General features: G+C 63.0%; 155 protein-coding genes and 4 tRNA genes. 59 read left to right on the forward strand and 100 right to left on the reverse strand.

Going from position 1 to position 178,791, the window contains the following annotated elements:
* Positions 1–229: 229 nt before the first annotated feature.
* Positions 230–619, reverse strand: a complete 390-nt coding sequence (locus BWR02_RS12085; RefSeq protein WP_139558023.1) for a DUF6632 domain-containing protein — start codon at positions 617–619, stop codon at positions 230–232.
* Positions 620–1,175: 556 nt separating this feature from the next.
* On the opposite strand from BWR02_RS12085, the gene BWR02_RS12090 reads away from it, so the two are divergent.
* The 7 genes from BWR02_RS12090 (at position 1,176) to BWR02_RS12120 (ending at position 5,585) form a co-directional block, all read left to right on the forward strand.
* Positions 1,176–1,922: an SDR family oxidoreductase gene (locus BWR02_RS12090; protein WP_139558024.1), complete on the forward strand. Its 747-nt coding sequence runs from the start codon at positions 1,176–1,178 to the stop codon at positions 1,920–1,922.
* Between the two features lie 311 nt (positions 1,923–2,233).
* Positions 2,234–2,488 (forward strand): hypothetical protein, encoded by a 255-nt coding sequence (locus BWR02_RS12095; RefSeq protein ID WP_139558025.1) that lies wholly within the window; start codon positions 2,234–2,236, stop codon positions 2,486–2,488.
* A gap of 1 nt (position 2,489) precedes the next feature.
* Positions 2,490–2,762 carry a hypothetical protein gene (locus BWR02_RS12100; RefSeq protein ID WP_139558026.1) on the forward strand — a complete coding sequence of 91 codons (273 nt, stop codon included), beginning with the start codon at positions 2,490–2,492 and terminating at the stop codon, positions 2,760–2,762.
* Positions 2,763–3,106: 344 nt separating this feature from the next.
* Positions 3,107–3,520 carry a ketosteroid isomerase-related protein gene (locus BWR02_RS12105; RefSeq protein WP_139558027.1) on the forward strand — a complete coding sequence of 138 codons (414 nt, stop codon included), beginning with the start codon at positions 3,107–3,109 and terminating at the stop codon, positions 3,518–3,520.
* Positions 3,521–3,522: 2 nt separating this feature from the next.
* Positions 3,523–4,131: a GNAT family N-acetyltransferase gene (locus BWR02_RS12110; RefSeq protein ID WP_139558028.1), complete on the forward strand. Its 609-nt coding sequence runs from the start codon at positions 3,523–3,525 to the stop codon at positions 4,129–4,131.
* On the forward strand, positions 4,131–5,006 hold the full coding sequence (locus tag BWR02_RS12115; RefSeq protein WP_139558029.1) for a carbon-nitrogen hydrolase family protein: 876 nt from the start codon (positions 4,131–4,133) through the stop codon (positions 5,004–5,006). Before BWR02_RS12110 ends, BWR02_RS12115 begins: the two co-directional genes overlap by 1 nt.
* Positions 5,007–5,231: 225 nt before the next feature.
* Entirely contained in the window at positions 5,232–5,585 is a 354-nt protein-coding gene (locus BWR02_RS12120) for a hypothetical protein (RefSeq protein ID WP_139558030.1), read from the forward strand.
* Positions 5,586–5,710: 125 nt separating this feature from the next.
* Here the strand turns inward: BWR02_RS12120 and BWR02_RS12125 are convergent, their stop codons facing one another.
* From BWR02_RS12125 to BWR02_RS12135, 3 genes are all read right to left on the reverse strand, one after another.
* A complete protein-coding gene (locus BWR02_RS12125) occupies positions 5,711–5,950 on the reverse strand; it encodes a CDGSH iron-sulfur domain-containing protein (RefSeq protein WP_139558031.1) in 240 nt (79 codons plus the stop codon).
* A gap of 58 nt (positions 5,951–6,008) precedes the next feature.
* A complete protein-coding gene (locus BWR02_RS12130) occupies positions 6,009–6,386 on the reverse strand; it encodes a HopJ type III effector protein (RefSeq protein WP_139558032.1) in 378 nt (125 codons plus the stop codon).
* A 69-nt stretch (positions 6,387–6,455) separates the two neighbouring features.
* Positions 6,456–7,073: an arylesterase gene (locus BWR02_RS12135; protein WP_139558033.1), complete on the reverse strand. Its 618-nt coding sequence runs from the start codon at positions 7,071–7,073 to the stop codon at positions 6,456–6,458.
* On the opposite strand from BWR02_RS12135, the gene BWR02_RS12140 reads away from it, so the two are divergent.
* Together BWR02_RS12140 and BWR02_RS12145 are read left to right on the forward strand one after the other, a co-directional pair.
* On the forward strand, positions 7,072–7,797 hold the full coding sequence (locus BWR02_RS12140; RefSeq protein ID WP_201276248.1) for an ABC transporter ATP-binding protein: 726 nt from the start codon (positions 7,072–7,074) through the stop codon (positions 7,795–7,797). The genes BWR02_RS12135 and BWR02_RS12140 overlap by 2 nt on opposite strands.
* Positions 7,794–10,280 carry an ABC transporter permease gene (locus tag BWR02_RS12145; protein WP_236102198.1) on the forward strand — a complete coding sequence of 829 codons (2,487 nt, stop codon included), beginning with the start codon at positions 7,794–7,796 and terminating at the stop codon, positions 10,278–10,280. The genes BWR02_RS12140 and BWR02_RS12145 overlap by 4 nt, the downstream gene beginning before the upstream one ends.
* A 170-nt stretch (positions 10,281–10,450) precedes the next feature.
* Here the strand turns inward: BWR02_RS12145 and BWR02_RS12150 are convergent, their stop codons facing one another.
* Positions 10,451–10,924, reverse strand: a complete 474-nt coding sequence (locus BWR02_RS12150) for a hypothetical protein (protein WP_236102200.1) — start codon at positions 10,922–10,924, stop codon at positions 10,451–10,453.
* A gap of 498 nt (positions 10,925–11,422) precedes the next feature.
* Between BWR02_RS12150 and BWR02_RS12155 the strand changes: the two genes are divergently transcribed.
* From BWR02_RS12155 to glnK, 4 genes are all read left to right on the forward strand, one after another.
* On the forward strand, positions 11,423–12,127 hold the full coding sequence (locus BWR02_RS12155) for a VWA domain-containing protein (RefSeq protein WP_139558035.1): 705 nt from the start codon (positions 11,423–11,425) through the stop codon (positions 12,125–12,127).
* On the forward strand, positions 12,124–12,864 hold the full coding sequence (locus BWR02_RS21295) for a DnaJ domain-containing protein (RefSeq protein WP_139558036.1): 741 nt from the start codon (positions 12,124–12,126) through the stop codon (positions 12,862–12,864). The genes BWR02_RS12155 and BWR02_RS21295 overlap by 4 nt, the downstream gene beginning before the upstream one ends.
* 161 nt (positions 12,865–13,025) lie before the next feature.
* Positions 13,026–14,969: an acetate--CoA ligase gene (acs, locus tag BWR02_RS12165; protein ID WP_139558037.1), complete on the forward strand. Its 1,944-nt coding sequence runs from the start codon at positions 13,026–13,028 to the stop codon at positions 14,967–14,969.
* A gap of 36 nt (positions 14,970–15,005) precedes the next feature.
* The gene (gene glnK, locus BWR02_RS12170; RefSeq protein ID WP_139558038.1) at positions 15,006–15,344 is read left to right on the forward strand and encodes a P-II family nitrogen regulator; all 339 of its coding nucleotides are present in this window, start codon (positions 15,006–15,008) and stop codon (positions 15,342–15,344) included.
* Positions 15,345–15,383: 39 nt separating this feature from the next.
* Here the strand turns inward: glnK and BWR02_RS12175 are convergent, their stop codons facing one another.
* Positions 15,384–15,980, reverse strand: a complete 597-nt coding sequence (locus BWR02_RS12175) for a MarR family winged helix-turn-helix transcriptional regulator (RefSeq protein ID WP_139558039.1) — start codon at positions 15,978–15,980, stop codon at positions 15,384–15,386.
* Between the two features lie 183 nt (positions 15,981–16,163).
* Positions 16,164–17,018 (reverse strand): polyamine aminopropyltransferase, encoded by an 855-nt coding sequence (speE, locus tag BWR02_RS12180; RefSeq protein WP_139558040.1) that lies wholly within the window; start codon positions 17,016–17,018, stop codon positions 16,164–16,166.
* 68 nt (positions 17,019–17,086) lie between these two features.
* Here speE and speA point away from each other — a divergent pair, with 68 nt between their 5' ends.
* A complete protein-coding gene (speA, locus tag BWR02_RS12185; protein ID WP_139558041.1) occupies positions 17,087–18,976 on the forward strand; it encodes a biosynthetic arginine decarboxylase in 1,890 nt (629 codons plus the stop codon).
* Positions 18,973–19,827, forward strand: coding sequence for an NAD(P)-dependent oxidoreductase (locus BWR02_RS12190; protein WP_139558042.1), 855 nt, complete (start codon positions 18,973–18,975; stop codon positions 19,825–19,827). Before speA ends, BWR02_RS12190 begins: the two co-directional genes overlap by 4 nt.
* Before the next feature lie 187 nt (positions 19,828–20,014).
* Here the strand turns inward: BWR02_RS12190 and BWR02_RS12195 are convergent, their stop codons facing one another.
* Positions 20,015–20,365 carry a hypothetical protein gene (locus BWR02_RS12195; RefSeq protein ID WP_139558043.1) on the reverse strand — a complete coding sequence of 117 codons (351 nt, stop codon included), beginning with the start codon at positions 20,363–20,365 and terminating at the stop codon, positions 20,015–20,017.
* A 365-nt stretch (positions 20,366–20,730) separates the two neighbouring features.
* Here BWR02_RS12195 and BWR02_RS12200 point away from each other — a divergent pair, with 365 nt between their 5' ends.
* The 3 genes from BWR02_RS12200 to BWR02_RS12210 all read left to right on the forward strand — a co-directional run bounded on the left by BWR02_RS12200 (position 20,731) and on the right by BWR02_RS12210 (position 21,799).
* Positions 20,731–21,495, forward strand: coding sequence for a HesA/MoeB/ThiF family protein (locus BWR02_RS12200; RefSeq protein WP_139558044.1), 765 nt, complete (start codon positions 20,731–20,733; stop codon positions 21,493–21,495).
* Positions 21,496–21,596: 101 nt separating this feature from the next.
* A tRNA-Gly gene (locus BWR02_RS12205) sits at positions 21,597–21,672 on the forward strand.
* A 53-nt stretch (positions 21,673–21,725) separates the two neighbouring features.
* Positions 21,726–21,799: transfer RNA gene (locus BWR02_RS12210), tRNA-Cys, on the forward strand.
* 228 nt (positions 21,800–22,027) lie between these two features.
* Here the strand turns inward: BWR02_RS12210 and BWR02_RS12215 are convergent.
* A complete protein-coding gene (locus BWR02_RS12215) occupies positions 22,028–22,582 on the reverse strand; it encodes a hypothetical protein (RefSeq protein ID WP_139558045.1) in 555 nt (184 codons plus the stop codon).
* 514 nt (positions 22,583–23,096) lie between these two features.
* Here BWR02_RS12215 and BWR02_RS12220 point away from each other — a divergent pair.
* The 3 genes from BWR02_RS12220 (at position 23,097) to BWR02_RS12230 (ending at position 27,828) form a co-directional block, all read left to right on the forward strand.
* Positions 23,097–25,859: an MGH1-like glycoside hydrolase domain-containing protein gene (locus BWR02_RS12220; protein ID WP_201276249.1), complete on the forward strand. Its 2,763-nt coding sequence runs from the start codon at positions 23,097–23,099 to the stop codon at positions 25,857–25,859.
* 85 nt (positions 25,860–25,944) lie between these two features.
* Positions 25,945–26,958 (forward strand): glucokinase, encoded by a 1,014-nt coding sequence (gene glk, locus BWR02_RS12225; protein WP_139558046.1) that lies wholly within the window; start codon positions 25,945–25,947, stop codon positions 26,956–26,958.
* Positions 26,959–27,828: an alpha/beta fold hydrolase gene (locus tag BWR02_RS12230; protein WP_201276250.1), complete on the forward strand. Its 870-nt coding sequence runs from the start codon at positions 26,959–26,961 to the stop codon at positions 27,826–27,828.
* A gap of 115 nt (positions 27,829–27,943) precedes the next feature.
* Here BWR02_RS12230 and BWR02_RS12235 read toward each other — a convergent pair whose 3' ends face one another.
* A complete protein-coding gene (locus BWR02_RS12235) occupies positions 27,944–29,635 on the reverse strand; it encodes a SulP family inorganic anion transporter (protein WP_139558047.1) in 1,692 nt (563 codons plus the stop codon).
* A 590-nt stretch (positions 29,636–30,225) separates the two neighbouring features.
* On the opposite strand from BWR02_RS12235, the gene BWR02_RS12240 reads away from it, so the two are divergent.
* The gene (locus BWR02_RS12240) at positions 30,226–30,594 is read left to right on the forward strand and encodes a NifB/NifX family molybdenum-iron cluster-binding protein (RefSeq protein WP_139558048.1); all 369 of its coding nucleotides are present in this window, start codon (positions 30,226–30,228) and stop codon (positions 30,592–30,594) included.
* A gap of 118 nt (positions 30,595–30,712) precedes the next feature.
* Here BWR02_RS12240 and BWR02_RS20895 read toward each other — a convergent pair whose 3' ends face one another.
* The 3 genes from BWR02_RS20895 to BWR02_RS12250 form a co-directional block, all read right to left on the reverse strand.
* A complete protein-coding gene (locus tag BWR02_RS20895; RefSeq protein ID WP_162560122.1) occupies positions 30,713–30,877 on the reverse strand; it encodes a hypothetical protein in 165 nt (54 codons plus the stop codon).
* Between the two features lie 82 nt (positions 30,878–30,959).
* Positions 30,960–32,579: a SagB/ThcOx family dehydrogenase gene (locus tag BWR02_RS12245; RefSeq protein ID WP_139558049.1), complete on the reverse strand. Its 1,620-nt coding sequence runs from the start codon at positions 32,577–32,579 to the stop codon at positions 30,960–30,962.
* A gap of 110 nt (positions 32,580–32,689) precedes the next feature.
* A complete protein-coding gene (locus BWR02_RS12250) occupies positions 32,690–33,991 on the reverse strand; it encodes a dicarboxylate/amino acid:cation symporter (RefSeq protein ID WP_139558050.1) in 1,302 nt (433 codons plus the stop codon).
* A gap of 265 nt (positions 33,992–34,256) precedes the next feature.
* Between BWR02_RS12250 and rapA the strand changes: the two genes are divergently transcribed.
* The 3 genes from rapA to BWR02_RS12265 all read left to right on the forward strand — a co-directional run bounded on the left by rapA (position 34,257) and on the right by BWR02_RS12265 (position 40,879).
* Positions 34,257–37,118, forward strand: coding sequence for an RNA polymerase-associated protein RapA (rapA, locus tag BWR02_RS12255; protein WP_139558051.1), 2,862 nt, complete (start codon positions 34,257–34,259; stop codon positions 37,116–37,118).
* Between the two features lie 274 nt (positions 37,119–37,392).
* On the forward strand, positions 37,393–39,222 hold the full coding sequence (locus tag BWR02_RS12260) for a GTPase (protein ID WP_139558052.1): 1,830 nt from the start codon (positions 37,393–37,395) through the stop codon (positions 39,220–39,222).
* Positions 39,215–40,879 carry a GTPase gene (locus BWR02_RS12265; protein WP_139558053.1) on the forward strand — a complete coding sequence of 555 codons (1,665 nt, stop codon included), beginning with the start codon at positions 39,215–39,217 and terminating at the stop codon, positions 40,877–40,879. The genes BWR02_RS12260 and BWR02_RS12265 overlap by 8 nt, the downstream gene beginning before the upstream one ends.
* A 54-nt stretch (positions 40,880–40,933) precedes the next feature.
* Here BWR02_RS12265 and BWR02_RS12270 read toward each other — a convergent pair whose 3' ends face one another.
* On the reverse strand, positions 40,934–41,935 hold the full coding sequence (locus BWR02_RS12270) for a cation diffusion facilitator family transporter (RefSeq protein WP_236102202.1): 1,002 nt from the start codon (positions 41,933–41,935) through the stop codon (positions 40,934–40,936).
* 290 nt (positions 41,936–42,225) lie between these two features.
* Here BWR02_RS12270 and BWR02_RS12275 point away from each other — a divergent pair, with 290 nt between their 5' ends.
* Positions 42,226–43,035, forward strand: coding sequence for a hypothetical protein (locus BWR02_RS12275; protein WP_139558055.1), 810 nt, complete (start codon positions 42,226–42,228; stop codon positions 43,033–43,035).
* Between the two features lie 10 nt (positions 43,036–43,045).
* On the opposite strand, the gene BWR02_RS12280 is transcribed toward BWR02_RS12275, so the two are convergent.
* The 5 genes from BWR02_RS12280 to BWR02_RS12300 all read right to left on the reverse strand — a co-directional run bounded on the left by BWR02_RS12280 (position 43,046) and on the right by BWR02_RS12300 (position 47,368).
* Positions 43,046–43,594 carry an Aq_1264-related membrane protein gene (locus BWR02_RS12280; protein WP_139558056.1) on the reverse strand — a complete coding sequence of 183 codons (549 nt, stop codon included), beginning with the start codon at positions 43,592–43,594 and terminating at the stop codon, positions 43,046–43,048.
* Positions 43,595–44,152, reverse strand: a complete 558-nt coding sequence (locus tag BWR02_RS12285; RefSeq protein WP_236102204.1) for an FMN-binding protein — start codon at positions 44,150–44,152, stop codon at positions 43,595–43,597.
* A gap of 36 nt (positions 44,153–44,188) precedes the next feature.
* Complete coding sequence (locus BWR02_RS12290; RefSeq protein WP_139558057.1) at positions 44,189–45,715, reverse strand: hypothetical protein; 1,527 nt, start codon at positions 45,713–45,715, stop codon at positions 44,189–44,191.
* Between the two features lie 113 nt (positions 45,716–45,828).
* On the reverse strand, positions 45,829–46,650 hold the full coding sequence (locus tag BWR02_RS12295; RefSeq protein WP_139558058.1) for an ATP-binding protein: 822 nt from the start codon (positions 46,648–46,650) through the stop codon (positions 45,829–45,831).
* 85 nt (positions 46,651–46,735) lie between these two features.
* Positions 46,736–47,368, reverse strand: a complete 633-nt coding sequence (locus BWR02_RS12300; protein WP_162560123.1) for a response regulator transcription factor — start codon at positions 47,366–47,368, stop codon at positions 46,736–46,738.
* Between the two features lie 484 nt (positions 47,369–47,852).
* On the opposite strand from BWR02_RS12300, the gene amoC reads away from it, so the two are divergent.
* The 8 genes from amoC to tadA all read left to right on the forward strand — a co-directional run bounded on the left by amoC (position 47,853) and on the right by tadA (position 56,838).
* Positions 47,853–48,614 (forward strand): bacterial ammonia monooxygenase, subunit AmoC, encoded by a 762-nt coding sequence (amoC, locus tag BWR02_RS12305; RefSeq protein ID WP_139558060.1) that lies wholly within the window; start codon positions 47,853–47,855, stop codon positions 48,612–48,614.
* A 206-nt stretch (positions 48,615–48,820) separates the two neighbouring features.
* Entirely contained in the window at positions 48,821–49,261 is a 441-nt protein-coding gene (locus BWR02_RS12310; RefSeq protein ID WP_139558061.1) for a hypothetical protein, read from the forward strand.
* A gap of 324 nt (positions 49,262–49,585) precedes the next feature.
* Positions 49,586–49,849, forward strand: coding sequence for a hypothetical protein (locus BWR02_RS12315; protein ID WP_139558062.1), 264 nt, complete (start codon positions 49,586–49,588; stop codon positions 49,847–49,849).
* 172 nt (positions 49,850–50,021) lie between these two features.
* Positions 50,022–52,172, forward strand: coding sequence for a YgiQ family radical SAM protein (locus BWR02_RS12320; protein ID WP_139558063.1), 2,151 nt, complete (start codon positions 50,022–50,024; stop codon positions 52,170–52,172).
* Positions 52,173–52,238: 66 nt separating this feature from the next.
* Positions 52,239–53,162: a hypothetical protein gene (locus BWR02_RS12325; RefSeq protein ID WP_139558064.1), complete on the forward strand. Its 924-nt coding sequence runs from the start codon at positions 52,239–52,241 to the stop codon at positions 53,160–53,162.
* A 137-nt stretch (positions 53,163–53,299) separates the two neighbouring features.
* Complete coding sequence (gene guaB, locus BWR02_RS12330) at positions 53,300–54,763, forward strand: IMP dehydrogenase (RefSeq protein ID WP_129884091.1); 1,464 nt, start codon at positions 53,300–53,302, stop codon at positions 54,761–54,763.
* A gap of 27 nt (positions 54,764–54,790) precedes the next feature.
* Positions 54,791–56,365, forward strand: a complete 1,575-nt coding sequence (gene guaA / locus BWR02_RS12335; protein WP_139558065.1) for a glutamine-hydrolyzing GMP synthase — start codon at positions 54,791–54,793, stop codon at positions 56,363–56,365.
* Entirely contained in the window at positions 56,356–56,838 is a 483-nt protein-coding gene (gene tadA, locus BWR02_RS12340) for a tRNA adenosine(34) deaminase TadA (RefSeq protein WP_268921417.1), read from the forward strand. The genes guaA and tadA overlap by 10 nt, the downstream gene beginning before the upstream one ends.
* Before the next feature lie 42 nt (positions 56,839–56,880).
* Here the strand turns inward: tadA and BWR02_RS12345 are convergent, their stop codons facing one another.
* From BWR02_RS12345 to BWR02_RS12360, 4 genes are all read right to left on the reverse strand, one after another.
* Positions 56,881–57,678, reverse strand: coding sequence for an ABC transporter permease (locus tag BWR02_RS12345; RefSeq protein WP_139558066.1), 798 nt, complete (start codon positions 57,676–57,678; stop codon positions 56,881–56,883).
* Positions 57,675–58,427, reverse strand: coding sequence for an ABC transporter ATP-binding protein (locus BWR02_RS12350; protein ID WP_139558067.1), 753 nt, complete (start codon positions 58,425–58,427; stop codon positions 57,675–57,677). Before BWR02_RS12350 ends, BWR02_RS12345 begins: the two co-directional genes overlap by 4 nt.
* A 30-nt stretch (positions 58,428–58,457) precedes the next feature.
* Complete coding sequence (locus tag BWR02_RS12355) at positions 58,458–59,930, reverse strand: phenylacetate--CoA ligase family protein (protein ID WP_236102206.1); 1,473 nt, start codon at positions 59,928–59,930, stop codon at positions 58,458–58,460.
* Positions 59,931–61,727: 1,797 nt separating this feature from the next.
* The gene (locus BWR02_RS12360) at positions 61,728–62,180 is read right to left on the reverse strand and encodes an SIMPL domain-containing protein (RefSeq protein ID WP_139558069.1); all 453 of its coding nucleotides are present in this window, start codon (positions 62,178–62,180) and stop codon (positions 61,728–61,730) included.
* Positions 62,181–62,737: 557 nt separating this feature from the next.
* Between BWR02_RS12360 and kdpF the strand changes: the two genes are divergently transcribed.
* The 8 genes from kdpF to BWR02_RS12400 all read left to right on the forward strand — a co-directional run bounded on the left by kdpF (position 62,738) and on the right by BWR02_RS12400 (position 72,843).
* Positions 62,738–62,827 carry a K(+)-transporting ATPase subunit F gene (gene kdpF / locus BWR02_RS12365; protein ID WP_139558070.1) on the forward strand — a complete coding sequence of 30 codons (90 nt, stop codon included), beginning with the start codon at positions 62,738–62,740 and terminating at the stop codon, positions 62,825–62,827.
* Positions 62,827–64,635, forward strand: coding sequence for a potassium-transporting ATPase subunit KdpA (gene kdpA, locus BWR02_RS12370; RefSeq protein WP_139558071.1), 1,809 nt, complete (start codon positions 62,827–62,829; stop codon positions 64,633–64,635). The genes kdpF and kdpA overlap by 1 nt, the downstream gene beginning before the upstream one ends.
* A gap of 20 nt (positions 64,636–64,655) precedes the next feature.
* Positions 64,656–66,779 carry a potassium-transporting ATPase subunit KdpB gene (gene kdpB / locus BWR02_RS12375; RefSeq protein ID WP_139558072.1) on the forward strand — a complete coding sequence of 708 codons (2,124 nt, stop codon included), beginning with the start codon at positions 64,656–64,658 and terminating at the stop codon, positions 66,777–66,779.
* A 58-nt stretch (positions 66,780–66,837) separates the two neighbouring features.
* Entirely contained in the window at positions 66,838–67,431 is a 594-nt protein-coding gene (gene kdpC / locus BWR02_RS12380; RefSeq protein WP_139558073.1) for a potassium-transporting ATPase subunit KdpC, read from the forward strand.
* Positions 67,432–67,482: 51 nt separating this feature from the next.
* A complete protein-coding gene (locus BWR02_RS12385; protein WP_139558074.1) occupies positions 67,483–70,227 on the forward strand; it encodes a DUF4118 domain-containing protein in 2,745 nt (914 codons plus the stop codon).
* Positions 70,228–70,243: 16 nt separating this feature from the next.
* A complete protein-coding gene (kdpE, locus tag BWR02_RS12390) occupies positions 70,244–70,939 on the forward strand; it encodes a two-component system response regulator KdpE (RefSeq protein ID WP_139558075.1) in 696 nt (231 codons plus the stop codon).
* Entirely contained in the window at positions 70,936–71,964 is a 1,029-nt protein-coding gene (locus BWR02_RS12395; protein ID WP_139558076.1) for a capsular polysaccharide export protein, LipB/KpsS family, read from the forward strand. Before kdpE ends, BWR02_RS12395 begins: the two co-directional genes overlap by 4 nt.
* A gap of 72 nt (positions 71,965–72,036) precedes the next feature.
* Positions 72,037–72,843 (forward strand): SDR family NAD(P)-dependent oxidoreductase, encoded by an 807-nt coding sequence (locus BWR02_RS12400; RefSeq protein ID WP_139558077.1) that lies wholly within the window; start codon positions 72,037–72,039, stop codon positions 72,841–72,843.
* Between the two features lie 54 nt (positions 72,844–72,897).
* Here the strand turns inward: BWR02_RS12400 and BWR02_RS12405 are convergent, their stop codons facing one another.
* From BWR02_RS12405 to BWR02_RS12445, 9 genes are all read right to left on the reverse strand, one after another.
* Entirely contained in the window at positions 72,898–74,001 is a 1,104-nt protein-coding gene (locus tag BWR02_RS12405) for a sulfate/molybdate ABC transporter ATP-binding protein (RefSeq protein ID WP_129884106.1), read from the reverse strand.
* Positions 74,002–74,037: 36 nt separating this feature from the next.
* Positions 74,038–74,901 (reverse strand): sulfate ABC transporter permease subunit CysW, encoded by an 864-nt coding sequence (gene cysW / locus BWR02_RS12410; protein ID WP_139558078.1) that lies wholly within the window; start codon positions 74,899–74,901, stop codon positions 74,038–74,040.
* The gene (gene cysT / locus BWR02_RS12415; RefSeq protein ID WP_139558079.1) at positions 74,898–75,752 is read right to left on the reverse strand and encodes a sulfate ABC transporter permease subunit CysT; all 855 of its coding nucleotides are present in this window, start codon (positions 75,750–75,752) and stop codon (positions 74,898–74,900) included. Before cysT ends, cysW begins: the two co-directional genes overlap by 4 nt.
* Entirely contained in the window at positions 75,736–76,632 is an 897-nt protein-coding gene (locus tag BWR02_RS12420; protein WP_139558080.1) for an EAL domain-containing protein, read from the reverse strand. Before BWR02_RS12420 ends, cysT begins: the two co-directional genes overlap by 17 nt.
* Positions 76,633–76,645: 13 nt before the next feature.
* The gene (locus tag BWR02_RS12425; RefSeq protein WP_129884110.1) at positions 76,646–76,897 is read right to left on the reverse strand and encodes a TOBE domain-containing protein; all 252 of its coding nucleotides are present in this window, start codon (positions 76,895–76,897) and stop codon (positions 76,646–76,648) included.
* Entirely contained in the window at positions 76,894–77,139 is a 246-nt protein-coding gene (locus BWR02_RS12430; protein ID WP_139558081.1) for a TOBE domain-containing protein, read from the reverse strand. Before BWR02_RS12430 ends, BWR02_RS12425 begins: the two co-directional genes overlap by 4 nt.
* A 31-nt stretch (positions 77,140–77,170) precedes the next feature.
* Complete coding sequence (locus tag BWR02_RS12435; protein WP_139558082.1) at positions 77,171–78,196, reverse strand: sulfate ABC transporter substrate-binding protein; 1,026 nt, start codon at positions 78,194–78,196, stop codon at positions 77,171–77,173.
* 42 nt (positions 78,197–78,238) lie between these two features.
* Complete coding sequence (locus BWR02_RS12440; protein ID WP_139558083.1) at positions 78,239–79,903, reverse strand: OprO/OprP family phosphate-selective porin; 1,665 nt, start codon at positions 79,901–79,903, stop codon at positions 78,239–78,241.
* A 224-nt stretch (positions 79,904–80,127) separates the two neighbouring features.
* The gene (locus BWR02_RS12445) at positions 80,128–80,319 is read right to left on the reverse strand and encodes a YezD family protein (RefSeq protein ID WP_139558084.1); all 192 of its coding nucleotides are present in this window, start codon (positions 80,317–80,319) and stop codon (positions 80,128–80,130) included.
* Positions 80,320–80,541: 222 nt separating this feature from the next.
* Here BWR02_RS12445 and BWR02_RS12450 point away from each other — a divergent pair, with 222 nt between their 5' ends.
* On the forward strand, positions 80,542–81,513 hold the full coding sequence (locus BWR02_RS12450) for a lysylphosphatidylglycerol synthase transmembrane domain-containing protein (RefSeq protein ID WP_162560124.1): 972 nt from the start codon (positions 80,542–80,544) through the stop codon (positions 81,511–81,513).
* 58 nt (positions 81,514–81,571) lie between these two features.
* On the opposite strand, the gene BWR02_RS12455 is transcribed toward BWR02_RS12450, so the two are convergent.
* Together BWR02_RS12455 and BWR02_RS12460 are read right to left on the reverse strand one after the other, a co-directional pair.
* Entirely contained in the window at positions 81,572–82,927 is a 1,356-nt protein-coding gene (locus BWR02_RS12455; RefSeq protein WP_139558086.1) for an alanine/glycine:cation symporter family protein, read from the reverse strand.
* An 861-nt stretch (positions 82,928–83,788) separates the two neighbouring features.
* Positions 83,789–83,875, reverse strand: a tRNA-Leu gene (locus BWR02_RS12460).
* Positions 83,876–84,001: 126 nt separating this feature from the next.
* Here BWR02_RS12460 and BWR02_RS12465 point away from each other — a divergent pair.
* Complete coding sequence (locus BWR02_RS12465) at positions 84,002–84,694, forward strand: GDSL-type esterase/lipase family protein (RefSeq protein WP_139558087.1); 693 nt, start codon at positions 84,002–84,004, stop codon at positions 84,692–84,694.
* A 268-nt stretch (positions 84,695–84,962) separates the two neighbouring features.
* On the opposite strand, the gene BWR02_RS12470 is transcribed toward BWR02_RS12465, so the two are convergent.
* The 8 genes from BWR02_RS12470 to BWR02_RS12505 form a co-directional block, all read right to left on the reverse strand.
* Positions 84,963–85,055 (reverse strand) — tRNA-Ser (locus BWR02_RS12470).
* A 22-nt stretch (positions 85,056–85,077) separates the two neighbouring features.
* Positions 85,078–85,287 carry a carbon storage regulator CsrA gene (gene csrA, locus BWR02_RS12475; RefSeq protein ID WP_129884118.1) on the reverse strand — a complete coding sequence of 70 codons (210 nt, stop codon included), beginning with the start codon at positions 85,285–85,287 and terminating at the stop codon, positions 85,078–85,080.
* A gap of 133 nt (positions 85,288–85,420) precedes the next feature.
* Complete coding sequence (locus tag BWR02_RS12480; protein ID WP_139558088.1) at positions 85,421–86,650, reverse strand: aspartate kinase; 1,230 nt, start codon at positions 86,648–86,650, stop codon at positions 85,421–85,423.
* Between the two features lie 28 nt (positions 86,651–86,678).
* The gene (alaS, locus tag BWR02_RS12485) at positions 86,679–89,279 is read right to left on the reverse strand and encodes an alanine--tRNA ligase (protein WP_139558089.1); all 2,601 of its coding nucleotides are present in this window, start codon (positions 89,277–89,279) and stop codon (positions 86,679–86,681) included.
* Between the two features lie 7 nt (positions 89,280–89,286).
* Entirely contained in the window at positions 89,287–89,763 is a 477-nt protein-coding gene (locus BWR02_RS20900; protein ID WP_407941075.1) for a regulatory protein RecX, read from the reverse strand.
* On the reverse strand, positions 89,760–90,809 hold the full coding sequence (gene recA / locus BWR02_RS12495; protein WP_139558091.1) for a recombinase RecA: 1,050 nt from the start codon (positions 90,807–90,809) through the stop codon (positions 89,760–89,762). Before recA ends, BWR02_RS20900 begins: the two co-directional genes overlap by 4 nt.
* 31 nt (positions 90,810–90,840) lie before the next feature.
* Positions 90,841–91,413 carry an RNA 2',3'-cyclic phosphodiesterase gene (gene thpR / locus BWR02_RS12500; RefSeq protein WP_139558092.1) on the reverse strand — a complete coding sequence of 191 codons (573 nt, stop codon included), beginning with the start codon at positions 91,411–91,413 and terminating at the stop codon, positions 90,841–90,843.
* On the reverse strand, positions 91,397–91,888 hold the full coding sequence (locus tag BWR02_RS12505) for a CinA family protein (RefSeq protein ID WP_139558093.1): 492 nt from the start codon (positions 91,886–91,888) through the stop codon (positions 91,397–91,399). Before BWR02_RS12505 ends, thpR begins: the two co-directional genes overlap by 17 nt.
* A gap of 44 nt (positions 91,889–91,932) precedes the next feature.
* Here BWR02_RS12505 and mutS point away from each other — a divergent pair, with 44 nt between their 5' ends.
* A complete protein-coding gene (gene mutS / locus BWR02_RS12510; protein WP_139558094.1) occupies positions 91,933–94,518 on the forward strand; it encodes a DNA mismatch repair protein MutS in 2,586 nt (861 codons plus the stop codon).
* Positions 94,519–94,577: 59 nt separating this feature from the next.
* On the opposite strand, the gene BWR02_RS12515 is transcribed toward mutS, so the two are convergent.
* From BWR02_RS12515 to rpsB, 9 genes are all read right to left on the reverse strand, one after another.
* Positions 94,578–95,303, reverse strand: a complete 726-nt coding sequence (locus BWR02_RS12515; protein WP_139558095.1) for a DsbC family protein — start codon at positions 95,301–95,303, stop codon at positions 94,578–94,580.
* A 52-nt stretch (positions 95,304–95,355) separates the two neighbouring features.
* Positions 95,356–96,711: an RIP metalloprotease RseP gene (gene rseP / locus BWR02_RS12520; RefSeq protein ID WP_236102208.1), complete on the reverse strand. Its 1,356-nt coding sequence runs from the start codon at positions 96,709–96,711 to the stop codon at positions 95,356–95,358.
* 13 nt (positions 96,712–96,724) lie between these two features.
* Positions 96,725–97,912, reverse strand: a complete 1,188-nt coding sequence (gene ispC / locus BWR02_RS12525) for a 1-deoxy-D-xylulose-5-phosphate reductoisomerase (protein ID WP_139558097.1) — start codon at positions 97,910–97,912, stop codon at positions 96,725–96,727.
* The gene (locus tag BWR02_RS12530) at positions 97,909–98,724 is read right to left on the reverse strand and encodes a phosphatidate cytidylyltransferase (RefSeq protein ID WP_139558098.1); all 816 of its coding nucleotides are present in this window, start codon (positions 98,722–98,724) and stop codon (positions 97,909–97,911) included. Before BWR02_RS12530 ends, ispC begins: the two co-directional genes overlap by 4 nt.
* Positions 98,725–98,747: 23 nt before the next feature.
* Positions 98,748–99,485, reverse strand: coding sequence for a polyprenyl diphosphate synthase (gene uppS, locus BWR02_RS12535; RefSeq protein ID WP_521615334.1), 738 nt, complete (start codon positions 99,483–99,485; stop codon positions 98,748–98,750).
* Between the two features lie 181 nt (positions 99,486–99,666).
* Positions 99,667–100,224, reverse strand: a complete 558-nt coding sequence (gene frr, locus BWR02_RS12540) for a ribosome recycling factor (RefSeq protein WP_139558100.1) — start codon at positions 100,222–100,224, stop codon at positions 99,667–99,669.
* Between the two features lie 5 nt (positions 100,225–100,229).
* Entirely contained in the window at positions 100,230–100,964 is a 735-nt protein-coding gene (gene pyrH, locus BWR02_RS12545) for a UMP kinase (protein WP_139558101.1), read from the reverse strand.
* A 93-nt stretch (positions 100,965–101,057) separates the two neighbouring features.
* On the reverse strand, positions 101,058–101,939 hold the full coding sequence (tsf, locus tag BWR02_RS12550) for a translation elongation factor Ts (protein ID WP_139558102.1): 882 nt from the start codon (positions 101,937–101,939) through the stop codon (positions 101,058–101,060).
* A gap of 128 nt (positions 101,940–102,067) precedes the next feature.
* A complete protein-coding gene (gene rpsB / locus BWR02_RS12555) occupies positions 102,068–102,856 on the reverse strand; it encodes a 30S ribosomal protein S2 (RefSeq protein ID WP_139558103.1) in 789 nt (262 codons plus the stop codon).
* Between the two features lie 228 nt (positions 102,857–103,084).
* Between rpsB and map the strand changes: the two genes are divergently transcribed.
* The 3 genes from map (at position 103,085) to BWR02_RS12570 (ending at position 107,015) form a co-directional block, all read left to right on the forward strand.
* Positions 103,085–103,882: a type I methionyl aminopeptidase gene (gene map / locus BWR02_RS12560; RefSeq protein WP_129884135.1), complete on the forward strand. Its 798-nt coding sequence runs from the start codon at positions 103,085–103,087 to the stop codon at positions 103,880–103,882.
* Positions 103,854–106,520, forward strand: coding sequence for a [protein-PII] uridylyltransferase (glnD, locus tag BWR02_RS12565; RefSeq protein ID WP_139558104.1), 2,667 nt, complete (start codon positions 103,854–103,856; stop codon positions 106,518–106,520). Before map ends, glnD begins: the two co-directional genes overlap by 29 nt.
* Before the next feature lie 189 nt (positions 106,521–106,709).
* The gene (locus BWR02_RS12570; RefSeq protein WP_139558105.1) at positions 106,710–107,015 is read left to right on the forward strand and encodes a DUF6763 family protein; all 306 of its coding nucleotides are present in this window, start codon (positions 106,710–106,712) and stop codon (positions 107,013–107,015) included.
* Positions 107,016–107,052: 37 nt separating this feature from the next.
* On the opposite strand, the gene ald is transcribed toward BWR02_RS12570, so the two are convergent.
* The 26 genes from ald to pedA1 all read right to left on the reverse strand — a co-directional run bounded on the left by ald (position 107,053) and on the right by pedA1 (position 131,273).
* Positions 107,053–108,162, reverse strand: a complete 1,110-nt coding sequence (gene ald / locus BWR02_RS12575; RefSeq protein WP_139558106.1) for an alanine dehydrogenase — start codon at positions 108,160–108,162, stop codon at positions 107,053–107,055.
* 101 nt (positions 108,163–108,263) lie between these two features.
* A complete protein-coding gene (locus tag BWR02_RS12580; protein WP_139558107.1) occupies positions 108,264–108,695 on the reverse strand; it encodes a host attachment protein in 432 nt (143 codons plus the stop codon).
* Positions 108,696–108,868: 173 nt separating this feature from the next.
* Complete coding sequence (locus tag BWR02_RS12585; RefSeq protein WP_162560126.1) at positions 108,869–109,513, reverse strand: tetratricopeptide repeat protein; 645 nt, start codon at positions 109,511–109,513, stop codon at positions 108,869–108,871.
* Positions 109,514–109,563: 50 nt separating this feature from the next.
* Positions 109,564–110,565 (reverse strand): NAD(P)H-quinone oxidoreductase, encoded by a 1,002-nt coding sequence (locus BWR02_RS12590; RefSeq protein ID WP_328591522.1) that lies wholly within the window; start codon positions 110,563–110,565, stop codon positions 109,564–109,566.
* A gap of 16 nt (positions 110,566–110,581) precedes the next feature.
* Entirely contained in the window at positions 110,582–111,085 is a 504-nt protein-coding gene (locus BWR02_RS12595; RefSeq protein WP_162560127.1) for a protein disulfide oxidoreductase, read from the reverse strand.
* Entirely contained in the window at positions 111,082–111,825 is a 744-nt protein-coding gene (locus tag BWR02_RS12600) for a M48 family metallopeptidase (RefSeq protein ID WP_139558110.1), read from the reverse strand. Before BWR02_RS12600 ends, BWR02_RS12595 begins: the two co-directional genes overlap by 4 nt.
* A 48-nt stretch (positions 111,826–111,873) precedes the next feature.
* Positions 111,874–112,380, reverse strand: a complete 507-nt coding sequence (locus BWR02_RS12605; protein WP_139558111.1) for a GreA/GreB family elongation factor — start codon at positions 112,378–112,380, stop codon at positions 111,874–111,876.
* The gene (gene lpxB / locus BWR02_RS12610; protein ID WP_328591523.1) at positions 112,380–113,615 is read right to left on the reverse strand and encodes a lipid-A-disaccharide synthase; all 1,236 of its coding nucleotides are present in this window, start codon (positions 113,613–113,615) and stop codon (positions 112,380–112,382) included. The genes BWR02_RS12605 and lpxB overlap by 1 nt, the downstream gene beginning before the upstream one ends.
* A gap of 49 nt (positions 113,616–113,664) precedes the next feature.
* On the reverse strand, positions 113,665–114,762 hold the full coding sequence (locus tag BWR02_RS12615; protein WP_139558112.1) for a DegT/DnrJ/EryC1/StrS family aminotransferase: 1,098 nt from the start codon (positions 114,760–114,762) through the stop codon (positions 113,665–113,667).
* A gap of 25 nt (positions 114,763–114,787) precedes the next feature.
* Positions 114,788–115,723, reverse strand: a complete 936-nt coding sequence (locus BWR02_RS12620; RefSeq protein WP_129884145.1) for a Gfo/Idh/MocA family protein — start codon at positions 115,721–115,723, stop codon at positions 114,788–114,790.
* Positions 115,724–115,749: 26 nt separating this feature from the next.
* Positions 115,750–116,526: an acyl-ACP--UDP-N-acetylglucosamine O-acyltransferase gene (gene lpxA / locus BWR02_RS12625; RefSeq protein ID WP_129884146.1), complete on the reverse strand. Its 777-nt coding sequence runs from the start codon at positions 116,524–116,526 to the stop codon at positions 115,750–115,752.
* A 29-nt stretch (positions 116,527–116,555) separates the two neighbouring features.
* On the reverse strand, positions 116,556–117,449 hold the full coding sequence (gene xerD, locus BWR02_RS12630) for a site-specific tyrosine recombinase XerD (RefSeq protein ID WP_129884147.1): 894 nt from the start codon (positions 117,447–117,449) through the stop codon (positions 116,556–116,558).
* Entirely contained in the window at positions 117,439–117,918 is a 480-nt protein-coding gene (locus tag BWR02_RS12635; protein ID WP_236102210.1) for a methylated-DNA--[protein]-cysteine S-methyltransferase, read from the reverse strand. Before BWR02_RS12635 ends, xerD begins: the two co-directional genes overlap by 11 nt.
* Positions 117,919–118,017: 99 nt before the next feature.
* Positions 118,018–118,362 (reverse strand): 50S ribosomal protein L19, encoded by a 345-nt coding sequence (rplS, locus tag BWR02_RS12640; RefSeq protein ID WP_139558167.1) that lies wholly within the window; start codon positions 118,360–118,362, stop codon positions 118,018–118,020.
* The gene (gene trmD, locus BWR02_RS12645) at positions 118,359–119,126 is read right to left on the reverse strand and encodes a tRNA (guanosine(37)-N1)-methyltransferase TrmD (RefSeq protein ID WP_139558114.1); all 768 of its coding nucleotides are present in this window, start codon (positions 119,124–119,126) and stop codon (positions 118,359–118,361) included. The genes rplS and trmD overlap by 4 nt, the downstream gene beginning before the upstream one ends.
* Positions 119,127–119,138: 12 nt before the next feature.
* Positions 119,139–119,642 (reverse strand): ribosome maturation factor RimM, encoded by a 504-nt coding sequence (gene rimM, locus BWR02_RS12650; protein WP_236102212.1) that lies wholly within the window; start codon positions 119,640–119,642, stop codon positions 119,139–119,141.
* A 35-nt stretch (positions 119,643–119,677) separates the two neighbouring features.
* Positions 119,678–119,938, reverse strand: a complete 261-nt coding sequence (gene rpsP, locus BWR02_RS12655; protein WP_139558116.1) for a 30S ribosomal protein S16 — start codon at positions 119,936–119,938, stop codon at positions 119,678–119,680.
* Positions 119,939–120,381: 443 nt separating this feature from the next.
* The gene (gene dnaE, locus BWR02_RS12660) at positions 120,382–123,876 is read right to left on the reverse strand and encodes a DNA polymerase III subunit alpha (RefSeq protein WP_139558117.1); all 3,495 of its coding nucleotides are present in this window, start codon (positions 123,874–123,876) and stop codon (positions 120,382–120,384) included.
* 205 nt (positions 123,877–124,081) lie between these two features.
* Positions 124,082–124,996, reverse strand: a complete 915-nt coding sequence (gene rfbD / locus BWR02_RS12665) for a dTDP-4-dehydrorhamnose reductase (RefSeq protein ID WP_139558118.1) — start codon at positions 124,994–124,996, stop codon at positions 124,082–124,084.
* A complete protein-coding gene (gene rfbC, locus BWR02_RS12670) occupies positions 124,993–125,553 on the reverse strand; it encodes a dTDP-4-dehydrorhamnose 3,5-epimerase (protein WP_139558119.1) in 561 nt (186 codons plus the stop codon). Before rfbC ends, rfbD begins: the two co-directional genes overlap by 4 nt.
* Positions 125,550–126,437, reverse strand: coding sequence for a glucose-1-phosphate thymidylyltransferase RfbA (gene rfbA, locus BWR02_RS12675; protein WP_139558120.1), 888 nt, complete (start codon positions 126,435–126,437; stop codon positions 125,550–125,552). Before rfbA ends, rfbC begins: the two co-directional genes overlap by 4 nt.
* The gene (gene rfbB / locus BWR02_RS12680; protein WP_139558121.1) at positions 126,434–127,516 is read right to left on the reverse strand and encodes a dTDP-glucose 4,6-dehydratase; all 1,083 of its coding nucleotides are present in this window, start codon (positions 127,514–127,516) and stop codon (positions 126,434–126,436) included. The genes rfbA and rfbB overlap by 4 nt, the downstream gene beginning before the upstream one ends.
* Positions 127,513–128,319, reverse strand: coding sequence for a lanthanide ABC transporter permease protein PedC (gene pedC / locus BWR02_RS12685; protein ID WP_139558122.1), 807 nt, complete (start codon positions 128,317–128,319; stop codon positions 127,513–127,515). Before pedC ends, rfbB begins: the two co-directional genes overlap by 4 nt.
* Positions 128,316–129,065 (reverse strand): lanthanide ABC transporter ATP-binding protein PedB/LutE, encoded by a 750-nt coding sequence (gene pedB / locus BWR02_RS12690; protein WP_139558123.1) that lies wholly within the window; start codon positions 129,063–129,065, stop codon positions 128,316–128,318. The genes pedC and pedB overlap by 4 nt, the downstream gene beginning before the upstream one ends.
* A complete protein-coding gene (locus BWR02_RS12695; RefSeq protein ID WP_139558124.1) occupies positions 129,062–130,036 on the reverse strand; it encodes a PQQ-dependent catabolism-associated beta-propeller protein in 975 nt (324 codons plus the stop codon). Before BWR02_RS12695 ends, pedB begins: the two co-directional genes overlap by 4 nt.
* A gap of 4 nt (positions 130,037–130,040) precedes the next feature.
* Complete coding sequence (pedA1, locus tag BWR02_RS12700) at positions 130,041–131,273, reverse strand: lanthanide ABC transporter ABC transporter substrate-binding protein PedA1 (RefSeq protein WP_139558125.1); 1,233 nt, start codon at positions 131,271–131,273, stop codon at positions 130,041–130,043.
* A 792-nt stretch (positions 131,274–132,065) separates the two neighbouring features.
* Here pedA1 and BWR02_RS12705 point away from each other — a divergent pair.
* From BWR02_RS12705 to BWR02_RS12720, 4 genes are all read left to right on the forward strand, one after another.
* Entirely contained in the window at positions 132,066–133,523 is a 1,458-nt protein-coding gene (locus BWR02_RS12705) for a TolC family outer membrane protein (RefSeq protein ID WP_162560128.1), read from the forward strand.
* Positions 133,524–133,566: 43 nt separating this feature from the next.
* Positions 133,567–134,004 carry a hypothetical protein gene (locus tag BWR02_RS12710; protein ID WP_139558127.1) on the forward strand — a complete coding sequence of 146 codons (438 nt, stop codon included), beginning with the start codon at positions 133,567–133,569 and terminating at the stop codon, positions 134,002–134,004.
* Positions 134,005–134,063: 59 nt separating this feature from the next.
* Positions 134,064–136,019: an ATP-dependent zinc metalloprotease FtsH gene (ftsH, locus tag BWR02_RS12715; RefSeq protein WP_139558128.1), complete on the forward strand. Its 1,956-nt coding sequence runs from the start codon at positions 134,064–134,066 to the stop codon at positions 136,017–136,019.
* 82 nt (positions 136,020–136,101) lie between these two features.
* Positions 136,102–136,938, forward strand: a complete 837-nt coding sequence (locus tag BWR02_RS12720) for an EcsC family protein (protein ID WP_139558129.1) — start codon at positions 136,102–136,104, stop codon at positions 136,936–136,938.
* Positions 136,939–137,210: 272 nt separating this feature from the next.
* Here the strand turns inward: BWR02_RS12720 and BWR02_RS12725 are convergent, their stop codons facing one another.
* The 5 genes from BWR02_RS12725 to BWR02_RS12745 all read right to left on the reverse strand — a co-directional run bounded on the left by BWR02_RS12725 (position 137,211) and on the right by BWR02_RS12745 (position 142,063).
* Positions 137,211–138,047, reverse strand: coding sequence for a proteasome-type protease (locus BWR02_RS12725; protein WP_139558130.1), 837 nt, complete (start codon positions 138,045–138,047; stop codon positions 137,211–137,213).
* A gap of 350 nt (positions 138,048–138,397) precedes the next feature.
* On the reverse strand, positions 138,398–139,024 hold the full coding sequence (locus BWR02_RS12730) for a PqiC family protein (RefSeq protein ID WP_162560129.1): 627 nt from the start codon (positions 139,022–139,024) through the stop codon (positions 138,398–138,400).
* A gap of 29 nt (positions 139,025–139,053) precedes the next feature.
* Positions 139,054–140,073, reverse strand: coding sequence for an MlaD family protein (locus BWR02_RS12735; protein WP_139558132.1), 1,020 nt, complete (start codon positions 140,071–140,073; stop codon positions 139,054–139,056).
* Positions 140,070–140,885: an ABC transporter ATP-binding protein gene (locus BWR02_RS12740; protein ID WP_139558133.1), complete on the reverse strand. Its 816-nt coding sequence runs from the start codon at positions 140,883–140,885 to the stop codon at positions 140,070–140,072. Before BWR02_RS12740 ends, BWR02_RS12735 begins: the two co-directional genes overlap by 4 nt.
* Complete coding sequence (locus BWR02_RS12745; protein ID WP_139558134.1) at positions 140,885–142,063, reverse strand: MlaE family ABC transporter permease; 1,179 nt, start codon at positions 142,061–142,063, stop codon at positions 140,885–140,887. The genes BWR02_RS12740 and BWR02_RS12745 overlap by 1 nt, the downstream gene beginning before the upstream one ends.
* Positions 142,064–142,933: 870 nt before the next feature.
* Between BWR02_RS12745 and BWR02_RS12750 the strand changes: the two genes are divergently transcribed.
* From BWR02_RS12750 to BWR02_RS12760, 3 genes are read left to right on the forward strand one after another with little or no spacing between them, the layout of a single operon-like run.
* Positions 142,934–150,613 (forward strand): type I polyketide synthase, encoded by a 7,680-nt coding sequence (locus BWR02_RS12750; protein WP_139558135.1) that lies wholly within the window; start codon positions 142,934–142,936, stop codon positions 150,611–150,613.
* Positions 150,610–151,977 carry an aminotransferase class I/II-fold pyridoxal phosphate-dependent enzyme gene (locus BWR02_RS12755; RefSeq protein WP_139558136.1) on the forward strand — a complete coding sequence of 456 codons (1,368 nt, stop codon included), beginning with the start codon at positions 150,610–150,612 and terminating at the stop codon, positions 151,975–151,977. The genes BWR02_RS12750 and BWR02_RS12755 overlap by 4 nt, the downstream gene beginning before the upstream one ends.
* Positions 151,974–152,819, forward strand: coding sequence for a formyltransferase family protein (locus BWR02_RS12760; protein ID WP_162560130.1), 846 nt, complete (start codon positions 151,974–151,976; stop codon positions 152,817–152,819). Before BWR02_RS12755 ends, BWR02_RS12760 begins: the two co-directional genes overlap by 4 nt.
* Positions 152,820–152,836: 17 nt before the next feature.
* Here BWR02_RS12760 and BWR02_RS12765 read toward each other — a convergent pair whose 3' ends face one another.
* From BWR02_RS12765 to BWR02_RS12785, 5 genes are all read right to left on the reverse strand, one after another.
* Positions 152,837–154,105, reverse strand: coding sequence for a capsule polysaccharide biogenesis protein (locus tag BWR02_RS12765; protein WP_139558138.1), 1,269 nt, complete (start codon positions 154,103–154,105; stop codon positions 152,837–152,839).
* Positions 154,102–155,292 (reverse strand): capsular polysaccharide export protein, LipB/KpsS family, encoded by a 1,191-nt coding sequence (locus BWR02_RS12770; protein ID WP_162560131.1) that lies wholly within the window; start codon positions 155,290–155,292, stop codon positions 154,102–154,104. Before BWR02_RS12770 ends, BWR02_RS12765 begins: the two co-directional genes overlap by 4 nt.
* A gap of 453 nt (positions 155,293–155,745) precedes the next feature.
* On the reverse strand, positions 155,746–158,274 hold the full coding sequence (locus BWR02_RS12775) for a glycogen/starch/alpha-glucan phosphorylase (RefSeq protein WP_139558140.1): 2,529 nt from the start codon (positions 158,272–158,274) through the stop codon (positions 155,746–155,748).
* 364 nt (positions 158,275–158,638) lie between these two features.
* Positions 158,639–159,232 (reverse strand): DUF937 domain-containing protein, encoded by a 594-nt coding sequence (locus BWR02_RS12780; protein WP_139558141.1) that lies wholly within the window; start codon positions 159,230–159,232, stop codon positions 158,639–158,641.
* Between the two features lie 172 nt (positions 159,233–159,404).
* The gene (locus BWR02_RS12785; protein WP_162560132.1) at positions 159,405–160,175 is read right to left on the reverse strand and encodes an HAD-IIA family hydrolase; all 771 of its coding nucleotides are present in this window, start codon (positions 160,173–160,175) and stop codon (positions 159,405–159,407) included.
* 260 nt (positions 160,176–160,435) lie between these two features.
* Here BWR02_RS12785 and hxlAB point away from each other — a divergent pair, with 260 nt between their 5' ends.
* The gene (hxlAB, locus tag BWR02_RS12790; RefSeq protein ID WP_139558143.1) at positions 160,436–161,605 is read left to right on the forward strand and encodes a bifunctional 3-hexulose-6-phosphate synthase/6-phospho-3-hexuloisomerase; all 1,170 of its coding nucleotides are present in this window, start codon (positions 160,436–160,438) and stop codon (positions 161,603–161,605) included.
* Positions 161,606–162,062: 457 nt separating this feature from the next.
* Here the strand turns inward: hxlAB and BWR02_RS20905 are convergent, their stop codons facing one another.
* The gene (locus BWR02_RS20905; protein WP_162560133.1) at positions 162,063–162,530 is read right to left on the reverse strand and encodes a hypothetical protein; all 468 of its coding nucleotides are present in this window, start codon (positions 162,528–162,530) and stop codon (positions 162,063–162,065) included.
* A 252-nt stretch (positions 162,531–162,782) separates the two neighbouring features.
* Here BWR02_RS20905 and BWR02_RS12800 point away from each other — a divergent pair, with 252 nt between their 5' ends.
* Positions 162,783–163,727: a glycosyltransferase family 2 protein gene (locus BWR02_RS12800; protein ID WP_162560134.1), complete on the forward strand. Its 945-nt coding sequence runs from the start codon at positions 162,783–162,785 to the stop codon at positions 163,725–163,727.
* A 47-nt stretch (positions 163,728–163,774) separates the two neighbouring features.
* Here BWR02_RS12800 and BWR02_RS12805 read toward each other — a convergent pair whose 3' ends face one another.
* Entirely contained in the window at positions 163,775–164,338 is a 564-nt protein-coding gene (locus BWR02_RS12805; protein WP_201276253.1) for an HdeD family acid-resistance protein, read from the reverse strand.
* A 100-nt stretch (positions 164,339–164,438) separates the two neighbouring features.
* A complete protein-coding gene (locus BWR02_RS12810) occupies positions 164,439–165,461 on the reverse strand; it encodes a lipase family protein (RefSeq protein ID WP_162560135.1) in 1,023 nt (340 codons plus the stop codon).
* Between the two features lie 114 nt (positions 165,462–165,575).
* Between BWR02_RS12810 and BWR02_RS12815 the strand changes: the two genes are divergently transcribed.
* Positions 165,576–166,595: a sodium:calcium antiporter gene (locus BWR02_RS12815; RefSeq protein WP_139558148.1), complete on the forward strand. Its 1,020-nt coding sequence runs from the start codon at positions 165,576–165,578 to the stop codon at positions 166,593–166,595.
* A gap of 99 nt (positions 166,596–166,694) precedes the next feature.
* Here the strand turns inward: BWR02_RS12815 and BWR02_RS12820 are convergent, their stop codons facing one another.
* The gene (locus tag BWR02_RS12820; protein ID WP_139558149.1) at positions 166,695–167,627 is read right to left on the reverse strand and encodes an ATP-grasp domain-containing protein; all 933 of its coding nucleotides are present in this window, start codon (positions 167,625–167,627) and stop codon (positions 166,695–166,697) included.
* A 292-nt stretch (positions 167,628–167,919) separates the two neighbouring features.
* On the opposite strand from BWR02_RS12820, the gene BWR02_RS12825 reads away from it, so the two are divergent.
* Entirely contained in the window at positions 167,920–168,453 is a 534-nt protein-coding gene (locus BWR02_RS12825; protein ID WP_139558150.1) for a DUF4410 domain-containing protein, read from the forward strand.
* A 37-nt stretch (positions 168,454–168,490) separates the two neighbouring features.
* Here BWR02_RS12825 and BWR02_RS12830 read toward each other — a convergent pair whose 3' ends face one another.
* From BWR02_RS12830 to BWR02_RS12870, 9 genes are all read right to left on the reverse strand, one after another.
* Positions 168,491–169,855: an ATP-binding protein gene (locus tag BWR02_RS12830; protein ID WP_139558151.1), complete on the reverse strand. Its 1,365-nt coding sequence runs from the start codon at positions 169,853–169,855 to the stop codon at positions 168,491–168,493.
* A complete protein-coding gene (locus BWR02_RS12835; protein WP_139558152.1) occupies positions 169,852–170,529 on the reverse strand; it encodes a response regulator transcription factor in 678 nt (225 codons plus the stop codon). The genes BWR02_RS12830 and BWR02_RS12835 overlap by 4 nt, the downstream gene beginning before the upstream one ends.
* Before the next feature lie 81 nt (positions 170,530–170,610).
* The gene (locus BWR02_RS12840; protein WP_139558153.1) at positions 170,611–170,988 is read right to left on the reverse strand and encodes a glycine zipper 2TM domain-containing protein; all 378 of its coding nucleotides are present in this window, start codon (positions 170,986–170,988) and stop codon (positions 170,611–170,613) included.
* Positions 170,989–171,168: 180 nt separating this feature from the next.
* The gene (locus tag BWR02_RS12845; protein ID WP_139558154.1) at positions 171,169–171,480 is read right to left on the reverse strand and encodes a hypothetical protein; all 312 of its coding nucleotides are present in this window, start codon (positions 171,478–171,480) and stop codon (positions 171,169–171,171) included.
* Between the two features lie 164 nt (positions 171,481–171,644).
* Complete coding sequence (locus BWR02_RS12850) at positions 171,645–175,019, reverse strand: ELWxxDGT repeat protein (protein WP_139558155.1); 3,375 nt, start codon at positions 175,017–175,019, stop codon at positions 171,645–171,647.
* A gap of 250 nt (positions 175,020–175,269) precedes the next feature.
* Entirely contained in the window at positions 175,270–175,629 is a 360-nt protein-coding gene (locus BWR02_RS12855) for a hypothetical protein (protein WP_139558156.1), read from the reverse strand.
* 22 nt (positions 175,630–175,651) lie between these two features.
* Positions 175,652–176,083: a hypothetical protein gene (locus BWR02_RS12860; RefSeq protein WP_139558157.1), complete on the reverse strand. Its 432-nt coding sequence runs from the start codon at positions 176,081–176,083 to the stop codon at positions 175,652–175,654.
* Positions 176,084–176,116: 33 nt separating this feature from the next.
* Positions 176,117–177,037 (reverse strand): tyrosinase family protein, encoded by a 921-nt coding sequence (locus tag BWR02_RS12865; protein WP_139558158.1) that lies wholly within the window; start codon positions 177,035–177,037, stop codon positions 176,117–176,119.
* 817 nt (positions 177,038–177,854) lie between these two features.
* Positions 177,855–178,791 (reverse strand): IS5 family transposase (locus BWR02_RS12870; protein WP_236102214.1); only part of this gene is annotated, 937 nt, incomplete at its 5' end.

Below are 178,791 nucleotides of genomic sequence, written 5' to 3' on the forward strand. Positions count from 1 at the left end.
GAATCCGGGCGGAAATCGCCCTCTCAAACGCGGAATTTGCGTCACTAAAGTCCATTTTCGACGCCTGATTCTCCGCGGGATGCGTCCTTGCGCGTCAACTCGGAATTGTTCAGAGGTTCCCTATAAATCCCTTTCTAACGGACCAATCCGGCGACACGTACCCTATTCCGATCTCTTTGACAAAAAGCCGGACTTCATTTTCCGATTTTGCCAAACGGAGAAGCGGCTATCATCCATATGCCGTACCCGGTTCACGCATTAGGCGCCATAGAACCAAGGCAAACAGCAGCAGAGCCGGCACGTCTCCTAGCAGGTTTACCCGATCGGTTTCGTCCAGGATCGCGTGAATCAACATGATAACGCCATGGACGACACTCGACCAAATCGTAAACCAGATTAGGCTTGAATTCGCTAACGGATCCTTTGCTGCCAGGATCAGGAATACGCCCAGGGTAGCATAAACCCCGAGAATCATATGTTCGTACTCCGGTTGGGGTGGCGTCCAGCCCCAACCGGAGGGCCACACGAACATCATCATTGCCGGGAGGCCAACGATAAACATTAAACCAATCACGATCAGTGCGATCTTGAGATATTTCAGTCTCTTGACTTCGTCCACGGCATTTTTCCTTTTGCGAATCAGGTCGTCGATCGCGAATCGAATGACATCGAGACGGTCGCCAGCATGCCGACTCGCTATAGGATTCACGGCTTGAGCATAAAGTCCTCGGATTCAACCGATCTTTCAATCCGTACCGCTACGGAGGCATTACGGGTCATCCCTGTCGTCACACGCAAAGAGACAGGCTTCGGATTGTAGGCGGGTGACCCTACGGTCGGGATACCCGGCATATTCAGGGCCGATTTGAGGCTGCCCGATATTCGACGAAGCCGTTCGGTACCCTTGCCTTCGGTTCGATCGGAAAAGGACGGTCCAACGCGGATAATCCACTGCAGGTGACCGAAGGAAGGCCCGAGGAATGAGGGGCAGCACTCGCATTTCCGGATCATCAGGTGTTTCCCTGCATGCAAGACTTCTGTGCTGCGGGCCGTTCGGAGACAATGACGCCTTACCGGGCGCGGTGAAAGGACCGCCCCATGTTGGCAACGAGGCATGACCCCGGAGGCGGCGCCTTATCACCCCAGATCCATTCCGAACTTACCGGAGAATCCGAATGACCCTCCCTTTAGCCGACAAGACCGTCGTCATCACCGGCGCCAGCAGCGGACTCGGAGAGGCAACGGCACGCCATCTGGCGGCGCTCGGCGCCGCTGTCGTGCTGGCCGCGCGCAGAACCGACCGTCTGGAACGTCTGGCCGCAGAGATCGAAGCATCGGGCGGCCGCGCCCTACCCGTCCGCATGGACGTTTCCCAACGCGAGGACTCAGAGCGGGTGCTCGCCGAGGCTGTCGACCGTTTCGGCCAGGTCGATGTCTGGATCAACAACGCGGGTTTGATGGCCCTCGCTCCGCTGGACAAGGTGCAGGTCGACCAGTGGGATCGCATGATCGACGTCAACATCAAGGGTGTGCTGTATGGAATCGCCGCCGCCCTGCCCCACATGCGCGCCAAGGGTTCCGGACACATCATCAATGTCGCGTCGGTCGCGGGACTGAAGGTGTTCGCCCCGGTCGGCACCGTGTATAGCGCCACCAAGTTCGCGGTGCGCGCGATCTCCGAAGGACTGCGTGCCGAAGCCGGGCCGAACCTGCGCGTGACGCTGATCTCACCGGGTGCCGTGGCGTCCGAGTTGCAGCACGGCACGACCGATCCCGAGACCGCCCGGTTCGTCGGAAGCTTCTACGACGCGAACGAGATTCCCGCCGATTCGGTCGCGCGGGCCATTGCCTATGCCATCGAACAACCGGCTGATGTCGATATCAACGAAATCGTGTTGCGCCCGACCATACAGGAGTTCTGACCCGGAACTGGTCCGAACCGATCAGGTTAAAGCCATGCGCTTCCGGTGATCCTCGGAACCCGGCATCGTGATCCAGTGACACAGTGAGAGGCCCCAGCCCTATTCCTCGCGATCGATGCAGGCGCGCGCGACCAAGGCAGTCAGAGCGGTGCGCCACGCGGGGCCCCGTCCGGGGTGTAGAATGGCACCCCGTCGATTGGCTCAGGCGGCCCGCATAGACATTACCCGAGGCGGACGCCAAGGTTGTAAAGCGGTGCGCTCGCGAGACCTGTTCACGAAACTACGCGCCTCGGCTCTCATCAGGAATGGACATGTATCGAGCGCTTGTCTTGCTGCTCCTCATCACGCTGACCGGGTGCGGGACGCCGCGGTTCGATATCACCGAGGCACCGGCCGGCACCACGGCGGATCAACAGGCGCTGGATACGGCGCAATGCTCGCGCAAGAATCAGGTTCACGGCCCGTGGCTGCTCGGGGTGGGCAGTGCCATTCTTTACAGCCTGCGCAAGGCGGGATACCAGGAGTGCATGAATACCTTGGGCTATGCCGTGACGGAGCGCGACTGATATGGACGCCAAACTGCTCGTGCTTCGCGCCTCTATGGGTCTCGGCCTGGCTGCCTGCGCCCAGACAGCCTATCAGATCACCGCTGCACCTGCGGCACGGGATCTGTCATCGGAGACACGCGACGTCATGGAATGCGACAGGGAGAGCCATATCAACCCGTTGGCGCGCACCCTGCTGTGCGGCGTAGGTGCCGCGATCTGCCGGGATGTCGTCGACAGCCGCTATCGGAAGTGCATGGGCGACCGCGGCTATCGTCTCAAGCCCATCGGCTAGGCCGTTGTCCTTCGGGCTCCCGCGCGGCAACGCGGCAGGTAAAGACGAGCGGAGTGAACCGCCGCGATTCCCGATCGACATAAGTCGCCTGCAGCACAGACCAGCCCGAGCCACCGGGACGCCGCAACCGACCCCATTGCGGACAACGCTGAATACCGGTGAGAGGCCTTTTTTCGCCCGCTGGACCCGGCCGGTCGGGTCGACAGTTCCGGGCCGTTCCAGTATCCTTCCGCGGCTAAATCGGCGTGTTTCACGCGCGCCGGCGCCAGATTCTCGCGCTGCCCGCGCTCCCTGCCCCGCGGCCTTCAGCGCCAGCCACTTCTTCCGTACGGAGCATGACACTGATGAGCAACAAAAAGGCCTTGTCCCTGATCCAGTCCTACTATGACGCCTTCAACGCCGGCGACATGGACACTTTCCTGAGCCTGCTGACCGACGACGTGATCCACGACGTCAACCAGGGCGGCCGCGAGATCGGCAAGGACGCGTTCCGCACCTTCATGGGCAAGATGAACGCGCACTACAAGGAACAACTGGTCGACATGGTCATCATGGCATCCGAGGACGGCACGCGGGCCGCGGCGGAATTCGTCGTGCTGGGTGAGTACCTGAGCACCGACGAAGGCCTGCCGCCGGCGAACGGCCAGACCTACCGTCTGCCGGCCGGCGCATTTTTCGACATCCGCGACGGGAAGGTCGCGCGGATCACGAACTACTACAACCTGCAGGACTGGATCGCTCAGGTCGAGCGCAGCTGATCATGAGCGGCGGCATCGAGATCAAGCACCTGTCGGGCCGCGACATCGAGCCCTATCTGGGCGACATGGCGCGCCTGCGCATCGAGGTATTCCGCGAATTCCCGTATCTGTACGACGGCACCCTGGAATACGAGGAGCGCTATCTGCAAACCTACGTCGAGTCGCCGGACAGCATCCTCGTGCTGGCCATCGATGAAGGACGCGTGATCGGCGCGTCGACCGGTCTGCCGATGGAACACGAGACCGAGGAATTCAAGCAGCCCTTCGTCCAGCATGGCTACGATCCGGCGCGGATTTTCTACTGTGGCGAGTCGGTGTTGCAACGAGCCTATCGGGGCCGCGGCATCTACAAGCAGTTCTTCACCGGGCGCGAAGGCCAGGCCCGAAAGCTCGGACGGTTCGATTACTGCTCTTTCTGCTGTGTCGTGCGTCCGGCGGACCACCCACTGCGTCCGGCGGATTACGCGCCGCTTGACCCGATCTGGACCAAATTCGGTTACGTGCGGCATCCGGAACTGCAGACGAGTTATGCGTGGAAGGATGTCGGCGAGTCCGAAGAGACCGACAAGCCGATGGTTTTCTGGCTGAAGGCAATCGGCGGAAACGCCTGATGGCGGCAAACACGTCCATCCGGATTGCGGCTGCGCAGTATGACATCGGCTTCCTGCGGAACTGGGATACCTACCGCGCGAAAGTCGAGCAGTGGGTTGCAACTGCGGTGGCCGAGCGCGCCAAGCTGCTGGTATTCCCCGAATACTTCAGCATGGAGCTCGCCTCCCTGTTTCCGGAGGAAGTTTACAGTTCCCTGTCGCGGCAACTGGAAGCGTTGCAGGGCCTGCTGACGGATTTCTCGACCCTGTTTTCCGAACTGGCGCGCAAGCATCAGGTCTGGATCGTGGCCGGCACATTCCCGGTCCAGCAGTCCGACGGCTCCTACCGCAACCGCTGTCATTTATTCAAACCGCAGGGCGGGTGCGATCACCAGGACAAACTGATGATGACCCGGTTCGAGAACGAACAGTGGTTCATCGGCGCCGGTGAGGAGATCCGCGTGTTCGACACCGACTTCGGGCGTGTCGGCATCAACGTCTGCTACGACAGCGAGTTCCCGATCATCGCGCGCCGCCAGGTGGAAATGGGCGCCAACCTGATTCTGGTGCCGAGTTGCACCGACACGGTCGCCGGCTATTTCCGCGTGCGCATCGGCTGCCAAGCGCGGGCGCTGGAAAACCAGTGCTACGTGGTCCAGTCGCCCACGGTCGGGGCGGCACCCTGGTCGGAAGCGGTGGACTCCAACATCGGCGCGGCAGCGGTCTACACGCCGGTCGACTACGGCTATCCCGACAGCGGTATTCTCGTAATCGGCAATCGCAACCGGCCCGAATGGGTTTATGCGGACATCGACCTGGAGTCGATCGGCCGGATTCGCGACACCGGTCAGGTGTTCAATTACCGCGACTGGCCCAAGCAGTTCCTTCCGTCCTGATCGGCGGCGGGCTGCTACCGTCAAGCCTCTGAGTTTTAAGCCTTAAGTCTCAGGTGCGGCATATTGTCGCACAGGGTAGCTAAATGCACATGACGAGGTGACATGACTGCCCGCTTTATGTGTAACATCGATCGCGCAAAGTCCCTGAATACTTAGGGCCCTTCGTCCGACCCGGCGCGTTGACGCACCGGGCGGTTGTTGAACGCTCAAGTTGGAGATCGATTGATGGTAGCAAAACGCACCAAAACCGAAGAAGTCGTCGTGGAAGAAGTCGTGGAAACGCCCAAGGGCCTCGTTCGCGTGATTACCGAAAGCGCTGCGGATGCCCGCACCGCGGCTTCGAATGCGACACAGGCAGCCGGCAAGGTGGCTCGGAAGACGATTTACTCGGGTTTCTATTACGTGACCTACGGTGTCGTCTACGGCACGCTGTTCGTCGGCAGCCTCATCCCGTCGAACAACGCGATGGGAGAAGGCGTGCATGATGGCGCTGCAGCAGCGCGCAAAGACTTCGATGCGCGCGGCCAACAGGCGGAGATGTCCTCCCCACCCGCCGACGTTTCCGCAGCGCCAGCCTGATCCTGCGGCCGGGCCATCCCACCCGCGGGTGGTCCGGAACCCTCTCTACCTGTGGCGTCGCCGGCCCCGGAAAGCTCCTGCTGCCGGCATCGCACTCTGCCCTTCTCGCAACGGCCGAATCATCGCTACAGGCGGCTGTGCGATCCGTCGCACAACGGCGCCTTGAGGGTTGCCTTGCAGCCGCAGAACCAGACCTTCTTGGGCTCCGCAACGTCGAGCCGCACGGGCGCGAAACTCGTGCCCTTGTGGGAACCATCGCAAAAGGGCTGCCGCGCCGAACGCCCGCAAGCACACCACCAGTAGGTTCCGGGCTCGACATCGATGGCATAGGGACTGGTCTGAGGTACGGTCGGTTGATCGGTCATACTCGGTCTCCTTCGTTCTTCGACGTGGAAAATACGGCCCGCCGCATGGCAGCCAAGGTCAGCGGGGCGGTTGCTCGGCCGATGCCTTCGCGGCCAGTGCGATGCCTTCATGCGAGACACCGGCCCAACCATCGCACATGAAGCGACGGATATTCGCGTGATTCATTCCTTCGGGCGCGTTCAGGACATCCCGACGGTAAAAGTCTCCGAACAGCGCCAGGGTCTCCTGCTGGTCCAGACCGAGCAACCGCCCAAGATAGAAGATCTTGCACGATCCCTCATTCGTGCCGGCCTCGTTGACGATCGGGTCGTCCCCTAGCCCGTTCGTGAAGCGGCAGGGCCGATAGACGTAATGATCGTTGATGACGGCCATGACCTCATTGAACGTGACGGGCATTCCGGCCCTGACACGACGGACCAGTTCATCGGGGGTCATCAGTCACACACTCCGCATTGATAACAAAGAGCCACTGGCGGGACCAAGCAATAGGTTTTTCCGCTGCTTTCATCGCTTCCCCTGCCCACCCACGAGCGGCTGTACCGCGCGCCAGACGTTGTCGAAAATCACGGGCTGTGCCGCCTCATTCGGGTGCAAGCCATCGGCCTGCATGTACTGCGTCTGCCCGCCAACGCCGTCCAGCATGAACGGCACCAGCGGCACTCCGCTCTCCTTTGCCAGCACGGGAAACACACCTTCGAAGGCCTCGGCGTAACGCCGCCCGTAATTCGGCGGCAACCGCATGCCGATCAGCACGACAGCGGCACCGGCAGCGCGCGATTGCCCGATGATTTCGTTCAAGTTAGTCTTCATCTGGGCTGGGGACAACCCACGCAGCCCGTCATTGGCTCCCAGTTCGACGAGCACCAATCCAGGCTTGTGCTCGGCCAGCAGGCCCGGCAGTCGTGCCCGCCCGCCGCTCGTCGTGTCGCCGGAGATACTGGCGTTGACGACGCGGTCACCGTTGACGACTGCCAGCCGCTGCTGCAACAAAAAGACCCAGCCCTGGTCTACGCTGGACAGTCCATATCCGGCGCTTAGACTGTCGCCCAACACGAGCACAGTCTGCGCTGACAACGCCCCGGAAAACAGACAGGCGAGAATGAAAGCGAGTTTATTGAACATGGAAATAGGATTGGGTGCCGGCCAGCTTTCGGGTGAACCGAACCTGATCGAAGTCTTCAGCTTGAACAAGTATGTGGACACCGCCGAGGGCGTCCTGACTATCTTGACAGCAGTCGATCTTGCAATCAAATCAGGGGAAAGCGTCGCCATCGTCGGTGCCTCGGGCTCGGGCAAGTCGACGCTGCTCGGCTTGTTGGCCGGTCTCGACCTGCCGTCTTCCGGCCGCATCGTTCTCGACGGCGCATCCTTGACGGAGTTGTCCGAGGACGGTCGGGCCGACGTCCGCCGACGGTTGATTGGCTTCGTCTTTCAGTCCTTTCAGCTGATTCCGAGCCTCACCGCGATCGAAAATGCCATGCTGCCCCTGGAACTCGCCGGGCGGAGATCGGCGCGCGAGGAAGCTCAAGCAATGCTGGGCCGCGTCGGACTCGAACACCGTCTACGTCACTACCCGCGACAGCTCTCCGGTGGAGAACAGCAGCGCGTGGCGCTGGCCCGCGCTTTCGTGACGAACCCCAAGATCCTGTTTGCCGATGAACCCACCGGGAATCTGGACCGCCGTACTGGCCAGAGCATCATCGATCTGCTCTTTCGCCTGAACAGCGAGCATCGCACGACGCTGATCCTGGTAACGCACGATGAGGCACTGGCCGGACGCTGCGACCGGATCATCCGGCTCGATGGCGGGCAGATCATGTCGGACGCCACCGGAGCCGTACGATGATGACACGCTGGATGGCAGCGTTTCGGCTGGCCGGACGCGAACTGCGGTCGGGCGAGTTGACCATCCTCGTCGCCGCCATCGTGATCGCCGTCGCGAGCAGCACCACCGTCAATCTGCTCAGCGACCGTCTGAATCGCACCATGACCCTGCAGGCTGCCGAGTTCATCGCGGCTGATCTGGTCGTCACGGGGCACGACCCGACGCCTGATGCATGGGCCGCCGAGGCATCGGTCAAGGGTCTGGCAAAGGCCGAGACGGTGGAATTCCCCAGCGTACTAATGGCCAACGACCAGATTCTGCTGGCAGGAATCAAGGCCGCCAGCCCCGGCTATCCGCTGCGCGGACGCCTGCGCACGACGACCCGGGGGCCTGCGGAGGAGATCGACACGGCGGACGTCCCGCGACCCGGACAGGTTTGGGTCGACCAACGCGTCTTGACCACACTCGGCCTCGGCATCGGCGACGAGATCGAGGTCGGCGACAAACGCCTGACCATCGATCGTATCCTGACGCGCGAGCCCGACCCGCGGGGCGACTTGTACAGCCTGGCGCCGCGCGTGCTGATGCATCTTTACGACCTGGCGGCCACGCGGGTCATCCAGCCTGGCAGCCATGTCCACCACTACGCCCTATACAGTGGCCCGGAGGAAGCGATACTGAGCTTCAAACGCTGGCTGGAACCTCAGTTGCACCCGGGCCAGCGCATCCTGGATGTGCATGAGGATCGCCCGGAAGTCGGGAATGCGCTGAAACGGGCCCAGCGCTATCTGGGCCTGACCACACTGGCGGTGATTCTGATCGCCGGCTGTGCGATCGCGATGAGCGTGCGCCGTTATACCGAGCGGCACTATGACCTCACGGCCATGCTCAAGTGTTTCGGACTTTCGGCCACGGAGGTCACCACGCTTTATGCCCTGCAGTTCCTGGCGATCGGTAGCATGGCCAGCCTGTTGGGATGCGGCCTGGCCTGGCTGTTCCAGGAGGGCGCGGTCTACCTGCTAAAGGATATGCTACCGCAGGCGCTGGTCCCCGCCAGCGGTACGGTGATCGGGGCGGGCATCGCAACCGGTCTGCTGGTACTGATGGGTTTTGCCCTGCCACCGCTGCTCCGCCTCGGCCGCTGCGCGCCGCTGCGCGTACTGCGGCGCGACCTCGAGCCCGCGCCGAGCAGTGTCTGGACCGTCTACGGACTCGCCCTGGGTGCGCTCGGACTCCTGTTGTGGCAGCGCACCGAAGATCTCGAACTGACGGCCCTTATCCTGGGCGGCGCGCTACTCGTGATCGCCCTGCTCGCGGGTATTGCCTGGGCCTTGCTCAGCATCGTCGACCTGCCGGGAAGCCGGCTCGGCATCGCCTGGCGGTTTGCGGCGCGGAATCTCTCCCACAACCGGGCCCTGGCAATCTCTCAGGTGCTGGTATTCGGAGTGACGCTGATTGCCATGTTGCTGACGGTGCTGGTTCGCACCGAACTGCTCGCCGAGTGGCAACGGCAACTGCCGCGGGATGCGCCGAATCATTTCGCGTTGAACGTGTTTGAGAGCGATGTTCCGGGCATGGCTGAGGTGCTGAAATCGGGCGGCATCCGGGCCAGTGCCTTCTACCCCATCGTTCGCGGCCGGCTGACCGCCGTCAATGGTGTCGACGTGCGGAAGCGCGGGACCAGCGACGGCACCGCCGACGCGGCGCTCAACCGCGACCTCAGCCTTACCTGGTCGGCGACGGTACCCGACGAGAACCTGATTACCGACGGGCATTGGTGGAGCGAAGACCGAACGCCGCAGGTGTCGGTCGAGGAGCGGCTGGCAGGAAATCTGAAGCTGCGCCTGGGAGACCGCTTGAGCTTCAATATTGCCGGCAGCGAAATGGACGCCACGGTGACAAGTTTCCGGCGCGTTCGCTGGGATACGATGATGCCGAACTTCTTCATGATCCTGTCGCCGGGCAGCCTGGAGCGCCATCCCCACACCTACCTGACCAGTTTTTACGTACCCTCTGACAACAAGGGTTTCCTGCTGCAGTTGACCAAAGCATTCCCGAACATCAGTCTGCTCGAAGTGGACCGGCTGCTGCAGCAGTTCCAGATGATCATCCGGCAGGTCGGGGGTGCGGTGGAGTATCTGCTGCTGTTTGCGCTCGCGGCCGGGTTCATCGTGTTGTTCGCAGCCGTCCGTGCATCACTGGATGCCCGCCTGTATCTGGACGCCGTGTGCCGGGCGTTAGGCGCACGACAAAGCGTGCTGCGCCGGAGTCTGTGGCTGGAGTTCGGTGCGCTCGGCCTGATCGCCGGCCTGTTGGCGGCCTTGAGTGCCGATCTGGTTGCCTGGGTCGTGTTCGAACGGGGCTTCAACCTCGATCCGCACGTGCATCCGTTGTTCTGGCTCGGCACGCCGCTGATCGCCGCTGTTGCGATCGGCACCGCGGGCTACTGGAACGCGCGCCGCTATCTGCGCAAAAGCCCGATCACGGTGTTCAGGGAGTTGTGACGCGGGTCTTGCAGGGAAGTTGAAAGGCTGGGCGGGTGAGGTCCCCCGCCCTGCTCCCGCCGGTAGTCCCGGCGGGAGTTTCGAAGCGCACCTAGAGATTTTCTATCACGCCGAACTGAGCGGCGAACGCGAATAGTGCCGCAACTGTTCGCGCGTGCTGCAGCAGCGAGCTACTTGGGTTGAATATTGATGTCGGCGACCCAACCGCCGTTGCCCTGGCAGGGGCCTTCCGTGACTTTGACCTTCACAAACTTCAGCATGCCGACGCCTTGCTCAGCCTCGACGACACCCGCGGTGCCCGGCGACACATGACAGACGATCTGCTTGTCGTCTTCTTCCGTCATCGCGACGCTGGTGAGCTGCGGCAAGGCATTGATCTGAGTGTCTCCGCCGTTGGGGTTCTTCAGCACCACGGCCTGGCCGATGGCTACGGAGGCCTTGGCGACCTGGCCTTCGCTCCCGCCACCGCTGAGCGCAAGCACCAAACCAATCACGGCTGCTGCACCCACGACAACATACAAGATTTTCGGATTCGACTGGAAGCTGCCCAGAAGATTCTTGGCTGCATCTCCCGCCTTTGCGACCTCTTCCCCAGCTGCCTTCGCGGCCTCTTCAGCGACCGCCTTCGTTGTGTCGTCTGCCATTATCGTTGACCTCCTCTGACTTATACCTGTTTTATCCAGATGGGATGCAAAACCCCGACCCGCGAGGGTAGGCGCACGTTATCACGTTGTGCAAGCCTTGCAAACTTCTTGCTGGGTTCGTAAACGCTGGGGCTGATGCCGGAATTTTCCGCGCGCCGTGAGTGCCTTCCGCATTAATCACCACGCATCCGTTTGCACACCACCACGGCAGTATGGCCCGCTGTACCCCCTTTCGACATTCGCCGGAGACACGAGCGCAGTCATCCGTTGCCCCAATTCCTTTGTCACCGCTCCCCGCTATTGGTTCAGCCGATACGCCCTGAGGTGTAGAAATTTCCGAGTCCATGACTCGTCGCACGCCATCGCTTCATGCCCGGAACGGACGGCATGTGTCCGGAACTTGCCCCGGCAAACTTGATTGCCTGGACGACTGGCCCTACATTCACCAGCACGCTTCCCAAGTTGACGGGCTCAGCACATGGCCCGGAGAATTCACCGATGACCAGCAAAATCCCCTCGACGCGGCGGGCCGGCGATGTGACATCGTTTCTTGACCGCCTGTCGGGCGTTCCGGTGGTCAAGTCGGCCCCGGAACGACAGCACCTGATCTTTGCCCTCGATGCGACGGCGAGCCGTGAGCCAACCTGGCGGTCGGCACAAAAGATTCAGGGGGAGATGTTCGACGTCGCCTCGGGGCTCGGTGGCATCGAGATTCAGTTGTGCTACTACCGTGGTCTGGATGATTTCGATGCCAGCGCCTGGACAGCCGATACCGCGGAACTGCGCCGTGCCATGGCGGGCGTCGGCTGTGTTGGCGGTTACACCCAGATTGCCCGCCTGCTCGCCCACGTTGCGCGGGAGCGCAAAACCCGGCCTGTCAGAGCATTTCTTTTCGTCGGCGATAGCGTCGAGGAGCCGGTGGACGAACTCTGCCATCAGGCCGGGCTGCTCGCGCTACTCGGCGTACGCGGTTTTCTGTTTCAGGAAGGCCGCGACCCAACGGCGGAGCGCGCCTTCCGGCAGATTGCAGGCATTACCGGTGGCGCCTATGCACACTTCGACGCCCACAGTGCAGATCGCCTGCGGGACCTCCTCGGAGCGGTCGCGGCCTATGTCAGCGGCGGACTGCAGGCCCTGGAAGATTACGGGCGCCAGCGCGGCGATAGCGTGCTGCAATTGACTCGCCAGTTGCAAAGCCGGTGATTCAACTTATTGTTCTGCTGACGCTCGTCCTGATCCTAGTCCTCTCACTGCGAGGCCTGGCAGCGACGGGAGCGACCGTGCTGCGCCAGGCGGGCAAGCGTCTCGTCGTCTGGTTGGCCGTGGGGATTCTGATCTACCTGGCGGCCACCGGGCGCCTCGCCGTCGTCGTTGCCCTGGCGGGTGCTTTGGTAGCGGCCATGTTCCGCCTAGCACCGCTCCTGGTGCAGTTGCTGCCGGTGTTCCACCGGCTCTGGCGCCAGCGTGCCACGGCGACGGTGCCGCCCGGAGGGCATGGCGACATCACGACGACCGAAACCCGCTACCTCCGCATGGAGCTCCGCCAGACCACCGGCGAAATCAGCGGGCGCGTGCTGCAGGGCGCGTTCGCCGGGCGCGATCTCGGGTCCCTGTCGCTCGCGGAACTTGCTCGTCTACGGCACGAATGCAGCGGCGTGGATCCCGATTCGGTCGCTCTGATCGAAGCCTATCTGGAGCGCCTACACGGTCCCGGGTGGCAGGCGAAGGCGAACGCTTCCGACTCCGGAGCGGGGACTCATTCGGCACGCATGAGCCGGGATGAGGCCTACGAAATACTGGGGCTGGCGACCGGAGCCACGCGCGAGGCAATCATCCAGGCCCACCGGAAGCTGATGCAGCGCGTTCACCCCGACCGCGGCGGTTCAGACTATCTGGCATCCCAGATCAACCGGGCCAAAGACACGCTGCTCGGAGGCTGAGCGCCCTTCGGCCGCGCGACCGACTCACATCCGGACGAAAGCCTGGCATGACGCCGCCGCCGGGGTTTTGCCGCTCGGCGCACGGCTGGCTTCGGCGCGGATTATCGAATACGATTCAGGGCCATTTCGGCAGATGCGATCCGCTTCCGGACCTCAGGGCAATGACGATTCCAAAGGTATACGATGTTCCGTCCTCATGGGCCGAGAACGCGCTGATCGACGACGCGCGCTATCACAGGCTATACGAACAGTCCGTACGCGACCCTGACGCCTTCTGGGGCGAGCAGGCAACCCATTTTCTCGACTGGACGCGACGCTGGGAGACGGTATCCGACTGCGATTTCCGCAGCGGGACCGTCCGTTGGTTCGCGGGCGGGCGTCTCAATGCCTGCGAGAACTGCGTCGACCGTCATCTGCCGTTGCGCGCCGAGCAGACCGCCATTCTGTGGGAAAGCGACGATGGCGAAACCGTTCGCCGCCTGAGCTACCGGGAGTTGCATCAGGCAGTCTGCCGGTTGGCCAACGCGTTGAAGCGCCACGGTGCCACCAAGGGCGACCGGATCTGTATCTATCTGCCGATGATTCCGGAAGCGGCCATCGCGATGCTGGCCTGCGCGCGCATCGGCGCTATCCACTCCATCGTCTTCGCCGGCTTCTCGGCCGAAGCGCTGAAGGACAGGATTCAGGATGCCGAATGTGCGTTCGTGATCTGTGCCGACGAGGGTCGCCGCGGCGGCAAAGTCATCGGCTTGAAGCAGAATGTCGACCGCGCGCTAGAGGCCTGCCCAAGCGTCCGATCCGTGTTCGTGGTCCGCAACACCGGCGCTGCGGTCAACTGGTTACCGTCCCGGGACGTGGCCTACGACGAGGCTATGGCCGCGGAGTCCAAGGACTGCGAGCCCACGGAAATGGACGCCGAGGATCCCCTGTTCATCCTGTATACCTCAGGGTCGACGGGCAAACCGAAAGGCGTGTTACACACGACTGGCGGGTATCTGTTGTTTGCCGCGATGACGCACCGCTATGTGTTCGACCATCGCGATGGCGATGTCTATTGGTGCACGGCCGACGTCGGCTGGGTCACGGGGCACTCCTATCTCGTCTACGGGCCGCTGGCCAATGGCGCGACCACGCTGATGTTCGAAGGGGTTCCCACCTACCCGGATCCGTCCCGGCTCTGGCGGATCATCGACAAACACCGGGTCACCATTTTCTACACGGCGCCGACCGTCGTCCGTTCCCTGATGGGACTGGGTGACGAATGGGTTACTGCGACCCGACGTGACAGCCTGCGCCTGCTTGGATCGGTGGGTGAGCCGATCAATCCCGAAGCGTGGGAGTGGTATTACCATGTGGTCGGCGACGCCCGCTGTCCGATCGTCGACACGTGGTGGCAGACCGAAACCGGCGGCATCCTGATCACACCCCTACCCGGCGCCAATGCCTTGAAACCCGGGTCGGCGACCCGACCCTTCTTCGGCATCGTACCGGCGCTGCTCGACCCGCGCGGCACCGTGGTCGAGGGTCCCGGCGAAGGCTCGCTGGTAATCGCTGCTTCGTGGCCCGGTCAGGCGCGCACGGTTTTCCGCGACCACAAGCGGTTCATCGAGACCTACTTCTCAGCCTATCCCGGCTACTACTTCACCGGAGATGGAGCCCGACGCGACAGCGACGGCGACTACTGGATCACCGGACGTATCGATGACGTGCTGAACGTCTCAGGCCACCGGATGGGGACAGCGGAGATTGAAAGCGCCCTGGTGCTGCATGATGACGTCGCGGAAGCCGCCGTTGTCGGCTACCCCCACAATGTCAAAGGCCAGGGGATCTACGCCTTCGTGACGCCCGTGGCCGATGTCGCGCCGAGCGAGAAGCTACGGCGGGAACTGATCGACCTCGTCCGCAACGAGATCGGCGCCATCGCGAGCCCGGATTACATCCAGTTCGCGCCGGCGCTACCGAAAACGCGATCCGGCAAGATCATGCGCCGAATCCTGCGCAAGGTGGCCGGCAGCCAGTTCGACGAACTCGGCGATACCTCGACGCTCTCCGATCCTTCGGTGGTCGAGGACATCATTCAAAACCGGGTTAAAATGTCCGGGTAGACAACTCGCCAATACTCATTACAGACGGAGTTTGCCATGAAACTTGTTAGCGCCGTGATCAAGCCCTTCAAGCTCGATGACGTTCGGGAAGCCCTCTCCGACATCGGTGTCAGCGGTCTTACCGTCACCGAAGTGAAGGGTTTCGGCCGTCAGAAAGGGCATACCGAGCTTTATCGCGGCGCTGAATATGTCGTCGATTTTCTGCCGAAGGTCAAACTCGAGGTGGCGGTCTCCGACGACCAGTGCCAGCGGGTCGTCGAAGCGATCGTAAAGGCGGCGAACACCGGCAAGATCGGCGACGGCAAGATCTTCATCACGTCGCTGGAGCAGGTCATCCGCATCCGGACCGGGGAAACGGGCGACCACGCACTCTGACATCCGGGCAGAGTCCCTGGCTGCCCGTCAGCTCAGGGACTAAGGCGGGGCGTCCAGCGCCTCGTCCGGCGCAGTGTGTTCACGGCAGATCTTCTCGGCGTCGGACGGCTGCAAGGCCTCGAGCGTCAACCCACACCATCGGCTCCCGTCCGCCTCCAGCCGATGGTGGCGGCAAGTGCCGCAGACACCAAAGGATTTCAACTGATTGGCCTTCTGCATCGCCTGCAACAGGCCCTGCAAGGCCGCCACGATCTCCTGAGAGGCCTGTTCCGTCAGTTCGCCCATCGCCAAAGCCAGGACGCGCGGCGGGATCGCCTCGGCCAACAGGGCCTCCCCGGTGGGCGTCAGCACCAGCCTGACGACGCGTCGATCCTTGCCATCCGGGATTTTCTCGATCAGCCCGTTAGCTTCAAGCACGCTCAAGGTCTGCGACACGGTGCCTTTGGTTAGACCAAGATACTCCGCGACGGCCAGCGGCGTATTCGAGTAGCGGTTGCAACTGCTGAGGTAATGGAGCGCTTCGAGCTGAACGGGTTGGATGCCGTTCACCGGAGGAACCCGGCGGGCGCCCATCCGGACGAGATTTCCGATACGTTCCAGGTAATCGTAAGCGTGATTTGCGATTGTTTCTTTCATGACATCAAATCGTAGCGGATCGCTAAGTCTTTGACAAGCAAAGAAGCGAATCGTCATCGCGGCGGCAACCGATGACCGGACTCACGCGAATGATGGGTATGCGAGAGGGCGCACAGGAGACGGCGTCGCCCGTCCTGCCAGGACTGCGGCACGGCGAAAACCGAGCCGCAATCAACTAGTTACTCAGAGGTCGCTGACGGCGCGCTCGAAGAACGGCGGCGCGGTGAGTGCGGCGCGGTGCATCGCAGCGCTGTAGTACTCGGTTGCGAATGGCTTGGCGAGCGCCGCCTGCTCCCGGAAGGGCTCAAAGGGGGTGGCACTGGCCATCGTGCCGCTCCACCACCCGGAGGGGTAGATGAATTGCGGGAAGAACAGGGTCTGGCGATGCGTTAAGCCGGCGGCGCCCATGACACGATACATCGAACGGATCAGATCCAGGTGCAACAGCGGAGACTCGCTTTGCTGAGCGAGAATTCCGCCCGGACGCAGACATTTAAGGCAATCACGATAGAACGCTTCGTTGAACAACCCCTCCGCCGGACCGACCGGATCGGTGCTGTCGACGATGATGACGTCCACACTGGCCGGCGCGGCCTCCTTGACCCATCGGATGCCGTCGATGAACAGCAACTCGGCGCGGGGATCCGTGTTGGCCGTGCACAACTCGGGAAAGTGGATTTCCGCCAAGCGGGTCACCCGCTCGTCGATCTCGATCTGCGTGGCCTTTTTGACACCGGGATGTCTCAGGACTTCACGCAGGCTTCCGCAATCGCCGCCGCCAATGATCCAGACCGTTTCGGGTTGTGGATGCGTGAACAGCACCGGATGCGTCATCATTTCGTGGTAGAGGAAATTCTCGCGGGTGCTGACCATCGTGCACCCGTCAATGACCATCAACTTCCCAAAGCATTCGGTGTCGAAGATCTCGATTTTCTGAAACGCCGTCATCTCCTCGTGGAGCTTGCGCTTGATGCGCAATGACAGCGCGCTGCCGTGCTGTGGATAGGTTTCGGTAAACCAGTTTTCTTCGTCGCGCATCGCTAAACCCTGAATTTGGCAAGACCGGCGATTTTCCACATAATCATCGGCCTTTCAAGGAATACTGCATGACATCCTCCGACTGGAACATCAGGCGCGCCCGCGAGACCTACGCGATCGAACATTGGAGCGACGGTTACTTCGACATCGACGAGTGCGGCGAGGTCATCGTGCGCCCGCGCCGGGCCGATGAACACCGGAAGCTGAGCCTGACCGATATCGCCCAGACCGCGCGCCAGGAGGGCCTTTCTCTGCCCTTGCTGGTCCGTTTCACGGATATCCTGAAGGATCGTGTCGCTCTGCTGCATGACGCGTTCGAAAGCGCCCGGCGCGACCACGACTACACCGGCACCTATACGCCCGTGTATCCGATCAAGGTCAACCAGGAGCACAGTGTCATCGATGCGCTGTACCGCAGCGGAGAGGCCAAGGTCGGACTCGAAGCCGGCAGCAAATCCGAGCTGCTCGCCATTCTGGCTCTGGCGGGTTCCGATACCGTCATCTGCAATGGATACAAGGACCGGGCCTATGTCCGCCTCGCGCTGATCGGTCGACGGCTCGGACTGAACCTGTTCATCGTCGTGGAGAAGCTCTCGGAACTCGACCTGATCATCAGTGAGTCGAAAGCCCTCGGGATCGAGCCGCAGCTCGGACTGCGCGTCCGGCTGCACAATGTCAATGCCGGCAAATGGCAGAACAGCGGGGGCGAGAAATCGAAATTCGGCCTCAATCCCGGCGATATCCTGAAACTGACCGAACGGCTCGCGGCGGCCGGCGGCCTGTCATGGCTGCAGCTGATGCATTTCCACATGGGCTCGCAGGTTGCGAACATCAACGAGATCAAGCCGGCATTGCGGGAAGCGACCCGCTTCTTCGCCGAGTTGTGCCGTCTGGGTGCGCCAATCCGCTATATGGACGTTGGCGGCGGGCTGGGCGTCGACTACGACGGCACGCATTCGAACAGCTCCTGCTCCATCAACTACACGATCCAGGAGTACGCGCAGAGCATCGTCCGGGCCGTCTCAGAGATCTGTGCCGAGCACCGGTTGCCCGAGCCGCATCTGATCACGGAGGCGGGTCGTGCGATGACGGCGCATCATGCCGTGCTGATCACCAACATCATCGACATCGAATCGGTGTCGGACGAAGTGCCGCCGCCCATGGACGGGGGCGTGACGTGGACCCACGATCTCGAGAGCCTGCTGGAACGCAGCGCCGTGGAACAACCCCTCGGAATCTATCACGACGTCGAATTCGAACTGCAGGAAGCGCGCAACATGTTCCTGCAGGGCAAGAGCGACTTGCCGCATCTGGCCCGGGTCGAACGCTTGAGTTTCGCGGTCTTTCATCGTTTGCGACGCCGTTTCGACGTGCGGTTGCGGGCGCATCGCGAGGCACTGGATGAATTGAACGAGAGGCTCGCCGACAAGGTTTTCTGCAATTTCTCGGTGTTTCAATCGATGCCCGACGGCTGGGCCATCGATCAGATCTTCCCGGTCATGCCGCTGCAGCGCCTGGACGAAGAACCGGTCCGCCGTGCGGTGATTCAGGATCTGACCTGCGATTCCGACGGACGAATCGGGGCCTACATCGATTGTCAGAGTATCGAGAAGACGATGCCCATCCATGGCATGCGGCCCGGCGAGTCATACCTCATCGGCATCTTCATGGTCGGGGCCTACCAGGAAATTCTGGGCGACATGCACAACCTTTTCGGCGACACCCATTCCGTAAATGTCGAGGTAGGAGACGACGGCCACTACCGCTTCGTGCAACCGGTCCACGGCGACGGTGTCGACGACCTGCTGCGGTACGTGCATATCGATCCCGAGGAACTGGAACGGGCCTACCGCAAGAAGCTGAACGAGGCACAGCTCACGCAGGCCGAGCGCAAGCTCTACGAAAGCGAGCTGATCGCCGGCCTGAACGGCTATTCCTACCTGGAAGAGCCTTCGTGAAGGTCGGCTTTGTCGGACTCGGGGCCATGGGCGAGCCAATGGCACGGAATCTGGCCGCGGCCGGGTTACTGGCCGCGGTGTGGAACCGGACGCCTGCGCGGGCCGCCGCGCTGAGCGCCGCGCTCGGTATCGACTCTGCACCCTCCCCGGCCGAACTCGCGGCAACAGTGGATGTGGTCATCATCTGCGTATCGGCGGACGCCGACGTCATCCGTATCGTCGACGCCTTGCGGCCGGCAGCAAGGCCCGGTCTGGTCGTCGTGGACTGCTCGACCGTGAGCCCGGACACCGCCCGTAAAGCAGCGCAACGGCTAGGCGAAGGCGGCGCGGAGTTCCTCGACGCACCCGTGACCGGCGGCGTCGAAGGCGCGCGCAGCGGCAGACTCGCGATGATGATCGGCGGGAGCCCCGCAACGCTGGCAAAAGTTGAGCCGGCACTCTCGGCGATGGCGACACGCATCGTATTCATGGGCGACACCGGCGCAGGCCAGGCCGCGAAGGCCGTGAATCAAGTCATGTGCGCAGGTATCAATCAGGCCGTGACCGAGGCCCTGGCGTTCGGCGAGAAACTCGGCCTCGACATGGACCGCGTGATCGACGTGGTGTCCGGTGGAGCCGCCGGAAACTGGTTCCTGGAGAAACGGGGACCGACGATGACCCGTGGCACTTTCGCGCCCGGATTCAAACTGGCGCTACATCACAAGGATCTCGCGATCTGCCTGTCGATGGCAGCGAACATGCAAATCGACCTGCCGTTGACGGCTGCGACGCTGGATGACTATACCGCGTTGATGGCCGATGGCTTCGGAGACGAGGATATCTCGGCCCTGTATCGGCGGAAACGGCCATGAACTGCAAAGACCACGGCCGGGCGGTCAGCGCCTGCCCGCTCGGCGTCGGCAGTTTCCGACCCGCTGCACCGTTGCACTGACGAGACCTCCCGGCATTTCAGCGGCCTTCGGCCGGCCGCCGGCTCGAACCGTCCGCGACCCTGCTTGTCAGACGAGGGCCGCGTCTCCGGGACGGGTTGACCAGCCGCTATTCGCAGCTGCCGTACTCGAGTTGCGCCGTCTCGAAGGCACTGTTTTCCTCGGAATTCAACCGGATGACGGCCTGCAGCGCCTTCAGCTTGTCCTCAGCTGGTTTCATTTTGGCGTTGAGCGCCTCGAGTTGCGGGTAAAACTCGTTGACGGTTTTTTCATCATGCGAACGGTGCGCCACCAGCAATTTGGAGCGCAACGAACTCTGCTGACACCGATCGGCCCGTGTATCGCGCAACAGGCTGACGGCCTGCTCCAGATCTGCCGACGACGCGAAACCCGGCGAAGAAACCATACCGCCGGCGAGCAAGGCCGCGGCCGACAAGATCCGCACTGAAAACACCTGCATGCTCCCCTCCGAAACCAGTGTTTGTTATTTTCTAACTGCGAAACGCGTAACGGATTGTATACCCAGACACACGATGATGAGCATCCTGCCCTGTTTGCCCCGGCCACGAACTGCCCGCCCGCTTTGCGCCCTGCCCAGGCAGCCAGACAAAAAAAAGGGTGTGGCGACAGCGCCACACCCTGCAAACGCCGCGCTCGCTGCTAGCTACGCGGTCATGCAAAGACTCAAAGCAACAGACCTTCCCGATCGAACCGAGTTCCATCAATCACATAAGGGGCCTTCGGGTCGCTCCGGCGGGCTGAGCCCCACTCCAGCGACAGCCGCTCGGAGCGGTCGCGCATTGCCGTGTGGTGAGGATGTTGGCGATGCATGACGAACAACTGTTGCGCTATAGCCGCCAGATCATGCTTTCGGAAGTCGATATCGAGGGTCAGGAAAAGTTGCTCGCGAGCCGGGTCCTGATCGTCGGAGCCGGCGGACTCGGCTCACCCGCTGCGATGTACCTCGCGGCAGCAGGCGTCGGCACGCTGGTGCTGGCCGATGATGACCGGGTCGATCTCTCGAATCTGCAGCGTCAGATCCTCCATCACACCGACCAGATCGGCCAAGCCAAGGTCGAATCGGCGGCCAACACGCTGTACCGGCTCAATCCCGATCCGCGGGTCATCGGCATACCGCGTCGACTCGGGGATGGCGAACTCGCGGTGGAGGCCGCCCAGGCGGATGTGGTTCTGGACTGCTCCGACAACTTTGCCACCCGCTTCGCCGTCAATGCGGCCTGTGTCGCAGCCAGAACGCCCTTGATCTCGGGTGCCGTGATCCGCTTCGAAGGCCAGCTTGCAGTCTTCGATGCGCGATTGCCCGATGCGCCCTGCTACCACTGCCTGTATCCGGAGACACCGCAGACCGACCTCGACCAAAGCTGCGTGCGCAGTGGCGTCATCGCACCGTTGCCGGGTCTGATCGGAAGCTTCCAGGCACTTGAGGCGATCAGGCTATTGCTCGATCTCGGCGAACCGTCCACCGGACGCCTGTTGGTTTTCGACGCCTTGGCGATGGAGTGGCACACGCTGCGACTGCGCCGGCATCCTCGGTGTCCCACATGCGGCCAACCGGTCGCGGACACCTAGCACGGCGTGCGGGGCGGTCTGACCCAGGGCACCACGTGCGATTGATGCTCGGGTGGATAGTTGACATGGCACGAGAAAGTACCCATAATGGCGATCTCTACGCGGGAATAGCTCAGTTGGTAGAGCACAACCTTGCCAAGGTTGGGGTCGCGAGTTCGAGTCTCGTTTCCCGCTCCAGTTCTGGCCCTCGGGCCGCTTAGCGATATCTCGCATCTTCCGGGTTTACCCAAGGCTGAGTGGCAGAGTGGTCATGCAGCGGCCTGCAAAGCCGTGTACGCCGGTTCGATTCCGACCTCAGCCTCCATTATCCCTGCCTGAACGCCCCCGCCGCATTGCGACTGTACTCCAGCCGCTGTCGAACCGGATCGGCGTCGCAGTGCTGTTCGGCACGACGCACAATCCGGCTCGAAACACGGGCTAAACCGTCTAGCTGATGCGCCCCTCGCCGCGGCGCACCACCGTTTGCCGCATGAGCACCATTGCGCAAGGGCGCTTGCGGCGCTGATGCAGCGACGTCAGGCCTTGCGCTCCATCAATGCCAGCCCCCGTATTGCTTCGTCGGATCGCCCTTAAAGCTCTCGGTGGTTTGAGCACCGCCACTCCCGCCACCGGATTTCCGCCGCTGTGCGATGGCTGCACCGGCCGCCTTCGCCAAGTTGGCCTCGCTAAGCCCACCGAGCCCCATTGCCGTATTGACGACAATGGTCGTCACGGCGCTGATGTCCTGCTCGGCCGCGTCGGGGTTGGTGACGGCCGCCTTGATGGGTTCCCCGGGATTTTCGGCCGGATACGCTGTGATGACGAGCGGATAGCGAGTTCCCGCAGGAATCGTCAGTTGGTATACCGAATCGCCCTTCAACTCGGTCCGCGCTGCCACCACCCCCGCACCATCGGTCGCTTCGATCGTCGCTGCCGTCACGGGCCCATCGTCGTTCAGCACGTGCCCGGTCAGTTGAGTCGACACCGGCGCGGCCCCGGAACGACTGCCCGATGGTGCGTTGTCGCAGCCCGCCGCGCAGGCGATCGTCACTGCAAGCAGCAGCCGGGCCCCAACCCCGGACATTTTTCTTTCGTGCTCGGATTTCATGCAACCTCCTTTCCTCGCAAAGAATGCTGAAGGCAGGCTCGGAACTCGCCGGCTGCCACCTGTTATTGTTTCGCTCGTTTCGGGCGCCGTGGTGGAATCTGCTGCCTCCATACCGAAGGCCCGCAGTCGGCGTCGAATCGTAACACCGACGCGAGCGGATCGCTGCATGCTTCGCGCGAGCGTGGGCCGGCCTCGGGATTGACGCTGACGAACCGCCAACCCTGCGCGTTCCCGTCCTAGCGCTGAAACACAGTATTGGCAGTCGCCCCGTCTTCACAGGCTAACGGAGATGTCCTAATGTGAGAATCCGCCACGGGTCGTCGCCGGATGGGTAGCCACAACGCGATAGTACCTTACGGGGACGGGTCTTTCGTCGGGACCCACCACCCCATGGCGGAAGATCACAACCGGCGTGACTCCGCCCTTGCCGAACCAAACGCCGCGATGGCCGACCGCCACCACAGCGCCTTTCCGAAACTGACGGAATCGTGTCCCCCCGGGAGAAACGCAAGAAATGGCTCGCAGCAAATCAGTCCCCGCACAGTCCGAGCACGAACGCCTGCAACAAGCCAACACGGGCGCCGCGCCCTGGAAGAAGTGGGGCCCTTATCTGGCCGAACGCCAGTGGGGCACGGTTCGGGAAGATTACAGTCCGTCGGGCGATGCCTGGAACTATTTCACCCACGATCAGGCCCGCTCGCGCGCCTACCGCTGGGGCGAGGACGGCCTCGCGGGTTTTTGCGATGACCACCAGATTCTCTGTTTCGCACTCGCTCTTTGGAACGGGCGCGACGCGATCCTGAAGGAACGCCTGTTCGGGCTCTCGAACAGCGAAGGCAACCATGGCGAGGACGTCAAGGAATACTATTTCTACCTTGACAGTACACCGACCCACTCGTACCTGAAGTGGTTGTACAAATACCCCCAGGGCGCCTTCCCCTACGAGGATCTGGTCGAAACGAACCGCAAGCGAAGCAGGCAGGAATCGGAATACGAACTGCTGGACACCGGTATCTTCGACGGCGACCGCTACTTTGACATCACCGTCGAGTACGCCAAGGCAGCCCCCGACGATGTACTGATCGCGATCACCGTGATCAACCGCGGCCCGGATCCAGCCACGGCGCATCTGCTGCCCACCCTGTGGTTCCGCAACACGTGGTCCTGGGCTGGCGGCGGCACGAAACCCGAGTTGTCGGCAGCCGGCGGTGCCGATTCGGTCGCGATCAACGCTCACCATACGGATCCCCTGTTCCAGCGATTTCTGGACGACTACACGCTGGACTGCGAAGGATCGCCCGACCTGCTCTTCACCGAGAACGAGACCAATCAGGCGCGGCTGTTCGGCGGCGTCAATGCCGGACCTTACGTGAAGGACGGCATCGACGAGTATCTCGTGCAAGGCAAGAAGACCATCAATCCTGCGCAGCGAGGGACGAAAGCCGCCGCTCATTACCGACTCGACCTGGCACCCGGTGAAACCCGGATGTTGCGGCTACGACTCGCCAGCGCCGAAGCCCGCACCGCAGCGGTGCCTTTTGCGGATTTCGAAGCGGTGTTGACCGCGCGCCGCACGGAGTCCGACGCCTTCTACGCGCAAATCATTCCGCCTGCCGTGCAGGCTGACGTCGACCGCGCCCGCGTCATGCGTCAGGCCCTGGCCGGCATGCTGTGGACGAAACAGTACTTCTACTACGACGTCGACCGATGGCTGGAAGAGCGCGATGTTCGTCCGGAAACCAAACCCGAGCAGCGGCGGCAAGTCCGTAACAGCGACTGGTTTCACATGTACGCCGACGACATCATTTCGATGCCGGACAAATGGGAATACCCGTGGTTCGCGGCCTGGGACCTCGCCTTCCACATGATCCCGCTGGGCCTCGTCGATCCGGCCTTCGCAAAGGCGCAACTCGACCTGATCCTGCGCAACGATTATCTCCACCCGAACGGGCAGATCCCAGCGTATGAATGGAATTTCGGAGACGTCAATCCGCCCGTGCATGCCTGGGCGACGATACACACCTATCTGCTCGACCGGGAACGGAATGGCGGCCAGGGCGACATCGATTTCCTCAAGTACGCCTTTTCGAAGTTACTAATCAACTTCACGTGGTGGGTCAACCGCAAGGATCAAGGCGGCAACAACATCTTCGAAGGCGGGTTTCTCGGCCTGGACAACATCGGCGTCTTCGACCGCAGTTCTCCGTTGCCGACCGGCGGCTATATCGAGCAGGCCGACGGTACCGCCTGGATGGTTTTCTTCAGCCAGCAGATGCTGCGGATCGCCGTGGAACTCGCGTTGCATGATCCGTTGTACGAGGAGTACGTGGAGAAGTTCTTCGAACACACGATGTGGATCGGCGGCGCCATGGACTGCATCGGTGTCCAACAGGACGAATTGTGGGACGAAGACGATGGATTCTTTTACGACGTGCTACGTCTGCCCGATGGCACCTCGACCCGCCTGAAAGTGCGCTCCATGGTGGGTCTGCTGCCGCTTGCCGCCATCGCGGTGTTTGAGGACGATATCCTGAGCCGCCTGCCGTGGTTCGGACAACGCGCCGCCGCCTTCATGGCGCGGCACCCGGAGTTGTGCGGCACCGTCCATTTGCCCAACGAACCCGGTGTTGCCGGGCGGCGGATGCTCTCGTTGTTCACCGCAGACAAACTGCGCCGCATCCTGTCGCGGATGCTGGATGAAAACGAATTCCTCGGCGAGTTCGGCATCCGGGCCCTGTCCCGCTTCCATCAGGAAAATCCTTTCGTGTTCCATGCCAACGGACAGGAGTTCCGGGTACAGTACCTGCCCGGGGATTCGGACAGCGGGATGTTCGGTGGCAATTCGAACTGGCGAGGGCCGGTATGGATGCCCGTCAATCTGCTCCTGTATCTGGCGCTGATCCGTCTCTACACCTATTACGGCGACGAGTTCCGCGTGGAGTGTCCCACCGGCTCGGGGCAGCAGATGACCCTGCTCGAGGTGGCGAAGGAACTGGGCGAGCGCCTGACCCGGTTGTTTCTACGCTCGCCCGAGGGGCGCAGACCGGTTTTCGGCACGGCGGCCAAGTTCCAGGAGGATCCCCACTGGCGCGATTTGCTGCAGTTCTACGAGTACTTCCACGGCGACAACGGCGCCGGCCTCGGTGCCAGTCACCAGACCGGCTGGACCGGCTGCATCGCGCGCATCATCCAGTTGAACAGCGTGTTAACCGCCGAAGCCTTGTTGCCACCCGGGACAGACGGCAAGATGTTTGCTCATTCGGTATCGAAACCGTAGCGGGTGTGCGGTTGCCCACGCCCGTCCGCCCCGTGGCCTGCGATGCAACGCATCCTCCGCCCCACAGACACAAACTCAGACGCTCATGATACTCGCCGGTGATATTGGCGGAACCAAGACAGTTCTCGCCCTGTACGGTGCCGAAGATCCGATCGACCGCCCGTTTCGTTCGCAGAAGTTTGCCAGCGGCAGCTACGATGCGCTGGAACCGATCATCGCCGAGTTTCTGCGCGGCATCGAACCCACGCCGCGCGTCGGTGCCTTCGGCATCGCCGGGCCCATCCAGGGGCGCCGTGTACAGACGACCAACCTGCCCTGGCTGATCGACGCCGACGAACTTGAGAGACGCTTCCATTTCCGCGCCGTGGACCTGCTCAACGATCTGCAGGCCACGGCCTCTGCCGTGCCCTTCCTGTTGGCCGATGACATTTGCACCCTGAGTGCCGGGGCGCCGGTGCCACAGGGCCCCATCGCCGTGATTGCCCCCGGCACGGGCCTTGGCATGGCCTTGATGGTCCCCTCCGATGACGGTTATCGCGCCCTGCCCTCCGAAGGCGGCCATAGTTCGTTCAGTCCGGTGACGGCTGATGAGCTCGGGCTACTGACCTTCCTCCAGGACCGCTTCGGCCATGTGAGCTTCGAGCGCATCTGCTCCGGCAGCGGCCTGCCGAACATTTATGACTACCTGCTCGGCACCGGCCGGTACGAGGAGCCCGATTGGCTGCGGGAACAACTGGCCACTGCGGCCGACCGGACCCCGATCATCGTAGCGGCAGCAATGGAGCAGCGCGCTCCGCTATGCGCCGCCACACTCGATCTGTTCGTCACCACACTGGCGAGCGCCATCGGCAACGTCGCCCTACTGACGCTGCCGACCGGCGGCATCTACCTCGGTGGCGGCATTCCGCCCCGCATTCTGTCGCGTTTGCGCCACCGCGACTTTCTGGAGAGAATCGTGTCGAAGGGGCGCTCCCGCAGCCTGATTGAACGGTTTCCGGTTCATGTGATCCTCGACGCGCAGGCGGCGCTACACGGCGCCGCCTGGCACGCGCGCCGGAAGGCCGGCGAAGTCCCTGAGGACGACACGGCCCCTGATTGATTGACCAAGACGGGCCCTTCCTTGTCGACCACCGGTCCCGCGTACGGATCAGAGAACGGCCGGCTGTCCCCCACCGAGCCAGAGGAACTGGCCGTCACCTTGCACTCACGCGCCTACGGCACGGCCGGACCGCCCGTCGTGATCCTACACGGCCTGCTCGGCTCTCATCGAAACTGGCGTTCAATCGCCCAGTCGCTGGCAGCGGATCATCGCGTCCATGCGGCCGATCTCCGCAACCACGGCGAGTCCCCGCATTCGGACCTGATGGACTATCCACATCTCACGGCGGATGTGGCCAGCCTGATCCATGGTCTCGAGCTCGGGCGGGTACGACTGATCGGGCACAGCCTGGGTGGCAAGGTCGCGATGTGTCTGGCGCTGGCCGAACCGGACCTGGTGGAGTCGGTGGCCATCGTCGACATGGCGCCGGTGGCCTACCCGAACCGCAATGCACCTATTCTGGAAGCCCTTCGCACCCTGCCCCTTGCGGAATTGTCGGACCGGCGCAGCGCCGACCAGCAACTCGCGGCAAGGATCCCCGATACGTCCCTGCGTCAGTTCCTGCTGACCAACCTCGTGCAGACCCACGACGGGTTCTCCTGGCAGCCCAATATTGCGGTCCTCGCCAGTGCCGGCCCGGTGCTTTCCGACTTTCCCGCCTTCAGTCCTGAGACGGCCTTCCCCGGACCGGCCCTGTTCATCTCCGGGGCCTTGTCCCCCTACCGGATCATGGATCATCGCGACGCCATCGGCACGCTGTTCCCCGAGGCCAGGCATCGCGAGATCGCGGGCGCCGGACACTGGCCGCACGTGGAGACCCCGGCCGAGTTTCTCTCGGTTCTCCGGGATTTCCTGACCGCACGTAGCTGACCTCGACCGCTGCCCGAGCGTGTGTGGACCACCGTACTCCCCACCGCTCTGACCGGCTTCGATATCCCGCGAGGCGGACCCCGCAGCAAGTCCGCTCATCTCGGGCCGAGGCCTCCTATGCCGCCCGCGCAGAGGTTTGTCTATGCTCCGCAACGGGCGTTGCCAGTGCCGGCGTTGCTGCCGCACCGGTAGTGATCGACAACACGACCGGTAACTGACGCGGATTCCAGCCGGCAGGGGCGCTGGTCACCTTCCGCCTGCGTGGTACGGCAGCCGTCTCAAGCCCGCGCAACTCCAGCGCAATGTTGTCGTCCACCGCGGAGCGGCGGTAGTCGTAGAGGGTCTCGAGGATGTCCTGGTCGATGAACTGAGCCCGATGCCCGTCGATGATCAAGGAACTGCATGGTTCGACCTGTTCCAACAACTCGCGCAGTAATGGCTTGTTCAGGAAAGAGACGTCTTTTTGCAGGCGCAGAAGGTAGTTGTTGCCATCCCGAGTCAGGGTGAGTGCGGCATGGAAGTTGGCTCGCATCACGTAGAAAAGACCGCACAGCATGCCGATCCCCATGCCCTTCAGCAGATCCGTGAACAGGATTGCGATGATGGTGACAACGAAAGGCACGATCTGGTTCGTCCCCTTGCGATAGAGTTCCATGAACAATTTGGGCTTCGCCAGTTTGTAACCCGTCAGCAGCAGAATTGCCGCAAGGCAGGCCAGCGGAATCATGTTCAGAACTCGCGCGATGAACAGGACGCTGACGAGCAGGAGAATGCCATGCAGGAAGCACGAGACCTTGGTATGCGCGCCGGCATTGATGTTGGCCGAGCCGCGGACGATGACCGCCGTCAGGGGTAGCCCCCCGAGCATGCCGCTGAGGATATTGCCCAAGCCTTGCGCCTTGAGTTCCCGGTTGGTCGGGGCGACCCGACGCAAGGGGTCGAGCTTGTCGACGGCTTCGAGGCTCAGCAAGGTTTCCAGGCTCGCGACGACCGCCAGTGTCCCGGCCACCACCCAGACTTGCGGGTCGCTGATGCGGGAGTAATCGGGAAAAGTCAACTGATGGATGAAGCCGTCGAGATTGTCGATGGACGGCAGGCTGACCAAGTGGTGTGCAGCGATCGCCAAGGTCGGGGAAATCTCCGGCGCCAGCTGGTTGAAGGCAAGGCCCCACAGCACCGCGACCAATGGCCCGGGAATGAATCTGAGCCACGCCAACTTCCGGATGGCTGGCGTTTCCCACAGCAGCATGATCAGAATGGATACGGTGCTGACGATGATCGCGCCCGGCGAGATCGCCTTCAACGCAACCGCGATCTCGGACAAGGTGGTCTGGGAGTCCAGTTGAAGATAGGCCTCGTCACCGACGAAATCGGCGTCATAGCCCACCGCGTGAGGAATTTGTTTCAGGATCAGAATAATTCCGATCGCCGCCAACATGCCCTTGATCACCGACGAGGGGAAGTAAGCCCCGATGGTGCCCGCCTTGGCAAAGCCCAGGACCGCCTGCATGGCACCGGCGAGTACGACGCTGAGCAGCAAGACCTGAAATCCGCCCAACTGCTCGATCGCAGCCATGACAATGACCGTCAGGCCCGCAGCCGGCCCGCTGACGCTGACCTGCGAACCACTGGCCCAGGACACCACCAGGCCTCCGACGATCCCCGCGACGATGCCCGACAGCAAAGGCGCACCCGAGGCCAGCGCGATCCCGAGACACAAGGGCAACGCGACCAGGAACACCACGAGTCCGGCAGGTATGTCCTGTCCCAGGTGCGCCAGATAGTAGTTCAGTTGTTTGCGAATCATACGGTGGTCTCCTCCGACGGCGATCTGAGCAGAGTCGGGAAACGGGTTCCCGACGCCGGCGAGTCGGCATTCCGCAAGCAGCGGTCAGTCAGCGCGACACGCGTGTTTTGTTTTGTTAGCGAATGAAGGCCGGACACGGCATCGATATCACGTTTCGATCCGCAACCACCTGTCGTTCGCGATCGAAACCATACGCCCCGGAATCGGGATTTGCAAGTGGCCATTCGCAGATATGACCAGCCGTCGGTGTCGCGCGGAAGTCTGAGCGCGGTCCGGGTTCTGGCTTCCCGCCCTGGCACTGAACGCGGTGCGAATGCCTGGTCCCGCACCGCATATCCGCCCTAACTTACGGCCGACCTGACAAAACATGCCCCATGTTGGGTTTTCGACACGAAGCGACAGTCATACATCACTGTTTTTATTGATTTCTGAGAATGGCACAACAAGTGCTGGGGAGTGAAAGGCGACTTTCCTGTCTAAGCGAAGACCGCGCTGAGCGCGCGCGAGGAGCGCCGCGTAGTCGCCGTTCCCGAACCGCCTTACGCCGCTGAGTGGCGGATCCTTTTCTTGGCGCAACCCGGACCGTTCCCATGCCAAACCTGTTCAAGCTCGCCTTCGCGACCGACGACGTCCGTCAGGTCAATCAACCATTCACGTCAGCCAAGACCTTCGCTGTCTATCACGTCAACCCCGACCGCGCGGAACTGGTGAAGGCGGCTGACTTCAGCGACCTCGCCGAGGAAGAACACGACACGCGACTGAGGGCAATGATCGAACTGCTCGACGGATGCGGCGCAGCGATCTATTGCGAGGCGATTGGAGCATCCGCTACGGAGCGACTGATGGAGAGCGGCATACAGCCGATCCGAGTCAGCCGCGGGGCCCACATCGCAGAGCTTATCCACGGCTTTCAGGACAGCCTGAAGCGCGGAGTGCACGAGGGTCCCCACCAGGCATAGCGGCCGGGACCGACCGCGATATCCCGCGAACGGATTCGTTAGGGATCCGATTCTTCGCCGCTTTCGGGCCCGAGTTGCGTCGGTGCGAGCCCTCCGCGAACGCGAGAAACGCGCCGGCTCAACCGGAATGCGCGATCCGCACTCCAATGGCTTCGAGGACGATACCGACCACGATGGCGGTGATGCCGATCCAGGCATTTTCGGGTGCCAGTAACAGCAAGATGGCGCCGATGGTCATCAGACCATAGGCAACACGGCGGCGACGGCGAGGATCTTTGATCATGACGGCGTTCGCTCGGGGCTGGGTTGGGGCTTCGATTATACGACCCGATCGTTCGTTCAGCGCGCCGCCGGAAATACCGTATTTAACCCGGCGCCGGGCGCCGCGTCCCCAGATGAGCATACGGCGGCAGGGTCTGCAGACGCGAGTCGACCAACGGCCCGCCAACGGTGAAGTGGTAGAGGCTCTGGAGCACCGTCCCTTCCAGTCCCAGAAGCTCATGCACGGACTCGTCGAAAAAGCAGCCGATCCCGGTCCCGCCAACTCCCGCGGCTCTCGCTTCCAGGTAAAGCGCCTGACCGATGAGGCCCGTTTCCCAGAATAGCCGCCGGTACACCCAGGGGCCCTCTCGCAGGCCCGCGTCGAACTCGGCCAGCATGCCCAGGCTGAAGGCACTGTCGGACGCGATCGCCTGGTGGCACGAAAGCATTCGGGCCGCATCCCGCGCGTCCCCTACCGCCAGCCGAAACAGCGGCAGCGACTCGGGTCCAACCTCTGCCCACTCGAATTGGTCCCGGAAGAGCGGCGCCGTTCTGGTCTTGTCGACATCGCCGCGCCAAAACACATAGAGCCCGGGCTCAAGACCTGGCACGCGGTGAACGAAGAGCGCCAGATGGACGCGTGGCGCCCACGGCCAGCCGGACCAGGGCGGACACCGTTCGCGGAAGCCTGTAGCATCAAGTATCCGGAACAGGGTGTCGGCAGCGACCGGCGTGACGCCATCGAAGGCCTGCGCGCTGCGCCGCGTGCGAATGACCTCGACGGCGGCGAGTTCCGAACGGCAGGGAATTTCCGGCCATGCGGCCGTCCCGGGGGGACCGGATGTCGTAAGGGTTCGCGGCTTGAGGCTCGCGGCGTGGACCTCCTCGATCACAGGCCAGTCGTGACGGTGGCTCGCGCTCAAGCGATTGGCCTGACCGCTCCATGTGCCGCTCTGCACCGAGGTGAGCAAGCGATCGATATCGATGGCGTCGGGGGTGGAAGCGGCCGGTCCGACCCAGCACAGCAGATCCGGTGCTTCTCGCTCGGCGCCGGCAAAATCGGCCTCCCGGTCCAGTCCCAGCAAAGCCGCGATATCCTCGTCGCCCCACGCCTCCAGCAAGTGAACCGACCAGCCGAGTACCGCCGCGGCGTAATTCAAGGCACCCAAGGCATGACCGACATCGTGCTGACAGTAACGGAAGGCTCGTTCCCCGTACTTCCATGCCTCCCGCCAAAACACGGAACTCAGCGCCACGAGGCAACCGGAAAACGCCAAGTCGGCGCGGCAGCGACGTTCCAGTGCATGCCCATGGCTGTGGTAGTGATAGACACCTCCGGGCAGGAACGGTTGCCCCGGGGTAATCAGGTACGCCTCCGTCGGGTGAAGATTTCCACTGGACGGGTTGCACCGCAGCGCCCAGCGATCCTCGCCATAAACTTTCCAGGCCGACAGCCCAAACGAGAGCTCAAACAACAGCCCCAACGCTGCCAGATCCGCTTTGGCCGCGCCGATGTACCCGGGCTCGAACAAGGCACGATACGGGATGAGGTTCCGCTCGCTGACCAGCGGTAGGGGAACCCGCTCGGCGCCCTTGAATTCCCTGAACGGGCTCGGCTGCGTAGCCCAGTCGAGATGGCCAGGGCCTGCCGCGTAGCGCTCGAACGCGTGCTTGGTCCGCTGGTGGTAGGCGTAGACCGTCTCTTGAGCTGATCTCACTGACATCTTCGGTAATCCATTCCACGGAAGGATTTGCGTGCCGTCACCGATGACTTGCTTCTCCGGGCGGCTCAGTTAAACCGGCTGAGCAGGGCCTCGGTCCGACTTCGCGACCATCACTGCTTGCTGTCCGTCCCATCGGCGGATGTGGACTCCAGGCGGTCCAGCAGGATGGCGACGAGCATGTCGCTCATCACATTCACTGCCGAGCGACAGCGGGCGATGATCCAATCGACCGGCAGAATCAGGGGGATGGCCGCAGCGATCATCGCATCGGGCAAACCCACCGCACCGAGCACGAGCGGCAGCACGATCAGGCCGGCCTCCGGAATGCCGGCGATGCCGGCCCCCGCGAAGACCGAGGCCATCAAGACCACGCCCTGCTGCGGCAGGCTCAGCGCGTAACCTGCCGCCTGAGCCAGAAACAGGGCCGTCATCGCTTCGTACAAGGTGATGCCGTCGTTGTTCAGATTGGTTCCGACGCAAGCAGAAAGCCGCGCCGAGCGATCCGACACACCGAGCTTTTCCGTCAGGCATTTCAAGGTGACCGGAACCGTCGCGAGGCTGCTATTGGTCGACAGCCCCGTCAGAATCGCGTCGGCACCGCCGCGCAGATAAACCGAGGGACGCTTGCCGCCGAACAGCCACGCAACCGCGGGATAGTAGACGAGCGAGTGCAGCGCGAGTCCGGCGAGTATCGTCAGCAGGAACACCCACAGGATACCGAAGACCCCGATACCGGCCTTGCCCACCACCTGCGCCACGACCCCGAACACGGCGAACGGGACGATCAGGATGATCCACTCCAGCATCTGGACCAGCACCTGGTACACCGTTCCCACCGCTCGCTCCAGCGACTCGATTCCCCGCAGGTCGCCGGCAGCGTGCTGGCTGCGGCGCACGGCCCGCAGCGCCACCCCGCCGAGCAGTGCCAGGAGCACGATGCTGAGCACATTGTTTTTCAGGAACGGCTCAAGCAGGCTCTCCGGCACATACCCCGCGAGATTGCTGAGTGGGTTCAGGGAGACGTTCGGGGCGCGCTGGGGAGGCACCAAAGGTCCGGGAGACTTGCTCTCGACTTCCCGCGTCAGTGCCGCAAGATCGCCAGCCCAGGCAGTCCCGGGAGACCAGGTATTCATGATGGCCAGACCGATCGCCATCGCAACGCTGACGTTGATCAGGCAGATCGCAAGCAAGCGCATGCCGTGCCGGGCCGACAACTCCGAGCGGATGAACCCGTCCAGGATTGCGAACAGGATCAGCGGTGTCGCCAAAGCCTTCAGCAGGCGAACGACCAGCGTTCCAAGTTGTCCGAGATACTCGTTTTTGAGTCCGAACAGGTAGGGATCGCTACCGAAGGTGACGCCCAGCACCGCGCCCGAGACAACGGCGATCAGCACCTTCAGATACAGCGGCATGGCAGGCACAAGCGTGGCGTGAGACCGAAGACACAGTCGGCATCATCGTGCCTTGCACGTTGATCCTGGGTTCAAGCTTACCCAAATCGGAGGCCCCTCACTACCCGAGGCGCGTTTAGAGAGCCGAGGTGCGCGGCTCGCCCCCACGCCCCGCGCTAACGGTCTCGAACCTTTGCGCAGCGCACAGACCTACCGTCCCGACCAACGCCCCTGCTACAATCGCCGCCCTTTTTCCATCTGTAAGCCCCGCCAAGAGGACGCGCGTTTGCCCCAATTCATTCCTGGCCAGCGCTGGATCAGCGACACTGAGCCCGAACTCGGCCTCGGCACCGTCGTCGACGTACACGCCAACCGTGTCACGATCCGGTTTCTCGCCTGCGGCGAAGAACGCATCTATGCGGGCGCCACCGCGCCGCTGACCCGCGTCCGATTCGTACCCGGCGATACGGTGGAAGATGTGGACGGCAATGTCCTGACCGTGACCGCCGTCGCCGAGGACGCGGGCCTGCTCGTCTATGAGGGTAAGGCTGCCGATGGCACGCCGCTGTCCCTCGAAGAGATCGAACTCAACCATTTCATCCAGTTCAACAAGCCGCAGGACAGGCTGTTCACGGGCCAGATCGACCCGGTGAGCCTGTTCCGGCTGCGCCTGGCAACGCGCCGCAAACTGGCCGAGCTCGAGCAGTCTGCGGTGCGGGGTCTGATCGGTGCGCGCGTCAGTCTGATCCCTCATCAGATATTCATCGCCAGCGAAGTCGCCGGCCGCCCGGATCCACGGGTGATGCTCGCCGACGAGGTGGGGCTGGGCAAGACCATCGAGGCCGGCTCGATCCTGCACCATCGCCTGCTGACCGGTCGGGCCGAACGCGTTCTGCTGATCGTACCCGAGCCTCTGCTGCACCAATGGCTCGTGGAAATGCGCCGGAGATTCAATCTCCGCTTCAGCCTTTTCGATGAGGAACGCTACTCCCAGGCGGAGCAAAGCAATCCGTTCCTAGCAGAGCAACTCGTGCTTTGCAGTCTGGACTTCCTGCTGGCGGATCCTGACCGCGCAGAGCAACTCATGGCTGCCAACTGGGATCTGTGCGTCGTCGACGAGGCCCATCACCTGCATTGGACTCCCGGGCAGCCCAGCCCCGCCTACCTGCTCGTCGAACGGCTTGCCCGCAGCTGCCCGGGCTTGCTGCTGTTGACCGCCACGCCCGAACAATGGGGGAAAAGCGACCACTTTGCCCGCCTGCGCTTGCTCGACCCGGAGCGCTTCCACGATCTGGCAGCCTTCCTGGAAGAGGAACGTCATTACCGGGAACTGGCGGAAGTGATCGATCGACTGATCGATGAACGCCAACCCAGTGCCCAGGTTCTCACACGGCTCGCCGAGGTGCTCGCTGCGGATGGCGCCGAGACCCTCCTGTCCCAACTCGGTGAACCGGACAGCTTTGCCGTTGCTCGAGCCGCCCTGATCCAGCTGATGATCGACCGGCACGGCACCGGCCGTGTCTTGTTTCGGAACACCCGCGTCACCGTGCAGGGTTTCCCCGACCGGGAACTCCACCCCCACGCCCTCGAACTGCCCGAGTTTTACCGGACTGCCCTGAGCTCGGTTGCCGCGCAACCCGAGGACCATCTCCATCCGGAAAGCGTGCGGCTTCTCGATGAGCCTCAGTCAACGACCGACTGGCCGCGGCACGACCCGCGCGTGGCGTGGCTCGTCGGTTTGCTGAAACGTTTGCGACCCGCCAAGGTTCTGGTCATCTGCGCCAAGGCAGCGACGGCGGTACAGCTGGAGTTGGCACTGAGACAACAGGCGGGAATCCGTTGCGCGGCCTTCCATGAAGAACTGACGATCGTGGCGCGCGATCGCGCCGCAGCGTGGTTTGCCGACCAGGAGACCGAGGGGGCTCAGGCCCTGATCTGCTCCGAAATCGGTAGCGAGGGCCGCAACTTCCAGTTTGCGCATCATCTGGTGCTGTTCGACTTGCCGTTGAACCCCGATTTACTTGAACAGCGCATCGGTCGTCTCGATCGGATCGGCCAGACGGCGACGGTCAACATTCACGTGCCCTACTTTCGTGGCAGCGGGCAGGAATGCCTGCTGCGTTGGTACTCCGAGGGTCTTGATGCCTTCCGACACCCCTGTCCGGCGGCCCAGGCCGTGCTGGCACAGGTTGGCGCCGATCTGCGCGACACGCTCGTCCACCCCGACCCGGAGCGGCTGGAAGCGCTGGTGCGCCGTTCGCAAAACTTGCGGGAGGAACTGGCGGACGCGCTGCATCGCGGTCGGGATCGCCTCCTGGAGCTGAGCTCCTGCCGCCCCGACGCCGCGAGCCGCACGATCGATCAGATCGCTGCCATCGACCGCGATCCCGAGCTGTCGTCCTATCTGGAGCGTGTGTTTGACCACTTCGGCGTCACGGTCGAAGATCACTCCGCCCACTGTGTGATCCTGACGCCCAGCGAACACATGCGCGTCCCGCACTTTCCGGAGTTGCCCGAAGACGGGCTGACCGCGACCGTCGATCGCTCGATCGCGCTCGCACGCGAGGACATGGCTTTTCTGACCTGGGAGCATCCACTGGTGCGCGGTGCCATGGATTTGCTGCTGAACGGCGAATACGGGAACGCCGCCTTGAGCCTCGTGCGAGGCTCCGGCCACCCCCCCGGTCAGCTGTTCGTCGAAACCTTTCACATCGTCGAATCGCCCGCGCCAAGGCACCTGCAGATCGGACGCTTTCTGCCGCCTCACTTGATCGAGAGCCGGATCGATGCGCAGGGTAATGAGGTGTCGGCGGAAGACACGCCGGATGGTTCGGACCTCGACGAGTCCATTCCAGCCGCGACGGTGGCTCCCTTCCTGCGGAACCAGCAGCGATTGATCGAGCGCCTGCTGAAGCGTGCCGAACGATTGGCTCACCGTCGTCTCGCCAGCCTGGTTGCCGACGCCGAGAGTCTGATGTTGACAGTGATGACCGACGAGTTGAAACGGCTAGCTGCACTGCGCAGAGTGAATCCTTCAGTGCGGCGGGAGGAACTCGATCGCCTCAAACAGGAAGGCGTGGCATTACATCACTGCATACAGTCCGCCCAACTAAGACTCGATGCGGTGCGCATCGTCCTGACCGTCTGATGCCGTATCGAGGCCGGGTCTCGCTTGCCGGGCCGGCGCCCGACGGCCCGCGCCGTCCGATAGAGTCCCGCGCTCTGTCCTCGGCGGAATAAGCGCGTCGCGTCCGGCGCGGCCCCTGCGCGACCGGTTTTGCTATCATTCCGTGCAATGTTGACAAATCCTTCGCCCTGGATGCCCGACGCCGCTTGCGAAACCGCCTTGATCACGGCGGACTGCCGGACGGGTATCTGACACCCCAGCCGGCGCCCACCGCTGCAACGCAAAGAATTCCTGCATGCCGTCTTCCCGGAATCCGGATCATTCCCCGCGCAATGCGCTCGTGGCCGGCGACCCCGTAGCGATCGAGATTGCCAGCTTCCTGCGACACCTCGAGTCCTGCTTCCGGGCGCGGCAGCGGCGCGCGCTACGTTCACCCGATGTGCCGGATGAGAATCGAGGCGTGTTCTCGCTCGAACTGTCAATCGCCAGCGTCGATCGGGACCTGTTGCACCGGGCGGCACCCGATCTCCCTCCCCAGATCGGTTTGCTTGGCCCCACTCAGGCGGGCAAGAGTTCCCTGACGAATTGGCTGTTGGGTGTCACACGCGCCGGCGTCAGCCCGCTCGCTGGCTACACAATTCATCCCCAGGGTTTCTATTGGGGCCCGGACCACGACCGTCCGGCCGAGGACCTGGCGCCTTTTTTTCGCGGGCTGGAGCGCGTGGAAGCCGAAGCGCTCAGTCGTGAGCATCTCGACCGCTACACGCTCTCGCCAGCCGCCGCAACGCTGCCGACGGGACTCGCCCCAAGTGGCTGCATTTGGGACACCCCGGATTTCGACTCGGTCGACTCCGACATTTACCGCAGCCAGGTATTGCGCATCGCCGCCCTGGTCGACTTGGCCATCCTGGTCGTCAGCAAGGACAAATATGCCGACCAGACGGTCTGGGACATGCTCGAACTGCTGGAAGCCCTGCATCAGCCAGTGCTGGTCGTCATCAACAAGATCGAACCACAGGCCAGCGAACTGGTAGTGAGCTCCTTCCACGAAAAATGGCGCGCGGTACGGCGCGACCACTCGCCCGAGACGATGACCATCCCGTTTACCGCAGGGATGAGTGAGGCCGGGACGCCGGCCGCCGTCGAGGCTCTGCTGACCACACTACGCAACCGGCTCGCATCGCCGGAGCGTCTCCGCAACGATCGGCGCCGGCAGACGCGGGATCTAGTCGCGCGCTTCTGGCCCGACTGGCTGACGCCGGTGCGCGCCGAGCAGGATGCTCAAACCGAATGGAACACCGAAATCGATGCCGCCATGAAAGAGGCGGTCGAGCGTTACACCCTCGACTATCTCGATCACCCACAGCATTACGAGACCTTTCAGCTCGCGCTGGCGCGACTGCTGACCCTGCTGGAAGTCCCAGGCGTCGGCGGCGCGCTTGCGAAGGCGCGCCGCGCACTGACCTGGCCCTTTCGGCAGGTTTCGGGTCTCGGTCGCGGCAAACACCGGGGGGAGGCCGACGATGAGGCCATGACCACTGAAGAAGCGCTGCTGCTGCAAATCGGTGAACATGTGTTGCTGCGGCTGCATCGCGTCGCGGTTGCCCGGCGCGACGCCGAAAACGGCGCGCAGGACTGGTGGGGCGACGTGGCAGAACTGCTGCGGCAGTCTCGCGCCGGCCTGCAAGCACCGTTCAGTGCGGCGCTGCGCAGTTATCTGCGCTCGTTTCAGCCGGAAGTGGAAAGCACGGCACGGGATTTGTACCAACGACTCGAAGAACGTCCCGTCGTACTGAACAGTCTCCGTGCCACCCGTTTCACGACGGATGCCGCCGCACTGGCGCTGGCACTGCATTCCGGGGGCATCGGCATGCAGGATTTCGTGATCGCCCCGGCAACGCTGGCCGTGACGTCGATGCTGACCGAAAGCGCCCTCGGGCGCTACGTCGACCGCGCCGCGGATCACCTCAAGCGCCGGCAACTGGCCGCCGTGACGGCCTTCCTCGACGACGCACTGCGTCGCCCTCTGGCGGCCTTGCCCGATCAACTCGATCCCGCGCGGCATTTTCGCGTGTCGCGGGAGCGTGTCGGCCGCATCGAAGACCTGTTGAAGGCTTATGTCTGACGACGGCGGATTGCAACAACTCCGGGACAAGGCCGTTAGCTGGAGTCAGCGGGCCGTCGTGCAGGGCTGGCTGACGGCGCAGGAGAGTGCACGCCTGGAGCGGCTTGAACATCGCTCACCCGACGCCTTGTTCGAGGGGCTGGAACGGCGACCGCTGGTCGTCGCGTTTTTTGGCGGAACGGGCGTGGGTAAGAGTACGCTGCTGAACCGTCTGGCGGGACGGGAGGTGGCGCGCACCGGGGTGATCCGGCCGACTTCGCGCGAGATCACGGTCTATCTGCATGAGTCGGTCCGGATGCGGCCGCTACCGTCCTACCTGCCCCTGGATCGGATCCATGCCATTACCCACGACAGCGAGCGGTACAAGGATGTGCTGTGGGTCGATACACCCGATTTCGACAGCATGGACCGGACCAACCACGATTTGGCGCTGCAGTGGCTGCCGCACATCGACGTACTGGTCTACGTGGTCAGCCCCGAACGCTACCGCGACGACCGGGGTTGGCGAATTCTGTTGCAGCATGAGCGTGATCACGCCTGGATCTTCGTAATCAACCAGTGGGATCGCGCCCATCCCAGCCAGCTCCCGGATTTCGAACGACTGCTCGCCGAGGGAGGCTTCGACGCCCCGCTGGTCTTTCGGACGGCATCCGTGCCTGAGAGTGCGGCGCGACCGGCCGATGACTTCGCGCTGCTCGAAGCGACGATCCGCGACTTGTCCGAACAGCGAACCATGGCGCTGCTGACCGAGCACAATCTGCAGGGGCGCTTCAATGAGCTGGCCGACACCGTTGACACCCTGGCGGCGCGTTTCGGACAACCGCAATCTTTCAAGACACTGCGGGAGAGCTGGGCAGAACTCTGGCGAGCGACCTCCGCGAAACTGCGCAAGGGCCTGCAGTGGCCCATGGACGAATTCGTGATGCGGTTCGTGAACCGCGAAGCGGATCCGCTGCGGCGATCGATGGACCTGAATGCCGCGCGGTCGGTACCCGCCGAAGGACCCGTGCTGACACTACTGTGGGATGACTGGGCTCAGCTGTGCTTCGACGATGCTCTGGACCGCTTGCTGATTGACGCGGAAACCATCGGTTTGCCGTCGCCACCGTTGCGGAACGCCTTGCAACCGCTAAGGCATCAGGCTTCGCGATGGGTGCTCGACGCGGGCCAGACCTCGCTGCGCGAGGCACTCGCCAGGCCCGGAACTCGAGGGCAGCGCCTGTTGCTGAAGCTGGCCGGACTGCTCTCGGTCATCGCCCCACTCGGCGCCACTGGCTGGGTCGCGTATGAAGTCGTCGTGCTGTACTACCGCAGCGTGCAGGCCGAAACACCCTTCCTGGGTACGGAGTTTGCGATCCATAGCGCATTGCTGATCGCCGTCGCGTGGCTTCTGCCCTATGCGGCGCAGCACAAGCTGAAACCGTCCACGGAAAAGACGGCGCGCCGGGGACTGGAACGCGGACTGGAACAGGCCTTCGACACCCTGCGTGAAGCGGTCGATGATCAACTGGACGCCGTCTCGGACACCGCCACGGCAATGCGCTCCGAAGCGGCCGACCTGATCCAACGCGGCCGCAAACCGATGGCCTTGCAGGGAACGGACCGTGCCGCGGGTTCAGGGTCTGCGGAGCGAACCCTCGCCCGGGCCCGGCGCTAGCGCGTCTGCCCAGCGAGCGCGGAGAGTCGGACTGCGGCTGCGCCGCGCGCGCCGTCATGGTCGCAGGGGGGACTCCTCTGCCCTTAGCCTTGGCGTCCCTGACTCGCCGGCGGTTTCGAATGCGCCCGCGGGCTCCGTTCCAGGGTGCGGCGCGTGGTGCGCATGTCCCGGGCAGGCATGAGCGCCCGGAAGGCCGGCGCCCGCCAGGTTGCAATAGAGGTGATCCGGGTCGCAGCCGACGCATTCGAGTTGCAGCGTGCTATGAACGATACCGTAGCGGTCGTCCAAGACCGCTTTCAACTCACAGAGGATGCGGGCCGCATCGCCGATGCGCTGGTCATCGGTAACGACATGCGCGGAAAGCATCCGCAGGCTCTTTGACAGGCTCCACACGTGCAGGTCGTGGATGCTGCGTACGCCCGGCACCGAAAGCAGATCGCGCACCATCAAGCTCATGTCGATGTCGCGCGGCACGCTTTCCAGCAGGATTTCCAGTGTTTCCTTGAGGATCAGCCAGGCGTTCCACAAGATCAGCAGGCCGATCAAGACGCTGGCGAACGGATCCAGCCAGTTCAGTCCGGTCAGCCAGATGCCCACCCCGGCGAAGACCGCGCCGAGCGTCGAGAACACGTCCCCCATCAGGTGCAGGAAGGCACTGTGCAGGTTCAGATCGTGCTCGCGCCCGTGGCTCACCAACCAGGCGGTAATCAAGTTAACGACGAGGGCCGCCGCACCGACAGCAATGAGGATGTCGGCCTGCACTTCTGGCGGTGCGCGATAGCGCTCGTAGGCCTCGTACATGACACCGAGCGCGATCAGGGCCAGCGTCGTCGAGTTGATCAAGGCGACGAGAATACCAACGCGATGGTAACCGAAGGTGTTCGAGGAATTGGCTGGGAGCGCCGCAAGGCGCATCGCGTACCAACTCAGGGCCAGCGCCATGACGTCCGTAAGGTTGTGTCCTGCGTCGGTCAACAGCGCGAGACTGTCGGCCTTGAGCCCAGCCCAGGCCTCGACCCCGACAAACACCAGCGTCAAGCCGATTGACAGCGCCAACCGAACCTGTGAGGATTTGTGATGTGCGGCATGTGTATGTCCCGATCCCACGGTTCGCGGACCTCCAGCCGCTAGCTCAATATCGGTTCACTATACCAAGTTCCCCGGGCCAGAGGCGCGATTCGGCCCGTTTCGCGTGGCTCCCACGGGGCAAGCGCGGGCGGACGGCGCCGCGCGATTCTCAGCGTACTGAACTCCACTCCACTGACTTCCGGACTTCACTCGGAGTCGAAGGGCAGGACCCGTCACAGATACGATTTGGATAACCCGACTCGCCGGGAGGATTCGCCATGGCACACTTCGCAAAACTGAGCTGCCTTTTGGGCGTGCTGGCCGCCGCCGGCGCGCATGCCGACAGCGCCCTGCAATACCGGCTGAACGGGCAACCCGATACCCACCTCATTCTGGTGAAGGACGGCAAGGTGCTGATCCCGAATCTCGACGGTGCGGATCACCATCGCGACCTGCTTTTCGACCGCAGCCTTCGGGAAGCGATTCTGATCGATCACAAGACGCAGACTTATGTGAAGGTGAACAAGCAGGCAATCGAGAAGATCAGCCGTCAGACCGAACCGCTGCAGCCGCTGTTGGCCGGGTTGGGCTCCCAGTTGAAGAACCTGACCCCCGAGCAGCGCGCCAAATGGCAGGGAATGCTCGGCGGAATCGATCTGGACAAGTTGGTGGCCGCAACCCAGACGCGGACGCCCATGCTTTTGTCAAAGCAAGGACCCGCGCGCACGGTTGGAAGTTATACCTGCACTCCGGTCACCGTGCAGCGCGGCAAGGACAAGGTCGCTGAAGTGTGTCTGTCCGACGCGCATGCGCTTGGCCTGGCCGAGGACGACTATACAACACTGCGTTCGCTACTCGATTTCGCCGAGCGCGTTGCCAAGAAGACGCAGGGGCTGAGCAGTTTGATGGGCTTCTCGATCCCGGTGGTCGAAGTCGAGAGTATGCCTGGCATTCCGGTGGAAATCCGGTCGATTGGGCGCAAGCACTCCGAACAGGCCCAACTGGCATCCGTCGGCCAACCGGGGGACGCGACGGTGGCGATGACCGTACCCGAGGGATACCGAGGAGAAGACCTCAAGCTCTGGTAGCGTCCGGAGACTAAGGACCACTGGTCTCGCGGACCGCATCGTCGGCGCGCGCGCCGCTTGTCGCTGCGGCTGCCCGCCATGCCGAACGCTGGGCAACCAGCGAGGCCGCGGTAAAGAACAGGAGCGCTGCGAGACTGATCTCGAGCGCAAGAAAGGCTCCAATCTTGAAGTAGGCAAAGGCGGGGTGGGCGAAACGGACCAGCCACCCCGCAAGTTCATCCGCCACGGCAGAGACGAAAGTCGCCCCCGTCAGCCATAACTTCAACGTCGGGTTCAGCGCCGTGAAGAGCAGCAGGTGGGTCAGCGTAAGGACCAGGATGCCCATCGAAAACAAATGGAAATGAGTCACTTCGAGCAGGCTCTGGTAACTCTTCGGCTGCGTGAACTGCTCCTCTGACCCGAGGTAATACGCGACGACCGACTGCGGCGTGAGATTCATCTTGTGAAAGTACATCAGCGCATTACTGACCCAGAAAAGCGCGATGTAGCCCAGAAACATCAGGATGATCAGATTGATCATCGACTGTCGGCGTTGCTCCCCGGTAACGAAGAAGCGCATCTACTGATTCCCTCCCGCAGGTGGTGATATCTGGTACAAGGTCAGGACCTTCCGTACGCTATCCAGTGCCGCTCGCACGCTCAACGTAGCCCCGCTGACGCCATCAACCCCTTGGTTGAGCACCAGTTCCTGCGCGGGCTTCCCCACCAGACCGTCGTACCAGCGATCGGGTGGTTTGTACTCCGGAGGCTCGTGGAATGCGAGCATGACGGCTTTGGTCAGTTCCCCGCGCGGTGACAAAACCAGCATCAGTGTCTCCGCCTGAGTGCGGACGTTATGGCTTTCGAGCGCTGCATAACCGAGCACCTCGCCTCCCCGCTGTCCCTCGTAGAAGGTGAACAGTTGGGACTCGATCTTTACCTTCGCCTTCGCTTCGATCGCGGCGACTTGCTCGTCGGTCAGGAACAGCGGGCGGGGCTCGATTACGGCGCCTGCGCCGAAAGCCAGTTCGAAGGCCTCGTCCTTGGCGTAGTAGACCACTGCCGCGGCATCGCCGACACCAAGACCCCAAACCAGAGCGGTGAGCGGAATCCATCTTCTCAAGTTTCGCGTGTTCACACCGTAAGTTCGTCTTGGCTCGCTGGTTCGACCCGATTAATAGATGAAGCCCACGCCGAGGTTGAACTCGTCAGGAACCCCCCCGGACTGCGCGCCGATATTACGGTAGTCGGCCTTGATCACGATGTTGGGATGCGGTTTATAGGTCAGACCGCCCTGGTAGATGGTACGGTTCCAAAAGCCGTTGTCGGAGAACCCGCGAGGCGCGGCGGCGATTGTATCAAAGCGCTCGAACCGGAAAAACGGCGCCAGAAACTGCGTCGACGTGGGCCACAGAAAGGGCATCACGTCGTAGGCCAGTTCCGCATAGTAGCCATAGTTCTGACTCCCGATCGTCTCGCCCTTCTGCGCACTGACGAGGGAAGCATCGCCGATATGACCCCAGGCACCGAGTGCTCGGAACTCCAGACCGCGGTAATGCCACTGCACATGCCCCTCATAGAGCTGCGTCAACACATCCGCCTTCCGGCCCACGAAGGTCGCCCCCTGGCCGGCATCGCCGACAAAGGCCGATCCGCCGAAAAACATCCCCGTGAGCGCTTCCGGCGCGTAATCGAAGCGCCCTACGAAAGCCCAGTCTTCCGCGACGGCCCGACTGCCGCTCTGCCGGCTGTCACGAATGCCGGCCGAGGTAAAGCCGGTATCGGCGGTGGTTCCGGCGTTCAGACTGTTCACGCCATAGACTCGATAGGTCAGGCCCGGCAGCGCCTCGCCATGCAAACCGGCACCCACTTCGCGCCAGGTCGTCGGGATGATGTAACGCTCGACATCAGGCCTCCGGTTGCCGTGGAAGAATAGAGGCTCGTGGATTTCGTTGATGAATCCCATGGGCATCAGCATCAGACCCGTCCTGATGTTGACCCGCTCATCCAGCAGAAAGTCCAACTGCGAGAATTCGACCGAGACCTCACCCCTGTCCTCCGCGCCGGACCCGGTCGTGCCATGCTCGAACTCGATCTCGCTGTTCAATACGATCCAGTCGTTGAACTTGTAGCCAGCGTAAAGGACCAGACGGACGAAATCGACCTCGTCTCGACGTCGTGTATCTCTTTCGTTCTGAAAGTTGGTGTAAAAGTACTCACCGTAACCCCCGATCGACAAGCCTCGCTTGACCATATAGACCTGCGAAGCCGCCGGCCCCATACCGTAAAGACTTTTGTACTCGCGCTTGTCCGGGATGTTCAGTTGCGTCTTGAGCTTCTCGACCTCGGTCGCCAGGATGTCCGTCTTTCGCTCCTGTTCGGTCTTGCCGGACTTCTTGCTCGACGTTGCGGGCGGCTGGCCAGCCGGTTGCGACGTGGCGCCGGAGGCCTCCTGCGAGGCGACCGCCGCACCGCCGCCGGCAGGCGCCGTCTCCTTTGCGGCCTCAGCCGGAGCGGGCGCCCCGCTGATTTTCTTCTTCAGTGCCTCGATCTCGCGCTGCTGCTGCTGGATGATCTTCCACATGTCTTCCATGCTGGCCGGCATGCCAGCGGGTATGGCGAGAGCATCGTCGGCCAACGCGGCTAACACGGCAGCCATTACCGTCCCGACGGAACGAGCAATGGTGGAGGAATGGGTCATGAGAGGGTCTCCGTATTGGACTACCCCCTCATTAAACAGTAATTGTTCTCAACAGGCAATGGCTCGTGTTTAGATACGAATACTGCTTGAGAATGTCGTTACGCCTGTAGCGCCTACGACATGCCGTCCGGTAGACGGGCCTTGTAGCGGGACTCGTAGCCCGGTGCCTGACACTGCGACTTCAAATCGTCACCAACCAGCGGCAGTTCGAAGCAGAAGGCAACCGGGCGGGCAGCGGAACCCTCACACCAGAGCACCCCGCCATCCCGCTCGATGGTACGCCGCGCGAAACTCACGCCGCGCCCAGACGACGCGGCCTGAACTGCTTGCATCCCGGCTAGAGTCCCTACTGACTCGCACTCGGGCGTCACGGCGGCAGCAGTGTCCTGAGCGATCCAACAACGCAGCACGTTGCCGCTTTTCGGCTCCGCCCGAAACAGTAAGTGCCCACCCCTCGGCATGCTCTCAAGCACAGCCCGGGTCAGCGCGAGACAGACATGGAGGTAGGCGAAGCGGTCGCCGTCGACCACGAGATCGACCTCGGGGCAAGCGATCTCGACCGAGCAATCACGATGGCGGAGTGTCACGGACAACAGGATCGCGAGGTCGTTGAAAAGCTCCCGCCAGTCGAATGGCGAAGCCTCGACCGCATCCGGGATCGATAAGTGGACCCAGATCGCGACCAACTGGCGAATGCGGTCGAGCTGGATCTGTAATGCGTCTACAGCGCTGCGCGCCTGTGCGTTAGCTGGCCCTTGGCCGCATTGGAGTTTAAGGAGTTCGACATTCAGGCCCGCAGCCTGCAGCGAATTACCCACATCATGCGCCCAGCCGGGACTCGCGAACAGCAGTGCCTCGGCGATCGACTCCGTATCGGGAACGGCAAACGCCTCCGCCTCGGGGCTATCGATCTGATCAGAGCATTCAACGTTCATGGGCTCTGCAGTCCGTCCAACCCGTTCCGGCACAGACGGTACCATGCAAGGGGATCGCGCTCGACCCGCCACGCCATGGTATCCACTAGGGACGGTCCGCAGCTTGACGCTCATCGCTGCCGACGGCAGCAACGAGCGCGGCGAGTTCCGCAATCGACTCGACCTGCAGCTTCACCAGGATACTGGTGCGGTGATGATCCACCGTGCGCGGACTGATCTTCAGTAATTGTGCGATGTCCTTGCTGGTGTTGCCTGCCACGACGAGTTGCGCGACTTCCTGCTCACGATGCGTGAGCCGAGCATAGAGCTGTCGGGCATGCTCCTGCGCCGAGTGTCTTTCACGCGCAGCGCGATCCCGCTCCAGGGCTTCGGAGATTCGATCGAGCAGCATCGGGCTGGAAAACGGCTTTTGCAGAAAATCGGCCGCACCGGTCTTCATCGCCTGCACGGACTCTGGAACGGTCGCGTAGGCGCTCATGAAAATGATCGGCAGGTCGATCCCGTGGGCAATCAGTTCCTCCTGGACCGAGAGGCCGCTCATGCCGGGCAGCTTGAGATCGAGCAGTACGCAACCGGGCCCGCGAGCGGGCTGAAAGGCCCGAAGGAAGTCCTGCCCCGAGGAGAAGGCCGTCACGTTGTAGCCGCTGTTGCGGAGGAAAGCCGCCAGGCCAGCCCTTACCGCATCGTCATCATCGACAAGAAAGATTGTAGGTTTCACGATACATCGGGAGTCTGAAGGTACCAATCGGCTCCTTGCGGACTCCAGCCGCGCGGAACACGATGACAGACGAACCGCCCCCCCGACACGGTTCGCACGTATTGCACTGCAAGCAATGCGCACCGAATAAAGCACATTCGATGCCATCCTTTTCATGGCATTTCATTTCAACAACTTAAAAAGACCGCACCGGCCCGAGTGTAAATTCCGTCGGTCAGCTAGTCCGGAGTCTAACCCAGCCCTTCCAGCCCCGACTATTGCGCTTGTGGGCTAGGCCGTTCGCGCCATGGAGGCGCTTTGCGAGCCGTTCGGCGGCGCCATGGCCGGTCCGAACCAACCCTCTCGCGACGCCCTCCGGTGGGCCCCAAACCGCGAGGAGTTTAGCGGACGGGGAATTTTTTTATGTGATGCAAGTCTCACCTTCGTCGCCGGGCAAACAGTCAGGCTCGAGCGGCTTTGATACACACAACTAACGAGGTAAGAAATGGCTGCAACAACCATTGGCGGCGTGGCCGTACAAGACAAACCGTTACTCGACATGAAGTGGCTGACGTTTGCGTTGGCTATTTACACGGTGTTTTACATGTGGGTTCGCTGGTACGAAGGCGTCTACGGCTGGTCGGCCGGTCTGGACTCTTTTGCACCGGAGTTCGAGACGTACTGGATGAACTTCCTGTACACCGAGATCGTGTTGGAGATCACCACGGCGTCGATCCTGTGGGGTTACCTGTGGAAGACGCGTGACCGCAATTTGGCGGCACTGGCGCCGCGCGAAGAGCTGCGTCGCAACTTCACCCACCTGGTGTGGCTGGTTGCTTACGCATGGGCGATCTACTGGGGTGCTTCCTACTTCACCGAGCAGGACGGCACGTGGCATCAGACGATCGTGCGCGACACCGACTTCACGCCGTCGCACATCATCGAGTTCTACCTGAGCTACCCGATCTACATCATCACCGGTTTTGCGGCGTTCCTGTACGCGAAGACCCGTCTGCCGTACTTCAGCGAAGGTGTTTCGCTGCCGTACCTGATTCTGGTCGTCGGTCCGTTCATGATTCTGCCGAACGTCGGTCTGAACGAGTGGGGTCACACCTTCTGGTTCATGGAAGAGCTGTTCGTCGCGCCGTTGCACTACGGCTTCGTGATCTTCGGCTGGTTGGCGCTGGCGGTGATGGGTACGTTGACCCAGACCTTCTACAGCTTCACCAAGCTGATCAAGAACGATCTTTGCCCTGACTTGGCATAAACGACCGTTCTGAGTCTGATCGCGGTGCGCGTCGAGCTTTTAGGGCGGTGCGCACCGCTTTGACGAGGGCCACTGCTGATGAAACGTCGGCAGTGGCTTCATTGATGTAATTCCCTTAGAGATAAGGCTTCGTCGGCCGCACCATCACCCGCGGGTTGCGGGCGAGCCGAAACGATCACACTAAACGCGTTGCGAGGGTTAATAAAATGGCGAGTGCAGTACCACCCAGCAGAAAACCGCATGTCAAATATTCGGGTTTGCTTCTCATCGCTTTCATCGTCGGTTTGTACTTTTTCCAGAACAAGGCCGTGATGCCGTTCGTTGAGGGCGTCGTGGAATCGGATGCGTTCGACGCATCTCCCGGCGCAATTGTGGAGAAAGATCGCAGCCAGATTGCGTTGTCGCACTGCGTCGAGTTCGTTCGCGACGATCTCGGGCTGGATCATATCCTTCAATTTGGAACCGAGGAGTCGAAAGCCTGGGAAGTTGCTAGCGGCCGGTACCTCGTCAGTTCTTACGTCATCGAACAAGACGAATCTGGAAAGCAGGTTCGAAAGAATTTCGCCTGCAATGTGCAATACACGGGCGGCGACGAAATGGACCAGAGCAATTGGACCCTACAGGGTCTGGACATACGCGAAAGCTGAATCCTCGGGATAGGAAAATGGAGTGGCAGGCCCTTCTACCGATCGGCCTGTCGCACCACCTGGGAGTCGGGCCATGAACCTGCCTGGCACGCGATGTCACAGGTGCTTGCCATCCAGCGTGTTCACTGTCGCAGTGGGCGACCAAAGTTTGATTGCACGGACACCTGCGCCTTGTTACGATCACGAGGCGTTGGCTGTCGCACCTTTGGGCGGTCAAGGCGGATAGTGCGGATGTGACTTGCAGCTAAGTGCGGAGCGAAGCGCCGCTTCGACGCAGTCCCGGTAGCAGGCCGCTTTCGGATAGCTCTACGTCCTCAGGCGGCCATGGAAGTAGTAAAACAAAAACTATACCGCTGGTTGAAAATAGCCATCGGCGGCCCACTCGGCATCCTGGCGTGGAGTGTTTCCGGCGCCAGCGCCGTCGCTGTGTTGATCTGGGGAATCAAGACGGTCGCAATACCGCTGCTGATGCTCAAAACAGCGTCGTGGGGTATCTGGGGCATCGGTGTAATCAAGGAGTCGAAAACTCGATCTGGTACGCCCTTCGAGCGGGATCTCGTCAGTAAGTCTTCCCGCCGGTCCGATTGATCAGATTCCACTTACGCCGCCTAAGCGGGCAGCCTTGGGGCTGATCCCATCAGCCGGCCGCAGCGAAGGAATGTTGCCGAGCGGTTTGCTCCACCCGACGAATACGGGCAGAATTGGCGGCTAATCCCCCCTGCGCCGAGTCACCCCAAATCCCGTCATTCGCTCCAGTTCCATGTCGCGACCTCCAGCCCTGTTCAGTTATCGGAAATTTTGGGCCCAACGTTTTGGTACGGCCTACCAGCTGCCGATGACACGGCAGGAAATGGACTCGCTCGGCTGGGATGCCTGCGACATCATTCTGGTGACCGGCGACGCGTATGTCGATCATCCGAGCTTTGGCATGGCGCTTATCGGGCGTCTGCTCGAAGCTCAGGGTTTTCGTGTCGGAATCATCGCGCAACCGGACTGGAGGTCCGCCGCAGATTTTTCGAGACTCGGGCGACCCACGCTCTTTTTCGGGGTCACCGGCGGCAACATGGATTCCATGGTGAACCGCTACACCTCGGACCGCCGCCTGCGCTCCGATGATGCCTACACGCCCGACGGCCAAGCGGACGCCCGCCCGGACCGGTGCGTCACCGTTTATGCGCAGCGGTGCCGCGAAGCGTTCAAGGATGTGCCGATCATCCTCGGTGGCATCGAGGCCAGCCTGCGACGGGTCGCGCACTTTGACTATTGGTCGGAGAAGGTGCGACGTTCGGTCCTCGTCGATGCCAAGGCCGACCTGCTCGTCTTCGGCAACGGCGAACGCCCGATCGTCGAGGTCGCGCACCGCCTGGCGGCTGGCGAAGCCGTCCGCAGCCTGACCGACATTCGCGGGACGGCCGTCGTCCTGCCATGCGCGCCCGAGGGTTGGCGAATTCTCGAACCGGCCGCGCCACCGCCGGGCACATTGGGGCCGGTTGCTACCGACCCCTACGCCGAGAAACCGGTCGCGTGCGCTACGGCATCTCCGGATGAGGGATCGCGCGAAGCGGTCATCCAGATCAAGCGGCGCAACCTCCGGACGGCGATCCGTTTGCCAGACTACACCGCACTCAAGGACGACACGCTGCTGTACGCCCATGCGTCCCGTTTATTGCACCTCGAAACCAATCCGCACAATGCCCGTCCGTTGATTCAGCGGCATGGTGATCATGAGGTGTGGGTCAATCCGCCCGCATTCCCGCTGGAAACCGCGGAAATGGACGGCGTCTACGAGCTGCCCTATAGCCGAATGCCGCACAGGTCCTACGGCAGCGCGCGGATCCCGGCGTTCGAGATGATCCAGCATTCGGTGACGATCATGCGGGGCTGTTTCGGCGGGTGCACCTTTTGCTCGATCACCGAACACGAAGGACGCATTATCCAGAATCGTTCGGAGGATTCGATCATCCGCGAGGTCGAGGCGGTTCGAGACACGTCACCCGCGTTCACCGGGGTCATTTCGGATCTGGGCGGCCCCACGGCCAACATGTACCGGTTAGCATGCAAGAGTCCGGAAATCGAGCAGGCCTGCCGCCGGCTCTCCTGTGTCTACCCCGGAATCTGCCGGAATCTCAATACCGACCACGCACCGTTGATCCGGCTCTACCGGCGTGCGCGGGCCCTGCCCGGCATCAAGAAGATTCTCATCGCGTCGGGGCTGCGTTACGACCTCGCGGTCACAGACCCGGAATATGTGAAGGAGTTGGTGACCCACCATGTCGGCGGTTACCTGAAGATCGCGCCCGAGCATACGGAATCCGGCCCACTGTCCAAGATGATGAAGCCCGGTATCGGGTCCTATGACCGCTTCAAGTCGATGTTCGACCGCTACTCGCGTGAGGCCGGAAAGGAGCAATACCTGATCCCCTATTTCATCGCGGCGCACCCTGGGACACGGGATGAGGACATGCTCGAGCTGGCGCTGTGGCTCAAGCGCAATGGCTTTCGAGCCGATCAGGTTCAGGCGTTCCTGCCGTCACCCATGGCCATGGCGACAGCCATGTACCGGTCCGGAAAGAACCCACTGCACCGGATTTCGTCCGACAGCGAGTCGGTCTACGTACCGCGCGGCCACCGGCAGCGGCGGCTGCACAAGGCATTTCTGCGCTACCACGACCCCAAGAATTGGCCGCTCCTGCGCGACGCACTGCGGCGGATGGGTCGAGCGGACCTGATCGGCAATGGCCAGCGACAATTGATTCCCGCCTGGCAGCCTGCTGAACCGGGCAACGCGTCAGCGGCGCCGCGCGGATCCAAACAACCATTCCGCACGCAACACACGGGCCTCCCGGACCGCGTCAGGTCGAACAAGAAAGGCGCCGGCCGACACCGCACCGGGACCACCCGCACCCGTTAGCCCCCTGCAAGTCCCCGCACTGCGCCCCCGCCGGGAGCGCCCAACAAAAGAAGAGGATTGCCCTGCATGAAAGTCAGTCTGTTGACCGCTACGCAGAATGTCGAGAAGACGATGCCTTTCGTCTTCTATCGCTGGGTCGTTTTTCTCGCACTGGCGTTCGGCTTCATCTTCGCGGCATTGGCCGGCGCGGGAACGGCGATCGCCGTGTTCTCGCTCAGCGCGAATCCGACGCTTTTCGCTAATGTCGGTGCCGTGGCCGGCTTCACGGCGTTCGGTTGGCTCCTGCGCCGTTTCTGGGGTAGCGTCGAAACGGCGGTCGTGACTCCCCATCTGCTGCTGCTCAGCAAAGTCGTCAAGGGAGAGCTGATCCCGGCCGGCAAGGCGCAGCTGCAATTCGCGAAGCAGACAGCCGCCGAGTACCTGCCCGCGACCGCACAGCCGCGCCAGCTGAACGCAAAGGTGAGGGCCACACTGAGTGAGTTGCCGCAGCTCGCCGGACTTTCCGTCGTGCCGCCCGTTCATCCGAAACTCGCTCCGTTCATCCAACGGCTCACGGCATGGATCAGCCGCTCGAATGCGGATGCCGTGATCGCACGCGTGGGGAACACCCGGGAACAAGGTCCCTGGCGCGTCGCACAGCTTGGCATAATGAGACAGTCGCATGACCTCAAGACCTACGTGACGCAACGGGGCTACGTCGCCCTGGTCATGCTGGTCGGTTGGATCGTGGCCTACGCAGTGCTGCTGATTCCCTGCCTCAAGATCGCTGCCGCGCTCCCCTTTCCGACGAGCTTCTGGCCCTATGTCGTCGCGGCTGTGCTGAGCTGGAACCTCAAAGCGTCCTTCCTCGACCCGATCGCCCAAGCGGCGATAATCCGTTTCGATCAGGAAATGGACCGGACCGAGCCCGGACCGGCCCTGGCGACCGGACTCATGGAATCGATTCCCGAGTTTCGCGAGATCGCTTCCGGTGCCGATGCGCGAGGCTGAGCCCTGACGGCAGGCGATTCCCACGTGCTACCTCAGGCAACGCGGCATCCGGTGACGCCGCGGCCGCTTCATGCCCGGATTTGACTTTGGCCGCCGATCCGATAGATTTGACAAGCTTTACTTCAGGGTCTTACCCGATGCGTATCGAACAAGAAGCACTGACCTTCGACGACGTTCTTCTGGTGCCCGCCCACTCGGCCATCCTGCCTCGCGACGTGGCTCTGGAAACGCGTCTGACGCGCTCCATCTCGGTCAATATCCCGTTGCTCGCAGCGGCCATGGATACGGTGACCGAATCCCGCCTCGCGATCACGATCGCCCAGGAAGGCGGCATCGGCATCATCCACAAGAACATGTCGGTCGAGCGACAAGCCTACGAGGTGCGCTGCGTCAAGAAGTACGAGAGCGGCGTCATCAAGGAACCGATCGCGGTGGGACCGCAGACGACCATCCGCGAGGTCATGGAACTGACTCGCGAAAAGCGCATTTCCGGCGTCCCCATCGTTGAAGGCGATGCGCTGGTCGGCATCGTGACCAGCCGCGACCTGCGCTTCGAAACCCGGCTCGACGAGCCGGTCACGAGGGCGATGACACCGAAAGAGAAACTTGTCACCGTTGTCGAGGGCGCCAGCAAGGAAGAAGCGATACGGCTGCTGCACCAGCATCGCATCGAGAAGATTCTGGTCGTCAACAAGGACTTCCAGCTGCGCGGTCTGATCACGGTCAAGGATATCCAGAAGTCGAAGGACTACCCTAAAGCCTGCAAGGACGATCAGGAACAGCTGCGTGTCGGAGCAGCGGTCGGGACCGGAACCGGCACGGAAGAGCGCGTCGAGGCGCTGATCGAGGCCGGCGTGGACGTCATCATCGTCGATACCGCTCACGGCCATTCGCAGGGCGTCCTGGACCGCGTTGCCTGGGTAAAGCGGCACTTTCCCGCGGTACAGGTGATCGGCGGCAATATCGCAACCGGCGATGCCGCCCGCGCGCTGGTCGACGTCGGCGCGGATGCCGTGAAGGTCGGCATCGGCCCCGGCTCGATCTGCACGACCCGGATCGTCGCCGGCGTGGGGATTCCGCAAATCACAGCCGTTTCCAATGTCGCTGCGGCGCTGGAAGGGACCGGCGTACCATTGATCGCCGACGGCGGCATTCGCTACTCGGGCGACGTCGCTAAGGCACTCGCCGCAGGCGCGCATACGGTCATGATCGGCAGCCTGTTTGCCGGGACCGAGGAAGCGCCCGGCGAAGTGGAACTGTATCAGGGACGCTCGTACAAGTCCTACCGCGGCATGGGTTCACTGGGCGCGATGTCGCAGCAGCAAGGTTCCAGCGACCGTTACTTCCAGGAATCGGCCGAAGCCGAGAAACTGGTCCCGGAAGGGATCGAAGGTCGGGTGCCGTACAAAGGCACGCTCGGCGCCATCGTGCTGCAATTGCTCGGCGGCGTCCGGGCAGCGATGGGCTATACCGGCTGCCGCACGATAGAAGAGCTGCGGACCAAAGCCCGCTTCGTGCGCATCACCAGCGCGGGCATGCGCGAAAGCCATGTCCATGATGTGGCCATAACGAAAGAGGCGCCCAACTACCGCCTCGACTGACCGATCCACTGCCTTCCCGCGTACTTCATGTCCAACATCCATCAACACCGGATCCTGATCCTGGATTTCGGTTCGCAGTACACCCAGTTGATCGCCCGCCGCGTACGCGAGATCGGGGTCTACTGCGAAATCCATGGCCACGCCGCCAGTGACGCGGCGATACGCGAATTTTCCCCGCGTGGCATCATCCTGTCGGGAGGTCCCGAAACCGTGCTCGGTGCCGACGCCCCGCGCGCCGCCGACGCGGTGTTCGACCTCGGCGTTCCCGTGCTTGGCATCTGCTACGGTATGCAGACCATGGCCCAGCAACTCGGGGGTACCGTCGAGGCCGCAGCCCACCGCGAATTCGGGTATGCGCAGGTGCGCGCCCGCGGGCATTCGCAGCTGCTACGCGACATCGAAGACCACGCCACACCCGAGGGTTATGGCCTGCTCGATGTGTGGATGAGCCATGGCGATCAGGTCGCGGTCTTGCCACCCGGCTTCAAGCTGATCGCCAGCACCGATACCGCGCCCATCGCCGGTATGGCCGATGAGGCGCGGGGCTTCTATGGTCTGCAGTTCCACCCCGAAGTCACACACACGCGCCAGGGCAAACGGCTGCTCGAACGTTTCGTAAAGGAAATCTGCGCCTGCGACACACTGTGGACTGCCCGCAACATCGTCGACGACAGCGTCCGTACGATCTGTGAACGCGTCGGCAACGACCAGGTCATTCTGGGCCTGTCCGGCGGCGTCGATTCATCCGTCGTTGCGGCCTTGCTGCACAAGGCGATCGGCGATCGCCTCGTCTGCGTTTTCGTCGATACGGGCTTGCTGCGTCTGAACGAAGGCGATCAGGTCATGGCGACCTTCACCCAGCACATGGGGGTTCGCGTCGACCGCGTCGACGCCGAGGAGACCTTTCTCTCGGCGCTGGCCGGTGTGGAGGATCCCGAGCAGAAGCGAAAAATCATCGGCCGCCTTTTCGTCGAGATCTTCGAAGCCGAATCCGCCAAGTTCGCAACCGCCCGCTGGCTCGCACAAGGCACGATTTATCCGGACGTGATCGAGTCGGCCGGCACTCCGTCCGGCGGCGCGCACGTCATCAAGTCGCACCACAATGTCGGCGGTCTGCCCGAGCGGATGAACCTCAAGCTGCTCGAACCGCTGCGCGAACTCTTCAAGGACGAGGTCCGTCAGGTCGGTCTGGAACTCGGGCTGCCCTACGACATGGTGTTCCGACACCCGTTTCCCGGGCCCGGCCTGGGCGTCCGCATCCTCGGCGAGGTCCGGAAGGCGTATGCCGACCTGCTGCGCCGGGCCGACGCGATCTTCATCGAAGAGCTCGTCAAACATGACCTCTATGCCAAGGTGAGTCAGGCCTTCGCGGTGTTTCTACCGGTGAAATCCGTCGCGGTAATGGGTGATGGACGGCGCTACGACTATGTGATCGCGCTGCGCGCGGTCGAAACCATCGATTTCATGACCGCGCGTTGGGCCCACCTGCCCTACGAATTCCTCGACATCGTCTCGCGCCGGATCATCAACGAAACCCCCGGCATTTCACGGGTCACTTACGACATTTCCGGAAAGCCGCCGGCGACGATCGAGTGGGAATAGGCAATCCGGTTACGTCCACGATCGAGACGGACGACGAATTGTGGATGGCCCGGGCGCTCGAACTCGCGCGCTGCGCCGAGGCCCTGGGTGAGGTTCCGGTGGGCGCGGTGCTGGTCAGGGAGGGGCGGACCGTCGCCGAGGGCTTCAACACACCGATCCGACTGTCCGACCCCACGGCCCATGCCGAAATCGTTGCGTTGCGGGAAGGCGGCCGGAGCGAGGGCAATTACCGGCTCGTCGGTTGCACGCTCTATGTGACGCTGGAGCCCTGCGTCATGTGCATGGGCGCCATTCTGAATGCCCGGCTGCAGCGCCTCGTATTCGGCGCGACGGATCCGCTGCGCGGCGCCGTCTGCAGCCAGTTGCAACTGACCGACGCAAGCTTCGCCAATCACCGCGTCGCGTACCGCGGCGGGGTCCTGGCCGAAGCTTGCGGGCAGGTGCTCAGGAACTTCTTTCAGACCCGGCGATAGCTTCCCAGGACTCGTACTCCACGCTGCAGACGACGCCCGGCACTACTCTCCCATCTGCAACAAGAGACCGCGCTTCCGGGCGATGTGAAAGCCCAGCAACAGCACGCCCACGCCCAGCCCGAGATAGATCACATTCAGACCCACGGCGGCCCAGAAATGATCCGCAGAAAAATGGTGTTCCTGCATCGTTGCCCGCATGCCTTCAAAAACATGCGCCGAAGGCAGCGACAGCGCAATTCCCTGCAACCACTCCGGCAATGTCGCGATCGGATAGTAGATTCCGCTCAGCGGCGCGAAGGCGAAGATGATCGCCCAGGCCAGGCCTTCCGCTCCCAGCCCCCAGCGCAACACCATCGCAACGACCATCAGCCCGATGGACCAGCCCATGACGATCAGGTTGACGAAGAACGCGAGCAGCGGCAACCCCATATCGAAGATCGAGTATTCGTACAGGAGGATTGCCAATCCTGCCGCGGCCCCGACGCCGATTAACGTCCGCAGCATGCTGATGACTAGCAACGCCAGAATCAGTTCGATCGGCCGCAATGGGCTGACGAACAGATTGCCCAGATTGCGCGAATACATCTCCTCGAAGAAAGGCAGCGCCACGCCGAGCTGCGCGCGAAACAGCACATCCCACAACAGCACGGCAGCGATGAGCAATCCCGAGACCTCGGCTAGCCAATGCCCCTGCCCGACCAAAAACTTGCTGATCAGTCCCCACAAGATCATCTGCACGGTCGGCCAATAGGCCAGCTCCAGCAGGCGCGGCCATGAGCTCTGCATCAGGTACAGGTATCGGACGATAAGGGCCAACACCCTGCGGCTGGCGCCGATCATCGCGCAGCTCCCTCCGGTTGGCGTTCATCGCCACGCGCAATGTCGATGAAGACTTCCTCCAGATTGGACCGTCCATAGCGCTGCAGCAGCGAGGCGGGCGTTCCACGGTCGACGATGCGCCCCTTCCTCAACATGACCACATCGTCGCACAGCCGCTCGACCTCGAACATATTGTGCGATGCGAGCAGCACCGTGGCTCCGATTCGGCGTTGGTAGTCGCTGAGCCAGCCGCGGACGCGGTCCGCCGAGGCCGGATCCAGGGATGCCGTCGGTTCGTCCATCAGCAGCACCCGCGGCTCGTTGATCAGCGACTTCGCCAGCGATACGCGGGTCTTCTGTCCCGCCGACAGGGAACCGTACTTGCGCTGCCAGATTTCATCGAGATCGAAGGTCCGCGCCACTTCGCGCAGGCGCTCGCGCCGGCGACGGATGCCGTACAGGCGAGCGTAAACGTCGAGGTTTTGCGCCACCGTCAGCCGGTGCGGGAGATCGACATAAGGCGACGTGAAATTCATTGAGGGCAGCACGGCATGCCGATGCCGGATCACATCCGTGCCGAGGATCCGCACCTCGCCGGAGGTGGGCAATAGCAGCCCCAGCAGTATCGATAGCGTGGTCGTCTTGCCGGCGCCGTTGCCGCCGAGAAGGGCACAGGTTCCTCCTGCCGGCACGCTGAACGAAATCCCGTCCACTGCATTGACCTGTTTGTACTGCTTTCGCAGGTCGCGCACGATGATCGCGTGTTCCATCACAGCTCCGGCGTTCTCCCTTTTTGCGGCTCAGCGGCGCGTGTATCGGTGCTTCACTCCGGCAGGAAAGTACTCCGGGTCTTCGAAGCTTCGAAGCGTCACCGTCGGCCATTGTCGTTCCAGCGGGACGTAGTTGGCAAACTCGCTGTTGATCCGCCGCAGTTCGCGCTGGACCGACCCGGCGAGCCCGGCAACATCGACGGCAGCGGGATCGATGCCGGGCGCAAGCTCCACGACCAGGCTCAGGAACGTGTCGCCCGTTGCGGCTTCGGGGACCTGCAACACGAACTTGCCGGTCAGCCACCTGGCGAATTCCGGGGCTTCCAGGCCGACCGTGACGTTCTCGGGATAGATGTTGGCGCCGTAAAACGACACGGTGAAGTCCGCTCGGCCGAAGACATAGACGAAGGGCAACGGGCGCGCCGAACCGTCCGCAGGAAAACCGAAGTCTTCAATCGGTGGTGCGCCAAAGTCGCTGAGCCGGGCCCGCATCTCGTCGAAACCGACCAGGCCACCCCGGTCGGCAATATGGTATCGGACCAGCGGCACGCCACCGTCGCCGGTCACGACCAGCGTGTTGTCGTAGGTCTCGAAATAGCGGCTGACTGGATCGTATTGCACCAGCGTCGGCAGTCGCGACTCCCCGAACAACTCCCGGGCCGCAGCGGGATTCGCCGCAAAAAAGCGGCGGATCGCGATGCTCAGGGGCGTCTCGTTGCCCAGAACGCCCCCGTCGGCGGTACCGTAGAGCGACGCCGTCGACCGGCACAGGTCGACTCCACCCGCGCGGGCACAGACCAGGGCGCGCCACTCCTCGCTGAACACTTCGCCCGCAAATACCATCCGGATGTTGTACGCTGTCCAGTCGACCCCCGCGGCCTTGCCGGCATCGAGCACATCCTTCACGAAGGGCGGATAGCCCAGCAACACCGTCTGGTCGAAATGCGGTGCCAGTTCCTCGACGACCCGAAAAATCTCGTCCTTCTTGTTGCCGGGTGTCGCGACGGTGATCGGATAACCCTTCTGTGCGAGCAGCCAGAGGCAGGAGGTGGTGTAGATACCGCCGACCCAGTTGCCCAGCGCGAAGCAGACGATCGCCAAGGTGCGACGCCGGTGCGCGTCGAAGCCGTCTCTGAAGACCTGTTCGAAACGTACGGCAACGTCGTGCTCCAGCGCAGCGGAACGCGGCCAGAATGTGGGACGCCCCGTGGACCCGGTGGATACCGCGACCCGATCGAAGACGCTCAACTCACCGCCCCAGCAGCGCGCGGGCAGCGGGTAGCACTGCATGTAGCCCGGCTTCGTCATCAGCGGCAGCCGCGCGAAGTCTGCGTCCGCGCGCGGCGCGGTGGGATCCACACCGTGGCTGCGCAGAAACTCCCGGTAGGCCGGCACCTTGTCGATAACGGCAGCCGCCAGTGCCGCCGCCGCGGCCGCGCCTGCGCTCTCGGTATGACCGGCAAGCAGTGCGTCGAGCGGTTCGGTCAGAAAGGTGCTGGGCATTGCGATCGCCGTCCTGAGAACTACCATGGTCCGGACAGCGTCGGTCGGCAGACCGCCATTCCCCTACCGACAGGCAGAGACAACGGAAGCGGCAGCCAAAAAAACGCCAAGGTTCCGGGATCGGAGGATTGTATCTCATCCCTCGAACCACACTCAGCGCGCGAGGTATCGAGCTCATGGCGCTGCATAGCTCGCGCGCCAACGCTAGAACGTGCCCTATCGGCGGGCGAAGTCGCAACCCGCACATCGGCGTCGACGCCTTTTGCGTTAAACTTGTGTCCCGCGTGAGAGGTCGACGTGTCCAGGGCCGGACGGACTTCCCATCGATCATCAAGCGGCATCGAAGTTACGCGGCCCCGCGTCGGCACCATCGCCCCTTTGGGGCGGATACCCCCTTAGACGGCCCCATCAATGCCTTCCTGTTCCTGAAGAAGATGCGTGAGACATTCATTGCTCCGGCAGGCTTGCCCACCGTGCGAAGTGCTTCGTCACCAGTCCCGGATCGATATGCCGGACCGACCGTTCCCGGTCTTGCCGCCGCCCGGGCCGTGGGCCTATTGGTGCTGCTGTTTGTCGGCATCAGCGCCCTGCCCCGGTTGGCACTGGCCCAGGTCAGCGTGGGCGGAACGATCACCGCGCCGATGCTGCTGGCGCAGTATGACGACGAGGACGACGACGAGGACGACGATGATGGGGACTACGGGGCCGGCAGTGCATCGCAACCACGCGCCTACACGCCTCCCGCACGGAACTATCACTACGATACTTACCGCGCCCCCCAGCGCGCTGCGCCGCACCGCGCCAAACGACACCCTCCAGCCCGGAAACCGGTACATCGATCCCGATCGACGCGCCATGTCGCAGCATCCCACCGCGCCCGGGCCCATCACGCACAGCGACCTCATCGGACCACTCGCGGGCATGTGACCCGGCATCGGCCCGCGCAGGCTCACGCCCGCCATCGTCACGCGCACGCCGCCCATCGCCACACGGGGTCTCGCGCTGCCGCACGGCCGGCATCGCACCGCAGCGCAACGCGGCATGCTGCGCGCCGACACACCGCGGCGACCCACTATCGGGCTAAGGCGAGCCATCGCAAGGCGGTCGCGTCGAGATCGCATTCGAACCATCGCGCATCGCTCAAGAAATCCGGCCAGCATCGAGCGGCCCGCCACGGCTCGTCTCGGCGCTACACGCAGCAAGGAAGGCATAGCCACTCGCGGCAGCGGGACAAGCGGCATGTCGCGCCACAGAGCCGAAGGGCTCACACCAAGAGCACGCGGCGCGCTGCAAGCGCGTCGAAAGCACGCGCGCGCGACCGCGCGACGGGACAGCGGCGGCCCGCGCGTCATGGTCACGCGGCCGCCGGCAAGGCCAGACCCGCCGCGCACACCAAATCCACTCGCTCGGCAAAGCCAGGCCATGGGCAGCGCCGGGGGCAGTTAAACCCATCGCCAAAATCCCGCGCCAAAGCTCCGGGCCGGCCATCGCGCCACACTGCCGCACGCAGCGGCGGCCGCAGCCCTGCAGCGGCGAAGAACGGACGAACCCGCACGACGGCACGCTCATCGAGCCGCCCGCGGGCGAAGGGTAAACAACGCGCCCATCGATGACAGCAGATGACTCGCCACTGAAGGTTCAGGAATTCTGTAGCTCGATGACCCTGTTGACCTTGACCGTCCGCTGCGCGGCGGCGATCGGCGGCGGGGCAGCCGCCTCCATGATCATCGCTCGCGCGTTCGCATAGACCGGTAGCGGCGAGGAGTCGCCCGTATCGACCCGCAGCGTAACGATGCGTTAACCGCTTCGGCCCAATTCTCGGGTGACCAGATCGGCCCGCTCCTGAAAGGCCTTCAATGCCGCCGCGATCAGGCTATCCTCGACCTCCCGCATCCGTTCCGGCGAGACCTGATACGCGATTGATTCCAGGCTCAGGTCGCGCTGAAACTCTCCCAGCAATGATCCAAGCAAGGCGGCATCCCGGCATTCCAGTCGGAGCGACTGCCGGACCCGCCAGCCGCTCACCCGGGCCTTCTGATGGACCGCCTCCGTCCGCCAATCCAGCGTCTGTGCCGAGATCCCCGGAACCTGTTGTAAACGTTGGAGGGCTTTCGCTACCGATTGATTGACCTCATTGGCCAGCGGTGCAGCCACCGGTCCCTCCAGTTGGCAAAACAGCACCGCCACGAGCATATCGTTCGGTGCTTCCGCTGAAGCCGAAGCCATGAACTCGACGTGGTCACAGCTCAATGCCCCCCTCCCTATTCTCGGCACATTCACTGCCCCTGTCCCCAAGGGCAATGAACAGGGCCCAACCCGGTCTCCTCAGACTCACCCCATGCCTTAGGCTGACGTCTGCAACGCGCAGCACCGCGGCGGGCCAGCCAGCCGACCCTTCACTGACAGACGAGGATGGATGCCCGGCTCCCCTCGAATCAATACCCAGGGCTTGGAGTACCCGGAGCGACCGCCGGCAAGTCCGGGGCCGCGGCTGCGACAACGCCATTCCACAACCAGTTTGCACGGTCTTTCCGCTTTCCCCAGAACATCCTCTTTACGCGAGAGCCTGGTGTTTTTGCGAACTTTTTACTCGCACCTGACTTAACCTGCTCCGCGTCGGCAGCGTCCGCATGGGTCCTGCCAACTGACATCGCTTTGTGATTGCCGCATACCCGGCCGCGTCGGGCGAGCCGCGACAACCTCCGAAAAGGTGACCTTATGGACCTGATTTTCCTCACGCTGTTGGCTGTCTTCGCCGCGCTGACGGCAGCGCTGATCTATGGCTGCGACCGCCTGCGGAGAACGCCATGAACCTGCTTTACATCGCTTGCGGCGGCCTGGCGCTCGCCTTGTTTGTTTACCTGGTCGTAGCCCTCTTCTTCCCGGAGAAATTCTGATGACTGCCAACAGTGTGTTGCAGATCACGGTGTACGTGCTGGTGCTGCTGGCCTGCGCCAAGCCGCTGGGCGGCTACATGGCGCGCATCTACGAGGACCGGCCTGCCGGCTTGAACCGTTGGCTTGCACCGGTCGAGCGCCTGATCTACCGCCTGTGCTCGGTCAACCCGGCGGTCGAAATGCGCTGGACCGACTACACCGTGGCCTTGTTGCTGTTCAACCTGCTCGGGCTGTTGGCGTTGTTCGCGCTGCAGCGCCTGCAGGGCGTGCTCCCGCTGAATCCGCAGCACCTGCCCGGCATCAGCCCGGATTCCGCCTTCAATACCGCGGTGAGCTTCGCGACGAACACCAATTGGCAGGGCTACGGCGGCGAGATCACGATGAGCTACCTGACCCAGATGCTGGGGCTGACGGTGCAGAACTTCGTCTCTGCAGCAACCGGGATGGCAGCGCTGGTTGCATTGACCCGCGGGTTCGCGCGTCGCAACGCCGACACGATCGGCAATTTCTGGGTCGACCTGACCCGCGGCACACTGTACATCCTGCTGCCGCTCGCGACCGCGCTGGCCTTGGTGCTGGTGAGCCAGGGCGTGGTCCAGACCTTCAGTCCATACCGTACCGTGGCACTGACCCAACCGGTGACCTACGAGCAAGCAAAACTGGGCGACGACGGCCAGACGCTGGAGGACGCGGCCGGAAATCCGGTCACAGAGACGGTTGCAGTCAGGGAGCAGACGCTCGCAGTCGGACCGGCCGCATCGCAAATCGCGATCAAGCAACTCGGCACGAATGGCGGCGGCTTCTTCAACGTGAACTCGGCGCACCCGTTCGAGAACCCGACGCCGCTGTCGAATTTTCTCGAGATGCTGGCGATCCTGCTCATCCCCGCGGCGCTGTGTCACACCTTCGGTGTGCTCATCGGCGACACCCGGCAGGGCTGGGCGATACTGGCGGCGATGACGGTGGTTTTCGTCACGCTGATCGTCGTCATCGTCCCGCTGGAACAGGCAGGCAACCCAGCCCTCAGCGCTCTCGGCGTCGACCAGCAACCCCAGGCGAGCCAGCCCGGCGGCAACATGGAAGGTAAGGAAACGCGTTTTGGCATCACCAATTCGGCACTGTGGGCCCTCGCGACGACAGCGGCATCGAACGGGTCGGTCAACGCGATGCACGACTCGTTCACCCCACTCGGGGGCATGATTCCGATGTGGCTGATGCAATTGGGTGAGGTCATCTACGGCGGCGTCGGCTCCGGTCTGTACGGCATGATCGTGTTCGCGATCGTCGCGGTCTTCGTCGCCGGCCTGATGATCGGGCGCACCCCGGAATACCTCGGCAAGAAAATCGAGGCCTATGAGGTCAAGATGGCCTCGCTGGTGATCCTGATCCCGCCGTTCGTCGTCCTGGTCGGAACCGCTGTTGCGGTGATGGTCGATGTCGGCAAGGCGTCAGTCGCCAATGCGGGAGCCCACGGCTTCAGCGAGATCCTGTATGCCTTCTCATCTGCCGGCAACAACAACGGCAGCGCCTTCGCCGGGCTGTCCGCCAACACCCCCTTCTACAACACCGCGCTGGGCCTGGCGATGCTGTTCGCCCGCTACTGGCTGGCCGTTCCGACGCTGGCGATCGCCGGCGCCCTCGCCGCGAAGAAAGTCGTGCCCTTCGGGCCCGGCTCGCTGCCGACCCACACCCCGCTGTTCGTGGTGCTGCTGATCGGTACTGTGCTGATCGTCGGCGCGCTGGCCTTCCTGCCGGTGCTGGCGCTCGGCCCGGTGGTCGAACATTTGCAACTGTTCGGCGCGCACTGACGAGTCAACGAGGGATCACTATGAGCAACGAGAAGTCACACGCAAGTTTATACGGTCCGGACATTCGGACGCCGGCCCTGAAGCGTCCCCACTCGGCCCTGCTGGGCCCGGAGTTGTTGCAGCAGGCCGTCTGGGAATCCTTCGGAAAGCTGGCGCCGCAGACCCAGTTTAAGAACCCCGTCATGTTCGTCGTGTACCTGGGGAGCATCCTGACGACGCTACTGTGGCTACAGGCACTGTTCGGACAGGGCGAGGCCCCGGCGGGATTCATTTTCGCCGTCACGGTGTGGCTGTGGTTTACGGTCCTGTTCGCAAACTTCGCCGAAGCGGTGGCCGAGGGCCGTAGCAAGGCACAGGCCGCCTTCCTGCGCAGCGCCAAGCGGGACATCATGGCCAAGAAGCTGGACGCGCCGCGACGCGATGCCAACTACTCGAAGGTCGCGAGCCCGTTACTGCGTCGCGGCGATGTGGTCATCGTGGAAGCGGGCGACTTCGTCCCCGGCGACGGTGAAGTGATCGAGGGCGTCGCCTCGGTCGACGAAAGCGCGATCACCGGTGAAAGCGCGCCGGTGATCCGCGAGTCCGGGGGCGACTTCAGTTCGGTCACCGGCGGCACCCGCGTGCTGTCGGACTGGCTGGTCGTCAGGATCAGCACCAATCCGGGCGAATCGTTCCTGGATCGCATGATCGCGATGGTCGAGAGCGCGAAGCGCCAGAAGACCCCGAACGAGATCGCGCTGACGATCCTGCTGGTCGCCTTCACGCTGATTTTCCTGAAAACGACGGCAACGTTGCTGCCGTTCTCTCTGTACAGCGTCGAGACCGCCGGTGGCGGGCAACCGATCACCATCACGGTCCTGGTCGCCTTGCTGGTGTGTCTGATCCCGACGACGATCGGCGGCCTCCTGTCAGCCATCGGGGTGGCGGGAATCGGCCGCATGATGCAGAAGAATGTGGTGGCAACCTCCGGTCGCGCGGTCGAAGCCGCCGGGGACGTCGATGTGCTGCTGCTCGACAAGACCGGCACGATCACGCTGGGCAACCGGCATGCATCGACCTTCATTCCCGCTACCGGCGTACTGGAAAACGAACTGGCCGACGCCGCCCAGTTGGCCTCGCTGGCCGATGAGACCCCGGAGGGGCGCAGCATCGTGGTCCTCGCCAAGCAGAAGTACGGGCTCCGCGAACGCGACATACATGCATTGGGCGCGACCTTCGTGCATTTCACGGCGCAGACGCGCATGAGTGGCGTCAATCTGGAGGGACGGCAGATCCGCAAGGGCGCTGCGGACGCCGTCAGTGCCCATGTGCTGGAATTGGGCGGTACGTTTCCACGCCAGATCCAGTCCCTGGTGGATGATGTGGCACGCCGCGGCAGCACGCCGCTCGTGGTCGCCGACGGTGCCCGGGCGCTGGGTGTCATCGAACTCAAGGACATCGTCAAGGGCGGCATCAAGGAGCGCTTTGCCGAACTGCGGCAGATGGGCATCAAGACCATCATGATCACCGGCGACAACCGCCTGACGGCCGCCGCGATCGCAGCCGAGGCCGGCGTCGACGATTTCCTCGCTGAAGCGACCCCGGAAGCCAAGCTCAAGCTGATCCGGAAGCACCAGGAGGATGGCCGGCTGGTGGCGATGACCGGCGACGGCACTAATGATGCTCCGGCGCTGGCCCAGGCCGACGTCGCCGTGGCGATGAACACCGGCACCCAGGCCGCCAAGGAAGCGGGCAACATGGTCGATCTCGACTCGAATCCGACCAAGCTGATCGAGATCGTCGAGACCGGAAAGCAGATGTTGATGACACGCGGCGCACTGACCACGTTCAGCATCGCCAACGACGTCGCCAAGTATTTCGCAATCATCCCGGCGGCGTTCGCCAGCACCTATCCCGTCCTGGGGGTCCTTAACGTGATGGGCCTCGCGACACCGGCCAGCGCGATCCTGTCCGCCGTGATCTTCAACGCGCTGATCATCGTCGCATTGATCCCACTGGCCTTGAAAGGCATCCGCTACCGCCCGGTCGGAGCCGCGCAACTGCTGCGTACCAACCTGTTGATCTACGGGTTGGGCGGACTGATCGTGCCGTTCATCGGGATCAAGGCGATCGATATGCTGCTGGTCAGCGTAGGGCTCGTTTAATTCTTGGACCAACACCGCCGTCCGGGTAACCCGCCGGTTCGGCGCCGGAGAGAATGCCATGTATCAACACTTGAAACCCGCGATCCTGATGCTGCTGGTCTGGACGTTGCTGACGGGAACCGTCTACCCGACCGCCGTGACTAGCCTCGCCTACCTGCTCTTCCCGGAACAGTCGGAAGGCAGCCTGTTACTGGGCCCGGACGGCGCGCCGTCCGGCTCGCGGCTGATCGGCCAGCCCTTCAGCGATCCAAAATACTTCTGGGGGCGCCCTTCGGCAACTGCACCCTATCCTTACAACGCGGCCGCATCCAGCGGTAGCAACCTCGGGCCGCGCAACCCCGCATTGGTGCAAGCGGTGAGCGCACGTATCGCCGCGCTGCGCGCCACCGATACGGGCAACTCAGCGTCGATCCCCGTGGATCTGGTGACCGCGTCGGGCAGCGGTCTGGATCCGCACATCAGTCCCGCAGCTGCCGCCTACCAGGTGCCACGGGTGGCTAAACAACGCGGCCTACCTGTCGCCGCACTGCAGGAATTCGTAGAGCGGTACGTCGAGTCCAGACAATTCGGTATTCTTGGGGAAGCACGCGTCAACGTGGTCGAACTCAACCTCGCACTCGACCGCTCGACCTCGTTGAAGCCGGTGCGCTGATTCGCTGCCGAGCCGAACGAGGGTTTACCCCCACCGCACTTGCCCTGTCCAATGAATCAGTTCGAACGCCCTGATCCCGACGTGTTGCTCGCCAAGGTCGAACGCGCTCAGGAGAAGGCGCGGCGCGGGCGGCTGAAGGTGTTCTTCGGTGCGGCAGCGGGCGTCGGCAAGACCTACACGATGCTGCAGGCCGCGCGCGAACGTCGCGCCGAGGGATTCGACGTCGTCGTCGGACTGGTCGAGACCCATGGCCGCAAGGAGACGGCTGCGCTGCTCGAAGGCCTGGAAGTGCTGCCGACGCGGATCGTCGAACATCGCGGTGCACAGTTGCGCGAGTTCGATCTCGATGGGGCGCTGAAGCGCCGGCCCACTGTCATCCTGGTGGATGAACTCGCGCATACCAATGCCCCCGGTTCACGGCATCCGAAACGCTGGCAGGACGTCGATGAACTGCTCGAAGCCGGTATCAACGTCTACACGACCCTGAACGTCCAGCACCTGGAAAGCCTGAACGACGACGTCAGCCAGATATCCGGCATCCGGGTCTGGGAAACGGTCCCCGACACCGTATTCGAAGCCGCCGATGAGGTCGAACTGGTGGACCTTCCGCCGGACGAACTGCTCATTCGTCTCAAGGAAGGAAAGGTCTATTTTCCGGAACAGGCCCGGCGGGCCCTGGAGAACTTCTTCCGCAAGGGCAATCTGATCGCGTTGCGCGAACTGGCATTGCGTCAGACGGCAAGCCGCGTCGATGCCGAGATGCAGGATTACCGCGATGACCATGCCATCCGCGAGGTATGGCAAGTCAGCGAGCGCATCCTCGTCGCCATCGGCCCGACACCGCTGGCCGAGCGTCTTGTGCGCGCCGGCAAGCGTCTTGCGAGCGGCCTGAAAGCCGAGTGGATCGTGGTGTACGCCGAAACGCCACAGTTGCAGCGACTCGCCCCCGAACGCCGGGACGGCATACTGCGCATGCTGCGCCTGGCCGAACAACTCGGCGCCGAGACGACCACCCTGTCCGGCCCCGAGATCAGCCAACTGCTGATCGATTTCGCCAATGAACGCAATGTAACGAAGATCGTCATGGGCAAGCCGAGTCGGCGGGGATGGCGCCGCTGGCTGTTGGGCTCGGTGGTGGACACGGTCATCGCGCATGCCCACAACATCAACGTCTATTTGTTGGGCAGCCCGGGCGCATCCCAAGCCGATGCGGAACGCTCCACCCCGCGCGCATTCGACCGCCTGAAACTCCCGCCCGGTCTGCAGGCGTCGTCCGGCAAGGGCTGGCTGCAGCGTTACCGCGGGTATCTGTGGGCCATTGCCACGACGGCACTGTGCACGGTCATCGGTTGGTCGATGTTCGAGCGATTCGACCTCGCCAACCTCGTCATGGTCTACCTGCTCGGGGTGATCTTCGTCGCGACGCGATTCGGCCGCGGGCCGTCTATCATCGCCTCCGTCCTCAGCGTGACGCTGTTCGACATCCTGTTCGTCAAGCCCTACTTCAGTCTGTCGGTGCACGACACCCAGTACCTGGTGACCCTGCTGGCGATGCTGGCCGTCGCGATGGTGATCAGCAATCTGGTCGCGAGCGTGCGCTATCAGGCACGTGTGGCAGCGCATCGCGAGCGGCGAGCCACGGTGCTGTACCGGATGAGCCGCGAACTGGTCACCTGCCGCACCGAGACCGAGGTCGCTCGCTGCGCCGTCCGCCATGTTCACGCCGAATTCGAGAGTCCCAACGTACTGCTATTTCCGGGTGAGACCGGGCACCTCGCGTATCCTGCGGATCGCAGCCTGAGCGAATCGCTGCGCGGCAGCGATCTGAGTGTCGCACAGTGGGTCTACGACCACGACGAAGCGGCCGGCCAGGGCACCCATACGCTGGCGGGCGCCCAAGCCGTCTACTTTCCCCTCACCACCGCCGATCACGTCGCCGGTGTGCTCGCCATGCAGCCCGCTAACCTGCGGCGGATCTTTCTCCCCGAGCAGCGCAAGCTGCTCGAGGCCTTCCTTGATCAGATTGCCGGCGCCATAGAACGCGTGCGTCTGATCGAACTGGCGCGAAAGACCTCGGTCGATATGGAAGCCGAGCGGCTACGGAACTCGCTGCTCAGCTCGATCTCCCATGATCTGCGCACTCCACTGGCGACCATCGTCGGCGCATCGAGCACGCTGGCTGAACGCGACGGGGCACTCAACGCCGCGGATCGCGATGAGCTCAGCCGGGCGATCTATGACGAAGCCCAGCGCATGAGCAGGCTTGTCACCAACATTCTGGACATGGCGCGGCTGGATGCCGGCGCAGCGCAACTCAACCGCCAGTGGCACATGCTGGAAGAAATCGTCGGCACGGTACTGACGCGCTTGCAAAAGCCGCTCGCCGGTCGTACGGTGAGCGTGCGACTGCCGTCCGATCTGCCGCTGATCCATGTCGATGGCGTGATGATCGAGCAGGTACTCACCAATCTCCTCGAAAACGCGATCCGGTACACACCCGCGGGTAGTCCGATCACCCTCTCGGCCGAAGCCTCGGCCTTCACGATCACGGTGGCCGTGGCGGACCGCGGCCCGGGCATTCCGAAGGGAATGGAGGACCACTTGTTCGAGAAGTTTTTTCGTGGCCAGCGCGAAAGCGCTCAGAGCGGGGTCGGGCTCGGACTCGCCATCTGCCGCGCCATCATCGAGGCGCATGGCGGGTCCATACATGTCCACAACCGGGGCAATGGTGGCGCGGTCTTTTCGTTCATGCTGCCGCTGGAGCAAAATCCGCCCGTGGTTGAGCCCGAGGTTTAGAACACCGGGTCCTGCGATGTCGCAATCGGTACCCACCGTCGTCATCATCGAAGACGATCCGCAGATGCGCCGGTTCCTGCGCACCGGCCTCGCGGCAGACGGCTTCCAGGTATTCGAGGCGGAGACCGGACAGCGCGGCCTGATCGAAGCCGGCACGCGAAAGCCGGACCTCGTAATCCTGGACCTGGGCCTGCCAGATATGGATGGTGTGGCCGTGGTACGCTCGCTGCGGGAGTGGAGCACCCTGCCGGTGATCATTCTTTCTGCCCGCAGCGCCGAGGAAGACAAGATCCAGGCCCTGGATGCCGGCGCCGACGACTACCTGACAAAGCCCTTCGGCATCGGTGAACTGCTCGCCCGCCTCCGCGTGGCGTTGCGGCATTCTGCCCGAACCGGGGACGGCCCGGACAACAAGGTGTACAGCAGCGGGCGGTTGAAAGTGGACCTCGAGAAACGGCTGGTGTACGTCGATGACGAAGAGGTTCATTTGACACCGATCCAGTATCGACTGCTGTCGGTGCTGGTCAGGCACGCCGGTCGCGTGATGACGCAACGTCAGTTGTTGCAGCAAGTCTGGGGACCAGCCTCCACCGACAACGCCCATTACCTCCGCATCTACATGAGTCAGTTGCGTCGAAAACTCGAGGCCGACCCGGCCAAACCCGAATTTCTGCTGACCGAGTCGGGTGTCGGCTACCGCCTGAAAGGATGATCGCGCCCGACGCCGCCCGGGTCGGCGTGTTCTCGCGCGGGCTTGTCAAAACCCTGCGTGGCTGTGCATTCCTGGATTACCCCGTGGTTTTCGATCCTCACCCGGACGACCCGCGCATCGCGCTGACGGCCGGTTGGGGTTGCAAGCCGAGCGGGGAGAAAGCCGCAGCCTTCGCGGCTGAGCGAGGCATTCCGTGTGTGCGGCTGGAGGACGGGTTTCTGCGCTCCGTCGGACTGGGCGCGTTCGGCGCACCGCCCCTGTCGCTGGCCATTGACGACCGGGGCATCTACTACGATGCCAGCCAGCCCTCGCAACTCGAAGCCCTGCTGAACCAGGCCGACCTGTCGCCGGACCTGCTCGCGCGCGCGGCGCGGCTGCGGTCCCTGATCGCCGATCACCATCTCAGCAAGTACAATCACGCACCGGATGCTGCGGAAGGGCTGATTCCCAGCACCGGGCGGCCACGGGTCCTGCTGCTCGACCAGACTGCCGGCGACGCGTCCATCCGCTGCGGGCTGGCGAACGAAGACACCTTCCGGAACCTGTTGACCGCCGCGCGCGACGAGAACCCCGAAGCCGACCTCTATGTCAAGACGCACCCGGACGTCATCGCCGGGAAAAAGCGCAGCGCCCTCGCCTTTGCGCGATCCGAACCGGGACTGGCGTGGATCGCAGCCGACGTCAGCCCGCCCTCGTTGCTGCGACAGGTCGACCGGGTCTATACGGTGACCTCGCAGATGGGGTTCGAAGCCACCCTGCTCGGCAAGCCTGTCAGCTGCTTTGGCCTGCCGTTCTATGCCGGGTGGGGCATCACCGACGACCGACTGAGCTGCGCGCGTCGCACGCGGCGGCGCACGGTGCTGGAGATCCTCGCAGCCGCCTATATCCTCTATCCACGCTACGTGGACCCGAAAACGGGGCAGCGGTGCGAGGTCGAACGGGTCGCGGAGTATCTGGCGACTGCCCGGAGCATCGGACCCCGGCGGTCGATAGTTTCCAGACTGTTCGTCCGATGGCGTGCTTGATGCGGCGGCGCGCCGATCCCCACGCGACTTCCGCTGGGCCTTTGTCCACCACCTAAGCCTTCCGCCATCATCATGAAGCCCGAACGCACACGACTCGCTGAACCCGATACGGTGCTCGTGACGGGCGCGAGCGGCGGCATCGGCGGCGCGCTGGCGACGGCCTACGCCCGCCCGAACCGCCGACTGATCCTGCACGGCCGTAGAGTCGTTGAATTGCAGCGTGTGGCGGAGCAATGCCGTGATCTCGGCGCAATCGTCGAGGTCGAGCAGCACGAACTCCGTGACACGGAAGCTTGGATGACTTGGCTGGCTGCCGCGGCCGAACGGCAGCCGATCGACCTCGCCATCATCAATGCCGGGGTCACCAGCCACATCGGGCCCGACGGCCGGGGCGAGGAGTGGAGCCGAGTGGATACCGTGATCGACGTCAACATCCGGGCCGCCATCGCCACGGCCGAGGCGCTGATACCAACGATGCGGCGTCGCGGTCATGGACAGATTGCGTTGATCAGTTCGGTATCTGCCTACATCGGTCTCCCACTGACGCCAAGCTATTGTGCGAGCAAGGCCGCGTTGAAGGCATACGGCGAAGCGCTCCGAGGCTGGCTCGCTCATGAGGGGATCGCCATCAACGTGGTACTGCCAGGCTTCGTCGAAAGCGCGATGAGCCACCAGTTTCCGGGCCCGAAATTGTTCGTGCTGTCACCGGAGCAGGCCGCCGAGCGGATTCGAAGGGGCCTGGCGCGAGACTGCGCGCGGATCGGCTTTCCGTTCCTGCTGGACTGGGGCCTGTGGGCACTCGGCGTGCTGCCACCGGCCCTGTCGCTGCGCATGCTGCGCGGTCTCGGCTACGGCGGCAGCCGGCGCCACCGCATCTGAGCGCCCCCAACGCCGCGGTTCCCTCGCGGCGACCTGCCGGTACCCATGGATTGATCAGGTGGCCAGGGCCGTCTCGGGGGCAGTGAAAACCTTCAGCCGCTTCGGATAGACCCGCACCACCTGATCTTCACAAAAGGCTTCGGCTTCCCAGGACTCCCGCGGTACCTCCGCCTCCACCGCTCCGTGCCCGTCGATGCGCTCGAGCCGCACCTTGACCACCCCACCAGCGCGCCGCGCGCCCTGTATCCGCGCCTCCAGCCCGCCCCCGTCGTGCGACAGTTCAATGTCGTGCGGTCGGGTATAGAACATCGCCGCAACCGCGGTATCCGCGGGTTCGTGCCCCGCCAGCTGGATCGCCGCCGCGCCGATATGCGCGTGCCCGTCCGAGACCCGTCCGTGAAACAGGTTCACATCGCCGAGAAACTGGTAAACGAAGGGTGTCGCGGGGTGGTCGTAGATTTCGTCCGGCGTCCCGATCTGCTCGATGCGACCTTCGTTCATGACGACGACCCGGTCAGCGACTTCCAGTGCCTCGTCCTGGTCGTGGGTCACGAATACACTGGTGACGTGCAGTTCATCGTGGAGGCGGCGCAACCAGCGCCGCAGTTCCTTGCGTACCTGAGCGTCCAGCGCACCGAAAGGTTCGTCGAGCAGCAAGACCTTGGGCTCGACCGCCAGTGCCCGCGCCAGCGCGATGCGCTGGCGCTGCCCGCCCGACAACTGCGCCGGGTAGCGCTCGGCCAGCCAGTCCAGTTGCACCAGCCGCAGCAACTCCATGACCTTTTCCTTGATGGTCGCCTCCGTCGGCCGCTCGCTTTTCGGGCGAACCCTCAGGCCGAACGCGACATTGTCGAAGACCGTCATGTGGCGGAACAAGGCGTAGTGCTGGAACACGAAGCCGACCTGCCGTTCGCGCACGTGCTGACACTTGCTGTCATCCCCGTGAAACCAGACCTCGCCCTCCTCATTGCCGTGAAACCAGATCTCGCCCGAATCGGGCGTTTCCAGCCCGGCGATGATCCGCAGCAAAGTCGTCTTTCCGCATCCCGACGGCCCCAGCAGGGCGATCAGTTCGCCCTCGCCGACTTCGAGATCGATCTCGCGCAAGGCATTGAAGGCGCCGAAGCGCTTGACGATTTTCTTGACGTGAATACTCATGCAGTGTCCTCGTGTGAGGTGAGGGGGGATTACGGTTCAGTGGTGGCCGCGCAAATGGCGCGCGACGAGGGTCTTGGCGGCCAGGGTTCCCAGCGCGAGAAAGGCCAGTAGCGTCGCTACCGCAAACGCGGCGGTGGCGTTGTACTCGTTGTAGAGGATTTCGACATGCAACGGGATCGTATTGGTCAGGCCGCGGATATGACCCGAAACGACCGACACCGCACCGAACTCCCCCATGGCTCGGGCATTGCAAAGAATCACGCCGTACAGCAGACCCCAGCGGATGTTGGGCAGCGTGATGTGCCAGAAGGTCTGCCAGCCCGATGCGCCGAGTACGATCGCCGCTTCCTCCTCTTCCGTGCCCTGCTCCTGCATCAACGGAATCAATTCGCGAGCGACGAAGGGAAAGGTCACGAACAGCGTCGCGAGCACGATCGCCGGCACGGCGAAGACGATCCGGATGTTGTGCTCCGCAAGAAATTCCCCGAACCAGCCATGCGATCCGAACAACAGTACGAACAGCAGGCCGGCAATGACCGGAGATACCGAGAACGGCAGATCGATCAACGTGATCAAAAGGCTCTTGCCGCGAAATTCGAACTTTGCGATCGCCCACGCCGCGGCGATGCCGAACACCATGTTGACCGGGACCGAGATCAGCGCCGCAATCACGGTGAGTTTGATCGCCGACAGCGCATCCGGATCGGTCAATGCCTCCCAGTAAACGCCCAATCCCTCCCGCAACGCGCCTACGAAAACGGCCGCCAGCGGCAGCCACAGAAAGGCCGCCAGAAACGTCAGCGCCACGGCAATCAGCAACCGGCGAAATGGCGTCGACTCGGACGTCGGGCCGGCGTCAACCTGATAGACGCGCGGCAATGTCATGGCTTGGCTCGTCATGCGGGCTCCTCCAGTTGGTCAGGCGCCGCCGGGGGCAACACGCGGCTGCTCCAGGCCTGCAACAGATTGATGCCGAGCAGCAGCAGAAATGACGCGACCAACATCGCGGCGGCGATGGAAGTCGCTCCGGCCTCGTCGTATTGCTCCAGTTTGGTGACGATCATCAGCGGAGTGATCTCCGACACCATGGGAATGTTGCCGGCGATAAAGATGACCGATCCATACTCCCCGATCGCCCGGGCGAAGGCTAGCGCGAATCCCGTCAGGACCGCGGGACCGATACTCGGCAGTATGACCATGACGAAAGTTTGCACCCGCGTTGCGCCCAGACTCGCGGCGGCCTCTTCCATCTCCTTCGGAAAGTCCTCGAGGATGGGTTGGATCGTGCGCACGACGAATGGCAAGCCAATGAAAGTGAGCGCAACGACGACGCCCAGCGGCGTAAACGCCACCTTGATACCCAACGGTGCCAGGAACTGCCCCACCCAGCCGTTTTTCGCGTAGATCGTCGCCAGGGTGATCCCCGCCACGGCGGTTGGCAGTGCAAAGGGCAAGTCGACGAGGGCATCAACCAGCTTCTTCGCGGGAAACTCGTACCGGACCAACACCCACGCGACCAACAGACCGAAGACTGCGTTGATGGACGCGGCCGCGAGCGAGGCGCCGAAAGTCAGCCGGTAGGATGCCAGCACGCGCGGGGCCGTCACGGCAGCCCAAAACTCGTCCCAGGTCAGCGTAAAGGACTTCAGGAAAACCGCCGAGAGGGGAATCAGCACGACGAGGCTCAGGTAGAAGATCGTGAATCCCAGTGAGATATTGAAGCCCGGCAGCACATTAGATTGCCTGAACATAGGTACCCTCCATCGCCCGCGGCGATTTCTGCCAGAGAACTCCCCCCCGCCGCTCGCGACGGCGCCGTTCGAGCAAGGGCCCCTGTATCCATTCGATGCCGGCGTCGGCGGCCAGCGCCAGGGTCTCCGCCTGTTCGATGTGCTCCAGAACGACCTTCCCGCCGAAGCCAAACATCAGACGCTGCAACAAACCAAGGTAGCGCCCTACCCCGCTCGGCAGCAGCCGTGACGAGCGGGCAAAGTGCCGGGCGTCGAGCCGCAAATAATCAGGAGCGATACGAAAAAAGAAGTGGGCGGTCGCCTTCGACATCGGCAGTTCATCCAGCCGCACCCCGATCCGGTAGCCCCGGCTGCGGTAATTGGCCAGACCTTGCCCCAGACGGTGGAGGTAATCCCCCGGTTTGGCTCCGAAATCCAGGGAAGTCGACAGCACGACCCGCTCGGTGGCCAGCCCGCACTGCTCGATCAAACCCGCGAAATAGGCGCCATGGTCGCGCGGGACATTCAGGATATGGCGGGGGTCGACATCCAGCACCAGCTGCGCGGCCGGATCGTAGTTCCCGGCGACGAAGTTCAGCATGTGCAACGTGCGGCACAGGCGGTCGAAGTTGACGAGCCGGATCGCGTCGGTTCCGGAGTGACTGCGGCCGCTGACCGGCACGGGTGCGGCCTGACTGACGACCGACTGCAACCGGGCTATGTACCCTACCGTCAGACCGGGGGCTTGGGTGAGGCGAATGGGATCGAGCGCGCTGGCCAGATCGACATCGCAGAAGCGCGCCGTAACGCGGCCGCGCGCCGACCTCAGCAAGGCATCGGCGACACCCGTGTCCGCCGTCATGCGATCGTTGCAGGCGCGAACGAATGTGTTGAGCGACATAACCTTGACCTCCTCAGTCCAAGTAAGGACCTGCGCCGCGCGTGCGGTCGTAGAGTCGGGCCACCGCGACCTCGCTGGACTTCACGAGGGCCAGAACCTGGTCGCCCACCTTCAGGCCCAGCGATTCAAGCGAACTGCTTGTGATAACCGAGGTTACGATGCCGCCTTCCACCTGGACTTCGACCTCGGACACGACGGGACCGAGATTGATCGCGCGGATGCGGCCACGGAACTGATTGGGTGATGTCAGCGCGACGATGCTCATACGATATCTCCGGTAGGTTTTGCCTCGAGCTTGGCCAGACTGACCTCGGTCGCCTTGAACAGCGCCAGCACGGCCACGCCGGGTAATAACTCCAGTTCCTTAGCGGAACTCGTCGTAATCACCGAGCTGACGGGCCCGGCTGCCGTCTCGATGACGATCTCGGAAACCACGCCACCGGGAACGAGCTTCTTGATGGTTCCGCGGAACTGGTTCTTGGCGTTGACGGCCACGATGGAACTCATGAGGGGATACTCCGATGCTAAGGCGGCGCGCTCAGCGCGTCGCGAAGATTTGATCGAACACCGCGCCATCGGCGAAGTGCTTCTTATGAGCGGCCGCCCAGCCACCGAAGACCGGGTCGCTGATGGGTACCAGTTCCAGCCGGGGAAACTCGGCAGAATGTTTTGTGGCGACCGCAGGATCACGCGGGCGATAGTGATGGCGGGCCGCGATGTCCTGCCCTTCCTTGCTGTAAAGGTATTCCAGATAGGCCTTCGCCACCTCTTCCGTACCGTGGTTGCCGGCCACCTTGTCGACCACCGTGACCGAGGGTTCAGCCAAAACGCTGAACGATGGCGTCACGATCTCGAACTTGTCTGGCCCTGATTCCTTGAGCACCAGATGCGCCTCGTTTTCCCAGGTGATCAGGACATCGCCGATCTCTCGCTCGACAAAGGACACGGTCGAGCCGCGCGCGCCGGTATCGAGGACTGCCGCATTCTTGTACAGGCGAGATACGAACTCCTTTGCTGAAGACTCGTCACCGCCCTTCTTCTTGATCGCGTAGCCCCATGCCGCCAGATAGTTCCAGCGGGCGCCGCCGGAAGTTTTCGGGTTCGGCGTCACCACCGAAACGTCCGGTTTGGCCAGGTCATCCCAGTCCTTGATTCCCTTGGGATTACCCTTCCGGACCACGAAAACCATCGTCGACGTATACGGCGCACTGTTTTGCGGCAGCCGCTCCTGCCACTTTTCCGGGATCAGACGTCCCTTCTCGTAGAGCTGATCCACGTCGTAGGCCAGTGCCAGCGTCACGACATCGGCGTCGAGCCCGTCGATGACGGCCCTGGCCTGCTTGCCACTCCCTCCATGAGACTGTTTTACCGTGACCGTATCGCCGGTCTTGGCTTTCCAGTATTTGGCAAAGACCGCGTTGTACTCCTGATACAGCTCGCGCGTCGGGTCGTAGGACACGTTGAGCAAAGTGACATCATCGCCCGCGTAAGTAAAAGCGGCGGGCAGCAGGGTCGCGTTAACTGCAAAAATCGCGTGAATCAGCCGAGGGGTTAACCAATGCATGAGTAAGCTCCGTCAATTCGTTGAGTCGGGTTGCGGTGGGACCTAAAAGTTGACCTGTACGCGCGTCTGCCAGACTTTTTCGGTCTGGAGACTCCGCACGTAGGGCAGCAGCACACCGCTGTTGCTGAAAGTTCCGGCGCCGTCGTTGTAGGACGTCTGCGAGTAGTCGAACATCAGCTTGTAGTTCGGGTTGAGCCACCAGTTGACGCCGAGCGCCCAGGTGGTCGCGTTCGCTACAGCGCTGCGCGGATCCGCGAAGGGATAGATCGGCTTTTCGGCCGTGCCGGTGTTCTCGAAAACGTCATTGTCGAAATTGATGGTCGAGAAACGCGCTGCTGCCTGGAACGCGCCCCAATGGCCCTCGAAGGGATCGAAGGGGTGACGCGGCTTGATGCCCTGGTTCAGAAAGACGTTGTCTTCCCCCGTCAGCACGTACGAGACGGTCGCATTCCAGGCCTGGCTGGTTTCGTTGGTCTTTGCCACGGCATGGCTCTGGCCGTTGACCACGGTTTGGTTCTCCAGATCCTGATCGGACAAGGCGTACTCGCCGACAAACTGGAACGGTCCATAGATCCAGTACATCTGCGGGTAGACGCGGTAAGCGGTGCCATCCGATCGGGCGTTCGAGTTGTAGCGAAAGATGGTGTTCAGGCCCGGGCTCTGAAAACTCGATAGCTGATCGTCATTCGGTTGCCCCCAGGTGCCGGCCACACCCAGACCAAGTCCCTCCAGCGGTTCGATGCCACTGTGCAGGAAGGGGTGCGAAAATATCCTGGCCTGAAGCTCTTTCGAGTCGTTCTGGTCGCTGTCGATGCTGCCGTTATTGCGCGATCCGTCGAAGATGCCGAACTGGTAACTCAAAAAATCCGGATATTGATACATCGGGAAGTTGCCGCCATAGGTCCGGTTCCGCTCCAGCTTGCTGAAATCCGTTCCGTGGTCGGGGCGGTCGAACTCGCCGTGCAACATGACGCCGACGTCTCGATTGGGCGCGAGCTGCGTCGGAAAGGCGCGCTCGATGAAGGGCAAGGCACTCGCACTCTGCAGACGCTCGAGACTGACCGGTGCCTTGAATTTGCCGGCTGCCAGACTCGCGTGGCGAAAGTAGCGAAAGTCGGTGTAGGCGTCGAACAAACGGAAGTTGCCACCGGCAAAATCCGGCATGATGCGATAGTCGAAATACTTCCAGACCGTACCCTCGATGATCGGGCGCACCCGACGCAGGTAGAACTTGTCGGCATACGAGTCGCCGTTGGTGTTGCCCGCCTGCTCGGTATCGTCCATGAAATAACTGCCGTCGGCCTGGATCAGCGCCCGCAGGTACATAATGAAGTTTTCGTCCTGTGAGATGACCTTGAGGCCCTGTGTGCCGAGTTCCTCGCTCTTCGGGAACTTGGTCAGCGCGGCTTTCTGGGTCTCTTCGTCGACTTCGACCTTGCGCTCCAACACGTTGACCTTTTGTTTGAGCTGCTTGACCTCATCGGCACTGGCTGCGGCAGCCGTTCCCGCCGCACCGGTGGCCGGAGTCGCTGCCGGGGACGGTGCCTTCGCCGCTTCGGATTCTTCCAGACGCTTCTCGAGGAGTAGCAGGCGCCGTTCCAAGGCTCGGTATTGGGCATCCGACACCATGGCTTCGGCGGAGTCGACACCGCCCACCAGGCCAGCGACGGCGATCGCCAGCACGGGAGCTTTTGTTGGTTGTTGCATGAAGGCTCTCCCTTTTTTGAAAAGAGAACCTCCGGTGGTCCGGTCAGTTCAGGGGGTAACTGTAGGTTCTACCGTCAGCCTCCCGTTGGGCGGGTCGGCGGGGAGAATTGGCTGGGCCTTGGTCAACGGCCCCGCTTCAAACGTTCGCGCTCCGGTGAGGAGCAACGGGGGGAGATGACAAAACGGCGCGACGGTGAAGCGTCGTTTTGCGCTGCGCCCAAGCGTCAGGGACTGGTCGCGGTTTGGTTGGGGAGCCGAAATTTCTCACGGCGCTCGATTTGCACGACCTTGCCGTCGTGCACGGTGATTTCTACGGCGCCGTACTGCAGACCATCGAGAGCGTCGAGTATGCGACCTTGAAGGGGTTGGGAGGAACGGGCGTCCGGTTTGTTCGCGGGCGTCGTGTGTTTCTGCATGCAGCCTGGCCTCGGTGGTTCAAGGAATGAAATGCTTCGGCGACAATGCTAGATGAGGTGTCCAATAACGACAAATAATAAAAACGCATTTCCTAATCGCGTTTCGTAATAATAAGCCGGCTGGCATGCGCTATGCGTGATTCGGGCAGGTGCAACCGCCCACGACGTTCCCGCGCTCGACGCCGTTTGACAGCGCACCACGGCCCGGCTAGGTTCCCCAGCATGGGCCTCCGCTTCCACACCGCTCGCCATGCACTCGCCCCTTGGGCCCACCGCTTGAACAGCCGCAGCGTACGCACGCTCCTGGTTGTCGTGGTCATGGCGGCCTTGTTGTGGAAGATCGATCGCGCGCAATTGCGCGACAGTCTGAGCGACTTTGATCCCTTGATAGGCGCCCTGTTGCTCATCGTCAATCTGGTGTTGACCGGTCTCTTCGCGTGGCGTTGGTGCACGATCGCCCGCGCGCTGGGCGTCGCGGCTCCTTTTCGGCTGTTCGCGCGCGCGATCTGGGTCAGCCAATGTGTGAGCGAACTCGGCCCGGCGCTCATCGTTGGTGAGTTGGCGCGCTTTCAGCAACTCCGACGCCATGCCGACAACTGGCCCTTGGTTATAAGCCAGATTCTGGACCGGCTTTCCGGCAAGGTGATATTGCTGCTGATCGTCGGAATGTTGACACCGCTGTATCTGGACTGGCTGGATTCCTTCCCCGCGCAGCAGATCGGATTCCTGATGCTGGTGCTGATCACCGGGATCACGCTCGTGGCCGTACTGCTAAGGCGCTTTTGGCCTATTGCCCGCCTGCATCCGCGGCGCGTGATCGCACTATGCAATCCGTTCAAAGCTCCGGGACACTACGGCTTGTCGGTGATCATTCAGCTCTTGCTCGCCAGCAATCTCGCTCTTAGTGCCTTGGGGATCGGGGTGTCGGAAGCGACCGCCAGCAGGGTCTTCCTGCTCGGTCCACTCGTACTACTGGGCGTGGGTGCGCTACCGGGTCTGGTTTCGGATTGGGGCAAGCGGGAAGCCCTGGCCATCGTGATCCTCGCGCCTTCGGGGCTGACGACGGAACAACGCCTTGCCGTATCGCTGATTTTTGGCTCGGCCCACTTGCTCGCTGTCCTGCCGGCGGCACTGTTGTTGTGCTCCCGCCGCCCACCGCCAGTGGCCGGGGAACCGCTCGACGGATCCCCTTAGTGCGCCCAGGAAAGGCGGTAAATCTGCGTCACGACAATGCCCGGATCGACACGGGAGGTCAGCGGTTCCGCTTCCCAGCGGTGCGTGCCGCGGTGGGGCGAAAATACTCCCTGGTCTCGCTCCTGATGACACCCGACAGCAGCAGCAATCCGATGAGGTTGGGCACCGCCATCATGCCGTTCATCAGGTCCGAAAAGCTCCATACCAGTTCCAGCTTCGTCATCGCCCCTACCATGATCATGGAGACGAACACGACCCGGTAAGGTTTGATTCCCCGCGGTCCGACGAGATACTCGATGGCCTTTTCTCCATAGTAGTTCCAGCCGATCAGCGTCGAGTAGCCGAACAGCGAAATCCCGAGAGTGACGATCAGGCCACCCGCCACGCCGAGCGTCTCGGCGAAGCTCGCCGCCGTCAGATCCGCCGCACTCACCCCGGATTTCCACGCATCCGCAGTCAGGATGATCAGCGCGGTCATGGAACAGACAACCAGGGTATCGATGAAGGTCTGAGTCATGCTGACCAGCGCCTGTTCCACCGGTGAACGGCTTCTTGCCGCGGCCGCGGCGATCGGCGCGGAGCCGAGTCCCGACTCATTCGAGAACACCCCGCGCGCGACTCCGTAACGGATTGCCGCCGCCACACCGGCACCCGCCATGCCGCCCTCGCCGGCCGCGGGTGTGAATGCATGACGGAAGATCAAGGCGAACGCACCTGGAAGTTCATCCCAGTTCATGGCCAGCACGACCAAGGCGGCACCGACGTAGCCCACGATCATGAATGGAACCAGAATCGAGGTGAAGCGTCCGATGGACTTGACGCCTCCCAGAATCACCAGGCCCGTCAGCAGCGTCATGGCGACACCACTTTGCCAATCGCGAAGACCAAACGACGAAGAGAGCGCTGCGGCGACCGAATTCGCCTGCGTCATGTTGCCGATGCCAAAGGTCGCCAGGGCCGTGAAAACAGCAAAGAGCCAGCCGAGACGGGGCAGTCCTGCGCCTTTCGCGAGGTAGTACATCGGCCCGCCGCGCATTCCATGCGGGCCCTTCTCCCGATACTTCACGGCCAGGACCGCCTCGGAGTACTTCGTCGCCATACCGACCAGCCCGGTCATCCACATCCAGAACACGGCACCGGGGCCACCGAGCGTGATGGCCGTCGCGACACCGACGATGTTCCCGATCCCCACCGTGGCGGCCAGCGCCGTCATCAAAGCCGCAAAATGGCTGATATCGCCGTCCGCGCCATGTTCCTTGCGCCAGATCAGTCTGAATGCCAGGGGCAGCCGCCGGAACTGCAAGCCCTTTAATAGGATCGTGAGATAGCAACCCGTCCCAACCAAGGCGACCAGCATCGGCGCGCCCCAAATCCAGCTCGACAGCAATGTGATGGCCGCTTCGACTTTTTCCATGATCCAGTGCTTTCAGGTCAATGTGGTGGGAAACCGAATGGGTTACGGAGTCCTCGGCCGATGCTGTTGCAGCGGTCCGCAGCCTGTAGTTGCAGCGGCCGTGCTCCTTAGCGTCTGTAGCAAGGCCGTTCTACGCACCTTGGCTTAGAACGACGACGCCGAAGTTTACCAGAGTGTGTCAAAGCCGCAGGCAGCGGTGTGAGGTGCAAAAGCGCCTGAGTCGGTACAGCGGAAAGTCGGTGGTCGGGCAAACGATATGCGGAAGGCCTTAACGGGTAACAGCGCCCGCGGAAGATCGGAGGGGAGGGGGTGACCTTCCGCGGGCTGGCCCAATGCCGTTGCCGTCCATCGAGCCTGCTGTCAGCCCCCGGAGAATTCCGTCTCTCGGGGACGATTGAAGTTTAGGAGACCTCGGCCAAACCAGCCTTCGATCGAAGATCTTCAATGGAACAGCAGGTCGGCGTCGTAGCCTTGTTCCTCGGCCCGTTGCTTCAACGTTTTCAGGGCGGCGTTCTGTAACTGCCGGACGCGCTCGCGCGGCAGGCAGCGCAAAGGCCCGAGCGAGTTCGACCTGAACTTCCCGGTTGGCAGCAAGACATCCGAGGGCGGCTAAGGGACGACAGAGGCAAGCAATTGAGCCGTGTGTTCCCTGGCGCCCAAGTCGCTGCTCTCCGCGACTGGTCGCAAGGAAAGCTTCTCGGCGAAGGCAGTGCGCGCAGTGACGGTGGCTGAGCCGGATCGGAACGGTGGGAATGGTGTCTGGCCTAACGGAAGATCTCGCAGTTCCAGCGCCTTGCGCGCGGCGCTGACGCGTGTCTGGCGCTGGGCCCAGCCGCTCAGGTTCGCGAGAAAGCAAGAAAGTGGTGCCTCGGGCCGGAATCGAACCGGCACGGGTGTTACCCCGCGGGATTTTAAGTCCCGTGTGTCTACCTGTTCCACCACCGAGGCCAAGGGGATCGTCAACTAGAATATCAGATAACCCGTGTAGCGGATCTGCGGGAGCGTCGGTTCGCCCCGCCGCTCCTGGTGTCACCCCGCTTACGGAAACCCGACACTCCAGGAGTAACGCAAATCATGCACCCCTATTCGCTGTCCCAATCGACCCTCGAGCCCATAAGAGCGATAGCGTTCCGTCGCGGGTGTCGACTGCCGCTCTGGCTGGCGTTCTTGCTTCTCACCGCCTGCGGAGACGGTGGGCCACGACTTCCGGCACTGTACCCGGATGCTTCCATCATTGCATTCGGCGACAGCATCACGTCGGGGGTTGGTGCAGCACCAGGCCAGGATTATCCAAGCCAGTTGGCGCGCCTGACCGGCTTCCGGGTGACGAACGCGGGCGTCCCCATGGAGGTGAGTGCCGAGGGCCTGGCTCGGCTGCCCGCGCTGCTGGATCAGAATCCCGCCGATCTTCTGATCCTCATTCACGGCGGAAATGACTTCCTGCGCCACCTGCCGCAGGAGCAGACGGCTGCGAATCTCAAGGCAATGATTGCCGAGGCCCGCAGCCGGGGGATCTCGGTCGTGATGCTAGGCGTACCGCAACCAGCCTTGTTCGGCTTGTCGAGTGCGGAGTTCTACAAACAAGTGGCAGACGCGACCGGCACACCGATCGACGGCGAAACGTTGCCGGCCATTTTGAGTGACAATTCCCTCAAGTCAGATCTGGTGCACCCCAACGACGAAGGCTATCACCGTCTTGCCGAAGCGACCGCCAGCCTGTTACGGGCCAGCGGCGCCTGGAGCGGCGCGGTGCGCTCAAACGACTGAAGCCGAATCCATTCCGCCTGGATGCGCACCGGAGGGGGCATTCAACGCACCACACATACGCCGACGATTCCGGATCATGAGCCGAGACGGGTATCGGGCGTTCCAGTCAGTGACCTTCCGCCGCCTGGTTCTTCTCGCACTCCAGCCCCGCCTCATGCGTTTCCAGCATACGTGAGCGACGAAAGTGCCAGGTAATATTCGCCCGGCCGCCCGAGACTTCCCCAACGGTCACGCAGGGTGAGGGGTAGAGCGTACGTCTTGAATCAATTGGCGGAGAGAGAGGGATTCGAACCCTCGATGGGCGTTTTGTGCCCATACTCCCTTAGCAGGGGAGCGCCTTCAGCCGCTCGGCCATCTCTCCGAAGTTTGGTTCGACTAGCAGGCTAGTCGTTGTCCGGCGCAGACCGGTCGTGTGCTCCCTGCGCTTGCTGTTCCTTTTTTATCCGTTCATAAATTTCTTCACGGTGAACGGAAACCTCTTTCGGGGCGTTGACTCCGATGCGGACTTGGTTACCTTTCACTCCGAGGACGGTGACCGTTACATCGTCGCCGATCATTAACGTCTCCCCAACCCTACGAGTCAAAATCAACATAGTTACTTCCTTTTCCGCCTCAACCCAACATCGCTGCAGGCACCAACCCTCTGGAGCTTAACTGCCACGCTTCAACCGCCTGGGAAGGTGCATATTAGCAAATTTTCGCTACCCGAGAAACAAGTTACTTCGGCTAGTCCGCATGATGCGAGTTTTCGAGTTGAAATGCTTCATGCAGCGCACGCACAGCCAATTCCAGGTACCGTTCATCGACAACCACTGAGATCTTGATCTCCGACGTGGAGATCATTCGAATATTGATCCCCTCGTTGGCCAAGGTTTCAAACATCTTGCTGGCGATACCCGCATGCGAACGCATGCCGACGCCGACGAGCGAAATCTTCACGATATGGGTGTCGCCCGTCACTTCCCGAGCACCCAACTCGCTCCTGCAGCCTTCCAGCACAGCCAGCGCTCGGCTGTAGTCATTCCGGTTGACAGTGAACGTGAAGTCGGTCGTTTTGTCGCCCGCGACATTTTGGACAATCATATCGACCTCAATGTTCGCAGCCGCGACCGGGCCCAGTATCGCGTGAGCGACGCCCGGACGGTCTGGCACTCCCTGAACGGTCAGCTTTGCTTCATCGCGATTGAACGCGATTCCGGAGATCAGTGCTTTCTCCACCCCTTGTTCCTCATAAGTGATCAGCGTTCCGGGCCCCTCCACGAAGCTGGAAAGCACCCGCAACGCCACGTTGTACTTGCCCGCGAACTCGACTGAACGGATCTGCAGAACCTTAGAACCCAGGCTGGCCATCTCGAGCATTTCCTCGAAGGTGATCCTGTCCAATCGACGCGCACGCGGTTCGATCCGCGGATCGGTGGTGTAGACACCGTCCACGTCGGTATAAATCAGACATTCATCAGCACGCAGGGCGGCTGCCAGCGCGACCGCTGTCGTGTCGGACCCTCCACGCCCCAGAGTGGTGATGTCGCCCGACTCGGTCACGCCCTGAAAGCCGGCGACGACCACGACCCGCCCCGCGGACAGATCCTCCCGGAGCCGCTCGGTGTCGATATCGAGGATCCGGGCCTTGGTGTGGGCCTGATCCGTGACGATCCTGACCTGTCCTCCGGTGTACGAGGCCGCTGGACAACCGCGCGCCTGCAGCGCGATGCTCAGCAGCGCGATGGTCACCTGTTCGCCTGTTGAGAGCAGGACGTCCATCTCCCGCGGATCCGGCGAACCGTCGATTTCGTGCGCCAGAGCGACGAGCCGGTTCGTTTCGCCGCTCATCGCCGAGACGACCACGACCACCTGTTCGCCGCGCTCACGCGCCGCAATCACCTTATTCGCGACTTCTTTGATCCGCTCGACCGATCCGACCGAGGTCCCACCGTATTTGTGAACGTACAGCGCCATCGTTGCTTGAATAGTTGTTGGTTGCCCGCTATTGGAGCCTGGATCGCACCCATGGCACGACGCCGGCCAGCGCATTCGGCAGGCCCGATGCATCAGTGCCCCCGGCTTGCGCGAGATCGGCGCGTCCACCGCCCTTGCCGCCGACCTGCGCCGCTACCTGAGCGATGAGTTCTCCCGCCTTAAAGCGCGCGGTGTGATCCTGAGTGACGCCGGCCACCAGGCTCACTTTTCCGTCCTTCACGGCAGCGAGCACGATGACGGCTGAGCCTAACTTCTGTTTCAGCTGATCGACGAGATCCCGGAGCGTCTTGGCATCCGCGTCGGGGATCTCCACGGCAAGAACGCGGATGCCCTCGACGTCCACCGCTTCGCCTGCCAGATCGCTTCCGGCCGAACTGGCCGCCTTGGCCTTGATCCGCTCCAGTTCCTTCTCCAACGCCCGGCTTCGCTCCAGCACCTGCTGCAGGCGCTCGTCGAGTTGTTCCCGGTTGGCCTTGATGCGCATGGCCACGGTCTGTAGCAGCTGTTCGCTTGCCGTGACCCAGGCGCCGGCCTTCTCGCCCGTGACGGCTTCGATCCGCCGAATACCGGAAGCCACGCCGGTTTCCGCAACGATCTTGAAGAACCCGATATCCCCGACCCGGGACACGTGAGTGCCCCCGCACAGCTCGGTCGAGAAGTCACCCATGCGAAGCACGCGAACTTCGTCACCATATTTCTCGCCGAATAGCGCCATGGCGCCCGCGGACAAGGCTTCATCGCGCGGCATCACGGTGGCGTCCACCGCCCAATTATGCCGAATCTGACCATTCACCAGATGCTCGATGGCGACGAGCTGATCCGCATGAACGGGTTCGAAGTGCGCGAAGTCGAAGCGCAAGCGCTCGGGATTGACCAGCGACCCCTTCTGAGTGACGTGGTCTCCGAGAATCCGCCGCAAAGCCGAATGCAGCAGATGCGTTGCCGAATGATTGGCGGCGGTCATCGCTCGAGCGGTGGCATCGACGAGGGCACGACAGGGCTGATCGACACCAATGACGCCTTCGGTGACCCGGCCGTGATGCAGGATCACATCGGCACCCTGACGTTGCGTGTCGTCGACCTCGAATCGACCCTTCGCCGTTTCGATCCAGCCGCGATCGCCGCACTGCCCGCCGGACTCGGGATAAAAAGGCGTCCGCTCCAGCACGATGACACTGCGTCCCCCCGCGGGCAGCGAATCAACCACTTCGCCTTCATGCAACAGCGCCACGACCCGCGACTCGGTGACCAATTCCTCGTAGCCGGTGAACTGGCAGGCCTGCGCGATGCGCAGGTCGGGTCCGTGACCCACCTTGAAATGACTCGCAGCTCGCGCCCGCTGGCGCTGTCCGGCCATCGCCTGCTCGAAACCGGCCATGTCCACCGACAAGCCGTGTTCGCGTGCCACGTCGGCGATCAAATCGACGGGAAAACCATAGGTATCGTAAAGTTGGAACGCCGTCTCACCCGGGATCACCTGTCCCGGCAGTTCGGCAATACACGCTTCCAGAATCCGCATGCCTTGCTCCAGCGTCTCGGCAAAGCGGCGCTCCTCGCGTTCCAGGGCCTTCTCGACCGTATCCCGCGCACGTGGCAATTCCGGGTAGGCTGCGCCCATCTCGTCGCATAAGGGCCCAACCAACCGGTAGAAGAACGTTTCGCGAATGCCGAGCTTGTAGCCGTGGCGGATAGCGCGGCGGATGATACGCCTCAGCACGTAGCCCCGCCCCTCGTTCGACGGCAGCACGCCGTCAGCGATCAGAAAGGCGCTGGAGCGTATATGGTCGGCAACCACGCGCAGCGAGCTGTGCGTCAGGTCCGAGGTTCCGGCCAGCCGCGCCGCCGCCGCCACCAAACCGCGAAACAGGTCAGTATCGTAATTGTTGTGGACGCCCTGCATGACGGCAGCGAGCCGTTCCAGGCCCATGCCGGTATCGACCGAGGGCTTAGGCAGCGGCGTCAAGGTCCCATCCTGGGCTCGTTCGTACTGCATAAACACCAGGTTCCAGATTTCGACGTAGCGGTCGCCCTCCGCGTCTTCCGACCCGGGCGGACCACCTGGAACGGTGGGACCATGATCGTAGAAGATCTCGGTGCAAGGGCCGCAGGGGCCGGTATCGCCCATCGCCCAGAAGTTGTCCTTGCCGGCGATCCGCGTAAAGCGCGCAGGACTCACACCCACGTCGTTCAGCCAGATGGACTCGGCCTCGCCGTCATCGATATAGACCGTCACCCACAGTCGCTCAGCGGGGAGCGCCAGCGTCTGCGTCAGGAACTCCCAGGCGAAGCCGATCGCCTCGCGCTTGAAGTAGTCGCCGAAACTGAAGTTGCCCAACATCTCGAAAAAGGTGTGATGGCGAGCGGTGTAACCCACATTCTCGAGGTCATTGTGCTTGCCGCCGGCCCGGACGCAACGCTGGGACGAGGTTGCACGAACGTAGGGTCGGTCCTCACGTCCCAGGAAAACGTCCTTGAACTGTACCATCCCCGCATTGGTGAACAGCAAGGTGGGGTCATCCCCGGGCACAAGCGAACTGGAGGCCACGATCGTGTGTCCTCGTTCTTCAAAGAAGCGAAGGAAAAGCGAACGCAACTCTGCGCTGGTCATACGCGATTCAGTGGTTTGGCAAATCGGAAAAGGAGTCGCGGGGCAAAGGCGATTGCATCACGCGACGTATCTGTTCGCTGCTGAACCCGCGCTGCAGCAAGTAGCGCCAGCGCGATTGCAGGTCCCGGTCGGAAGTGGGAGGGCCGGCCCCGAAACGCTTTCGGTAGAGCCGTTCCAGCACGGCGTCCCAGTCGATGTCCTCGTCGGGGATCACGGAAGGATCCACACCCATCTGGCGGAGTTCACTCACGACGCGCATCCGCCCATAACCCTGCTCGGCGCGCCTACGCACGATCATCGCCGCGAAGCGGCTGTCATCGAGCAAGCCCTCGGCGGAAAGCGACGCGAGTACCGTGCCCACGCTGTCCGCGGAAAAGCCCTTGGCTCGTAGCCGCTGCGCCAATTCCGCCCGAGCATAGTCACGACGCGCCAGATACCGCAGGCTGACTGCACGGATCTCGGCCGCGACTGTATCGGATGTCAGAAGTCGCTCGCTTCGACGCTGTCCGAACGCGCCGCCGAATCCACCGTCGTCTTGCTCGCCGTGAGCGTCTTTTCCCGCACCCGGGCCTCGATCTCGGCCGCGAGTTCCGGCCTTTCGCGCAGCAGCTTCTTCACGTTGTCCTTGCCCTGCCCCACGCGTTCGTTCCCGTAGCTGTACCATGACCCGGCTTTGGTAAGGATGTCGTATTGAACACCGAGGTCGACGAGTTCCCCCTCGTAGGAAACGCCTTCACCGTAGATGATCTCGAAGTCGGCCTGGCGGAACGGTGGCGCCACCTTGTTCTTGACCACCTTGACGCGGGTCTCGTTCCCGATCACCTCATCCCCATCCTTGATTGCCCCCTGCCGCCGGATGTCCAGCCGCACGGAGGCATAGAATTTCAGTGCGTTGCCGCCGGTGGTCGTCTCGGGGCTGCCGAACATCACGCCGATCTTCATGCGGATCTGGTTGATGAAGATCACGAGCGTGTTCGAACGCTTGATGTTGGCGGTCAGCTTGCGTAGTGCCTGGGACATCAGTCGCGCCTGGAGACCCACATGGGCATCGCCCATTTCACCCTCGATCTCGGCCTTCGGCGTCAGCGCCGCGACGGAATCGATGACGACCACGTCCACGCCCCCGGAGCGCACCAGCATGTCCGCGATCTCCAGCGCCTGCTCCCCGGTATCAGGCTGGGACACGAGAAGATCGTCGAGATTGACCCCGATCTTTTGGGCATACACCGGATCCAGGGCATGCTCTGCGTCGACGAAGGCTGCGACGCCGCCCAGCCGTTGCGCCTGGGCGATGACTTCCAGTGTCAGTGTGGTCTTGCCGGACGATTCAGGCCCATAGATTTCCACGACGCGCCCACGGGGCAGACCACCGACGCCGAGCGCGATGTCGAGCGACAGCGACCCCGTCGGAATGACCTCGATATCCCGGGCGCCCGCAGCGTCACCCATGCGCATGACCGAGCCCTTGCCGAACTGTTTCTCGATCTGCAGCAATGCCGCACTGAGCGCCTTCTTTCTATTGTCGTCCATTTACCTGCATCCACATCAGTAAACGGGGTCATTATTTCATACTGCCGCCAGCGGGAGTAGATTGCAGACGCCAGCGCCGGAGCACACGGTACTCGGACCCCGACGGGCGGAGCGTGGATTCCACCAGGACGACCGACTCGACCGGCCAGATGATCGTCGGGGTCGCGGGCGGAAACGGCACGGTCAGGCATACCTTGCGACCCAGCGTGACGTGCGGTATCGGCGCCAAAGCTTCCGGGTTTGCGGAGCCGCGGTCGAGCGCCGCGCGCAGGCCTGCCTCGAGCTCGCCCCACTCAGGAGGCACGACACTGGGCTCCATCCACAGCAGCTGGCGGCGGCGCCGATATCGCAGCTGATTCAGTTGCAGCGTGAAGGACGCAGCGTCGGGTTCCCGCTGATGGCAAAGATACTCCAGCTGCGCCGGGGATACGGAGCCTAGGAACCGCAGCGTGATGTGGAAGTTCTCGGCGCGAACCCAGCGCGCTTGCGCGTGCTGGGCCAGCTCCAGGACGCTGGCCTCGAGCGCGGCGCGAACGCCGTCGCTCGGCCAAAGGGCGTAGAAGACCCGGTGCCGGGCGCGGGTTGCGTCAGCTTCGCAGGGCATCGAGCAGGCCTCGCAATGCCGCCTCGATCGACTGCCGGCGTACAGCGGCGCGGTCGCCTTCGAAGTGGAAACAGCGCGAGCAGCCCTGCCCGTGTGCCGCGCTCCAATGGATCCAGACCGTCCCAACCGGCTTGTCAGCCGATCCGCCGGCCGGTCCCGCGATCCCACTGATCGCGATGGCCCAGTCGGCTCCGAGGCGTGCCAACGCACCTCGCGCCATCGCCGCCACGGTTTCCTCGCTGACTGCGCCGCAGCGAACCAGCACCTCCGGCGCTACCCCCAGCAATTCCGTCTTGGCGTGGTTGCTGTAGGTCACGAAGGCGGCTTCAAACCAGGCGGATGCGCCCGCGATCGCAGTCAGGGTCTCGGCTATGCCGCCTCCGGTACACGACTCGGCCGTAATCAGGGTGTCGCCCCGCTTCCCCAGCGCCGCACCCACCTCGCCTGCCAGCCCGATCAGCGCTTCATCGTTCATGTAAACTGCCCCGTCTGCCGAACTTCATTGTATCCCAGCCCCCGATGTCCACCTCCGCGTCCCCCCCCGCGATGCCGGCGCATACGCCGATGATGCAGCAGTATCTCGGGATCAAGGCCGATTTCCCGAACACCCTGCTGTTCTATCGGATGGGCGACTTCTACGAGCTATTCTTCGACGATGCCCGCTGTGTCGCCGCGCTGCTGGACATCACGCTGACCTCCCGTGGCGAATCCGGCGGTCAACGCGTACCGATGGCCGGGATCCCATATCATGCGGCGGAAGCTTATCTGGCGCGACTCCTCAAGGCCGGCAAGTCGGTCGCGATCTGCGAGCAAGTGGGCGAATCCCTGCGCGGCAAGGGCCCGATGGAGCGCAAGGTCGTCCGGATCCTCACGCCCGGCACCGTGACCGACGATTCGCTGCTGGACGAACGACGCGACAACCTGCTCACCGCGATCAACTGCGGCAGCGGCGGTCGCATCGGACTGGCGACCCTCGAGTTGGCGGCCGGCCGTTTCGCCGTGCAGGAGCTGCTTTCCGCGGAGGCACTGGCGGCCGAGTTGGAACGTCTCCGCCCCGCCGAGATACTGGTCGCCGAACATTCCGAGATCGCGCAATCGCTCGCGGCCGAACTTGCGCTGACGCCGCGCGCCCCGTGGCATTTCGAACCCGCCAGTGGCGAGCAGTTGCTGCTCCGGCAATTCGCCACCCGCGATCTGTGCGCCTTCGGCTGCGAGGGCATGCCGGCCGCCATCGGCGCCGCCGGTGCGCTGCTCCAGTATCTGCAGGAGACACAGCGCTCGGCGCTAACCCATCTGCGAGGACTGCGCGTGGAGTCCAGCGAGGACATGATCGTGCTCGATGCGGCGACGCGCCGAAATCTGGAACTCGATACGCATCCCTCGGGACGGGCCGACCTGACCCTGCTCGGCGTACTCGACCATACGGTTACGGCGATGGGTAGCCGGATGCTCCGGCGCTGGCTGCAGCGGCCGCTGCGGGCGCGCGACCGCCTCGAGGCACGCTACGACGCGATCGATACGCTACTTCGTTCGGAAGCGCTCGACGCCCTGAGGGAACACCTGCGCTCCGTCGCGGATATCGAACGCATCGCTGCACGCATCGCACTGCTGTCGGCCCGACCGCGGGATCTCGCACTTCTGCGTCAAACACTACAGTCACTGCCCCAGCTACGTCAGGCGTTGGCGCTGCTGGAATCCTGCCCGCTGCTCGCCGATGTCTACGAGCGCGTCGGCGACCACGCTGAGGTGTGCAGCCTCCTGGAACGGGCGATCATCCCCGAGCCCCCTGTGCTGATCCGGGATGGCGGAGTGATGGCCCCGGGCTACGACGCGGAACTGGATGGCTTGCGCAACCTCAGCGAGAACGCCGACGGGATGCTGGTCGACTTGGAAACCCGGGAACGGGAACGATCGGGCATCGGTTCGCTGCGGATCAACTTCAACCGGGTGCACGGGTTCTACATCGAGTTGTCCCGCGCGCAAGCCGAGCGCGCCCCGGAGCATTTCCAGCGGCGCCAGACCTTGAAGAATGCCGAGCGTTTTACGACTCCGGAACTGCGTGCATTCGAAGCCCAGGTGCTCGGCGCACGCGAGCGCGCATTGGCCTGCGAACGGGCGCTGTACGAGGGTTTGTTGGTGTCGCTCGGCCAACACGTCGCCGCGTTGCAGCGCTGTGCCGATGCGCTGGCGGAGCTGGACGTCATCGGAACCCTCGCGGATCGCGCAGTCGCTCTGAACTATCAGCGCCCCACCCTGGTGCCGGGCAGCCGGCTCCGCGTCGTGGATGGCCGGCACCCGGTCGTCGAGCGAACCCTGCAACTTCCTTTCACCCCCAACGACCTGCATCTGGACGGCGAACGCCGGATGCTGATCATCACGGGTCCGAACATGGGGGGCAAATCGACCTACATGCGTCAGGCCGCACTGATCAGCCTGCTGGCCCACATCGGCAGCTTCGTACCCGCAGAAAGAGCCGAGATCGGCACCATCGACCGCATCTTCACCCGCATTGGGGCAGCGGACGATCTCGCCACGGGACGCTCGACCTTCATGGTCGAAATGACCGAGACCGCGCAAATCCTGCACAACGCCACGGAACACAGCCTCGTCCTGATGGATGAAGTCGGCCGCGGCACGAGCACCTTCGACGGGCTGTCGCTCGCCTGGTCCGTCGCGCTGACCCTGGCGCGCGAAACGAAGAGCCTGACCCTATTCGCCACGCATTACTTCGAGTTGACGACCCTGCCGGAGCAGAGCGATGCGATCCGCAATGTGCACCTCGACGCGCTCGAACATGGCGACCGCATCGTCTTCCTGCATCAAGTCAAGGAGGGACCGGCTAGCCAGAGCTATGGATTACAGGTCGCCGCGCTCGCCGGCGTGCCGCGGCGCGTCATTGACGAAGCGCGGTCGGTGCTCCGCCGCCTGGAGCGCCAGGCCTGTGAGCAGTCGATGACCGACGATGGACCACGACAGATGGATCTGTTCGTCGATGGCCGCAATGATCGCCTGGCCGAACGCTTGAAGTCACTGGACCCGGACGCGATGACGCCGCGCGAGGCGTTGGAGGTCCTATATCAGCTCAAGGAATTGACCGACAGATGAACGGGGGCCGTGCCATAAGGCGACGCGCCCCGGCACGCGGTGACCGGGGCTCCGGGTGATCAACCCTTCTTTTCGTCGCCCAACAACTGCAGCAACTGGGCCGCGGGTACGTAACCGGGGAGCACACTGCCTTTTTCGGTCACGATCATCGGCGTTCCGGACGCTCCCATGGCGGTCCCCAGCGCCATGTGTTTGGTCACCGGGTTGTCGCAGTTCTTCTCGGGCAGGGCCTCCCCCTTCTTGGCCTGTGTCAGCGCCTGGGTTCGGTTGTCGGCGCACCAGACGCTGACGGCCTTGTTGTAGGAATCGGAGCCTTCGCCCGCCCGCGGGTAGAACAGGTACCGAATTTCGATACCGGCGTCGAGGTACTGTTTGATCTCGGAATGGAGCTTGCGGCAGTAACCGCAGTCGATATCGGTGAAAACGTACGCGATATGCTTGGTCTTCTGGGGCTTGAAGACGATCATGTTGGCCGTGCCGACCTTGTTCAACGCGCCCACGCGAGCCTGTGCCAAGCGCGGCTCGGTCAAGTCCTGCCGCGAATTCACGTCCACCAGGGAGCCCTGGATCAGATAGGCGCCGTCTTCCGATACATAAAACAGCTTGGGGCCGTAGAGAACCTCGTAGAGCCCTTTCAACTTGGTGGGCTGTATCGAATCCGGTTCCATACCGGGCAAGGCTCTCTGCAACGCATCGCGTATGGCCTTTTCATCGGCGAGTGCCACGGTCGGGCCTGCAAGAACCACGGCAAAGGCCACTAAAGCAAGCGAGAGAAACTGTTTCATAGAAATTCCGAAAATGGCAGGGTAGGCAGCCCGGTGTGAGCGCCGCCGAAACCTAACTCAGCAGACGTTCGAGATCCAAATAGAATGCAAGACTCATCAATGAGATCAGAATGAACAGTCCGACCTGCTGACACAACATGACGGTCTGCTCGGACAATGGGCGACCCTTGACCCACTCGATCGCGTACAGCGTCAGGTGGCCACCGTCCAGGATTGGGATCGGCAACAGGTTCAACACGCCGAGACTCACGCTGATCGCTGCGAGGAACTTCAGGAACTGCGCCAGACCCAGCCGTGCCGACGCGCCGGCGTACTGGGCGATGCTGAGTGGCCCGCTGAGGTTCTCCAGCGCCGCCTTGCCGATGAGCATACGGCCGATCATCTTCAGCGTCAGGAAGGAGTAATCCGCGGTTTTCGCAGTGGCAGCAACCAGCGCGGGGATGAAATCCAGGCGATAGGTGACCTGCATCTCCTCTTCGATTTCCGCAGGAATTCGCGCCGAGGCGCCGATACGCCCGCTGACGACCCCGCCCGCCGTTTCCACGCGGGCCGGTGTGATCTGCAAGGGTATCTCTTCGGAACCGCGGCGAACGATCAGGTGAATGACGGTTTCGGGACGCGCTCGCACGATCCTGACCCATTCCTGCCACGTTGCGACTGGAACTTCGTCAGCACGGATCACCCGATCACCTGACTGGAGCCCCGCCACCTCGGCGCGACTTCCAGGCTCGACCCTTTCGACGACCGGGTCGAGATCGGGCTGCCACGGCGTCAAGCCAAGCCGGTCGTAGAGTTGATCCGGAGATCGCGCGACTTCGGCCGGGACACGCAGGCCAAGCTGGCGGGTCTCGCCTGCCGCCGTGCGTACGGTGACATCGACCTGCTCCGCATCCATGACCTTCTCGACCAACTGCCCCATGGCTTCGCCCCACGTCGGCGTTGGCTCGTCATCGACTGCGAGAATTTCATCGCCGCTGACGAAACCGGATTCAGCTGCCAGAGTGCCCGGGGTCACCTCGCCCAACACGGGCCTCACGCCAGGCTCACCGACCATGAACACGACCCAGTACAGCACAATCGCCAGTAGGAAATTCGCCAATGGGCCCGCAATCACAATGGCTGCGCGACTCGCCAGAGGCTGGCGGTTGAAAGCTCGCGGCAAATCCTCAGGAGCTACCGGGCCCTCACGCTCGTCCACCATCCGCACGTAGCCACCCAGCGGCACCGCCGAAACCACGAACTCAGTCGCCTCAGGCCCGTTCTGGCGCCTCCAGATCGCGCGTCCGAAGCCGATCGAAAAGCGCAGAACCTTCACACCCAAGCGTCGTGCAACCCAGAAGTGACCAAATTCGTGTACGGCGATCAGAACCGTCAGCGCAGCGACAAAGGACAGGAGGGTGTGAATCATGGAAGGCATGGCATCAAGCGGTCGAGGCTTTCTCCAGATAAAGGCTGGCGGTGTGACGGGTGGTGCGGTCGGCATCCAACACGTCGTCGAGGCTACCAACCGCCGAAGCCGGGAGCACGTCCAGGCAATGACGGATCGTCTCGGCAATCGCCGTGAATCGGATGCGGCCGTCCAGGAAGCTCGCCACCGCCATCTCGTTGGCGGCATTGAGGATGGCGGGGGCCGTTCCACCCGCCCTGACCGCCTGATAGGCCAGCGGCAGGCACGGGAAACGCTGCGTATCCAGTTCAACGAACTCTAAACGTCCGACCTTGAACAGATCCAAAGGTTCGGCCCCCGATTCCACGCGGTCAGGCCAACCCATCGCGTGAGCGATCGGGATACGCATATCCGGGTTGCCCATCTGAGCCAGCACGGAACCATCTACATAGTCCACCATCGAGTGAATGACGCTCTGAGGATGGACGACGACCGTAACCTCGTCAGGCGAGAGATCGAACAACAGGCAGGCCTCGATCACCTCCAGGCCCTTGTTCATCATCGTCGCCGAATCGACCGAGATCTTGCGGCCCATTACCCAGTTCGGATGCGCGACTGCCTGCTCCGGCGTCATGTGCGCCAGAGTCTCCAGCGGCGCCTTCAGAAACGGCCCACCCGACGCGGTCAGCATGATCTTCCGGACCTCGCGGGCCCGGGTGCCGGCGCGATAACTGGCGGGCATGCACTGAAAGATCGCGTTGTGCTCACTGTCGATCGGCAGTAACTCGGCGCCCGAAAGTCGGATGGCCGCCATGAACAGCGGTCCGGACATCACCAGGGCTTCCTTGTTTGCCAACAGTACACGCTTACCCTTCTGGGCAGCGGCCAGGGTCGGCAGCAAGCCTGCGGCACCGACGATCGCCGCCATCACGGTATCCACCTCCGGCAGGGATGCGACGTGTTCCAAACCCGATGCGCCCGCCAGGATCTCGACGCCGCGCACGCCCCGGGCTTCCAACTTTTCGCGCAACGGCTGTCGCTGTTCCGGGTCGACGACCACCGCATAGGTCGGGCGGTGGGCGGCGCATTGCTCGGCCAGGCGCTCGATATTGCGGTTTGCCGTCAGGGCGACGACACACAGTTCGTCCGGATGCCGAGCAGCGACATCGAGTGTATTGACGCCGATCGATCCGGTGGAGCCGAGGACGCAAAGCCGTTTCACAGGAAGATCTCCCGCAGATAAGAACCCAGGTAGAAGATCGACACGGCTGCAACCAGACTGTCCACGCGGTCCAGCACCCCGCCATGCCCAGGAAACAGCGCGCCACTGTCCTTGACCCCGCGCTGGCGTTTCAACAAGCTCTCGAAAAGGTCCCCCGCGATCGAAATGATCACCGTCACCAGGGATAGCACCACGAAGTCCGAGATGACAATGGGCTTGAAGTCGAAATAGATCCCCACGCCGGCAGCGTACAGCGCTGAAATCAGCAGCGCTCCATAAACCCCTTCGACGGTCTTGCCGGGGCTGATCTGCGGCACGAGTTTCGTGCGCCCGAACCGCTTCCCGGCGAAATAGGCGGCGGCGTCGGCCAGCCAGATCAATAACACCAGGAACAAGACCTGCTTGACGCCGAAATTGACCCGGAGCCATAGCATCAGTATCCAGGCCGTCAGCAGTACGAACCAGCCGATCACCAGCTTCACGGCAGTCGGGTAGCGCCAGGCCAGCACGCGGTCTGGAGCCATGCGCAGTGCCATGCCGACGACGAACCACCATGCAGCGACAACCCACGGCAGCCAATCAATCGCGTAATTGGCCCAGTATTTGCCGGAGACCTGGCAGGCAATCAGCGCTCCGACAAAAACCAGCCGGGCCGGCACCCCGGCCAGACCCGCCAGACCCGACCATTCCCAGGCCGCTACGGCAAGGACCACACCCCACAAAAAGGCGAACCACAGGGGCGGCAACTGCAAAATGGCCAGGACGATCAACGGCGCCAACACCGCGGCCGTGATCAGGCGGATTTTCAACATGGCAAGGTTTTCCTTATTGCAAGCTAACTGATGTCGCCGTGGCCGGATGACAGGGCTTCGACCTGCTCGCCGGTGTAGCCGAAACGGCGCTGCCGCCGGGCGAAGTCAGCAAAGGCCTGATCGAGCAACTGCTCGTCGAAGTCCGGCCACAGGGTGGCAGTGAAGAACAATTCCGTATAGGCGAGTTGCCACAGCATGAAATTGCTGATGCGCTGGTCGCCCCCGGTACGGATGAAAAGGTCCGGTTCGGGGAGATCCGCCAGCGAAACGTGACGGGAGAGCAAGTCCTCGGTCAGATCCTCCGCGCGCAGGGAACCTGCTGCTATCTGTGCCGCCAAGGTACGCATCGCGTTCAGGATGTCCCAACGTCCGCCGTAATTGGCGGCGACGATCAGGCTCATGCCGGAATTACCCGCCGTCAGCGCCTCGGACGCAGCAATCTTTTCCTGCAACTGTGGCGAAAAGGCGCTGCGGTCGCCGATAATCCGCAAGCGCACGCGGTTCTCGTGCAGCTTCTCGGTTTCGCGTCCCAACGTGGACAGAAACAGGTCCATCAAAACCGAGACCTCTTCCTGCGGGCGGCGCCAGTTTTCGCTGCTGAACGCGAACAGCGTCAGCGCCTCGACCCCCTTCTCGACGCAATGCTCCACCACCTTCCGCACGGCGGTCACGCCCGCGCGATGGCCGGCGGTACGCGGCAGATACCGTTGTTGCGCCCAGCGCCCGTTGCCATCCATGATGATGGCCACGTGCCGGGGCATTCGGTGATCTGGAAACGCTCTTGGTTCGGCTTCCATCAGGGCGGCTGTTGTAGAAACTACCAAAACTTCACTCTCAACCCGGGCAATCGTGAACTCGGGCGAGTGCCGAGAATTCGCTGGATGTGCCCCGGCACCTACGGCAGGGCTTGTGCCGGGCGACGGATGCGGGCTTGCGCCCGCGTCAGATAGCCATCAAGTCGGCTTCTTTCTCGTCCAACAAGACGTCGATTTCCTTGATCGACTGATCGGTCAGTTTCTGAATCTGCTCCTCGACGCGGCGCTCCTGATCTTCCGATATCTGCTTTTCCTTGAGTGCCGCCTTGATTTCGGCGTTCGCATCGCGACGGATGTTTCTGATTGCTACTTTGCCGCCCTCACCTTCGTGGCGAACGACCTTGATCAGTTCCTTGCGGCGCTGTTCGGTCAGTGGCGGCATCGGCACCCGAATGACGAGACCCGTCGTTGCCGGATTCAGACCCAGATCGGAAGCACGAATGGCTTTGTCGACCGCCTGCACCATGGTCTTCTCCCAGGGGGTCACGGTCAGTGTGCGCGAATCCTCGATCGCCACATTGGCCACCTGACTGATCGGAACCTCGCTACCGTAGTAGTCGACCTTCACATGTTCCAGCAAGCTGGGATGGGCTCGACCGGTGCGAATCTTTGCGAGTTCATGCTTCAGGGACTCGATGCTCTTCTGCATCCGCTCCCGTGTGCGTTTCGCGATATCCTCGACCATATACCTTAAGCCTCCGGATTCCCGTTCTGAAGCAGCGTACCGATGTCCTCGCCCTGAACCAGCCGCATGATCGCTCCAGCCTCGAAGATGTTCATCACGCGCAACTGCATCGCATGGTCGCGGCACAGCACCAGGGCCGTCGCATCCATGACGTCCAGACGCTGGTCGAGCGCCTGGTCGAAGGTCATACGTGAATAGAAACTCGCATCGGGGTCCTTCTTCGGATCGGCGGAATAGACCCCGTCGACCTTGGTCGCCTTGATCAGAAGGTCGGCATCGACCTCGATCGCACGCAAACTGGCTGCCGAGTCGGTGGTGAAGAAAGGATTTCCGGTGCCCGCCGCGAAGATCACGGCGCGTCCCTTCTCCAGATGGCGCACGGCTCGGCGCCGAATGTAGTCCTCACAGACCTGATTGATCTTCAGGGCCGACATCACGCGCGTCGGGCGACCCACCTGCTCGAGGGCATCCTGCATCGCCAACGCGTTGATTACCGTCGCCAGCATGCCCATGTGGTCGCTGGTCACACGATCCAGGCCTTCCGCTGCCTTCGTGGCGCCGCGAACGATGTTGCCACCGCCTATGACCAAGCCAACCTGGACCCCGATCTTGCAGATCTCATCGATCTCGACCGCCAGACGCTGGAGCACGCTGGCGTCAATGCCCGAGGACTGGCTGCCCATCAGGGCCTCGCCGCTGAGTTTAAGCAAAATCCGTCGGTATACCGGGGGGTTGCTCATCAATGCCTCACAGTGTTCGCGGCCATGTGACCCGTCGACCGGCTCGAAAACGCCGGCGACATCCAATAATCATCGGGACTGCGCGCCGTCAGCTCAGCTGCCGCGCACCTGTGCCATCACCTCTTCGGCGAAGTTCGATTCGACCTTTTCGATGCCCTCGCCCACTTCGAAGCGAACGAAGCGCATGACCTCGCTGCCCTTTGCCTTGAGCAATTGAGCGACGGTCTGCTCGGGATCCTTGACGAAGGGCTGCCCGAGCAGCGTGACTTCTCCGAGGAATTTCTTGATCCGGCCGTCGACCATTTTTTCCACGATGTTGGCCGGCTTACCGCTGGCTTCGGCCTGTGCGGCAAAAATCTCGCGCTCCTTGGCGATCACGTCGGCCGGAACACCGGTCTCGTCAACGCATACCGGCTTGCTGGCGGCTACGTGCATCGCCACGTCCTTGCCGACGGTGGCATCGCCGGTGAACTCCACCAGGACACCGATGCGACTGCCATGGCGGTAGGCAGCAACGAGACCGTTGGCGGAGTCGAAGCGCGCAAAACGACGCACCGAGATGTTCTCGCCGATCTTCGCGATCAACTCGCGACGCACCTGCTCGACCGTTGCTTGACCGCCGGCCAAGGTCTGTTCGGCCAGGGCCTCCGGAGAGGCTGCATCGGAGGCCAGCACGGTCCGGGCCACCGCGTCGCAGAAGGCGAGGAAGTCCTCACCCTTGCCCACGAAATCGGTTTCGCAGTTCACTTCGACGATGGCCGCGCGGTGGGCGTCGTCGGATACCTGAATCGAGATCGTACCTTCAGCTGCGGTGCGCCCGGATTTCTTATCCGCCTTGGCCAGACCGGCCTTGCGCATCAACTCCACCGCCGCTTCCAAATCACCCTGCGTCTCGGCCAGGGCTTTCTTGCATTCCATCATTCCGGAACCGGTTCGTTCACGCAGTTCCTTCACCATGGTCGCGGTAATCGTCATCAATCAAAACCTCTTGTTAAAAGCTGGACACGCAGGCCCGCGTATCAAAAAAAAGCCCCCGTCTGGAGGCCTGTGGCAGGAGCGCCGCCGACTCGGAGAATCGCTAACGGCGCTCGCGGGCTGGTCTATCAGAGCATTTCACTGCCGGCGTAGTCGGCTTCGGCCACGACCGGGTCCGCGCCCGTCGAGTCCATCTCGATGAACTCGTCTTCGGCGCCGGCGGCCATATCCAGTCCGCTTGCCTTGCCTTGCAGGATCGCCGTGGCAGCACTCTGCGCGTAGAGCAGCACGGCGCGAATGGAATCATCGTTACCCGGAATCACGTAATCGATACCGACCGGGCTGTTATTGGTGTCGACGATGCCGACGACCGGGATGCCGAGTTTCTTGGCCTCCGAAACGGCATTCTTCTCGTAGCCGACGTCCATGATGAACATCACGTCGGGGAGGCGATCCATGTCGCGGATTCCGCCGAGGTTGCTCTCGAGCTTCTCGAGCTCGCGCATCATGCCGAGACCTTCCTTCTTGTTGAAGCGCGACAGGCGGCCATCGTCGCGGATGGCGGAGAGCTCCTTCATTCGGGCGATCGACTGCTTGATCGTCTTAAAGTTCGTCAGCATGCCGCCCAGCCAGCGCGAGTTGACGTAGGGCATGCCGCAACGGCGGGCCTCGTCTTCGATCACCTTGCGGGTCGTGCGCTTCGTGCCGACAAATAGAATTTTTCCGCGATTGGCGGAGACCTGTTCCAGATACCGCATCGCCTCGTTGAAAAGGGGCAGCGTCTGTTCGAGGTTGATGATGTGGATGTTGCTGCGCGCTCCGAAAATGAAGGGCGCCATCCGCGGATTCCAGTAACGCGTCTGATGGCCGAAATGCACACCGGCTTCCAACATCTGACGCATCGTCACATTCGACATTAATTTCTCCAAAGATAAAGGGCCAACCGGTCGCGTGCCTCGCGGCAGACGATCAGCCGGCGTTCGGGTTACGCCTCCACGATCCCCAAGCGGCCACCGGAGCGTGCTCCGGCACCCAGCCACCCGTGACGGACCGTGTGTGTTGCTTATTAAAGTCGCGCTTTATACCATACCTGCAGGGACCCGACAACGCTGCACACCTTCCCTCCCCCTGATCCGTTTCCAAGCATGACCATCTCCATCAAGTCCCCAGAGGAAATCGAAAAGATGCGCGTCGCCTGCCGGCAGGCCGCGGAAGTCCTGGAAATGATTGGCGACAATGTCCGTCCCGGGGTCAGTACCGATGAACTGGATCGCATCTGCCACGAGTACATCGTGGGCAAGCTCCGCGCCATACCTGCGCCGCTGAATTACCGCGGCTTTCCGAAGTCCATTTGCACTTCGGTCAACCACCAGGTGTGTCATGGCATACCGGGCCCGAAGAAGCTGAAGTCCGGCGACATCGTCAACATCGACATCACGGTCATCAAGGACGGCTATCACGGGGACACCAGCAAGATGTTCTTCATCGGCGAACCGACGACCCGCGCGCGCCGCCTGGTCGCGGTCACCCAGGAAGCAATGTACCGCGGCATCGATACGGTCCGCCCCGGAGCGCTACTGCGCGACATCGGCAAGGCAATCCAGGAGCATGCGGAAGCCCATGGCTACTCCGTTGTACGCGAGTTTTGCGGACACGGCATCGGGCGTGAATTCCATGAGGATCCACAAGTCCTGCACTATTATGAGGCCGGAGCGACACTGGAGCTGAAACCGGGCATGGTTTTTACCATCGAACCTATGATCAATCAGGGCAAACGCCACGTGAAGATCCTGCCGGATGGCTGGACCGCCGTGACCAAGGATCACAGCTTGTCGGCGCAGTGGGAACATACGGTTCTGGTGACCGAAACCGGGTACGAGATCCTGACTCTTCGCCAAGAGGAAATGCCCAACTATGGCCATCCCCAGGCCGTTGGCGCCTGAAGCGGCGTTCGTCGAGGCGCCCCTCGACATCCGGGCCTACCGCGCTCGCATCGAGCAATTCGAGTCCGCTCTCGTTGGGCGTTTCCGCAACGGCGAACTCGTCGGCGATCTGCTGCGGGCCCGAGCGGCTTTCATCGATGCGCTGCTGATCGAACTCTGGCAGCACTTCCTCGGTGCTTACGCCGACCGCCTGGCCCTGGTCGCGGGCGGCGGGTACGGCCGCGGCGAACTGAGCCTGCGCTCCGACATCGATCTGATCGTGCTACTCGACTGCGCGACGCACACGCCCGGCGTCGAATGTCTCCATCATGTCATTTACCAGAGCGACCTGGCGAATTTCAGCAACTTCCTATGGGACATAGGGCTGAAGCCGGGACTTTCGGTGCGCACCCTCGACGAGTGCATCGATCAGGCGGGCAAGGATCAGGCCGACATCACCAATCTGATGGAATCGCGCCTGCTCTACGGCAACGCCGACCTGTACGCGGCACTGTGGACGCAGATCGGCCCCGACCGCATCTGGGCCTCCCGACACTACTTCGAAGCCAAGCTGGCCGAGCAACGCGGACGTTACGCCAAATTTCACGACACCGCCTACAATCTCGAGCCGAACGTCAAGGAAGGCCCCGGCGGCTTGCGCGACATACAGATGATCGGCTGGATCATCAAGCGACACTACAATTCCCAGAATCTCCGCGACCTGATCGTCCATGGCTGGCTGACGGAAAACGAGTACACCGAACTGGTCACCTCGCAGGAATTTCTGTGGCGCGTTCGCTTCGGACTGCATGCACTGACCGGTAAATGCGAGGATCGGCTGCTGTTCGATCATCAGAAGGATCTGGCCAATCAGCTCGGTTACGAGGGAAACGACGTCAACGAACGTGTCGAGCGGTTCATGCAGGATTATTTCCGGACCGTCATGGGCATCGAGCGGCTCAACGAGATGCTGCTGCAACTGTTCAAGGAAGCGGTACTGCACGGCGCCGAAGACTTCCTCATCCTGCCGATCAACCGGTATTTTCAGGCCGTCAACAACTACATCGAAGCCGTCCATCCGGACATCTTCAACGAAGAGCCGCTGGCGCTGCTGCAAATCTTCCTCGTCCTTCAGCAGAACAGCGCACTGCACGGGGTGAGGGCCTCCAGCATCCGGCTCATCCGGCAAAACCTGCATCTGATCGACGAGGGTTTCAGGAACGATCCACGCGCCTGTGCCCTCTTCATGAGCATCCTCCGGCAGCCGCGCGGCATTACACATCAGCTGCGCCGGATGAACCGTTATGGCGTCATGGCCGCGTACCTGCCGGCTTTCGGGCGCGTAGTCGGCCGGATGCAGTACGATCTGTTCCATGTCTATACGGTCGACGAGCACACCCTGTTCGTCATCCGTAACCTGCGCCGTTTCTCCGTCGAGAAGTTTCGACCCGATCATCCGCTGTGCAACGAAATCTTCGAACTGATCGACAAACCCGAGTTGCTCTACATCGCGGGCCTGATGCACGATATCGCCAAGGGCAGCGGGCATGATCATTCGGTGGCCGGCGAGAACATCGCCGAGGACTTCTGCCGGCGCCACGGCGTTCATCGTCGCGACACGGCGCTGGTCACCTGGCTGGTTCGCAATCACCTGCTGATGTCGCTGACTGCCCAGCGCAAGGACATCAGCGATCCGAAGATCATCCATGAGTTTGCCGAGCAGGTCGAAGATCAGAACCGGCTGAACTATCTGTTTCTGCTGACCGTCGCGGACATCCGCGCCACCAATCCGACGCTCTGGAACAGCTGGCGCGATGCACTGCTGCGCGACCTGTACGCAGCAACACGCTGGGCCTTGCGGCGAGGCCTCGACAACCCGCTGGAACGCACCGAACAGATCGCCGCAATAAAGACCGAGACGCTCCATCTACTCGACACGCATGGAATGCCACGCGAAGCCGTCGATCGCATCTGGAACGATCTCGGCGACGAATACTTCATCCGCTACCTGCCGGATGAGATCGCATGGCACACCATCGCCATCGCTTCCTGCAGCGATAGCGATCTGCCGCTGGTCCTGCTGCGGCCGATGAGTCAGCGCGGCAGCCCCGAAATCTTCGTCTATGCTCGGAATCAGGACTATATCTTCGCTCACAGCACCGCGGTCCTGGACCAGCTGGGGCTGACGATCTTCGACGCCAAGATCATCACCACGCGCAACGGCTTCGTGCTGAACAGCTACCACGTGCTCGAACAGAGCGAACGCCCGATCCGCGACCAGATGCGGCAAATCGACATCTGCCGGAAGTTGCGGAGCTGCCTGCTAAACCCGGGGGCGGCCCCCCTCAAGGTCGAACGCATGGAACCGCGTCACACCAAGCATTTTCAGGTCCCGACACGCATCGAATTCAAGGAGGACCCGGAAGGCCGGTACACCATCATCGAACTCGTTGCGACAGACCGTCCCGGCCTCCTGTCCAAGGTCGGGCAAGCCTTTAATCGCTTCGGCATCCGCCTGCACAACGCGAAGATTTCCACCATCGGCAGCTATGCCGAGGACATCTTCTACATCACCGACCTGCACAACCGTCCGTTGCACGCGGCCCAACTCCGGGAGGCGCTGAAAACGGCCATTACCGAAATGGTCGGCAGCAACTGACGCCGATCTTGCCGGGCGGAGAGTTCATGCTATTCTGACGCCCCGGGCGCGCAGCCAGCCGAGTCGTATGGCAAGTCCCGCCGTTCGACATCCACCGCTGCGGTGAGCCCGGAGCAGACTGCTTATCGGCAACACCTACGCGGCCGACTTCCCATCCTGCCGCGTGCTCGCGCTGGAGGACTCGTTACCATGGTTGCCTCATCCGCTCAGCTCGAAAACTGGTACCAGGATTCTGCTACCGGCCGCAGCTTCAGAGTCATTGCCGTGGACAAAGCCACAGACTCGATCGAGATTCAGTATTTCAACGGCGATCTGGGCGAATACGATTTCGCCTCATGGGCTGAATCCGGCTTTTCCCCGATCGAAGCACCGGAAGACTGGAGTGGCCCGTTCGATGATCTCGAACTCGACGACATGGGCTACAGCGACCCCGACAGTCACCGCAACCGCGACTTCAACCTCGACGATCTCCTGGACGCAGAGGACGAACGCTGATGTTCGCGGGTAGGCAGTTCCCGACGCCACAGCCGCGTCAGATCAGGGTTTCCAGCGGTCGGTAACGATCGCTGATCCCGAGTGATTCGGCGGCGGCGCGGCAGGTCACGTATCCGCCACAGGCATTGACCGCCTTGGCAAAGCCAGCGTCGGCCCGGAATGCGCCGGTGCCTTCCGCAGCCAGACGCAACACGTAGGGCAAGGTTGCATGCGTCAAGGCCAGCGTGGACGTCCTCGGGTACGCCCCCGGCATGTTCGTGACGCAATAGTGGATAACCCCGTGCCGGACATAGACGGGGTCCGAATGCGACGTGGGCCGCGAGGTTTCTATACAACCGCCCTGGTCGATGCTGACGTCGACGATGACGGAACCGGGCGGCATCGACCTGACCATACTTTCGCTGACCACGGAGTCTGCCCGGGCCCCCTTGTGAAGAATCGCCCCGATCAGAAGATCGGCCGTGCGGACCATGCCGGCAAGCACCGCCGGGTCGTATATCCGGTAATGGAGACGGTCGCCCAGTTCCTTGGCCAGTTCCGAGCCGCGGGGCGGATCGAGGCCCACGACCGTGACTTCTGCTCCCAGGCCGATCGCCGTGCGGGCCGCGTGAGAACCGACAACCCCGTCGCCCACGATCAAGACTTCGCCGTAGGAGCGCCCCATGACCTTGCCCAGTTGCGTGCCACGCCCGCCATTGAAGCGGGCAAGGTAATAGGCTCCCATCTGCGACGCCATGTTGCCGGCAATGGCGCTCATCGGCGCCAGCAAGGGCAGGCGACCGTCCGCATCTTCCAAGGTCTCATAGGCTGCGGCCGTGGTGCCCGCACGCAGTAGGGCCTCAGTCAATGCCGGGTCCACGCCGGCCAAGTGAAAGAACGTGAATACGGTCTGCGTTCCGAGGAAGCGGTACTCGCTTGCGAGCGGTTCCTTGACCTTCAGTACCAACGGGGCGGCCCAGGCCTCGTCGGCAGTCCCGAGTTCGGCACCGGCCGCCACATAAGCCGCGTCGTCGAAACCGGACCCCGCACCGGCCGAGTGCTCAATCAAGACGGAATGACCGGCAGCGACCAGGGCTGCGGCTCCGTCCGGAGTCAGCGCGACGCGATATTCCTGGTCCTTGACCTCCTTCGGTACTCCGATCTTCATGACAGGGGCCCCTCCGGACTTACACTCGACAGGAAACAGATCCGCGGGACAGCGAGGGCGGTCACGCGGACCGCTCCACGCACCCCGCGTTCAACGGGATCTCACGTAAACACGTAGCCGCGAATGTCGGCTTCGGGCTTTTGCACCAGATTCTTGTCGATCGTCTTCACGACCATACGCGCCGTCGGAGCACTCAGTTCGTGACGCAACATACCCAGAAACTCCGGCGCCGCGATGAGGACGAGCGCCTCGAACTCGCTGCGGGCGCGCCCCTGTTCGATGCGCTCGGCCACCCTTTTGGCGAAGACCAAGGCCTCATGATGCTTCGCATCCGATTGTTTCTCGAAACCGTGGCGCCCCTCCACGACACCGTCGAACCCCCTTCCGGGCTTGTCCGAAACGATGTCCTGGTCTTTGACTCGACTATCGGTATGGGCGAAGTCCTCGAGTTCGATCAGCGGACTGACCCGGTTTTCCGAAACAAAGACCCTCGCGCGGCTGCTCTCGGCGGCAACAACCCATGTCTTTTCCATCGTAGTCTCCGTACGCTTTTACTGGTAGTTTCGACCGGTATTATGCCTCAACGCGCCCGACGTGGACTCCGTGCACTCGCTCGCTGGCGGCGCCTGCTCCGAGGACTGTCATGCCAACCCCACGGAATCTCACGCAACACGGGGCCCACCGCACGCCGCTGCTGCGAGGACCATCAGTGACGCTTCCTGACGGCCTGCGCTGCGGCCTTGGAGCGTGTGGCCGGGGCCTCGGTAGGCGGCTCGGCAGCCGCTGCGGCCGGCTCCGGCGCGCTGCCCGGATCCGGTATACCGCGGTCACGGTTCCACTCGTCCACCTTCCCGAGGGCCTCGCCGATTTCTCCGGGCGTCATCTGCGGGGCGATCTCTCCCCGCACGCGCAGCGCGTCCTGATCACCGAATTCGAAGGCCAGCGTCAACCAAAAAAAAGCCTGGACCAGGTCCTTGGTCACGCCATCGCCCTGAGCATACAGGTTGCCGAGCACCGACTGCGCTGCGCTGACACCGCGATCCGCTGCCAGGCGAAACCATTTCGCCGCCGCCTCGCTATCCTGGACGGTGCCCAGTCCATAGTAATGCAGCATGCCGAGCTTGCCTTGTGCGATCGGATGGTTCTGGTTGGCCGCCTTCTGATACCAGTCGAAGGCCGTGGCGTAATCCTGTTTGACCCCCCAGCCGCGCATGAACAAGTTGCCGAGATTCACCTGCGCATCCGCCTCGCCCTGCTCGGCCAACGGCCGAAACTGAGCGAAGGCGGCCTCGTAATCCTTGCGCCGGACTGCGTCCAGTCCCGTATCGAGGTCCGCCGCAAGGGAGGTCATGGCCACTCCGCAACACAGCGAGAGACACAGCGCCGCGCGCCATGGCATCGTCATATCGGATCCACCACCTGCAGCACCAGCTTGCCGACATGCTGGCCTGCTTCCATGAGGCGATGCGCCTCGGCCGCCTGGGCGAGCGGCAGGACACGATCGACCACCGGCCGCACGCTGCGGGAAACCAGCCAGGGCCACACGGTGCCGGCCAGCGACACGGCGATACGCGCCTTTTCGGCAACTGGGCGCGGCCGCAGGGTGGACCCCGTGACGGTCAGCCGTTTCACCATGAGCTTGAACAGGTCCAACTCGGCTTTCGCGCCATGCTGGACGGCGATCTGGACCAAGCGCCCGCCTTCGGCCAGACACGCGAGATTCCTCGGCAGATAGTCGCCCCCGACCATGTCCAACAGGACATCGACACCCCGCCCCCCCGTTAGCGCATCGACCCGCGCGACGAAATCCTCTTCGCGGTAATTGATGGCCTGTGCGCCGAGCGCGACGCAGGCGCGGCACTTCTCGGAGCTTCCGGCTGTTGCGTACACCACAGCGCCGGCAGCCCGGGCCAACTGAATCGCCGCAACGCCGATGCCGCTCGTGCCGCCATGCACCAGGAAGTGCTCCCCGCTTTGCAGGCCTCCGCGGTCGAAGACGTTGTTCCACACCGTGAACAAGGCCTCCGGTAGCGAAGCGGCATCGGTTGCGGTTAGGCCTTCGGGTATGGGCAGACACAGCGCGGAGGCGGCAGTGCAGTACTCGGCATAACCGCCGCCTGTGACCAGCGCGCAGACCCGATCGCCGATGGACCAGCCGCCCGCGTCGGGCCCGAGCGCAGCAATCTCCCCGGCGACTTCCAGTCCCGGTATGTCGGATGCCCCAGGCGGTGGTGGATACAGTCCGCACCGCTGCAGGATGTCGGGACGGTTGATGCCCGCCGCCTGCACGCGAATCAGTACTTCCCCCGCTCGGGGAACCGGCAGCGGCCGTTCCGCCAGCCGCAGCACCTCGGCACCGCCGGGCTCGGTGATCTCAATGACCCGCATGGTCGCGACCGTCATAGGGCGTATGCTCCGTTCAGGAGGCCAGACCCGCCAGCCACAACCGCAGACGCAGACCCCATTCCGTTGCGTAGCCGCTCACGGCATCGCGAATCGTGCCATGCGTGTCCACGATGAAGACCGCCGGAACGCCCTTGAGCCCGTAGCGCGCGGCGATGGCACCATCCGGGTCTGCATGAACCGGCAGCGTGAACGACTGCTGGCGGATGTAATCGCGCAGTTCCTGATCCGAGCCCGACTGCAGCGCGACGCTGACGACCGGGTAGTCGCGCGCTATGGCCTCGACGTTCCCCTGCATGGCGCGGCAAATCGGACACCAGCTTGCCCAGAAATACAGCAGGGCCGGCCGACCCGCCCGGTGCGGATCGCCCCACTCGAATGCGGCCCCGTCGAGCGAGCGGCTCGTCAGCGGGGGGGCCTGCCCCTCGATCAAGGTTCGATCCTTCCAGCCCTGCGCCGCGAAGAAAACCACGATCAGCAAGGGCCAGAACCACCAGCCCAACGTGCGCCGCGGCTTCATCGGACCACGCCGAAGCGATGCAGCAGAGGTCCACCTTCCGCTTTGAGCCATAGTCGGGCCTTTTCCCATTCCGGGCAATGCTCCGCGACCAAGGTCCAGAAATGCGCGGAATGATTGCGGTGGCAGATGTGGCACAACTCGTGGACCACGACATACTCCAGCACTGCGGGCGGCACGGCGATGAGCAGCCAATTGAGATTGATGTCGTTCATCGCGCCGCAACTGCCCCAGCGTGTCCGCATCCGCTTGATGCGCAGTTGCCGCGGACGAACCCCGATGCGTTCGGCATGCAACTGCAGCAATTCTCCGGCGCGCCGGTCGAGCCATCCCCGTGCCCAGGCAAAGGTGAGCAGTTCGATCTGCCCTGCCCCAATCGGCAAGGACAAGCCCGTGAGCCGGATACCCTCGCCGTTGTAACTAACGCAGGCTCGGCCCGACGGCGTGTCCTGCCAAAAAAAGGGCGTTGGCACCCCCTGCAGCGGAAAACTGACTTCCCGGGCAGCGCCAGCCTCCTGCCAGAAGCTCTGCGCCGGCGCATGGGCGATGGCCTCCCGGTATTTCCGGACCAGCCAGTCATGATGCTGCCGGATGAAATCCCGCGCGATACGCTCCGGACACCGGGGCGGAAGGACGCACTCCACTCCGTCCGCACGCACGATCAGGCGCAGGCGCTTGGCACGGGTGCTCCGGCGCACATGTAGCGGAAAGGCCATCCCGGCGAGCCCAGGTTCACTGGCCATTCGCGCCCCATCCCCAAATCCCTGCAGGGAGTGTGAGGGTCACACCGATCATGACTCGCCACCCTCGTCGATGGCAAGGATTTCCAGTTCTTCATCCCCGGCCGGCCGCTTCCACACGACGCTGTCGCCCAGTTCCGCCTGCAACAGTGCCGTGGCCAGCGGGGATACCCAGCTGATACGTCCGCGCTGCACATCCGCCTCGTCCTCACCGACGATCGTAAAGCGCTGCTCCCGGCCACCGGCATCACAGACCGTCACGGTGTCGCCAAACCGCACGCGAGCATCCGGCACCGTCCGTGGACCAACGAGCACCGCGCGTTGCAGGCGCTCCTCGAAAAAGCGCAGATCACGTTCGACGACGCCCAGATCCTGCCGACTCTGGAGGCTCTCCTGTCTGGACAGTTCCGCACGTCGTTCGGTCAACTCTGCCACGCGGCCCTGCAGATGCCGCAGCCCGGCCGCCGTTACATAATTCGTGTGTGGACTCTGTGGACGATCGGGCAGCTGCTCAGCCCGATCGCTATCATCCTCTTCCTTGACGAAGGCACGACTCATCACTTGTCCTCTATCGAAGATTTCCCGCTGCTTGGACTGCCGCCCCCGCTCAACAATTCCGCAGCGAGCCGCGCCAGATTGGCCGATCCGCCGCCGGCGCCGAGGATACCCGCAACCTCGGACAGCGCGGCGCGCATCGAGGCCGCATAAGGCGTGTCGCTCAGGATATGTTCGAGCTCGGCGACGATCTTCTCGGGATTTGCGTCATGCTGGATGAACTCGCGCACGACGGAACGTCCCGCCAGAATGTTCGGCAGACCGATGAACGGAATCTTCACGAGCAACCGACCCAGCCAGTAGGTCACCGGCGAGAGCCGGTAAATGATGACCATGGGGACTTTCAGCAGGGCCAGTTCAAGCGTCGCCGTGCCCGACGAGGTCACGACGGCATCGCAGCATTGCAGCAGGTCATAATCCAGGCCGGGCACCCGGCGCAGCGGCAGGCCGTGCTGCGCCAGGGCCTCTTCGATCAGCGAGGACTCCACCGAAGGGGCCTCGGCCAACACGAAACGGACGCCGGGGACGCGCTCGGCGAGCTGCCGCGCGCTTTCCAGCATCACCGGCAGCAGCCGCCGGATTTCATTCGCCCGGCTGCCGGGAAGCAGGCCGACGATCGGTCCGCCCTTCCCAAACCCGAAACGCGTCAACGCCCAGGCCCGCGTCATGCGGGGCGCCACCTTGCCGGCCAGCGGATGACCGACGTAGGTCACCGGCACACCGGCGGCCTGGTAATGGGGCACTTCGAAAGGGAAGATCACGGCCATATGGCTGACGGCCTGACCATAGGTCTTGACGCGCCCGGGGCGCCAGGCCCAGAACTGCGGGCCGACGTAAAACAGGACCCGGACCCCGCAGGCTTTCGCGGCGCGCGCCAGATGAAAGTTGAATTCCTTGTAGTCGACGCAGATCAGCAGATCCGGCCGCCGCTCGCAGACCAGGGTCTGCATCTTCTTCAGCACCCGACGAATGTGCCGATAATGACGGATCACTTCGACGACGCCGATGACGGCCATACCAGCCGAATCCTGCACGATCTCGACCCCAGCCTCCCGCATCGCAGGGCCGCCCATGCCGATGCCGCGGACGTCGGGAATCAGCCGGCGCAGTTCACGAAAGGAGTCGGCCGCATGCCGATCGCCCGAGGCCTCGCCGGCGACCAGCATGACCAGCGGTCGCTCGCGGCCGCTGTCACCCGGCGTATCGCCGGCGTGGAGCGCGCCTTCGACAGCGTGCATCACGGCCCCAGGCTCGAGCGGAGCCTCCCGTCGGTCCCCGCCATGCTCATCAGCGACCGCAGGCGTCGGCGATCACGGACACGACCTTGAGGATGTCGGACTCGCCGAGTTCGGGATAGATCGGCAGCGACAGGCAACGGCCGGCGATGTCGTCAGCCACCGGCAGCTGCACCCCGGCGCAGTCCGCAGCGAAGGCCTGCTGCCGGTGCAGGGGTACGGGGTAATACACCGCGCACGCGATCCCGGCCGCCTGTAGGGCTTGCATGATCGCGTCGCGCCGATCGCTGAGCAGCGTGTACTGGTGGTAGACGTGGCGGCCGATCCCGTCCTCGAACGGCGTGTCCAGCGGCAGATCAGACAGCAGTTCCGAGTAGCGGTGGGCCACGCGACGGCGGTTGCCGTTGTACTCCTCGATGTGCCGGAGCTTCACTCGCAGTATTGCCGCCTGCAGTTCGTCCAGGCGGCTGTTGTAGCCGATCTCCTGATGGTAGTAACGGACCTGCGAGCCATGGTTGCGCAGCACGCGCACATGCTCCGCCAGTGCGTCGGAGTTCGTCGTCACCAGTCCGCCATCGCCATAACAACCCAGATTCTTGCTCGGGAAGAAGCTGAAACCGGCGCTGAGGCCGATCGATCCGGTCTGTCGCCCATCAACGGTTGCTCCGAAGGACTGCGCGCAGTCCTCGATCATCTTCAGACCGCGCCGCTCGCATATCGCACCGATCGCCGGCAGGTCAGCCGGCTGGCCGAACAGGTGCACCGGCATCACGGCCGTCGTGCGCTCGGTCAACGCCGCTTCGACCGTGGCAGGCTGCAGATTGAAGCTGCGTGGATCGATGTCGACGAAGACCGGCGTTGCCCCGACGTAACGGATCGCCTCGGCCGTGGCGATGAAGGTGAAAGGAGAGGTGATGACCTCGTCGCCCTGCCCGATCCCGGCGGCCCGCAACGCGAGATGCAGCGCGTCCGTTCCCGATGCCACGCCGATCGCATGTTTAACGCCCAGGTAGTCCGCCGCCTCTCGCTCGAAGGCCTGGACGTTAGGGCCGAGGATAAAGGCACAACTGTCCAGCGCCTCCTGCAGACTGCGGTCGATCTCCTCCTTGAGGTTGGCATACTGGGCTTTCAGGTCGACCATCGGAATCATGAGTCGGGACACTCCTTGAGGTAATTCAGGCTTGGAGTAGACGGGTGATCTCGGTGGCGGTTGCCAGTGCGCGCCGCCCGGCTCGCCCCGACACCAACGGCTCGCTGCGCGTCTTCACGCAGTCGATGAAATGCTCGATCTCGGTCCGCAGCGCATCCCCATTCTCGAAAACCGATTCCTCGCTGAGGATTTCCGGAATGCCGGGAAACATCTCGCCCTCCCCCTTCCGATGGCAGGTCAGCACGCGGTTCTGGAAATCGACCGAGTAGTAGGCGCTGGGCATGAACAAGCGCATCTTGCGCTCGACCTTCAAACTGACGCGGCTGGCGGTCACATTCGCGACGCAGCCATTCCTGAACACGAGCCGCGCGTTGGCGATGTCCACGTCACCGGTCAATACCGGCACGCCTTTCGCGTCGATCCGCTCGAGCTCCGCATCGACGACGTCCAGGATGATGTCGATGTCGTGGATCATCAGGTCCAGCACGACGCTGACATCGTTCGCGCGCGGCTTGAACGGCGCGAGCCGGTGGGATTCGATGAACAGCGGCTTGTCGTCGCGCAGGTTCAGGCCGAGGATCGCTGCATTGAAGCGTTCGAGATGGCCGACCATCAGCACCCGGCCGCGGCGCTCGGCCAGGTCGATCAGTTCGTCCGCCTCTGCCACGGTCACGGTGATCGGCTTTTCGACCAGCACGTCGGCTCCGGCGTCGAGGAAATCGCGCGCTACCGCATGGTGGACACTGGTGGGGACGACGACGCTTACCGCGTCGACCTGACCCAGCAACTGCCGGTGCTCCGTGAAAGCCGGTACGCCGAGTTGGGCCGCGAGCCGGGCCGCCGCATCGGGATCCGTGTCGCACACGCCCACGAGACGACAACCCGGCAACGCGGCATATTTCTCTGCATGAAACCGGCCGAGATAACCCACGCCGATGACGGCGCACCTGACTTCATCCATTACGCGGCTCCCGTCCGTCTCACCCTTTACTCAGTCCCGGCGTCGCGCAACTCAAAGAACGCCAGCGTACCGCGTTTCGAGCCGCTGCCCAGCCAATTTCTCAAATACCGGATCTCTTCGGTATCGGGCAGTCCGCTCAAATCGCTGCGCGCCCGCAGTAGGCGATAGGCCCGGGAGATGGCCCGCAGCCGTTCGCCGTCGATGCCGGCTCGCCTGAGACCGATCAGGTTCAGACGGTAGTGCTTGCCCGGACGGCCACCGACCATCGTGTAGGGAATCACATCCTTGTTGATGCCCGCCAGACCCTGCAGCATCGCGAAACTGCCGACGCGGCAGAACTGGTGCACCATCACGCCCCCGCCGAAGAATACGCGGTCACCGACACGGGTATGGCCACCCAGTGTCGCCCCGCTGGCCAGGATATTGTGGTCGCCCATTTCGCCGTCATGGCCCAGATGGGTGTTGTTCATCAGGTAGTTGCCCGAGCCGATCCGCGTGGAGCCCAGCGGCGCCGTGGCGCGACTGATCGTGACCCCTTCGCGAAAGACGTTGTTCTCGCCGATGTCCACGTAAGTGATCTGGGCCGGATCGAAGCCGAGATCCTGCGGCAGCCCGCCCAGCACCGCGTGCGGGTGCACCGTGTTGGCCGCCCCCATACGCACGTGCGAGTGAATGACGGCATGTGCACCGATCTGGCAGCGGTCGCCGATCTCTGCCCCTGCTTCGATGACGGCAAATGGGCCGATGCTCACATCTTGACCCAGTCTGGCTTCGGGATGAACGATCGCCGTGGGATGAATCATGACTCTCCTACGAAGTTGGCGTCCGACCGTCAGCCCCTCGGGTGACAGCGGCTATGCAGTTCCTTGAGACGTTCCTGCGCGACGTGCGTGTAAATCTGGGTACTGGAAAGATCGCTATGCCCGAGCAACATTTGCACGACGCGCAGATCGGCTCCGTGGTTGATCAGATGCGTGGCGAAGGCGTGACGAAGTGTGTGCGGCGACAGGTCGGTCGTTATACCGGCCAGTAGAGCATACCGTTTGATCAGATGCCAGAAGGCCTGACGCGTCATCGGCATGGCCCGGGCCGTCACGAACAGTGCAGCACTGACCCGACCGCCGAGCAAGTCCCGCCGTGCTCCCGCCAGAAACCCGTCGACCCATTCCTGCGCGACTTCCCCGTAGGGAATGAGGCGTTCCTTGCTGCCCTTGCCGGTAACCCGCACGACGCCCTGCCGGGTATTCACCTGGTCGACGCGCAGTGCGATCAGTTCGCTGACCCGCAGGCCAGTCGCATACAGCACTTCCAGCATCGTCCGGTCTCGGAAACCGAGCGTCTGTTCGACATCAGGAGCGGCCAGCAGGCGCTCTACATCGGCCTCGCTCAGTGTCTTGGGCAAGGGCCGACCGACGAAAGGGGCCTGCAGCGATGCGGCAGGATCGCCATCCATCCATTGCTGGTCCTGCGCGCAGGCGTAGAACTTTTTCAGCGTCGAAACCAGACGTGCGCTGGAGCGCTGGCTGACCCGGGCGCGGTGCTTGTGGGCGAGATACGCCTCCAGATCCGCGGTGCTCACCCCGAGCAGGGTCCGCTCCGACTGCCGCAGCCAGTTCGCGAAGAGCCTCAGGTCGCTGCCGTAGGACTTGCGAGTGTTCTCGCTCAAGCCCTCCTCTATCCACAGAACATCCTGGAAACGCGCGATGATCCGCTCGTCATCGGCCATGCTGTCCGGCTTCGATCGAGATGGCGCCCGCCTCGTGGCGGAGCAGCCAACGTTTCACGGCGAGCCATGGGCCGTCTGTGGCACCGCAGTAGCCGCCCAGGCCGTGTTCGCTGACGACCCGATGACAGGGGATCACGATCGGGAAGTCATTGGCGCGACAGGCGCCCGCCACGGCGCGGGCGCTGCTGCCCAACCGGGCAGCTACCTGGCCGTAGCTGAGGGTAGTACCGGGCGTGATCGCGCGCAACTGATCCCAGACGCGCCGCTGGAACGGGGTGCCGATGCAGCGAACGGGGACGGCGTTGACGGACGTAAATCCGCCCTCGAAATAGGACTCAAGCTGCGCCAGCGCCTCGGCAATCAGCGGCTCACCGGAATCGGATACCTCGGTGCTGGGCTCCAGCGACAACTCGATGCCAGTGATGGCATCCGGCCGTTCGGCATAGACGAACACCGTACCGAAAGGCACCGGGAGCACTCCACGCAGGGAGCCGGCAGGCTGCGATCTCGCGCGGAAGGCAGACGGGGAACCCATGCGTCCGTTCCGCGCGCCGCCCCCGCAGCGGACTTAGATCTTTTCCTTGATGCGCGCCGCCTTGCCGGTCAGGCCGCGCAGGTAGTACAGCTTGGCACGGCGCACATCGCCGCGACGCTTGACCTGGATTTCCTCGACCTGCGGGCTGAAAGCCTGAAAGACGCGCTCCACCCCTTCGCCATGAGACGTCTTGCGTACCGTGAACGAGGAATGATAGCCCCGGTTCCGCCGCGCAATGACGATCCCCTCGAAAGCCTGCAACCGCTCACGGTTGCCTTCCTTGACCTTGACCTGGACGACTACCGTATCGCCCGGGCTGAAATTGGGCAAGGTTCGCCCACCCAACCACGACGCTTCCAAATCCTGAATGACGTTCATTGACATCGCTGTGTTCCTCTCTCTCGATTCTCGAATTCCTGTATAAACTCGTCGAGCAATTGCCGCTGGTCCCCGTCCAGATGCTCCGCGACCAACAGGTCCGGGCGTCGGAGCCAGGTGCGCCCCAGGGACTGCTTCATTCGCCAGCGCTCAATCGCTGCATGGTCGCCGCTGGACAACACAGTGGGCACGGCCAGACCATTGATTTCGGGCGGCCGCGTGTAATGCGGATGATCCAGCAACCCGGCCGTATGCGACTCGCACACGGACGACTCCTCGTGCCCCAGCACCCCCGGCAGCAAGCGCGTCACCGCATCGAACAGGACCAGCGCCGGCAACTCACCGCCGCTCAGCACGTAATCGCCGATCGACCATTCCTCGTCGATCTCCAGCGCGATCACCCGTTCATCTATCCCCTCGTACCGGCTCGCCACCAGCACCAGTCGCTCGCACTCGGCGAAGCCGCGAACTGCTTGCTGGGTCAACAAGCGGCCCTGCGGGCTCAGATGAATCACCCGCGCCGCCTCGGGCGCGTCATCACGCGCGGCCCGGATCGCCTTGCACAGGGGCTCGACCTTCATCACCATGCCCGGACCACCGCCATAGGGCCGGTCGTCGACCGTGCGGTGCCGGTCCGTCGTGAAGTCCCGAGGGTTCCAGAGCCGGCAACTCACGATCCCCCGGTCGATCGCCCGGCCGGTGACGCCGTGGCGCAGCGCTTCGCCCACCAACTCCGGAAACAGGGTCACGATGTCGAAGCGCATGGGCGGCCAGCGCTAGAAGTCTTCGTCCCAATCCACCTCGATCAGCCCGCCATCCAAGTCGACCGAACGAACGGTGTCGGGCTGCACGAACGGGATTAGCCGCTCCCGCTCTCCCGACACCACCAGCACATCGTTGGCACCGGTTTCAAGCACTTCATTGACCGTACCGAGGACGCAGCCATCGAGGTTGCGCACGGTCAGCCCCAACAGGTCGACCTGATAGTATTCGCCGGCAGCCGGCGGCGGAAAGCACGCTCGATCGACGGTGACCTGGCACCCCTTCAGTAACTTCGCCTCTTCCGGCGTCTCGATACCCTGCACGGCCGCCACGACGAATCCGTGTCCCTGCGGCTTGCCCTGCAACACTTCACAGGCGCGCGTCAGGCCCTTGCCTTCGAGCCACCATGGCTGGTAGCGCAAGATGTTCTGCGGGGGGTCGGTGAACGAGCGGACCTTGACCCATCCCTTGATGCCATAACTGCCGGCCACGGCGCCGATGACGACACGTGACTTCACGTGTCCGGTCCGTGCAGACGACGCCGGCGAAGCCGTCAGACGACGGCGGTCGGCTGCGCGGCGATTTCCTTGAGCAAGGACACGACGCGATCGGACGCTTTCGCGCCCGTACCCAGCCAGTAATCCGCGCGTGCTCCGTCGATCTTCAAGCGGACTTCGCCGCCACGGGCGATCGGGTTGAAAAAGCCGATGCGCTCAATGTACTTGCCGTCACGGCGCGAACGGCTGTCGGCGACGACGACATGATAGAACGGACGCTTCTTGGCGCCACCGCGGGACAAACGAATCGTGACCATCAACTCCTCCACGGAGGTGCATTGTAACAAAGCCGGGTATTATAACTCAGCCCGAAGGCATGAAGGAAGTAGCATGCACCCTGAAGGCGACGCCGTGAGCGGCAAAGCTGAAGAGGCCTCTCCGGCGGTCGAGTGCGCGAACGTAAAAAAGCCCGCGTAACGCGGGCTTGCGGTTCTATTTATTGTTCTGTGCCCGGCTATGGCCTGTGTCTGGACGCAAGCCCCGGTGACGCATTGTAGTTATTCTTCACACAACGCCCCAAGGGCGCTCCTCCTCTTTGGCGACGTTCGTTGGCGTCCCGTCCCTGGAAACGACGCAAAGTGTATAGGAAAAAAACAGTCTGTCCACCAGATTCTTCACTCGTGGACCGTAGGGCCTTTCCGATCGACCGTAAATTCCTGCTGTTGATCGGAAATCCAGTGTAAGCCGATCCGCTCGGAGCTCAGTTGTAAAGCAGACGGACCCGATCGGGCCCCAGGGTCTTTTTCAGGCGTTGCAACAGGTCTTCGGCCGGGCGTACACGCCACTCCGCACCCAGTTGTAGCCGCGTTTCCGCGCCTGCCCCGCGGTAATCGATCACGATCGGGCAGCCCCCGCCCTGGAAAGGCTTCAGCACGGCTCTGAGCTGGCCGACGCGACCGGCTTCAGCGTCCGGTGCGGCCGCTGCTCCCACCGGCCAATCGATCACGAGCTGCCGCGCAAAACGGGCTCGCGCCGCCTCGATGCTGTGCACCCGCTCGGCGCTCAGGCGTGTCTGGCCGGTGAAGTCGTCCAGCGCCAGCGTGCCCTCGACCACGACCAGCGCATCCTTGATGAGCGCCTCTCGGGACTGATCGAAAGCCTCCGAGAACACCGCCACTTCCACACGACCTGTCCGGTCATCGAGCGTGGCGAAGGCCATCCGCTTGCCGGACTTGCTTTGCCGTGTGCGCAACTCCACGACCAGTCCGGCGACGACGACCCTGACCTCCTGGCGCCCACTCCCGCGGTGGCCGTCCAGGCTGACGGCGCCGAGCTTACTGCTGATGATCGCAGCCAGTTCCGCTTCATACTCCGTGATCGGATGTCCAGTCAGGTACAGCCCCAGCGTCGATTTCTCATGCGCCAGGCGTTCGCGTTCGGTCCATGGCTCGACCGGGGCAATCGCCAACGTGGTCGTCCCTGTCACCGTCGCAGGGTGCAAACCGAACAGATCATCCTGCCCCATCGCGTCCATCGCGAGATGCTGTTCTGCCACGCGCATGGCCTCCGGCAGTGCGACCAGTAGCGCGGCGCGATTGGCTTCCAGGCTGTCGAGCGCTCCGGCACGGATCAGGGCCTCCAGCACTCGCCGGTTGACCTTCCGCAAATCGATCCGCCGGCACAGGTCCACCAGGTCGACGAAGGCCCCGTTGCGTTCGCGCTCCTCGACCACTTCGCCGATTGCCGACGCGCCAACCCCCTTGACGGCGCCCAGCCCGTACAGGATCGTGCCGGGGTCCTTCACGGTAAAGCGGTGCTCCGAACGATTGACGTCCGGCGAGAGAACGGTCAGGCCCATCTGCCGACATTCCTCGATCAGCACGACGACCTTGTCGGTATTGTCCATGTCCGCGGACAGCACGGCCGCCATGAACTCCGCCGGGTAGTGGGCCTTCAGCCAGGCGGTCTGATACGACACCAGCGCATAGGCGGCGGAGTGCGACTTGTTGAAGCCGTACTCGGCGAACTTTTCCATCAGATCGAAGATGAACGAGGCGACCGACTCGTCGACCTTGCGCGCGGTCGCACCACTGACGAAGATGCCGCGCTGTTTCGCCATCTCCTCGGGCTTCTTCTTGCCCATCGCCCGGCGCAGCAGGTCGGCTTCGCCCAGTGAGTAGCCCGCGAGCACCTGCGCGATCTGCATGACCTGCTCCTGATAGACGATCACGCCATAGGTCGGCTTCAGGATGTTCTCGAGCAGCGGGTGGGGATACTCGACCTTGGCGCGCCCCTGCTTGCGGTTGATGAAGTCGTCCACCATGCCCGACTGCAACGGACCGGGGCGGAACAAGGCAACCAGCGCGACGATGTCTTCGAAACAATCGGGCTGCAGGCGCTTGATCAGATCCTTCATGCCGCGCGATTCGAGCTGAAACACCGCGGTGGTGGCGTAGCGCTTCAACAACTCGTAGGTCTTGGGATCGTCCCGCGGGATCGCAGCGATATCGACCGGCGACTCGCCCCGTGCGGCACGCGTCCGGTTGATGGTCTTCAGCGCCCAGTCGATGATGGTCAGAGTGCGCAGGCCTAGAAAGTCGAACTTCACCAGTCCCACGGCCTCGACATCGTCCTTGTCGAACTGGGTCACGAGATTGTCGCCGCCGGCGTCGCAATAGAGCGGCGTGTAGTCGGTCAGCCGGGACGGCGCGATCACCAGACCGCCCGCATGCTTGCCCGGATTGCGCGTCAAGCCTTCCAACGACTTTGCCAGGTCGATCAGCGCCCGCACCTCCTCGTCGCTCTCATACCAGCGCCGGAGGTCCTCGCTGTCGTTCAGGGCCTTGTCCAGCGTGATACCGAGTTCAAATGGAATCAGCTTCGCGATCTTGTCGACGAAACCGTAGGAGTGTCCGAGGACCCGTCCAACATCGCGTACGACGGCCTTCGCTGCCATGCTGCCGTAGGTGATGATCTGGGAGACACGGTCGCGGCCGTACTTGCGCGCCACATAGTCGATGACTTCGTCGCGCCTTTCCATGCAGAAATCGATATCGAAGTCGGGCATCGAAACCCGCTCCGGATTCAGGAAGCGCTCGAACAGCAGATCGAATTCGAGCGGATCGAGATCGGTGATTTGCAGCGCGTAGGCGACCAACGAGCCAGCACCGGAGCCGCGCCCGGGACCGACCGGGATGCCCTCGCTCTTCGCCCACTGGATGAAATCGGCCACGATCAGAAAGTACCCGGGAAAGCCCATCTGGCGAATCACCGCGAGTTCCAGTTCGAGGCGGTCGCGATAGACCTTTGCCGTGGCCGCGTTGTCGACCATACCCGCGGACACCAGACGCTGCTCCAGACCCGTGCGCGACTGCACGGCGAAATAATCGTCCAGATGCATACCCTCGGGGACCGGAAAATCCGGCAGCGAAGTCTGCCCCAGTGTCAGTTCAAGGTTGCAACGCTTGGCGAACTCGACCGTGTTCTCCAGTGCCACCGGGAGATCGGCGAACTGCTCCGCCATCTCGTCCGGGCTCCGCAGGTACTGTTCCGGACTGTAATCGCGCGGACGACGCGGGTCCTCGAGCACCCGACCCTGATGGATGCAGACGCGGGCCTCGTGCGCATCGAAGTCGCCTCGCCGCAGGAACCGGACGTCGTTGGTCGCAACCACCGGAGCCCCTGACTCCTCTGCGAGCAGCACCGCATGATCGATGTACTCCTCCTCCCGCGTGCGCCCAGTTCGCTGCAATTCCAGGTAATATCGGTCGCCGAACACCCGCTGCCAATGAGCCAACTCGCGCCGCGCTTCGCCGACGTTCCCGGAAAGCAGCAGCCGGCCGATGCGACCCTCGCGCCCACCGGAAAGCGCCAGCAGACCTTCGCTGCGCTCGGGTAGCCACTGGGGCATCAGCATGGGGATACCCTGGCGTTGATGTTCGAGATAGGCCTTCGAGATCAGCTCGACCAGATTTCGGTATCCAGCCGCGTTCTGCACGAACAGCGACAGCCGGTCCGGCGATCCCGGCTCAGCTTCGTTCAGGACCCACAGGTCCGCGCCGACGATGGGCTTCACGCCGCGTTTCAGCGCCGCCTTGTAGAACTTGACCAGCGCAAACAGGTTGGATTGGTCGCTGATCGCGACGGCGGGCATGCCCAGTTCGGCAACACGCGCGACCAGATCCCCGATGCCGGGTAGACCGTCGCTCAGGGAGTATTCGGTGTGGACGCGTAAGTGGATGAATCGCGGTTGCATTGGCGTCGGGAAACGTCGTCGAACATTCAGCGACCCGCGAACGACACGGGCGGCCCGGACAGATTGCACCCCGCTGGACGGCGTGGGCGGGGGGTTGGAAAGGCGGAGCAGGGGCGCGCTTGCCTGGATTCTCCGCTCGGCTCTCCGGCGGCCGCCTGCGCGTCATCGTCGCATAGCGCCGCCGGCCCGTGTCGCACGGAAGCGCTCAGGTCAACTTGCAGAAATCATCGAGACAAAGACGAAGTGCCACTTGCCAGTCGGGCAGTCGCAGGCCGAAGGCTGCAGCCAGCTTGTCATTGGCAAGAACAGAGTAAGCCGGTCGCTGCGCGGCAGTTGGGTAACCTGAGGTGGGAATCGCCTCCAACTGCGCCACACGATCGCCGAGGAGTCCGCGAGTGCGGGCTTCCGTCGCGATCTGCGCGGCGAATCCGTGCCAAGAGGTTTCGCCGGCACAGGTCAGATGATAGATGCCGGCGCGCTCGCCCGGCAGGAACCGGTCTCCCTGGTTGCAACTGGCCACCAGCAGGGCCGTGACATCGCCAATATGCCGCGACCACGTCGGCGCACCGACCTGATCGTCGACCACCGTCACCCGCTCCCGCTCGCGCAATAGCCGGAGCATGGTCAGCAGGAAGTTGTGGCCGCGGCGTCCGTAAACCCAGGCGGTGCGGAGGATGAGATGCGGCACGCCGGTAGCCTGTATGGCCTGCTCCCCCGCCAGTTTGCTGGCTCCGTAGACACTCTTCGGCTGCGCCAGATGGTGTTCGGGGTAGGGCGTGGAGAGGCTCCCACCACCGAAGACGTAATCCGTGGAGTAGTGGATCAAACCCGCGCCCTGACGCTGCGCCTCGGCGGCGATGATGCCGGGTGCCTCGGCGTTGATTCGCCAGGCCAGATCCGATTCCTGTTCTGCCTTGTCGACGGCCGTATAAGCGGCGGCATTGATGATCAGGTCTGGCTGTACGTCGGCGATCGCCCGACGCAGCGAGCCGGCATCCGCCAAATCGACCGTCAATCCGGGCGTGCGCCGGTCGGCGGCGATCAGATCACCCAGGGGCGCCAGACTGCGTCGCAGTTCCCAGGCGACCTGCCCTTCGCGACCGAGCAGAAGTATCTTCATGGGGCGACATACACCGGCAGCCGATCGGGAGGAATGTCCTGAAGCCGCAGCCCCTTGACGTCCTTGTCCGAAAGACTGGGGTTAGCGATGGGCCACTCCAGCGCGAGCGCGGGGTCGTTCCAGAGTACCGTGAACTCGCATTCCGGATGGTACGCATCGGTGCACTTGTAGCTGAACAGCGCATGCGGACTTGTCACCCCGAAGCCGTGCGCGAAACCTGGCGGGATATACAGCTGGCGCCGGTTTTCGGCCGACAGGTAGACGGACACGGACTTGCCAAAGGTCGGCGAGCCGCGCCGAATGTCGACCGCGACGTCGAACACTTCGCCTTCGAGCACTTGCACGAGCTTGCCCTGTCCGTACGGTTGTTGGCAGTGCAGTCCGCGCAGGACGCCCCGCTCCGAGTAGGACAGGTTGTCCTGGACGAAGTCGATTTCCACGCCCTGTTCCCGATAGCGCTGTCGGTTCCAGGATTCGAAGAAATACCCGCGGCTATCGCCGAACACCCGCGGCTCGATCAACAGGACGCCCGGTAATGCAGTCGCCTCGACTTTCATGTCGGACGCCCCGTTTCCAACAGGCTCAGCAGATAGTCGCCGTAGCCACTTTTTCGGACCGGATGCGCCAGCGCCTCCAGTTCGGTAGCGGTGATCCAGCCCTGCGCGTAGGCAATCTCCTCCGGACAGCAGATCTTGAGCCCCTGCCGCTCCTCGATCGTCTGGATGAAGTTAGACGCCTGCAACAGCGATGCGTGTGTCCCGGTATCCAGCCAGGCCGTGCCGCGACCGAGCTTGACCAGATCTAGCTGTCCCAATTCGAGATAGCGACGATTGACGTCGGTGATCTCATATTCGCCACGGGCCGATGGCTTAAGCTCGCGGACGATATCGACCACCTGCGCGTCATAGAAGTAGAGCCCGGTGATCGCATAATTCGATTTCGGCTTAAGCGGCTTCTCCTCGAGGTCGATCACCCGTCCCTGGTCGTTGAATGCCGCCACGCCGTAACGTTCCGGATCGCGTACCCAGTAACCGAACACCGTCGCCCCTTGTTCGTTCGCGACCGCGCTGCCGAGGTGGTCCGCAAGGCCATGCCCGAAGAAAATATTGTCACCCAGAATCAGGGAGCTGCGGCAGTTTCCTATGAACTGACGGCCGATTACGAAGGCCTGCGCCAATCCCTCCGGCGCCGGCTGGGTGGCATACTCGATCGACATGCCCCAGCGCTGACCGTCGCCCAGGAGTTTCACGAACAGATCCGCGTCCTGCGGTGTCGTGATCACCAGGACTTCCCGAATGCCGGCAAGCATCAACACCGACAAGGGGTAGTAGATCATGGGCTTGTCATAGACAGGAAGGAGCTGCTTGCTCATCACGTGCGTGAGCGGATGCAGCCGCGTACCGGATCCGCCGGCCAGAATCAGTCCCTTGACGTCACTCACGCCGCGTTCTCCTCCACTGCCAGACCCAGTCGCTCCCCACAGTATTCGCCGCTCGTCACCCGCTCGCACCATTCGCTGTTGTCGAGATACCAGCGTACGGTCTTGCGCAGGCCCGAAGCCAGGTTCTCTTGCGGTTCCCAGCCGAGTTGCGTCCGGATCTTCGTCGCGTCGATGGCGTAGCGGAGGTCATGGCCCGGCCGGTCCGAGACGAAGGTAATCAGGCGTTCGTGGGGGCGATGAGCCGAATCCGGGCACAGTTCGTCCAACAGGGAGCACAGCGCCCTGACCAGTTGCAGATTGCTCTGCTCGTTGTTGCCCCCGACGTTATAGACTTGCCCCGGTTCGCCGCGCTCGAGTACGCACTCGATGGCCCGGCAATGATCCTCCACGTAGAGCCAGTCGCGCACATTCGCACCGGTACCGTAGACCGGCAGCGGTTTCCCGGCGAGTGCGTTAAGAATCATCAGCGGGATCAGCTTCTCGGGAAACTGGTACGGACCGTAGTTGTTCGAGCAGTTCGTCGTAAGGACCGGCAGGCCGTAGGTATGAAAGTAGGCGCGCACCAGATGGTCGGAGCTGGCCTTCGAGGCCGAGTAAGGTGAGTTCGGCCGGTATGGCGTTTCCTCGGTGAACAAGCCGTCACTGCCCAGCGACCCGTAGACTTCATCAGTCGACACGTGCAGGAACCGAAATGCCGCGCGGGCGTCCGGCTCTAGGCCGCGCCAGTAATGGCGGGCCGACTCCAGCAGTTGAAAGGTGCCGACGATGTTGGTCTGAATGAAGGCTTCGGGCGAATCGATCGAGCGGTCGACATGGCTTTCCGCGGCAAAGTTGACAATGGCCGATGGCTCGTAGCGGTCCAGCAGGTAGGCCACCAGTTCCCGGTCACCGATCGACCCCAGCACGAAGACATGGTTGGGGTTGTCATCCAGGCTGTCGACCGTGTCGAGATTGCCGGCGTAGGTCAGCGCGTCGAGGTTGACCACTTCGACATTGCCCCTTGCCATCTGCCGCAACACGAAGTTCGCCCCAATGAACCCGGCACCGCCGGTGACGAGGATCGTCTTCTTGTCCTTCATAACCTCGACCCCTTTTTTTGCATCATTCCTCGCGACGGATTGTACCCAATAATCGCGACCCCCAGAAACACGGCCAGCGCGACGCTGGTATACACACAGGCTGGCAGGTTGAACTGACCATACAAGGCGAAACGGACCAGTTCGACCGCCTGCGAGAAGGGGTTGTAGCGCGCCAGGATGGTCAGGAGCGGACTCGATTCCTGTAGTTTCCAGAGCGGGTACAGCGCCGTGGACAGGAAGAACATCGGGAAGATCACGAAGTTCATGACACCCGCGAAATTCTCGAGTTGCTCGATGAACGACGACAACAGCAGGCCGAGCGCGCCCAACATCATGCCCGACAGGATCAGTGCCGGCAGCACCAGCAGGTAGCCGGCCCAGGGCGCCTGAACGTCATACAGCCACGCGACCCCGAGGAACACATAGCATTGCAGCAGCGAGACCATGACGCCCCCCATCAGCTTCGAGGTCAACAGGAACCAGCGGGGTAGCGGGCTGACCAGCAGCGTTTTCATGCTGCCCATCTCCCGGTCGTAAACCATCGACAAGGAGCTTTGCATGCCATTGAACAACTGGATCATGCCGAGCAGGCCGGGGGTGATGTAGACCTCGTAGGCGATATAGGTTTCATACGGTGGGGTGATGGCGACCCCGAGGGTAGAACGGAAACCGGCGGCAAAGATGAACAGCCACACCAGCGGCCGCACCAGCGCCGAAAAGAAACGCTCCCGCTGCCGCACGAAGCGATACAGTTCGCGCAGCACGATGCCGCTCATCGCTCGCCAGGCGTGCATCGTCCTCATGTCTTGGCCTCGGTGTACAGGTGAAATGCGGCACCGACATCGGCGGCGCCCGCCCCCGCCAGCACTTCGGCTACCGAACCCGAGGCGCGTATACGGCCGCGATGCAGCATGACCAGCTGGTCGTGGTCGCGGATCTCGTCGATCAGATGCGTGGCCCACAGCACCGCGATCCGCCCTTCCTCACACAGTTGGTGGACATAGTCGACAATGGCCAGGCGGCTCGGCACGTCGAGTCCGACGGTCGGTTCGTCGAGCAGGAGCAATTCGGGCCGATGCAGCAGCGCCCGGGCAATCTCGACCCGCCGCCGATGACCGCCGTTGAGCTGACGCACCGGTTCGAACCGCCGTTCGTACATCGCCTGCCGACTCAGCTCCGCTTCGATCCGGACTCCGGCCTCGCGCCCGCCGAGCCCGTGCAGCGCGGCGTGATAGCGGAGGTTCTGCATGACCGTCAGATCCAGGTCGAGCGTCGGCTGCTGAAACACGACACCGAGACGGGCCAGCGCCTTCGACGAGCGGCGCCGCAAATCGAAACCGGCGATCTCGATGCGACCTTCGGGCGCATCGTAAAGGCGGGTGATCAGCGAAAACAGGGTGGTCTTGCCAGCGCCGTTCGGCCCCAGCAAAAAAGCGCACTGTCCTTTCTGCACCTCAAACGAGACCGCGTCCAGTGCGCGCCTCGCGCCATAGGCGTAGGCAACGCCGGCGACGGCAAGAACGGGCGATAGCGACGTGGAATCACTCACGGCCGCGCCACGACCCCCCAGGGATAGTTGCCGACCGCGACCGACTTGGTCACCCGGTGTTCGGGCAGTTCGATCAGCGAGATATCATTGCTGACGCCGTTCGTCGTATAGAGGCGCGTGTAATCGGGCGAGAACTCCAGGTTCCACACGCGCTGACCGACCAATAGATAATCGACGACTTCCAGCTTTGCGGCATCGATCACGGCCACCCGGTTGGCCGGTCCGAGCGCAACGTACCCATAGCGGCGGTGGGGATCGATCCGAATGCCCACCGGCTGGATCTTTTCGGCCGTTACACCCGGTATCTTGAAGCCGATGCGCTTGATCACCTGCCGCGTCGCGACGTCAAGGATCAGCAGTACTCCGGCGATCTCCGACGTCACCCACAATTGTTTTGAGTCCGCCGTGAACGATGCGGCGCGCGGACGCGGATCGACCAATGTGTTGTCGACGACATCGAGCTTCGCCCGATCGATCCAGTGCACCATGTTGGTCGTTTCGCTGGTGCTGGCGACCCATTGACCGTCGGGGCTGACCGCGATGCCCTCCGGTTCCACTCCGACCGGTATGCTCTTGACCTTGGCCCGTTTCGCGATGTCGATCACCGTCACAAGATTGTCATCCTCGTTGGACACGTACAGAAACTTGCCCTCCGGATCCATGGCGAAGGTTTCCGGGTCGTCGCCCGAGGGCAGCGTGCCGACCTTTCGCAAGCTGTCGGCATCGATGATCTGAATGACATCGTCGTCGCTCGTCGCGACGTACAGTTGCTGCCCATCGCGGCTCAGCACGATGCCGCGGGGGCGCTTGCCGATCTTAGCCGTCTTGACGAGCTTGCCGGCTGCACCGTCCACGACCGCCAACGCATTGTCCTTCTCCAATGTCACGTACAGCGTATCCGCAGCGGCCGGGGTTCCGCCCGACAGTAGACTGAACAATGCCAGCGCCGCGGTGAGCCCGCGCGCTGGCATTGAATCACCGCGACAAGCGGCAACCTGATTCACTTTCATCGTAACCCAGTGTGTCCAATTCATTTTTCGGGTGAATGATGCCTTCGACCGGAGCCACCGCCACGAGGGCTCGCGGCTGGGCCAGCAGCACCGGCTGGCGCAATTGCCGATCCCAGGAGCGGAACGACAGCGGGACACCCTTGAAGCCGGCCAAGGCGAACGTATCGCTCAACACATAGTCGCGGATCGCCGCAAACTCCACACTGCGCGTACGGGTCGCGGCTTCGCCGATCGCGCGGACCGCCAGCCAGGCACCGTAGTCGACTTCCCGCATACCCCGCCCGGCTTTCTCCCGAAAACGGTGCTGCAACTGGATCGCGCCCCACGCCTCGTGCACGGGGTGCCACCCCGCCGCTACCAGCCCTTGTGTACCGACGACCGGACGTGGCAGCCACGTGCGATAGGACAACTCGTCGCCGAATGCGCCCTCCTCGTCCGCAACGACCAGGACATCGTAATCGACACCCTGCGTGAACACCGGCACCTCGGAGGCGGGTGTGCGGCGATCGTCGAAACGATGTTCCCACGGCTTGCGCGCGACGATCTTGGCACCGAAACGCTTGGCCGAGCGTTCGACCGCAGTGGCGAACAACGCATCACCCGGCGCCGCCCCGACCACCAAAAACCATTTCATCCAGCGCTTCTGCAGCAGATACTGGCCCAGCGCATCGGCCAGCATCGCATGGCTGGGAAGGGTGTGCAGGACGTTGCCGGCGCAATCCACTGCTCGCAGCCGGTCGTCGCGCGCACCGACGTCGAACAGCAGCACCGGCCGAGACCCGACGGAGCGCTGCAATGCCACGAGCTGGTCGGCCGGCAGATTGACCAGAACATGTTCGATCCCCTGCTTCAAGAGATTGTCGAAAGCGGGTAGCGGGTCCGCCTGCGCCTCCAGCACGATCTCGGTTAGGTCGAAGCGCTGCCCGGTGAATTGGCCGGTGGTGTTATTGTCGCCGATCGCGAGGCGGGCGCCCTGAACGCCGAGAACGGGCGGAACCGGGTCAAAGAACGGGCCACCCTGAGGAACGATTGCGGTAAGAAACCCGAGTTTGACGGCAACGGCGGGCTGGGCGGCTTGCGCCGGCGCTTTGGCGGCACTGGCCGTCTTGTCCGAGGCATCTCGCTTGCGAGCCCACGCGCCATCGGCAGGGGCGAGTAATAGCACGACCGAGACAGCCAACAGCAGGCCTTGAAACACCCGTGTTCGCAAAACCGCTCGCCTGCTCGTTCGTTGCCATGGAGCGGCATGGGGCGCTGCCGTCGGGCAATCCAGCCCCGGCTCACGGCTTACCGCTTGAAAGTCGTCAGCCACGTAACGTATCCCAGGACAATTCTCGGTGGCGGTTGGAGCATGTCGGAAGCCGCGCAATCATAGCAGATCAGCTTCAGGAGCGAGGTGCCGCGCTCGCAGGCATCGCTGCATGGCCAGGATCGAGGTCTACGGAACACCGAGGCCACCCTTCCGACCTTCTTGCGGAAGCCCGCTCCGATTTAACGATGGACGTAGTGAAGCCAACCGGATCGCCCACTCAGGAATAGGGGTCCGGAGTTTAGTCAAGGATCCGGTTCCCGATGTGGCCCACGACGAACCGGACAGGTTGAGTTTAAAAATCCCGGGAGGAAGATGGGGGATGATTTCTGCGGTCCCGCTCCATCGCTGGCGGCTATCGTGGCCACACCGTCGCGCCGTGGGGTGTTATGCTGCGCCCATCTGAAACTCGGTGGCCCTGTAGTCGCGTGGCGCCTGCTTTCGCAGGCGCCACATGTTGATCGGTGCGGCTGCCGCGCTCCCTCATGCAGGCGTTGGATGGCTGCCGCGAGCCCGCGACGGCGGCTAGCACCGATCTTGTCCGGAATATTCCGTGACGATCCCGCTGTGGCATGGCTGACGGACCGCGGATGGTTCTCATCTTCCCCGAGCCATGCGGAGCCCCCGTCAAAAAAACACGCGGGAGCTACAATAGCGGCCTCCAAACTCCGCAGAGTATTAATGTCTAGGACCCTACGACGTCTGCTTCTGGTCAGCTGGCTGCTGTCCGCGCCCGGCGCAGGCGCCATGGACTTGTTGAAGACCTACGAGATGGCGCTCGAACGCGATCCCGAATTCCATGCCGCGGAAGCGAACCGCAACGCCATCCTGCAGACCAAGCCCATTGCCATCGCGCAGTTGTTGCCGAACCTGTCGTTCCGGGGCCGAATGAACCGCAACCACGTGCTGGTGAAGTCGACTCCCATCGTGGCCCAACGGGGTCAGGATGTGTTCTTCTGGGACAACACCATGGACGTCAACCTGAACCAGCCCATCTACCGGCACGAGTTGTGGGTGCAGCTGAGTCAGGCGGACAACCAGATTGCCGCAGCGGAAGCGCAGTATGCAGCGGCGGAACAGGACGTCACCTTCCGCGCCTCGCGGGCCTATTTCGACGTACTGCTGGCCGAGGCCAACCTGAGTTTCGCTCAGGCCGAGAACGTCGCCACCGAACGCCAGTACGAGCAGGCCAAGGCGCGTTTCGAGGTTGGCCTGATCGCCATCACCGACGTCAAGGTCGCCGAGTCCGCCGCCGATCAGGTTGAGGCCCGCGTGATCGCGGCGGAAAACGAGTGGGAGAATGCGCGGGAAGCGTTGAAGCAGATCATCGGGGAATACGAGGGCGACCTCGACCGCCTGAAGGACAACATCCCGTTCGAGCGGCCCAACCCGGACAATATCGACAAGTGGCACGAACTCGGGCAACAGAACAACCTGCTGATCATCGCTTCCACCAATCAGGCCGACCTCGCGAAAAAGGGCATCGACCTGCAGTTCGCCGGCCACATGCCTTCGCTCGATCTGGTCGGCAATGCCAATTTCCTCAGCACGAATCGCCCTAACGGCATTTCGAGCCAAAGCCAACTGCTCGGGGCGGAACTGACCATCCCGATTTTCGAGGGCGGCGGAGTGAACGCCCGCGTCGATCAGGCCCGCTTTCAGTACGAGGAGGCCATGGAAAAGCTCGACGTCCAGCGCCGCGCGACGAAGTTGCAGGTCAAGAACTCGTTTCGGACCGTGATCGCTTCCATCGGACAGGTGAACGCGCTGAAAACCGCCATCGCGTCGACACGGCTGGCACTGGAGGCCGAGCAGGCCGGCTTCGAAGTCGGCACCCGCACCATGGTCGATGTCCTGGTCGTGTTGAGAAATCTGTTCGCCAACAAACGCGACTACGCCAAAGCGGTGTACGACTACATCGTCAACAGTCTCAATCTGAAGCAGGCCGCGAGCATGCTCAGTCGCGAGGACGTCGAGATCCTGAACCGCTGGCTTACCGCGGAGCACATCCGCGATCCTTTAAGCGACGCGCTGGGTGACACCGGGGACCCAAGCGTCTACGATGACAGGAACCCCGAGGGACCGCCGCGGTCCGACATGCAAGCGGCGCCGCCGGGACTCAGGACGCCACGCCGGTAATTGGGCGTTTTGCCTCTCGCGTCCCGGCACGCCGCAGCAACCGATGCCGAAGCCCGGAAGCATCGGCCAGCCCTCGATCGAATGTGACCAGGTCATGGATAACTTCGCCCGCTTCAACTTTTACCTGTCGGTCTGGCTGTCCATCGCCGGCGGCATCCTGATCTTCAACCGCCCCGAGTTCATCGTGCCCGACGCCGAAGACTTGTTCGGCCCGATTCGCAACAATCTGCTCTTCGCGGCCCTGATCCTGGCGATCAACCAGGTGATCCTGTGGTTCACACGCTACACCCGCAACGAGTCCAGGGAGGCCCTGCTGATGGGGTTGCTGTTCATGCTCGTAAGCGGCGGGTTGCAGTACTATGGCCGCGTGAACGGGATTCCGGTCAACCACTGGTGCTCCATCGCCGCCTTCTACGTGGGTATGTCGCACGTGCTGTTCTTCTGGTCCCAGTCCCGCAAGCTCGGTCCCGAAAACCTCTGACGGGCCCGGCCGTCCGGCCGGTTTCCGCCTGCTAGCGCCGTCGCGCTGGATGGTGTGCCATGGACAAAAAGCCAACCGACTCCTGGTGGGATGCCCTCGCCCGCCTCGCCAGCAAAGCCAAGGACCATGCCGCGCGCGAGGCCTCCCGACTCCGCGCCGACAGCCCTGCCGGCGGCGATCCGCCTGCTCCGCGGCGGAATCCCGTCATCGTCTACGTTCTGCTGGCTCTCACCCTGCTGTACCTGTTCCAGGGGATGCAGCAATTACGCGAGGAGGAAATCCCGTACAGCGAATTCCTGCAACTCGTCGACGAAGGCAAGATCGAGCGTCTGACGGTCACCGACCAGCTCATCACGGGGCTGCGCCAACCGGAGGCCGGTGACTCCGAGCCGCAACCCTTCCTGACGGTACCGCTGTGGAACAACGAGTTGGCAGAGCAGTTGCGTCGGAAGGGGATCACCTACGATGTCCGCCACGGCGAGAACTGGCTGGGGAATTTTCTGTTCAACTGGGTCCTGCCCATCCTGTTCATCGTTATGATCTGGAACTGGATGGCGCGCCGCACGATGGGCGGGCGCGGACTGATGAGCTTCGGCCGTGATCGCTTCCGTATCCAGGCCGACACGACACCGAAGGCAACCTTTCGGGATGTAGCCGGAGCCGAGGAAGCCAAACAGGAACTCAAGGAAACCATCGAATTCCTGCGCGAGCCCGCCCGCATCCAGCGGCTGGGCGGACGGATGCCCAAGGGACTGCTGCTGGTCGGCCCGCCCGGGACCGGCAAGACCTTGCTGGCGCGTGCGGTCGCCGGCGAAGCGGGCGTTCCGTTTTTCAATATTAGCGGCTCCGAGTTCATCGAACTTTTCGTCGGTGTGGGCGCTGCGCGCACTCGAGACCTTTTCGAGCAGGCCCGGCAAAAGGCGCCCTGCATCATCTTCATCGACGAACTCGATGCAATCGGGCGTTCGCGCGGCGGACCCGCGATCATGGGCGGACACGACGAGCGCGAGCAAACCCTCAACCAGTTGCTGACCGAGATGGACGGGTTTGACCCCTCGGTCGGGGTGGTCGTGATGGCCGCGACCAACCGCCCGGAAATCCTCGACAAGGCGCTGCTGCGTTCCGGACGCTTCGACCGGCAAATCGTCGTGGACAAACCGGGGCTGGAAGACCGCCACGCGATCCTGAAACTGCACACGGCGACAATGACTCTCAGCGCCGACGTCGATCTGATGATCGTTGCCCAGCGCACGCCGGGACTGGTCGGCGCCGACCTGGCCAACATCGCGAACGAGGCCGCCATCATCGCGGTGCGCGATGATGCGCCGCATGTGGGCATGCGCCACTTCGAAGCTGCCATCGACCGAGTGCTGGCCGGGCCGGAGAAGAAAAGCCGCGTGCTCAACCCACGCGAGAAACGCCGCGTGGCGTATCACGAGTCCGGCCACGCGCTGGTCGCACTCCACGTGCCGACCGGCGAACCGGTGCACAAGGTCTCGATCATTCCGCGCGGCGCCGCCGCGCTCGGCTACACGCTGCAGCTTCCGGTCGAGGAGAAGTTTCTGTCCACCGCACAGGAACTGAAAGACCAGATCGCGATTCTGCTCGGCGGACGAACGGCGGAGGAACTCGCACTTGGCGAAGTATCGAGCGGAGCGCAAAACGATCTCGAGAAAGCGTCCGAGATCGCCCGCGTTATGATCTGTCAGCTCGGCATGAGCGCGGCACTCGGCCCCCTCACCTTCGGACGGCGCCAGAGGCTGGCCTACCTGGATGTCGAGGGTGCCGAGGAACGGAATTTCAGCGAGGAGACGGCCCGCGCGATCGATCGCGAAGCGAAAAGTCTGGTCGAGGAAGGCCAGGACCGGGCCCGCGCGATACTGACCGAACACCGCGCGACGCTGGACCGTGTCGCAGCGCTGTTACAGCAGAAGGAAGTTGTCAGTGGCGACGACATCCGGTCACTGTCGGAAGTCCCTGCCAAGTCCGAAAATGGCTGGCCGACTTCCACTTGATGGCCCAATGGACGCAATGCAGGGCGGCTCGCAAGCTGCCCCACCGGAGGCCCGACGAGGCCATAGCGATGGAGATGACATCATGTTTCCCGAACCTGGCATCCTGAGCGACGATGAAGCCAGCGAGCTGCGTTGGGCATATGAGCAGCTGGAGCACCCCTCCCTGGCCGCGCGGCTCAGCAGCGTGATTGGCGTTCCCATCGAACGGATGCTCAAGTTGTTACCGCAGAGCTGGTATCGCGCGGTCGAGACCGGTGCTGAAGCAAGCATCTCGCGGGCCGCGCGGCTCGCCGTCTCGACGCTCGGGCAAAACCACACGACCTGGGCGGGTGACAAACGACACCGGGCGGCTGCCGCCATCGCTGGCGCGGCGGGCGGCTTGGCCGGACCGCTCGGACTGCTGGGTGAGTTACCCGTGATGACGCTGCTGATGCTGCGCTCGATTGCCGCCATCGCCCATCGCCACGGTGAGGATCTGGCGGATGAGGCGACGCACCTGGCCTGCGTCGAGGTCTTCGGCCTCGGCGCGCGATCCCGCGACGACGACGGCGCAGAGACCGGTTATTTCGGGCTGCGAGGAAGCCTGGCCTTCCACTTCGGAGGCACGCTATCGCATCAGGCCACGCCGGGCTCGCTGCCTGGCGGCGTCGAATTCCTGCGTGGCGTCGCCGCGCGTTTCGGCGTGGCTTTGTCCGACGTCCACGCGGCACGCATCGTACCGGTGGTCGGGGCGCTCAGCGGCGCGGCCCTCAACGTGATCTTCATGCAGCATTTCCAGGACATCGCGCGAGGCCACTTCATCGTGCGCCGCCTGGAACGCAAATATGGCGCCCAGGCCATCCGTATCGCTTACGTCCGAGTCGGCGCCATATCCGATCAGCAGAGCCGGAAGGAATACAGCCCGCTGGAGGGCTGGTAGGCGGCAGGCGCGATGGCCTGCCGAGCCAGGGAGCAGGGAGCGGCCCCAAGCTGGGTCGGCGGGAGTGACGGGATGGCAGCCTCTGCGCGACCAGCCCGCCGCAGCGCGGCACTGCAATCAGAGCAACGCCTTATCCCTCGGTCGGGAAATGCCTTCCGTCTCTGCTCTCGCGGGAATCACTGCAGCGCGGGACCAGCGCTCGCCGGGACCTGACAGGACCGCCGGCTGAACGAAGACTTCGTACCCCCTAACGGCAAGGTTCCACGCGTAGGTCAGGCGCGATTCTGCTTCGGTGACATTTCTTCGAACAGGCCGTCGGGCTCGGTGCAGAAAGGAACCGCGGGGTCGTATACCGGCTCCGGCAGTTGCTCCCAGTTGGATTCCCAGTCGAAGCGGGGCAAGCGGTTGAAAGCCTGGCGGATGCCTTCCGCCCAGTTTTTCTGCATCGCCGTATAGAACTGGGAAGTCATCTCGAGGTTCAGATAGTGGCTGACATGAAAACTGTCACGCCGGTAAATCGCCAACTCGACCGGTGGCCCCACCGATATATTGCTGCGCATGGTTGAGTCGAGCGACACCAGCGCACAGCGGGCCGCGTCTTCCAGCGAGGTCGTGGCCGAGATCATGCGGTCCAGAATCGGCTTACCGTACTTCGTTTCGCCGATTTGCAGGTAGGGCGTATTCGGCGCGACCGTGATGTAGTTGCCCTGCGGATAGATCAGCAGAATCTCCGGATCCTTGCCCTTGATCTGCCCGCCGAGGATGAAGCTCGCCTCCCCGGAAAACCCGCAGCGCTGCATGGCCGAAAGATGCTGCTCCTGCACCTTCACGCTGATGCCGCCGATGTAGCTGGCAACGTCGAAGATGTAGTCCATCGTGTGCAGGTTGGCGGCGGCCCCGGGATCATCGAGATCGCGGCGGATCTGATTCAACACAGCCTGGGTGGTCGCAAGGCTGCCAGCGGCGAGCAACACCAGCAAACGGTCGCCGTTCAATTCGAACCGGTGCATCTTGCTGTAGACACTGGCGTAATCCACGCCGGCATGGGTTCGCGAATCGGTCGCAAAGATCAGGCCGTCATCGACCTTGATAGCCAAGCAGTAAGTCATGGTTTGTCAGTCAGCTAAACAGTGGTGATGTTGCCGCCGACCTTCCCTGGACTAGGTCCTGTCGCCACCCGACTCGGCGCAGCGGCACCGGAACTCGCGTGGCAAATGCCTGATGCGGCTCTAGTTTGTCTGTGGAGCGTGAGGCAGCCGGCGCGGCCTGACCCATGTCCCGCCAGCGCTCTCCGGAATCGCCACCCGGTGTCGGCCCAGTTCCGACAGGGTCGCGGGAGAAAGCTGCATTAGTTAGATCTTAACATTACTTTCGCGCTCGCTCGGCACAATCACACTGCCCCGGCTGCTCGGCGTCCGTGCGCGGCATCTCGATAAGCCGGCCCGCGGAACGCTCCGACTCATTCATGGCCGCCGTATGGGACTGCTGCCAGGGTGCCGCGGCGAATCGCATCGGCGCATTCCCGGCTTAGCGCATCGACGGTGCGACTCAGGGCTGCAACACCCGATGCCGGGACGTTGGGCTCGGCCTGCGCGTACAACCGCGACTTGCGGGACAGCACGAGCCCCTCCTTGCGGTAAAGGTCCCAACGGACGTCCAGCAGCGCCCGCCCGTCTTCGCTCAGATGGAATTCGTTGACGCGCAAGCTTAGCTTGAAGTCGACCGACTCGGTCCGGGCCCAGGGATGCACCAAAAACCGCTCGGCCGGCAACTTGGCCGCCAGATCTTCGGCCAACACCCGGGCAAAGTTCTCCCGCAGATTGTCAGCCCAGCGCTCACTATCGCTTAGACGCAATTCCCCGTCGGGCAGGGCCACGACCATCTGCGGGCGGTCGAGATAGCGGGGAAAGCGGATCGGACCCACGCCTACGACGGGCCCGACGGTCTCGGCCGGAACTGCCGCCGGGTCCGGCTGGGCCGTCGCCTGCAGCAGGTAGTAGGACGGAGGCGGCGTCCGGCTGGCGCAGGCAGCCATCAGGGCGGCGGCGCACATCAACGCGAGGCGGCAAATACGTAAGGTCACCATCGGGGTCTCCGGCCGTCCCATTTCGCTCGTCACTGTTTTCCGAACAGCAGCGAATCGGGTTTGCGTTCGAGCGCGTCGGCCAGATCCCGCACGGCCCTCGCCGTTTCCCGCAATTCCACGATCGCCTGATCGAGATTGGAGTCCGGTGCCGTGAAATCCTCTGCCGCATGCAACGTGCCCTGCAGCTTCTTCATGGTCGCGGTCGCCGTCTCAAGGGTGTGCTGGCTCGCGACCAGCGCAGCATCGGTGCGCTTGACCAGCGGTTTCAGTTCTTCCCGCAGATCCTGCACCAAGCCCCGCATTTCGGTGCTCGTCCGACGTGCATCCGAGGCCAGAGGACCGACCTGATGGTTCAGGTTGGCCAGCAGCGCATGCGCATCCCGCAGTGCCAACGCGAGATCCTTGCGCGCCGCTTCCAGATCGTCGGAGGAGACGAACACCCGGATGCGTTCCAGCGTGACCGTCACGTCCCCGAGAATCTTGTCGAAGGGAATCCGCCGAAACTGACGCATCACTTCGTCCAGCGTGTTGCGCAGTTCATCCCCGCGGGCCGGCACACTGGGGATTTCGAGGTAGCCCTGGTAGTCGTGACCGACCAGATGCAGCGGCTCGCCTGGATAGAAGCTCAGTTCGACATAGAGTCGCCCGGTCAGGAAACTCTGCGGTTCCAGCCGCGCCCGCAGGCCGGCATCGATCAGTTTCTGCAGGTTCTCCTTCCGCTTCTGCAGCGTGAAGGCCGGTCGAAACTCCCGCCCCTGCTCATCGCGCAGGGTTTCCAGATCGAGCTCCAGCACGACGGGCTTCAACACCGCGTTGTGGTCGCGGTCGAACATGATGTCGATATCCTTGACGCTGCCGACCTGAACCCCCTGAATCGAAACGGGCGCGCCGATCATCAAGCCGTTCAGCGAGGAATCGAAATAGACCACATAGCTGACTTTCGTCCTGAAGAACTTGCCGCCGCCGAACAGCAGGATGCCACCCACCAACAGGGCCAGGCCACTGAGCACGAACGCGCCGATCAGGCTGGGGCTGACGGGGCGGCTCATACCCTGCCCTCGTCCGCTCTGTCCGGGCCGCGATCGCCCCGGTAGTGCCGGCCACGCGTCAGGAATTCGCGCACGCGCACGTCCGTGGAATCGGCCAGCAAATCCCTGGGATTCCCTGTTGCGATGATGGTCTGGCTCTCGGCATCCAGAAAAATGGAATTGTCGGCAATGGCAAAGATACTCGCGAGTTCGTGCGTCACCACGACGATTGTGGCCCCCAGATTGTCGCGGAGGCTCAGGATGAGGTCATCCAGCCTTTTGGCGCTGAGCGGATCCAGGCCGGCTGAGGGCTCGTCGAAAAAGAGGATGTCGGGATCGAGGGCCATCGCCCGGGCCAGTCCCGCCCGCTTTTGCATGCCGCCGCTAAGCTCGGCCGGGTAATACTCTTCGAAACCGGCCAGTCCCACCAGCGCCAGCTTGAGGCGCGCGATGGCCTCGATCTCGCCGGGGGGCAGGTCCGTGAACTGGCCCAGAGGCAGGGCGACATTCTCGACCAGGGTCATCGAGCTCCACAGGGCACCGCTCTGAAACAACACGCCGGTTTTCCTCAGGATCGCGGCCCGCTCCGACGGCGGCGACTCCCACAGGCTGCGCGCAGCGTAAAAGACCGCTCCTTTGGCCGGCTGCTGCAAGCCCAGCAGATGGCGCAGCAGCGTGCTCTTGCCGCACCCACTACCGCCCATCACGACGAAGATCTCCCCGCGCCGGACGGCAAAGTTCAGATCCCTCTGGATCACGCGATCGGCAAAGGCCATCGTCAGATCTCTGACGGCGATGTAGGCGGTCTCGCCGAGATCGGGATTGGGCTGCATCACAGGCGCAGACGATTGAACACAAGGGTCAGCACCGAATCTGCGACCACGATGAACACGATGCTCGTCACGACGGCGGAGGTCGCGGCATCGCCGACCGCAGACGCGCTGCGCCCGCATTGCATGCCCCGCAGGCATCCGGCAGTACCGACGAGTACGCCGAACACGAGCCCCTTGAACAGTCCGATCAGAAAATGGCGCATCTGGACGACCCGGAGGGTCTCGGTGATGTATTCGGACACGGAGATATCGAAAAAGGCCACCGCGACGATCGCACCGCCGATAATGCCCATCAGCATCGCATACAGGCACAGGATCGGCATCATCGAGATCAGCGCGAGCAGGCGCGGCACCACCAAAAAATCGAAGGTCGATATGCCCATCGCCTTGAAGGCGTCGATCTCCTGATTGACGTTCATGGTGCCCAACTGAGCCGCGAAGGCGGCCCCGGACCGACCCGAAACGATCACCGCGGTCATCAGGGCGCCCATTTCGCGGGTCATGCCCAGTCCGACCAGGTCCGCGATGTAGACCTGGGCACCGAACATCTGCAGCTGCACCGCACCGACGAATGCCAGGATCAGACCGACCAAAAGGCTGATCAACGACACGATTGGCAGTGCCATCGCGCCGCAATCCTGCATCAGACGCAGCAGGTCGACCCGACGAAACCGAGCCTTGCCGACAACGACGCTCCCCATGCTGAGGGTCGCCTCGCCGACGAAGGCCAGGAGGTCCCGGAAATCCTGCACCAGCCACTGGCTCCAACGCCCCACCGCGGCAAGCCAACTCGGATCGTCCGGTTCCCGGCCTGTGTCCATGCGCTCGGGAACGGCGTGGGCGAGCTGCAACAAACTGCATACCCCGCGTGGCAACTGCGCTGTATCCACCGTGATCCCGCGTGACTCGGCGAGATCCGCCAGTCCCATCAACTGGGTCAGAAAGCGGCTGTCCCAGGCGCTGAGCCGCGGAGCCGCCAGCACGAGGATCTGGGGCGTCTTGTCGCTCAGGGCGGCATGCACGGGTGTCAGATCCGGCAAGGCCGACCCGATCCGCCAGTCCCCGCCGAAAGACACCGCGAGACGGCCCGACGCGTCGCGGCGCACGTCTACGAAAGGCGCGTGCGCAGCCGACTCCGCTGGGAACCCGGGTTGCTGTCCGTCGTTCGGGGAAGCCATCGTGGTACCGTAGGCGTAAGAGACGATTGAGCCGGCGGGAGAGTCTTCCGCGGCGCGGGAGAAGCCTCGATTTCAGTCGTTGGCGGCGACATCGCCAGACAACCCCGCCGTCTGCACGCCGGTGGTCGGTGCTCATTTCGGCGCCCACCACGCCGTATAGCCGCCCGCGATTCTGCCAAACGAGACCTGGATTGTCCAAAGCGGTAGGCCCATGGCGAGAATCCGTGTCGCCCTGACGGGGCCGTCCTGAACGCAGGTGCCCGGCGCTCAACCCGCAAGCGGCGTGTCTGACGTAAATAACCGGACATACGATCCCAGGTCTTTGTAATTACTACCCATCACAGCCTGCCGATGGGCCCCGACCGTGCTTTGCGCTCCGCGACATACCTCCAGGCAGGTTATAATCCTGCTCCGTTGAGGAAGCGGTAACCGCTCCGGACCCTCGTGGTACCCCTATGCTGCCACGGAGGCAGCGCCGTATGCGGGGAAAGTCCAGACCTCTCGTAAGAGCTACACGATGACTCAACCGGATCAGGCGCGTAAAGCACACGCTGCAAGCCGCGCTTCCGCAGACACGGACGCAAGGCCAGTTGACTCCGCTCGAGCCTGCTCGACCGCCCCTAACCATTCGCTCCCGGAGGTGACCATCTCGAAGGAGAGGTGCCGCCGCATTCATGCTTGGAACAGCACCGTGAACCGGGGTGACGATTGCATCCTAGCGACTTTTTGAGACAGCATGCCTGACCGGTTTGACGCCATAGATCGACTGCCGTTGTCGAGCGGGAAGCCCCTCCGGACCGTCAGCGCCCGGCTCGCTGACGCCGCAAAGTCGGAGAGATCCAAGCCGCACGCCAGGCCGAGGGGGGTCAAATGAGGAAAGTGGCTCTCGTCGGCTATGCATTCCGTCTACCGGGCGCCAGCACCGACCGTTTGTGGCAGTCGCTCTGCGATGGGAGCAGTCTGGTTAGCACTGTCGACGATGCGCGCTGGGCCAAGGATCACTACCTGCATCCGAATCGCAAGGAGCCCGGCTCGACCTACACCTTTGCCGCCGGCTCCATTGGTGACGTCAGTGGCTTCGATGCCGGCTTCTTCGGCATCTCGCCGCGCGAAGCAGGCCAGATGGATCCGCAACAGCGCCTGCTGCTCGAACTAGCCTGGGAAACACTGGAACATGCCGGCATCCGGCCCAGCGCACTCCAGGGGAGTCACAGTGCCGTCTATATCGGCCTGTCGAGCATTGATTACGCGTACCGACGCGCGGACGATCTCGGTTCCATCGATGCCTCGACGATGACCGGCAACACGGCCAGCATCGCCGCCAACCGGATTTCCTACTTCTTCGATCTGAAGGGACCGAGCGTCACCGTCGACACGGCCTGTTCCTCGACGCTGGTCGCCTTCCATCTCGCCTGTCAGTCCATCCGCAGCGGCGAGTGCACTCAGGCCCTGACCGGCGGCATCAGCCTGCATTTGCACCCGTTCGCCTTCATCGGTTTTTCGAAGGCTTCCATGCTCTCCCCGTCCGGAACCTGCCGTGTGTTCGACGACTCCGGCGACGGCTATGTCCGTTCCGAGGGCGGCGGACTGTTTCTGCTCAAGGATCTGGATGAAGCCATTGCCGACGGCGACCGGGTTCTGGCTGTCGTGGCCGGCTCCGGCAGCAACTGTGACGGGCGCACGCAGGGTCTGACCGTACCGAGTGATGCCGCACAGGCGCGTCTGTTGCGGGAGGTCTACACCGGAGCAGGAGTCAGTCCTGAGGAACTCGATTATCTCGAGGCTCACGGCACGGGAACCCGCGTCGGCGATCCGATCGAAGCAACGGCGATCGGCCGGGCCCTGGGCCAGCGCCGTGCCCCCGACAAACCGCTGCTGATCGGTTCCGTCAAGAGCAATCTGGGTCATCTCGAAGCCGCCTCCGGCGTGGCGGGACTGGTCAAGGCGCTGCTCTGCCTGGAGCACCGGACAGTGCCCCCATCGATCCATCTCCAGACACCCAACACACGCATCCCGTTCGACACGTTGAACATCCGTGTCGTGTCCGCGGTGACATCGATGCCCACGGACAAAACCCTGGTCATCGGGGTCAACTCATTCGGCTTCGGCGGCGCCAACGCGCACGTGATCCTGAAGAGCCCGCCGCCCGGCCGGACCGATACCCGCTCGGATGCCGTCGATGATTTCGCCGCGCCGCTGCTTTTGTCCGGCCGCAGCGACACGGCGGTGCGGACCGCAGCACGGGAGTTCGCCGACTACCTGCAGAACCCGCGGCAATCGCCCTTTTACGATGCCGTCTACACCGCGGCCTTCCACCGCGATCATCACGACCATCGATTGGTTGCGTGGGCCCCGACGCGCGAAGCCTTGGCCGCGATGCTGCAGCGAGCGGTCGGCGCAGAGGACACCCCGGGTGTCAGCTCGGGACGCGCCCTGAGCCGGGCCTCGAAACCGGTTTTCGTCTATTCCGGGAATGGGTCGCAGTGGGCCGGAATGGGGAGAAATCTGCTGCAGAGCGAGCCCGGTTTTCGCCACGCCGTCGAGGAGGTCGATGCACTGTTTTGCGCCCGCGGCGGCTTTTCCATCCTGTCGGAACTGGCCGCGGAAGACGAAGCTCAGCGCCTCGATGCGACCGAAATCGCGCAGCCGCTGCTATTCGCCGTGCAGGTCGGTCTGACGACCCTGCTGCGCGCGTGGGGTGTCGAGGCGATGGCGGTCGTTGGCCATAGTGTCGGTGAAGTCGCGGCAGCCTGGGCCAGTGGCGCGCTGTCCCTGCCCCAGGCGGTCGAGGTCGTCCATGTTCGCAGCCTCGAACAGGGCCACACCCGCGATACCGGCGGCATGACGGCAGTCGGACTGTCGCAGTACGCGATGGGGGAGATCCTGGCCACTTTTCCGCCGGACGAGCGACCCGCCGTCGCCGGGATCAACAGCCCGCGCGGCGTGACCCTGGCAGGCACTCTGGCCGCGCTAAGCCGGGTCGAACGCCTCCTGACGGAGCGGGAAGTCTACTTCCGCCGACTGCCGCTGGACTATCCGTTCCATAGCGCCGCCATGGACCCGCTTCAGGACCGGATCAGGCACAGCCTCGCAGACCTCAGGCCGAAGACAGCGCGCCTGCCCTTCTTCTCGACGGTGACCGGCGGTGCCCTGCCCGGCGACAAGCTCAATGGCAGTTACTGGTGGCGGAACGTTCGCGAACCCGTCCTGTTCCAGACCGCTATCGAAAGCCTGATCGAGCGGGGCGCCAATGTGTTCGTCGAGATCGGTCCCCATGCCGTATTGCGCAACTACATCGGCGATTGCTTGCGGCAAAGCGCGACTGAAGGCCGCGTGATACCGGCCATGCTGCGCATGGACGACCGTGTCGAACGGGTCCGCGACGCCCTGTTTCAGCTCCTGATCGCCGGCAGCCCGGTCGACCTTGGCAAGCTGTTTCCCCACCGCGGTCGTCTGGTCGAGATTCCTCACTACCCCTGGCAGCGCGAGCGCTGCTGGCACCCGATCACCCCGGATGGCTACGACCTGATCCATCGCAGTGCCGAGCATCCGCTGCTTGGCTACCGTCTGGCCGAGAACCCCTGGCAGTGGGAAAACCATCTGGATTGCACCCGATTCCCGGACCTGGCCGATCATCGCATTGGTGAGTCGGTCGTCTTTCCGGCCGCCGGGTTCATTGCGATGGCGCTGGCAGCGGCCGAGTTAAGGTTTGGCGGTGCATCGCAGACCATCGAGGACTTCGAGATCAGGGCCCCGCTCTTGCTCGAGGCCGCGACCTCGAAGACGGTGCGACTTGCCATCGAGGATGAGTACGGCAATTTCTCTATCCGCAGCCGCGAACGATCGGCTGGCGGGCTATGGCACCTCAACGCGGTCGGCCGGCTGCTCACACCCGGCCAAGCCGTCAAGGCCTTGCCGCGCAAGACGCCTCCGCGACGAACACCGGACCTGCTGGCCTCGGCGCACTATGCGGCCTGCCAGTCCCTCGGGCTCATTTATGGCCCCGCCTTTCAGAGCCTGGACAAGATCTGGCTGGGACCGTCGAACGCAATTGCTCAGCTGCGAACGGAGGTCTGCGCCGCAACGACTAGCCGTGCGGAGCCTGTTTCGCTTCCGCAACTGGATGGCTGTTTTCAACTGCTCTTGGGTATCATCGCTCAGGCCCGGACCCGCAACGCGGAGGCCGCTGCCTTCGTCCCGACCGGCGCTGCGCGGATCGTCCAGTACGCCAGCGAACGTCCAGGCGCCCTGGCACAGGCCACCCTTCGGCGGCAAAACCCGAGATCCCTGCTGGGCGACTTTGCGCTCCGGGATGCGCTCGGCACCCCGGTAATGGAACTGGACGGCGTTCGGTTCAGGCAGGTCAATCTCGCGGAGGGCTCGAGCGAGCCGCTCAGACCGCTAAAGTTTTCCGCGGTCGCGATGCCCCTGAGGGCACTCCAGGCCGCCCTGCCAACGACCGATACGCTCTGCGGCAGCGCCCAGGCCGATTTGCACCGCGCAGCGCGCATCCTGGAACGAACGCGTTATTACGACGAAGTCGAGCCGCTCGTCGATGTCCTGTGCACCGCCTTTGCCGAGCGCACACTGCGCTCGCTGTGTCCCGAGGACCAGCCGATCGACCCGGCTCGACTTGCCGCCCACGCGGCCCTGGGATCGGGCATGGGATCCTATGTGCATCGCCTGCTGGAGTTCTTGCAGGAAGATGGGATCATCGAACCTGCCGATGGCGTCTGGCGCTGGTGTCCCGACTCGGGGACGCCGGACCCCGTGGCGGTCTGGGCCAGCCTGATCGGCGATTACCCGGACTACGCAGTGCCGGTCATCACGGCCGGGCGGGTTGGCCTGCATCTCCTCGAATTGCTGACGGGACAGGTCGATGCCGCTGCCCTGGTTCAACCGGGCGACCTGAACCGGGCATCGGTACGAGGAAATGATCCAGGTGCCGGCGATTTTCGCGCAGCCGCAGCCGGCATCGTCCTGACGGCCGCAGCCCAGATGCCGCCGCACCGACGCCTGCGCATCGTCGAAGTGTCCCGCGGACTGGCGCCCCTGGCGCCTTGCGTGCTGACACAGGTCGACCAGACGCGGGTGGATTACCTGATCATCACACCGGCTGATGTCGGTCTGACGGACCGCACTGCCCTGCTCCAGCGCTTCCGTCACCTGCGGACGCGCCAGCTCGACCTGAGCGCAGCGGATGCCCTGTCGCTGGAACCCGACCTGCCCATCGCGGACATCCTCGTGCTGGCGGAAGGCTTCTCCGAACTGGACGATCCCCGTGTTTGGCTGGGTTGCGCGGAGCGGCTGCTGGCCCAGGACGGTCTGCTGCTCGTAATCGACGAATGCCCCTCCCGTCGCGCCGACCTCGTCTGGGGCGCGCAGCAAGACTGGTGGCTTACCGGCATGCACGCGGAACCCGTCTCCCGCCTGCGGTCGGTACACCACTGGAGCGCGCTGGTGGCGAGCTCGGGCTTCGCTCAGACGCGGATAATTCAAGATCTGCCAGGCGTCGAAGCGGGACATTTCCTGCTACTCGCCCGGAGCGCGGCCTGCCCGCCGGAGCCAGTCGTCGATGCGGCGACGGCTGCGCAAACCTGGCTGATCGTCCACGACTCACAACCCACCCGCTACGCACAAGCCCTAGGGAATGCCGTCGCGTCGAAGCTGCGTTCCCTGGGCCATCGGGTGATCGCCGCCCGTCCGGGTCTGGATTTCACGCATGAACCGGAAGAGGACGGTGTCGCGACACAAAAACCCTTGCCGCGCTTCGATGCGCTGCTGACGCAGGGGCGCGACGTAACAGGCATCGTGCTCCTGGGCGACCCCGACGCCGCCGACGATAACCCGGAGAACCGCCTCCAACAGCAACGCCAGCGGAGTGAAGCGACACTCGACATCCTCAACCGGTGCCGCGCACTGGGTCTGAACACCCCGTGCTGGCTGGTCACGCGCGGAGCGGCGGCACACCTCCTGCCCGCCGCAGTGCGTTCCAGCCTGTCAGCTCCCCCTCGCTGCGACGACGCGGCTTTTTGGGGGTTCATGCGCACGGTCATGAATGAATATCCGGACATTCCCATCCGCCTGGTCGATTGTGCCGACCCGGACCGCCTGGAGCGCATGGCGGCTGACCTCGTCGCTGAACTGCTCACGCCACAGGACGAGGATGAGATCGTGCTGACCGGAAGCGGCCGTTTCGCCCCGCGACTCATGGAGACCGGCATGCCGCCGCTGGCTGATACCAGGCAGCCCTCGGCACCGGGTGACGGCGGGCTCAGACTCAATTTTTCGGCTCCGGGACCCTTGAAGAATCTGGTCTGGCGGCGAGTCGCCGCGACGCCGCTCGCCAACGATCAGGTGGAGATTGCGGTCCGGGCGGCCGGACTCAACTTTCGGGATGTCATGTACGCCATGGGCTTGCTGTCGGATGAGGCCGTCGAAGCCGGCTTCGCCGGCCCGACGCTCGGCATGGAACTCTCGGGCACGGTAATCGCGACCGGCAGCGAAGTCCGGGACTTCAAGCCGGGAGACGCCGTGATGGCCTTTGCCCCGGCCAGCTTCGCAACCCGCGCGGTGACACCGGCCGCCGCGGTAGCGCACAAACCCGCGGCGTGGTCCTTCGAAGCTGCGGCGACGGTGCCGATCGCCTTTTTTACGGTGTACTACGCGCTGCGCCATCTGGCGCAACTGGCCGAAGGCGAGCGGATTCTGATCCACGGTGCCGCCGGCGGCGTCGGTATAGCCGCCATTCAGCTTGCTCACTACTGTGGCGCGGAGATCTTCGCGACCGCGGGCTCGGACGAGAAGCGCGACTTCGTTCGCCTGCTCGGCGCGGACCATGTCTTCGACAGCCGCTCGCTGGACTTCGCCGACGAGATTCTCGAGCGAACCGGCGGTGTCGGCGTCGACGTGGTGCTGAACTCGCTGGCCGGCGAGGCCATCCATCGCAATCTAAGGGTTCTGCGGCCTTTCGGTCGTTTCCTCGAGCTCGGCAAACGCGATTTCTACGAGAATACGAAGATCGGGTTGCGGCCATTCCGCAACAACATCGCCTATTTTGGGATCGACGCCGATCAGTTGATGATCGAGCGGCCCGATCTGACGCGCCGGCTCTTTTCCGAGCTTATGGAACTCTTCGAAAGCGAATCGCTGAAACCGCTACCCTATCGCGCCTTCGGGTCGCAGGACATCGTCGACGCGTTCCGACACATGCAGCAGTCGCGGCATATCGGCAAGATCGTCGTCACCATGGAACCGGATGCGGTCCAGTCGACGGACGTAGCGGCGTCGTCACCGCCACTGGTATTGAGCCCGGAAAAAACCTATCTGATCAGCGGCGGCCTGTCCGGGTTCGGCCTCAAGACCGCGGAATGGCTAGTCTCCAGAGGGGCCCGCCATCTGGCGCTGATCAGCCGCAGCGGCGAGGCGTCGAGCGACGGTGAGGCATGGATCGCCGCGATGGCGGCCGAGGGCGTCGACATCCGGTGCCGGGCCTGCGATGTCACCTCCCGCGGTGCGGTCAACGCACTGCTCGCCGATTTGCAACAGCAGGCGGCCGCGCCCCTGGGAGGCGTCATCCATGCGGCCGCAGTGATCGCCGACGGCATGAGTCATGCCCTCACCGGAGAGCAGATCATGCAGGCCTACGCGCCCAAGATCCTCGGCGCACAGGCTTTCGCCGACCATGCCCGCCGCACGCCCCTGGACTTCCTGGTCTTCTTCTCGTCGGCAACGACGCTGTTCGGCAACCCTGGTCAGGCGAACTATGTCGGCGCCAATCATTACCTGGAGGCGCTCGCCGAGGAACTCCGCGCCGAGGGCTTGCGCGCGTATTGCATCGCTTTCGGACCGATCACCGACGCCGGTTACCTGGCCCGACACGACCGGATTCGCCAGAACCTCGAGGAGCGCCTGGGCGGCAAGGCCTTAACGGCCGCCGAAGCGCTGGACTGGCTGGAGCGCATGCTCGCGAACGAGCAATCCGGCTTCGGGGTCGTGAATCTGAACTGGAGCGCCCTGCGCCGGATGATGCCGACGGCAGCCGCCCCAAAGTATCGCGCACTGCTCCCGGATGCCGAAGCGAACGTCGACGACGCCACCGACGCCGAGACCGTTCGCCGCTGGCTCGCGCAAATGCCGGACGAAGAGTTCATTCCCCGCCTGATCGACATACTGAAGCGCGAAGTGGCCGAGATCCTCCGGATCGCTCAGGATCGTCTCGACGAGCACCGCTCGGTGCACGACCTGGGGATGGATTCGCTGATGGGCATGGAACTGATCACCGCTCTCGAAAAGCGAGTGGGCGTCCGGGTGCCGGTCATGCTGCTGAGCGAGGGGCCCAGCATTGCCCGCCTCGCCGAGAGGATCACTCGCCAGTTGCGTGGCGGGAGCAGCGGGGGTGAACCGGCGAACGGCCACTCGCTGGCAGAGGAGGTACGTCACATGGCCGCTGTCCACGCCGAAGAGTTGAGCAGCGAGCACGTCGACGCCATCACTGCGGATGTGCAACAGCGCTTGAAGAACATCAGAACCGGAAGTGGCGGCCCGTGAAGGCAAAAGGCAAAGGCTTGCAGGGTCTCACCAGTCAGCTGAAGGATCATCTCATCCATCAGGCGCTCGAGCGCCGTGCCCGCCGCGTCGACAAGGAGGCTGCGCAACCGGGGCCAACAGGATTGGCCGACGCGCTGTCCGGGCATGACCCGGCAATCCCCGAGCGCTGTTATCGGCTGGCCCTGCATCCGAACTATCAGAAGCTGCGCATCGTCAAGGAGGGTGCGGCCAACCTGGGTATCCCCAACCCGTATTTTCGGGTGCATCAGGGCATCGCCGGACGCACCACGCGCATCGACGGGCACGACTATCTCAATTTCTCCGGCTACGACTATCTGGGGCTGTCCGGGCATCCCGAGATCCGGGCCGCTGCGAAAGCCGCGATCGACCGATACGGCACCTCGGTCTCGGCCAGCCGCCTCGTGTCGGGGGAGCGCCCGATCCATCGCGAATTGGAAGCGGCCCTGGCCGAAAGCCACGGCGTCGAGGATTGCGTCGTGTTCGTCAGCGGGCATGCGACCAACGTCACCGCCGTGGGTTATCTCTTCGGCCCCAAGGACCTGATCGTGCACGACACGCTGATTCACAACAGCGCGTTGCAAGGCATTCAGCTGTCCGGCGCCCGACGCCTGTCGTTCCCGCACAATGACTGGGCGGCACTGGATGCGCTGCTGACGGAGCATCGCCGACGCTACGAGTGCGTCGTGATCATGATCGAGGGCCTGTACAGCATGGACGGGGATTTTCCCGACCTACCCCGTTTCGTCGAGATCAAACAGCGTCATCACTGCTTCCTGATGGTCGATGAAGCGCACTCGTTCGGCGTCATGGGACCGCGTGGCTTCGGGCTCGCCGATCACTTTGGCATGGACGGCCGTGACGTCGATATCTGGATGGGCACGCTAAGCAAGGCGATGGCCAGTTGCGGCGGCTACATTGCCGGAGAAGCCGCCCTGATCGAGCACCTGAAGCTGGCTGCACCCGGCTTCGTCTACAGCGTCGGCATGACGCCGGCTGCGGCCGGCGCCGCCTTGGCGTCATTACGCATCCTGCAGGCCGAACCGGAGCGGGCTGAGCGCCTGCGTGCGCGAGCTCGGCTGTTCCTGAACAGCGCCAAGGCCGAGGGCATCGATACCGGACGCAGCGAAGGCCTGTCGATCATTCCCGCCATCACCGGCAGTTCCATTCGCGCCGGGCGGCTGGTTCAGGCGCTGTTCGAACGCGGTATCAACGTCGCCCCCATCCTCTATCCGGCCGTAGAGGAGAAAGCCGCTCGCCTGCGCTTTTTCATCGGTTGCGAGCACAGCGAAGCCGATGTGCTCCAGGCCGTCGCCGCACTGGCCGAGGAGTACCGCCGCCTGTGAATCCGGTTGAACCGGCACCAACGCCGGTCCGGGTCGTGCTCTGCACCACCGAGGGCATCATCGGCGCGAGCGTGCTGCGCAGCCTGGTGTCCAGCCCGGACATTGCCGTGACCGGAGTGATACTGTCGTCGCGCGTGCTATCGCCGCGGTATGGATGGTCTCGCGGAGCCTGGCAGCAAATCCGGACCAGCGGACTGCGCTACGCGCTCTACCTCTGGTGCGCGACGGGGCTTAGCGATCTGATCGGACGCTGCGGCCCTGCCGGTGCCGTGAGCTCGATCGCGTCCGCGCAGCGGATCCCAATACTGACGACACGCGATTTGAACGCTCAGCCCGGACGCGACTTCATCGCCGCACGGGCACCGGAGGTCTTGCTGTCGGCGTTCTTCAACCAGCGCATCGCCCCAGAGACGTACGCCATCGCACCGAATGGAGGGATCAACATCCACCCCTCACTACTCCCCGACTTTCGCGGGGTCGATCCGGTCTTCTACACCCGCCTGCGCGGCACGGCGCGCTTCGGGGTCAGTGTCCACCGGATCGATGCGGATCTCGACACCGGCGAAATCCTCGCACAGTCCGAGCATGTGCCCGGCCCGGCGGACAGCGTGCTGCGCACCACCCTTGACCTCTATGTGTCCGGAAGCTACCTCGTGACCCAGCGGCTACGGGCGTTTCTGCGGGCGGAGCGGGGACGGTCTCAACAAGATTCCGGCAGCTATTACAGCTGGCCGAGTGCCGCCAACGTGGCGGCCTTGCATGAAACCGGCGGCTGCCTGGTCCGGTGGCAGGACCTCATGGCCTCCCTGACGGGCCGGCCGGGGCAACCGGCAACCGGCTGAAGCACTGCCGACGATTTTCAGCGTCCGGGACTGTTGGGTGGGAGTATCTCGTTGACCGCGCGGTGATGCAGCCGGTGAGCCGCCGCCTTCACGGCCGCCTGCAAGCCCGGCTCGTTGTAGTAGACGCCGCGCAACTGAATCGTCGCTGCGAGCAGGTTCACGAACGCTGCACGGAGCGCCCGATCGGGCGGCGCGCATTCCGACCAGAAGCGATCAAGGCCCTGTTGGAAGGTGAGCCCCTCGATGTCGAAGATCGCGTCACCGAGGGTGATCACCGGGCAGCCGAGATAGATTGCGCGCAGCCCCGACGTGCTGTTGATGGTAACCATACCGACGGCGGTCTTAATTATCCGATCGAGATTCCCGCCGTCGATATAGGCGACGCGCTGCGCGATGCCGAGACGGCGCGCGATCCTACGGACCAGACCGCCCCAGCTGCGCATGCCAGGATCCAGCGGGTGCACCTTGACCAGCAGGCGACTGTCGCGCGGAGCATGCGCCGCGAATGAGGTCAGCACCTTGTCGATGGCCTCGTCCTGATCCTTGAAGGGCGAGTAGGCCCGCAACTGGAAGTCATAGGCCATCTGCAGCGGAAATACGAACACCGGCTTGTTCCCGGCGGTCAGTTTCTGCAAGGCGCGTTCCGCCCGCCGCTGGTTCCATGGCGCGAGCAGCAGTCGCAAGCCGGTTCCCAGGTAGATCAGGACCGGATTGGCCATCTTGTGGCTGCGGTAATGCGGGTAAAGCCACCATAGGAAGTAGTTGGCGAGATGGTAGCCAATGTCCCAAAACGCCATGGTCCAGAAACTGTCCTGATAGCGCCGGGAGCAGTCCGCCTCGGCCAGGCCCTCGGCCAGGCGGCGGATTACCTGGGGATCGCGCGGAACATGCGAACACGCCGACATGCCGTCCCGTTCGAACGTGATCCAGTCGGGCCGGAGATAGCCGAAATCGGTCACCGTGACGGCGATGCCGCGCTCGCTCGCCAGCGCAATCGCCTGTTTGTGATAGTCGCGTTGTTCGCCGAGCAACACGAGATCCGTGATGCGGTGGCGATCCATGAAGCCGGCGATGAACGCCTCCCACTCCGCGAGTCGTCCCCGGTAGCTGACACCCCCGGCGCGCCGCCACAGCATCCAGTCGCCGATGCTCAGGTGGACCGAGTGCACGGCGTGACCACGCTGAGCCAACGCGTCGCCAATTCGCGTGAAAAAAGGCGATATCGGCCCCTGCAGGAACAGAAAGGCGCGCGCGCCTTGAGGGGCTTGGGATTGGGACGCTGTCATTCATCTCCCCGCTGGGCGGCACTGCGCTCGACACGCGGAATTTCGCCTGCTTTCCCTTTGTACCGGCGCAGCGAGTTCATCAAGCCGGTGGCTCTCAGCAGAGCACGCCCGGTGTAGAAAAGCCGGGAGCGCCAGCGCAACGGCAGCGGGAGCCGTGCCGCCGCGAGTTGATCCAGAGCCGACTCGACCGTCTGCAGGTCCCTGCGTGCCCAATCGAAGTACAGGGGATAGGCGATCAGGCTCCCGGCCACCAGTTCGTCAACGGTCAGCCGCCGAGACCGACGCAGGAAGTCGCACCGATCCCGCGTCAGTCCCCAGCCCGCGTAAAAGGGCCTACCGTAGGTATGAACGGGCTTGTCGCGCAGCAGGGCTTCGAATCCGGCCAGAGAGGTCAGCGTGTGGACCTCGTCGACCTGCGCGAAGAGCGAAGCGATGGGGACGTCCGTGACCTCGCGGTCCGCTAACCGCAGCAGATCGTCCGGGTGCACGGCCCCGTTCCGATTGCCCCGCGCGACATCGGGGTGAGGCTTGTAAAGGACGTACGCCTCCGGATTGGCGCGGCGCACCGCCGCCAGCAAGGCCAGGTTGCTCCGGATTTCCCCCCCGCCGCGGACCACGGAGGCGTCCTGGGGAACCTGTCCCGGCACCAGGATGCGCTTACGGTCGGACGGCAATGGGCCAAGGGCGGGCGCGACCCCTCCTTGCTGGTACTTGGTGACACGGTCCAAAACGATGCGCTGACGCAACCTGGCCGCGCGTTGCAGCATCGACGCATCGAAGTCATTGGATTCAAGGAGCCGCTCGAGGTCGCTGTCCGACGCGGGATCGAAGTAGATTCCACCTTGATCGAGGACCATCGAGTAGGGCCAGCTGAAATCCGAACCCAGACCGACAGAACGGATGAATCCATCCTCCATCCTGAGCAGTGGAATGCCTTCCTCGGAGCATTGCAGGGCGAGCCCGGGCGGCTCCTCGCTGGCCCAGACGACGATACCGGCCTCCCTTCTCCTGGCACGCGGCACCGGGTCTTCGCCACGCCCCGTGAATTGCGCGCGGCTATCGAACGTGGCCAGCAACGAGCGGGCGATCGCTCTGCGCCAGAGCGTGAACCCATAACAGACGCTGATTGGGCGGATCGAAGCACGTAGATCGCTGCGCTCCGCTGTGAGAGCGGCGCTGGGACTCAAAATCCGAAACGGCGACGCGAACCAACGCACGGGGCGTCGGCGGAGACCCCCTCTCGTGATCCGCGAACTTGAGCGCCGGTGCGGGCGAGTGACGGGAAAGGAGCGGATTCCTGGATGAACACGAATTCCATCGGTCGGAATTTTACCAGGATACGACCCATTTTGGGGCGTAAACAAACCCGATCAGCCGGGCGGTCGCGTGCAGATCTCGATCCCCACAGCGCCGCGACAGCGGTGAGCCATGGCCCGGGCTGCCAACGGACCATACCCGCGACACTCGGCTTCGAAGTGCAATCCAGACTTCCCTACCCCCGCGTCCACGCCGGGGACCCCGCCTGAGACAGGGCTCCCGCAGGCTCTGCCCGCCCGGCATGGCCGGCATCGAACATGCGGGTTGAGTCTAATGCCATTACCCCTGCGCTGGCGGCAGGGCGTTACCATTCCTGCAACCGGCTACTGCAGCACGCGAAAATTGACCTCGTCGGGCGTCACCAGCGGTACCTTGGTCGCCTTCGTCCGCCAGATCGTTTCCGCGTACTCCGCAATCGTCCGGTCCGAGGAGAACTTCCCGGTGCGGGCCGCGTTCATGATGGACATGTGAACCCAGTGGTCGCGATCCCGGTAGGCCTGATTCACCTGCATCTGGCAATCCGCGTAGGAGGCGAAATCCGCGAGTACCATAAAGGGATCGTGGTATAGCAGACCGTCGATCAGCGGCCGGAACAGGTCCGTGTCTCCCCGCGAGAAAAAGCCATTCCGTATCAGATCCAGAACCTCGCGCAACTCCGGTTGGGTGTGATAGCACTCAACCGGCTTGTAGCCCGAGCTCTTCAGCCGAGCAACCTCCGGGGTGGTCAATCCGAACAGGAAAAAGTTCTCCGAGCCAACCTCCTCGCGGATCTCGATATTGGCCCCGTCCAGCGTACCGATCGTCAGGGCGCCATTCATCGAGAATTTCATATTGCCGGTGCCGGACGCCTCCTTGCCGGCGGTTGAGATTTGCTCGGACAAATCCGCGGCAGGATAGATGGACTGCGCCGTCGTGACATTGAAGTTCGGCACGAACACGACTTTCAAGAGGTTGCGGATCGCTGGATCGCGATTGACGACTTCGCCGACCGCGGTGATCAGCCGGATGATGAGTTTGGCAATGAAATAACCGGGCGCCGCCTTGCCGCCGAAGATGAAGGTACGCGGCTCCATCTCCAAGTTCGGATTGCTTTTGAGCCGGTGATAAAGCGCGATCACATGCAGGATGTTCAGATGCTGCCGCTTGTACTCGTGTATCCGTTTGACCTGAACGTCGAACAACGAATCGGGGTCGATCGAAATACCCGTCTGGGACAACACGTGCCGTGCCAAAATGACCTTGTTCGCCCTTTTGATCTCGGTCCAGGTCTGCCGGAAGGCGGCATCCTCCGCATAGGGTTCAAGCGCGCGCAACCGATCGAGATCGGTGATCCACTCGGGCCCGATCGTCCCGTTCAACAGCCGGGTGAGTTTGGGATTGCTCAGCGCGATCCAGCGCCGCGGCGTCACGCCGTTGGTCTTGTTACTGAATTTCTCCGGCCACAGTTCGAAGAAGTCCTTCAGGACATCCTGTTTCAACAGTTCGGAATGCAATTCGGCCACGCCATTGATCGCGTAGCTGCCGGCGCAGGCGAGATGGGCCATCCGCACGTAGCGTTCACCGGCTTCGTCGATCAGCGACATCCGCGCCACGCGCTGGTCGTCGCCGAGGAAACGCATCCGCACCTCGTCCAGGAAGCGCGCGTTGATCTCGTAAATGATCTCCAGATGCCGCGGCAGCTCAGCCCCGAACATGCCGAGAGGCCACCGCTCCAGGGCTTCGGGGAGCAGGGTGTGATTGGTGTACGCAAAGGTCTGCCGGGTGATCGACCAGGCCGTGTCCCAGTCCATTCCGTGCTCATCCAGGAACAAACGCATCAATTCGGCGACGGCGATGCAAGGGTGGGTATCGTTGAGCTGGATCGTGAATTTTTCGTGAAAGCGCTCGAGCGGGATCTTCTGAACCCGCAGGATCCGGATCATGTCCTGTAGCGAACAGGAGACGAAAAAGAACTGCTGCTCCAGCCGCAGCGTCTTGCCCTGAATCTGCTCGTCATTCGGATAAAGCACCTTGGTCAGATTTTCCGAAGCGATCTTCTGATTGACAGCACCGTAATAGTCACCGCGGTTGAACACTTCGAAATCGAAAGATTCAGGCGCCTCCGCGCGCCACAGCCGCAGCGTGTTGGCGGTGTTGTTGCGGTAGCCCAGGATCGGGGTGTCATAGGGTATCCCCAGCACCACCTTCGCCGGCACCCAGCGTACGCGGCTGCGTCCGCGCTCGTCGATGAAGGTTTCCGTGTAGCCGCCCAGCTTGACCTCGACCGCCCATTCGGCCCGAATGATCTCCCAGGGATTGCCGTAACGCAGCCATTTGTCGGTCTTTTCGACCTGCCAGCCATCGACGATCTGCTGATCGAAGATGCCGAACTCGTAGCGGATGCCATAGCCGAGCGACGGAATTTCCAGCGTCGCCATCGAGTCCAGGAAACAGGCCGCCAGACGCCCCAGGCCGCCATTCCCGAGACCCGGCTCTTCCTCTTCCGCCAACAGGTCGTCGAGTTTCAGACCGAGTTCCTGCATGGCTTCATCGACGACCTCGTACAAGCCGAGATTGATCAGGTTATTGCCGAGATGCGGACCCATCAGGAATTCGGCCGACAAATAGGCGACGGTCCGAGAACCCTCGGTCGTGTACGCTGCGGCCGTGCTGACCCAGCGGTGCAGCATGCGATCTCGCACGGTGTGCGCCAAAGCCATGTAGTAGTCGTTGCGGGTGGCGAGCGCGGGAAACTTCCCCTGGATGTAAAGCAGGTGATCCCAGAATGCCTTCTTGATCGACTCCGGTGTGGAGCCGGTCCGATCCGTGCTGATGTCGACTTCCTGTGATGCGAGTAAGGACGTTTTGCCCATGGAGTGTCGTGTTGGTAGCTATGGGAGAGGTTTCTATGGGCGCTAGCAACTTCCGTACACACGCCCCGGGTGGGCTGCCGCCGTCTCGCCGGATGCGACGAGGCGCCGTGCCTGTTGGTAACTTGCCAGCGGAAAGTGTCGATGCGCCGCGCAAGGCGACGCACCAATTTAGATCCTTGCAACCGGGACGAGAGTCCCAAACTGGAGCGCGGGAGAAGCCCGCTGCAATCGGGCATCAATGGTCGCAACAAGCCATCTGGCGACGACGGCCCCTAGGCTGACGGTGGATCCTGGAGATCCGACGGCGGCATCCGGATCGTGGATTGTTGCGAGGGTACCGCCGGATCCGAATCAGTTCGCCGGATCAACTGACCTCGACGGCCGGCTCTTCGGCCTCACCGCCGATGGCAGCCGCGGCGGCCGTCGCCGCTGCTGTCAGGAGTCCGCCTACGCCTTTTGGCAGCATGCTGGTGATGCTGCCTTTCTGTTTGGCGAACAGGCCGACGAGCCAGCTGAGGCTCAGACCCTTGCGGGTGATTAGGCGCTTCAGGGCACCCAGCGCCACCGGGGCAAGGAAACCAAGCAGCGTCTTCACCTTGCCGGAGCCGAGACCCGCCGCACCGGCGACGCCGGCGATGACGGTGGTCAGCAGGTTTTCGCCAAACAGCGAGGTCAACAAACCGCCGCCTGTTTCCGACACCTTCTCCGCTTCATCACCCTTGAAGACAGAGCCCAGCTTGTCCAGGAGACCGTCGTCCACCTGATCGAGAATCGTGCCAAAAAGCGACGAGCCCTCCGGCTCGGCGACTTTCTCGGCAAGGCCCGCCAGAATCGTCGGGACGAGCCCACTGGTGACTTCATGTGTCTTCTCGGGGCTTTCGCCAATCCAGGACCCCAACTGCTCCAGCACGGGTCCTTTCAGATTTTCCATCACGGCATCGATCAAATTGATGGCCATCGGTGTTCCTCGCTCCTGTATTTTTCGACCTTATGTTTGCTCGCTGATCGCCGCGCACAGAGCGTTGCCACTGCAACGGCCCTGCCGAGGGGCGCGGCTAGTAAAGAGGGCTTTGTCATCCCTGTCAACGTGCGGAGGGACAGCCGAACGGCCTCCGGCCGTGGACGTCGGATCACGACTCGGTGAGTTCCCGCACCAGGGCGGTGAGCTCGGCGAAACCGTCGAGCACCCAGTCGGGGCGAAAGGGCCCGGAATCCGCCTCGTGCCGCTGGCTGACGCCGGTCAGCAGCAAAACCGTGCGCATGCCCGCCGCGGCGCCCGCCGGGATATCCGTCATGACGTTGTCCCCGACCGCCAACACGTCTTCCGCCGCGAGCCCCATGCGCGCCAACGCCATTTCCATGATCAGCTTCTCGGGCTTTCCGATCACCAACGGCTTGACCCCCGAGGCGGCTTCGACGGCCGCGACAATCGAACCGGTGCCCGGATTGAGACCCGTCGCTACCTTGAGCACCTTGTCCGGGTTGGTCGCGATGAAGGTCGCCCCGCCGGCGATCAGGTTGCAGGCCGTCGTCAGTTTCTCGTAACTGAACTGCCGGTCCAGGCTGACGATCACATAGTCCGGGTCGCGGTCGGTGATGTCGATTCCCGCCTTGGAGAGTTCCGAGGTCAGCCCTTCCTCTCCGATCACGTAGGCGCTACCGCTTTTCAGGTACTGCACTGCGGCCTGGGACGAGGTCAGCACATGCTCGACCTCACAAGGGATCCCGTACTCCTGCAGATGCCCGGCCACGTCCTCGGGCTTCCGGTTCGACCGATTGGTGACGAACAGGCACTGAATGCCTTTTTCGGCAAGAAATGCCACGAAGTCTGACGCACCGGGGACTTGTTGCGAACCGAGGTATACGGTTCCATCGAGATCGAGAATGACGCCGGTCAACACGCTGGTTTTCCCCTTTTCTGAATGAAATTGCAGGTATGTCCGAGTGTATCTTCCCCAACTTCGAGCCGGCGTCAACCGGAAGCCTCCGGCAACTCTGTCCCCCTCCTCACTTTGGGAGATTACTCTGCTAGCATATGGCCCGGCGTCGACCGGCCCCCGGTTGCTCTGCGCATATCAGACCGTCGCCCGCCCCAGTGACCTCAGCGGGTCGTACTTCACGAGACCGTCGGGAACGAACATGAATCCATTGGAGCACCATCATGGCTAGACCTCTAATTCAGTTGGCATTGGACACGCTCGACATCGCTCAGACGATGAAGCTGGCGGCCTTGACGGCCCCCTATGTCGACATTTTTGAAATCGGCACGCCCAGCATCAAGCACAACGGCATCGCCATCGTCGCCGAGATGAAGAAGCGCTTCCCGGACAAGCTGGTTCTGGTCGATCTGAAGACCATGGATGCCGGTGAATACGAAGCCGCCCCGTTCTACGCCGCCGGCGCCGACATTTGCACCGTGCTGGGCGTTTCGGGTTCCCCGACCATCGCCGGTGTCGTCAAGGCCGCCAATGCCCACAATGCCGAGGTTCAGGTTGACCTGATCAACGTGCCGGACAAACTCGCGTGCGCGCGCGAAGCGGCACGTCTCGGCGCGCAGATCGTCGGCGTCCACACGGGCCTCGACGCTCAGGCAGCCGGTCAGACGCCCTTCGCCGATTTGCAGGCGGTCGCCAAGTTGGGTCTGCCGGTGCGTATTTCGGTCGCGGGCGGCATCAATCAGTCCACGGCGACCAGGGTCGCCAAGGCCGGCGCGAACATCGTCGTCGTCGGCGCCGCGATCTACGGCGCGAAGTCACCGGGAGACGCCGCGCGCGAGATCCGCGAACTGCTCGATGCCAACCACCACAAGTTCATCATGGGCAAGATCGGCAGTGTTCTGGCTGCCACGGATCGTACCTACGACGCCAAGTTGACGAACCTGCTGGACCGCAGCAAGCGTATTTTCGTGGCGGGTGCTGGCCGCTCCGGACTGATCGCGAAGTTCTTCGGCATGCGTCTGATGCATGGCGGATATGAATGCTACGTCGTGGGCGAGATCGTCACACCCAGCATTCGGGCCGGGGATTTGCTGATCGTGATTTCGGGGTCGGGCGAGACCGAAACCATGCTGGCCTTCGTCAAGAAGGCCAAGGAACAGGGCGCGACCATCGCCCTGATCAGCACCAAAAAGAGCTCCACGATGGGCGACATGGCCAACGTGGTGTTCCAGATCGGCACGCCGGAGCAGTACAGCCGCATCGTCGGCATGCCGATGGGCACGACCTTCGAGCTTTCGACGCTCCTGTTCCTCGAGGCGACGATCTCGCATGTGATCCATGCCAAGAAGATTCCCGAGGAGCAGATGCGCACCCGGCACGCCAACCTCGAATAAGGCGACCCGCCTGCCGCTGACATCAGGGGACCACCGGGCGCCGTGGGCGCCCCGGTGGTCCGCCTTTAAATCTCACACAGCGACAATCACCCGATTAACACCGCGCCAGAGCTTGGTCCCGTGAGTGCACTGAAGCCTCCGGGAAAGCTCACTGGTCGAGCCGGATCCGGTCGTCCAGCCAGTGGCCCCAAATCGGCTTGTATTCGCAATCGGTCGGCTTGAAATCTCACGAGAGGATCGACCGGGCGCGCCGAAGGCCGCCGTTCATCGGTTGCACCAGACCGAGGTGATCGTATGACGTTATTGCGGTAACCTGCTGAAGCTGGTCGCTGGTGGTTTCCCGTTGGCGCCGCGGTTACCGCCCGCAGCGACTGGGGCCGCGCGGCGCGCTGAAGAAACAGAGGCAGGGGGAGGCTGGAAACGAAATGGCTAGGCAGTCACCGCGGGCTTAAGCCGCTCAATCGTAGCCGAGGCCATGTTCCTTTTCGCCTTCCGGCACTGGCTCTGGCGACACCGGTGGCTCGCCGGAATTCAGACAATGTCGGCTGAGGATGATCGTTGCAAAGCCCGTGACCAGAAATACGATCCACCCGACCATCATTCGGACCAGCCCCTCAAGCAGTTCCACGGTTCCGACCGTTTCGCCCAGGGTCTGTTCGAGGATCTCGCCCACCCCAAGCGCAACCCCCTGATACAAACCGAAATAGGCGGCAGCGCCAAACCCGAGTAGCGCCACGAGGCCGGCCTCAACGCCGCGCGTGTCAAGCCGAAACGCCTCGGCCCAGGAAGGGCGTGAGCGCGTGCGTGCGGAAAGGCTACGAGAGCCACTGATGCGGTAGCGCAACGGCAGCGGAAAGTCATGATCCGCTGGCGTCGGCCGCCGGCCAACGAGTGGATCGAATCCAGTGAGGCACTTCGTAGCCATGGCTGCTGCTCCCGCGACGATCGAGCCGGATATGACTCGCTGGCCACAAGTCTAGTCCGCGGAATGCCGGCCGGACTGGGCGGCCTCCTTGCGGATGTCGACCGGGTCCACCGTAACCGAAAGCGGCTGCACGGGCAGGAATCGTCACCCGTCGGCTCCTCTCGGAACACGGCAGTCAGCTGTCGCGGCCCAGGCCCCACGAGGTCCGCGCTGGCCCGACGTGTCGCTCCGTGGTCTAATGCCGCGATGTCGTTGCCGGTATCCGTCATCCTGCCCACGCTCAATTGCCGCGACGCCCTGGCTCGTCACCTCGATGCGGTCGGCACGTGGCTCGCCGAGGTCGAGAGCGTCATCGCGGTCGACAGCCAGTCATCCGATGGCACGGCCGAACTGCTGCGCGAACGACTGTCACCGTTGAATGCGACGATCCTGTCGACGCCGCCGGGGCTTTATCAGTCCTGGAATGCGTCCATCGCGCTGGCCGGAGCACCCTGGACCTATGTGTCGACGATCGGGGACACGATCAGTCGCGAGGGAATCGGGGAACTGCTGGCAAGCGCGGAACGACTCAATCCCGACGTGGTCGTTTCTCCCCCGCGGATGGTCCAGGAAGACGGCTGCACACCTGCTGCCGTGCGTTGGCCGATTCACGACCTGGGAGAGGCCTTTGCCGTCGATGAGGGTCCACGCCTGCTGACACGGCTCGAAACCATTATGGTGCTGTGCAGTTACGTGACGGGTTCCGTGCTTGGCAGCAGCGCTGCCAATGTCTACCGCACCGAATTCCTGCAGCACCACCCGTTTCCGGTCGAGTTCGGACATGCCGGGGACACCGCCTGGGGCCTGCAGAACTGTGCGCGGTTGCGGCTGGCCATTCACCCCAGATGCGTTTCGAATTTCTGTCTGGGGTGGCAATTCAAGGAATCCCATCCGCGAGACCAGCGCGAGCTGTTTCTGCGCTTGAACGACGAAGCGATCGCCGCGCTGGCAGCGGCCGCTCCCGAAGACGCTGAAATCCGCCTTGCCCTGGGGTGGCTCAAGGCGCTGGTTGCGAACAAGGCAGTGCTATGGGACTGGCTGGCAGCACAAGGCGACCTCGTCGAGCAGCACACGCGGCTGCGCGCCTACCTCGACGAGGTCGAGGCCGAGAAAGCCCGTAGCCTCAAGGCCCGCTTCAAAAGGCTGATCGGCCGATAACCGGCCGACCCGCCGGAGAAGAGAACCGTCGGCGACCGTTCGGGAGTTCAGGCTGCCCGCCCGGCCTCGCGGCGCTTGCCGAGCCCGCGTGCCTCGAATGCGACGACGATCAGGAAGAGGCCGATCGCGATGGCCCACGCGCCGATGTACCAAATCACGGCCATGGCGCCCGCTCCGGGGCGGGCGAGCATCAGCACACCAAACAGCAGCGATGCCAGCCCTCCCAGCGCCATCATCCACTCCCCTTCGATCTCCTTGCGCACCTGGATGGCCAGCGCGATGCGCATCACTCCGGAAGCGATCGCCCATGCCGCGATGTAGATCAGCAGGACTAGTGTCGTGATGTCAGGGGCCTGGAACGTGATCACACCGAAGGCGATGCCGAGCAACCCTTCGAGCAGCAACAGCCACCAATTCTCGCTGTGCGAGCGGATGCGAAGCGCATGATAGACCTCGACCACGCCGTCGGCGAACGCGAAAGCCGCGAACAGAAGCACCAGCGAAGCCAGTGTCAGCCCCGGCACCACGAAGGCGCCCAGCCCGAACAGCAGAGCCAGGATGCCGCGCAGCAGCAGTAGCCACCAGTATTGTGTCAGCGATTGTCCGAACATCGATCCCGTCCTCCTGTAACTCGACATGTCTGGAGGCCGTGATCTTACACGGGTTGACCCGGCAAGAGTCTATCCCCCGCCGAGTCCCGTCGCTGCACCTTCAGGCTTTGCGCTCGAGAAAATCCATATAGCCATAACCTTGCATCGGCAAGTGGGCTCGGGAAACCTCCGGCAGCGACAGTGCCAACGCTCGCACCAGGCGCAGGACTCGCTCGTCCCGCAAAGCCGGCGTGTCGCCGTCACGAAGATGGTCCTCCCAATCGATGAACTGGAGCTGCCCCGCGGACTCATAGGAGCCGATCCGTCCGACTGCCTGACTCCGCGCCTTGAGTGCCGCCCAGGCACCCTCGCCGAAACCTTCGTTGCGGGATGATTCGGTGCCCTGCAGCGCCGACCGTACCGCAAACCAGAGAGCCTCGGTAGGCGGAAGGTGAGGAACGAGGTCGTCCTGAAACTCGAAGCGCCAGGCACTTCCCGCCAACACGGCTTCGAAAGCGTTTGCGAAGGTGTGATTTCCAGCCCGCGGCGCGGCGAAGGTATGGACTGCGGCCGGCCTGAGTCCGTGCCCTCCCTCCGCCAAACGCAAAGCGGCGAGTTGCGCCAGCGCACCGCCCTTGCTGTGACCGGTGAGCAGCAAACGGCGCCCCTGCGCGACGGCGAGCCGGATCCGGGGCAACAGTTCCCCGAGGCCACCGGCTCCCCACCACAATGCATTCAAGGACTCTGCATACCCCTCGTGCACGTAGCCCGGCACGCCAATGCGGTCACCCGCGACCAGGTGCGCTCGCGCATTGTTGAGCCAGTCCGCGAATATCCGGTCGAGCCGATCCCGATCGGCCACGAGCCGCGCCGGCAAGGTACCGCGGAATGCCAGAATGGCGGACTCGTCACTCTCCACGTACAGAAACGCATCGATGCCGGCCCGACTGGAAGACTGATGGGCGCAAAAGGAGGCCGGTTCGAAGTCCACCGCCGCGGCCAGCCTGGCGATCACCTCGCGGGACAGCAGCACCGGCGGCGTAATTGCCAGATCATCCGGCGAGCGAACGTCCGCCGTCACGCCATAGGCCAGATTACAGGCGCATAGCAAACGACGGGCGGTGAGCAGGTCCGCTAGCGCCACGACCTGACTCGCGCACTGCGCACCATCGATACGCTATCATCCACTCGTGGTCTCACCCGTTAACCCCGCGTCATCAACCTAGCGGCAGCGCCACCGGCACAGGAAAGGATCGTCATGGAGCCCGCCCAACTGGTCGTCTGGGCAGAATTCATCGGCTGCATCGTGGCCATTGGCCTGGCCGGCACCCGGCTTTCCCTGTACGGCGACATTATCGCCGAAAAGACCGGCCTCTCCGGGAGCTGGATCGGGCTCGTTCTGCTCGCGACCGCGACCTCCCTGCCCGAGTTGATCACCGGTATCAGCTCGGTGACGCTGGCCAATGCGCCGAATATCACGGTTGGCGACGTGCTCGGCAGCTGCGTGTTCAATCTGTCCATACTCGTGGTCATCGACTTCCTGTCCCGGGATGAATCGATCTACCGACGCGCCCGCCAAGGGCATGTGTTGTCGGCTGCCTACGGGATTGCCCTGATCTCTTTCGTCGGCGCCAATCTCCTGATCGACGGCAAGATTGTGTTGCCGACACTGGGTCACGTCGGCCTCTACTCTCCCGTCATCGTCCTGCTGTATTTCGCCGCGATGCGTTCCATCTTCCTGTACGAGCGGGAGCAGATGTCGGACTTCGTCGAAGACGTCACCGAACGCTATCCGGCGGTTACGCTGCGCGCGGCAAGCCTGGGGTATGTCGTCGCCGGAAGTATCGTCGCGGCCGCCGGTGTCGCCTTGCCTTTCGTGGGCGCCGATATTGCCGCCATGATGGGCTGGAGCAATTCCTTCGTCGGCACGCTCCTGGTCGCCGCAACCACCTCGCTGCCGGAGCTTGCCGTAACGATTGGCGCCCTCAGACTCGGGGCAATCGACATGGCCATCGCCAATCTCCTCGGCAGCAATCTGTTCGACATCGTCATCATCGCGATCGACGACGTGGCGTTCCTGCCCGGCCCCATCCTGTCCCATGTCTCGCCTATCCACGGCGTCTCGGCGCTGTCGGCCGTGATCATGTCCAGTCTCGCGATCGTCGGGCTGTTCGGCCGCACCGGCAACCGCGTGTTCGGCACCGTCGGCTGGGTCAGCCTGGGGCTCTTCGCCATCTACGTGCTGAATTCCCTGGGGCTTTATCTGCTCAGCGAATGATCGCCCGGAACGGCCCGCGCCCTGGCCGGTCGCTGCGCGTCATCCGATCGCGCGCCCCGCCTCCACGGTGACGTCTGTCGACGTCGGCGGGCATTCGACTCAGTTTGCTGCAATCGCTGCTGCCAGCACTGACGCATAGCGCTCCACCGCCCGCCCCTCGCGCAGGAACAGGCGCGGTACGACCAGTTCGCATTCCAGCAGGCGCCAGCCCTTCCCGTAGGGAATCGCATCGACCCGGCCGTAGTGCAAATGGCCGAAACGCTGCACGATCACTGCGTGAGCCTGCTCGGCCCAGGCGATATCGGCGGCATCGACTTCACAGACGGCGTTCCGTCCGCCATAGAACTCGTGTGCCAACCAGCCCCCCTCCGCAACGGTCTTTCGTATGGCATGACTGAACGCGCCCCCCAGGAACACGAAGGACACTTCGCCATGATGCTGGATCTCGGGCAGAAAACGCTGGACGCATACTGCACGGCCGGCAAGCGCCTGACGCAACGTCGCATTGGCTGCGGCCAGACCGAGCAGCGTCGGCTGCGTCGGTATGCCGGCCGCGAACAGTTCGATGCCCATCGGGGTTTGTCTGAGACGAAACGTCTGCCAGCTCTTGGAGGAAACACAGGGCTTGACGACCAAATCGAGCCAACCCGTTGCACGCATGACCGACTCCAGTGTCCAGTCGTTGCCTGCGGAGATCCAATGCGTGGGAACCAGATCGATACCGGCCTCTGCCAGACCCGGCAGGTAAGCGGCTTTGTCCAGCGTGCCCCTGGCCACCGCGAAGGAGTTAATGCAGATGGCGGGTGCCGTCCGCCGCGTCATGACTTCGAGTTTGTCCAGGAACCCGCCATCCAGGTGATAGCCGCGGCATTCGCGCACATTGACCGCCGCGTACTCATTAGGGTCCCAGGTGTCGAGACGATCCAGATGGACCAGTTCGCAGGCGATGCCCCGTGCCGCCAATGCCGTTCTGACCGCCGGAAACTCGTCGTGCGTCTGCCCCAGGTGGGCAAAGGCGATTCTCGCCAACATACGTTGGGATGACTCACTGTTTAAGGTAACTGCGATGGATCCGCAGCGGCCACGCTCCCAGCCTATCGCATAAGTGCCAGAGGAAGCACGCACCGTAAGCGCAGCACAAAGGAAAACCTATGCCTTGACGCCTAGGCAGTGGAGCCTATTGACCGCCCTTCCTCACGGGCGCATGGTCGTAGGTGCTGGCACCGGAGATCACAGGACGCTGGCCGGAGAGGCGCGATGCGCCCACACAGTTCCCAGCCGAAAGGGTTAGGCGGATCGCCCGAAACGCCCGCGGGAGACAATAATGAACATCAACAGAACGCGCCAGAACCGCATTACTGGCATCCTCGTCGCCTCAGCCTTGGTCTCCGGATGCGCCACCACAGCGCCAGAAGCCCACTTCACGCATACCCCACCTGCGGGCACGGTCGTCGACAGCAACGATACGGTCACCATAACGGTCAGCGCGAAGCCCGGCATCGCGCTGATCCAACAGGAACGCGACCGGTTGTCTCAGCGCATCGCCGCGCGGATCGACACGCTGAAACAACGGAACGCCGCGGCGCAAGAACCCCAGCCCTACCGGATCGAGGTATTGCTCACGCGCTATGACAAAGGGAACGCCCTTGCCCGACTTATGCTGGCGGGACTGGGCCAGATTCATATCGATGCGCAGATCACGCTGTTTGCTCTGCCACAGAATTCGCGTCTGGCAGATTTCAACGTCCAGAAGACATTTGCCTGGGGTGGAATCTATGGCGGCAGCACCACGATCGAGACCGTAGAAGAGGGCTTTGCCGAGGGCATCGCCGAAGCGTTGACGCAACCGCAGCGGTAAGCACTGGAGGTGCGCGCAACATATCCGGTATGCGCACCTAACGTAGCCCCGACGCACTGACCCTCGCCCCGCCCAGCGGGCTCGTATCGATGTTCAAGTTGCCACCATACGCACTGGCGATCGACGCGACAATGGCAAGACCAAGCCCGTGACCGGGCGCGGACGGATCGGCACGCTGCCAGCGCTGCGGCAGGCGACCGGCCAACTCCGGTTCGATGCCCGGTCCGTCGTCGTCGACGATGAGTTCGAGTCCGTGCTCGTCATCGGACACGGCGCGCACTGCGACCCGCGAGCGAGCCCACTTGAAGGCGTTGTCGGCGAGGTTGCCAAGCATCTCCAGCAGATCGCCCGCGTCACCGCGGAACATGAGCGCCGGTTCGATCTCGATTCGGCATTGCACACCCTTACCGGCATAGACCTTGTGCAGAGCCGAGATCACCTGGTGCGCTGTCTCTGCGACCGCAACCGGCTGCGCGAGGTGGGTGCGCCCCGAAGCGGCCGCGCGTTTGAGCTGGTACTCGATGATGCGGCTCATGGCGTCGATCTGCTGCTGCGTCAGATCTTTGGCCAGCGGTCGCGCTCCTGCTCCATCGAGTGCCCCGCGGAGTACGGCCAGCGGTGTCTTCAGACTGTGCGCAAGATCGCCAAGCGCGTCGCGATAACGGGACAGATGAGCCGCTGCCTGATCGAGCAGTGCGTTCAGGTTCCTGGTCAGTCCTTCCAACTCCCGCGGGTAATTTCCGTGGAGCCGATCGGCCCCACCGGCTTCGATGCGCCGCAGGTCGGCCTCGACGCGCCGCAGCGGCGCGAAGCTGCGACGCAGAATGAGACCTTGCAGGACCAGCAACACCAGAGCGGCACCGCCGAACCAGTGCCATAGTCGGTGGCGGACCTTGTTCATACGCGCGTAGTAGTAGCTTTCCTTGTCGTCCAGCGTCTCGGCGAGTTGCAGCAGATAGGGAATCACAGCGCGGCTGCGCGGCTTCTGATAGCGGATGTCGACGCTGAGTACGTACAGCGCGGGGCCGTTTCCGGGTTCGACCGGATCGAGGCGCGCAGTCCAGAAGTGATCCGGGACCGGCCATGGGATGGAGAGCGCCCGGGCCGACTCCGACAACCAGACTTCCCGGCCATCCGTCCGGCGGATCAGACGCGCGTAAAGGCCCGAATGCGGCTCAGACAGCTTTTCGGTCAGCGTCTGCGGCAGCGACATCAGCCCGTCCAGATGCTGGTTTTCGATGCCGGCGCGCAAGGTCTCCGCATTGGCCTCGAGGCCGTCGCGCATCGCCGCTTCCGCGCTGTCCCGAAAACCGCGGTCCAGCACGACACCTGTGCCAATCAGGAAGAGGCCCAGCACCGCGCTACCAATCAACATGGCACGCGCCTGCAGGGAATAGCTCATCGGGGATGACCGGCGAAGCGGTAACCCCGGCCTCGCAAGGTTTCGATCGGTCTAAGCCGGTTGTCCGGATCGAGTTTGCGGCGGACGCGGGCGACGAAAACTTCGATGACATTGCTGTCGAGCTCGAAATCCTGGTCGTACATGTGCTCGGTCAGCGTGGTCTTGGACACGACCGTGCCGGCATGCAGCATCAGGTACTCCAGCACTTTGTATTCCTGCGCCGTCAGTTCGACCCGCCGTTCTCCAACATGGACCTCCTGCGCGGCAAGATCAAGCCTGACGGGCCCGCGCTCAACCACCACGCCCGACACGCCTGCCGCACGCCGCAACAGCGCCTTGATGCGCGCCGACAACTCCTCGAAATGAAACGGTTTCGTCAGGTAGTCGTCGGCGCCGGCATTCAAGCCTTCGACCTTGTCCTGCCAGCGGTCCCGGGCCGTCAGGATCAGGATCGGGAATGCCACCCCCGAAGCGCGCCAGCGGCGAATCACGTCGATCCCGGAAAGCCCGGGAAGGCCGAGATCGAGGACCGCGAGGTCGAAAGGAACCGCCTGCCCGAGAAACCAGCCGTCCTGACCCTCCCGGCTGCAATCGACCGCGTACCCCGCGTCGCGCAGACCGGATCCGATCTGCTGGACCAATTCGACATCGTCTTCGATCAGCAACAAACGCATGATGGGAGGCTTAACTGCTGGAACACCGGGGACATTTCGTCGGGACGGCCTGGCTATCCGATTTCGCGGCAGCCCAACCCTCTAACGTTGACCCAATTCATGGCCGATCACCGACCCGATTACCGACCCGCCGATGATTGCGGCCGGATGGCCGTGACCCACCTCGTTTCCGACCACTCCACCCATGATGCCCCCGGCAATCAGGGGCAGCGAACTGTGTTCATGGCGGCGCGGCGGGCAGTAATCCCCCCGCCGGCCGTAAATCGGCGCTGGGCGGTACAGAACAGGCGGCGGGACGTAGACCGGGTACACCGGAATTCCATGCCTGGGTCTACGGTAACCCTGATCATGACCGTGATGATGACCATGCCAAGCGAAGTGCCCGTGCTGAGCGTGCGCCGGCGCCGCCGGGCTGGCGATGATACCCGCGCTGAAGACGATGACAAGGCTGCGTTTCATTGACCGTGCTCCGTTACGAATCTGAAGTTCCGGCCGCAACGCAGCCGACGCAAAGACGATAACGGGAATTTGCTGAACGGAAGCTGAACGGTTCCGCAGGTCCGTGATGGACGCTTTCGTTGGCTGGCTGGAAAGGCCCTGATGCGGGCTGGGGTCGAGGCCTGCTTGCGGGGGCGCCGATCAGCGCATCCGCGGGCCGTAGCGCACCCTCAATTCCTTGGCATAGGTCCACGCGTTGCGCCGGCCGTACCCGCCAGCCCATCTCGCCCGACCACCGGCAACCACGGTGATGACCGTTTCGTTGGCAACAGTTCGTGCTTCGGCTGCGCTTTTGGCGAGAGTTGCTCCGGCCCGGTCCGTCACCGGGTTAACACTCCATCGGGAGCCCCGTGGAATCCGGAACTTTACGACGAAGTCGGGCACGATTCTGTCCGCCAGGGTACCCTGCTTGACAAAGGCCGCGAAGGGCTCGATTTCGCCATTGGGTGCCACCGCCAGCGCTCTCGACGCGCAGGCGGCAGTCAATATGAGGACCGCCGCTCGGGCGAAAAGACGGGGCCTGATACGCATGCAGTCCGTGGTCTTCACGCAATCCCCGTCGTTCACAACAGATCGGATCTCACAACGAACCGGGCCGCACGCCACGGACATTCGTTTCAGCCAAAATCGAACTGAGCGCTGACCACCGTGGCATTGGCCTGAACGACGGCGATCAATGTCAGTTCGGTCGCGGCGATCGGGTTATCGCTGCTGATGCCGGCATCCGCCTCGGTGTAGAGCCACAGCGCAGCTTGGCTGCTCCCGCTGACATTGTCGTTGATCACCAGCAACGTCTGTTCGCCCTGAGTGACGGTAAGGTTGAACTCAGCATTGAATTCGGCGGCCACAGCCGCCGCGTTGGTCAAATCGACCGTAGCGACGCCGTCGTTGGCTGTGCCAGCCAGATACAAGCCCTCGACGCTCCCGAGATCAACCGCACTATTGCTGTTGTTTGAGGTCGCACTCAGCCCGAAGCTAAGTTGGCCGTCGTTGTTCGCATCAAGGAGTGTCCTCAGCACGCCGGTGAAGTCGATGGTATCGCGTTGCGTTGCCGTCCCGGTGCTGTCGAAACGCAGGATCGATTCGCCCAAACCGCCCTCCTGAGCGTCGCTATATACGATACGGTCCACGAGATTATCGTTCGCGGCGCCGGTATCTATCGTGTCAACGCCACCGCCCCCCCAGAAGGTATCGCCGCCGGCACCACCGTTCAGCGAATTGGCCGCATCGTTGCCGAAAAGGAGGTCGGCGCCGGCACCGCCGGTCAGATTCTCGACACCGGAGATCAGATCGAAACCGGTGGCGGCACCGGTTCCGAGGTTGACACTGACACCGGCGCTGGTGCCGGCATAACTCAGGCTGTCGATGCCCACCCCCATATCGAGAACGACGTGTTCGATTCCGGTAACCGAGCCTCCGGCCAGGAAGTCGACCTGTCCACCCGTCACCCGCACCGCGAGCGATTCGTTCGAGAGGGTGCCGTTGGCAATGAGCGTGTCGGTTCCATCACCACCGGATGCGAGATCCGCGCCTTCTCCAACGGTGTAGAGGAAGGTGTCATCGCCCAGACCACCGTAAAGCGAGTCGTTGCCATTCCCCCCGCCCAGAATGTCGTTGCCATCGCCGCCGTCAACGATGTCGGCACCTGCACCGCCAAACAGGCTGTCATCACCTGCCTCACCGTTCAGGGTATCGTTGCCGGCCTGTCCATACATGACATCGTCCCCGCTTGTCCCGTTCATCGCGTCGGCAGCCGAGGTTCCGGTGCGGATCGTAAACGCTTCGTCATGGAACCGATCCGTCGGATCGGTCGCCCGCAGGTTGAGCGTGTAGGTCTGCCCCGCGCCGAATGCCGAGTTGCGCGTGACAACACCGTTCGTCAGGGAAAAACCGGGGCTGCTCCCGGCGAGCAGGACGTAGCTGAAGTCCGAAGAGTCTTCGTCGGTTGCCCTGAGCACCGCAAGCGGCTCGCCCGCGGCGGGGAGGCTCCGATTGTTGGGGCTCGAGCCCAGCCACCGAATGTCGGTGGGCGCAGATGCTGTGACGTCGGTATGGCCGTGAACGATGACGGTCACCTGTTGTTCGGTCCCATCGCCCGTGACAACGGTAAAGGTATCCGTCAGTTGTTGCCCGTCGTCCAGCGCACCGACAGTGGCGTTGTTGTTATCGAGGACATAGGTCCAGATCCCCTCTTCCGTGATCGTGAAGGAGCCGTAGCCCAGATCGCTCGCAGTGGGCGATGCTACGGTAACGAAGCTCGACGGACCGTCCGGATCCTCCACGCTCAGGGCACCGCTCACCGAGCCTGGAAAGCCGTCCTCCGACACCGTGCCGGTGATATCGCCGCTAATCACGGCTGGATCATTGACCGCAGCCACCTCCACGGTGACCAACGCCGGCTCGCAGAAGGCGGCCCCATCGGTAACCGTATAGGTGAAATCTGCGGTACCGTTGAAGTCGGCATTCGGCGTAAAAAGCACGCTCCCATCCGCCTGAAGGACTGCCGTCCCCCCGACGCCTGAAGCCACGCTGGCAATCATGAGCGTATCGCCGTCCGGGTCAGTATCGTTGGCGAGCAGTTCCGCAGCGGTGAACACGATGGGCGTATCCTCGACCGCCGCCAACGTGTCCAGATTCGACGTGGGGGAAGAATTCACGCGCAGCCCCACGTATCCAATTGGGGACGAACCCGCTAGACCGGCGTTGATGTCCTTCAATAGTGTGGTGCCGGCGGTGGTGCCATCCGTGATCCACAACTCCGCCCCGCTGCTGCCATTGTTCGCACGGAACAGAGCCGTGCCGTCACCGAGCGCCGTGATGTACTGAGGGGCAGAACTCCCCGCACCGGGATTGATGTCCTTCACCATGAGCGTGCCGGCGCTGGTACCATCCGTGATCCACAGTTCGGCCCCGCTGCTGCCGTTGTTGGCGCGGAATACGGCCTTGCCGTCACCGAGCGCCGTAATGTACTGGACGCCCGAACCCGACGCGCCCGGTGCAATGTCCCGGAGCAGCATCGTGCCACCTGCCGTGCCATCCGTAATCCACAGTTCGGCGCCGCTGCTGCCATCGTCGGCCGTGAACAGCGCCTTGCCATTACCCAATGAGGTCAGATTCAAAGGGAACGAACCGGTGGTCCCGGTGCGGATGTTCGTGACCAGATGCGTGCCCGCGGCGCTGCCGTCCGTGATCCACAATTCACTGCCGTTGGTGTTGTCCTCGGCGGCGAAGAGCCACTTGCCGCCGCCGAGCGCGGTGATGCTCGTCGGATTGGAACCCTCGGATCCTGGAAGTATGTCACTGACCAGCGTCGTGCCGCCCGCGGTTCCATCCGTGATCCACAGTTCGCTGCCCGCCGTGGAGGAGCTTGCGTTGAAGAGCGCTCGCCCGTCGCCGATCGGAATGAAGCTGGTCGGTGTTGATCCAGGCGTGCCGGTGAAGATGTCACTGACCAGAATCGTGCCGGGTTCGGTACCGTCCGTGACCCACAGCTCCCGCCCGCTAACGCCGTCCTCCGCGGTAAACAACCAGAGCCCATTACCGAGCGCTGTGAAGTTCTGCGGTGACGAACTGCCGGTCCCACTAAACAATTCCTTTAGCAGCCGTGTACCCGTATCGGTGCCGTCCGTGATCCACAACTCGGCACCCGTATCGCCAGTCGAGGCGGTAAAAATCGCATGCCCATTGCCTAAGTCCGTGAAATTCTGAGGCAACGATCCGCTGGTTCCGGGGCCGATATTCTTGACCAGCTGCGTTCCAGCCTCGGTTCCATCCGAGATCCAAAGTTCTCGGCCGTTGCTTGCGTCCGTCGCCGAAAAAAGAATCTTATCTTGCCCGAACGTCGACAGATAAAGGGGCACTGACCCGGATGAACCCGGATTGATGTTCTTGAGCAGTTGAGTGCCGGACGTCGTTCCGTCCGTGATCCACAATTCGGTGCCGTTGGTTGAATCGGATGCCTGGAAGATCCAGCGGTTGGCCTGAACGGACATGAAGACTCTCCGGAAGACTGCGTATTACTTGAGTGTTGAAGTAAAGGATGATCGTGGGTTCTGACCAGCGCCTTCTGTTAGCTGGGGTGGTGCGCTGGAGCCCAAACCGGGCACATGCGGATTCCCTCGTCGTCGTCATCCCGGCACCTACCCGCTGGCGCTCCTCGATAGACGGTGAACATGGCTCCGGGCCGTGGCGTGCTCGATGTCCATCGCCCAGGAACACCTGACACACAGGGCTCTAGCGGCGTCACGATCCAATCCGAAACAGCACGCCGTCGTTGTCGATCAGCATCTTGATCAGGTCCGGGAGTGTCGGGAACTGCTGATAGGGCAACAGCCTGGACGTAAACCCATCGCCGACTCGCACAATCAGGTCGGCTGGCCACTGGCGGCCGTCCACGCAAACCCGCACGGTGTCATCCACACGGTCGCCCGTTCGTTCAAACGCGATGCTCTTGCCCCGGTAGACGAATCGCTCGATGCCGGCAGAAGACTCGACGCCACGCCCACTGTCGACCGGCGCGTCGCAAAGCGATCCGCCGTCCGCCGCGGCGACGCTCAACCAACCGAAACAGGCTAGCTGAAACAGCCACTTCCGCTTGCTCACGCCAAATCGCACAAGGATCGGGTCACAGAATGAAAAAGCGGCCATCTTCATCCGCCAGCCGTTTGACCAGGTCGCGTGGGTTCCGATACGTCTCGTACGGGAGCATATGTGAGGCATAGTGTTCTCCGACCCGCGTGAAGATATGCGTGCTCTTCTCGTGGCCATCGATGGAAAGGGTTTCGCACTCGGCCGTCCGTTTACGGAAGAGCCGAGTCCGACCACCGCGATGCAGCACCTTGAAACGCCTTCCGCGGTAACTGAAAGCATCCAGCACCGTGGCCGGCTCGGCGTTCGTCGGCCCACTTCCATGGAGGTGGCCATGGTCATGTGTCGCCGGCGTTGCCTGAACGGTCGTCTGTTCTTCCACGGCGTTTGCCGTCCGGCGAAAAGTCGCCGTCGCGACACCAAGTGCCGTGAAGATGCCCGTGGTACGAATAAAATCTCTGCGCTTCATAGGCTTTACCTAAGTTGCTTCGGTTATTGGCTATCAGGCGTAGCTGTCGTAGGCGACGTCGCTGGCCTCCAAATCCAGGACTTCGTCTATCGTGACCGGCAAAAACGTGTGGCTTAGCTGATCGTAACGGTTATGACTCGGCGGACCTTCGCCGTTCGGCGCGTAATTGGTCATCCCGCGCACCTGTTGCCACGCAGCCCAGTACCGGTCAACGTTGCAGTGATGCAGCCAGAAGACCGGGTCGTTCGGCGACGTTCCGGGCAGCATGTCACCTCCAATGATGTTGTGAACGGTGTTATGACGACTTTCGAGCATATTGCGGAACCCGGTGGTGTTGAGCTCGTTCCACGGATAGACGTCGTACACGGCATTGGCTCTTGCCCGCACATTGGGTACCGCAGGCATCGCCGACCCTGCCCGGAAGTTGCGCAGGATGCCGTCTCTCGGCACAAACGATTGGGTGTTGTTATTCCAGATGATGGATGTCCAGTGCGCGAAGGGCCCGTCGATCACCCGGCGGCCCTGTGTCGAGGATCCGTTATGGCCGATCCGCTCCCAGACGGCGTGCGTCTGCCAGGTATTGCCCATACCGAAGAACGGGCAGTAGGGAATGGCGAGCGGCTCAGGCGGATTGCTTGCATCGTAGTACGCGTTGTGCAGCGGTCCCCAGGGATCGAACTCGGGGCGCTGTAGATCGAGTTCCAGATCTCGCAGCGCTACGCGGTGCCAAGGGAGAAAAACCGGCCCGCGATGAGCGGCATTGCGCTGCGTCCCGGTCTCACCCGGAAAGAGCGTGAGTTCCATCATCGACTCCATGTGCCGCTTGGTGAACAAGTCATACAAGGACATCCCCGTTTCCGGGTCGATAGCTGCCTTGTAGGCGTTCAGCGCGTCTACGAACCGCCGCCATTGGTCATCGGTCAGAGTGGTGATGTCTCTTCGAATCGTCGTCATGCAGTTGTCTCTCCCCGCTGCGTTCGAGAAATGGCGCCTATCCCACGTTTACCGCGGTGACCGTGCCGTGCCCCGAAACCACCGGGAGGCTCCGATCCACGAGCTGCGGCACATGCCAACGTGATTGTTTGTTTCCAGGGCGGGGCCAGGGCTTGGTCTCGGGTTTCCCGTTGTTTGCCATCACGCCCACCACATTTCCTGTAGCCACATCTGAGCAAGCGGCGCGCCAATATTTTTTCCCACTGTTTTTATTATTCTTTTTCGCCTACATCCAAGCCCATGTAGCTAGACTGTAAAATTTCTCGACGGCTGCTCTACCCGTTTCGATCTACCTCTATAGGACCGTTGAGGAACCTGCCCGGGATTCCCTGGGGGTCGAGATTTCAATCGCCCACCCGGACGTCGGGATGGTCCGAGACTACGCGCCGAAGCCCAGGCCAAGCGGGGCCGCGCAGCCGTCTCAGGCCACAAGCACTGGGCCGTGGCTTCGCGTGCCGACGTACCCCCTCGTGAACACAGACTCACCGCGAAGACTCAGTACTCTGCCAGCAGCCCTGCGAAACCTGACCTGTCCTTAAAAGGGGGCTTGCAAGCGCCTCATTCGCTCGCCGCCTCACACATACGTGTTTTTACGTATTGCCGCTCGGAGCGGCCTAGGTTAGGGAACCTCTGAACAATTCCGAGTTGACGCGCAAGGACGCATCCCGCGGAGAATCAGGCGTCGAAAATGGACTTTAGTGACGCAAATTCCGCGTTTGAGAGGGCGATTTCCGCCCGGATTCGCCCGTTGGGGCGGATGCCGGGCGCACGTCGCCCGTCAGATCATCAAGGCATGCCTCTTGAGATAGATGTTGGTAAGCCCGATCAGGGTAAACACCTGGGCGGCGTTCTTGGCCAGGCCCCGGTAACGCGTCTTGGTGTAGCCGAACTGCCGCTTCATCACGCGGAACAGATGTTCAACGCGGCTGCGAAGCGACGACATCTTCCGGTTCCGGCGCTTCTGCGCCGACCCCAGCCGGCGTTTCGGACGGGCCTTCAGGGCCACGCCCCACACGACACCCGCTTGCCGCGCGGCCCGCTTGTAGGTGTCATTGACGTAGCCCGCATCGCCGATGACGATCCGGTCATCTTCCCGCAGGAGATTCGGCAGTTGACTGATGTCGGCGGCATTCGCCGGGGTGACCGACACCGTGTGCGCCACGCCGCTGTGAACATCCGCACCCACGTGCACCTTCATGCCGAAGTACCACTGATTCCCCTTCTTGGTCTGGTGCATCTCGGGATCGCGCGTCTTGGTCTTGTTCTTCGTCGACGGCGCGGCATGAATGATCGTCGCATCCACCATCGTGCCGCCCTTGAGCAGCAGCCCACGCGCTTCCAGCACGTCGCTGATGGTATTCATCAGCTTGGCGGTCAGTGCATGCCGCTCCAACAAGCGCCGGAACTTGAGAATCGTGGTTTCATCGGGCAACGCATCGTCGGCCAAGTCCAGACCGGCGAAGCGCCGCATCGATTCGATCTCATACAGCGCGTCTTCCAGACCGGGGTCGGACAGCGCATACCATTGCTGAAGGAAATACAGCCGGAGCATCGTCGCCAACGGGAACGGCTGACGACCCCGCCGCCCCGCGGTCGGGTAATACGGTTCGATCACCGCCAGCAGTTCCGACCAGGGTACCGCCTGCTCCATCTCGGCCAGGAACTTCTCCCGTCGGGTCTGCTTCTTCTTCTGGTCATAGGCCAGCGAGGCGAAG

The sequence above is a fragment of the Methylotetracoccus oryzae genome (genome assembly GCF_006175985.1).
Classification (GTDB): Bacteria; Pseudomonadota; Gammaproteobacteria; order Methylococcales; family Methylococcaceae; genus Methylotetracoccus; species Methylotetracoccus oryzae.

Excerpts from the sequence above, each read along its gene's own strand:
- BWR02_RS12090 (WP_139558024.1), top strand. The coding sequence starts at position 1,176 with ATGACCCTCCCTTTAGCCGACAAGACCGTCGTCATCACCGGCGCCAGC.
- BWR02_RS12095 (WP_139558025.1), top strand. The coding sequence starts at position 2,234 with ATGTATCGAGCGCTTGTCTTGCTGCTCCTCATCACGCTGACCGGGTGC.
- BWR02_RS12100 (WP_139558026.1), top strand. The coding sequence starts at position 2,490 with ATGGACGCCAAACTGCTCGTGCTTCGCGCCTCTATGGGTCTCGGCCTG.
- BWR02_RS12105 (WP_139558027.1), top strand. The coding sequence starts at position 3,107 with ATGAGCAACAAAAAGGCCTTGTCCCTGATCCAGTCCTACTATGACGCC.
- BWR02_RS12110 (WP_139558028.1), top strand. The coding sequence starts at position 3,523 with ATGAGCGGCGGCATCGAGATCAAGCACCTGTCGGGCCGCGACATCGAG.
- BWR02_RS12115 (WP_139558029.1), top strand. The coding sequence starts at position 4,131 with ATGGCGGCAAACACGTCCATCCGGATTGCGGCTGCGCAGTATGACATC.
- BWR02_RS12120 (WP_139558030.1), top strand. The coding sequence starts at position 5,232 with ATGGTAGCAAAACGCACCAAAACCGAAGAAGTCGTCGTGGAAGAAGTC.
- BWR02_RS12125 (WP_139558031.1), bottom strand. The coding sequence starts at position 5,950 with ATGACCGATCAACCGACCGTACCTCAGACCAGTCCCTATGCCATCGAT.
- BWR02_RS12130 (WP_139558032.1), bottom strand. The coding sequence starts at position 6,386 with ATGACCCCCGATGAACTGGTCCGTCGTGTCAGGGCCGGAATGCCCGTC.
- BWR02_RS12140 (WP_201276248.1), top strand. The coding sequence starts at position 7,072 with ATGGAAATAGGATTGGGTGCCGGCCAGCTTTCGGGTGAACCGAACCTG.
- BWR02_RS12135 (WP_139558033.1), bottom strand. The coding sequence starts at position 7,073 with ATGTTCAATAAACTCGCTTTCATTCTCGCCTGTCTGTTTTCCGGGGCG.
- BWR02_RS12145 (WP_236102198.1), top strand. The coding sequence starts at position 7,794 with ATGATGACACGCTGGATGGCAGCGTTTCGGCTGGCCGGACGCGAACTG.
- BWR02_RS12150 (WP_236102200.1), bottom strand. The coding sequence starts at position 10,924 with ATGGCAGACGACACAACGAAGGCGGTCGCTGAAGAGGCCGCGAAGGCA.
- BWR02_RS12155 (WP_139558035.1), top strand. The coding sequence starts at position 11,423 with ATGACCAGCAAAATCCCCTCGACGCGGCGGGCCGGCGATGTGACATCG.
- acs (WP_139558037.1), top strand. The coding sequence starts at position 13,026 with ATGACGATTCCAAAGGTATACGATGTTCCGTCCTCATGGGCCGAGAAC.
- glnK (WP_139558038.1), top strand. The coding sequence starts at position 15,006 with ATGAAACTTGTTAGCGCCGTGATCAAGCCCTTCAAGCTCGATGACGTT.
- BWR02_RS12175 (WP_139558039.1), bottom strand. The coding sequence starts at position 15,980 with ATGAAAGAAACAATCGCAAATCACGCTTACGATTACCTGGAACGTATC.
- speE (WP_139558040.1), bottom strand. The coding sequence starts at position 17,018 with ATGCGCGACGAAGAAAACTGGTTTACCGAAACCTATCCACAGCACGGC.
- speA (WP_139558041.1), top strand. The coding sequence starts at position 17,087 with ATGACATCCTCCGACTGGAACATCAGGCGCGCCCGCGAGACCTACGCG.
- BWR02_RS12195 (WP_139558043.1), bottom strand. The coding sequence starts at position 20,365 with ATGCAGGTGTTTTCAGTGCGGATCTTGTCGGCCGCGGCCTTGCTCGCC.
- BWR02_RS12200 (WP_139558044.1), top strand. The coding sequence starts at position 20,731 with ATGCATGACGAACAACTGTTGCGCTATAGCCGCCAGATCATGCTTTCG.
- BWR02_RS12215 (WP_139558045.1), bottom strand. The coding sequence starts at position 22,582 with ATGAAATCCGAGCACGAAAGAAAAATGTCCGGGGTTGGGGCCCGGCTG.
- BWR02_RS12220 (WP_201276249.1), top strand. The coding sequence starts at position 23,097 with ATGGCTCGCAGCAAATCAGTCCCCGCACAGTCCGAGCACGAACGCCTG.
- glk (WP_139558046.1), top strand. The coding sequence starts at position 25,945 with ATGATACTCGCCGGTGATATTGGCGGAACCAAGACAGTTCTCGCCCTG.
- BWR02_RS12235 (WP_139558047.1), bottom strand. The coding sequence starts at position 29,635 with ATGATTCGCAAACAACTGAACTACTATCTGGCGCACCTGGGACAGGAC.
- BWR02_RS12240 (WP_139558048.1), top strand. The coding sequence starts at position 30,226 with ATGCCAAACCTGTTCAAGCTCGCCTTCGCGACCGACGACGTCCGTCAG.
- BWR02_RS20895 (WP_162560122.1), bottom strand. The coding sequence starts at position 30,877 with ATGATCAAAGATCCTCGCCGTCGCCGCCGTGTTGCCTATGGTCTGATG.
- BWR02_RS12245 (WP_139558049.1), bottom strand. The coding sequence starts at position 32,579 with ATGTCAGTGAGATCAGCTCAAGAGACGGTCTACGCCTACCACCAGCGG.
- BWR02_RS12250 (WP_139558050.1), bottom strand. The coding sequence starts at position 33,991 with ATGCCGCTGTATCTGAAGGTGCTGATCGCCGTTGTCTCGGGCGCGGTG.
- BWR02_RS12260 (WP_139558052.1), top strand. The coding sequence starts at position 37,393 with ATGCCGTCTTCCCGGAATCCGGATCATTCCCCGCGCAATGCGCTCGTG.
- BWR02_RS12265 (WP_139558053.1), top strand. The coding sequence starts at position 39,215 with ATGTCTGACGACGGCGGATTGCAACAACTCCGGGACAAGGCCGTTAGC.
- BWR02_RS12275 (WP_139558055.1), top strand. The coding sequence starts at position 42,226 with ATGGCACACTTCGCAAAACTGAGCTGCCTTTTGGGCGTGCTGGCCGCC.
- BWR02_RS12280 (WP_139558056.1), bottom strand. The coding sequence starts at position 43,594 with ATGCGCTTCTTCGTTACCGGGGAGCAACGCCGACAGTCGATGATCAAT.
- BWR02_RS12290 (WP_139558057.1), bottom strand. The coding sequence starts at position 45,715 with ATGACCCATTCCTCCACCATTGCTCGTTCCGTCGGGACGGTAATGGCT.
- BWR02_RS12295 (WP_139558058.1), bottom strand. The coding sequence starts at position 46,650 with ATGAACGTTGAATGCTCTGATCAGATCGATAGCCCCGAGGCGGAGGCG.
- amoC (WP_139558060.1), top strand. The coding sequence starts at position 47,853 with ATGGCTGCAACAACCATTGGCGGCGTGGCCGTACAAGACAAACCGTTA.
- BWR02_RS12310 (WP_139558061.1), top strand. The coding sequence starts at position 48,821 with ATGGCGAGTGCAGTACCACCCAGCAGAAAACCGCATGTCAAATATTCG.
- BWR02_RS12315 (WP_139558062.1), top strand. The coding sequence starts at position 49,586 with ATGGAAGTAGTAAAACAAAAACTATACCGCTGGTTGAAAATAGCCATC.
- BWR02_RS12320 (WP_139558063.1), top strand. The coding sequence starts at position 50,022 with ATGTCGCGACCTCCAGCCCTGTTCAGTTATCGGAAATTTTGGGCCCAA.
- BWR02_RS12325 (WP_139558064.1), top strand. The coding sequence starts at position 52,239 with ATGAAAGTCAGTCTGTTGACCGCTACGCAGAATGTCGAGAAGACGATG.
- guaB (WP_129884091.1), top strand. The coding sequence starts at position 53,300 with ATGCGTATCGAACAAGAAGCACTGACCTTCGACGACGTTCTTCTGGTG.
- guaA (WP_139558065.1), top strand. The coding sequence starts at position 54,791 with ATGTCCAACATCCATCAACACCGGATCCTGATCCTGGATTTCGGTTCG.
- BWR02_RS12345 (WP_139558066.1), bottom strand. The coding sequence starts at position 57,678 with ATGATCGGCGCCAGCCGCAGGGTGTTGGCCCTTATCGTCCGATACCTG.
- BWR02_RS12350 (WP_139558067.1), bottom strand. The coding sequence starts at position 58,427 with ATGGAACACGCGATCATCGTGCGCGACCTGCGAAAGCAGTACAAACAG.
- BWR02_RS12355 (WP_236102206.1), bottom strand. The coding sequence starts at position 59,930 with ATGCCCAGCACCTTTCTGACCGAACCGCTCGACGCACTGCTTGCCGGT.
- kdpF (WP_139558070.1), top strand. The coding sequence starts at position 62,738 with ATGAACCTGCTTTACATCGCTTGCGGCGGCCTGGCGCTCGCCTTGTTT.
- kdpA (WP_139558071.1), top strand. The coding sequence starts at position 62,827 with ATGACTGCCAACAGTGTGTTGCAGATCACGGTGTACGTGCTGGTGCTG.
- kdpB (WP_139558072.1), top strand. The coding sequence starts at position 64,656 with ATGAGCAACGAGAAGTCACACGCAAGTTTATACGGTCCGGACATTCGG.
- kdpC (WP_139558073.1), top strand. The coding sequence starts at position 66,838 with ATGTATCAACACTTGAAACCCGCGATCCTGATGCTGCTGGTCTGGACG.
- BWR02_RS12385 (WP_139558074.1), top strand. The coding sequence starts at position 67,483 with ATGAATCAGTTCGAACGCCCTGATCCCGACGTGTTGCTCGCCAAGGTC.
- kdpE (WP_139558075.1), top strand. The coding sequence starts at position 70,244 with ATGTCGCAATCGGTACCCACCGTCGTCATCATCGAAGACGATCCGCAG.
- BWR02_RS12395 (WP_139558076.1), top strand. The coding sequence starts at position 70,936 with ATGATCGCGCCCGACGCCGCCCGGGTCGGCGTGTTCTCGCGCGGGCTT.
- BWR02_RS12400 (WP_139558077.1), top strand. The coding sequence starts at position 72,037 with ATGAAGCCCGAACGCACACGACTCGCTGAACCCGATACGGTGCTCGTG.
- BWR02_RS12405 (WP_129884106.1), bottom strand. The coding sequence starts at position 74,001 with ATGAGTATTCACGTCAAGAAAATCGTCAAGCGCTTCGGCGCCTTCAAT.
- cysW (WP_139558078.1), bottom strand. The coding sequence starts at position 74,901 with ATGACGAGCCAAGCCATGACATTGCCGCGCGTCTATCAGGTTGACGCC.
- cysT (WP_139558079.1), bottom strand. The coding sequence starts at position 75,752 with ATGTTCAGGCAATCTAATGTGCTGCCGGGCTTCAATATCTCACTGGGA.
- BWR02_RS12420 (WP_139558080.1), bottom strand. The coding sequence starts at position 76,632 with ATGTCGCTCAACACATTCGTTCGCGCCTGCAACGATCGCATGACGGCG.
- BWR02_RS12425 (WP_129884110.1), bottom strand. The coding sequence starts at position 76,897 with ATGAGCATCGTCGCGCTGACATCACCCAATCAGTTCCGTGGCCGCATC.
- BWR02_RS12430 (WP_139558081.1), bottom strand. The coding sequence starts at position 77,139 with ATGAGTTCCATCGTGGCCGTCAACGCCAAGAACCAGTTCCGCGGAACC.
- BWR02_RS12435 (WP_139558082.1), bottom strand. The coding sequence starts at position 78,196 with ATGCATTGGTTAACCCCTCGGCTGATTCACGCGATTTTTGCAGTTAAC.
- BWR02_RS12440 (WP_139558083.1), bottom strand. The coding sequence starts at position 79,903 with ATGCAACAACCAACAAAAGCTCCCGTGCTGGCGATCGCCGTCGCTGGC.
- BWR02_RS12445 (WP_139558084.1), bottom strand. The coding sequence starts at position 80,319 with ATGCAGAAACACACGACGCCCGCGAACAAACCGGACGCCCGTTCCTCC.
- BWR02_RS12450 (WP_162560124.1), top strand. The coding sequence starts at position 80,542 with ATGGGCCTCCGCTTCCACACCGCTCGCCATGCACTCGCCCCTTGGGCC.
- BWR02_RS12455 (WP_139558086.1), bottom strand. The coding sequence starts at position 82,927 with ATGGAAAAAGTCGAAGCGGCCATCACATTGCTGTCGAGCTGGATTTGG.
- BWR02_RS12465 (WP_139558087.1), top strand. The coding sequence starts at position 84,002 with ATGCACCCCTATTCGCTGTCCCAATCGACCCTCGAGCCCATAAGAGCG.
- csrA (WP_129884118.1), bottom strand. The coding sequence starts at position 85,287 with ATGTTGATTTTGACTCGTAGGGTTGGGGAGACGTTAATGATCGGCGAC.
- BWR02_RS12480 (WP_139558088.1), bottom strand. The coding sequence starts at position 86,650 with ATGGCGCTGTACGTTCACAAATACGGTGGGACCTCGGTCGGATCGGTC.
- alaS (WP_139558089.1), bottom strand. The coding sequence starts at position 89,279 with ATGACCAGCGCAGAGTTGCGTTCGCTTTTCCTTCGCTTCTTTGAAGAA.
- recA (WP_139558091.1), bottom strand. The coding sequence starts at position 90,809 with ATGGACGACAATAGAAAGAAGGCGCTCAGTGCGGCATTGCTGCAGATC.
- thpR (WP_139558092.1), bottom strand. The coding sequence starts at position 91,413 with ATGCCCTGCGAAGCTGACGCAACCCGCGCCCGGCACCGGGTCTTCTAC.
- BWR02_RS12505 (WP_139558093.1), bottom strand. The coding sequence starts at position 91,888 with ATGAACGATGAAGCGCTGATCGGGCTGGCAGGCGAGGTGGGTGCGGCG.
- mutS (WP_139558094.1), top strand. The coding sequence starts at position 91,933 with ATGTCCACCTCCGCGTCCCCCCCCGCGATGCCGGCGCATACGCCGATG.
- BWR02_RS12515 (WP_139558095.1), bottom strand. The coding sequence starts at position 95,303 with ATGAAACAGTTTCTCTCGCTTGCTTTAGTGGCCTTTGCCGTGGTTCTT.
- rseP (WP_236102208.1), bottom strand. The coding sequence starts at position 96,711 with ATGATTCACACCCTCCTGTCCTTTGTCGCTGCGCTGACGGTTCTGATC.
- BWR02_RS12530 (WP_139558098.1), bottom strand. The coding sequence starts at position 98,724 with ATGTTGAAAATCCGCCTGATCACGGCCGCGGTGTTGGCGCCGTTGATC.
- uppS (WP_521615334.1), bottom strand. The coding sequence starts at position 99,485 with ATGCCCCGGCACGTGGCCATCATCATGGATGGCAACGGGCGCTGGGCG.
- frr (WP_139558100.1), bottom strand. The coding sequence starts at position 100,224 with ATGGTCGAGGATATCGCGAAACGCACACGGGAGCGGATGCAGAAGAGC.
- pyrH (WP_139558101.1), bottom strand. The coding sequence starts at position 100,964 with ATGAGCAACCCCCCGGTATACCGACGGATTTTGCTTAAACTCAGCGGC.
- tsf (WP_139558102.1), bottom strand. The coding sequence starts at position 101,939 with ATGACGATTACCGCGACCATGGTGAAGGAACTGCGTGAACGAACCGGT.
- rpsB (WP_139558103.1), bottom strand. The coding sequence starts at position 102,856 with ATGTCGAATGTGACGATGCGTCAGATGTTGGAAGCCGGTGTGCATTTC.
- map (WP_129884135.1), top strand. The coding sequence starts at position 103,085 with ATGACCATCTCCATCAAGTCCCCAGAGGAAATCGAAAAGATGCGCGTC.
- glnD (WP_139558104.1), top strand. The coding sequence starts at position 103,854 with ATGGCCATCCCCAGGCCGTTGGCGCCTGAAGCGGCGTTCGTCGAGGCG.
- BWR02_RS12570 (WP_139558105.1), top strand. The coding sequence starts at position 106,710 with ATGGTTGCCTCATCCGCTCAGCTCGAAAACTGGTACCAGGATTCTGCT.
- ald (WP_139558106.1), bottom strand. The coding sequence starts at position 108,162 with ATGAAGATCGGAGTACCGAAGGAGGTCAAGGACCAGGAATATCGCGTC.
- BWR02_RS12580 (WP_139558107.1), bottom strand. The coding sequence starts at position 108,695 with ATGGAAAAGACATGGGTTGTTGCCGCCGAGAGCAGCCGCGCGAGGGTC.
- BWR02_RS12585 (WP_162560126.1), bottom strand. The coding sequence starts at position 109,513 with ATGACCTCCCTTGCGGCGGACCTCGATACGGGACTGGACGCAGTCCGG.
- BWR02_RS12590 (WP_328591522.1), bottom strand. The coding sequence starts at position 110,565 with ATGACGGTCGCGACCATGCGGGTCATTGAGATCACCGAGCCCGGCGGT.
- BWR02_RS12595 (WP_162560127.1), bottom strand. The coding sequence starts at position 111,085 with ATGAAGCCGCGGCGCACGTTGGGCTGGTGGTTCTGGCCCTTGCTGATC.
- BWR02_RS12600 (WP_139558110.1), bottom strand. The coding sequence starts at position 111,825 with ATGGCCAGTGAACCTGGGCTCGCCGGGATGGCCTTTCCGCTACATGTG.
- BWR02_RS12605 (WP_139558111.1), bottom strand. The coding sequence starts at position 112,380 with ATGAGTCGTGCCTTCGTCAAGGAAGAGGATGATAGCGATCGGGCTGAG.
- lpxB (WP_328591523.1), bottom strand. The coding sequence starts at position 113,615 with ATGCACGCTGTCGAAGGCGCGCTCCACGCCGGCGATACGCCGGGTGAC.
- BWR02_RS12615 (WP_139558112.1), bottom strand. The coding sequence starts at position 114,762 with ATGATTCCGATGGTCGACCTGAAAGCCCAGTATGCCAACCTCAAGGAG.
- BWR02_RS12620 (WP_129884145.1), bottom strand. The coding sequence starts at position 115,723 with ATGGATGAAGTCAGGTGCGCCGTCATCGGCGTGGGTTATCTCGGCCGG.
- lpxA (WP_129884146.1), bottom strand. The coding sequence starts at position 116,526 with ATGATTCATCCCACGGCGATCGTTCATCCCGAAGCCAGACTGGGTCAA.
- xerD (WP_129884147.1), bottom strand. The coding sequence starts at position 117,449 with ATGGCCGATGACGAGCGGATCATCGCGCGTTTCCAGGATGTTCTGTGG.
- rplS (WP_139558167.1), bottom strand. The coding sequence starts at position 118,362 with ATGAACGTCATTCAGGATTTGGAAGCGTCGTGGTTGGGTGGGCGAACC.
- trmD (WP_139558114.1), bottom strand. The coding sequence starts at position 119,126 with ATGCGCTTCGACATCGTGACCCTGTTTCCGGAGTTGGTGGGCGAAGCG.
- rpsP (WP_139558116.1), bottom strand. The coding sequence starts at position 119,938 with ATGGTCACGATTCGTTTGTCCCGCGGTGGCGCCAAGAAGCGTCCGTTC.
- dnaE (WP_139558117.1), bottom strand. The coding sequence starts at position 123,876 with ATGCAACCGCGATTCATCCACTTACGCGTCCACACCGAATACTCCCTG.
- rfbD (WP_139558118.1), bottom strand. The coding sequence starts at position 124,996 with ATGAAGATACTTCTGCTCGGTCGCGAAGGGCAGGTCGCCTGGGAACTG.
- rfbC (WP_139558119.1), bottom strand. The coding sequence starts at position 125,553 with ATGAAAGTCGAGGCGACTGCATTACCGGGCGTCCTGTTGATCGAGCCG.
- rfbB (WP_139558121.1), bottom strand. The coding sequence starts at position 127,516 with ATGAAGGACAAGAAGACGATCCTCGTCACCGGCGGTGCCGGGTTCATT.
- pedC (WP_139558122.1), bottom strand. The coding sequence starts at position 128,319 with ATGAGGACGATGCACGCCTGGCGAGCGATGAGCGGCATCGTGCTGCGC.
- BWR02_RS12695 (WP_139558124.1), bottom strand. The coding sequence starts at position 130,036 with ATGCCAGCGCGCGGGCTCACCGCGGCGCTGGCATTGTTCAGTCTACTG.
- BWR02_RS12705 (WP_162560128.1), top strand. The coding sequence starts at position 132,066 with ATGTCTAGGACCCTACGACGTCTGCTTCTGGTCAGCTGGCTGCTGTCC.
- BWR02_RS12710 (WP_139558127.1), top strand. The coding sequence starts at position 133,567 with ATGCCGAAGCCCGGAAGCATCGGCCAGCCCTCGATCGAATGTGACCAG.
- ftsH (WP_139558128.1), top strand. The coding sequence starts at position 134,064 with ATGGACAAAAAGCCAACCGACTCCTGGTGGGATGCCCTCGCCCGCCTC.
- BWR02_RS12720 (WP_139558129.1), top strand. The coding sequence starts at position 136,102 with ATGTTTCCCGAACCTGGCATCCTGAGCGACGATGAAGCCAGCGAGCTG.
- BWR02_RS12725 (WP_139558130.1), bottom strand. The coding sequence starts at position 138,047 with ATGACTTACTGCTTGGCTATCAAGGTCGATGACGGCCTGATCTTTGCG.
- BWR02_RS12730 (WP_162560129.1), bottom strand. The coding sequence starts at position 139,024 with ATGGTGACCTTACGTATTTGCCGCCTCGCGTTGATGTGCGCCGCCGCC.
- BWR02_RS12735 (WP_139558132.1), bottom strand. The coding sequence starts at position 140,073 with ATGAGCCGCCCCGTCAGCCCCAGCCTGATCGGCGCGTTCGTGCTCAGT.
- BWR02_RS12740 (WP_139558133.1), bottom strand. The coding sequence starts at position 140,885 with ATGCAGCCCAATCCCGATCTCGGCGAGACCGCCTACATCGCCGTCAGA.
- BWR02_RS12745 (WP_139558134.1), bottom strand. The coding sequence starts at position 142,063 with ATGGCTTCCCCGAACGACGGACAGCAACCCGGGTTCCCAGCGGAGTCG.
- BWR02_RS12750 (WP_139558135.1), top strand. The coding sequence starts at position 142,934 with ATGAGGAAAGTGGCTCTCGTCGGCTATGCATTCCGTCTACCGGGCGCC.
- BWR02_RS12765 (WP_139558138.1), bottom strand. The coding sequence starts at position 154,105 with ATGACAGCGTCCCAATCCCAAGCCCCTCAAGGCGCGCGCGCCTTTCTG.
- BWR02_RS12775 (WP_139558140.1), bottom strand. The coding sequence starts at position 158,274 with ATGGGCAAAACGTCCTTACTCGCATCACAGGAAGTCGACATCAGCACG.
- BWR02_RS12780 (WP_139558141.1), bottom strand. The coding sequence starts at position 159,232 with ATGGCCATCAATTTGATCGATGCCGTGATGGAAAATCTGAAAGGACCC.
- hxlAB (WP_139558143.1), top strand. The coding sequence starts at position 160,436 with ATGGCTAGACCTCTAATTCAGTTGGCATTGGACACGCTCGACATCGCT.
- BWR02_RS20905 (WP_162560133.1), bottom strand. The coding sequence starts at position 162,530 with ATGGCTACGAAGTGCCTCACTGGATTCGATCCACTCGTTGGCCGGCGG.
- BWR02_RS12805 (WP_201276253.1), bottom strand. The coding sequence starts at position 164,338 with ATGTTCGGACAATCGCTGACACAATACTGGTGGCTACTGCTGCTGCGC.
- BWR02_RS12815 (WP_139558148.1), top strand. The coding sequence starts at position 165,576 with ATGGAGCCCGCCCAACTGGTCGTCTGGGCAGAATTCATCGGCTGCATC.
- BWR02_RS12820 (WP_139558149.1), bottom strand. The coding sequence starts at position 167,627 with ATGTTGGCGAGAATCGCCTTTGCCCACCTGGGGCAGACGCACGACGAG.
- BWR02_RS12825 (WP_139558150.1), top strand. The coding sequence starts at position 167,920 with ATGAACATCAACAGAACGCGCCAGAACCGCATTACTGGCATCCTCGTC.
- BWR02_RS12830 (WP_139558151.1), bottom strand. The coding sequence starts at position 169,855 with ATGAGCTATTCCCTGCAGGCGCGTGCCATGTTGATTGGTAGCGCGGTG.
- BWR02_RS12835 (WP_139558152.1), bottom strand. The coding sequence starts at position 170,529 with ATGCGTTTGTTGCTGATCGAAGACGATGTCGAATTGGTCCAGCAGATC.
- BWR02_RS12840 (WP_139558153.1), bottom strand. The coding sequence starts at position 170,988 with ATGAAACGCAGCCTTGTCATCGTCTTCAGCGCGGGTATCATCGCCAGC.
- BWR02_RS12850 (WP_139558155.1), bottom strand. The coding sequence starts at position 175,019 with ATGTCCGTTCAGGCCAACCGCTGGATCTTCCAGGCATCCGATTCAACC.
- BWR02_RS12860 (WP_139558157.1), bottom strand. The coding sequence starts at position 176,083 with ATGAAGCGCAGAGATTTTATTCGTACCACGGGCATCTTCACGGCACTT.
- BWR02_RS12865 (WP_139558158.1), bottom strand. The coding sequence starts at position 177,037 with ATGACGACGATTCGAAGAGACATCACCACTCTGACCGATGACCAATGG.